Below are 230,221 nucleotides of genomic sequence, written 5' to 3' on the forward strand. Positions count from 1 at the left end.
AGCGGCAGCGGCTCGGAGGCGGTGACCAGTTCCCGCAGCGGATACCGGGCCAGGACCGCCTCCACCTCCGGCGTCAGCGCCGCCGCCAGACGGGCGGCCGACGGCCGGTTCTCGTCCCGCAGGGCGGCGACGGCCGTACGGAGAACGGCTCGTTTCCCACCCCCCTTCGGCACTCCGGCCAGCGCCCGCTCGTACAGCCGCGCGCCCTCCTCCAGGACCAGTTCGGTGTCCATCCCCGCCGGGATCTTGATCTGCGCGTGGTGGCGCCAGGTGCCGACCGGGTCGCTCCAGGCCTCCACGCCGTACGTCCACAGTCCCGGCGCGTCCGGGGTGACGTCGGCGCCCCAGCGGTCGGTGCCGGGGGCGAGTTCGCGCATCGGGGTCCAGGGGCCGGGGCGGCCGTCGGGATCCCTCAGTACGACGTTGGCTGCGACGGCGTCGTGTCCCTCGCGGAACACGGTCGCCGAGACCTCGAACGTCTCGCCGGTGACCGCCTTCGCAGGCCGGCGCCCCTGCTGGACGAGGGGTCGGACGTCGAGGACCGGGATGCGTCCGACGGCGGTGGCGGCGCCGGCGGAGGATCGCTCCGCGGCGGGGGGACCGGTGTCGGCGGGACGCTCGGGAGGTGCTTCGGGTGCTTCGGTCGCCTCGGAACGGGGTGTCGGGGGTGCTGACGAGTGGTGCGTGGCGGGCATGACCGCTCCTGTCCGCATCAACGAGGGTGGGCGGATGGATGTGGGGTCGAGTACCGGGGGAGCCTTCCCACCCTGAACGGGTGAGCATTCCGGCACTTTGTTAACTACTCGTGCGTATGTCTACGCACAAGACCGGCCCCGTTCAGGACGAACGGAGCCGGTCGCGATGGTCCGTCACTTGTAGGGCGGTACCTGAAGGAATTTGTCCGGCGAACCGGCTCCCCGACGGGAGACCTTGCCGTTCACCGCGCCCGCGACCAGTGCGCCCCCGACCCGGGCGGGCGTGGCTTTCGGGTGATCGGCGAGATACAGGGCGGCCGCGCCGGCCGCGTGCGGTGCCGCCGTCGACGTACCGGAGGAAGTGGCGCGGCCGCTGTCGCTCGTGCACGAGGCGGAGGTGACCGACACACCCGGCGCGAACAGGTCGACGGCCGACCCGTAGTTGGAGAAGGCGGCCCGTGCGTCCCCGCGGTCGGTGGCGCCGACCGTGAGGGCTTCCCGCACGTCGGCGGGGGACGAGAGGGCAGCGGCACGCCCCCCGTTGCCCGCGGCGACGACGTAGGTGACGCCGGACCTGATGGAGGCGCGGACGGCCGCGTCGAGCTGGGCGTTGTACGGGCCGCCCAGGCTGAGGTTGGCGACCGCGGGCTTGCGGGCGTGCCGGGTGACCCAGTCGATGCCGGCGACGACCCGCGCGGTGGTGCCCGCGCCCGCGTCGTCGAGGACCCGTACGGCGACCACCTTCGCCTTCTTGGCGACACCGACGTTCCCGCCCGCCACGACGCCGGCGACATGGGTGCCGTGCCCGTTGCCGTCGGCGGCGGTGCGGTCGCCGTCGACGAAGTCCCAGCCGTAGCTCGCCCGCCCGCCGAACTCCTCGTGGGTGATCCGGATCCCGGTGTCGATGACGTACACGGTCACCCCGGCGCCCGCGGACTTCGGGGCGCGATAGGCGGCGTCCAGCGGCAGGCCCGGCTGGTCGACGCGGTCCAGTCCCCAGGGCGGCGGGCGCCTCGGAGCGGCGTCCGCGGACACCCGGGTGTCCTGGACGACCGAGGCGACACGGGGGTCGGCCGCGAGCCGGCGGGCCTGTCCGCGGTCGGCCTCCACGGCGAAGCCGTTGAGAACCGTGCCGTAGGTGTGGCTGATTCTCGCCCCGTACGAGGAGACGAGCCGCCGCCCGGCCGCGGACGAGGCCCGCACGCCCCCCTGCGCTCCCCCCTTCAGCGTGACGAGGTAGCTGTCGCCGACGGAGCCGGACGGACCGGCGCCGAGTATCTTCCCCTCCGGTACGGCGTGCGCGGGCGTGCCGACGGCCGAAAGGACCATGGTCGTGACGACCGTGGTCAGGCCCCCCGCCCGGCGCAGACGCCGTGTACGCGTCCGTGCCATGGTGTGGCGTTCCCCTCCTCGACTCAGGGCAGCCTCTCGTGCGGGGTGAAGTGTCACAAGGTGGCCTGAGGATGGTGAATCGGCCATATCGCCGGTTTGTGTGATCCGGCCCGTCTCGGGAAGCCTCCGGCGGGGGCGAGGGCAACACCGGTACGGTTCTGGATGACCGGACGTACACAGCCGTACGTCCATCCAGCGAACGCGCCACGCCGAGGTGGAATGTGAAGGCGATCCGTCGATTCACCGTCCGACCCCTTCTCCCCGAACCCCTCCGGCCGCTCAGTGACCTGGCCCGCAATCTGCGCTGGTCATGGCACGCGGACACCCGTGAACTCTTCCAGTCCGTCGATCCCGAGCGCTGGGCCGCCTCGGACGGTGACCCGGTGCGGCTGCTCGGCAGCGTGCGTCCGGCGCGCCTCGCCGAGCTGGCCGAGGACCGCCGGTTCCTGCGCCGGCTGACCGCCGCCGTCGACGACCTGCACGACTACGTGACCGGCGACCGCTGGTACCAGAACCAGACCGCCGCCGCCGAACTCCCGTCCGCCGTCGCCTACTTCTCGCCCGAGTTCGGCATCACGGCTGCCCTGCCCCAGTACTCGGGCGGCCTCGGCATCCTCGCCGGGGACCATCTGAAGGCGGCCAGCGACCTGGGCGTTCCGCTGATCGGTGTGGGACTCCTGTACCGCCACGGTTACTTCCGCCAGACCCTCTCCCGCGACGGCTGGCAGCAGGAGCACTATCCCGTCCTCGACCCCAACGAACTGCCCGTGACCCTGCTCAGGGAGGACGACGGCACACCCGCCCAGGTCTCCCTCGCCCTGCCCGGCGGAAGGTCGCTGCGCGCCCGGATCTGGCTGGCCCAGGTCGGCCGCGTCCCCCTGCTGATGCTCGACTCGGACGTGGAGGAGAACGACTTCGGCGAACGCGGGGTGACCGACCGGCTCTACGGCGGCGGCAGCGAGCACCGGCTGCTCCAGGAGATGCTGCTCGGCATAGGAGGTGTCCGGGCGGTACGGACGTACTGCCGCCTCACCGGCCACGCCCCGCCCGAGGTGTTCCACACCAACGAGGGCCACGCGGGCTTCCTCGGCCTGGAGCGCATCGCCGAACTCTGCGACGGCGGACTGGACTTCGACCCGGCCCTGGAAGCGGTGCGGGCGGGCACCGTCTTCACCACCCACACCCCCGTCCCGGCCGGCATCGACCGCTTCGACCGCGAGCTCGTCGCCCGCCACTTCGGCCCGGACGCCGAACTCCCCCGCATGGACGTCGACCGGATCCTGCGCCTCGGCATGGAGACGTACCCGGGGGGCGAGCCGAACCTCTTCAACATGGCGGTGATGGGCCTTCGCCTGGCCCAGCGGGCCAACGGCGTGTCACTGCTGCACGGTCACGTCAGCCGGGAGATGTTCTCCGGCCTCTGGCCCGGCTTCGACCCCGACGAGGTGCCCATCACCTCCGTCACCAACGGCGTGCACGCCCCGACCTGGGTGGCCCCCGAGGTGCTGCGGCTCGGCGCCCGCCAGGTGGGCCCGCAGCGCGCCGAGGACGCGCTGGCCGTGGGCGACGGCGACCGCTGGGACGCCGTCGCCGACATCTCCGACCAGGACATCTGGGACCTGCGACGCGTCCTGCGCGAGCAGTTGGTGGTGGAGGTGCGGGAGCGGCTGCGGGCGTCCTGGCGGCAGCGGGGCGCGGGGACGGCGGAACTGGGCTGGATCGACGGGGTCCTGGACCCCGACGTCCTCACCATCGGGTTCGCGCGCAGGGTGCCGTCGTACAAGCGGCTGACGCTCATGCTGCGCGACCGCGACCGGCTGATGGAGCTGCTGCTGCACCCGACCCGTCCGATCCAGATCGTGGTGGCGGGCAAGGCGCACCCGGCGGACGACGGCGGCAAGCGCCTGGTCCAGGAGCTGGTCCGGTTCGCCGACGACCCGCGCGTGCGCCACCGCATCGTCTTCCTCCCCGACTACGGCATGGCGATGGCGCAGAAGCTGTACCCCGGCTGCGACATCTGGCTGAACAACCCGCTGCGCCCGCTGGAGGCGTGCGGCACGTCCGGCATGAAGGCGGCGCTGAACGGCTGCCTCAACCTCTCGGTCCTGGACGGCTGGTGGGACGAGTGGTTCCAGCCCGACTTCGGCTGGGCGATCCCCACGGCCGACGGCGCCGGCACCGATCCCGACCGCCGCGACGACATCGAGGCGGCCGCCCTGTACGACCTGCTGGAGCAGCGCATCACGCCCCGCTTCTACGAGCGCGGCCGGGCGGGCCTGCCCGACCGCTGGATCGAGATGGTCCGCCAGACCCTCACCCTCCTCGGTCCCAAGGTCCTGGCCGGCCGGATGGTCCGCGAGTACGTCGACCGCCTCTACGCCCCCGCCGCCCAGGCCCACCGCGTCATGAGCCCGGACACCGCCCGCGAACTGGCCGCCTGGAAGGCGAGGGTGCGGGCCGCCTGGCACTCCGTGACGGTCGACCACGTGGAGACGTCGGTCGCCACGACCACGGCGGAGCTCGGCACCACGCTCGCCCTGCGGGTGCGGGTGGGCCTCGGGGAACTGGCCCCCGAGGACGTCGAGGTGCAGGCGGTCTCCGGCCGCGTCGACGAGGAGGACCGCATCACGGACGCGGCCGCGGTCCCGCTGAAAGCGGCGTCCGGCCCCGACCTGGAGGGCCGCTGGCTCTACGAGGGTCCCCTGTCCCTGGACCGCACGGGCCCCTTCGGCTACACGGTCCGCATCCTCCCGGCCCACCGGCTGCTCTCCTCCGGCGCGGAGCTGGGGGTGGTGACCACGCCCACGGAGGACGGGGCCGAGGGCGCGGGACTGCTGATGCGCTAGGCCCTGTCGCCGGTCGGGCTCCGCCGTCAGGCCGACGCGGTGACGGCCAGGCGGCGCAGTCGTTCGAAGTAGCGGATTCCCTCGGCGTCGGTGAGCAGCGGCAGTGCCCGGTCCAGATCCGTCAGGCACGCGCGCAGCATCCGCAGCCGCCCGGCGTCGAGGGAGCCGCCGTTGTTCTGCCAGACGGACACGCACCCGGCGATGGACACGTCCAGCAGCACCAGATCGACCCCCGCCGGCTCCTGGCCCCGGAGCGCGGCGGGGAAGAGCGCGCTCAGATGCTCCTGGAAGAGGACGTCCGCGCTCATGTCCCCGCTTCGTCCGTCATCAGAGTTGTCGGCATGTGCGCAACCTAGGCGGGGTCGGGGGCCCGTTGTCCGGCCGATCCGGCAGCGTTCACTCCTTCGGGGGAGGCGGGAGCGGTGTGGCTCAGGGCGACTTCTCCGGGGCCGTGGCCAGCCGGCGCAGTACGGCTCCGCACTTGCGGGCGTACGCCTGCTGCAGTCCGCGCGTCGCCGGACCGCCCGCCCGGGTGTACCACTTGGCCGCGCGGCTGAATGCCGACACCGTCAGCCAGACCGTGCCGTCGCCCGTGCGGTCGACGACGAAGGACTCCTCGCCGCTCTCCGGATGGCCGGAAAGGGTGCCGTAGGCCCAGCCCGCCCGCCTCGGCTCCTCCGCCGTCCACACCACCCGGCAGGGGGCCTTGATCAGTCCGGCCAGGGTGATCGTGACGTCCACGCCGGGCGCCGCACGCTGTGCCGAGGTCTCGACGCCGACGCCCATCGCCCGGTGCATCTCCCAGGTCATGACCGCCTCCGCGGCGCGGGAGAAGAGGTCGTGGCCCTCGCCCAGGCGGGTGCGGACGTGCAGGGAGCGGAAGCCGGGCGGGCTGAAGCCGGGGCGGTCGCGGGTCGCGCCGACGTCGTCGTACGTGAAGTCCTTGGGGGGCATGGGAGACAAGGGTAGGGCGGTACCCGGGGCTGCCTTCGTCCCGGGTACCGCCCCATCACCTGAAACAGGACTAGCTGACGTTGACCGCCGTCCAGGCCGCCTTCACCGTCGCGTACTCGGTGCTGCTGGAGCCGTACAGGGCCGACGCCGCGCTCAGGGTCGCCGTGCGGGCGCCCGAGTAGGTGGTGGTCGACGTCATGTACTCGGTCAGCGCCTTGTACCAGATCTGCACGGCCTTGGCGCGGCCGATGCCGGTGATGGTGGAGCTGTTGTAGGTGGGCGAGTTGTAGGTCACCCCGTTGATGGTCTTGCTGCCGCTGCCCTCGGACAGCAGGTAGAAGAAGTGGTTCGCCGGGCCGGACGAGTAGTGCACGTCCAGGTTCTTCAGCGAGGACGACCAGTAGTTGGCCGATCCGCCGTCCTTGCTCGGCTGGTCCATGTAGCGCAGCGGGGTGCCGTCGCCGTTGATGTCGATCTTCTCGCCGATGAGGTAGTCGCCGACGTCCTTGGAGTTGGCCGCGTAGAACTCCACGGCGGTGCCGAAGATGTCGGAGGTCGCCTCGTTGAGGCCGCCGGACTCGCCGGAGTAGTTCAGGCCCGCGGTGTTGGAGGTGACGCCGTGGGTCATCTCGTGGCCGGCCACGTCCAGCGAGGTGAGCGGGCTGGTGTTGCCCTCGCCGTCGCCGTACGTCATGCAGAAGCAGCTGTCGTCCCAGAACGCGTTGACGTACTGGTTGCCGTAGTGGACGCGGGAGTACGCGGCCACGCCGTTGTTCTTGATGCCGCTGCGGCCGAAGGTGCTCTTGTAGAAGTCCCAGGTGACCTGCGCGCCGTACGCGGCGTCGACGGCCGCGGTCTGGTCGGTGGTCGAGCTGGAGGCCGCGCCGGTGCCCCACGTGTCGTCGGCGTCGGTGAACAGCGTGCCGGCCGAGGAGGACGTGCCGTGGGCCTTGTTGTACGTCTTGTGGCCGCCGCGCGAGGTGTCGTACAGCTGGTACGTCGAGCCCGAGAGGTACGTGCCGAGCGTCACCGTGCCGGAGTACAGGCTCTTGCCGGTGCCGGTCTCGATGCCCTGGTACTCGTACAGCTTCTTGCCGGTGGCCGCGTCGGTGATGACGTGCAGCTCGTTCGGGGTGCCGTCCTCCTGGAGGCCGCCGACGACCGTCTCGTAGGCGAGGACCGGCTTGCTGCCGTTGCCCGCCCAGATCACCTTGCGGGGGGCGTTGTCGGCCTCGGTCTTGGCCGAGCCGGCGTCCTTGGCGACGGTCAGGGCCTGCTTCTCCGCCTTGGCGGCGGTGACGGCGGGCGTGAGCGAGGCGACCTTGATGGTGGCCTTCGTCGCCTTGGTGACGCCCTTGTTCGCACCCGCGGCCGACTCGTGGACGACGAGGTCGCCGCCGAGCACCGGCAGGCCCGCGTAGGTCCGCTCGTAGCGCGTGTGGAGGGTGCCGTCCGCGTCCTTGACGACGTCCCGGACGACCAGCTTCTCCTTGGCGCCCAGACCTATCTCCTGCGCGGTCGCGGTCGCGTCGGCCTGCTTGTCCTTGATCAGGGCGGTGCGGGCGGACGTGGACAGCGCGGTCGGGACGGCCAGGGGCTTGGCGCCGGCGTCCGCGGCGGTCGGGGCGGCGACGGCACCGGAGGTCAGTCCGGTGGTGACCAGGGCTCCGGCCGCGACGGCGGTGGCGATGGCCAGAGTGGTGCGCTTGTGACGCGCGTAGAGGGAGGTCACACAAGCTCCTTGGATGTGGGGGTGCCCGGGCGGCGTGGGGATGCCGGCCGGAGCGGTGGTGAAGTTGTGCGGCGGTTGGACGGAAGCCTGGCATCAAGGTCGCGTACATGTCAGGACCCCGAAGTGATGTTGGCTGAAAGTCGACTGTCGGGTGAACATTGCCGGAATGTAAACGGAGTTGACCTCGGTAAAGGCCCAACAGGCGGCGGGTAAGCGACCGGCAAAAAAGGGGGGCGCCGCCCCGGAGAGGTGATCCCTCCGGGACGGCGCCGTGCGTGGGCCGTGCGGCCTACGGGAAGGTGAGCTTCCAGCTGTTGATGTAGCCGGTGTCCACCGCCGCGTTGTCCTGGACCTTCAACTGCCAGACTCCGTTGGCGACTTCGGAGGAGGCGTTCACCGTGTACGTGGTGTTGATGTTGTCCGTGCTCCCACCGGTGCCGTACGCCTTCAGCGTGTACGCCGTGCCGTCCGGGGCGATCAGCTGCACCTGGAGGTCACCGATGTAGGTGTGGACGATGTTGACCGCCACCGCGAGGTTCGAGGGCGCGTTGCCCGTCCGGCCGGACACGGTGATCGGCGAGGTGACCGCCGCCCCGTTGTCCGGAATCGATACGTCGGCGGTGTTCTCGAAGGAGGTGCCGCCACCGCCACCGCCGCCGTCCGAGCGCGAGCCGACCGCGACGCCCGCCCACGCGTCCTGCACCGCCTTGTACTCGGCGGAGGTGGTGCCGTACAGCTCACCGGCCGCCGCCAGCGTGCCCGTGCGCGCCGCCGCGTAGTTGGTGGTCGAGGTGAACTTCGTGGTCAGCGCGCGGAACCAGATCTTCTCCGCCTTGTCCCGGCCGATGCCGGTGACCGGAAGGCCGTCCGCGGTCGACGAGTTGTAGGTGACACCGTTGATGGTCTTGGTGCCGCTGCCCTCGCTCAGCAGGTAGAAGAAGTGGTTCGCCGGCCCGGACGAGTAGTGCACGTCGACCGAGCCGATACCGGAGTACCAGCTGTCCTTCGACGCGCCGTCCTTGCTCGGCTTGTCCATGTACCGCAGCGGCGTGCCGTCGCCGTTGATGTCGATCTCCTCGCCGATGAGGTAGTCACCGACGTCCGAGGAGTTCTGCGCGTAGAACTCCACGGAGGTGCCGAAGATGTCCGAGGTCGCCTCGTTGAGGCCGCCGGACTCGCCGGAGTAGTTCAGGCCCGCGGTGTTGGAGGTGACGCCGTGCGTCATCTCGTGGCCGGCCACGTCGATCGACGTCAGCGGGTGGGTGTTGCCCGAGCCGTCGCCGTACGTCATGCAGAAGCAGCTGTCCGACCAGAACGCGTTGACGTACGCGTTGCCGTAGTGGACCCGGGAGTACGCGCCCACGCCGTCGCCGCGGATACCGCTGCGTCCGTGCACGTTCTTGTAGTAGTCCCAGGTCAGGGCCGCGCCGTAGTGGGCGTCGGCGCCCGCGGTCTCCGTGTTGGACGCCGCGCCGTTGCCCCAGACGTCGTCGGAGCCGGAGAAGAGCGTGCCGGTGCCGGAGGTGCCCCGGTTGAGGTTGTACGTCTTGTGGCTGCCGCGTGCCCCGTCGGTCAGGTTGTACGTCGACCCGGACTGCGTGGTCCCCAGCGTCACCGTGCCGCTGTACATGGTGTTGCCGGTGCCGGTCTCGATGCCCTGGTACTCGTAGAGCTTCTTGCCGGTGGTGGCGTCGGTGATGACGTGCAGCTCGTTCGGGGTGCCGTCCTCCTGGAGGCCGCCGACGACCGTCTCGTACGCCAGCACCGGGGTGCCGTTCGCCGCCCAGACCACCTTGCGCGGGGCGCGGTTGGTGGCCGCCTTCTCGGCGCCGTCGGCCTTCGCCAGGGTCAGCGCCTGCTTCTCCGCCTTCGCCGCGGCGACGGCGGGCGTGAGCGAGGCGACCTTGACGGCGGCGCGGGTGGCCTTGGTGACGCCCTCGGTGGCGCCGGACTTCGCGGTCTCGACGACCAGGTCGCCGCCGAGGACCGGCAGGCCGGCATAGGTGCGCTCGTAGCGGGTGTGGACGGTGCCGTCGGCGTCCTTGACGACGTCACGGACGACGAGCGCCTCCTTGGCGCCCAGGCCCAGCTCCTTGGCGGTCGCCGCCTTGCCGGCGTTCGCCTCGCGTATCAGCGCGGCGCGCTGGGCGGGGGTCAGACGCACCGACTCGGCGCCCGGGTTGGCCCTGCCCGACGCCTGCGGTGCCTTCTCCGGGGCGGCGGTCGCGGCACCGGACTGCACGGCGGTGGCGATCAGCGCGGAGACGCCGACGAGGGCGACGGCCGCGGCCTTGCGGTACGGGGTGTGGGAGGTGCGTCTGCGAGAGGAACTGCTTCTCAACACTGACTCCTTCTGCGCGGCCGCGGATCACGCGGCCTGGGGAGACCGGCCGGCGGGTGAGCCGTCCGGCACGACAAGGGCGGTACGCAGAACGGTGAAGCTGTGGGGTTGCTGTGAAGTAGCAGAGGGAAGAGTGGCAGTGGATTGCGCTGTCTGTCAGGAGCGCGTCAGAAAGTTGGCCGGAAACGGTCCGTTGTCCGGGAGTTCATGTTCGGTATACGGACAAGAGGGATCTTCCTAACCCCGCCGCGGCTCCCCGTGCCATGTCCGCCACAGCGCCGCGTACGCCCCGTCCGCCGCCACCAGCTCCTCGTGCGCGCCGAGTTCGGTGAGCCGGCCGTCCTCCATCACCGCCACCCGGTCCGCGTCGTGCGCGGTGTGCAGCCGGTGCGCGATCGCGATGACCGTACGCCCCCGCAGCACCGCGGCCAGGGCGTGCTCGGTGTGCCGGGCGGTCGTCGGGTCCAGCAGGGCCGTCGCCTCGTCCAGGATCAGTGTGTGCGGGTCGGCCAGCACCACCCGGGCCAGGGCGAGCTGCTGCGCCTGCGAGCCGTCCGTACGGCGACCGGAGGCGCCCAGTACGGCGTCGAGACCGCCCGGCAGCTCCCGCACCCAGCCGTCGGCGCCGACCGCGGCCAGCGCCGCCCACACCGCGTCGTCCGTCGCGGCCGGTTCGGCGATCAGCAGGTTCTCGCGGACCGTGCCGATGAACACGTGATGCTCCTGGGTCACCAGGACCACCTGCCGGCGCAGCGTCTCCGGCGCCAGATCCGCGACCGGCACCCCGCCCACCGTCACCCGGCCCGCGCTCGGCGCGTCCACACCCGCGAGCAGCCGGCTCAGCGTCGTCTTGCCCGCGCCGGACGGGCCGACCACCGCGAGCCGCTCCCCGGGCCGCACGGTGAGATCCACCCCGCGCAGCACCTCACCGCCGCGCTCGTAGGCGTACCGCACCCCGGTCACGTCGATCCGGTCGTCCGCCGGAGCGGGGCCGCCGCCCTCCCTCTCCGTCGCGGGCGCCCCCGCCAGCCCCTCCACCCGGGCGAACGACGCCCCGCTGGACTGCAGTTGCTCCACCCGTACCAGGATCTGGTCCAGCGGCTCGGTGAACTGCCGCAGATACAGCGCGGCCGCCACCACCGCGCCCAGGCTCAGCGCGCCCCGTCCGTGCAGCCAGCCGCCGAGCAGCAGCACGCCCGCCACCGGCAGCGAGTACGACGTCTCGACCACCGGGAAGAACACGCTCCGCAGATGGAGGGTGTGGAAGCGGGCCCGCCGCGCGGTCTCCAGCGCGTCCCGGCTCGCCGCCGTCCGCCGCTCCTGGAGCCGGAACGCCTCGACGGTACGGGCCCCGGCGGCGGTCGAGGCCAGGACCTCGGCGACCTCCGAGTCGGCCGCGCCCTGGGCGAGGTAGCCCGAGCGGGCGCGGCGCAGATACCAGCGCAGCGCGCACCAGATCGGGGTCAGCCCGAGCACCCCGACCGCGCCGAGCAGCGGGTCGATCACGAACACCGCGGCCAGCGTGAACAGCGCCTGCGCACCGCACACCAGCAGCTCCGGCCCGGCGTCCCGCAGGGTCGTGCCCACCGCCGCCACGTCGGCGGTGCCGCGCGTGGTCAGGTCACCGGTGCCCGCCCGCTCCACGACCGACGCGGGCAGTGCCAGCGCCCGGTCGACGAACTCCTCCCGCACCCGGGCCAGCGTCCGTTCCCCGAAGCGGTGCCCCGCGTACCGCGCCCAGCGGACCAGGAGCAACTGCGCCAGCGCACACAGCACGAGCGCGAAGGCCAGCCGGTCCACCACCCCGGCCCCGCGCCCGCCGCGCACCTGGTCGATGATCCGGCCCAGCAGCCAGGGACCGGCCAGCCCCGCCCCGGCGGCCACCGCATTGAGCAGCACCACCCCGGCCACGGCCCATCCGTCGGCCCGCACCAGCCGGGTCGCGGCCCGCCGCACCCCGGCGGGGCCGGCGACGGGCAGCCGTCCCCCGTCGCCCGTCACCGCGCCGCCTCCTCCGTGTCCCGCGCGACCAGCTCCCGGTACCCCGGCTCCCGTTGCAGCAGCTCCCGGTGGCGGCCGGTGGCCGCCACCTTCCCCTCGACCAGGTAGAGCACGGTGTCCGCATGGTCGAGGACGAGCGGGGACGTCGTCGTGACGACCGTCGTCCGGCCCGTCCGGGCCGCCCGCAGCCGCTCGGCCACCGCCGCCTCCGTGTGCGCGTCGAGCGCCGACGTGGGCTCCACGGCCAGCAGCACCTCGGGGTCCGCCAGCAGCGCCCGGACCAGCCGGACCCGCTGGCGCTGGCCGCCGGAAAGGCTGCGGCCCTGCGCGGTCACCGGGGCGTCGAGCCCTTCCGCCAGCCCCTGCACGACATCGTCGGCGGCAGCCGCCCGCACCGCCCGGCGCACCTGCTCCGGGCCGGGGTCGTGGCGTCCGCCCACCACCTCACGCAGGGGGCCGGCGAACAGGTCCGCCTCGTGGTCCGCGACCAGGATCCGGGCCCTGACCTGGGGCAGCGGCACGGCATCGAGCCGCACGCCGCCCCAGGTGACCTCGGTCGGGCCGTACCGGCCGAGCCGGTCGACGACGGCGGTCACCTCGGCCGGCCGCGCCCCGACCAGCGCGGTCAGTCCGCCCGGCGCCACCCGCACGCCCGACCCGGGGTCGTGCAGCACCGCCGGTCCGGCGGGCGCGTCCACCGTGCCGGTGTCCGGATCGGGCTCCAGCCGCAGCAGCCGTACGACCCGGTCGGCGGCGACGACACCACGGCTGAACTGGTAACCCATGTCGACGAGGAACGCCACCGGGCCGACCAGCACGGCCGCATAGCCGTACACCGACACCAATTCGCCCACGGTCAGCTCCCCCTGGGCGGCGAGCCGGGCCGCCAGCCAGATCACCACGGCGAGGAACAGCCTCGGCAGACCCACGCCGAGCGACTGAAGCCAGCTGGCGGACCCGCCCACCCGGTATCCCTGCTCCCGCAGCCGCCCCGAGTCCCGCCGGAACGCGTCCGCGACCAGGCCCTTGCCGCCCAGCCCGTTGAGCACCCGCAGTCCGCCCGCGAGGTCCCCGATCCGGGCGGTGAGCACCCCCTGCCGCTCCCGGTACTCGCCCTCGGCGCCCCGCAGCCGCGTCATCAGCGGGCCGACGAGTAACGCGACCAACGGCATCCCGAGCAGCACGACGGCCGCCAGCAGCGGCGAGACGGAGAGCAGGAGAGCGGCCACGAAGACGTAGACGACCACCGAGCCGACCCCGGGCCCGATCACCGTCAGCGCGTTCGCGATGGTGTGCACATCCCCCACGCCGATCGTGACGACCTCCCCGGCGCCCACCCGGCGCGGCAGCGCGTCCCCCAGCCGCACCGCGTGGCCCACCACCACCTTGACCGTGCGGAAGTAGGCGTCCATCCGCAGCCGCGTCATCGTGCGGTGCCGCATGATGCTCACCCAGGCGTTGCCCGCGCCGACCACCAGCAGGGCCGCCGTCCAGCCCGCGAGCGCCGCCGAGCCGCCGGGTCGCAGCCCCTCGTCCACCGCCTTCGACAGCAGGTACGGCGCCGCCGCGAGCAGCACCATCCAGCAGCTGGCCAGGACCGCCCCGGCCACCGCACGCCCCGGCTGGCACCGCACCAGCCAGGCCAGGTAGGCCCAGCCGCTGCGGCGGTCCGGGGTGCCGGGATCCTCGTACGCGTCGACCGCCGTCACGCCAGACTGTCCCGCCAGGCCCGGTGCAGGTCCGCGAACCGGCCCGTGCCCGCGACGAGATCGGCCGGGGTGCCGTCCTCCACGATCCGTCCGTGCTCCATCACCAGCACCCGGTCGGCGATCTCCACCGTCGACAGACGGTGCGCGATCACCACCGCCGTACGGCCCCTGAGCACCGTCGCCATCGCCGCCTGTACGGCCCGCTCTCCGGGGACGTCCAGCGAGCTGGTCGCCTCGTCCAGGATCAGCACCGCCGGATCGGCGAGCAACGCCCTGGCGAACGCGACGAGTTGGCGCTGACCTGCGGAGATCCGGCCGCCGCGCTTGCGGACGTCCGTGTCGTAGCCGTCGGGCAGGGCGCTGATGAACTCGTGCGCGCCGATCGCCTTCGCCGCCCGCTCGATCTCCTCCCGGCTCGCGTCCGGCCGCCCGATGGCGATGTTCTCGGCGACCGTGCCGGAGAACAGGAACGCCTCCTGCGTGACCATGACCACCCCGCGGCGCAGCTCGGGCACCGGAAGGTCGCGCAGGTCGACGCCGTCGAGCAGGACCCGCCCCCGGGACGGGTCGTAGAAGCGGGCGAGCAGCTTGGCCAGCGTGGACTTGCCCGCGCCGGTCGAGCCGACCACGGCGACCGTCTGCCCGGCGGGGAGCGTCAGGTCGAAGCGGGGCAGCACCTCGCCGCCGGTGCGGTAGCCGAAGGAGACCCCGTCGAACACGACCTCGCGGCCGGGGAGGCCGCCGCGCCGGGCCGGCAGCTCCCGGGGCACGGACGGCTCGGGCACGGACGGCGTCTGCGCGAGCAGGCCCGCGATCTTCTCCAGCGAGGCCGCCGCCGACTGGTACGAGTTCAGGAACATGCCGAGCCGGTCGATCGGGTCGTACAGCCGCCGCAGGTACAGCACCGCCGCCGCCAGCACACCCAGCGCCAGCGAGCCGTCGGCCACCCGGTAGGCGCCCCACAGCACGATCAGCGCGACGGCGGTGTTGGCCACGAGCCGCGAGCCGATGACATAGCGGGCCATCTCCAGCAGGGCGTCGCCGTTCGTCCGCTCGTGCCGCCCGTTGAGGACCCGGAAGTCTGCGTCGTTGACGGCCTCGCGGCGGAACGCGCGCACCGGCCGGATGCCGTTCATCGTCTCCACGAACTTCACGATCACGGCGGCGATCGCGGTGGACCGTGCCGTGTAGACCCGCGCCGCGCGCCGCCGGTACGTCCGCACGAGGACGTACAGCGGCACGAAGGACGCCACCGCGACCGCGCCCAGCTCCAGGTCCAGCCAGAGCAGCATCGCCGAGATGTAGACGAAGGAGAGGACGACCGTCACCAGCTCCTGCAGACCCTCGTTGAGGAGTTCGCGCAGGGACTCCACGTCCGTGGTGGAGCGGGAGATGAGCCGTCCCGAGGTGTAGCGCTCGTGGAAGTCGACGCTGAGGGCCTGCGCGTGCCGGAAGATACGGCCGCGCAGATCGAGCAGCACGTCCTGGTTGACCCGGGCGGCCGCGATCAGGAACGTGTACTGCAGGCCGCCGGAGGCCAGCGCGCACACCAGATAGCCGACGGCCACCGCGACCAGCGGCCCGTCGTCACCGTCCCGGAACGCCGGTACGGCGCGGTCGATGGCGTACGCCACCAGCAGCGGGCCCGCCTGCACGGCGGCCTGCTGGAGCAGCAGCAGAAGCGTGGTGAGGGCGACGCGCGCCCTCATCGGGGCGAGCAGGGAACGCAGCAGCGTGCCCGTGGCGCCCGGCGGGGTGGGCAGGACGTCCTTGTCGAAGGGGTCGCCGGCGGCCCGCGGGGGCAGGTCCTCCGGTGGGGCGTCGGTGGGGGGAGAGGATGAGGGGGATGCCGTGGGGGCGGTCATCGGTCGTCCTCCTGGCGGCCGTTTCCTGACATGAGGTGGGCGTACTCGGCGTTGGTGCGCAGCAGTTCCTGATGGGTGCCGACGGCGGTGATCCGGCCGCCGGAGAGCAGGGCGACGCGGTCGGCGAGGAGCACCGTGGACGGACGGTGGGCCACGATCAGCGCGGTGGTGTCGGCGAGGACGTGGCGCAGCGCGGCCTCCACGGCCGCCTCGGTGTGGACGTCCAGCGCGGACAGCGGGTCGTCGAGCACGAGGAACCGCGGTCTCCCCACGACGGCCCTGGCCAGCGCCAGCCGCTGCCGCTGCCCGCCGGAGAGGCTGAGCCCCTGCTCGCCCACCTGTGTCGCGGTGCCCTGTGGCAGCGCGTGCACGAACTCGGCCTGCGCGACCTCGAGCGCCCGCTCCAGTTCGGCCGCGCCGGCGTCGTCGTCGGCTCCCATGAGCACGTTCTCCCCGACGCTCGCCGAGAAGAGCGTGGGCTCCTCGAAGGCGACGGCGACCCGCGCGCGCAGCTCCTCGCGGGACAGCGCGGTGACGTCCTCGCCGTCGAGCGTGATCCGCCCGGCGGTCACCTCGTGCAGCCGGGGGACGAGCGCGGTCAGGGTGGTCTTGCCGCTGCCGGTGGCGCCGACCAGGGCCATCGACTCCCCGGGCCGGATGTGCAGGTCGACGCGGTCGAGGGTGGGGGGCGTGTCGGGACCGGCGTCGGGGTAGCGGAAGACGACCCCGTCGAACCGCAGCCCGTCGCCGTCCACCGCTTGTGCGGTCCGGGGCCCGGTGACCGCGTCCGACTCCGGCTCCTCGTCCATCACCTCGAAGTACCGCTCGGTGGCCGTCGCCGCCTCCTGGCTCATCGCGAGCAGGAACCCGATGGAGTCGACGGGCCACCGCAGCGCGAGGGCCGTCGACAGGAAGGCGACCAGCGTGCCCGCGGACAGTTCCCCGTCCGCGACCTGTACGGTCCCCAGCACCAGCGCCGCCCCGATCGCCACCTCCGGCAGCGTCACGATGACGGCCCAGATCGTCGCCAGCAGCCGGGCCTTGCGCAGCTCGGTCCCGCGCAGCGTGGCCGACAGTTCGCGGAAGGCCCGCGCCTGGCTGCGGTGCCGCCCGAACCCCTTGATGATCCGGATCCCGAGCACGCTCTCCTCGACGACCGTCGTCAGGTCCCCGACCTGGTCCTGGGCGCGCCGCGCCACGACCGCGTACCGGTGCTCGAAGACCACGCACATCACCATGACCGGGAGGGCGGGCCCGAGGATCACCAGCCCCAGGGACCAGTCCTGGAGCAGCATGATGATCACACCGACAACGATGGTCACGCCATTGACCAGGAGGAACGTCAGCGGGAAGGCCAGGAACATCCGCAGCAGCATCAGATCGGTGGTCGCCCGGGACAGCAGCTGGCCCGAGGCCCACCGGTCGTGGAAGGCCACCGGCAGCCGCTGCAGATGCCGGTACAACTCCGCCCGCATCTCCGCCTCCACGTGCGAGAGCGGCCGCGCCACCAGCCACCGCCGCAGCCCGAACAGCCCGGCCTCCAGGAGGCCGAGCAGCAGCAGGTACAGCGCCCCCAGCCAGATGCCGGCGGGGTCCCGCCCGGCGACCGGTCCGTCCACCATCCACTTCAGGACCAGGGGGATCACCAGCCCCACACAGGAGGCGACGACCGCGACGAACGCGGCACTGAACAGCCGCACCCGCACCGGCCGCACATACGGCCACAAGCGCAGCAACGTCCGCACCGCGGACCGGTCCCTGGCGGTTGCACGTGTCGTCGACATCACGGGCGAGCCTACGGACCGGCACTGACATCGCCCAACGGGTTTTGGCCCGGTCCGCATCGGCCGTTGGTCCTACGACCTGCGCGTTCGACGGGCCGTACCCTCGTCCGGGTGAATCTCGGACGGTCCCGGGATCACCCCGCCACCCGCAGCAGCATCACCGCCCGCGCCGGCACCGTGACCGCCGCCCCCGCCCGGTGGACGACCCCCGGGGCCTCGTCCTGCTGTTCCCTCGACGTGTCGACGACCACCTCGTAGCGCTCCGCCCACGGCGGCCCCGGCAGGACGAAGCTCACCGGCCGGTCACCGGCGTGCAGGACGGCGAGGAAGCTGTCGTCGGTGATCGGGGCGCCGCGTTCGTCGCGGCCGGGGATGTCACGGCCGGAGAGGTACATGCCGAGGGTGGCGGCGGGGGCGTACCAGTCGCCCTCCGTCATCTCCGCGCCCCGCGCCGTGAACCAGGCCAGGTCCCGCAGCCCGTCCGCCGAGTGGGCCCGGCCGGAGAAGAAGGCGCGCCGGCGCAGCACGGGGTGGCGGTGACGCAGGGCGATCAGCCGGGAGGTCAGGTCGAACAGGGCCTTCCAGCCCGGTTCCGCCAGCAGGCTCCAGTCCAGCCAGCTGATCTCGTTGTCCTGGCAGTACGCGTTGTTGTTGCCTCCCTGGGTGCGGCCCAGCTCGTCCCCCGCGACGAGCATCGGCACCCCCGTCGACAGCAGCAGCGTCGTGAGCAGGTTGCGCAACTGGCGGCGCCGCAGCGCCCGTACCCGCTCGTCGTCCGTCTCCCCCTCCGCCCCGCAGTTCCACGCGCGGTTGTCGTCCGTGCCGTCCCGGTTCCCCTCGCCGTTGTCCTCGTTGCGCTTGCGTTCGTACGACACGAGGTCGCGGAGCGTGAAGCCGTCGTGGGCCGTGACGAAGTTGACCGAGGCGTACGGGCGGCGGCCGCCCCAGGCGTACAGGTCGCTGGAGCCCGACAGGCGGTAGCCCATCTCCCGTACGTCCGGCAGCGCGTGCCGCCAGAAGTCGCGCACGGCGTTGCGGTAGCGGTCGTTCCACTCGGTCCACAGGGGCGGAAACGCCCCGACCTGGTACCCCCCGGACCCCACGTCCCACGGCTCCGCGATCAGCTTCACCCGCCGCAGCACCGGATCCTGCGCGATCACCGCCAGGAACGGCGACAGCATGTCCACGTCGTGCATGGAGCGGGCCAGGGCGGCGGCCAGGTCGAAGCGGAAGCCGTCCACCCCCATCTCCGTCACCCAGTAGCGCAGCGAGTCGGTGATCAGCCGCAGGACGTGCGGCTGCACCACGTGCAGTGTGTTCCCGCAGCCCGTGTAGTCCGCGTACCGGCGGGCGTCCGACTGCAGCCGGTAGTAGCCGCGGTTGTCGATGCCCTTCAGGGACAGCGTGGGGCCCAGCTCGCCCGCCTCCGCCGTGTGGTTGTAGACCACGTCGAGGATGACCTCGATCCCGGCCGCGTGCAGCGCCCGCACCATCCGCTTGAACTCGCCGACCTGCTGTCCCGTCGTACCGGAGGAGGCGTACGCGGCGTGCGGGGCGAAATAGCCGATGGAGTTGTAGCCCCAGTAGTTCTTCAGACCGCGGCGCAGCAGATGGTCCTCGTGCGCGAACTGGTGGACCGGGAGCAGTTCCACCGCCGTCACGCCCAGTTTCACCAGGTGCTCGACCGCCGCCGGATGCGCCAGTCCCGCATAGGTGCCGCGCAGTTCCTCCGGGATGTCCGGGTGCAGCCGGGTGAAGCCCTTGACGTGCAGCTCGTAGATGACCGAGTCCGCCCAGGGCGTCTTCGGGCGGCGGTCGTACGCCCACTCGTCGTCGGGCGCGTCGTCGTGGACGACGACACCCTTCGGGACGTACGGCGCCGAGTCCCGTTCGTCGCGCACCGTGTCCGCGACCTGCTGCTGGGGCCAGTCCCGGACGTGCCCGTACACCTCGGGCGGAAGGCCGAACTCGCCGTCGACCGCGCGGGCGTAGGGGTCGAGGAGCAGCTTCGCCGGGTTCCATCGGCCCCCGGTCCACGGGTCCCAGCGGCCGTGCACCCGGAAGCCGTAGCGCTGCCCCGGCATCACGCCCGGCACGAAACCGTGCCAGATCTCGTGCGTCAGCTCGGTCAGGGCGGCGCGCGTCTCCCGGCCGGCCTCGTCGAACAGGCACAGCTCGACCGCCTCCGCCCCGCCCGCCCACAGGGCGAAGTTCGTGCCCGCGACCCCGTCCGGGCCGACCCGGAACCGGGCGCCGAGCGGGGTGGGCGCGCCCGGGCGGACGGGCACGCCGGGCACCTTCTGGGACACCCCGTTCACACGGGTGTCCGGCGTGGCGCGTTCCTCCGCCACCGCCTTCTGCTCGGCTGCGCTGGACACCGTTCAGCCTCCCGCGGCTCGTGGGTACGACGTACGGGGCGGGAGTACGGCGTCCCGGCCGCTGCCGCCCCGCGCTGTCGTCCTCCCCCTGTTCTGCCCAGAGCGCGCCTCGCACTCACGTTTCCCCGGGGCGCACCCGGTCGTTGGGCACGCCGTGAGGCACGTACAAGGGCGCGCACGGCGCGCGGGGGTCGCAGTGGCCGCCGTAGTGACATGGGCAGGACTCCTGGCCGGGGCCGCAGGCTGCACGGGCGACGGCGGGAGCGGGCTCGACCGGATGATGGACAAACCGGCGGCCTCCGAGGACGCCGTCCGGGTGACCCCGCGGGACGGCGCGAAGGGCGTGCGCCCGGGGGAGGGGCTGCGGGTGCGGGTGCCGGACGGGCGCCTGGAGTCGGTGAAAGTGGTGAAGTCGCAGGACGCCCAGGAGTCGGAGGTGCCCGGCCGGATCTCCGCCGACGGACGCAGCTGGCGGCCGGACGACGGCCGGCTCGCGCTCGCCGCCCGCTACACGGTCGACGTGGTGGCCCTCGACGGCGACGGCGACCGCTCGGCCCGCCACACCACCTTCACCACGTACGTCCCCGAGGAGCGCTTCATCGGGTACGTCACCCCCGAGAACCGTTCGACCGTCGGCACCGGGATGATCGTCTCCCTGGACTTCAACCGGGAGATCGAGAACCGGGCGGCCGTCGAGCGCGCCGTCCGGGTCACCGCCGAGCCGGCCGTGGAGATCAGGCCGCACTGGTTCGGCGGCTCGCGGCTCGACTTCCGCCCCCAGGCGTACTGGAAGCCCGGCACCAGGGTCACGGTCGCGCTGCGACTGCGGGACGTGGAAGGGGCGCCGGGGGTCTACGGGCTGCAGTACAAGACGTTCTCCTTCACCGTCGGGCGCAGCCAGGTCTCCCTCGTCGACGCGGCGAGGCACACGATGAAGGTGTGGCGGGAGGACGAGCTGATCGCCACCGTCCCCGTCACGGCCGGGGCACCGAAGACGACGACCTACAACGGGAAGATGGTCGTCACCGAGATGCTCGAACTGACCCGGATGAACGGGGCCACGGTCGGCTTCAAGAAGAAGAACGGCAAGGGCGAGTACGACATCCCGGACGTGCCGCACGCCATGCGTCTGACGGAGTCCGGCACCTTCCTGCACGGCAACTACTGGGCGGAGCCGGACGTCTTCGGGAACGTCAACGTCAGTCACGGGTGCGTGGGTCTGATGGACACCAAGGGCGGCAGCTCGGACACCCCCGCGGGCTGGTTCTTCGACCGCTCGCTCGTCGGGGACGTCGTCGAGGTCGTCCACAGCAGGGACAAGGAGGTCGCCCCCGACAACGGGCTCGGCGGCTGGAACATGAGCTGGGAGGAGTGGACGGCCGGGAACGCGCGGGAATGACCTCTCCTCCCCGTGCAACCATCCCCGCGCGACCATGGTCCAAGTTGCGACAGAACGGTGACATTCACCTGACACGCAGCTCAAAACCGTGCGGTTAATATGCGCAAATGATCGCGCGGGACGCGCGGGGGTGGGGGCCTGACCAGGCCCGGGAGGGGAGAAAGACTTGAACGTGCGACCGATACGGGGGGCGTCGGTTGGCGGGCGCCGACGCGGCCGCAACAGGCGGTTGGCGCTGATCGTCGGCGGGATGCTGCTCGCCGTCACCGCATGCGGCGGGGGCGGGGACTCGGGCTCCGGTGCCGACGCCAAGGGCAAGGGCGACCAGGGCAGCACCGCTGCCGCGGAGAGCAAGCAGTCGGAGGCGGTCGTGACCATCGCCCCGAAGACCGGGGCCAAGGACGTCGACACCAGCGGCGTCCTGAAGGTCACCGCGAGCAAGGGCAAGCTGACCGAGGTCACCGTCGAGGACGACGAGGGCGCGAAGATCGAGGGCACGATCTCGGCCGACGGCAGCGGCTGGACGCCCGCCACGCACCTCGCGGCGTCGACGAAGTACCAGGTGCACGCCGTGGCCAAGGACTCCGCGGGCCGTACGGCCGCCGAGGACTCCTCCTTCACCACGCTGAGCCCGCAGAACACCTTCATCGGCAACTTCACGCCCGAGGACGGCTCCACCGTCGGCGTCGGCATGCCGTTCTCGGTCCGCTTCACCCGGGGCATCACCAAGCCGGACGACGTCGAGAACGCCATCCAGATCAAGACCGAGCCGGCCGTGGACGTCGCGGGCCACTGGTTCGGCAACGACCGTCTGGACTTCCGGCCCGAGGAGTACTGGAAGGCCGGCACCAAGGTCACGGTGAAGCTGAACCTCGACGGCGTCGAGGGACGCAAGGGCGTCTACGGCAAGCAGTCCAAGACGGTGTCCTTCACCATCGGGCGCAACCAGGTGTCCGTCGTGGACGCCAAGAAGCACACCATGAAGGTCATGCAGGAGGGCAAGGTCGTCAAGACCCTGCCGGTCACCACCGGCAAGCCCGGCTACGCCACCTGGAACGGCGAGATGGTCATCAGTGAGAAGTTCACGGTGACCCGCATGAACGGCGACACCGTCGGCTACGACGGCGAGTACGACATCAAGGACGTCCCGCACGCCATGCGGCTGACCAACTCCGGCACCTTCGTGCACGGCAACTACTGGGGCGGCGACGCCTTCGGCAACTACAACGCCAGCCACGGCTGCATAGGCCTGCGCGACGTGCGCGGCGGCTACGACAGCGGTGTCCCGGCGGCGTGGTTCTTCAACCACTCGATGGTCGGCGACGTGGTGGTCGTCAAGAACTCCACCGACCCGACGGTCGACCCCGCCAACGGCCTCAACGGCTGGAACATCCCGTGGGCGGACTGGAAGAAGTAGGCCGTCCGCGGGGGCCCGGCGCCGTGACCCACGGCACCGGGCCCCTTGTCGTCGGTGCTCGTGCGGTGCCAGCCCGCAGGACGGCCCCGGACCCCGGCAGAGTGTGATCGACCGCACCGGGCCGGTTGCCGTTAGTCCCCGTTAACCTGCTGCCCATGACCGTACATCTCGAAGTCGCCGAAGGCGTCGGCACGATCCGCCTCGACCGCCCGCCCATGAACGCCCTGGACGTCGCCACGCAGGACCGGCTCAAGGAACTGGCCGAGGAGGCGACCCGCCGGGACGACGTCCGCGCGGTCGTCCTGTACGGCGGGGAGAAGGTGTTCGCGGCGGGCGCGGACATCAAGGAGATGCAGGACATGGACCACACGGCGATGGTCCTGCGCGCCCGCGCCCTGCAGGACTCCTTCACGGCGGTGGCCCGTATCCCGAAGCCGGTCGTGGCGGCCGTGACGGGGTACGCCCTGGGCGGCGGCTGCGAGCTCGCGCTGTGCGCCGACTTCCGGATCGCGGCCGACAACGCCAAGCTGGGCCAGCCGGAGATCCTGCTCGGCCTGATCCCCGGCGCCGGCGGCACCCAGCGCCTGTCCCGCCTGGTCGGCCCCTCCAAGGCGAAGGACCTCATCTTCACCGGCCGGATGGTCAAGGCGGACGAGGCGCTGACCCTGGGCCTGGTGGACCGGGTGGTCCCGGCGGCCGAGGTCTACACGGAGGCGCACGCGTGGGCCGCGAAGCTGGCGCAGGGCCCGGCGATCGCGCTGCGGGCGGCCAAGGAGTCGATCGACACCGGACTGGAGACGGACATCGACACCGGTCTCGCCGTCGAACGCAACTGGTTCGCGGGCCTGTTCGCCACCGCCGACCGCGAGATCGGCATGCGGAGCTTCGTCGAGGAAGGGCCGGGCAAGGCCAAGTTCCTGTGAGACATCTCTCCTTGATGCTGTGACGCATGTCTCTTTGAATATGGCCGTAACCACTTGCAGTTGACGGGATGTCTCATCGGCGGTCCCTCGATGGGGCGGTTTATGGGGACCTTAAGGCAGCCTTAAGCCCGCCTTGTCGAGGGAGCCCGGCGAATACCCTGAAGGTGGCCGTCGTCGCAGGTCGGAGCGGCTTTGAGGGGCACCGGAATGCCTCTGGCACATGCCGGAAGCATCCTGCCGAAGGGGGTCGCGCGGGGGGCGTATTCCGGCGGAACGGCCCCCAAGGGCGCCCCGGGCGGCCATGATGGGGGCATGGCGGGGCTGGAGGGTTTCGAACAGCCGCGGGGGCACGGGCGTGTGGCCGCGGCACGCTGGTCGCCTGCGGTCGAGGACGAACGGGCGCTCAAGGCACTGGAGTTGTTCGGCAACCCCACGGAGGGTGAGGTTCCGCTCCCCTCCCGTCCCGAGTCGGCCGCCACGGCCCGTCGCCTCACCCAGGTCGTCGTCCTGCGCCAGTGGGGACTGAGCCCCAAGATGACGGAGGACGCGGTCCTCCTCGTCTCCGAACTCGTCGGCAACGCCGTACGGCACACCGGTGCCCGGGTCTTCGGCCTCAGGCTGCGCCGCCGCCGCGGCTGGATCCGCGTCGAGGTCCGCGACCCCTCCCGCGGGCTGCCCTGTCTGATGCCGGTCCAGGAACTGGACGTCAGCGGCCGCGGCCTCTTCCTCGTCGACAAGCTCTCCGACCGGTGGGGCGTGGACCTGCTGCCGCGCGGAAAGACGACCTGGTTCGAGATGCGGGTGGCGGACCGCTGACGGCGGTCCGCCGGTCAGGAAGGTCCGGCCGGCCACTGAAGGCGGTCCGCCGGTCAGGGCGGTCGGGCCGGGCTCAGTCCTCGGCGGCCCCTGGCCCCCGTCTCTGCCGCCACCACTCCGTCAGCTCCCGGGCCTTCTCCTCGAACCGCGCGTCGAGGAAGGACATCGGTGCGGGCAGCGTCGTACGGCGGCCGTCCCGGGTGTGGGCGACCACCTGGCTCACGCCGAAGGTGCGGCGGACCTCCAGCCGGCTGATGCCGGTCCAGGGGATGCGGCGGCGCCGTCCGTCCATGACGACCAGGGCGTCCTCGGTGAGCAGGGCGCCCCGGTCGCGCCGGAGCAGCGCGACGGCGGCGACGCCGAAGAGGGACCAGCCAGCCAACTGCCCCCACTCGGCCGCCCGCATCGGATCGCCGGTGACGGTGCGGCAGACGAACAGCACCACCGTGGCGCCCGGAAAGCCCAGGGCGACGGGGAGCACGCGCTGGAGGGTGCTCAGCCGGAACGACCGCCCGGTGGCGCGGGCGGCACGGGGAGCCGGTGGGTGCACGGGACCGCCCTTCACGATGGGGCTTCAGAGTGTCACGCCGGGCGGTCCGGGGGTGCCGGATCACCCGGCGCCCGACGTCGTCCACACCCGCCACGCGGATGAATGACCCTTTTTCTTACCCTTTGCCCCTTAAATGGTGCGGGTGACTCCGACCGACCGCCGTGCCGCGCTGCGGGTGGGTGCCGGGCTGGTCGCCGGGGGTGCGTTCGCCGCCGCGTGCTCCACGTCCGGCTCCTCCGCCGGGCCTTCGTCCGGCGCGTCCCCCGGCTCCTCGTCCGGATCCGCCTCCACCGCCGTCCCCCGGGATGCCGGCCGCGCGTCAGGGCCCCCTCCCGCCGCCAGCCCCTCCGCCGTCCCGGCCGCCCGCGCCTACCCAGGACAGCCCGCCCAGATCACCCACGGCCCCCTCGACCGGCCCCGCGTCGCCCTCACCTTCCACGGCCAGGGGGAACCGGCCCTCGCCGAGGCCCTCCTGGGGGAGGCCGAGCGGCACGGGGCGCGGGTCACCGTCCTCGCCGTCGGGACCTGGCTGGACGAACACCCCGGCCTCGCCCGCCGCGTCCTCGACGGCGGCCACGACCTCGGCAACCACACCCACCGCCACCTCGACATCAACGCCATGTCCGAGGCGGAGGCACGGAGCGAGATCACCGAGTGCGCCGTACGGCTCGAGCGGCTCACCGGGTCGGCCGGGACCTGGTTCCGGCCCTCCCGCACCGCCCGCGCCTCCCCGCTCGTGCAGCGGCTGGCCCGTGACGCCGGCTATCCCCACGTCCTCTCCTACGACGTCGACTCCCTCGACTTCACCTCACCCGGTGCCCCCGCCGTCACGGCCAACGTCCTGCGGACGATCCGCGCCGGATCCGTCGTGAGCCTGCACTTCGGGTACGCGGACACGCTCGCCGCGCTCCCCGCCGTACTGGACGAACTCGCCCGCCGCCGACTGCGCGCGGTCACCACCACGGAGCTGCTCAGCTGATGCATCCCACACTCCTCACCCGCGCCCTGCTCACCGGTGCCGCCCTCACCGCTCTCACCGCCCTCGCCGCCTGCGGGCCCCCGTCCCCGGACGGCTCCGGCCGGGCCACCACCAAGGCCGCCGTCCCCGCTCCGGTGAAGAGGAAGCCGGCCGTCGACGGGCTGCCCGGCATGCCGCCCGTCCTCGACCCCAAGGACGTCTACGCCGCCGACCGCCCGGGCCGGCTCTCCCCGGTGGTCAAGGACTTCCCGTCCCGCGTCTACGTCCCCAACACCGAGTCCGACACCGTCTCCGTCATCGACCCGAAGACGTACGAGGTGATCGAGACCCTGCACGTGGGGCGGCAGCCGCAGCACGTCGTGCCCTCCTGGGACCTGAAGACCCTGTGGGTCAACAACAACCGGGGACACACCCTCACCCCCATCGACCCCAGGACGGGGAAGGCGGGCGAGCCCGTCGAGGTGCACGACCCGTACAACCTCTACTTCACCCCCAACGGCAGATACGCCGTCGTCATGGCCTCCCTCGACCGCGAACTCGTCTTCCGCGACCCGCACACCATGAAGCGGATCAGGACCGAGCCGGTCACCTGTTACGGCGTCAACCACGCCGACTTCTCCCTCGACGGGCGGTACTTCATCGTGTCCTGCGAGTTCAGCGGCGAACTGCTGAAGGTCGACACCGAGAAGATGAAGGTCGTCGGGCAGCAGAAGCTCCCCTACGACGGCGCGATGCCGCAGGACGTGAAGATCTCGCCCGACGGCAAGCGGTTCTACATCGCCGACATGAAGGCCGACGGCCTGTGGATCGTCGAAGGCGACACGTTCGGCAAGCCGGGGTTCCTGCACACCGGCAAGGGCACCCACGGGCTGTACGTCAGCCGCGACTCCCGCGAGATGTACGTCTCCAACCGGGGCGAGGGCACCGTCTCCGTCTTCGACTTCGCGCAGAACAAGGTCACCAGGAAGTGGCGGCTGCCCGACGGCGGCAGCCCCGACATGGGCGGCGTCTCGGCGGACGGCAGGGTCCTGTGGCTGTCCGGGCGCTACGACGCCGAGGTGTACGCCCTCGACACCCGCACCGGCAGGCAGCTCGCCCGCATCCCCGTCGGCAGCGGCCCCCACGGCCTCGCCGTCTACCCCCAGCCCGGCCGCTACTCCCTCGGCCACACCGGCATCTTCCGCTAGGACGCGGTCAGCAGGATCTCCGCGCCCACGGGCACGTACCCCGCCGCCTGGAACGCCCGTATGCTGCGGGCGTTCCCCGGGGCGACCTGGGCCCACACCGGTTCGCCGGCGAGCTGTCGTGCGGCGGTCACCAGCAGCCGCCCGAGCCCCCGGTGCCGTACCGGCCCGTCCACCTCGACCGACACCTCCAGCCGGCCGCCGATCCCGCGGCCCGTCACCAGCACCCCGCCGTCCGCCGCCCACACGCGAACCTCGTCGCGCCGGCGGCGGGCGTAGCGGATACGGGGATGGCTCCGGTCCTCGATCTCCCGCAGCCGCACGGACGGCTCGCCCGGCAGCGGGGAGCCCACCAGCATCGCGTCGATCGTCTCGGCGGTACGCCCCGTGCGCGCCATGAGGGCCGACAGGAACCGCGGGTTCATCGAGGCGGACAGGGGGTCGCAGCCGGCGCGGCGCAGCTCGCCGTGCACCCACGCGGGGTCCTCGTCCGTGAAGACCACCGAGTGCGCGGTGAAGGCGAGGACCCCCGCGTCGCGCGGGGACATCTGCGGCACGACCGTCGTACCGCCGTCGTCCAGCGGGAAGACACCCCGCGCGGCCGCGTCGAGAACGTCCCGCAAGGTCTCCACCCGTACTCCCTTCGCGCCCCTCGAGTCTCCGGCCACCGGACGGCCGGGACTCACCCACATGATCGATGACGGCACCGGACGTCTCACCACCGGACCGGCGTACGGCGTGAACCGGCGGCCGGCGCACCCGCGCGCGGAGGCCTTCGCCGGGTGGTCGCCGCACTCCGCGCACGGGCGGGCCGTTAATCTGACCTGCGGCACTACGCCAGCACGACAGATAAACGCGACAAAAAGGGGCGGACCGGTGGCCGACATCGAAGAAGCACGCAAGCAGTTCCAGCGCATAGACACGGACGGGGACGGTTTCATCACCGCCGCCGAGTTCAAGACCGCCCTGGCCCAGCAGGGCGACTGGAACGTCACCGAGTCGGTCGCCGAGGCCCTCATCAAGACCCGCGACCTGAACGGGGACAAGGTCCTGTCGTTCGACGAGTTCTGGGCTTACCTGGGCAAGTAGGACGAAGGGGGGCGTCCCGTGGGGGGCGCCCCCTCCGTCATCCCCGGCCCGCGCGCGCCCCGCGCTCGACGTGCACGCTGCACCCGTCGACGCCCTGGGCGCGGAGGGTGAGGGCCAGGGTCACCGGATCGACGTCGGCGGTGCGCTCCCCGTTGCCGAAGAGGCAGCCCTCCACGCGCCGGGCGCCGGCCAGGACGGCGAGTTCGGCGCACGCCACACCGGTGGAGGACCCGTTCAGAGCCGGCCGCCCCGGGCCCGCAACGCGGCTAGACGATCTCCAGCGGCCGGTGCGGCCCCTTCGGCAACTCGACGGTGATCGGGTCCCCGGGCCGCACCACACCCCCGCTCAGGACGACGCTCATGATCCCGGACCGGAAGGCCGGCCGGCCGTCCGCGTCCCGCCCGGCGACCTGCTTCATCAGCCCCTTCCGGAAGGCGTCGATCTGCGCGCAGGGATTGCGCAGCCCGGTCACCTCGACCACCGCCTCCGCCCCCAGCCGCAGCCGCGCCCCGACCGGCAGCCCGAGCAGATCCAGTCCCCGGGTCGTCACGTTCTCCCCGAGCTGCCCGGCGCCCACCTCGAACCCGGCCGCCCGTACCTCCTCGAACAGCTCCTCGTGCATGAGGTGCACCTGCCGCAGATTCGGCTGCGACGGATCCCTCCTCATCCGGAACCGGTGCTTCACCGTCGCCCCGGCATGCACGTCCCCCTCCACCCCGAACCCCGCGACCAGCGTGATGCTGTCGCGAGGGGGCTTGGTGAAGGAGTACGTGCCGCTGCTGCTGACGGCACTGACCGACCCGCTCATCCCGCGCACCCCCGTGTCCTCGGTGTCCTCGCCCGGTGCCTCAGCACTCGATGATGTTCACCGCCAGCCCGCCCCGGGCCGTCTCCTTGTACTTCACGCTCATGTCCGCGCCCGTGTCCTTCATGGTCTTGATGACCTTGTCCAGGGACACCTTGTGGGAGCCGTCGCCGCGCATCGCCATACGGGCGGCGGTGACCGCCTTGACCGCGGCCATGCCGTTGCGTTCGATGCAGGGGATCTGGACCAGGCCGCCGACCGGGTCGCAGGTGAGCCCCAGGTTGTGCTCCATGCCGATCTCGGCCGCGTTCTCCACCTGCTCGGGGGAGCCGCCCATGACCTCGGCGAGGGCCCCCGCCGCCATCGAGCAGGCCGAGCCGACCTCGCCCTGGCAGCCGACCTCGGCGCCGGAGATGGAGGCGTTCTCCTTGAAGAGCATGCCGATCGCGCCCGCGGCCAGCAGGAACCTCACCACGCCCTCCTCGTCCGCGCCGGGGACGAAGTTGACGTAGTAGTGGAGGACCGCCGGGATGATGCCGGCCGCGCCGTTCGTGGGGGCCGTGACCACGCGGCCGCCGGCGGCGTTCTCCTCGTTCACCGCCATGGCGTACAGGGTGATCCACTCCATGGAGTGGGCCAGCGGGTCGCCCTCCGCCCGCAGCTGGCGGGCGGTGACCGCGGCGCGGCGGCGGACGCGCAGACCGCCCGGCAGGATGCCCTCGCGGGACATGCCGCGCGAGACGCACGCCTGCATCACCCGCCAGATGTCGAGGAGGCCCGCCCGGATCTCCTCCTCCGTGCGCCAGGCCCGCTCGTTCTCCAGCATCAGGGAGGAGATCGACAGGCCGGTCTCCTCGGTCAGGCGCAGCAGCTCGTCGCCGGTGCGGAAGGGGTACTTCAGGACCGTGTCGTCCAGCTTGATGCGGTCCGCGCCCACCGCGTCCTCGTCCACGACGAAGCCGCCGCCGACCGAGTAGTACGTCTTCGTGAGCAGCTCCGCGCCCGAGGCGTCGTGGGCCGAGACCGTCATGCCGTTCGCGTGGTAGGGCAGGGCCTTGCGGCGGTGCAGGACCAGGTCGTCGTCGAAGGAGAACGGGATCTCGTGCGTGCCGAGCAGGTTCAGCCGGCCCGTCTGCCGGATCTGCTCCACCCGCTCGTCCGCCGTCTCCACGTCCACCGTGCGCGGCGAGGAGCCCTCCAGGCCCAGCAGGACCGCCTTCGGCGTGCCGTGGCCGTGGCCGGTGGCGCCGAGCGAGCCGTACAGCTCGCAGCGGAGCGAGGCGACGGCGTCCAGCAGACCGTCGTTGCGCAGTCGCCGCGCGAACATGCGGGCCGCGCGCATGGGGCCGACCGTGTGGGAGCTGGACGGGCCGATGCCGATCGAGAACAGGTCGAAGACCGAGATGGCCACGGGAGACTCCTAGGGTTTCGGCGGACGACGCTGTCCGTCGGGTGGTGCAGACGGGGTTCTCACCGGGTGCCCCGTTCACCCGTACGCGTACGAGTGTGCGGGGCGCCCGGCGAAAAGGAACTACTTGTTCAGAACGGGGTACAGCGGGTGCTTGTCGGCCAGGGCCTTGACCCGCGCCTTCAGGGACTCCGCGTCGTAGGACGGCTTGAGGGCCTGCGCGATCACGTCCGCGACCTCCGCGAAGTCCTCGGCCGTGAAGCCGCGGGTCGCCAGGGCGGGCGTGCCGATCCGCAGGCCCGAGGTGACCATCGGCGGCCGCGGGTCGTTCGGGACCGCGTTGCGGTTGACGGTGATGCCGACCTCGTGCAGCCGGTCCTCGGCCTGCCGGCCGTCCAGCTCGGACTTGCGCAGGTCCACCAGGATCAGGTGGACGTCCGTGCCGCCGGACAGGACGTCCACGCCGGCCTCGCGGGCGTCGGCGGCCGTCAGACGCTCGGCGAGGATCCGCGCGCCCTCCACCGTACGGCGCTGGCGCTCCTTGAAGTCCTCGCCGGCCGCGACCTTGAACGAGACCGCCTTCGCGGCGATCACGTGCTCCAGCGGACCGCCCTGGAAGCCCGGGAAGACCGAGGAGTTCAGCTTCTTCGCGAAGTCCTTCTTCGCGAGGATGACGCCGCCGCGCGGGCCGCCCAGCGTCTTGTGGGTGGTGGAGGTGACGACGTCCGCGTACTCCACCGGGTTGGGGTGGAGACCGGCGGCGACCAGGCCCGCGAAGTGCGCCATGTCGACCCACAGGTACGCCTCGACCTCGTCGGCGATCCGGCGGAACTCGGCGAAGTCCAGCTGCCGCGGGTACGCCGACCAGCCCGCGATGATCACCTTCGGGCGGTGCTCCTTGGCGAGCTTCTCGACCTCTGCCATGTCGACCAGACCGGTCTCCGCGTCCACGTGGTAGGCGACCACGTCGAACTGCTTGCCGGAGAAGTTCAGCCGCATGCCGTGGGTGAGGTGGCCGCCGTGCGCCAGGTCCAGGCCCAGGATGGTGTCGCCGGGCTGGGCCAGCGCGAACAGCGCGGCCTGGTTGGCCGAGGCGCCCGAGTGCGGCTGGACGTTGGCGTACTCGGCGCCGAACAGCTCCTTGATCCGGTCGATCGCGATCTGCTCGGCGACGTCGACGTGCTCGCAGCCGCCGTAGTAGCGGCGGCCCGGGTAGCCCTCGGCGTACTTGTTGGTCAGGACCGAGCCCTGTGCCTCCATGACCGCGAGCGGAGCGAAGTTCTCCGAGGCGATCATCTCGAGCGTGGACTGCTGGCGGTTCAGCTCGGCGTCGACCGCGGCGGCGATCTCCGGGTCGAGCTCGTGCAGGGGCGTGTTCAGAACAGTCATCTGGTCCTCAGCCGGCGGTGTAGGCGGTGTACTCGTCGGCGGACAGCAGCTCGGCCTGCTCGCCCGTGACGCGTACCTTGAACAGCCACCCGTCCTCGAAGGGGGCGGAGTTCACCAGCGACGGGTCGTCGGCGACGTCCTGGTTGACCTCGACGACCTCGCCGTCGACCGGCGAGTACAGCTCGCTGACCGACTTCGTCGACTCCAGCTCACCGCAGGACTCGCCCGCGGTCACCGTGGCGCCGACCTCCGGGAGCTGGACGAAGACCACGTCGCCGAGCGCGTTGGCCGCGTGCTCCGTGATGCCGACCGTCGAGACGCCGTCCGCGGCGGCCGACAGCCACTCGTGCTCCTTGCTGTAGCGGAACTCCTGGGGGTTGCTCATGGCCTGAATTCTCCTGTACGCGGGGGAGTGCTGATGAATGAGGGACTGCTCGGGGCAGGCGTGAACAGCGCGGATGTGCGCAGGGTCACGTGCCCGACGGTCTCAGTGTCTACTTCTGGCGCTTGTAGAACGGCAGTGCCACGACCTCGTACGGCTCGTGGCTGCCCCGGATGTCGACACCGACGCCCGGCGTCCCCGGCGCCGCGTGCGCGGCGTCGACGTAGGCCATCGCGATCGGCTTGCCCAGGGTGGGGGAAGGGGCACCGGAGGTGACCTCGCCGATCACCTCGCCGCCGGCGACCACGGAGAACCCGGCGCGCGGGATCCGGCGGCCCTCGGCGACCAGGCCCACCAGCACGCGCGGCGGCTTCGAGGCGGCCCGCTCGGCGGCCTCCAGCAGCGCCTCGCGGCCGACGAAGTCGCCCTCCTTCTCGAACTTCACCACGCGCCCGAGGCCCGCGTCGAAGGGGGTCAGCGAGGTCGACAGCTCGTGCCCGTACAGCGGCATGCCCGCCTCCAGGCGCAGGGTGTCCCGGCAGGACAGACCGCACGGGACGAGCCCGGCGTCCCGGCCGGCCTCGGTCAGCGCCTGCCACAGCGCGACGGCGTGCTCCGGCTTCACGAACAGCTCGAAGCCGTCCTCGCCGGTGTACCCGGTACGCGCGATCAGCGCGGGGACCCCGGCGACCGTGCCGGGCAGGCCCGCGTAGTACTTCAGGCCGTCGAGGTCGGCGTCGGTGAGGGACTTCACGATCCCCGGGGACTGCGGCCCCTGGACGGCGAGCAGCGCGTAGGCCTCCCGGTCGTCGCGCACCTGCGCGTCGAAGCCCGCGGAGCGCTCCACGAGGGCGTCCAGCACGACCTGCGCGTTGGAGGCGTTGGCGACGACCATGTACTCGGTCTCGCCGAGCCGGTAGACGATCAGGTCGTCCAGGATGCCGCCGTCGGCCCGGCAGATCATGGTGTAGCGGGCGCGGCCGGTCGCGACGCCCCCGATGTTCCCCACCAGGGCGAAGTCGAGCAGGGCGGCGGCCTCGGGGCCGGTGACGGTGATCTCGCCCATGTGCGAGAGGTCGAAGAGGCCGGCCCGGGTGCGCACGGCGGTGTGCTCGTCGCGCTCGGAGCCGTAGCGCAGGGGCATGTCCCAGCCGGCGAAGTCGGTCATCGTCGCGCCGAGCTCACGATGCAGGGCATCGAGCGCGGTGTGACGGAGTGCGGTACTGCTCATCGGTCGGTCGTCTCCCAAGGGCATGACAGGCGAGGTCGTTCCTCCCCATCTGTCATCGGAACCTGAGAGGTTCGCCATGACCGTCCGCTTCTCGAGGAAGCGCAGGTCACGGCTTGCACCTTGGGTGGGGCCACCGGGAACGGCGGCCCGCTTTTCAGATGTGCCTCGCCCGCGCGGTAACGGGGCCTGAGAGATTCAAGGGAGGGACTTGCTCCTTCGGCGCCCCGGCGAAAACTGCTGCTGGGGACTCTCCCGCGCGGATTCAAACGGCCGGTATGCAGTTGGCGCGGACATCATTGCACGCCTTCACCCGATCGTGGCAGGCCGCATCTGTAACCGGCTTGTGTCGGTACGCGCACGAAAACGCGAGACACCGCGCATTACCTTCTCTTTACGCTGGAAGGGGATGAGGGACTTACCCGAACCCCAGGGGAGGACGATCACGGTGGACAGGACCACGGCGAGGACCACGCCCTTCGCGACGACCTCGGCACTCGCGCTGCCCGCGCTGCCCGCACAGCCGACGGGCCGGCCCCGCCAGGCGTGCGGCCCGCAGACCGTGCCCGTCGTCCGTGACCTGCGCGAGCGGGCCGGGCACAGCCCGCACGGCCTGCTGTTCGGCCCCCGTGACCTGGTCGTGGTCACCGGTCTGCCCGGCAGCGGGAAGTCCACGCTCATGCGGCGCGCCGTCCGGGGCATCCGCATCGACTCCCAGGACTCCCGCGACCGCTGGGACGCCCGGACCCCCCGCCTCCTGCCCTACGCCGTCTACCGCCCCCTGGTCCGCCTCGCCCACTACGCCGGACTGCGCCGCGCCCTGCGCACCGGCGAGGGCGTCGTCGTGCACGACTGCGGTACGCAGTCCTGGGTGCGCGACTGGCTGGCCCGCGAGGCCCGCCGCCGCGGCGGCACCCTGCACCTGCTCCTCCTGGACGTCACCCCGGACAGGGCGATCGAGGGCCAGCGCGAACGCGGCCGGGGCGTCTCGCGGTACGCGTTCCTGCGGCACCGCAGGGCCGCCGCCCGGCTCATCCGCGCCGTGGAGAAGGGCCGGCTGCCCGCCGGCATCGGCTCGGCGGTCCTGCTCGACCGCGACGCGGCGGACGCCCTGAGCCGGATCGGGTTCACGGGCGGGGACAGGACCTGACACCCACAGGGGCGACGGGGGCCGCGAGGGCGCAGGAAAGCCCCCGGGCACCCGCTAGCCTTTCAGCCCCAGCAGTGGTTCCCAGCAGGCGGTAGGCAGATGGACTTCCCCCCGGCGGACTTCCCGGTCTCCCCGGACTTCCCGGCGCAAGCGCACCCCCATCCGCACGGCGGATGGCCCGGCAACGAGTTGGAGGAGGTGCTCTCCGCATCCCTCGGCATGCCGGGCGCCGGCGGCCGGATCGTCGAGGTGCTCGGCCGCAGCTTCGTCTGGGTGCCCCTGCCCAACGGCGGCGGCCCGCACAGCGGCCCGCTCGACCTGCCCACGGTGGAGCTGGAGGGGCAGGCGTACGTGCCGGTGTTCAGCTCCGAGGAACAGTTCCGCCAGGTCGTCGGCTCCCACATGTCGTACACCATCGCCCCGGCGGTGGAGTTCGCCCGCGGGCTGCCCCCGCAGGTCGGCATCCTCGTCAACCCGGACGGTGTGATCGGCATACCGCTGCCCCCGCCCGCCGTGGCCGAGTTGTGCCGCGCGGGCCGCACCGTGCTGGACGGTCCCGCGAGCGGCGGCCGCGTCCGCCTCTTCGAGCCCGACTGGCAGGACGACCCGGTGGACTTCTTCGCCGCCGCCTGCGCCGAGTTCGAGGCGACGGGCGTGGTCCTCACGGCCCGCCGCTGCCTCGCCGCCGTCGAGACGGCCGACCCGGTCATGTTCGTGGGCGTCGAGCTCTCCCACCTCGAAGGCGACGTCCGCGAACTCCCCCTGGACGCCCTGGGCCGGGCCATGGGCCGTGTCCCGGTGCGGTGGCCGGTCAACCTGATCCTGCTGGACGTGGCCCAGGATCCGGTGGGGGAGTGGATGCGGGAGACGGTCCGCCCCTTCTATACGAGGGTGCGCTAGCGACTCCGCGGGAACGGACCGCGCCCGCCGGGGACAAGAACCCCCGAGCTCCGAAGCGGTCGATGTCGGCGGCTCCACATAAGCTGTTCCCATACGCGGGGCAACACGGATGAAGGGGCGGTAACGGTGAGCGCCAGCGGCATCGCGGCCGGACAGGTCGAGCACATGCTGCGCCAGGTCACGCCCGGGCGCTACGACGCCTACGAGGCCCTCCTGCGCGCGCTCGCGACCCCTGCCTCCGGCCAGGTCTGGATGCTCCTGTGGCAGGGTCAGGCCGGCTCCCCGGACGCCCAGTACGGGAACATGGAGGTGGACGGCCACGGCTACGCCCCCTGCGTCACCTCCGCCCAGGAACTCTCCGCCAGCGGCTGGAACCGCTCGTACGAGGTGGTCGACGGCGTCGACGCCGCCCGCACGCTCTATCCCGACCACTACGGCCTCTGGCTGAACCCGCACGCCCCCGGCGGCGGCGTCGGCATCCCCTGGCTGGATCTGCGCCGCATCGCGACCGGCCTGGACCGGCAGCCCGCCGGACCCCTGCGGCTGTCCGAACCGGCCATCGAGATCCCCCAGTTCTACGCCCTGCTCGCGCAGAACGCCCACCGCACCCCGGCGGTCCGCGCGTTGCGCCGCGCCTGGGTGCAGCCGGCCCTGGGCGCGCCCTACCTGGCGGTCGGGCTCGACGTGTACGACACCTCCCCGCCGGCCGTGGACGCCGTACGGGCCATGATGCAGCAGTCGATCGGCGCCGTACCGGACGGGCTGCCGGTGTCGACGGTCGCCATGACCGACGACCACGACCCGGTCGTGATGTGGATGCGGGCCAACGCCCGCCCGTTCTACGACCGTGAGGCCCACGTCCCCGCCGCCCAGGCACCGGCGGGCGGTTACGGCTATCCGCCGGCCGGCAGGTTCTGATTCCGGAGGCCGCCGGGTGACCGCGCAGGCCACCGACGGGAGTTCTCCGCGCGTAGATGGCGACGTTCTGTCCGGTTTTCATTGGATGTGCCCCAACAAGTCGCCGTCCGACCCGCGTTACCCACCGTCCGGATAACGGAACCCCTCTACCCGCATCACGTTTACGCATCCTTTCGCCGCCAACTCTGGCTACAGATCGCCAAAGCGTTGAAGACTCCCGGTCCAGGGGACTTCGTCCCCGTGTACGACGGACTGAACACGCCGCTACAAGCGGCAAGTGCGCGCCGGTCACCGCCGGTTGAGAGGGGTCCCTGCCAGATGACGGCACCATTGCACGAGCCGACCGCGGAAGCGGCCCCGAGCGCGGCTGAAGAAGCGGCGGTCGCCACCGCCGGCGCCAAGGCCGTACAGGGCCGTTCCCTGGGACGGATCGCCTGGGAACGCCTGAAGCGGGACAAGCTCGCCCTGACCGGCGGCATCGTGGTGCTCCTGCTCGTCGTGGTCGCCCTGCTCGCCCCGGTCATCACGAGCCTGCTCGGCCAGGACCCGAACGAGTATCACGAGAACCTCATCGACCCGCTGTTCGGCACCCCGACCGGTTCCCTCGGCGGCATGAGCGGCGAGCACCTGCTGGGCGTCGAGCCGGTCAACGGCCGCGACATCTTCGCGCGCATCCTCTACGGTGCCCGCATCTCCCTGCTGGTCGGCTTCCTGTCGGCGGTCGTCGCCGTGATCCTCGGCACCGTCCTCGGCGTCCTCGCCGGCTTCTTCGGCGGCTGGGTCGACTCCGTGATCAGCCGCGTCATGGACGGCCTGCTCGCCTTCCCCCAGCTGCTCTTCATCATCGCGCTGGTCTCCGTCATGCCGAACGACCTCCTGGGGCTGACCGGTTCCAGCGTGCGGGTGTTCGTGATGATCCTGGTCATCGGATTCTTCGGCTGGCCCTACATCGGACGCGTGGTGCGCGGCCAGACGCTCTCCCTGCGCGAACGCGAGTACGTCGAGGCGGCCCGGTCCCTGGGCGCCGGACGGCTGTACATCCTGTTCAAAGAGCTGCTGCCCAACCTCGTCGCGCCCATCGTCGTCTACACGACGATGATGATCCCCACCAACATCCTCACCGAGGCCGCCCTGAGCTTCCTGGGCGTCGGCGTCAAGCCGCCCACCGCCTCCTGGGGCCAGATGCTCTCCAGCGCGATCGACTACTACGAGTCCGACCCCATGTACATGGTGGTTCCCGGCCTGGCGATCTTCATCACCGTGCTGGCCTTCAATCTCTTCGGCGACGGCGTCCGGGACGCGCTGGACCCGAAGGCATCCCGCTGAGCCGCCAGAGCACGACGAACCGCCGCAGTACGGCCCGCACCACTGCCGCACCCCAAACGTCCCGTGGCACTGACACGGGGTCTCTCATCAAATCCGGAGGATCCGAGATCGTGACTACCCAACGCACCTCAGGGCGGCGGAAGCAGGCATTTGCCGCTGCCGCCGCGGTCGCCGCGCTGCTGACCACGGCGGCGTGCGGCGGCGGAGGCGACGACGACAGCGGCAAGGGTTCGAGCACCGGTGCCGCCGGCTTCGACGCCGCGAACAACAAGGTCGCCCAGGCCTCCCTTGCCAAGAAGGGCGGCACGCTGAAGTTCGGCGCCGCCCAGGACGCCGACTCGTGGGACACCACGCGCGGCTACTACGGCATGATGTGGAACTTCGCCCGCTACTACAGCCGTCAGCTCGTGACGAACAAGGCTGAGCCGGGCGCCGCGGGTGCCGAGATCACCCCGGACCTCGCGACCTCGACCGCCAAGGTCACGGACGACGGCAAGACCTACACGTACACCCTGCGTGACGGCATCACCTGGGAGGACGGCAAGCCGATCACCTCCCAGGACATCAAGTACGGCATCGAGCGCGTGTGGGCGCAGGACGTGCTGGCCGGCGGCCCGACGTACCTGAAGGACGTCCTCGACCCCAAGGGCGAGTACAAGGGTCCCTACAAGGACCCCTCCAAGGACAAGCTCGGCCTGAAGGCCATCGAGACGCCGGACGAGAAGACCATCGTCTTCAAGCTGCCGCAGGCGAACTCGGACTTCGAGGAGATGCTGGCGCTCGTCTCGGCCTCCCCGGTCCGCCAGGACAAGGACACCAAGTCCAAGTACGGCCTGAAGCCGTTCTCCTCCGGCCCGTACAAGTTCGAGTCCTACGCCCCGGGCAAGGACCTGACCCTGGTCCGCAACGACAAGTGGTCGCAGGCTTCGGACCCGATCCGCAAGGCCTACCCGGACAAGATCACGATCCAGTTCTTCTCGGACGCCAACCAGCTGGACCAGCGTCTGATCAGCGGTGACCTGGACCTGGACCTCAACCAGACCGGCATGTCGCCGCAGGGCCGCACCACCGCCCTGAAGCAGCACAAGGCCAACCTGGACAACCCGGTCTCCGGCTACGTCCGTTACGCGGTCTTCCCGCAGAGCGTGAAGCCGTTCGACAACATCGAGTGCCGCAAGGCCGTCATCCTCGGTGCCGACCACGTCTCGCTCCAGACGGCCCGTGGCGGCCCGGTCGCCGGCGGCGACATCGGCACCAACATGCTGCCCCCGTCCGTCCCGGGTGCCGAGGGTCAGAAGTACGACCCGTACGAGCTGGCCGGCGCCAACAAGAACGGCAACGTGGCCAAGGCCAAGGAGGCCCTGAAGGCCTGCGGTCAGCCGAACGGCTTCAAGACCACCATCGCGGTGCGCAACAACAAGCCGGTCGAGGTGGCCACGGCCCAGTCCCTGCAGGCGTCGCTGAAGAAGATCGGCATCACCGCCGAGATCGACCAGTACGACGGTTCGCAGACCGCCGGCATCATCGGCAGCCCCTCGAACGTGAAGAAGAAGGGCTACGGCATCATCATCATGGGCTGGGGTCCGGACTTCCCGTCCGTGCAGGGCTTCGGTCTGCCGCTGTGGAGCAGCAAGTACATCTCGGAGAGCGGTAACAACAACTACGCGCTCATCAAGGACAAGACCATCGACGGTCTGTTCGCCTCGTACGTCACCACGCTGGACGACGCCGGCAAGACCAAGATCTCCACGGAGATCAACCACAAGGTGATGGAGGGCGCGTACTACCTGCCCTTCGTCTTCGAGCGGTTCATCAACTGGCGCTCGGACAACCTGGCGAACGTCTACACGACCGACGGCTACAGCGGTCAGTACGACTTCGTCAACCTCGGTCTGAAGAACCCGAAGAAGTAGTCGCGGCACACCCGCCGAACGGCACGAAAGGCAGGTGAAGGCCGTCGCGGCGTGATCGCGGGCCACCGGACGTCCCCCACCGCCCACAAGGCGTGGGAGGGACCCCATCGGTGGCCCGCGGTCCGCGGCGGGCCGAGAGCTGTGCTCGCTTACCTCATCAGGCGGTTGTTCGCCGCCGCAGTGATGCTCGTGGTCATCGTCATGGTGGTCTTCGGCATCTTCTTCCTCATCCCCAAGTGGGCGGGCGTCGACATCGCCCTGAGCTTCGTGGGCAAGCAGGCCGACCCTGCCGCCGTCGAGGGTGTGCGCGAGAAGCTGGGCCTGGGCGACCCGATCTACGCCCAGGTCTGGGAGTTCTTCAAGGGCATCTTCGCCGGCCGCACCTACACGGGCGGCGGCGACACCATCCACTGCGCCGCGCCCTGCTTCGGCTACTCCTTCCGCAGTGAGCAGGCCGTCTGGCCGGTGCTGACCGACCGCTTCCCGGTGACCCTGGCGCTCGCGCTCGGTGCCGCCGTGCTGTGGCTGCTCATGGGTGTGTCGGCCGGTGTGCTCTCCGCGCTCAAGCGGGGCAGCCTGTGGGACCGCGGCGCGATGGTCATCGCGCTCTCGGGTGTCTCCCTCCCGATCTACTTCACCGGCATGGTCGCGCTGTCGATCTTCGTCTACGGACTGGACCTGTTCGACGGACAGTTCGTCCCCCTGGACGAGAGCCTCTCCGGCTGGTTCGGCGGCATGATCCTGCCGTGGGTCACCCTGGCCTTCCTGTACGCCGCGATGTACGCGCGGATCACCCGCGCCACCATGCTGGAGATCCTCGGCGAGGACTACATCCGCACCGCCCGCGCCAAGGGCCTCACGGAGCGGACCGTCATCGGCAAGCACGCCATGCGCTCCACGATGACGCCCCTGCTGACCATGCTCGGCATGGACCTCGGTGCCCTCATCGGCGGCGCGATCCTGACCGAGACGGCGTTCAACCTGCCCGGCCTCGGCCAGGCCGTGCTCAACGCCATCAAGAACCAGGACCTGCCCATCATCCTGGGCGTCACCCTGATCACTTCTCTCGCGGTGCTCGTCGCCAACCTCGTGGTGGACATCCTGTACGCCGTGATCGACCCCCGAGTGAGGCTCGCATGACCGACCTCAGCAAGAGCGGAGCGGCCGTGGGCGAGCCCACCCCCGCTTCGCCCGCGCCGAGCGCCTTCCTCGAAGTGCGCGACCTCAAGGTGCACTTCCCCACCGACGACGGCCTGGTCAAGTCCGTCGACGGGCTCAGCTTCCAGCTGGAGAAGGGGAAGACCCTCGGCATCGTCGGCGAGTCCGGTTCCGGCAAGTCGGTGACCTCGCTCGGCATCATGGGCCTGCACACGGCCGGCCAGTACGGCAAGCGCAAGGCGCAGATCTCCGGCGAGATCTGGCTGAACGGCACCGAGCTGCTCTCGGCCGACCCGGATCACGTGCGCAAGCTGCGCGGCCGCGAGATGGCGATGATCTTCCAGGATCCGCTGTCGGCGCTGCACCCGTACTACACGATCGGCCAGCAGATCGTGGAGGCCTACCGGATCCACCACGACGTCGACAGAAAGACCGCGAAGCGGCGCGCGGTCGAGATGCTCGACCGGGTGGGCATCCCGCAGCCGGACAAGCGGGTCGACAACTACCCGCACGAGTTCTCCGGCGGTATGCGCCAGCGCGCGATGATCGCGATGTCGCTGGTGAACAACCCCGAGCTGCTCATCGCGGACGAGCCGACGACCGCCCTGGACGTGACCGTCCAGGCGCAGATCCTCGACCTGCTCCGGGATCTGCAGAAGGAGTTCGGCTCGGCGATCATCATCATCACCCACGACCTGGGTGTGGTGGCCGAACTGGCCGACGACATCCTGGTGATGTACGGCGGCCGCTGCGTCGAGCGGGGTCCGGCCGACAAGGTGTTCTACGAGCCCCGCCACCCCTACACCTGGGGTCTGCTCGGCTCGATGCCGCGGCTGGACCGCGAGCAGCAGGACCGCCTGATCCCGGTCAAGGGCTCTCCGCCCTCCCTGATCAACGTCCCGTCCGGCTGTGCCTTCAACCCGCGCTGCCCGTACGCGGACCTCCCGAAGGACAACGTCACCCGCACCGTCCGCCCCGAGCTCGCCGAGGTCGGCAGCCGGCACTGGGCGGCCTGCCACCTGAGCAAGGAGCAGCGGGAGCGTATCTGGACCGAAGAGATTGCGCCGAAGCTGTGAGTGACGAGAAAGCGGTGACGATTCCCGCGCAGAGCGAGGGCCCGGCCGGCCGCCGTGCCGACGGCGAGGTGCTGCTGAAGGTCACCGGGCTCCAGAAGCACTTCCCGATCAAGAAGGGCCTGCTCCAGCGGCAGGTCGGGGCGGTGCACGCGGTCGACGGCCTGGACTTCGAGGTCCGCTCCGGCGAAACGCTCGGCGTCGTGGGCGAGTCCGGCTGCGGCAAGTCGACGATGGGCCGACTGATCACGCGTCTGCTCGAACCGACCGGCGGCAAGGTCGAGTTCGAGGGCAAGGACATCACGCACCTCGGGGTGGGCGGTATGCGTCCGCTGCGCCGCGATGTGCAGATGATCTTCCAGGACCCGTACTCCTCGCTGAACCCGCGGCACACCATCGGCACGATCATCGGCGCTCCCTTCAAGCTGCAGGGCGTGACGCCCGAGGGCGGCATCAAGAAGGAAGTGCAGCGGCTGCTGTCGGTGGTGGGCCTCAACCCCGAGCACTACAACCGCTACCCGCACGAGTTCTCCGGCGGTCAGCGCCAGCGCATCGGCATCGCCCGCGCGCTCGCGCTGAACCCCAAGCTGGTCGTGGCGGACGAGCCGGTCTCCGCGCTGGACGTGTCGATCCAGGCCCAGGTGGTGAACCTCCTCGACGACCTCCAGGAGGAGCTCGGCCTGACGTACGTGATCATCGCGCACGACCTGTCGGTCGTCCGGCACGTCTCGGACCGGATCGCGGTGATGTACCTCGGCAAGATCGTGGAGCTGGCCGACCGCGACCTGCTCTACAGGACGCCGATGCACCCGTACACCAAGGCGCTGATGTCGGCGGTGCCGATCCCGGACCCGAGGCGCAGGAACGCCAAGAGCGAGCGGATCCTGCTCAAGGGCGACGTGCCCTCGCCGATCTCGCCGCCGAGCGGCTGCCGCTTCCACACCCGGTGCTGGAAGGCGACGGAGATCTGCAGGACGACCGAGCCGAAGCTCGTGGAGCTGCGGCCGGGCCAGCAGGTCGCCTGCCACCACCCGGAGAGCTTCGCGGACCAGGCTCCGCAGGACACCGTCCTGCTGACCGTCGCCAAGGAGGCGGCGGAGTTGGTCGCGGACGAGGTCCTCGCGGAGTCGGCGGAGACGTCGGCGGCGGTGGCGGCGGAGGTCGCGGAGTCCGGGTCCGCCGAGGAGGCGGCCGGGCCGACGGAGACCGCCGAGGTCACGAAGACCGAGGGCCAGGAGTCAACCGACAAGTAGCGCATGACGAGTTGGCAAAGTCATGCACATGCCCGAACGGGAGAGGTCAGAGTCGTCCGTGTCCGACTTATCGGCACACGCTCGAAAGGGACGGCTCATGGCACTCTCCCGTTCGGCACGTTCAGGGGCCCTCGCGACCGCGGCGGCCTCTTTCCTCGTCATCGCGGCCTCCTCCGCCCCCACCCCCGGCGCCGCCGGCATCGGTGACAGCTACTTCCCGCAGCTCGGCAACGGCGGCTTCGACGCCCGTCACTACGACCTCGCCCTCGCCTACGACCCCGACACCGACCGCCTCGACGGCCGTACGACGATCACCGCACGCGCCACCCGGACCCTCTCGTCCTTCGATCTGGACCTGCAGAAGCTGGAGGTCACCCGGGTCGAAGTGAACGGCAGACGCGCCCCGTTCACGCGGGACGGCGACGAGATCCGGATCACCCCGCGCGAAGCGCTGCGCAAGGGAAGGGCGTTCGAGGTCTCCGTCACCTACGGCGGCGTCCCCGAACCCCTCGGCGGCCCCATCGTGTTCGGCTCGGACTACGGCTGGATGAAGACCGACGACGGCGTCTTCGTCGCCTGCGAGCCCAACGCCGCCTCCACCTGGTTCCCCTCCAGCGACCACCCCTCCGACAAGGCCGCCTACGACATCCGGATCAAGGCGCCGAAGGGCCTGACCGCCGTCTCCAACGGCCGGCTGGTCTCGACGTACGACAAGGGCGGCTCGACGTACACCCACTGGCGCGAGACGAAGCCGATGGCGACGTACCTCGCGACCGCCACGATCGGGAAGTTCGACGTCAGGACCGGGACGACCGCCGGCGGCATCCCGATCTACGTGGCCGTCGACCCGGTGCTCGCGAACAGCAACAACGTCGACGTGTACGGCGTGACGGCCGCGGCGACCGACTACTGGTCGCAGGTCTTCGGCCCGTACCCGTTCGAGGAGACCGGCGCGATCGTCGACGACATGCCGCAGGCCGGGTTCTCGCTGGAGGTGCAGTCCAAGCCGGTGTACTCGGCCGTGCGCAGCGAGTCCACGATCGTGCACGAGCTGGCCCACCAGTGGTTCGGCGACTCGGTCTCGGTGGCGCACTGGAAGGACATCTGGCTGAACGAGGGCTTCGCCACCTACGCCCAGTGGCTGTGGGCCGAGCACCAGGGCACCCGCTCGGCGCACGACTCCTTCCTGGCCGGCTACAACGCCCGCCCCGCCGACTCCGCCTTCTGGCAGATCACCGTCGGCGACCCGCAGCGCGACACCATGTTCGCCTCCGCCGTCTACCAGCGCGGCGCGATGACCCTCCAGGTCCTGCGCGAGCGCATCGGCGACGCGGCCTTCTTCAGGCTGCTCCCCGCCTGGACGAAACTGCACCGCTACGGCAACGCGGACACCGACGACTTCGTCCGCCTCGCCGAGAGGATCTCCGGACGACAGCTCGACGACCTGTTCCAGACCTGGCTCTTCACCACAGGAAAACCCTCGCTGTAGAGCTGTCCAGCCTGGCTTTGTAAGGTCCACGCCGGTCTTTGGGTGACAATGTAAGGGTGCTCCAGCAAATCTTCAGTCCCTCCGTCCAGCACACGCTCGACCTGATCGGCATCTTCGTGTTCGCCATCTCCGGCGCGCTGCTGGCCGTCCGCAAGAACTTCGACGTGTTCGGCATCGCCGTGCTCGCCGAGGTCACCGCGCTGGGCGGAGGGCTGTTCCGGGACCTGGTCATCGGGGCCGTGCCCCCGGCCGCCTTCACCGACCTGGGGTACTTCCTCACCCCGCTGCTGGCCGCCCTGCTGGTGATCTTCCTCCACCCCCAGGTGGAGCGGATCCAGGCGGCCGTGAACGTCTTCGACGCGGCGGGCCTCGGCCTGTTCTGCGTCACGGGCACGACGAAGGCGTACGACTACGGCCTGGGCCTGACCGCGTCGGCGGCCCTCGGCCTCGCCACCGCCGTCGGCGGGGGTGTGCTGCGGGACGTGCTGGCCAACGAGGTGCCGTCGCTGCTGCGCTGGGACCGCGACCTGTACGCGGTCCCGGCGATGGTCGGCGCGACGATGGTGGCGCTCTGCATCCGCTACGCCGTCCTCACCCCGCTGGCCAGCGGTTTCGCGGCGGCTACCGCTTTCGTCCTGCGGCTGCTCGCGATGCGGTTCCACTGGCGAGCGCCTCGCGCCTGGAACCGGCGGTCGACGGTGCGCGAGGAGTAGCCGCCCCCGGGGCGATCCGGTGCTGGTCCATCTGGGTCGTCAGCCAGCGGAACGCCGGCACCACCTGCGGCCGCCACAGCGCCATGGTGTGGCCGCCCGCGCTCTTCGGGACGTACACCACGTGCACGGCGGTCGGCGCCTTCGCCTCCCGCTGCAGGGCCAGCGCCGCCTCGTAGCCGTCGTGCGGCTGCCCGGAGAGGTAGAGCGCCACGGGGGGCGGCACGGTGGCGCGGGCGAGCATCAGATACGGATCGGTGGCGCGGCGCAGGGCGGGGTCCTGGGCGGCCAGGGAGTCCCGTTCACCTCGCGGGTCGTTGTAGCCGGACAGGCTCACCGCCGCCCGGTAGCGGTCGGGGTGGGCGACGGCCAGCTTGACCGCGCAGTGCGCCCCGGCCGAGTACCCGGCGACCGCCCACCCCCGGGGGGCGGGCTGGGTCCGGAAGTTGTCCATGACCATCTTCGGCACGTCGACGCTCAGCCAGGTGTCGGCGTTGACGGTGCCGGGCACGTTGGCGCAGCCGGTGTCCACGCCGGGCAGCAGGGTGGTGCGGGGTGCGACCAGGATGAACGGCGCCACCCTGCCTCCGCGCATCTGCGGGGCGAGCTGTGCGGGCGCGTGCAGCGACCCGAACCACGACTTGGGGGAGCCGGGGTAGCCCGGCAGCAGCTCGACCACGGGGAACCTGTGGTGGGCGTACGCGGGCTCGTCGTACTGCGGGGGCAGCCAGACGTAGACCTCGGCGTCGACGCCGGAGACACGGCCCTTGAGCTGGGTCACGCGGACCCCGCCGCCGGCCTGCGTGAAGTGCTGGCGGACTCGCGGCAACTCGCTCAGCGCCAGGCCGCCGGTGCCGTCGGCGCCCAGGTCGGCGGCCTGCCGGACGTGGTCGCTCGTGCCGAGCAGATCGGACCAGTCGTCGTAGAGGTTGTCGGCGTTGTTGACCACGACGAACACGAGGGCCACGGCCGTCCCCTGGGCGAACATCAGCATCAGTACCCGGGCGGCGCCCCGCAGGACCCTCGGTCCCCGGATCCGCGACCACAGGACGAGCGGGAGCGCGACGGCGACGACGGACAGGGCGACGAGGGTGTAGAGGAAGGTACTTCCGGTGAGGCTCATGTCCCCCTAGAGGGCGAGCCGGCGGGTGGGGTTTACGGAGGAGAGCGGACACTTACCAAGAAATTGCCCGTGCCGCACGGGGGAGTGCGGCACAAAGCTACCGCTTAGTAATCGCCTGTTGTACCGTTCAGCCATGCCAGAAGCAGCTACCGCGGCGGCCGAGCGGGCCACCATCGGCGACAGCGAGTTCGACCGCGACACCGCGCTCACCCGGCGCGCCCCCGGCGTCTACGACATCGACCTCTCGGCCGGCTGGACGATCATCAGCGCTGTCAACGGCGGCTATCTGCTCGCCGTCCTCGGCCGCGCCCTCGGGGACGCCCTGCCGCACCGGGACCCCTTCACGATCTCGGCCCACTACCTCACCGCCTCCCAGCCGGGCCCGGCCGTCGTGCGCACGGACGTGGTCCGCACCGGCCGCACCCTGTCGACCGGCCAGGCCTCGCTCCTCCAGTACGACGAGGAGGGCAACGAGGTGGAGCGGATCCGCGTCCTCGCCTCCTACGGGGACCTGGACTCCCTGCCGGACGACGTGCGCACGGCGGCGAAGCCCCCGGCGTTCCCGCCCCTCGACCAGTGCTTCGGCCCCGAGGACGGACCGGCCCCCGTCGACGGCAGCTCCGCGATCACCGACCGGCTGATGCTCAAGCTCGACCCCTCCACCCTGGGCTGGGCGCTCGGGCAGCCCTCCGGCAAGGGCGAGATGCGGGCCTGGTTCGGCCTGAAGGACGGCCGCGACCACGACCCGCTCTCCCTCCTCCTCGCCGTGGACGCCCTGCCCCCGACCGCCTTCGAGATCGGCCTGCGCGGCTGGGTCCCCACGGTCGAACTCACCGTCCACGTCCGCTCCCGCCCGGCCCCGGGCCCCCTCCGCGTCTCCATCACCACCCGCAACCTCGCGGGTGGCTTCCTGGAGGAGGACGCGGAGGTCTGGGACAGCGCCGACCGCCTGGTCGCCCAGTCCCGCCAACTGGCCCGCGTCAGGCTCGGCTGAGGGGTTCCCGGCCCAGCCAGGCGGCGAGTTCGGCGTAGGGGCCGGCTTCTTCGGGGGCCGGCCGGGCCGAGTCGAAGGGGGTGCGGGCGTCGCGCTCGGGATCGGGGAGGTTGCGGTGGCCCGCGGCGAGCGCGAACTCGGCCAGGGCCGGGTCCAGGGCGAGGGGCCGGCCGAGGGACTCGTTGAGGTCCCAGGTGTGGGTCACGATCTCCATGACGTAGCCGGAGAGTGCCGCGTCCCCCGGCACCTCGCCCCACGGGACGCGCACCGGCGCCGCCATGCGCGCGTCGCTTTCCCAGGCCTTCACGGCCCGGGCCCTGACCTCGTCGTAGGCCTCCGCCCAGCCGTCGTCCTCGACGCCTTCGGCGAACGCCGGTTCGGCGAGGCCGTCACCGCCCTCGCCGACGATCGCGATCCGGCGGGTGCCGCCGACCATGTGGCTCAGCAGCGTGCGTACGTCGAACTCGGTGCAGGGGGTCGGACCGGCGAGCTGGTCGGGCCGTACCGTCCTGATGAGCGCCGCGGCCTGCTCGGTCGCGCGGGTGTAGACGGGGCGGGGGTCGGTGATGGTCATGGCTGAAGGCCTTTCGTCGGTGGACACGGCCTGGATGCTGGACCCATAACCTGACAGTTTCCGTCAACATTTGGGATCCTGGTGCGGTGAAGTCCGACCGCCTCCTGTCGATCCTGCTGCTCCTGCAGACCCGTGGCCGGGTCCCCGCCCCCGAACTCGCCGAGCGCCTCGAGGTGTCGGTGCGCACGATCTACCGGGACATCGAGGCCCTGTCCGCCTCCGGCGTCCCCGTCTACGCCGAGCGCGGCCGGCACGGCGGCATCGAACTGCTCGCCGGGTTCCGCACGGACGTCACCGGCCTCACCGCCGACGAGTCCCGCGCCCTGTTCATCCTGGCCGCCCAGGGCGCGCACGCCGCCCTCGGCCTGGACGCCGCCCTCGGCTCCGCGCTGCGCAAGGTGATGGCCGCGCTGCCCGCCCCGCACCGGCCCGCCGCCGAGGTGACCAGCCGCCGCATCCTGGTCGACGCCACCCGCTGGAAGGGCGGCCCGCAGTCGGCCGTCGACCTCGACGTGCTGCAGGACGCCGTCTTCGCCGACCGGCGGCTGCGCCTGCGTTACCGGCACAGCGGCCACCCGGAGCCCAGCACCTACACCGTCGACCCGTACGGACTCGTGTCCAAGGCGGGCGTCTGGTACCTCGTCGCCGACCGGCGCGGAACACCCCGGCTGTTCCGCGCCGACCGGGTGCGTTCGGCGAGGATGCTCGACGAACCCGTACGGCGGCGGCCGGGCGTCGAACTCGCCGACGCCTGGGAGCTGCTGCGCCGCCGTGTCGAGGAGCGCCCCGGCGGACTCGACGTCACGGTCCGGGTCCGGCGCGAGCGGCTCGACATGTTCGTCCGCCTGAACGCCTCCGCCCTCGTGGAACTCCCCGACGACCAGGAGCGCGGCGAGAGCGGCGAGGGCGGCGCGGACGACTGGGTGACCGCCCGGCTGTCGTACGGATCCGTCCGCGAGGCCCGCCAACTCCTCGCCTACTCCGACCAGGTGGAGGTCCTCTCACCGCCGGAAGTGCGTGAGGAACTGCGCGTGGCGGCCGCCTCTGTCACGGAGCTGTACCAGCGCACCGCGGACTCACCCGACGTGAACGCGCAGGTCGGGGACGTTTCTTGAGGCGCGCTTTACCCCATTGACAGCCGGCGGACAGAGCGGGCTCAAGGAAGCCTCAGCCGCCGTTGGTTGAGTGCCCGCACCTCAGGACTTCCTCATCGTGCTTGGAGCTGTCTCTCATGAAGCGTGTGCGTCTCGTCCCGGCGGTGGCCCTGTTGGCGCTCTCGCCCCTCGCCCTGGTGGCCTGCGGCTCGGACGACTCCTCGTCCTCCAGCGGCACCTCCGGTCAGAACCAGAGCTGCCAGGCGCCGTCCGGCATGCCGACCGGTGCCGCCCCGAGCGGCGCTCCGAGCGGCGCCCCGTCGGGCGCGCCCACCGGCGCCGCCTCCGGTCAGCCGACCGGCACCCCGACCGGTGTTCCCTCCGGCATGCCGAGCGGTGGCCCCGGCGGTGGCGGGCAGGGCGGTCCCGGCGGCGGCTGCGGCGGCCCCGGCGGCGGTCAGCAGGGCGGCGGCCGGCAGTCCCAGCAGCAGGGCTGACGGCTCGGCGGCCCGTACGGCAGGGCGGCACACCCGGGAACGGGCGTGCCGCCCCTGCGTGCCGGGCGACCCCTGCCGTACCGGGCCGGTGCTCAGTCCAGCCAGTGGTGGCGGCCGATGCTGATCAGCCGCATCTGACGGGTCACCAGCTGGGTGACGCGCTCGCGCTCCTCCTCCGAGGCCTCCAGGGACTCCAGGAACTGTGAGGCCGTGACGAGCATCTGGTCCACGAAGAGGTGCGCGAGCATCAGCAGATCCTCGTCGCTCCAGCCCCGCGACTCGGGGTCCTTGGCCAGTTCCGCCTTCACCTCCTCGGCGAACCGCCCCAGTTGGCTGCGGATCGCCTCCCGCACGGGCTGGACCCCGCCGTGCCGCTCCCGGGCGATGAAGCGGACGTGCGCCGGGTGGGTGTGCACATGGTGGGCGATCAGCTCGACGGCACGGGTGATGCGTTCGTCGCTGCTCTCGGCGCCGGACACGGTGTTCTGGATCATCGGGTGAAGGCTGCCCAGCGCCTCCTCGACCAGGGCGACGCCGAGATCCGCGGTGGAGCGGAAGTGGCGGTAGAAGGCGGTGGGGGCGACCCCGACGGCGCGGGTGACCTCGCGCAGGCCCAGGCTGCTCAGGCTCTGCTCCTCCAGCAGCCCCAACGCGGCGTCCAGGAGCGCCTGCCGGGTCTTCTGCTTCTGGGCCTGCCGGATACCGAGGGTGTGACTCATGTCATCCAGTTAACAACTGTTCTCCGGAATTGGAAAGTCATGGGGAGCGCTAGACTGGGAACTCAGTGAACAAGTGTTACTACAACTGTTCACCCAATCGTAACGGAGGGGGATCCGATCCCATGCTGTTCCTCGTCGCCGCACTGCTGCTGCTCGGCGTCGTCCTGGGCACGGTGGCCCACGCGCCGCTCAGCTTCACGCTCGTCGCCGCCGCAGTGATCGCCGTCTGGCTCGGAATCTTCGCGCTCCGGGAGCGTCACGCCCGCCGCGGTCACACCTCGACCCACTGACCGGCCACCGTCCGACAGGAGCTGAACGATCATGCAACTCACCGCACCGGCAACCGACCGTGCCCCCCGCCGCACCGGACTGCGCGACACCGACGGGATGGCCGTCGCGTCGTTCGTCCTCGGCCTCCTGGGCCTTCTGGTCCTCAACCTCTTCCTCGGCCCGACCGCCATCGTGCTGGCCTCGGTGGCCCTGATCCGCGGCACCTCCCGCCGTGGGCGCGCCTGGCTCGGCCTCACCCTGGGCGTCGCCGACCTGGTGGTCCTCCTGGCCTTCATGCAGGCGGACTCGTCGGTGTCGTGGAGCTTCTGAGCCCGCGACGCCGGGTCCGAGGCGGACCCGCCGCGGTCGCGGCCCCGGCAGGGTGCGACCCCCGGCCGCTGCCCAGGCCGACCGTGGCACGAGGCTCCTGAAGGGCGCCCCGTAGAATCGTGCCCACCATGGCATACCTCGACCACGCCGCGACCACCCCGATGCTCCCGGAGGCAGTCGAGGCACTCAACGCGCACCTGGGCATCACCGGCAACGCCTCCTCCCTCCATGCGTCCGGCCGCCGTGCGAGGCGGACGGTCGAGGAGGCCCGCGAGACGCTCGCGGAGGCGCTCGGCGCCCGCCCCAGCGAGGTGGTGTTCACCTCCGGCGGCACCGAGGCCGACAATCTCGCGGTCAAGGGCCTGTACTGGTCCCGCCGCGACGCCGACCCGGCCCGCACCCGGGTGCTGGCCAGCCCCGTCGAGCACCACGCGGTCCTCGACGCCGTGCACTGGCTGGGCGAGCACGAGGGCGCCCGGATCGAGTACCTCCCGGTCGACGCCTACGGACGCGTCCGCCCCGACGATCTCCGCGAGGCCATCGCCCGCGACCCCGGCGACGTCGCCCTCGCCACCGTCATGTGGGCGAACAACGAGATCGGCACGGTCATGCCGGTCCGTGAACTCGCCGACGTCGCCACCGAGTTCGGCGTCCCCCTGCATGCGGACGCCGTTCAGGCCTTCGGCCAGGTCCCCGTCGACTTCGCCGCCTCCGGCCTCGCCGCGATGACCGTGTCCGGCCACAAGATCGGCGGCCCCTACGGCATCGGCGCCCTCCTCCTCGGCCGCGAGCACACCCCCGTCCCCGTCCTGCACGGCGGCGGCCAGGAACGCCATGTGCGCTCCGGGACCCTCGACGTGCCCGCGATCGCCTCCTTCGCGGTCGCGGGCCGGCTCGCCGCCGAGCAGCGCGAGTGGTTCGCCCGTGAGATCGGCGCCCTGCGCGACGCCCTGGTCGTCGCGGTCCGTACGGCCGTCCCGGACGCGATCCTCGGCGGCGACCCGGCACCGGAGGGCCGCCTTCCGGCCAACGCGCACTTCACCTTCCCGGGCTGCGAGGGCGACTCGCTGCTCCTGCTCCTCGACGCCCAGGGCATCGAGTGCTCCACCGGCTCCGCCTGCACGGCCGGTGTCGCCCAGCCCAGCCATGTCCTGCTCGCCACCGGCACCGATCCCGACCTGGCCCGCGGCACCCTGCGCTTCTCCCTCGGCCACACCTCCACCGAGGCCGACGTCGAGGCGCTGGCCAAGGTCATCGGCCCGGTGGTGGAGCGGGCCCGCGCGGCCGGGCTGACGTAACCCCCGGCCCTGGTGCCCGCGCAGGGCCGTCACCCCGACCGTCGCGCCACCGCGCCGCCGGTCGCGGGGGCGGACGTGTTCGGCGGACGTGTTCAAAGGGATCTGCCGGCCACGGCCGTCACCATGAACCCGGCCCGGGCAAGCGGGGCCAGGGGCTGCCGCCGGCACTTCCACTGCCGGCGGCAGCCTGCTCGGTGAGGCCCGGCCGAAGGGCCTAGCTCTCCGTCACCATGAGGGACGCCATCATGCCCTCGTCCTCGTGCTGGAGCAGATGGCAGTGGAGCATGTACATGTACGTGTCGTCGGCGAAGTCGGTGAACTTCATCGCGATCTTGATGGAGCCGCCGCCGACCACCTCGTAGGTGTCGAACCAGCCGAGGTCGACGCCGGTGGGCTCCTCGCCGTTGATCTCGATCAGCTGGAACGGCACGTCGTGCAGGTGGAAGGAGTGTTCCAGCTGCGTGCCGTTCTTGATCGTCCAGACCTCCTCGGCGTCCAGCGTGGTGCTGATCATCGCCATCGAGGACATGCTGGTGCCCGCGGAGCCGTTGATCGTCATGGTCTGCCCGCTCTGGCCGAGGGTGATCGTCCGTGCGGTGAAGTCGCTGGTGTCGTACCGGGTGATGGTGTTGAGCGTGCTCGGCAGGTCGTCGGGCGTGTCCGAGGCGTCCGGGGTGACGGTCAGGAAGTCGTACGTACCGCTTCCGCCGCGGATCCAGCCGGTGGTGACGACCGCCTGGAGCGTGACCGCGTCCTCCAGGTCGAGGACGAACTCGGCGCGGGCGCCGGCCACCAGCCGGATCGTGGTCACCTCGGTGGCCTCGGTGAGATAGCCCTGGTCGGTGGCGATCTGGGTGAGCGTGCCGCCGTCGCCGCGCTGGATGGTCAGGATGTCGGCGGGGGAGGCGTTCAGGACGCGGAAGCGCGTGCGCTTCTTGGTGGCCGTGAAGCCCAGGGTGGTGGAGTCGACGTTGGTGCCGTTGCACAGCACCGGGTAGCTGAGGCCCGAGCTGAGGTAGCCGGTGACGTCGTACTTGATGTCGCCGCTGCTGTCGACGGCCAGACACTGCAGGATGATCGGGATGTCGTCGACGCCGTACTCGCTCGGCAGCGCGGCCGAGGCGTCCGAGTCGTCCTCGACGATGATCATCCCGGCCAGGCCGTGCACGACCTGCTCGGCCGTGGTGCCCAGGGCGTGCGGGTGGTACCAGAGGGTCTTGGCCTCGTCCAGGACCTCGAAGGTGGGCGACCAGGTCTCGCCGTCGGCGAAGGAGTTCTGCGGGCCGCCGTCCATCTCGGGCGGGACATGGGCGCCGTGGAAGTGCACGGTGGTGTCGTCGCCCAGGCTGTTGGTGATGTTCATCAGGACCGTGTCGCCCTTGGTCCACTTCATGGTCGGGCCGAGGAAGGTCCCGTTGTAGCCGGCCGTGGTGCTGCTGACGCCGCTGAGCACCTCGCCGGTGCCGGTCTTCGCGGTCAGGGTGAAGGTGGTGGTGCCGTCGGAGGCGGTGCCCTCCAGCAGGTCGGGGACGGTGAGGGTGCCGGTGGCCTCCGTCGCCGCGGCGGCCTTGCTGTTGTGGCCGCCGGTCAGCAGGGAGAAGGTGGCTCCCGCCGCGCCGACGGCGCCGAGCCCGACCCCGGCCATTCCGCCGAGGAACTTCCGCCGGTGCAGGCCCTTGCCGCCCCGGCCCCTCGTCTCCTTCGCGTGCTCGTCCTTGCCGTCGCGTCCGCTGCGCGCGTGGGCGCCCTTGCTCTGTCGTCCCGCGCCGGAGGCGGGATCCGTGGTGTGGGTCATGGGCGTGGAGCTTCGAGCTAAGGCCTATGTGAAGACTGAGCCGAAATTAGGAGCGGGCCGAGGACGCTGTGCGGGCACCGTGTACGGCAACTGCCTTGAAGAAAAGCCAAGTTGGCGGGGTGCAGGTCATGGTCGGGGCGCGGGACACATCGGGCGGCCGATCCTCATGAAGTGTTCATGATATTGGGCGCACGTGACCTGCATCACATGCGGCTGGGTCAGGCGGATGCCGCGCGCGCCTCTTCGACGAGCCGCAGATACCGGTCCCAGTCCCAGTGCTCGCCGGGATCGGTGTGGTCCGTCCCCGGCACCTCCACGTGCCCGATGATGTGGTCCCGGTCCACGGGGACGCCGTAGCGCGCGCAGATCCGGGCGGTCAGGCGCGCGGATGCCTCGTACATCGCGTCGGTGAAGTCCTCCGGCCGGTCCACGAACCCCTCGTGCTCGATGCCGACGCTCCGCTCGTTGTACGCCCGGTTGCCCGCGTGGAACGCCACGTCCAGTTCACGGATCATCTGGGTGACGCCGCCGTCCCGGCCGACGATGTAGTGCGCCGCCGCCTGGTGGCCGGGGTCCTCGAACGCCTCCACCGCGCTGGCCAGATCGCCCTGCGTGACATGGATGACGACCATGTCGATCCCGTAGTCGTCCGGCCGGTCCGCCCAGCGGAAGTTCGCCTCCGAGGCCGCCACCCACCGCGCGCCCCCGAAATCGACCGCGCCCTCCACGCGCGGTCTGCGCACCCCCGGCAGCCGCCAGTACAGACGCGTCAGCTCCTCACGCGCCAGCGCCGCCGACCCCACGGCGGCCACCGCCCCGCCGATCAGCAGCGCCCGCCGCCCGATCCGCCGGTCGGAGTCGGCCCCTCGCTCCTGCATCGTCCGCCCTTTCTCGCCCTTCGTGATCGTCAACGGATACGCGCGGGCTCCGGTTCCCGGTGACCCGTACCCTGGAAGGGTTATGACTGAGACCTCGCAGCGCCCCCGCCCCCTCCGCGTTCTCGCCGCCATGTCCGGCGGGGTCGACTCCGCCGTCGCCGCCGCCCGCGCCGCGGAAGCCGGCCACGACGTGACCGGCGTCCACCTCGCGCTCTCCGCGAACCCGCAGTCGTTCCGCACGGGCGCGCGGGGCTGCTGCACCATCGAGGACTCCCGCGACGCCCGGCGCGCCGCCGACGTCATCGGCATCCCGTTCTACGTCTGGGACCTCGCCGACCGCTTCCGCGAGGACGTCGTCGAGGACTTCGTCGCCGAGTACGAGGCCGGCCGCACCCCCAACCCCTGTCTGCGCTGCAACGAGAAGATCAAGTTCGCGGCCCTGCTCGACAAGGCGCTCGCCCTCGGCTTCGACGCGGTCTGCACCGGCCACTACGCCAAGGTGATCACGCACGAGGACGGCACGCGCGAGCTGCACCGCGCCTCCGACATGGCCAAGGACCAGTCCTACGTCCTGGGCGTCCTGGACGAGCGGCAGCTGGCGCACGCCCTGTTCCCCCTCGGCGACACGGTCACCACGAAGGACGAGATCCGTGCGGAGGCCGAGCGCAGGGGCCTCGCGGTCGCCAAGAAGCCCGACTCCCACGACATCTGCTTCATCGCCGACGGCGACACCCAGGGCTTCCTGGCCCAGCGGCTCGGCAGGGCCGAGGGCGACATCGTCGACGAGTCGGGAGCGAAGATCGGCACCCACGAGGGCGCGTACGGCTTCACCATCGGCCAGCGCAAGGGGCTGCGCATCGGCACCCCGGCCGCCGACGGCAAGCCGCGCTACGTCCTCGACATCTCGCCGGTGAACAACACCGTGACGGTCGGCCCGGCCGCCGCCCTGGACGTGAGCGGCCTGACGGCGATCAAGCCGCGCTGGTGCGGAGCGGCCCCCACCGGCCCCGGCACCTACACCGCCCAGCTGCGCGCCCACGGCGGCGAGACCGAGGTGACGGCGGAGCTGGTGGACGGCGAGCTGCGGGTGTCCTTCGGGGAGCCGGTCCGCGGGGTGGCCCCCGGCCAGGCGATCGTGCTCTACGACGGCACCCGCGTGGTGGGCTCGGCGACGATCGCGACCACGGTGCGGGCGACGGCCGGGGTGGCCTGACCCGCTCGCCGACCCCTACTGGCCGAAGAACTCGGCCAGCACCGGCGCGAGCACGTTCGGATCGACCATGTGGGTCTGTCCTTCGAGCGTCCGGTACGTCCCCCGAGGCACCGCCTCCGCCACCGCGCGCGTGGCCTCGCGCAGCCACCGGGGGCTGTCCCCGCCCGCGACGGCGAGCACCGGCACACCGACCGAGGCCAGCCGTTCGCGGGGGAGCCGTCCGCCGGCCATGACGGCGTCGTCGTAGGCGAGGGTCGGCGCGAGGGCCTCCATGCCGGCCCACATCGGCGACTGACGGGCCCGCTGGATCATCTCCTCGGCCAGCCCCGTCAGCCGCAGGAACAGTTCCACGGCGTCCCCGCGCCGCCCCTGCGCCAGCGCCTCGGTGAGGTGCTCGCTGTACTCGGCGCGGCCGCGCGCCTCCTCCTCGTCGAGGGCGAACGGCGTCTCGTAGACGGCCACCCGGCGCACCGGCAGCCCATTGGCCGCCGCCTCCAGCACGAGCGCGCCGCCCGAGGAGATGCCGTACAGCGACGCCTCGCCGCCCGCCGCCTCGATCAGCGCGGCCAGGTCCTCCACCTCGCGTTCCACCGCGAAGGGCGCGGTGTCCCCGCTCCCGCCGCGGCCCCGGCGGTCGTACCAGAGGACGGTGAAGCGGTGCGCGAGGAGCCCGCTCAGGGGTGCCACGGTGCCGCCCGTGGACATCGCCCCGCTCACCAGGATGACCGCGGGGCCCTGTCCGGCGCGTGCGTACGCGAGTTCGGTGCCGTCGCGCGAAATGGTCTTCTTGTCCATGTCAGACCAGACTGCCGCACCGCGCGGCGGTCATCGGCCTACGACACTTCCACTTCGTAGAAGCAGAGGTGGTTCCTGATCGCGGCGACATCGGGCTTGGGGTCGGGGTAGGCCCACACCAGATCGGGCGCGTCCGGCAGCGACCAGTAGGACGCCGTGCCCTTGAACGGGCAGTAGGTGTGGGTGTCGGAGGGGGTCAGCAGGTCCGTGCGTACGTCGGCCTCGGGGATGTAGTAGCGCACCGGACAGCCGGTCTCGCGCAGCACGAGGGCCCGGTCGGTCTCGGCGAGCACGTGGTTCCCGTGGACGACCCGGACGCGCCGGGTGCCCTGCTCGATGGTGATCGTGTGTCCTGAGGTCATGCCGGAAAAGCGCTCGCGGGCCCCCGGTTCTTCCCGCGTACGGTGACGGCATGCGTATGTGTGTCTTCCTCTCCGCCGCCGACCTCGACGAGCGTTACACCCGTCCCGCGCGCGAGTTCGCGGAGCTGCTGGGCCAGGGGGGCCACACCCTCGTGTGGGGCGGGTCCGACGTGGGGCTGATGAAGGTCGTCGCCGACGGGGTGCAGGAGGCCGGCGGGCGGCTGCGCGGGGTCTCCGTGACCTTCCTCGCCGCCAAGGCCCGCGCGGGCGCCGACGAGATGGTGATCGCGAAGGACCTCGCCGAACGCAAGAGGCTGCTGCTGGAGAAGGCCGACGCGGTCGTGATCATGGTCGGCGGGACGGGCACGCTGGACGAGGCCACCGAGATCCTGGAGCTGAAGAAGCACGGGCACACCGAGATACCGGTCGTGCTGCTGAACACCGCGGGCTTCTACGACGGCCTCAAGCAGCAGCTCCTCAGGATGGAGGACGAGGGGTTCCTGCCCCGCCCCCTCACCGACCTGGTGTTCTTCGCGGAGGAGCCCGCGGGCGCGCTCGCCTGCCTGGAGGAGAGCCAGGGCATCGCCTAGTCGCCCGGTGATGCGAGCATGGCGGGCATGGCTACTCATGTGATCACCGGAGCCGGTTCCGGCATCGGCGCGGCCGTCGCCCGCCGTCTGCACGCGCGCGGGGACGACCTCGTGCTGCACGCGCGCGACGCGGGCCGCGCGAAGGAGCTGGCGGCCGAGTTCCCGGGCGCGCGGACCCTCGTCGGCGACCTGTCCGACCCCGACCGGCTGAGCTGGGCCTTCTCCCACCAGACCCTTCCGGACCGGGTCGACTCGCTGCTGCACATCGCCGGAGTGGTCGACCTCGGCCCGGTCGGCGAGCTCACCCCCAAGGCCTGGCGCCACCAGCTCAACGTCAACCTGATCGCGCCGGCCGAGCTGACCCGCCACTTCCTGCCCCAGCTGCGGGCCGCGCGCGGGCACGTGGTGTTCGTGAACTCCGGCGCGGGCCTCCGGGCGAGCGCCGACTGGTCCGCGTACGCCGCCTCCAAGCACGGACTGAAGGCCCTCGCCGACTCGCTGCGCAACGAGGAGCACGGCAACGGCGTCCGGGTCACCTCCGTCTACCCCGGGCGCACCGCCAGCCCCATGCAGGCCAAGGTGCACCAGCAGGAGGGCAAGGAGTACGACCCCGCCGAGTGGATCGACCCCGAGTCGGTGGCGACGACGATCCTCATGGCCCTGGACCTGCCGCGGGACGCGGAGGTGAACGACCTGACGGTACGGCCGGGGCGCTGACCTTCCGTAGGCTTCCCCACGTGAACGCAGACTCCAGCTACGGCCCCGCCACCGGCGTCGGCTCGCTTCCCGGCGGCGACGCCCGCGAGGCCGCCAGAACCGCCACCGGCTCCTTCGAGGACTTCCCGTTCCTGCCCGAACTCCCGGCCCGCGGCCCCGGCGCCGACATGATCGGCCGCACGGCGGGGATGCTCGTCGAGCTGTACGCGCGCGTGGAGCCCAGCGGATGGCGGATCGGCGACCGCCCGGGCCGGGACACCAAGCGGGCCCGCTCCTGGCTCGGTGAGGACCTCGACGCCCTCGAGGAGTTCACCCAGGACTACGAGGGCCCGCTGAAGGTGCAGGCGGTCGGCCCCTGGACCCTCGCCGCCGCGCTGGAGCTGAGGAACGGCGAGGCCGCCCTCTCCGACCCCGGTGCCTGCCGCGACCTGGCCGCATCGCTGGCCGAGGGGCTGCGGCTGCATCTCGCCGAGGTGCGGCGGCGCATCCCCGGGGCCCGGCTCGTCCTCCAGCTCGACGAGCCCTCCCTCACCGCCGTGCTCCGCGGCGGCGTGCGCAGCGCCAGCGGCTACCGCACCCACCGGGCCGTCGACCGCCAGGTCGTGGAGGCCACGCTCCGGGACGTGGCCGGGGTGCACGGCGAGGGCCCGGTCGTGGTCCACTCCTGCGCACCGGACGTCCCGTTCGCCCTGCTCCGCCGGGCCGGAGTCGCAGGGATCTCCTTCGACTTCTCACTGCTCACCGAGCGTGACGAGGACGCGATCGGCGAGGCGGTCGAGGGGGGTACCCGGCTGTTCGCCGGTGTCGTGCCCGGCACGGACTCCGCATTGTCGGACCCTGCCGGTAGCGTCATGGGGGTCAGGACGCTGTGGCGCAGGCTGGGACTGCAACCGGGGCTTCTCACGGAGGCGGTCACGATCACACCGGCGTGCGGACTCGCGGGGGCGTCCCCCGGGTACGCCCGCCAGGCACTCGCCCACTGCGTCCGGGCGGCGAGATCCCTCGCGGACAACCCAGAGTAACGGGAGGACAACACGGTGGCCGGCGACAAGCAAGCGGAGACGACGGTGCCCGCCGAGGCACGGGAGAAGCACGCGCAGCTCGCTGAGCAGATCGAGGAGCACCGCTTCCGGTACTACGTGAAGGACGCTCCGGTCATCAGCGACGCGGAGTTCGACCGCCTCCTGCGCTCCCTGGAGGAGCTGGAGGAGCGCTACCACGAGCTGCGCACGCCCGACTCGCCGACCCAGAAGGTCGCGGGGGCGTACGCGACCGACTTCACGGCCGTCCAGCACCGCGAGCGCATGCTCTCGCTGGACAACGCCTTCGACGACCTGGAGCTGGCCGCCTGGGCCGAGCGCGTCCACAAGGACGTCGGGGCCTCGGCGTACCACTTCCTGTGCGAGCTGAAGGTCGACGGCCTCGCCGTCAACCTCACCTACGAGAACGGCCGGCTCACGCGCGCGGCGACCCGCGGCGACGGCCGCACCGGCGAGGACATCACGCCCAACGTGCGCACCATCGCCGAGATCCCGGACCGGCTGGCGGGCGACGGGGTGCCCACGCTCGTGGAGATCCGCGGCGAGGTCTACTTCCCGATGGAGAAGTTCGAGGAGCTGAACGCCCGGCTGGTGGCGGCCGGCGACAAGCCCTTCGCCAACCCGCGCAACGCGGCGGCCGGTTCACTGCGCCAGAAGGACCCGCGCGTCACCGCCACCCGCCCGCTGCACATGGTGGTCCACGGCATCGGCGCCCTGGAGGGCTACGAGGGCATGAACCGCCTCTCCGAGGCCTACGACCTCCTCAAGCGCTGGGGCCTGCCCACCTCCGCGCACAACCGGGTCGTCGGCGACCTCGACGGCGTGCGGCGGTTCATCGCGTACTACGGCGAGAACCGGCACTCCGTGGAGCACGAGATCGACGGGGTCGTCGTCAAGCTCGACGAGATCCGGCTCCAGGGGCGGCTCGGCTCCACGGCGCGGGCGCCGCGCTGGGCCATCGCGTACAAGTACGCGCCGGAGGAGGTCAACACCAAGCTCGTCAACATCCGCGTGGGCGTGGGCCGTACGGGCCGGGTCACGCCGTACGCGCAGGTCGAGCCGGTGACGGTGGCGGGCTCGGAGGTCGAGTTCGCCACGCTGCACAACCAGGACGTCGTCAAGGCCAAGGGCGTCCTCATCGGTGACACGGTGGTGCTGCGCAAGGCCGGTGACGTCATCCCCGAGATCCTCGGACCGGTCGTCGACCTGCGGGACGGCACCGAGCGCGAGTTCGTGATGCCCTCGGAGTGCCCCGAGTGCGGTACGCCGCTCAGGCCGATGAAGGAGGGCGACGTCGACCTGCGCTGCCCCAACGCCCGGACCTGCCCGGCCCAGTTGCGCGAGCGGCTGTTCTACCTGGCCGGGCGCAAGGCGCTGGACATCGAGCACTTCGGCTATGTCGCCGCGGCCGCCCTCACCAAGCCGCTGGAGCCCGAGGACCCGCCGCTGGCCGACGAGGGCGACCTCTTCGACCTCACCATCGACCGGCTGCTGCCCATCAAGGCGTACGTCCTCGACCAGGACAGCGGGCTGCCCAAGCGCGACCCGAAGACCGGCGAGGAGAAGATCGCCACGGTCTTCGCCAACCAGCAGGGCGAGCCGAAGAAGAACGCGCTCGCCATGCTCGAGAACATCGCCGCGGCCAAGGAACGTCCGCTCGCCCGCGTTCTCACCGGACTGTCGATCCGTCACGTGGGGCCGGTCGCGGCCGAGGCGCTCGCGCGCGAGTTCCGCTCCGTCGACCGCATCGAGCAGGCGACCGAGGAGGAGCTGGCGGCCACCGACGGCGTCGGCTCGATCATCGCGGCCTCGCTCAAGGAGTGGTTCGCCGAGGAGTGGCACCAGGAGATCATCCGCAAGTGGAGGGCCGCCGGTGTCCGTATGGAGGAGGAGGGCTCCGGCGAGGACGAGGGGCCGCGTCCCCTCGAAGGCCTGACGGTCGTCGTCACCGGCACGCTGGAGCACTTCACCCGCGACGGCGCCAAGGACGCGCTGCAGAGCCGCGGAGCGAAGGTGACCGGTTCCGTGTCGAAGAAGACGTCGTTCGTCGTTGTGGGTGACAGTCCCGGATCGAAGTACGACAAGGCGATGCAGCTGAAGGTGCCCGTTCTGAACGAGGACGGCTTCACGGTCCTCCTCGAACAGGGGCCGGAGGCGGCCGCCGAAGTCGCCCTTCCGACCGAGGAGTAGCCGAGCGTCGCGGTTGAAGGCCACCCGAATGGCGCATACCAGATGCATACGGGTGGCCGGGGCGCATTCGGGCAACCGTCGACGACCGCTGCCCGTGGAAGCCTTCCGCGGCCTACTGTTGAGATGTGCGCCTGCCGTGCCCGGCCGCGGTCGGGGCATCCTTGCTCCGGACGAGCGGGGAAAGGGTTTTCCAACGCGGCGCCGTCGAAGGTCTGTCGGGCATCGGGCCGCGTGGCGTGGGCACCGCCGGCTGTGAGAGGGACGGGAATGGAACCGACCGAGAGCGTCGCCCCGGACTCCCGGCTGCGCCGGCTCCGGGGCGCCGGCGTCCGGTGGGGGAGTCGGTGGGCGGCGCGGTCCGGGGCGGTGCGCGGCGCGGAGGCCTACGCGCCGCGCACCGCCCCGGACCTCGGCGCCTCCGCCGTGCAGCCCGCCGGGCCCGTCTCCGGACCGCCCCGCCTCTCCGCCCTCCCTTGCGCCCTGCCCGGCACCTCGATGCTCTCCGGGACCGCCGGGCTGCCCGGCACGGCCGGACCGAACGAGGCCGAACCCGACCGGCACCTGTCCTGGCCCGCGCTGCCCGCGGCGGTCGTCGGGGCGGCCGCCTTCGCCCTCGGAGCCGGCTTCTACCGCGCCTTCACCGGCGGCCACGCCCTCTTCCCGTCCGGCACGGTCGGCTGGTCGCTGGCCCTGCTGACCGGGGTCATCGTCGGCCATCTGGTCATGCTGGGCCGCGCCCGGTGGTGGGGCGGCACCGGCTCCGGCGCCGCCCTCACCCTCGCCGTCCTGCTGCTGTACGGCTGGGTGGCGGCCGGCATGGTCAGCCTCACCGTCGTGGTGCTGGTCGGCATAGCCAGGCGCCACCGCTGGCGGCAGGGCGTCCTGCACGGCGCGGTGGACATCCTCGGCATCGGCGCGGGCGCGCTGCTGCTCGCCGCGGGCGGACGGGTGCCGTCCGTCGAGCATCCCTGGTACCCCGACAGCTGGACCGTCTACACCGGGCCCCAGGTGGTCCTGGTGGCCGTCGCCTATCTGTCCGTCACCCGCGTCCTGCTCTGGTATCTGCACGCCCCCCGCTCCGGCGGACTGCCGACCGTCGCCCGCACCGCCCTTGTCAGACAGGGCCTGGTCGCGGTGGCCCTGCTCGGCATCGCGCCGCTGGTCTGCGTGGTGGCCATGGCCAAGCCCATCCTGCTGCCGCTGTTCTCGATCCCGCTGATCGCCCTCGACTCCACGCTCTGGATAGCCCGGGCCCGGGCCGAGGAACAGCTGCGCGACCCGCTGACCGGGCTGCCCAACCGGCAGTGGCTGCTGGAGCGCATCTGGACCGCCCTGGACGACGCCGAGCGGATCGGTGCCCGGGCCGCACTGATGCTGATCGACCTCGACCGGTTCCGTTCGGTCAACGACACCCTCGGGCATCTCGCCGGCGACCGGCTCCTCCTCCAGATAGCCGAACGGCTGCGGCTCGCGCTGCCGCGCGGAGCGGAGGTCGCGCGGCTCGGCGGTGACGAGTTCGCCGTCTTACTCCCCGTCGCCGACTCCACGACCTCCGCGACCCGTGTCGCCCGGGGACTGGTCTCCACCCTCAGCTCGCCGCTCGACCTCGACGGGCTCACCCTCGTCCTGGAGGCCAGCGCCGGCGTCGCCGTCTTCCCCGACCACGCGCTCGAAGCGGAGGGCATGCTCCGCCGGGCCGACATCGCGATGTACCAGGCCAAGCGGGACCGTACGGGCGTGGAGGTGTACGAGTCCAAGCGCGACTCCAACACCCCCGACCGGCTCGGACTGCTGGGCGATCTGCGACGGGCGCTGGACGCGCACGAGGTGCAGCTGCACTACCAGCCGAAGGTCCGCTTCGACGGCCAGGTGGCGGGCCTGGAGGCGCTGGTCCGCTGGGTGCATCCGGAGCGCGGGAAGGTACCGCCGGACGAGTTCATAGCGATCGCCGAGTCGTCCGGGCTGATGCCCCATCTCACGGAGTACGTCCTGGAGACCGCGCTCGGCCAGGTCGCCGAGTGGCGGGCCCAGGGGCTGTACGTCCCCGTGGCGGTCAACGTCTCCCCGCGCGACGTCCACACCCCCGGCTTCGCCGGCTCCGTCGCGGCGCGTCTCGCCCGGCACGGCGTTCCGGCGGGAGCGCTCCAACTGGAGATCACCGAGCACGTCCTCCTGGAGGACCCGCAGCGTGCCGCCGACACCCTCAACGCTCTGACCGGGCACGGCGTGAAGATGTCGCTGGACGACTTCGGCACCGGCTACTCGTCCCTGGTGCACCTGCGGCGGCTCCCGGTCAGCGAACTGAAGATCGACCGCTCCTTCGTGGCCCGGCTGGCGGTCGACACCGAGGACGCGGAGATCGTGCGCTGCACCGTCGACCTCGCGCATTCCCTGGGCCTTCTGGTGGTCGCCGAGGGCGTCGAGGACGACGAGACCTGGGAACGCCTGCGCGACCTCGGCTGTGACGCGGTCCAGGGCTGGCTGGTGGCCGCGGCGATGCCCCCCGAGGAGACCACGGCGTGGCTGCGTGCCCGGGGCTCCCGGGGCTGGCAGCGTCCCGCGGCGGCCCTCCCTGCGGCGGCCGCCGACGAATAGCCCGCCGCGGCCGTCACCGGGCCGAGGACTCGGCTCACCCCTGCCGTGCAGTGCGCGTTCAGCAGCTCCGGACGCCGTGCGCGGGCCTCTTCCGGCAGGCGGCCGCCGCGCATCAGGGTCACCAGGCCGTGCAGGCCCGCCCAGTACGTCTCCGTCAGGACACCGGGGTCCTCGCCGCACGCCGCGACCGGCTCGACGGCCGCCGCCGGTTCGCCGAACGCCGCCCGCAGCGCGGCCGGTGCCCCGGGCGTCGCGAACGGCAGGTCCACGGTGTGCGTGAACCTCGCGTCGCAGGCGGAGGGCAGCCGCCGGGCGAACGCCGTGTAGGCCTCCCCGACCGCCGCCGGTCCGGCCCGCGCCCCTTCCGCCCCTGAGCCGGCGCGGCGTTCCGCCACCCCCGAGCGCGCCGCCCGCAGCCCCGCCACGAGTTCCGCGAAGCCCTCCACCGCGACCGCCGCCATGAACGCGTCCTTGCCCGTGAAGTTGCTGTGGAGGACGGGCCGGCCGTACTCGATCTCCGCTGCCGGACGGCGGGTCGTGACCGCGTCCCAGCCCTCGGTCTCCGCCGGTTCGCGCGTGGCCGTGACGATCGGCTTCTCGCGCTCTCGGCACGCCTGGATCGGCATGAAAGGAATTCCAGCGTCGCTAGCAGATCTGTCGATGCTCTGCAGGCTTCGCTCTTGTCCCTGGCGCTGCTGGCAAGGACAAGGCGTGACCGTCGCCTTCGGCATTCACTTCGCCACGGCCGTGGTCGTCCTGATCGGCGCCGGACTGCTCTTCGCCGTCTGAGGACCGCGTCCCGGGCGGCGCGGTCCGGGACGGAGGGCACCGGCCCCGGGGGGTGTCCCGGCAAACCGTTTCACGGGTTGCGGGCCCGGCCCCCTAGGATTGGGGCTTGTCGTCACATTCCCGTCCGCCGCGCGACGCCTGGCACACCCGCTCGCCGCGTCGGGCGGACGACGGGAAGATGACGACAAGCCCCAGCCCCGAACCACACACTCACCCCCAGAGGAACGCTGCATGCCTGGCATCACGCGCGAGGAGGTCGCCCACCTCGCCCGGCTGGCGCGTCTGGAGCTGAAGCCCGAAGAGCTCGACCACTTCGCGGGACAGCTGGACGACATCATCGGCGCGGTCGCCCGCGTCAGCGAGGTCGCCGACCAAGACGTACCGCCGACCTCGCACCCGCTCCCGCTGACGAACGTCATGCGGGCGGACGAGGTCCGTCCGTCGCTCACCCCCGAGCAGGCGCTCTCCGGCGCCCCGGCCCAGGAGCAGCAGCGTTTCAAGGTGCCGCAGATCCTGGGGGAGGACTAACCGCCATGACGGACAACGTCAACATCATCAAGCTGACCGCCGCCGAGACCGCCGCGAAGATCGCCTCCGGCGAGCTCACGGCCGTCCAGGTCACCGAGGCCCACCTGGCCCGGATCGAGGCCGTCGACGAGAAGGTGCACGCCTTCCTGTACGTCGACCGCGAGGGCGCCCTGGCCCAGGCGCGCGCCGTGGACGAGAAGCGGGAGAAGGGCGAGAAGCTCGGCCCGCTCGCCGGTGTGCCCCTCGCGCTCAAGGACATCTTCACCACCGAGGGCGTCCCGACGACCGTCGGTTCGAAGATCCTCGAGGGCTGGATCCCGCCGTACGACGCGACCCTCACCAAGAGGCTGAAGGCCGCCGACGTCGTGATCCTCGGCAAGACCAACATGGACGAGTTCGCCATGGGGTCGTCGACGGAGAACAGCGCCTTCGGTCCGACCGGCAACCCCTGGGACCTGACCCGGATCCCCGGCGGCTCCGGCGGCGGCTCCTCCGCCGCGCTCGCCTCCTTCCAGGCGCCCCTCGCGATCGGCACCGACACCGGCGGTTCCATCCGCCAGCCGGCCGCCGTCACCGGCACGGTCGGCGTGAAGCCGACGTACGGCGCCGTCTCCCGCTACGGCATGGTCGCCTTCTCCTCCTCCCTCGACCAGGGCGGTCCCTGCGCCCGTACGGTCCTGGACGCGGCGCTCCTGCACGAGGTGATCGCCGGGCACGACCCGCTGGACTCCACCTCCGTCGACGCCCCGGTCCCGCCGGTCGTCGAGGCCGCCCGCAACGGCAGCGTCGAGGGCATGCGCGTCGGTGTCGTCAAGCAGTTCCGCGGCGAGGGCTACCAGGCCGGTGTCATCCAGCGGTTCGACGAGTCCGTCGCGCTGCTGAAGGAACTGGGCGCCGAGATCGTCGAGCTGGACTGCCCGTCCTTCGACCTGGCGCTGTCGGCGTACTACCTGATCGCGCCCTCCGAGTGCTCCTCCAACCTCGCCCGCTTCGACGGCCTGCGCTACGGCCTGCGGACCGGCGACGACGGCACGCACTCGGCCGAGGAGGTCACCTCCCTCACCCGTGAGGCGGGCTTCGGGCCCGAGGTCAAGCGCCGCATCATGCTCGGCACGTACGCGCTGTCCAGCGGGTACTACGACGCCTACTACGGCTCCGCGCAGAAGGTCCGCACCCTCATCACGCGCGACTTCGAGAAGGCCTTCGGGCAGGTGGACGTCATCGTCTCGCCGACCACTCCCACCACCGCCTTCCCGATCGGCGAGCGCGCCGACGACCCGATGGCGATGTACCTGGCCGACCTGTGCACCATCCCCACCAACCTGGCGGGCAACGCGGCCATGTCGCTGCCCTGCGGTCTCGCCCCGGAGGACAACCTCCCGGTCGGCCTCCAGATCATCGCCCCGGCGCTGAAGGACGACCGTCTCTACAAGGTCGGCGCCGCCGTCGAGGCCGCCTTCGTGGAAAGGTGGGGGCACCCGCTCCTGGAGGAGGCTCCGTCGCTGTGAGCAAGGCACTGTCCAAAGCCAAGGGCTTCAAGAAGTCCAAGTCCGGTTTGTACGTGTCGATGGCCACGTCGGCCTTCGGCGTGATCGGCGTCGTCAAGCAGATCAAGAAGGCCAGGACCGACAGCGACACGCTGCGGTTGCTGGACGCCGTCGTGACCGGCGCGGCGGTCGTCACCAACCTGGCCATTCTCTACCGCGAGCTGAAGCGGCTGGGCGACGACGACGTCCTGCTGGGCTGAGAGGGAAGTTTCACCGTGACCATCACGACCGACCTGGTGTCGTACGAGGACGCGCTGGCGTCGTACGACCCCGTCATGGGCCTCGAGGTCCATGTCGAACTCGGCACCAAGACCAAGATGTTCTGCGGCTGTTCCACCGAACTCGGTCAGGACGCCAACACGCAGACCTGCCCCACCTGCCTCGGCCTGCCCGGCTCGCTCCCGGTCGTCAACGCGACCGGCGTGGAGTCCGCGATCAAGATCGGTCTCGCGCTGAACTGCGAGATCGCCGAGTGGTGCCGCTTCGCCCGGAAGAACTACTTCTATCCGGACATGCCGAAGAACTTCCAGACCTCCCAGTACGACGAGCCGATCGCCTTCGACGGCTACCTCGACGTACAGCTGGAGGACGGCGAGACCTTCCGCGTGGAGATCGAGCGCGCCCACATGGAGGAGGACACCGGCAAGTCGACCCACGTGGGCGGCGCGACGGGCCGCATCCACGGCGCCTCGCACTCGCTCCTCGACTACAACCGCGCCGGCATCCCGCTCATCGAGATCGTCACCAAGCCGATCGTCGGCGCCGGCGAGCGCGCTCCCGAGGTCGCCAAGGCGTACGTCCGTGAGCTGCGCGAGGTCATCAGGGCGCTCGGCGTCTCCGAGGCCCGTATGGAGATGGGCCAGATGCGCTGCGACGTGAACCTGTCGCTGCGTCCGAACGGCACCGAGAAGTTCGGCACCCGCTCGGAGACGAAGAACGTGAACTCGCTGCGGTCCGTGGAGCGGGCGGCCCGCTTCGAGATCCAGCGGCACGCGGCCGTGCTGTCCTCCGGCGGCACGATCGTCCAGGAGACCCGTCACTTCCACGAGGACACCGGGTCGACGACCTCGGGCCGCGTCAAGGAAGAGGCCGAGGACTACCGGTACTTCCCCGAGCCGGACCTGGTGCCGGTGGCCCCCTCCCGGGAGTGGGTCGAGGAGATCCGGGCGGCGCTTCCCGAGCTGCCGCTGGCCCGCCGCACCCGGCTCCTCGCCGAGTGGGGCATCTCCGCCACCGACATGCAGGCGATCCTCAACGCGGGCGCGCTGGACCCGATCGTCGCCACGATAGAGGCCGGTGCCGACGCCGCGTCCGCCCGCAAGTGGTGGATGGGCGAACTGGCCCGCAGCGCCAACGAGTCCGGCACCTCGCTGGACGAGCTGGCCATCACGCCGCAGCAGGTCGCCCGGATCGCCGAGCTGGTGAGCAAGGGGGATCTGAACGACAAGCTGGCCCGTCAGGTCATCGAGGGCGTCCTCGCGGGCGAGGGCACCCCGGACGAGGTCGTCGACAAGCGCGGGCTGAAGGTCGTCTCCGACGACTCGGCGCTCGGCACGGCGGTCGACGAGGCCATCGCCGGCAACCCGGGCATCGCCGACAAGATCCGCGGCGGCAAGGTGGCCGCGGCCGGGGCCCTGGTCGGCGCCGTGATGAAGGCCACGCGCGGCCAGGCCGACGCGGCCCGCGTCAAGGAGCTGATCCTGGAGAAGCTGGGCGTCGCCGAGGGCTGATCCCCCACGATTCCCCGAGGGGTGCACCGATGACCGGTGCACCCCTTCTCTCGTCTTCTCAGCCCGACGCGCTACGCTCGCCCGCCATGAGTGCACGAACCGACTCCGGCCCCCAGGACGGCATAGACGACAGGGAGGACGTGGACGACGAGTACGGCACGGACGCCCGGCGGGCCCGCTGGACGGCGACCGGCACCGGCGCGCTCCTCACCCTCGCGGGCCTCGCCGCGTCCCTCATGCGTCTCGGCGGCACCGCCCCGGCCTTCGTCCCGGCGGCCTACGCCCTCGGCGCCGCCGTCTGCGCCCTCGCCGGGTTCCTGGGCTCCCGGGGCCGTACCCGGCGGGCGCTGTGGCTGCTCATCGCCGGGGTGATGGTGATGGCGATCGGCGACCAGGCCGACTGACACGTGCCCGACCTGGCCTGACACCACCGCCGTGATTGTCCTGTGATCTGCCTCCCACTCCTGTGAAAAGACACACGATCGAAACAAACGATCTCGTGCGCCTGTAAGAGTGGCCTTCCCGTCGCTCACGCGATTTGCTCACACGTTCTTTGCGGGCTGTTCCCCGGTCAAAGATCCACAATTCACCTCCGGGAGCACGTCAGTGGCAGCCCTCGCACGTTGGTGTGTCCGCAACCGCCTTCTCGCGGTCCTGCTCTGGCTTCTCGCTCTCGTCGGCACGGCCACCGCCGCCGTCGCCACCGGCTCCGCCTACTCCAACGACTACGAGGTCCCCGGCACCGAGTCCGGCCGCGCCACCCGGCTGCTGGCGGAAGGCTTCCCCACCCTCGGCGGCGACGCCGACACCGTCGTCTGGCACACCACCTCGGGCACCGTCCGCGCCGCCGACGTCGAACAGACCATGACCAGCGCGCTGGAGAAGATCGCCGGCCTGCCGGGAGTGGCCTCCGTCGCCGGCCCGTACGGCGACCAGGGCGCCGCCCAGATCAGCAAGGACGGACACACGGCCTACGCCACCGTCACCTTCACCGAACGCGCCGAGGACATCGACGCCTTCGAGGCCCGGGCCGTGGTCCGGGCCGCCAAGGCCGCCGAGAGCGACGGGCTCCAGGTGGAACTGGGCGGCAGCGCGATCGCCCTCACCGAGTCCTCCGGCGGTCATCTCGCCGAGGTCGTCGGCGTGGCCGTCGCCGCCGTCGTGCTCTTCCTCGCCTTCGGCTCGCTCGCCGCCTCCCTGCTGCCCATCGCCACCGCCCTGGTGAGCGTCGGCACCGCCTACGCCGGCATCCAGCTCCTCGGGCACGCCATGACCGTCGCCGACTTCGCGCCCATGCTGGGCCTGCTCATCGGGCTCGGCGTCGGCATCGACTACGCGCTGTTCATCGTGACCCGGCACCGGCGCGGCCTGAAACGGGGTCTCACGCCCGCCGAGGCCGCCACCAACGCCGTGGCGACGACCGGACGCGCGGTCGTGTTCGCGGGTGCGACGGTGTGCATCGCGCTGCTCGGGATGCTGATCCTGCGCCTGAACTTCCTCAACGGCGTCGCCCTCGCCGCCTCCCTCACCGTCGTCCTCACGGTCGCCGCCTCGGTGACCCTGCTGCCCGCCCTGCTGGCGCTGATCGGCCCGCGCGCCCTCAGCCGCCGCGAACGGCGCCGGCTCGCCGAGCACGGGCCCGAGCCGGAGCTGCCCACCGGCTTCGCCGCCCGCTGGTCGGCGTTCGTCGAGCGCCACCCCAAGCTGCTCGGCGCGCTCGCCGTCGTCGTCATCGCCGTCCTCGCCCTGCCGACGTTCTCCCTCCGCCTGGGCACCTCCGACCAGGGCAACGACCCGAAGACCTCCACCACCCGCCAGGCCTACGACCTCCTCGCCGGGGGCACCTCCCGCTCGGGCGCGGCCGGGAGCGGGGGAGGCTTCGGCGCCGGCGTGAACGGCCCGCTGACCCTGGTGACCCGCGTCGAGGGCGCCGGGGACAAGCTCGCCCTCGACAACCTCGACGCCACCCTGCGCGCCACCGAGGGCGTGGCGACGGTCACGCCCGTGACCTACGACTCCGGCGGGCACATCGCGTACCTCACCGTCGTACCGGAGTCCGCCCCGCAGTCGCAGCGCACCAGCGAGCTCGTCGACCGGCTGCGCACCGAGGTGCTGCCCCGGGCCGAGACCGGCACCTCCCTCGACGTCCAGGTCGGCGGGGTGACGGCGGGCTACGACGACTTCGCCGAGGTCATCGTGGGCAAGCTGCCGCTCTTCGTCGGCGTCGTCATCGGCCTGGGCTGTCTGCTGCTCCTGCTCGCCTTCCGGTCCGTCGGCATACCGCTCAAGGCCGCCGCGATGAACGTGGCCGCCGTCGCCGCCGCCTTCGGCGTCGTCGTCGCGATCTTCCAGTGGGGCTGGGGCAGCGAACTGCTGGGCCTCGGCCGGGCCGGACCGATCGAGCCCTTCCTCCCGGTGATCATGGTGTCGGTGCTCTTCGGCCTCTCCATGGACTACCAGGTCTTCCTGGTCAGCCGCATGTACGAGGAGTGGCTGGAGACCGGTGACAACCGGCGGGCCGTGCGCGTCGGCCTCGCCGAGACCAGCCGGGTGATCAACTCCGCCGCGGTCATCATGATCTCGGTCTTCCTCGCCTTCGTCCTCAGCGGCGACCGCGTGATCGCCATGTTCGGCATCGCGCTCGCCGCGGCCGTCGCCCTCGACGCCTTCGTGCTGCGGACGCTCCTGGTGCCCGCGCTGATGCATCTGCTCGGCAGCGCCAACTGGTGGCTGCCGCGCCGGCTCGACAGGCGCCTGCCCCGCATCAGCATCGAACCGCCCGAGTGCCGTCCGGCCCGTGAGAGGCTCGACGAGGTCGTGGAGGAACTCGAGAAGGAGCCGCAGCCGGATGTACGCGATATCGCTGGGTGACGACGGAGCCGAACTGCGTCCCCTGGAGCCCTGGCACGCCGAGGAGTTCCTGACCCACCTCGACCGGGGCCGGGAGTTCATCAACGAGTACATCCCCTTCGGCGCGCAGGCCGCCGACGTGGCCGGCGCGCGCGAGGTGCTCCAGCGGTACGCCGACATGCGCGCCGCCGACACCGGCTCCCTGCACGGCCTGTGGCTGGAGGGCAAGCTGGTCGGCGGGGTGCTGTTCCTGAACTTCGACGCGGAGAACGCCACCTGCGAGGTCGGCTGCTGGCTGGAGCCCGCCGGGACCGGACGCGGCCTGGTCACCCGGGCCATGCGGGTGCTGATCGACTTCGCCGTCGAGCAGCGCGGGATCCACCGAGTCGAGTGGATCGCCAGCGCGGGCAACACCAACAGCCTGAACGTCGCCCGACGGCTGGGGTTCACCCGCGACGGTGTGCGCCGGGAGGCCTACCCCTATCGTGGGGTGCGGCACGACCTCGAAGTGTGGTCCGTGCTGGCCCAGGAGTGGCGCGCCGCACGCGCGCGTGCCGCTCACCGGGAGAGCTGACGATCATTAAGAGACCTCTCAGAGAGCGTCCGTACGGTGCGAGGCATGGGAACCAAGACTGTTGACGAGGCCGGCGCCGAGACCGGCACCGAGGCCAAGAGCGACGAGCAGGCGATGGACATCACCAAGACCGAAGCGTCCGAGGACGTGACCGAGAACGAGACCGCCGACGACGTCCTGGAGGATGATCTCGACGACGGCTACCCCCAGCAGGAGGGTGCCACCGGCGTCGGCCAGGGCGCGGGCGCCGTCGTCTCCGCCGTGCTCGGCCTGGTGTCGCTCAGCGGCAGCTGGATCGGCACGATCGCGGGTAACCGCCAGACCCTCGTCGGCCAGCTGGGAACCGCGTCGAACGCGAGCGTCGCCAAGCAGATCCAGGCGGTCTACGGCGACGCCTGGCAGACCACCGCGCTGTGGGCCGGCCTGTTCGCGCTGGCCGCCCTGGTCACCGGTGTCGTCGTGCTGGCCCGCCCCGCCTTCGGCAACCCGGCCCACCCGCAGGCCCCCTGGATCAAGTCCGTCTCCTGGGCCGGCGTCACGCTCGGCGTGATCGGCCTGCTCCTGGCCGTCCTCAAGTACACGGACGCCCTCCTCGGCCTGCCCTCCGCGAGCTGAGTCCCGCACGTCACGAGGGGTCTCGGGGCCGCCGTAAGCACCTTACGGCGGCCCCGAGACCCCTCACGCGTCTCTAAGGCCCCGCCCACCGCCGAAGATGAGGAACCCTCCCGATGTGGCGGACCGCCCTGGCCGACGAGGGTGGAGGCATCGCACCGAGCGACGCCCTCACCGGACTTCAGGGAGAGACCACCATGCACGAGTACGAGCTCCGGGCCCGTTCCGCCGAGCTGCTCCGCCGCGCCGCGTACGAGCGGCTGGCCCGCGAGGCCGTCCGCGGCCGCCGCGCCGCCCGCCGCGAGGCCGCCGAGCGCGCCGCCGCCGGGCGCGGGGACACCGGGCGCGGGGACACCGGCGAGAGCGAGCCCCACAGCGGCCGCCTCCGCCGGCCCCGGTTCGCCCGGCCCGCGTGAGGACCGGCACCCGGCAGGGCGCCCGCAGCGGCACCGGCCGCCCCGGGGCACCGATATCCGGTGGGCCGGTGTCCTACCCCCGTGCGATGCTCGCTCCTGTGGAGACCAGGTCCGTCAGCCCCGTCTTCGTCGGCCGCCGTGACGAGATGGACATCCTGAACGACGCGCTCTCCCGCGCCACCGCGGGAGAGCCACAGGCGTTCCTGGTCGGCGGTGAGGCAGGAGTCGGCAAGACCCGGCTCGTCGAGGAGTACACGGCCGCGGCCGCCCGCCGGGGCGCCGTCGTCGCCCTCGGCGGCTGTGTCGAGATGGGCGCCGACGGACTCCCCTTCGCCCCCTTCTCCACCGCCCTGCGCGCCCTGCGCCGCGCCCTCCCGGAGGAAGTGACCGCCGCGGCGGCCGGCCAGGAGGAGGAACTCGCCCGGCTGCTGCCCGAGCTGGGGGAGACCAGGACCGGGCGGCACGACGAGGAGGGTATGGCCCGCCTCTTCGAGCTCACCGCCCGTCTCCTGGAGCGCGTCGCCGCCGACCGCACCGTCGTCCTCGCCCTGGAGGACCTGCACTGGGCCGACGCCTCCACCCGCCATCTGCTCTCCTATCTGCTGCGCACCCTGCGCACCGGCCGGCTCGTCGTGCTCGCCACCTACCGCGCCGACGACATCCACCGCCGCCACCCGCTGCGCCCCCTGCTCGCCGAGCTCGACCGGCTGCGTTCCGTCAGGCGCATCGAACTCGGCCGCTTCACCCGCGACGAGGTGTGCCGCCAGATCGCCGGAATCCTGTCCCGCGAACCCGACCCCGCCCAGGTCGACGACATCTTCGAACGCTCCGACGGCAACGCCTTCTTCGTCGAGGAACTCGCCGTCGCCGCCCACGAGGGCTGCTGCACCGGCCTCACCGACTCCCTGCGCGACCTGCTCCTGGTCCGGGTCGAGGCGCTGCCCGAGAGCGCCCAGCACGTGGCCCGGATCGTCGCCGAGGGCGGCTCCACCGTCGAGTACCGGCTGCTGGAAGCCGTCGCCCGGCTGGCCGAGGACGACCTCATCGGCGCGCTGCGGGCCGCCGTGAACGCCAACCTGCTGCTCGCCGCCCCCGACGGCGACGGCTACCGCTTCCGCCACTCCCTCGTCCGCGAGGCCGTCGGCGACGACCTGCTCCCCGGGGAACGCTCCCGGATCAACCGCCGCTACGCCGAGGCCCTGGAGGCCCACCCGGCGCTCGTCCCCGCCGACGAGCGCGTCATGCGGCTGGCCAGTCACTGGTACCACGCCCATGAGCCGGCCAAGGCCCTGCCCGCCGTCCTGGACGCCTCCGTCGAGGCCCGCTCCCGGCGCGCCTACAGCGAGCAGCTACGGCTCCTGGAACGGGCGATGGAACTGTGGGAGACCGCCCCCGGGGACGTACGGTCCCGGCTGCGCCCCGCCGACTACACCGAGGCCTATCCCCCCTGCGGCTGCGACCCCGCCACCACCCCGCTGCGCTACCTGGACCTCATGGCCGAGGCCGCCGTCGCCGGCCGCTTCTGCGGGGAACGCGAACGCGCCCTGAAGATCACCAAGCGGGCGCTGCGCATCCTGGAGGACGAGGACGACCCGCTGCGCTCCGCCTGGTTCTGGACCCAGCGCTCCCGGCTGACGCGCGCGCTGGGGCGGGGCACCGGCCACGAGGAACTGGTCAGGGCCCAGGACCTGGTCCGCGGACTGCCGCCCAGCGACGTGCACGCCGAGGTCCTCAACCACGTCGCCCACTGGGCGATGGTGCAGGCACCCGGTCCCGAGGCCTACGACGCCGCCCAGCGGGCCGTGGAATACGCCCGCATGGTCGGCGCGCGCGAGACCGAACTCAACGCCCGCCAGACCCTCGGCGTCGTCATGGCCGACGCGGGCCACATCGAGGCGGGCCTCGCGGAACTGGACGCGGTGAAGGAACAGGCGCTCACGGAGGACGCCTCGATCGTCGCGGTGAACGTCTATGTGAACCTGCCGTCCGTGCTGGAAGGGGTGGGCCGCTCCCGGGAGGCCGTGCCGATCCTCGAGGAGGGCATCGCGTTCGCCGAACGCAACGGACTGCCCGACTCGCAGGCCTGGGTGTGGGCGAACCTCGCGGAGTCCCTCTTCTCCCTGGGGCGCTGGGACGACGCGCAACGCGCCTGTGCCGCCGGCGGGCGGGTGGGCCGGGGAGTCACGGCCGGCGGCATCAACGCCACGCAGGCTGCCGAGATCGCCCTCGCCCGCGGCGACCTCGACGAGGCCGCCCGTCAACTGGCGGCCGCCCAGGGCTTCTTCGGTGTCCATGAGAAGGCCCCGCAGCACCGGCTGCCGATGATCCGCCTCGCCGTCGGCCTCGCCGCCGCCCAGGGGCGCCCGTCGGAGGTACGGGCCCAGCTCGAAGCCGTCCTCGACCACGAGCTGCCGCCCGGCGCCCAGCGCTACTCCTGGCCTCTGCTGCTCACCGCGGCCGAGGCCGAGAGCGACCCCCGCCTCCTGGAGCGCATCCGCGCGGCCGCCAGGCCGCTCGCCACCCTCGCCCCCGTCTGGCAGGCACACGCCCACTGGCTCCGCGCCGAACTCCTGCGCGCGGAGGGCCGCACCGACCCGGACGCCTGGTTCGAGGCGGTCACCGCCTTCGAGCGCCTGGAACGCCCCTACGACCTCGCCCGCACCCGCCACCGGCTCGCCGAGGCCCTTCTGGCCACCGGCACCGACGAGGACCGCGCGCGGGCCACGGAACTCCTGCGTCTCGCGCACGCGGTGGCCACCCACCTCGCGGCCCGCCCGCTGGCCGACGCCGTGACCGCCCTCGCCCAGCGGGCCCGCACCCCCCTCACCTCCGGTCCCCGGCCCACGGACCCCGCGGAGAACCTCGGGCTCACCAGCCGCGAACGCGACGTCCTGCGTCTGGTCTCGGCCGGCCGCACCAACCGCCAGATCGCCGGCGAACTCTTCATCTCCCCGAAGACGGCCAGCGTCCACGTCTCCAACATCCTCGCCAAGCTGGGCGTCTCGGGAAGAGGGGAGGCGGCCGCCCTCGCCCACCGGCTGGGCCTGTTCCCGCCGGAGACGGGAGAGCGCACGCCCGCGTGATGATGGGGGGAGTCGCACCGACCCAGGAGGGGACAGCGATGTTCAACGCCTTCGAGGAACTGTTCTCACCGGGGCGCAAGCACACCCGCGACGAGCAGAACCGGCTGGAACTGACCAGGGAGGACGTCGGGGACGGGGATCCGGGGCGGGGGCCGATAGACCTCTCGTCCGGGAAGGTCGTCGTGCGGCGGCCCGAGCCGGAGACGCAGGACGCGGCCGACGACACGGCCGAGGGCGGGTGACGGCTCCCGGCCTCAGCTCACCCGCAGCTCCAGAATGCGGTCGTCGCCCTCCTCCGGGCTGCCCCGGCCGTCCGTGTTGCTGGTGGTGACCCAGAGGGTGTCGCCGCCCGCCGCGACCACCGTGCGCAGGCGGCCGTAGTCGCCCTGGAGGAATGACTGGGGGTCCGCCGATGCCTCGGTGCCCCGCAGCGGGATGCGCCACAGCCGGCTGCCCTTCAGGCCCGCCATCCAGATCGAGCCCTCGGCGTAGGCGATGCCGCTGGGGGAGGCGTCGTCGGTGTGCCACTGGGCTGCCGGATTCCGGTACGAGGTGTTGTCGGACTCGCCCTCGGCGGACGGCCAGCCGTAGTTGCCGCCCGGCTCGATCGCGTTCAGCTCGTCCCAGGTGTCCTGGCCGAACTCCGAGGCGAACAGGCGCTGTTCGGAGTCCCAGGCCAGGCCCTGCACATTGCGGTGGCCGTACGAGTAGACCGGCGAGCCGGGGAAGGGGTTGCCGGGGGCCGGGTCGCCCTCGGGGGTGAGACGCAGGATCTTGCCGCCCAGCGACTTCTTGTCCTGGGCCAGACCGCGGTCACCGCTCTCGCCCGTGCCGGCGTACAGCAGCCTGTCGGGGCCGAAGGCGATCCGCCCGCCGTTGTGGATCATGCCCTTGGGGATGCCCTTGAAGACCGTGTCCGGCGCGCCGAGCCGGTCGCCGGCGGGCCGCTTCGGGTCGTAGATCATGCGGACGATCCGGTTGTCCGAGGCCGAGGTGAAGTAGGCGTAGACCATGTGGTCCGAGGCGTAGTCGGGGGAGAGGGCGAGGCCCAGCAGGCCGCCCTCGCCCGCCGCGGAGACGCCGGGGACCTCGCCGACCTCGGTCTTCTTGCCGGTCGACTCGTCCACGTACGTGATCGTCCCCTCGTCGCGCGAGGCCACCAGCAGGCCGCCCTCGGGGAGTGCGGCCAGGCCCCACGGGGAGTCCAGCCCTTCGGCGACCGTGCGCACCACCGTGACCGTGCCCTTCGCGGGTGGGGCCTTCCCGGCGGTCGGCGAGGACGACCCCTGTACCGTCCCACGGCTCGGCGACGCGCTCGCACCGCCCGCCGGCCCCCCTCCGCCGCCGGAGGAGCAGCCGGCCGTCAACAGCAGCGCACCCGCGGCCAACACGGCCGTCACAGCCCCACGTTGCACGATCCTGCTCCCTTCCACGCGGCGGTCCCGCGGCAGCTTCCACTTGTCCTACGCAGCGCGCGCCCCCCGGGTTCCCGCCCGGCGCCGACGCCACCCGAAAGCGGCACTCAGTCCCACGATCCCCGCGCACCCGGCAGGTGCGCCACCTCGGCGAGGTCCTGGGGCGTCAGCCGCACCCCGGCGGCCCCGGCGTTCTCCGCCACCCACCGCGCCTGCTTGGCGCCCGGCACCGGAACCACGTGCGGCCCCTGCGCCAGCACCCACGCCAGCGCCACCTGCGCGACCGTCACCCCCTCCCCGTGCCGGGCGGCCACCCGGCGCAGCCCGGCGACGATCGGCTGGTTCGCGGCCATCATCTCGGCGGTGAAGCGGGGGTGGCGGGCGCGCATGTCGTCCGGTTCGAAGCCCTCGCCCGGGGTCAGCGTGCCGGTGAGGAAACCATTCCCCAGCGGCATCGCCGCCAGGAAGCCCACCCCGCGCGCCTCGCACCACGGCAGCAGCGTGTCGAGCGCCTCCCGCGACCACACCGACAGCTCCGCCTCCACCGCGCTCACCGGGAACACCTGCTGCACCCGCCGCAACTGACGGACCGTCGCGTCGTGCAGCCGCCCGCCCGCACGCCGGCCGCCCCGTGCGCCCACCGCGCACACCCCGAGCGCCCTCACCTTGCCCGCCTGGACGAGCTCCGCCATCGCGCCCCACGTCTCCTCGACGGGGACCTCGGGGTCGGCCCGGTGCAGCTGGTACAGGTCGATGACATCGGTCTGCAGCCGCCGCAGCGACGCGTCGCAGGCGCGCTTCACGTACCCGGGGCGGCCGTTGGCCACGATGTGCTGCTCGCCGACGAGCAGACCCACCTTCGTCGACACGAACGCGTCCCCGCGTCGCTCCTTCAACACCCGCCCCAGCAAAAGCTCGTTGGTGAACGGGCCGTACATGTCGGCCGTGTCCAGGAGGGTCGAGCCCAGGTCCAGCGCCCGGTGCACCGCCCTGAGCGACTCGTCACCCCGCTGCCGCGACCCGCTGTAGCCCCAGCTCATCGGCATGCACCCGAGTCCGACGGCCCCCACCGAGAGCGCCCCCGCGCCGATCGTCCTGCGCTCCACCTGCCGCGACCCTCCCTCTCCGACCCCCCAACCTAACCTCTACGCGCACGCGTACCTGAATTAGCCTCCTGACATGAGCATCGACCCGCCCCATGACGTATGGCTGCCCATCCCCCCGCAGGAGATCGACGGTCTCCCCGAAGGGCTCGACTACCTCTTCTGGGACGGGGGAGAGGACGGCGATCAGCCGTACCCCGGGGACCCCGCGGACTGTGTGGTGTACGTGGTGCCGTACATGAAGGCGCAGCGGGTGAGGGTGGGTCCGCTGGCGGAGATGCGGCGCGTGCAGGTCGTGCAGACGCTCACCGCCGGCGTCGACGACATCACCGCGCGGCTGGCGGACCTGGTCCCCGGGGTGCAGCTGTGCAACGCGCGCGGGGTGCACGAGGCGAGCACCGCCGAGCTCGCGCTGACCCTCACACTGTCCGCGCTGCGGGGGATCCCGCAGTTCGTGCGCGCCCAGGACCGGGGGCACTGGGAGGGCGGGTTCCACCCGGCCCTCGCCGACCGGAACGTGCTCATCGTCGGATACGGGGCCATCGGCGCGGCCATCGAGGACCGGCTCGTGCCGTTCGAGGTCGCGCGAGTGGCGCGCGTCGCGCGCTCCCAGCGCACGACAGCGCGCGGTCTTGTGCATCCCTTCACCGAACTGCCCGCCCTCCTGCCCGAGGCCGACGTCGTCATCCTGGCCACGCCCCTCACCGAGACCACCCGGGGCCTGGCCGACGCCGAGTTCCTGGCCCGCATGAAGAACGGCGCGCTGCTGGTCAACGTCGCGCGCGGCCCGGTCGTCGACACCAAGGCGCTGCTCGCCGAGCTGGAGACCGGCCGGCTCACCGCCGCCCTGGACGTCACCGACCCCGAACCCCTGCCCCCGGCGCACCCGCTGTGGCGCGCGCCGGGCGTGCTCATCAGCCCCCACGTGGGCGGCCCCACCTCCGCCTTCCTGCCCCGCGCCAAGCGGCTGCTCGTGGACCAGTTGGGCCGTTTCGTGAACCGGGAACCCCTGCGCCACGTGATCCTGACGACGGGCACGGCAGCCGTGTAGTCCGGTTCCGGCACCCTCCGCAGTCCCCCGGACGCGGCCCGTGCGCATATGCCGAAGATCGTCACGGAGCGTAGAGAACCTATGTCCCTGAGTGACGAGACTGGTGTATCGTCCCGACAGGGGCTGCGCCGCGACCTTTCGGCGCCTGGGATGGACATTTCAGACTTGTGAGGGGGGCGACGGGCGATGCACGGCCTATGGACGAACGATCCGACGCGGCGGAGCCGTCGGCGGCGACCCTGGCGCACGGCTGCGCGCAGACGCGGTCACGACACTCACCCCGGCCATCACCACCGCAGGCACGGCGGCCGCAGGAAGCATGCGCACCGGGACCCGAGGGACCCGGGGGCGCGGACCAGGGGGACCCGGTGAGTTCGCCGACGACCTCCACGACCCTCCTGGACGGAGTCGACCCGACGCCGCGCGACCGGTCCCCGGTGAACACGCCGCCGGCCGGGCAGCCGCCCCGCGGTGCCGGGCCGCACCTGGTCCACAAGATGGTGCTCGTCGTTCTGTGCGCGGGATACGCCGTCGGTTCCGCGCTCGGCTGGGGATCCGGTGAACTCGCCCTGATCATGGGCGACTTCGGGCTGACCGCCGCGGCGGGCGCCGCCGCCGTGTCCTGCTTCCTCTACGCGCGCACCCGCCGCGTCCGCTTTCGACCGGCCTGGCTGCTGTTCGCGCTCTCCTCGGCGATGGCCGCCCTGGGCAACCTGGTCTGGGGGTGGTACGAGGTGGTCCTCGGGCGCCCCGTCCCCAGCCCCAGTTACGCCGACCTGTTCTTCCTGTGCTTCGCGCCCCCCGCGATCGTGGGGCTGCTGGTGCTGGCCGCCCGGCCCGTCAGCAAGGCCGGCTGGGTCTGCCTGGTGCTGGACGCCTGGCTGATCGCCGGCTCCCTGCTCACGCTCTCCTGGAGCCTCGCCCTCGCACAGGCCGCGAAGTTCGACGGACCGAGCGTGGCGCACGCGGCGCTGTCGCTGGCGTACCCGCTGCTCGACATCGCCCTGGTGAGCATGGTGCTGGTCCTGCACTTCAGAAGGTCCTACGTGAACCGCACGGCGGTCAACACGGCGGTCGGCGCGCTCGCGCTGACCGTGATGTGCGACGCCCTGTTCACCTCACCGCTGATGCACAACCACTACCACTCGGGCCAGTTGCTCGACGCCGGCTGGTTCGCGGGCTCCCTGCTCCTGGCGTACGCCCCCTGGGCCGCCTCCCGGCAGCACGGGAAGGACACCGGCGAGGGCCACACGCGCGTGGTCCACGAGCACATGCCGGGACACCACCCCGGCGGTCATCCGCACGCCGCCCCGCACCCGTCCGCCCGGGCGCCCCGGCAGTCTCCCCCGCCGGGAGGCGACCACAGCCGGTATCCGGCCACCCGGCCCATCACCGGCTCCCTGGCCGCCCTCACCCCGTACCTCGCCGCCGCGGTGTGCACCCTGGGGATCCTCTACAACGTCCTCAACGGCCGCAGCGTCGACCGTGTGGTGCTGCTGACCGGCGGCGCGGTCGTGCTCGCCCTGGTCGTGCGGCAGGGGATCATGCTGCTCGACAACATCACCCTGACCCAGGAACTGGCGCAGAAGGAGAACCACTTCCGCTCCCTGGTGCAGGGCTCCAGCGACGTCATCATGATCGCCGCCCCCAGCGGCATCCTGCGGTACGTCTCCCCGGCCGCCGCCGGCGTCTACGGACGGCCCGCCGAGGCCCTGGTCGGCACCGAACTGGCCGATCTGATCCACCCGGAGGACCTGGGCTGTGTGGTGCACGAGGTGCGCCGCTTCCTCGCCGCCAGCCCCCAGGACGAACCCACCACCCGCATCGAGTGCCGGTTCCGCTCCGGCGACGGCGGCTGGCTCAACGTCGAGTCGACCGTCAACCGCCACCACGGCGGTCTGATCTTCAACAGCCGGGACGTGACCGAACGGGTGCGCCTGCAGGCGCAGCTCCAGCACAACGCCGAGCACGACCCGCTCACCGACCTGCCCAACCGCGCCCTGTTCACCCGGCGCGTCCAGCAGGCACTGTCCGGCCGCCGCAGCTCCGACCGGGGCACCGCCCTGCGCAACACCGCCGTCCTCTTCATCGACCTCGACGGCTTCAAGGCGGTCAACGACACCATCGGGCACCAGGCCGGGGACGAACTGCTCGTCCAGGCCGCCCGCCGGCTCCAGGACGCCGTCCGCAAGGGCGACACCGCGTCCCGGCTGGGCGGCGACGAGTTCGCGGCCCTGATCGTCGGCGACACCACCCGCGACCGGGCCGCCCGTCAACGGCACATCCTGGAGCTCGCCGACCGCCTCAGGATGACGCTCTCGCAGCCCTACCTGATCGATGGCAACGACGTCAGAGTCGCCGCCTCCATCGGCGTCGCCTTCGCCGAACCGGGCCTCGGCGCCGGCGAGATCCTGCGCAACGCCGACCTCGCGATGTACCGCGCCAAGGCGGGCGGCAAGGGCCGGGTCGAGCTGTACAAGCCGCAGATGCAGCAGGACGTCGTACGCAAGGCGGAGCTGGCCACGCGGCTGCGGGCCGCCCTGCACGACGGCGAGTTCGCGCTGCTCCACCAGCCCGTGGTGCGGCTGGAGGACGGCCGGATCTCGTCGGTCGCCGCACACGCGCGCTGGCGGTCCTCCCAAGGGGTGCTGTTCACGCCCGCCGAGTTCCTCCGGGTCGCGGAGGACGGCGACAGGACCGCCGAACTGGGCCGCTGGATCCTGGAGGAGGCCGTCGAGCAGGCCGCCGACCGGGCCGCGAACGGACTCACCGTGCCGGTGGCCGTGCGCATGGCCGCCCGGCGCCTGCTGGACCGCTCGATGCCCCTGGGCTCCGTGGAGGCGCTGCTCACCCGGCACGGACTGCCGTCCGGCTCGCTGGTGATCGAACTGGCCGACCTCGACCCGAGGGTGCCGCTGGACGAACTGGAACGCCGGCTGGGCGCCCTGCGCCGGCTCGGCGTCCGGATCGCCCTCGACGGCTTCGGCGGCGGCTACGGCGCCCTCACCGCGCTGCGGCGGCTCCCCGTCGACGTACTGAAGCTCGACCGCTCACTGGTCGAGGGCGTCGTCGAGTCCGCGCGGCTGCACAAGATCACCAGTGGGCTGCTGCGGATCGCCTGCGACCTCGGGCTGCAGTCCGTGGCCGACGGCGTGGACCTGCCCGAACAGGTGGTGGCCCTGCGCGCCATGGGCTGCACGCACGGACAGGGCATGGCGTTCTCCGGGCCGCTGGACGAGTACCGGCTGCGCCGCGCCCTCGCCGCCGGCCGCTGCTCGGTTCCCCACGGCCCCGCGGAACCCGCGTTCGCGGGGGGCGCCACGGGGGTGTACACCAGTGGTGTAACCGCCGTCCTGGGGAGCGGAAGTGCCCTTCGCTCACATACTGAGACTCCTGTCCCACCCACTTGACAGCCGGTGCGCGCCAGGGGGAGGGTCAATGCCATGCGCACCCGAATTCTCGTACTTGGAAAGCGCGTCGGCTGAAGCTGGTGACGCCCGGAAGGACCCGGACTCCCAGCGACCCACACCCGGCGCGCTCCCCTCGCTTGCCTTACGGCACGAGGGGTTTTTTGTTGCACAAAACCCGCAGTAGAACCCGCAGAACCCTCAGCATCGAGAAGAGAATGCCGATGACCGAGCAGGCCACCGGGGCTCATCCGCAGCCCCGGCCCCGATCCGGAGGACACTCCGCAACCGTCGAGCACGTCACGGGCGCGCAGTCCCTCATCCGCTCCCTCGAGGAGGTCGGCGCCGAGACGGTATTCGGCATTCCCGGCGGTGCGATCCTTCCCGCCTACGACCCGATGATGGACTCCACCCGGGTCCGGCACGTCCTGGTCCGCCACGAGCAGGGCGCCGGCCACGCGGCCACCGGCTACGCGCAGGCCACCGGCAAGGTCGGCGTCTGCATGGCCACCTCCGGCCCCGGCGCGACCAACCTGGTCACCCCGATCGCCGACGCGCACATGGACTCGGTGCCGCTCGTGGCGATCACCGGGCAGGTCGCGTCGAAGGCGATCGGCACGGACGCCTTCCAGGAGGCGGACATCGTCGGCATCACCATGCCGATCACCAAGCACAACTTCCTGGTCACCAAGGCCGAGGACATCCCGCGGGTGATCGCGCAGGCCTTCCACATCGCCTCCACCGGCCGTCCTGGGCCGGTCCTGGTCGACATCGCCAAGGACGCCCTCCAGGCGAGGACCACGTTCTCCTGGCCGCCCACCATGGACCTGCCCGGCTACCGCCCGGTGACCAAGCCGCACGCCAAGCAGATCCGCGAGGCCGCCAAGCTGATCACCGCCGCCAGGCGGCCGGTCCTGTACGTCGGCGGCGGCGTCCTCAAGGCCGGCGCGACCGCCGAGCTCAAGGTCCTCGCCGAGCTGACCGGCGCGCCCGTCACCACCACGCTGATGGCGCTCGGCGCGTTCCCCGACAGCCACCCCCAGCACCTGGGCATGCCCGGCATGCACGGCTCGGTGGCCGCGGTCACGGGCCTGCAGAAGGCCGACCTGATCGTCGCCCTCGGTGCCCGCTTCGACGACCGCGTCACCGGCAAGCTCGACAGCTTCGCGCCCTTCGCCAAGATCGTCCACGCGGACATCGACCCGGCGGAGATCGGCAAGAACCGCGCCGCCGACGTGCCGATCGTCGGTGACGCCCGCGAGGTCATCGCCGACCTGATCCAGGCCGTCCAGAAGGAGCACAGCGAGGGCAACCAGGGCGACTACAGCTCCTGGTGGAAGGACCTCAACCGCTGGCGCGAGACCTACCCGCTCGGCTACGACCAGCCCGCCGACGGCTCGCTCTCCCCGCAGCAGGTCATCGAGCGCATCGGACAGCTCGCCCCCGAGGGCACCGTCTTCGCGGCGGGCGTCGGCCAGCACCAGATGTGGGCCGCCCACTTCGTCCAGTACGAGAAGCCCGCCACCTGGCTGAACTCCGGCGGCGCGGGCACGATGGGCTACGCGGTCCCGGCCGCGATGGGCGCCAAGGCCGGCGCGCCGGACAAGACCGTCTGGGCGATCGACGGCGACGGCTGCTTCCAGATGACCAACCAGGAGCTCACCACCTGCGCCCTGAACAACATCCCGATCAAGGTCGCCATCATCAACAACGGCGCCCTCGGGATGGTCCGCCAGTGGCAGACCCTGTTCTACAACCAGCGGTACTCCAACACCGTGCTGCACTCCGGCCCGAACGACGTCAACCCGGACGCCCGCGGCACCCGCGTCCCCGACTTCGTGAAGCTGTCGGAGGCCATGGGCTGCTACGCGATCCGCTGCGAGTCGCCGGACGACCTGGACAAGGTCATCGAGGAGGCGAACTCCATCAACGACCGTCCGGTCGTCGTCGACTTCATCGTCCACGAGGACGCGATGGTCTGGCCGATGGTCGCCGCCGGAACCTCCAACGACGAGATCATGGCCGCCCGGGACGTCCGCCCCGACTTCGGCGACAACGAAGACGACTGAGCGAGAGAGACCCAAGAGACATGTCCAAGCACACGCTCTCCGTCCTGGTGGAGAACAAGCCGGGCATCCTGGCCCGGATCGCCGCCCTGTTCTCCCGCCGCGGCTTCAACATCGACTCGCTCGCGGTGGGCGTCACCGAGCACGCCGACATCTCCCGCATCACGATCGTGGTGAGTGTCGACGCCCTGCCGCTGGAGCAGGTCACCAAGCAGCTCAACAAACTCGTCGAGGTGCTGAAGATCGTCGAGCTGGAGCCGGCGCAGGCGGTCCACCGTGAACTCGTTCTGGTGAAGGTGCGCGCCGACAACGAGACGCGCTCCCAGATCGTCGAGATCGTCCAGCTGTTCCGCGCCAAGACCGTGGACGTCTCCCCGGAGGCCGTGACCATCGAGGCCACCGGCAGCAGCGACAAGCTCTCCGCCATGCTCAAGATGCTGGAACCGTACGGCATCAAGGAACTGGTCCAGTCCGGCACGATCGCGATCGGCCGCGGGGCCCGTTCCATCACGGACCGTTCGCTGCGCGCTCTCGACCGATCCGCGTAAGGCTGGATTCGGGCGGTCGGGTGACTCCGGCCGCCCGGATACCGAGACCCCCGAACTTCACTTACGCCCGCCGTCATACGGTGGGACGCACCATCTGTACACAAGGAGAGAACCCAAAGTGGCCGAGCTGTTCTACGACGCCGACGCCGACCTGTCCATCATCCAGGGCCGCAAGGTCGCGGTCATCGGGTACGGCAGCCAGGGCCACGCCCACGCGCTGTCGCTGCGTGACTCGGGTGTCGACGTCCGCGTCGGTCTGCACGAGGGCTCCAAGTCCAAGGCCAAGGCCGAGGAGCAGGGCCTGCGCGTGGTGACCCCCGCCGAGGCCGCCGCCGAGGCCGACGTCATCATGATCCTCATCCCGGACCCGATCCAGGCCCAGGTCTACGAGGAGTCCATCGCCCCGAACCTGAAGGACGGCGACGCGCTGTTCTTCGCGCACGGCTTCAACGTCCGCTTCGGCTTCATCAAGGCCCCGGCCGGCGTCGACGTCGCCCTGGTCGCCCCGAAGGGCCCGGGCCACCTGGTGCGCCGCCAGTACGAGGAGGGCCGCGGCGTCCCCGCGATCGCCGCCGTCGAGCAGGACGCGACCGGCAACGCCTTCGCGCTGGCGCTGTCGTACGCCAAGGCCATCGGCGGCACCCGCGCCGGTGTCATCAAGACGACCTTCACCGAGGAGACCGAGACCGACCTGTTCGGCGAGCAGGCCGTTCTCTGCGGTGGCACCGCCGCGCTGGTCAAGGCGGGCTTCGAGACCCTGGTCGAGGCCGGCTACCAGCCGGAGATCGCCTACTTCGAGTGCCTGCACGAGCTGAAGCTGATCGTCGACCTCATGTACGAGGGCGGCCTGGAGAAGATGCGCTGGTCCGTCTCGGAGACCGCCGAGTGGGGCGACTACGTCACCGGCCCGCGCATCATCACCGACGCCACCAAGGCCGAGATGAAGCAGGTCCTCGCCGAGATCCAGGACGGCACCTTCGCCCGCAACTGGATGGACGAGTACCACGGCGGTCTGAAGAAGTACAACGAGTACAAGACGGCCGACTCCGAGCACCTGCTGGAGACCACCGGCAAGCAGCTCCGCAAGCTGATGAGCTGGGTGAACGAAGAGGCGTGAGCCTCATGTCAGGGGGGCCGGAGCGTACTGCTCCGGCCCTCTTGGCCATCCCGTCCAACCACGGACGGGTGATCCTTCCGCGGAGGCATGAGGCGACCTCCGTCGCAGCACTACACTGCTGCCTATATACGCGTTCAGGCCCACAGCGTCGTGCGTCTTCCACGCGGCTAGCCCCTCCTCCGCCTGCGGCCGTCGGGACGGCCGTCCGCACGCTTTGGACTTGTGAGGACTCACGTGAGCTCGAAACCTGTCGTACTCATCGCTGAAGAGCTGTCGCCCGCGACTGTGGACGCGCTTGGCCCGGACTTCGAGATCCGGCACTGCAACGGAGCGGACCGAGCCGAACTGCTCCCCGCGATCGCCGAGGTCGACGCCATCCTGATCCGCTCGGCCACGAAGGTCGACGCCGAGGCGATCGCCGCCGCGCACAAGCTCAAGGTCGTCGCACGAGCCGGCGTCGGCCTGGACAACGTCGACGTCTCCGCCGCCACCAAGGCCGGCGTGATGGTCGTCAACGCCCCCACCTCCAACATCGTGACCGCCGCCGAGCTGGCCTGCGGCCTCCTCGTCGCCACCGCCCGCCACATCCCGCAGGCCAACGCCGCGCTGAAGAACGGCGAGTGGAAGCGCAGCAAGTACACGGGTGTCGAGCTCGCCGAGAAGACCCTCGGTGTCGTGGGTCTGGGGCGGATCGGCGCCCTCGTCGCGCAGCGCATGTCCGCCTTCGGGATGAAGGTCGTCGCCTACGACCCCTACATCCAGCCCGCGCGCGCCGCGCAGATGGGCGTGAAGGTGCTGTCGCTGGACGAGCTGCTCGAGGTCTCCGACTTCATCACCGTGCACCTGCCGAAGACCCCCGAGACGGTCGGCCTGATCGGCGACGAGGCGCTGCGCAAGGTCAAGCCCGGCGTGCGGATCGTCAACGCCGCGCGCGGCGGGATCGTCGACGAGGAGGCGCTGTACTCCGCCCTCAAGGAGGGCCGCGTCGCCGGTGCCGGTCTCGACGTGTACGCGAAGGAGCCCTGCACGGACTCCCCGCTGTTCGAGTTCGACCAGGTGGTCTGCACCCCGCACCTCGGCGCGTCCACGGACGAGGCCCAGGAGAAGGCCGGTATCGCCGTCGCCCGCTCGGTGCGCCTCGCCCTCGCCGGTGAGCTCGTGCCCGACGCGGTGAACGTGCAGGGCGGTGTCATCGCCGAGGACGTCAAGCCGGGCCTGCCGCTCGCCGAGCGCCTCGGCCGGATCTTCACCGCGCTCGCCGGCGAGGTCGCGGTCCGCCTCGACGTCGAGGTCTACGGCGAGATCACCCAGCACGACGTGAAGGTGCTGGAGCTGTCCGCCCTCAAGGGTGTCTTCGAGGATGTCGTCGACGAGACCGTCTCGTACGTCAACGCCCCGCTGTTCGCGCAGGAGCGCGGCGTGGAGGTGCGCCTCACCACGAGCTCCGAGTCGGCGGACCACCGCAACGTCGTCACCGTGCGCGGCACGCTCTCGGACGGCGAGGAGGTGTCGGTCTCCGGCACGCTGGCCGGTCCGAAGCACCTCCAGAAGATCGTCGCGGTCGGCGAGTACGACGTGGACCTCGCCCTCGCCGACCACATGGCCGTCCTCAAGTACGAGGACCGTCCCGGCGTCGTCGGCACGGTCGGCCGGATCCTCGGCGAGGCCGGCATCAACATCGCCGGTATGCAGGTCGCCCGTGCGGCGGTGGGCGGCGAGGCGCTGGCCGTCCTGACCGTCGACGACACCGTGCCCTCCGCGGTGCTGGCCGAGGTGGCCACGGAGATCGGCGCGACGTCCGCTCGTGCGGTGAACCTCGTCTGAGGCTGCCGCCGGGCTCGGGGCCGCCGCCCCCGGACCCCCGCTTGGGCCCTGAAAGGGCCTGGTCCTCGAACGCCGGACGGGCTGACCCGGTCAGCCCGTCCGGCGTTCGCCCGTTCCGTCACTTCACCCGGAGCCTTCGCAGCGTCACCGAAGCCGCCACCGCCGCCCCCGCCAGCAGCACCGCCCCCGCGATCGCCGCTCCCTGCATCCCGCTGGTGAACGCCTCCCGCGCCGCCGTGGCCAGTCCGGGGACCCGGTCGGCCACCGCCAGCGCGCCGCCCAGGGTCTCCCGGGCCGGCGCCGGGGCCGAGGACGGCATCTCGTGGCGGTAGACCGCCGTGCCGATCGAGCCGAGCACCGCCATCCCCAGGGCGCCGCCGAACTCGGCGCCGGTCTCGAGCAGGGAGGAGGCTGAACCGGCCCGTTCGGCCGGGGCCGCGCCCATCGCCAGGTCCGTCATCTGGGAGATGACCATGACGATCCCGGAGGCGAGCACGCCGCAGGCGACCAGCACGAGCCACATCGCGTCGGTGCCGGCGAGGGCGAGGAGGGCGTAGCCGGCCGCGGCGGTCGCGAAGCCCGCCGTCACGACGTGGGCCCGCTCGACGCCCTTGTGGACCAGGGAGGTGGCCAGCGGGGCGGCCATGCCGATCGGCACCGACGGCAGCAGTGCCCACAGGGCCGCCTCCAGCGCGCTCTGGTCGAGCACCGACTGCAGGTACTGCGTGGTGAAGAACGCCGAGCCCATCATCCCGAACGAGGAGACGAGGTTCAGGACGACCGCGGGGGCGAAGCCGGGGCCGCGGAACAGGGCCGGGGAGATCATCGGGGAGTCGGCGGTGCGCTGGCGGCGGACGAAGAGGGCCGCGAAGAGCAGGCCGACGGCGACCGAGACGACGTACTCGGTGTGCCAGCCCTCGGAGGGGATCTCCTTCAGGCCGTAGATCACAGGGAGCACGGCGGCCATCGACAGCGGGACGCTCCTCCAGTCGAAGCGGCCGGGAGCGGGGTCGCGTGACTCGGGCAGCAGGACCGGGCCGAGGACCAGCAGCAGGGCCATCGCGGGCAGGTTGACCAGGAAGACCGAGCCCCACCAGAAGTACTCGACCAGGACCCCGCTCATCACCGAGCCGAGGGCGATCCCCGCCGTCATCACACCCGACCACAGGCCGATCGCCTTCGCGCGCTGGCCCGGGTCGGTGAACATCGTGCGGATCAGGGCCATCGTCGAGGGCAGCAGGGTCGCGCCGCCGACACCGAGCACCGCGCGGGCGGCGATCAGGGTCTCGGCGCTGTTCGCGTAGGCCGCCACCACCGAGGCGGCGCCGAAGGCCGCCGCGCCGGTCAGGAGCAGCCTGCGGCGGCCGACGCGGTCGCCGAGCGATCCCATCGTCATCAGCAGGCCGGCCAGGACGAACGCGTAGATGTCGAAGATCCACAGCTGCTGGGTGCCGCTCGGCTCCAGGTCGGCGCTGATCGCCGGGATGGCGAAGTAGAGCACCGAGACGTCCATCGAGACCAGCAGCAGCGGGAGCATCAGCACCCCGAGGGCGGTCCATTCGCGGCGGCCGGCGCGGGGCGCCGGGGTTGTGGTGGTGCTCGTCGGGTTCGTCATGCCAGTGACTGTACGGGCGTATTAAACGCTTGTCTAGAACGATTGTATAAGTCGTTCGTATAGGACGGGTGTATGGATCGACGGTAGGGTGAGGGCATGGGACACCGTGAGGATCTGCTCGAAGGCGCGAAGCGCTGCCTGCTGGAGAAGGGGTTCCTGCGCACGACGGCGCGGGACATCGTCAAGGAGTCGGGGACCAACCTGGCGTCGATCGGCTACCACTACGGATCGAAGGACGCGCTGCTGGTGCAGGCGTACGTCTCCCTGGTGGAGAGCGCCGGCGACGAGTTCGACCCGGGATGGGGCGCGGGCGGCACGGTGACGGCGCCCCCCGGGTCACTCGAGCGCTTCGAGGAGGTGTGGACGAGCATCATCGGCTCGTTGCCGCGCACCCGGGCGGTCTGGCTGCTGAGCTTCGAGCTCATCGTGCAGGGCGACCGGCTCCCCGAGGTGCGCAAGCTGCTGGCCGAGGCGCAGGAGCAGGGCCGCTCGGGCATCGTCCCCATGTTCAGCGGCGTCCCGGAGGAGGAGCTCGACCAGGAGACGGTCGACACGCAGGGCCGCTTCTACCAGACCCTCCTCAACGGGCTCATGGTCCAGTGGCTCTTCGACCCGGACTCGGCGACCGACGCGACACAGCTCACCGAGGGGCTGCGCCGGGTGATCGCGGGCGCCACGAAGAACTGACCCACCCACCGGCGTGGCGACCGCCTGCCTGGCGTGGCGACCGCCTGTCCGGCGTGGCGACCGCCTGCCTGGCGTGGCCGGCCGCTCGCCCGGCGTGGGACCGCCCCTGAGCGTGCCGATCGCCTGCCCGGCGCGTGTCGCCGCCCGTCCGGCATGCCGGACGCCTGCCCGGCGTGCCGCCCCTCGGGCGTGCCGATCGCCGGCCTGGCGTGTCGGCAGCCTGTCCGGCATGGCGACCGCCTGCCTGGTGTGGCGACCGCCCACCGGGCTGCCGCCCACCGGGCGTGCCGATCGCCCGTCTGGCGTGCTGGCCGCCTGCCCGGCCTGCAGGCTGCCTGTCCCGGTCGCATGTCCGGCGTGGCGACCGCCTGTCCGGCGTGCCGACCTCCCACCCGGCGTGCCGCCCTCCCACCCGGCGTGCCGCCCTCCCACCCGGCGTGCCGCCCACCCGGCGTGCCGACCGCTCACCCGGCGTGGCGATCCGGCCGCCGGGGAGGTCCGTACCGGCCGCCGGGGAGGCCGTTCCGTCCGCCGGGAGGAGCCGTTCCGTTCGCCGGGGAGGGCCCGCCCGTAGGAGAGGGCCGTGCCGTTCGCCGCTCTCGTCATCGCGGGGGTGCCCGCGGGTCTCAGGGCAGGCGGGCGGTCTTGAGGGCCATGTGCAGGAGCAGTCGGTCCTCCCCGTCGGCCAGGTCCAGTCCCGTCAGCTGCTCCACCCGCGACAGCCGGTAGTACAGCGTCTGCCGGTGGATGCCCAGTTCCGCCGCGGCCCGGCCCGCCTGGCCCGCCCGGTCGAGGTAGACCTCGGCGGTGCGGGCGAGTTCACGGTGGGCGGGGGAGAGCAGGGCCCGTACGGCGGGGTCACGGGCGGTGTCCCGGGAGAGCGAGGTCAGCAGCCGGAACGGGCCGATCGACGCCCACTGGGCGACGGGACCGAGCCGCGGTTCCGCGAGCGCCGCCCGGGCCGAGGCCCACGCCTCCTGCCATGCCGCGCCCAGCCCGGCGAGGCCGGCCCGCCCGGCGGCGACGCCCGCCGCGGACGCGTCCGCCCGCTCCAGCAGCCGCCCCGCCACGGCCGTCGCCGGCGTCGGCACGTCCGTCGAGCGCAGCCGCACCAGCACCGCCAGGCACCGCCCGGCCTCCCCCCACGGCACCGTGCACAGCGCGGTCGCCCCCGGCAGCGTGCGCAGGGAGGGGACGTCGTCCGGGCCGGCGGACGGCCAGGGGGCCACGCAGACCACCGTGTGCGGGCCGTCCGCGCGGGCGCCGAGCGCGGTGCGCAGCTCCGCCACCGCCATGTCGCGCGGCCAGCCCCGCTCGGCGGTCAGCACCGCCCGCAGCTCCCGGGTGAGGTCGGCGCCGTGCTGGGCCTCGTCCGCGAGCAGCGCGCCGATCCGCACGGTCACCTCCATCGCCGCCGCCAGCTGGGCGTCCGAGGGTCCGGGCTCGTCGTCGAGGAGCCACACATAGCCGAGGACGACCCCCCGGTGCCGTACGGGAAGACAGACGCGGCCCCGGTACACACCCGCCTCCGGGGTCGGCGGGATGCGGACCGGGCCGGTGGCGCGGGTGATGCCGAATCCCTCGAACCAGGTGCGCACGGCCGCCGTCGAACGCCGGGTCAGGATCGAGCGGGCCCGCACCGGGTCCAGCGCGGACGCGTCCAGCTCGCCCTCGCTGTCGTACGCGCCGAAGGCGATCAGCTCGAAGTCCCGGTTCTCCAGGGTCGCGGGGGCGCCGAGCAGCTCCGAGATCTCGTCGACCAGCTCCTGGTAGTCACCTTTGAAATCCGACGTCACCCGGCCATTCTCACCCAGTCCCGCAGGACCTTCATACATATGTCTGAGATCTGCGGCACGAATGCGTGACAGCTGTCGATGGCCGACGATCGGAGGGATCCTTAACTTTCACGGTGGTTCTCCGTGCCGTTCCCGAATCGTCGGGCAGCGGCCTCGTATGGGTTGGTATGTGGAGGTGCCCCGTGCTGGGTCCCGTGATTCTCGCCGCGTCGCGCAGCGACCGGATGCGACGCCTGATCTCGGCGGCCCCGGTGACCAAGCAGGTCGTCGACCGCTTCATCCCGGGCGAGACCGTCGACGACATCGTGCCGATCGTCGAGAACCTCACGGGCCGGGGCCTGGAGCTGACGATGGACGTCGTCGGCGAGGACATCACCACCCCCGAGCAGGCCACCGCCGCCCGCGACGCCTACCTCGCCCTGATCGACCGCCTGAAGGAGCTCGACCTCGGCGAGCGCGTCGAGATGTCCGTCAAGCTGTCGATGTTCGGCCAGGCGCTCCCCGGCGGGCACGAGCTGGCGCTCGCCAATGTCCGGCCCGTCGTCGAGGCGGCCGCCGCCATCGGCACGACCGTCACCCTGGACGCCGAGGACCACACCACCCTCGACTCGATGTTCGCCATCCACGAGGAGCTGCGGAAGGACTTCCCGCAGACCGGCTGTGTCATCCAGGCCTACCTCTTCCGCACCGAGGCCGACGCCCGCCGCCTCGCCGCGAGCGGCAGCCGCGTACGGCTCGTGAAGGGTGCCTACAAGGAGCCCGCCGAGGTCGCCCACCAGCAGAAGCACGAGATCGACCGGGCGTACGTCCGGATCCTGAGGACGCTGATGGAGGGCGAGGGATATCCGATGATCGGCTCCCACGACCCGCGCCTGATCTCCATCGCTCAGGAGCTCGCCCGCAAGGCGGGCCGCAAGCTCGACGAGTACGAGTTCCAGATGCTGTACGGCATCAGGAGCGAGGAACACCTCCGGCTCGCCGCCGAGGGCCACCGCATGCGCGTCTACACCGCCTACGGCACCGACTGGTACGGCTACTTCATGCGCCGTCTCGCGGAGAAGCCCGCCAACCTGCGGTTCTTCGTCCGCAGCATGATCACCAAGGGCTGAGCCCGCACCCCCTTCCGCCCGCCCCCCGCTCAGTAAGGAGTCACGGAACTCATGGACGCTGTGACCCAGGTCCCCACCCCCGTCAACGAGCCGGTGCGCGGCTACGCCCCCGGCTCGCCCGAGCGCGCCCGGCTGGAGGCCAAGCTCAAGGAGCTGGCCGACAACCCGGTCGACCTGCCCTGCACCATCGGCGGCGAGAAGCGGATGGGCGGCGGTGACGCGTTCGAGGTGGTCCAGCCGCACAACCACCGGGCCGTCCTCGGCACTTACCGCAACGCCACCCAGCAGGACGCCCGGGACGCGATCGATGCGGCCCTCGCCGCCGCGCCCGCGTGGCGTGCGATGTCCTTCGACGACCGCGCCGCGATCATCCTGCGCGCCGCCGAGCTGCTGGCCGGTCCCTGGCGCGAGACGCTGGCCGCCTCCACCATGCTGGGCCAGTCCAAGACCGTCCAGCAGGCCGAGATCGACACCCCCTGCGAGCTGGTCGACTTCTGGCGGTTCAACGTCCACTACGCCCGGCAGATCCTGGCCGAGCAGCCCCCGGCCAACTCGCCGGGCGTCTGGAACCGCCTCGACCACCGCCCGCTGGAGGGCTTCGTCTACGCGATCACGCCGTTCAACTTCACCGCGATCGCGGGCAACCTGCCCACCGCCCCCGCCCTCATGGGCAACGTCGTCGTCTGGAAGCCCTCGCCGACCCAGACCCACGCCGCCGTGCTCCTCATGCAGCTGCTGGAGGAGGCCGGTCTCCCCAAGGGCGTCATCAACCTCGTCACCGGCGACGGCATCGCCGTCTCCGAGGTCGCCCTGGAACACCGCGACCTCGCCGGCATCCACTTCACCGGCTCGACGAAGACCTTCCAGTACCTGTGGAAGACGGTCGGCGCCAACATCGAGAAGTACCGCTCCTACCCGCGCCTGGTCGGCGAGACCGGCGGCAAGGACTTCGTCGTCGCCCACCCGAGCGCCGACCGCGCGGTCCTGAAGACGGCCCTCACCCGGGGCGCCTTCGAGTACCAGGGCCAGAAGTGCAGCGCGACCTCCCGCGCCTACATCCCGGCCTCGCTCTGGAACTCCGGCTTCAAGGAGGAGTTCGCGGCCGAGGTCGAGCACCTGAGCATGGGTGACGTCACCGACCTCTCCCACTTCATCGGCGCCGTCATCGACGAGCGCGCCTTCGCCAAGAACAAGGCCGCCATCGACCGCGCCAAGGCCGACCCGGCCTGCACGATCGTCGCCGGCGGCTCCTACGACGACTCCGTCGGCTGGTTCGTCCGCCCGACCGTCATCGAGTGCGGCGACCCGGAGAACGAGGTCTTCACCACCGAGTACTTCGGTCCCGTCCTCGCCGTGTACGTCTACGAGGACGAGAAGTACGACGAGATGCTGACCCAGATGGAGTCGGTGTCGGACTACGCCCTGACCGGCTCGGTCATCTCGGGCGACCGCGCCGCGACCGCGTACACGATGGAGAAGCTGCGCTACGCGGCCGGCAACTTCTACATCAACGACAAGTCGACCGGCGCCGTCGTCGGCCAGCAGCCCTTCGGCGGCGGCCGTGCCTCCGGCACGAACGACAAGGCCGGCGCCCCGCAGAACCTCACCCGCTGGACGCTGACCCGCGCCATCAAGGAGACGCTGGTCGCGCCGACCGACTACACCTACCCGCACATGGGCTGAGCCGCCGGCCGCCCCCGCACGGACGGGCCGGGTCTGTCACGGACCCGGCCCGTCCGGCACACTGGCGCCCGTGACCGGGAGCGGGCCGTGGTCCAGTGGTCGGTCGAGTTCGGGGACCGCGCGCGGGCCCCGGAGCCGGCCGGGCGCATGGCCGACCCCTGGTTCGGGATCAACCCCGCGTGCAGCAGGGCTCTCGACGAGGAACGCGAGCGGGCCTGGGGCACCCCCGGACCGAAGGCCGCCTGCCGGGCCCTCGCCGTCCCCGTGCCGATCGTCGACGGCGCCCGGGACATCCGCCCGCGCTCGGCGGTGGACTCCCTGGCCCGGGCGCTGCCCGAGGGGCGCCGGCTGGTTCTGCCCGATGCCGGTCACCTGCCCTGGGCCGAGGAGCCCGGGCGTTTTCGGGAAGCGGTGATCTCCCTGGTCAGAGGGGTGTGACGCAGTGCACCGTCTCAGATAGTAGGAAGTCCGAGTAATTGTGGAGACAGGCGCGGGCTCCTCCCTTACGTTTGTAGGAGCCGAACGTCTCGCTCGATCCAGCGAATGGCGGTCGTGAGCCGGGCCCCGCGCAGGCAACCCCTGCGGCCCGCCGCTCCCCGCCCCTCCGGCGTCTCGTAACCCTTTCCGTACTCCCTGGTGTTGTCGAAGGAGTCGATTTCCCATGGCCGAGACGACCGTCCGCCGCCGAGTCCGTCACGTCTCCCGTACGAGCGAGTCCGACCGCAAGCAGGCCGCCGCCGCCCTCCAGCGCGCCCTCGACCGCCGTGACAACGGCGGTGAGACCGGCCACCTGTAGGCCGCCCACAGTCCGGGAGCCGCACCCGCACGGGGCGCGGCGCGGGTCCCGACCGGGACGTCAGGACCCGCGCCGCACCTCGAAACGGTCGATGCGCCGGCCGCCCGAGGCGAGCGCCGAGACCGTCAGCCGCGCCGACGGCCCGCCGACCGCCTCCACCGTGAGGAACGAGAACCCCCGGTAGCGCACCCGCGACCACTCCACCGTCTCCGGTGCCCTCTCGCGTGAACGCGTCCAGTGGAAGGTGTCCACCGCGTCGCGGTCGCGGACACGACCCTCGTAGCTCTCGGGCACGCCCGCCGGGAATCCGTACAGATCACGGCCGCCGCCGCCCGCCGTGACATACACGGTCCCGTCCCGCGCCGGGTCGACGGACGCGCCCACCGGCACCGTACGGCCCACCCGTCCGCCCTTCAGGGCGTCCGTGCGCTCGTACACGTGATTGTGGCCGTTGACCACCAGGTCCACCTGGTACCGGTCGAACAGCGGCTGCCACCGCGCCCGCACCCCGCCGTCGGAGGCGTGCGTGGAGGTCGAGTAGGCGCAGTGGTGGAAGAAGACGACGACGAAGTCGACGTTCCCGTCGGCGCGCAGCGCGCTCAGCGTCCGCCGCAGCCAGGCCGTCTGCCGGCCCTCGGTGTACCCGAGATTTGCGGGGATCTCGTACGACACGTCGTTGGCGTCCAGAGCCACCACGCCCACGTTGCCGTAGGTGAACGTGTACGCGCCCGGGGCCGTGCGCGGGTCGAAGCCGGTGTCCGGGAGGGAGAAACGGGCCAGCTGGCCGCCGTAGCCGTCGGGGGAGTACCAGGCCTCCATGTCGTGGTTGCCGGTCGTCACCATCCACGGCACGGATCGCGCCACCGGCTCGCTCTGCCGCAGGAAGGCGTCCCAGGCGGTCGGGTCGTAGCCGTCCGTCGTCCTGCCCTGCCCGGTGCCGTCCGCGTAGCAGATGTCGCCCGCGTGGAGGTGGAAGGCGGGGTCGGCCTCCAGCAGCAGCCGGTCGACCGCGGCCGCCGCCCGGCCCACGCCCTGGTCGCCGAACGCGGTGAACACGAACCGCTCGGCTCCGGACGGTGCCGTGCGGAAGGAGGCGATCGTGGCGCGTCGGCCGGCGTCGGCCGGGTCGAAACCCTCGTGGCCGACGCCGTAGTAGTACGTCGTGCCGGGCAGGAGCGCGTCCAGGGACGCGTGCACGTAGTACTGCTCGACGGCCGCGCGCACTCCGTCGACGCCGGGCGTGCGCAGGACACGCACCTCGGCCGGCACCTTGCCGCCCAGCTCGTCCGCGCGGGTGCCGAGGCGGACGTACGGTGCGCGCACCGGGGCCGGGACCTGCCAGGAGATCCGCATCCGGGTGCGCGGGTCGGAACCGAAGGCGAGATGGCGGCCGAAGGGGACGACCGTGGAACCGGCGGACGGGCTCGCCGTCGGTGCCGTACGCGCCCGCGGGCTCCCCGCGCAGCCGGTGAGCAGGCCGCCCGCCACCGCCCCCGCCGTCACCAGGGTGCGGCGCCTGGACGGGTGGGTGCGCAGGTACGCGTACTGCTCCGCCATGCTCATGCCGCGGGCGAGCCGGGGCGGGATGCCGACGTCCGGTGTGTCCATGCGGAGAACCTTCCCGGCCGCCGCAACGCCCGTCCTGCGTACGGGTGAACGCCGTCCGAAGGGAGCGCGCCCGTCCTCCGTCCGGGTGTCCGGATGGCGGACGGCGTGTGTCATTCCATGGGACCAGGAGTACGGTGCCGACATGTCTCGCAGCATCAATCTCGCAGTGATTCCCGGTGACGGCATCGGCCAGGAGGTCGTGGCCGAAGGTCTGAAGGTCCTCTCCGCCGTCCTTCCGCAGGATGTGAAGCTGGAGACCAAGGAGTACGACTTCGGCGCCAAGCGCTACCACGCCACCGGTGAGACCCTCACCGACGCCGACCTCGACGCGCTGAAGCAGCACGACGCCATCCTGCTCGGTGCCATCGGCGACCCGTCGGTCCCGTCCGGCGTCCTCGAGCGCGGCTTCCTGCTCAAGCTCCGCTTCGCCTTCGACCACCACGTCAACCTGCGGCCGAGCAAGCTGCTGCCCGGCGTGGCCACGCCGCTGGCCGGCGAGCCGCAGATCGACTTCGTCGTGGTCCGCGAGGGCACCGAGGGCCCGTACACCGGCAACGGCGGCACCATCCGCAAGGGCACCGAGCACGAGGTCGCCACCGAGGTGTCCGTGAACACGGCCTTCGGTGTCGAGCGCGTCGTCCGCGACGCCTTCGCCCGCGCCCAGGCCCGCCCGCGCAAGAAGCTCGCCCTGATCCACAAGAACAACGTGCTGACCTTCGCGGGTCACCTGTGGACCAATGTCTTCAACAAGGTCGCCGCGGAGTTCCCCGAGGTCACCACCGAGTACATGCACGTCGACGCGGCGACCATCTACCTGGTCACCCAGCCCGAGCGCTTCGACGTCATCGTCACCGACAACCTGTTCGGCGACATCATCACCGACCTCGCCGCGGCCGTCTCCGGCGGCATCGGCGTCGCGGCCTCCGGCAACATCAACCCGAGCGGCGCGTTCCCGTCCATGTTCGAGCCCGTCCACGGCTCGGCCCCGGACATCGCCGGCCAGGGGAAGGCCGACCCCACCGCCACGGTCCTGTCCGTCGCCCTCCTCCTGCGCCACCTCGGCTACGACACCGAGGCCGTCCGCATCGAGGAGGCGGTCTCCGCCGACCTCGCGGAGCGCACCGGCAAGCCCGCCCGCAGCACGTCCGAGATCGGTGACGCGCTCTCCGTACGAGTAGCCGGCTGACCCCGCGCCACTCGAAACCCTTCGAAGCCGCCGGGTCGCATCCGCACCCGGCGGCTTCCGCATGTCCCCCGCCGGGTGCCACCATCATCCCCGGGTCGCTGTCACGCCGTTTTCTTCCTCGGATCCCGCTTGCGATAATCGAACGCGGAGCCGCGGAATGAGGCAATGCTCGGACGTCCCCGCACTGGCCGCCGGCCGTACGGGCGTGAGCGCGGCCCGTCACTACAACCGGTGAAGGACAACCACTCATGACGACGCCCACGATCGAGCTCAAGCCCTCCGCCAGCCCCACCGCCGCCGCCGAGCGGGAGGCGGTCCTGGCGAACCCCGGGTTCGGCCGCCACTTCACCGACCACATGGTGACGATCAAGTGGACCGAGGGCCGCGGCTGGCACGACGGCCAGCTCGTCCCCTACGCGCCGATCCCGCTCGACCCGGCGACCAACGTCCTGCACTACGCCCAGGAGATCTTCGAGGGTCTCAAGGCCTACCGCCGCCCCGACGGGTCCGTCGCCACCTTCCGCCCCGACCAGAACGCCCGGCGCTTCCAGCGCTCCGCCCGCCGCCTCGCGATGCCCGAGCTGCCCGTCGAGACCTTCATCGAGGCCTGTGACGCGCTGGTGGCCCAGGACAAGGACTGGGTGCCCGCGCACGGCGGCGAGGAGTCCCTGTACCTGCGCCCCTTCATGATCGCGACCGAGGTCGGCCTCGGTGTGAAGCCGGCCAACGAGTACCTGTTCCTCGTCATCGCCTCCCCGGCCGGCGCCTACTTCCCGGGCGGCGTGAAGCCCGTCTCCATCTGGGTCTCCGAGGACCACGTCCGCGCCGTCCCCGGCGGCATGGGCGACGCCAAGACCGGCGGCAACTACGCCGCATCCCTCCTCGCCCAGGCAGAGGCCGCCGCGCAGGGCTGCGCCCAGGTCTGCTACCTCGACGCGGTCGAGCGCAAGTGGGTCGAGGAGCTCGGCGGCATGAACCTGTACTTCGTGTACGGCAACAAGATCATCACGCCGTCGCTGACCGGCTCCATCCTGGAGGGCGTCACCCGTGACTCCCTGCTCACGGTCGCCCGTGACCTCGGCTACGAGGCCGAGGAGGGCCGCGTCTCCGTCGACCAGTGGCAGCGCGACTCGGAGAACGGCACCCTGACCGAGGTCTTCGCCTGCGGCACCGCCGCCGTGATCACCCCGGTGGGCACGGTCAAGCGCACCGGCGGCGAGTGGCAGCAGTCGGGCGGTGAGCCCGGCGAGGTCACCCTCAGGCTCCGCCAGGCCCTGCTGGACATCCAGCGCGGGACGGCCGAGGACAAGCACGGCTGGATGCACCCGCTGGGCTGACCGGCGCGCACGCCAGGCAGGGGCCGCCCCGGACCCGGGTCCGGGGCGGCCCCTTTTCGTTTCCCTCATTTAGAGTGTCGCTCAAAAGATCCTGGAAGTGACTTCCGCTCTTACCCGTAGAAGTTTAGAGTGGCGCTCTAAAGCATCGAGCGAACGGAGGTGCGCCGTCGTGCGACTCACCCCCACGGAACGAGACCGGCTGCTGCTCTTCGGCGCCGCCGAGCTGGCCCGGGCCCGCCGGGCCCGGGGCCTCAGGCTCAACGTCCCGGAGGCGACCGCGCTCATCGCGGACACCGTCTGCGAGGCCGCCCGCGACGGCGCCCGGCTCGCCGAGGCGATCGAGCGCGCCCGCTCGGTCCTCGGGCCCGACGACGTCCTGCCGGGGGTGGCGGACGTCGTCACCGAGGTGCACGTCGAGGCCGTCTTCGACGACGGCTCGCGGCTCGCGGTCGTCAGCGACCCGATCGGGGCAGGGCTCGGAGACCGGGGCCCCGGCGCCCTGCTGCCGGGCCCCGCGCACACCGAGCCCGAGGCGGCCGTCCGGCTGACGGTCACCAACACCGCCGCCGTGCCCGTCTCCGTCACCTCCCACTTCCACTTCTTCGAGGCCAACCCGCGGCTCGACTTCGCGCGGGAGCGGGCCTACGGCATGCGGCTCGCCGTCCCGGCCGGGTCGTCCGTGCGGTTCGGGCCGGGGGAGAGCGCCGAGGTCGGGCTGGTGCCGATCGGGGGCGGGCGCGTCGCGATCGGGTTCGCCGGGCTGGTCGACGGACCCCTCGACGCGCCGGGGGCGAAGACGGAAGCCCTGCGCCGGGCCGCCGCCTGCGGATACCTGGGGGCCTGAGCGATGGATCCCCACGAGTACGCCTCCGTGCACGGCCCGCGCGCCGGTGACCGCATCCGCCTCGGCGACTCGGGTCTCGTCGTCCGCGTCGAGTCCGACTCCCAGCGCCACGGCGACGAGTTCCTCACCGGATTCGGCAAGACCGCCCGCGACGGTCTGCACCTCAAGGCCGCCGCCGTCCGCGCGACCTGTGACGTCGTGATCAGCAACGTGGTGGTGATCGACGCCGTCCTCGGCATCCGCAAGGTGTCCGTCGGCATCCGTGAGGGGCGCGTCCACGCGATCGGACGGGCCGGGAACCCCGACACCCTCGACGGGGTCGACGTCGTCGTCGGCACGGGCACCTCCATCGTGTCCGGCGAAGGGCTGATCGCCACCGCCGGAGCCGTCGACACCCACGTCCATCTGCTGTCGCCGCGCATCATGGAGGCCTCCCTCGCCTCCGGCGTGACCACGATCATCGGACAGGAGTTCGGCCCGGTGTGGGGCGTCGGCGTCAACTCGCCCTGGGCCCTGCGGCACGCCTTCGGCGCCTTCGACGCCTGGCCCGTCAACATCGGCTTCCTCGCCCGGGGTTCGTCGTCCGACGGGGCACCCCTGACCGAGGCGCTGGCCGAGGGCGGCGCGTCCGGCTTCAAGGTGCACGAGGACATGGGCGCCCACACCCGCGCCCTGGACACCGCCCTGCGGGTCGCCGAGGAACACGACGTCCAGGTCGCCCTGCACAGCGACGGGCTGAACGAGTGCCTGTCCGTCGAGGACACCCTGCGGGTCCTGGAGGGCCGCACGGTCCACGCCTTCCACATCGAGGGCTGCGGCGGCGGACACGTGCCCAACGTGCTGAAGATGGCGGGCGTCCCGAACGTCATCGGCTCCTCCACCAACCCCACCCTGCCCTTCGGCCGGGACGCCGTCGCCGAGCACTACGGCATGATCGTCTCCGTCCACGACCTGAAGACCGACCTGCCCGGCGACGCCGCCATGGCCCGCGACCGCATCCGCGCCGGGACCATGGGCGCCGAGGACGTCCTGCACGATTTGGGCGCGATCGGCATCACCTCGTCCGACGCGCAGGGCATGGGCCGGGCGGGCGAGACCGTCCGGCGCACCTTCGCCCTGGCCGGGAAGATGAAGGCCGAACGCGGCGCCCCGGACGACCACGACAACGAGCGCGTCCTGCGGTACATGGCCAAGCTGACCATCAACCCGGCCATCGCCCACGGCCTCTCCCACGAGGTCGGCTCGATCGAGCCCGGCAAGCTCGCCGACATCGTGCTGTGGCGCCCGGAGTACTTCGGCGCCAAGCCGCAGCTCGTCCTCAAGGCCGGTTTCCCGGCGTACGGCGTGGTCGGCGACCCCAACGCCGCGACGGACACCTGTGAACCCCTCGTCCTCGGACCGCAGTTCGGGGCGTACGGCGCCACACCCGCCGACCTCTCCGTCGCCTTCGTCGCGCAGGCAGCCCTCGACCAGGGCGGCGACCGGATGCCGACCCGCCGCCGCAGGGTCGCCGTGCGCGGCACCCGCGGCATCGGTCCGGCCGACCTGCGCCTCAACTCCCGTACCGGAGCGGTGGACGTCGACCAGCGCACCGGCCTGGTCACCCTCGACGGCGAGCCGCTGCGCTCCGGGCCGGCCGAGTCCGTCTCCCTGAACCGCCTCTACTTCTTCTAGACGTCACAGCCTCCGAGGACCGCCGAGATGAACACCCCCGCCGCCGACGGCTTCCGCATGCCCGCCGAGTGGGCCCCGCACGACCGCACCTGGATGGCGTGGCCGGGCCCCAACCCCACCTTCGCCGACGGCGACGACCTGGCCGCGGCCCGAGCCGCCTGGGCGCGGGTCGCCCGCACGGTCCGCCGCTTCGAGCCGGTCACGGTGGTGTGCGGGCCGGGGCAGTCGGCACAGGCCGCCTCCCTGCTGGGCGACGGCGTCCAGGTGGTCGAACGCGACCTCGACGACGCCTGGATGCGCGACATCGGCCCCACCTTCCTGACCGGCGCCCACGGCGAACTCGCCGCCGTCGACTGGACGTTCAACGGCTGGGGCGCCCAGGACTGGGCCCGCTGGGAGCACGACGCGAAGATGGCCGCGCACGTGGCCGACCTCGCGGGGGCGCGGACCTACGCCTCGAAGCTGGTCAACGAGGGCGGCGCGATCCATGTCGACGGCGAGGGGACGGTCCTGCTGACGGACACCGTCCAGCTCGGCCCGGAACGCAACCCCGGCTGGACCCGCGAGGAGGCCGAGGCCGAGATCCACGCCATGCTCGGCACCCGCAAGGCGATCTGGCTGCCGCGCGGCCTCACCGCCGACTATCCCCCGCACGGCTTCGGCACCCTCGGCCATGTCGACATCGTGGCCGCGTTCGCCCGCCCGGGCGTCGTGGTCGCCCACCACCAGCCCGACCCGGCGCACCCAGACCACGAGGTGACCAAGGAGGTCATCGGCATGCTGCGCGCCCGGACCGACGCGCGCGGCCGCCGGCTGGAGGTCGTCGAGGTCCCCGCCCCGACCGTGCTGGAGGCCGACGGCCACTGGGCCGACTACTCCTACATCAACCACTACCTCTGCAACGGCGGAGTCGTCCTGTGCGGCTTCGACGACCCGCGCGACGAGATCGCGGCCGGCATCTTCCGCCGGCTGTTCCCCGGGCGGGCGGTGACGCTGGTCGACGCCCGGACGATCTTCGCCGGCGGGGGCGGCATCCACTGCGTCACCCAGCAGCAGCCGAGGGCCGGGGTCAGGTAGAACGTACGGGTGAACGTGCTGACCTGCGCCACCTGCGGAAGACGGCTGACCGAGCCGGTCCGGCGACTCGACGAGATGCCCGCCCACCCCGGCCGGGACGGCCTCCCCGGTCCGGGCGGCCGGTCCGCGATCAGCCAGGTGTGCGGGTGCGGGGCCGAGGTCGCCGTCGTGGCCGCCGGCCGCGCGGGCGGCCACGAGACCCGGCTCGGCCCGGACGCCGCCGTGCGCGGGGAGGCGGCCGCGTGACCACCCGGCGCCGCACCCCCGCCCCGCCCCGTGACCAGCTCCTCGCCGCCGCCATGACGATGATCGCCGAACGCGGTCTGGAGAAGCTCACCATGGCCGCGCTCGGCCGCGAGGTCGGCATGAGCAGCGGCCACCTCCTCTACTACTTCCACTCCAAGGACGAGCTCCTCCTGCAGACCCTGGAGTGGAGCGAGGGCCGGCTGGGCACCGAGCGGGCCCGGCTGCTGACCCGGCCCGCGAGCGCCCGGGAGCGGCTCGACGCGTACGTCGACCTGTACGTCCCCGACGGGCACCGCGACCCGCACTGGACGCTGTGGCTGGAGGTCTGGAACCGCTCGCAGAACGCCGACAGCGCGGCCCGCGACCGCCAGGCCGCCATCGAGGGCGCCTGGCACCGCGACCTGGTGGCCCTTGTGGCGGAGGGGATCTCCGCCGGCGAGTTCCGCCGGGTGGACGCCGACCGTTTCGCGGCCCGGCTGCGGGCGCTGCTGGACGGTTTCTCCATCCACGTGGCGATCGGGCTGCGCGGCACCGGCCGGGAGCAGGTGCTCGCGCACGTCCGTGAGTTCCTCGAGACGTCGCTGCTCGCATCCTGAGACGCCCGGCTCACGGCGGGACGGCTTGTGCCAGACTGCCCCCGTGCTCTCGTTCGCCACGATTATTGGCAGCAGGCGCGCCGGTCCGCAGTGACCACCACGTACGACCAGGTACGGGTGGCCACCGTCGTCCTCGACCCGCGCGCAGACCTCTCGCACCCGCGAGAGGTTTTTCGCTTTTCTGGCCCACCCGCAGCCGGGAGCGAGCGCACGGAGGACCATGGGGACGGTGGAGCCGGTCAATCCGGTAAGACCGAAGATCCACAACAGGAGCCTTGAGACCATGACCGAGACGGCAACCAGCGAGCTCGACGACTCGTTCCACGTCTTCGACACCACCCTGCGCGACGGCGCCCAGCGGGAGGGCATCAACCTCACCGTCGCCGACAAGCTCGCGATCGCACGGCACCTGGACGACTTCGGCGTCGGCTTCATCGAGGGCGGCTGGCCCGGCGCCAACCCGCGCGACACCGAGTTCTTCGCCCGCGCCCGGCAGGAGATCGACTTCCGGCACGCCCGGCTGGTCGCCTTCGGCGCGACGCGCCGGGCGGGCGCGAAGGCGGCCGACGACCCGCAGGTCAAGGCGCTCCTGGACTCCGGCGCCGACGTCATCACCCTCGTCGCCAAGTCCCACGACCGGCACGTGGAACTGGCGCTGCGCACCACGCTGGACGAGAACCTGGAGATGGTCAGGGACACCGTCGCCCATCTCCGCGAGCAGGGCCGCCGGGTCTTCGTGGACTGCGAGCACTTCTTCGACGGCTACCGCGCCAACCCGGAGTACGCGAAAGCGGTCGTCCGGGCGGCCTCCGAGGCCGGCGCGGACGTGGTGATCCTCTGCGACACCAACGGCGGCATGCTCCCGGCGCAGGTGCAGGCGGTGGTCTCGACGGTGCTCGCCGACACGGGCGCCCGGCTGGGCATCCACGCCCAGGACGACACCGGCTGCGCGGTGGCCAACACCCTCGCCGCGGTGGACGCGGGCGCGACCCACGTCCAGTGCACGGCGAACGGCTACGGCGAGCGCGTCGGCAACGCGAACCTGTTCCCGGTCGTCGCCGCCCTGGAGCTGAAGTACGGCAGGAAGGTGCTCCCCGAGGGCCGCCTGCGCGAGATGACGCGGATCTCGCACGCGATCGCGGAGGTCGTGAACCTCACCCCCTCCACCCACCAGCCGTACGTCGGCGTCTCGGCCTTCGCCCACAAGGCCGGCCTGCACGCGTCGGCGATCAAGGTCGACCCGGACCTGTACCAGCACATCGACCCCGAGCTGGTCGGCAACACCATGCGCATGCTGGTGTCCGACATGGCGGGCCGGGCGTCGGTCGAGCTCAAGGGCAAGGAACTCGGCATCGATCTGGGCGGCGACCGCGAGCTGGTCGGGCGGGTCGTCGAGCGCGTCAAGGAGCGCGAGCTCAAGGGCTACACCTACGAGGCGGCCGACGCGTCCTTCGAGCTGCTGCTGCGCACCGAGGTGCAGGGCGGCAAGCCGCTGCGCTACTTCGAGGTCGAGTCCTGGCGGGCCATCGTCGAGGACCGCCCCGACGGCACCCACGCCAACGAGGCCACCGTGAAGCTCTGGGCCAAGGGCGAGCGCATCGTCGCCACGGCGGAGGGCAACGGCCCGGTGAACGCCCTCGACCGGGCCCTGCGGGTGGGGCTGGAGAAGATCTACCCCTCGCTGGCCACGTTCGACCTGGTCGACTACAAGGTCCGCATCCTGGAGGGCGTCCACGGCACCGAGTCCACCACCCGCGTCCTGATCTCCACGGCCGACGGGACGGGGGAGTGGTCCACGGTGGGCGTGGCGGAGAACGTCATCGCGGCTTCCTGGCAGGCCCTGGAGGACGCGTACACCTACGGCCTGCTGCGGGCGGGCGTGCAGCCGGCGGAGTGACCCTCACGGGGCCCGCCAGACGTTGTCGAAGGCGGCGTCCTCGATGCGCCGCCGCTGGCGTACCCCCTCCAGCTCGGTCAGCGCGCCGTTGACGGCCGCCAGTACGGTCAGCACCGCGTCGTCGGCCGGGCCCCCGGGCGCCTCGGCCGCTCCCTCGGGGATGTCCAGGGCGGCCGCGAGACCGACGAGCACGGGCTCGCGGGACGCCCAGCGGTCCGCTGCCCGACGCCGGCCCGGTGAGTCGGCCGGGGCGGGGTGCCCGCTCCGGCCGAACAGCCGGCGGAGGCCGGACGTGCCCGGGTGCTCCTCCGCCTCCACCGCGCCGGCATAGGCCGAGGCCAGTCCGTTCCCCCGGCGCCACAGCCAGTCCTCGACGGACTCGTACGGGGCCTGCCGGACGAGCGCCGCCCCGGCCTCGTCCAGCAGGCGGTCGCCGGTGGCCGGGACCAGGCCGGGCACGATGCGGTCGTCGTCCAGCGCGACGGCCTCGAGGGCGAGCAGGTCGGCCAGTTCGGCGCCCGCCAGGGCGAGCGACAGGTCGCCCTGTTCCACGGGACGGCCGGACGGCACGTCCAGGGAGACGATCAGCAGATCCCGCGCTGTGGTCATGTCGGACTCCCTCTCGGTTTCCCCCATCCTCCCCCCGTCACCGGCCCGCGGCACGCCCTATCGCAGGGACCACTTCTGGTTCGCCGCACCCGTGCACGACCAGATCTGTGCCCGTGCCCCGTTCACCGGGGAGTTGTCCGTCACGTCGAGGCACCTGTTCGCGGCGAGGTTCACCACGTCCCCGGTGGCGGCGTTGTACGACCATCGCTGGGCACCGGTCCCGTTGCAGCCGTACACCTGCACCTTGGCCCCGTCCGCCGTCGAACCCGACGTCACGTCAAGGCACTTGCCGAGGGCCCGGACCGACCCGTCGGCCGCGACGGTCCACTTCTGGGCGGCCGTCCCGTTGCAGTCGTAGAGCTGCACGGGCGTACCGTCGGCGCTCGAACCCCCGGCGACGTCGAGGCACTTGCCGGCCGGCCCCACGAAGGAGCCGGCGGTGGCGCCGCCGCCCGACGGGGTGCCGGACCAGGTGAAGGTGGCCGAGGTCCGGCCGGGCAGCGAGTACGTCGCGTGCTGGGAACCCCAGTTGACCGTCACCGTGCGCGCCGTGGTCGCGTCGTTGTACGCGATCAGCGCCTTGGAGCCGTCCGGGTTGCGCCACGCCACGTTCGGCACGGCCGACGACGCCGTGGAGGCGATCCGCCGGGCGCCGGGCCGGACGAACTTCGTCAGATGGCCCATCGTGTAGTACTCGACCGTGTAGTCGACGGTCCCGCTCGCCGCGTCCCCGTGGTGCACGGTGATCAGCCCGGTGCACGTCCCGCAGCCGCCGTTGTGCGGGCCCCGGTTCTGGTCCACGGCCAGCGACCACTTGGTCACCGACTTCGCCCAGTTCCGTGTGTGGTTCACGATGTCGAGCATGTCCTCGCGCTGCTGGTGCGCGATCCACGTCCCGCCCGAGTGCTCGGTGCCGAACGCGTCCAGCTGCGGATACCGGTCGTGGACGGTCGTCTGCTCGGTGACGTCACCGCCGTATCCGTGCCAGGCGATCCCGCCGAAGTTGGGATGCGAGCGCACCGCCGCGTCGTCCACGGTCTGCGCGGCGTACGCGGCGTACACGTCCCAGTTCCAGTCGTGCGCGAGCACCTTCGTGGACAGCCCCGCCGCCGCGAGCTTCGGCAGCAGTTCGTTCTTCGTGAAGTAGGCCAGCCCGGACGCGTTCCAGCTCATCGACGGATAGCCCGAGCAGCAGGTCGGCTCGTTCTGCGCGGTCACGTACGCCACCGGCACCCCCTGGTCCCGGTACGCCTGGAGGTACTTCACGAAGTACGACGCGTAGGCCCCGTAGTACTCCGCCTTCAGCCAGCCGCCGTTGAGCTGCCCGCTGTCCTTCATCCAGGCGGGCGCCGTCCACGGCGAGGCCATCACGGTCAGGGACGGGTTGAGCCGGAGCGCCTCCCGGGTCAGGGGCAGGACGTCCGCGAGGTCGTGCGCGAGGGAGAACCGGGCCAGCGAGGGGTCCGTCCCTCCCGCCGGGACGTCGTCGTACGTGTATCCGAACCGCGCCAGGTCCGAGGCCCCCATCGGGTTGCGCAGGAACGACAGCCCGATGCCCTCCGCCGGTGAGAACAGCTTGCGCATCGTCGCGTCCCGGGTGGCCTGCGACAGCGCCCCGCTGCCGTTCATCAGCCAGGCCGCGGTGTCCGTGAAGGACGCGCCGCCGCCGGTGAAGGTCTGGTATCGGGTGTTCTCGTCGACGGTGATGTTCTCGCCGCCGCCCCCGGTGCCGGGCTGGAAGGCGAACGGCGTCTGGGCCTGGAGCCCGCGTACGACGTGGCGCCCGTCGTCGTCGTCGGTGGTGGTCAGCCAGACGCCGACCTGTTCGCCGGCGGCCTGTGCGGGAGGCGCCGCCGCGGTGAGGCCGGCCGTGGCGGAGAGCAGCGCGGCCAGCAGCAGCCGGACGGCGGATTTCCTGGCAGGTTCCATGGTGCGTCGCCCTTCCTGACGAGACTGACGAGACGTCTTGACGGGTCTGCGCGCCGTTAGTTAACTCACGGCATGATCTAAGTCATGAGTGAACCGTGGGAGCCCCGAGTGAACCAGAGAGCCGAGGGAAGGTCCATGCACAGAACCGCCCTGCTCGTCTCCACCGCCCTGTTCGCCGCCCTGCTGTCCCCGACCGCCGTCCGGGCGGCCGCCGACCCCGCGCCCGTCCCGGTCGACCGCTTCGAGGGCGAGGTCCCCTTCGCCGCCCAGCCCGCCGAGGGCATCTTCACCTGGGGCAGCGACGCCGACGACCCGCCCGCGCTGCGGCTGGCCGACCGCACCGACGCCCCCGAGGGCGGGAAGGTCCTCACCGGGACCTATGACATCAGCGGCTGGGGCGGCTTCACCCACGACTACGCCGCCACCGGACCCGCCCGTGACTGGTCCGCCCACCGGGGCGTCCGCTTCTGGTGGGAGGGGCGCGGCGACGGCCGCGTCATCGCCTTCGAGATCAAGGACGGCGGTGCCCACGGCGAGGCCTCCGAGCTGTGGACGACGTCCTTCACCGACGACTTCACCGGCTGGAAGCAGATCGAGATCCCCTTCACCGACTTCCGCTACCGCACCGACTACCAGCCGGTCGGCGGCATCGACCAGGTCCTCGGGCTGACGCAGATGTGGGGGTACGCGCTCACCCTCCCCGCCGGCACCCGGGGCGACTTCGCCCTGGACGGCGTCGAGCTGTACGGCCGGGCCGACCAGTCCGTGCGCGCCTCCGTCACCACCGACGCGGCCGTGTACCCGGTCGACGAGGGCGGCACGGCGACGGTCCGGGTCACCCTGGCCACCACCGGCTCGGCCCCGGTCGACGAGCCCGTGACGGTGGCGTACGAGACGGCCGGCGGCACCGCCGAGCCCGGGCGGGACTACACGCCGGCCGGCGGCACCCTCACCTTCCCCGCGGGCACCGCCTCCGGCACGACCCGCACGATCCGGGTCCCCACCCTGAAGGACAGGACCGCCGAGGCCGCCGAGACGGTCCCGCTGAGACTCACCGTCACCGGTGCCAAGGCCCCCGCCGAGAATCCGCAGGTCGTCGTCGACGCGCACGGACTGCCGTACCTGGACAGCAGGTTGCCGGTGCGCAAGCGCGTCGCCGACCTGCTCTCCCGGATGTCCCTGGCGGAGAAGGCGGGCCAGATGACCCAGGCCGAGCGCGGCGCGCTGACCGCCCCGGGCGACATCGCCGCCCACGACCTCGGCTCCCTCCTGTCCGGCGGCGGCTCGACCCCCACGCCCAACACCCCCGGGGCATGGGCGAAGATGATCGACGCCTTCCAGCTCCGGGCGCAGGCCACGCGGTTCCAGATCCCGCTGATCTACGGTGTCGACGCCGTGCACGGCCACAACAACCTGGTCGGCGCCACCGTCATGCCGCACAACATCGGCATCGGCGCCACCCGCGACCCCGGGCTCGCCCGGCGGACCGGCGAGGTGACCGCCGCCGAGGTCCGCGCCACCGGCGTCCCCTGGGACTTCGCCCCCTGTCTCTGTGTCACCCGCGACGAACGCTGGGGCCGCTCCTACGAGTCCTTCGGCGAGGACCCGGCGCTCGTGGAGTCCATGGAGACCGTGATCCAGGGGCTCCAGGGGCGGGCCGACGGACGGGACCTGAAGCGCGACGACAAGGTCCTCGCCACCGCCAAGCACTTCGTCGGCGACGGCGGCACCACCTACGGCTCCTCCACCACCGGCACGTACACCATCGACCAGGGCGTCACCGAGGTCACCCGGCAGCAGCTGGAGGCCGTCCACTTGGCGCCGTACCAGGAGGCGGTCGACCGCGGCGTCGGCACGGTCATGCCCTCGTACTCCTCCCTCGACCTCGCCGGCGACGGCCGCGGACCGGTGAAGATGCACGCCCGCGCCGACATGATCAACGGCGTGCTCAAGGGCCGGATGGGCTTCGACGGCTTCGTCATCAGCGACTGGGCGGCCATCGACCAGCTCCCGGGCGACTACGCCTCCGACGTCCGTACGTCGGTCAACGCCGGCCTCGACATGATCATGGTCCCGTACGCCTACAAGGACTTCACCAAGACGCTGATCAGCGAGGTGACGGCGGGCCGGATCAGTGAGCGCCGGATCGACGACGCCGTCTCCCGGATCCTCACCCAGAAGTTCCGGCTCGGCCTCTTCGAGCACCCGTACGCCGACACCACCGGCGCCGCACGGATCGGCTCCCCGGCGCACCGGGCCGTGGCCCGGCAGGCCGCTGCCGAGTCCCAGGTGCTGCTGAAGAACGCGGGCGGGGTGCTGCCGCTGCGCGGGAACCAGAAGGTCTACGTCGCCGGCTCCGACGCCGACGACATCGGCAACCAGACCGGCGGCTGGACGGTCACCTGGCAGGGTGCGTCCGGGAACACCACGCCCGGGACGACGATCCTGGACGGCATGCGGAAGGCCGGCGGCGACATCACGTACTCCGAGGACGCCTCCGCCCCCCTCACCGGCCACGACGTGGGAGTGGTCGTCGTCGGCGAGACCCCCTACGCCGAAGGCGTCGGCGACGTCGGCAACGGCCACGACCTGGAACTGAGCCCGGCCGACCGGGCGGCCGTGGACAAGGTGTGCGCGGCGATGAGGTGCGTGGTGCTGATCGTCTCCGGACGCCCCCAGCTGATCGGCGACCGGCTCGGCGCGATCGACGCCCTCGTCGCCTCCTGGCTGCCGGGCACGGAGGGCGACGGCGTGGCCGACGTCCTCTACGGCAGGCGCCCCTTCACCGGGCAGCTGCCCGTCACCTGGCCCCGCTCCGAGGCCCAGCTGCCGATCAACGTCGGCGACGCGGCATACGATCCGCAGTTCCCGTACGGCTGGGGCCTGACGACGCTGACGAAGGTGCCGGAGGGCGGCGCGGCGACGCTGCGGGCGCTCGCCGCCGCGGCCAGGGGCGCCGAACGGGCCGGGACCGACGCCGTCGGCCGCGCCCTGGTCACCAAGGCGCGTCTGATCGTCCAGCGCAAGGCGGGTCAGGACATCACGGCGGCCCTGGCGAAGCCCTTCGCCGCGGCGGACCGTCTGCTGCTCACCGGACGGTACGGGGCGGCGGTGGCGAAACTCGAGCAGGCCTACCGGGCAGGGTGACCGTTTTGGGAGGCTTCGGGTACTTTCGAAGCATGAACGGTGTCGTCGTACGGCCCCGGAGCCTCCCGATCCTGCTGCTGGCTCTGGCGCTCGCCGTGCTGACCGTGTTCGCGCCCCGCGCGTCGGCCGCCACCGGTGTCTCGAAGATCGCCGAGGCGCTGCGCGCGAGCCCGGTCTACGTCGATCCGGCCGCGTCCGCCCAGCTCTCCCCGGCGGACGCGCACGCCCTCCGGCAGAAGATCGAGGACGCCGGCAAACCGCTGTTCATCGCCGTCCTGCCCGCGGACCAGCCGACCGCCGGCCTCTTCGGCGACCTCCGAACGGCCACCGGCATCACCGGTCTCTACGCCATCCGGCTCGGCGACCGCTTCGACGCCCGCGCCGACTCCTCCGTGCTGCCGCGCACGGCCGTGGGGAACCTGGTGAGCAGCGTCCGGGACGAGCCCGACGCCCGGACCCAGCTGGACGACTTCACCGACCGGGCGCTGGCCGCCATGGGCGGTTCGGCGCCCGCGAGCTGGAGCTCGTCCGACGGCGGGGGCGGGGTCTCCACGACCGCCCTGGTCACCCTCGGCGCGGTGCTGGTCGCGGGCGGCGCGGGCGCGTACACCCTGGTCCGCCGCAACCGCCGCCGGCATGCCGAGGAGCAGCGGGCGGCCCTGGAACGGCTGCGGGTGGTGGTCGACGAGGACATCACCGCGTTCGGCGAGGAACTGGACCGCCTGGACTTCCACCCGGCCGAGCCGGGCGCCGACGACACCATGCGCGCCGACTACGAACGCGCCCTGGACGCCTACGACGGGGCGAAGTCGGCGATGGCCGCGGCCACCAGACCGCAGGACGTGCGCGCGGTCACCCAGGCCCTGGAGGACGGCCGCTTCTCCCTCGCCCAGCTGGCCGCCCGCCGCGAGGGCAGGGCACTGCCGGAGCGCCGCCCGCCCTGTTTCTTCGACCCCCGCCACGGCCCCTCCACCAGCGACGCCACCTGGACGCCGCCCGACGGCGCCCCGCGCGAGGTCCCGGTCTGCGCGGCGGACGCCACCCGGCTGGCCGACGGCCGCGACCCGGTGATCCGCGAGGTGGACAGCGACTACGGCCGCCGCCCCTACTGGGAGGCCGGCCCCGCCTACGGCCCCTGGGCCGGCGGCTACTTCGGCGGCGGCCTCCTGCCGGGCCTCCTCGTCGGCACCATGCTCGGCGGCATGATGGCCACCCCCTCCTACGCCTCCGACTACGGCGCCGGCTACGGCGACTTCGGCGGCCACGAGGGCGGCGACGTCTCCGGCGCCGACTTCGACCCGGGCGACTACGGCGGCGGCTTCGGAGACGGCGGCGGCTTCGGAGACGGCGGCGGCTTCGGCGGCGGAGGGGACTTCGGGGGCGGTTTCTGAGAGGGGACGTCTAGGGCGCCGGGCTGATCGCGCCGTTCCTGTCCATGACGAAGCTGCCCTGGGTCTTGCCGTCGACCTTGAGGTGCTTGAGCCAGTGCTTCGACAGGTTGTGCAGGTTCTTGTGCTGGATCTCCCAGGGCATGGAGTGTCCGGCGCACTCCACCTCGACGATCAGCTTGTGCTCCCCCTTGATGGCTTTGTAGAGCGCGGGGACCGAGAAGTTGAGCCTGGGGTCGGAGCTCGGCGGCGTCGTGTTGGCGGTCCTGTCGCTCTCGCCGTGCACGATCAGCACGGGCACGCTGCCGCCCAGGACGCCGCCCTGCCCGGCGGTGGTGTTGTTCCAGCCCCATCTGTAGAAGTTCCGGATCCGGCTCACGCCTTCCGGCCGCCCGGTGGCCGCGTCGACCGCGCCCCAGTTCCGGCCGACCGGGTCCTCCTCCATGAGGGCGTTCCACGCCACGTCGAGCATGTCGGGTTCCCGCTGGTCCGCGCAGTCGAGCTCGCCGTCCCAGCCGTTCTTGAGTCCGCCTCGCGACAGCACGAACATCGGGAAGCCGGGCAGCGGCAACGCGGCCGACGGGTTCATGTCGTCCAGCGGCGGGAAGATCGGCGCGAGCAGGAACAGGCTTTCCACCTTCTTCGGGTTCCTGACGGCGTACGGTCCCATCGTGAACGACGCCGCGGACCACCCGATGAGGGCGACCTTCTCGACCTGGCGCTCGTTCCGGATGTACTCGACGACGGTGGAGAGTTCGTCCGCGTCACTGTCGGAGTTGGTCAGCTGGAACGGGTAGCTCGGGTTCCGCGTGCCCGTGAGCCAGGGCATGGCGAGCTTCTGCTGGCCGGGACTGATGTTGCACGGGTCCTCCATGCGGGGCCGCGGTGAGCGGCCCGAGCCCTGGAGATCCATCATGAAGACGTCGTGGCCGGCCCTGGCCAGCGCTTCGGCCCATCCGTACGAGGTGTGCTGGAGATCGAAACCGGCCAGCGCCGGCACGCTCCGGCCGTGCAGCATGAGGACGGGCTTGCGATCGGCCGGCGGCACCGACGCGTCGTAGCGTTCGCGCACGAAGAGCTGGACCTGCTTGTCCTTCGTGGCGGGGACCGACGACTTGTGGGGGACCCAGTGGTCGGTCATCTTGAGGGCGGCCATGGGCGTCCCTTCCGTTCGGCGCGAGCGCAGGCGGTGCACGTGGAGGCGTCCTGACCAGCGTCGGTACGGCGGGTCCCGCGCGCCACCCCGGAAGGTCCGATCGCCTGACGCGCCGACCGCAGGAGCAGGAACGGGCCCGGCGCGGGGCGGCGCCGGGCCCGTGGGTCTCGCAGGGGGACGGAACTCAGAGCGAGGACGCCGCCGAGGCGATCGCCGAGGCGAAGGTGGAGACCTCGGAGTAGACGCCGGGGGCGTTGGGCCGGGCGCAGCCGATGCCCCAGCTCACGATGCCGACCTGGATCCACTCGTTGGCGGCGTCGCGGCGGAACATCGGGCCGCCGGAGTCGCCCTGGCAGGTGTCCACCCCGCCGGAGGCGTACCCGGCGCAGATCTCGTCGCTCGCGACCAGCCCGCTGTAACCGCTGTACGTGCGACAGGTCGCGTCGCTCACGAAGGGCACGGTGGCCTTGAGCAGGTACCGCTGCTGGGCGCCGCCCTCGGTCGCGGCGCCCCAGCCGGCGACGGTGAAGGTGCCGGTGTTGTACTGCGTGGTCGTGGCGATCTTCAGGGTCGGCAGGTTGATCGGCTGCGCGAGCTTGATGAGCGCCCAGTCCTTGCCGTTGCCGTTGTAGCCGGGGGCCCGGTAGACGTACGTGGACCGCACCTGGACCCGGCCGCTGGTCGACTGGAGGTCCGCGACGCCGGCGGTGGCGGTGATGCCGGTGTTGGCGCCGGTGCCGCTGACGCAGTGGGCGGCGGTCAGGACGATCTGCTGGGTGTAGAGCGCTCCGCCGCAGCCCATCGAGAGCCGGACCATGAACGGGAACTCGCCCTGCGTGGCCCGGGTTCCGCCGACGACGGGGGAGGGGGCCGCCTGCGCGGCCGAGACGGGCTGCAGGCTCGCGACGGCGAGGGCGGTCGCGCCGGCGGCCGCGAGTCTCTTGAGCGCGGTGAGGAGCTTCTTCATGGTGCTGCCTCCGTGGGGGGTGGCGAGGGGGGACCATGCGTGACGTGCTCATGTCAGCCATCAAGGCAAAGAAACGACCATGGACTGACATGGTCAGGCCAAATCTGTCGCTGAATTATGTGAACCCTGTGAGCCCCCGCACAAGGGGGCCGATTCGGCCACGCCCGGGCGACTCCGCCGGCAGGGGCCGGGTGCCGAGGCGGCAGGGGCCGGGGACCGAATAGGACGGCATCTGTCCTAGTCCGCGTCTACGGTGACCGTATGACCGCAGCAGCCGACCCCCAGGCGCCCCTGTCCTTCGCCTCCGTGGCCGCCCTCGACGCCTGGCTCACCGAGCATCCCGCGCCGCACCCCGGTCTCTGGGTGAAGATCGCCAAGAAGGGATCCGGACTGGTCTCCGTCACCGCCCGGGACGTCAACGACGTCGCCCTGTGCCACGGCTGGATCACCGGACAGCGCAAGGGCCTCGACGACCGTCACTACCTGCAGCGGATCACCCCGCGGCGGCCGGGCAGTCTCTGGTCGATGGTGAACGTGCGTCGGGTGGCGGAGCTGGATGCCGAGGGGCGGATGCGGCCCGGCGGTCTCGCCGAGGTGGCCGCCGCGCAGGCGGACGGCCGATGGGCGGCGGCCTACGCCTCGCAGAAGGACGCGGACGTCCCCGAGGAGCTCGCGGCCGCCCTGGCCCGCAGTCCGCGTGCCAGAGCGGTGTTCGACGGGCTCGGCAGGACCGACCGGTACCTCGCCATGCTCGGTCTGCTCCGGGCCCGCACCCCGCAGAGCCGGGCGGCACAACTGGCGGCCGTCGTCGCGAAGTTGGAGGCGTCCGCCGATACGTCCCGGTGAGCCGTCGTCAGTCCTGCGCGGCGGACCTGGCGAAGTCGAGCAGTGCCTCGAAGTCGATCGCCCCGGGATCTCCGTGCTGGTTCTCCGGGACGTGCATGTGCCCGCACACCCCCTTGAACGCGTTCCACCGCTCGTGACTCATCCGCTGCCCGCCGCCGTTTCCGGCGGACTTCGGGTACGCCGGCCACAGCGCCGGACCGCGCAGCGGCACATGGTGGTGGATGTGCATCCACGCCAGGTACTGGGCGACACCCCGCAGCGCCCACTCGGGGGCCTTGGGCCAGTAGATGTGGGGCAGGTCGCTCGTCCGCCACTTGGTGTGCCGCTCGGGATCGCAGGTGCCGACGAATTCCACCTGGCAGACGTTCAGCGTGTTGGTCTCGACGCCGCCGCGCAGATTGACCAGCGCGCGCGAGGAGATGTCGATGTCGAAGTGCTGGTACCACCGCAGCCGCTTGGCGCCGAAGTCCGGCACGGCCGTGAGGTTCGGTGCGCTCGCGCCGCCCTGGTAGCCGGGCAGTGAGCGGCCCTCGGTGGTGTGGAGAACGATGGCGTTGACCTCCATGCGGTCACCGCCGAACTTGCTCTGATACCAGTGGTCGCGGTTCGCGCCCGGGTAGTGCTGGGGTCCGGTCCTGGTGCTCATGGCCGCGACTGTGGCACAGATCACAGGCAGCGGCCGGGCATATACCGATTCCGGCCGCTATCCGCCTTTTCCTGTTGTTTTCTGTCCCGGTCGGACGCCGGTTCACGCGTTCTTGATCGCCGAGATGTCGAAGTTCAGCTTGATCTTGTCCGAGACCAGAACGCCACCGGTCTCCAGCGCCGCGTTCCAGGTCAGGCCCCACTCGGAGCGCAGGATCTCCGCCTTGCCCTCGAAGCCGACGCGCTCGTTGCCGAACGGGTCCTTGGCGGAGCCGTTGAACTCCAGGTCGATGGTGATCGTCCGGGTGACGCCGAGGATGCTCAGGTCGCCGGTGACGCGGTAGTCGTCACCGCCCAGGGCCTCGGCGGAGGTGGAGCGGAAGGTCATCTCCGGGAACTCGTCGGTCCGGAAGAAGTCCGCGCTCTTCAGGTGGCCGTCCCGGTCGGCGGACCCGGTGTCGATGCTGTCCATCCGGACGTCCAGGGACGCGGTGGAGCGGGACGGGTCGCCGCCGTCCAGGTGCAGCGAGCCGGTGAAGTCGTTGAACTTGCCCTTGACGTTCGTCACCATCGCGTGCCGGGCGACGAAGCCGATCGTCGTGTGTGCCGGGTCGATCGTGTAGTCGCCGGTGAGCGCGGCGAGGTCCGGGTTCACCGTGGCGGTGGTGGTGGTCTCGCCGGTGTCCTTGCGGCCGAAGATGCCCATGACGTGCCTCCTTGAGAAGGGGGAAGACCCCTGATGTTTAATCTTCAACCAGGTTAACGCGGGCCGCCGCGAACCTATTCCGGGGCGCGGCCGAGTCCGCCGGGTCACTCCACCGGCCGACATCGCGCGGCGCGGCGCACAGGCCGATGTGAACTGACTCTCACCGCTCCCCTTTGTGTGACCCCTACAAGCCACACACCTCCTGAGCAGTCAGAACGGCTGCATGCCCCCCTGCTTCTGTTCGGTGGTACCAGGAAAACGCGCCGGAGACTGTACGGAGTCGACGTCTCCCTTTCCTTGGCGGGCTTCGTAAGGTCACTACATGACCGTTTTGGAAGAGACGACGGGTGAGCCCACCGCGGAGCCCTCGGAACCCTCGGAGCCCACGGACGCGCGCGGGCGCGTGGCCGAGCTGCACGAGATCCGTGCGCAGGCGCTGGCCGGTCCGAGCGAGAAGGCGACCGAGGCGCAGCACGCCAAGGGCAAGCTGACCGCGCGGGAGCGCATCGAGCTGCTCCTGGACCCGGGGTCCTTCCAGGAGGTCGAGCAGCTGCGCCGGCACCGGGCGACCGGCTTCGGCCTGGAGGCCAAGAAGCCGTACACCGACGGTGTCATCACCGGCTGGGGCACGGTGGAGGGCCGCACGGTCTTCGTCTACGCCCACGACTTCCGCATCTTCGGCGGCGCCCTGGGCGAGGCCCACGCCACGAAGATCCACAAGATCATGGACATGGCCATCGCGGCCGGGGCCCCGCTGGTCTCCCTCAACGACGGCGCCGGTGCCCGTATCCAGGAGGGCGTCTCCGCGCTCGCCGGCTACGGCGGCATCTTCCAGCGCAACACCAAGGCCTCCGGGGTCATCCCGCAGATCTCGGTGATGCTCGGCCCCTGCGCGGGCGGCGCGGCCTACAGCCCCGCCCTCACGGACTTCGTGTTCATGGTCCGCGAGACCTCGCAGATGTTCATCACCGGCCCGGACGTCGTCAAGGCGGTCACCGGTGAGGAGATCACCCAGAACGGCCTCGGCGGCGCGGACGTGCACGCCGAGACCTCCGGCGTCTGCCACTTCGCGTACGACGACGAGGAGACCTGCATCGCGGAGGTGCGCTACCTCCTGTCGCTGCTCCCGCAGAACAACCGCGAGAACCCCCCGCGCGTCGAGTGCTCCGACCCGGCCGACCGGCGCGGCGACGTCCTGCTCGACCTGGTCCCGGCGGACGGCAACCGGCCGTACGACATGACCCGGGTCATCGAGGAGATCGTCGACGACGGCGAGTACCTGGAGGTCCACGAGCGCTGGGCGCGCAACATCATCTGCGCGCTGGCCCGTCTGGACGGCCAGGTCGTCGGCATCATCGCCAACCAGCCGCAGACGCTGGCGGGCGTCCTGGACATCGAGGCCAGCGAGAAGGCCGCGCGTTTCGTGCAGATGTGCGATGCCTTCAACATCCCCATCCTCACTCTTCTGGACGTACCCGGCTTTCTCCCCGGCGTGGACCAGGAGCACGGTGGGATCATCCGCCACGGCGCGAAGCTGCTGTACGCCTACTGCAACGCGACCGTGCCGCGGATCTCGCTGATCCTGCGCAAGGCGTACGGAGGTGCCTACATCGTCATGGACAGCCAGTCCATCGGTGCCGACCTCACCTACGCCTGGCCGACGAACGAGATCGCCGTGATGGGTGCGGAAGGTGCCGCCAACGTCATCTTCCGGCGCCAGATCGCCCAGGCCGAGGACTCCGAGGCCATGCGGGCCCGCATGGTCAAGGAGTACAAGTCCGAGCTGATGCACCCGTACTACGCGGCCGAGCGCGGTCTGGTCGACGACGTCATCGACCCGGCCGAGACCCGCGAGGTGCTCATCCGCTCGCTGGCGATGCTGCAGTCGAAGCACGCCGACCTGCCCTCGCGCAAGCACGGCAACCCCCCGCAGTAACCCGGCGGACTTTCCGCGACACCCCAGCGGAAACCTCTCTCACGGAGACTGACACCCATGAACACTCCCGACATCCGCGTCGAGAAGGGCCATGCCGAGCCCGAGGAAGTCGCCGCCATCACGGCGATCCTCCTGGCCCGCGCAGCGGCCCGCACCTCCGAGCCCGTCCAGGCCCACCGTCCGCACCGCAAGGCCGGCTGGCGCCGCCTGGAGCGCGAGGGCGGCTTCCGCGCCCCGCACAGCTGGCGCTGAGCCCGCAACGACAAGAAGGGCCCCTCTCCTTGAGAGGGGCCCTTCTTCACGCCTCAGGGGCGCCAGGACGCCCGTGCGGACCACGGACTGCCCGGGACGGCCCACGACCGTCCCGGGCAGCCCGGTGGCCGCACGTCCACTACCGCAGGCGAGCCATCAGGGCGTGCTCCACGAGCGTGATCAGCGCCGACTTGGCGTCGGCGCGATGGCGCGCGTCCGTCGTGATGATCGGGGTGTCGGGGCCGATCTGCAGGGCCTCGCGCACCTCGTCCGGGTTGTACGGCTGGTTGCCGTCGAAGCCGTTGAGGGCGATCACGAACGGCAGGCCGCTGTTCTCGAAGTAGTCGACCGCGGGGAAGCAGTCGGCCAGGCGGCGGGTGTCCACGAGGACGATGGCGCCGATCGCGCCGCGCACCAGGTCGTCCCACATGAACCAGAAGCGGTCCTGGCCGGGCGTACCGAAGAGGTACAGGATCAGGTCCTGGTCCAGGGTGATACGGCCGAAGTCCATGGCGACCGTGGTGGTCGTCTTGTCTCCGGTGTGGGTGAGGTCGTCGATACCTGCCGAAGCAGATGTCATGACGGCCTCGGTACGCAGCGGGTTGATCTCCGAGACGGCCCCGACGAACGTGGTCTTGCCCACGCCGAAGCCACCCGCCACCACGATCTTCGCCGAGGTGGTGGAGCGGGAAGGACCGCCGCTAGAGCTTGCGAAGTCCACTGAGCACCCTTTCGAGCAGTGTCACGTCTGGCTGGCCGCCGGCGTTCTCGTCGCCGCCGGGCTGATGGATGGCGACCAGTCCCGCCTCCGCCAAGTCGGCGACGAGGATCCTGGCCACGCCGAGAGGGATCGTCAGGAGGGCCGAGATCTCGGCCACCGACTTGATCTCACGGCAGAGGTTGCAGATCCGCTGATGCTCGGGCAGCTGGCCCTGCATCTGGTGCGGCTGCGCAGTGGTGTGCACCAGCGCCTCGATGGCGAGCTGGTAGCGCGGGCGGGTCCGGCCGCCGGTCATGGCGTACGGACGCACCAGGGGGTTGTTCGACGCCCCGGCGGGCGCCGGCTCGGGGGTGCGGCGATGCGGCTGCACGGGCTGGATGCGCGGGGCCGGCGGCTGGTCGTACGGAGACGGCCCGGGGCCCTGCGGCCCCTGGGGCGAGTACGGCCGCTGCTGGCTCGGGGTGGAGGGGAAGTTGTAACGGTTCGGGTTCTGGGAACCGTCGTTCGGGCCCTGGGCAGGGCCGTACGACCAGTTACCCGTATTGGAACCGCCTGGGGGTGTTGCCACTTTCTCTCCTCCTCCGACTGTGCCGGGCACCCATCACTGTGGAGCCGCGTCCCGAAACCCTACGGCCTCGGGACGCCAAAACGCACCGTCCGACTGTTAGTTGAGAAGGCTCCCTTGGAGCTCTGCACGAAGGTCGGGCGTCAGAACCGTGCCGGCACGGTCCACCAGAAGGGCCATCTCGTACCCAATGAGGCCGATGTCCGCCTCGGGGTGCGCGAGAACCGCGAGCGAGGAACCGTCGGAAATGGACATGATGAACAGGAATCCCCGCTCCATCTCCACAACCGTCTGGTTCACACTGCCTCCCTCGAAGATCCGGGAGGCGCCTGCCGTCAGTGACGTCAGACCGGAGGCGACGGCCGCGAGCTGGTCGGCGCGGTCGCGGGGGAAGCCTTCGGACATCGCCAGAAGGAGTCCGTCGGCGGAGACCACCACCGTGTGGGACACCCCCGGGGTGTTGTCCACGAAGTTGGTGATCAACCAGTTCAGGTTCTGTGCCGCCTGGCTCATCGGGCTCACACTAACGCTCCTGGTTGTAGGTGCTGTCAGGACCGAAGCCCTGGCCGTTCGTTTCACTGCCTGCGTTGCGTCCGCGCTGGACGCCCCGGCGCAGGTTGCTCAACCTGCCTCGGACGTCCTCCGGAGCGCGGGAGACCTGTGGGCCTCCCTGAGGGGTGCTCTCGGCGGTGCCCTCGACCAGGTTGGCCTTGGGTACCCGCCGCGGCAGACCGGACGAGGTGACCCCGCCTGCCTTGGGCTTCCGGAGCTGCGAGGCCTGCTGCCAGCGCGCGTCGTTCGCCGAACGCCAGGCGCTGTCGCCGTTGCTCTCCGAAGTGGGGGCCGGCGCTTCCGCGTTCCCGGGCCGTACGGCGCCGTTCGAACCGTTCGCCGCGGTGGATCCGCGGCGGGGAAGCCCGGCGTCGGTCAGCTCGTGGGCGGCGGAGGGGGCCGGTCCCGGACGGTCGAAGCCTACGCGGTCCTGCTCACTCGCGTCAGCAGCCTGCGCGGATTCCGCTTCCGGAGCGTACTGGTCCGGGTAGCCGTTCTGGTAACCGGACTGCTGCGGCCAGTCGTCCTGGTAGGACTTCTCCTCGTACGCCTGGTAACCGTCCGCCGCGGACGCGTGCGCGGACGGGCGCTCCTCCTGGGCCGGCTCCGCATACGCGGGGTCCGGGTAGCCGCCGTTGGCCTGGAAACCGTCGTGCTGCGGCATGCCGCCGTTGTGCGAGAAGGACTCGCCCTGCGGCAGACCGTCGTTCTGAGCGAAGTACTGGTCGTCGTACGCCTGGCGCTGCTGCTCCTCGTACGACGCCTGCCGCTCCTCGTACGACGCCTGCCGCTCCTCGTACGACGCCTGCTGCGGCTCCTGGTACGCCGAACGGCCGTTCTGGCCGTCGAACGCCCCGGGCTGCTCCACGAAGGCCGTCCGGCCGCTGTCGTAGCCCGTCGGGGCGGCGTCGAAGCCGTTGTCGTACGCGGGCTGCTGGCGCGGGGTGCCGTCGAAGCCCTCGCCGAAGGAGGGCACCTCCTGCGTCTCCTGCGGCTGGCCGGACTGGGACTCCAGGGCCGCCTTGCGCTCCTCGCGCATCAGGGAACGGCCCACGGGGTCGAGGTCGCGCAGGTCGTCGGGGACCTCGTAGCGGCTGTCGTCGAAGCCGAGCTCCGCGGCGGTGCGCATCGGCAGGCCGTTGCTGAAGTCCTCGCCCGGCAGCTGCTGCTCCGGGATGATCTGCGAGACGGTGAACTCGTCGCGCTCCGGCTGCTCGCCGCCGCCACCGTGGGTGATGGCGTCCGGGAGCATGACCAGCGAGGTGGTGCCCGCCTGCTCGCCCGAGGGGCGCAGCTGGACCCGGATGCCGTGCCGGTCGGACAGCCGGCCGACCACGAAGAGGCCCATGCGCTGGGAGATCGCGGCGTCCACGGTCGGCGGGTTGGCCAGCTTGTGGTTGATGTCCGCGAAGTCCTCGGCGGTGAGGCCGATGCCCTTGTCGTGGATCTCGATCATCACGCGGCCGTCGGGAAGACGGGTCGCGGTCACGCGGACCTTGGTCTGCGGGGAGGAGAACGTGGTGGCGTTCTCCAGCAGCTCGGCGAGCAGGTGCACGAGGTCGGTCACGGCGCGGCCGTGGATCTCGGCCTCCGGGACGCCCGACAGCTCGATGCGCTCGTACTGCTCCACCTCGGAGGAGGCGGCGCGCAGCACGTCGACCAGCGGGACCGGCTGGTCCCAGCGGCGGCCGGGCTCCTCGCCGGCGAGGACCAGGAGGTTCTCGCCGTTGCGGCGCATACGGGTCGCGAGGTGGTCCAGGCGGAAGAGGTTCTCCAGCTGGTCCGGGTCGGCCTCGTTGTTCTCCAGGTCGGTGATCAGGGTCAGCTGGCCCTCGATCAGCGACTGGTTGCGGCGCGAGAGGTTGGTGAAGATCGCGTTGATGTTGCCACGGAGCAGGGCCTGCTCGGCGGCGAGCCGGACGGCCTCGCGGTGCACCTGGTCGAAGGCGCGGGCGACTTCGCCGATCTCGTCCCTGGTGTTGATCGGGATGGGCTGGACACGCGTGTCCACGCGGCCGGGATCGGTGCGCGAGAGCTGGTCGACCAGCATCGGCAGGCGCTGCTCGGCGATGCCGAACGCGGCGTTGCGCAGCTGGCGCATGGAGGTGCTCATCTGGCGGGCCATGAGCGAGGCGATGATGAACGCCGCGAGCAGGGCGATGATGACGATCGAGGCGTTGATGATCGCGTCGCGCTGGGCGTCGGAGGCGATCTGGCCGGCGTCGTCCACCGCCCGGTTGATGAGCTCGGTCTCGACCTGGCTGTAGCCCTCGAACTTCAGGGTCGCGGCCGACATCCACGAGCTGGCGGTGACGCCCTGCGCGGACAGCTGGGCGGGCGTCTGGCCGCTGCCGATCAGCTTGATCATGTCGGTCATCGAGGGCGGCGGGGTGAAGTTCTTGCCCGCGGCCTCGGCCTTGGCCTTGGCGTCGGCGACCTGCTTCTCGCCCTCGGCCTGCTTCTCCTTCATGACCTCGGTGAGCCGGGCGGCGTCCTGGGTGGTGCCACCGGAGCCGTACTCCTGGACCGCCACCTGCTCCAGGTAGGCGTACGAGGTGAAGGCGACGAGCTGCTGGCGGTAGACCGTCTCGTCGGGGCTGGGCCGGACCAGCAGGTGCATGCCGATCGCGCGCTGCAGGGACTCGGCGCCCTTGGCCAGGGCGATGGCGTAGACCGTACGGCCGTAGGCGGTGATGTTGCCGGTGCCGAGGCCGAGTTCGTTGGAGAACTCCATCAGCAGGTGCTCGACCGCGACGTAGCCCTCTTCGGTCTTCACCGGGTCCATGGCCTTGGTGTAGGCGGCCGCGCGGATCTTCGTCAGCGTCGGCTCGGCCTGTTCCACCAGGTTCAGACGGCGCTTGAGGCCCTCCTTGTCGGGCATCCCGACGGTCTCCTGGTGGAAGGCGGTGGCCTTCTCGTCGGTGAGGGCGCGGGCCTGCTTGACCGCCGAGTCGTTCTTCTTGTTCTCCAGCAACGGCTCCGCGGTGAGGTCGCGCTCGTTGAGGAGGGCCTCGGCGTACTCACCGGCGGCGGCCACGATCTTCGCGGTCTTCTCCGCGTCGCGGGCCTCCTGCCAGGTGTCGATCGAGCCCTTCACCTGGAAGCCGCCCATGACGAGGCCGACCAGCACGGGTATGAGCAGGATCGCGTTCAGCCGGGTCGGCACGCGCCAGTTGCGCGGAGAGAGGCGGCCGCCGCTCTTCGCGGGCGCGGCCGACGGCTCCGAGCCGGGCACAGGGGCGGACGCCGCTCCGCGCGGCGGCGGGGTGAAGTTGCCCCGGGCCGCAGGCTCGGGACTTTTCTTGCTTCGCCTCACTCGACCAACAACCTCTCGGCGGTCGGCACCTTCCGTGCCGCAGTGACTCAGAGCCCGGTCAGCCATCGACCATCAGTACGTCATTGACTATTGGGCAGTTCAGGCATTCCAGCACGACGGCCTGCGCTCTTCCAAACATGGAGAAGTGCCGGTTCGAAGTGATGTAAGCCCCAGATAAAACGGTCAAAAAGAGCGAGCCCCGCCAAAAGGCGGGGCCGTCGTGCGCACAGCGAGACCAAGCGACCGCGACGCGTTGCGGTACCACCCGATTCCTCTGCCGAAACGTTATGAACACCGGAGCCGGCCGTGTCAAAGGCCACAGCCGGCTCCGAAGCGTCTACGACAACTGCCCTATGCGACCGTGTACTTGAAAGTTACCGCAGTCGCGCCATGAGCGCGTGCTCGACCAGCGTGATCAGCGCGCTCTTCGCGTCCGAGCGGTGTCGCGCGTCGGTCGTGATGATCGGGGTGTCCGGACCGATCTGCAGCGCCTCGCGCACCTCTTCGGGCTGGTAGGGCTGCTGCCCGTCGAAACCGTTGAGGGCGACCACGAACGGCAGGCCGCTGTTCTCGAAGTAGTCGACCGCGGGGAAGCAGTCGGCCAGCCGGCGGGTGTCCACCAGCACGACCGCGCCGATCGCACCGCGCACCAGGTCGTCCCACATGAACCAGAACCGGTCCTGGCCCGGCGTACCGAACAGGTACAGGATCAGGTCCTGGTCCAGAGTGATACGGCCGAAGTCCATGGCCACCGTGGTGGTGGTCTTGTCCCCGGTGTGGGTGAGGTCGTCGATGCCCGCGCTCGCGGACGTCATGACGGCCTCCGTGCGCAGCGGGTTGATCTCGGAAACCGCTCCCACGAACGTGGTCTTGCCCACGCCGAAGCCACCCGCCACCACGATCTTCGCGGATGTGGTGGCCCGGCCTCCGTCAGAGCTTGCGAAGTCCACTGAGCACCCTTTCGAGCAGCGTCACGTCCGGAGCGCCGCCGTTGTTCTCGTCGCCGCCCGGCTGGTGGATGGCCACCAGGCCGGCCTCGGCGAGGTCCGCCACCAGGATCCGCGCCACACCCAGCGGCATGGCCAGCAGCGCCGAGACCTCGGCGACAGACTTCACCTCGCGGCACAGGTGGCAGATGCGCTGGTGCTCCGGGAGCAGCCCCATGAGTGCTGCCGGGTCGGCCGTGGTGCTGATCAGCGCCTCGATGGCGAGCTGATAGCGCGGCCGGGTCCGGCCACCGGTCATCGCGTACGGACGCACCAGCGGCTGGTCGCCCTCATCCCCGTACGGCTCCGCGTACGGATCATGATGGGCGGGGGGCGGGGTCATGGATCCTCCGGGCGGGACAGCATTCTCGGTCAGTCGTGCCGTCCGTCGAGGCCGGTGGGGGGATTGTGTCGGCCGGACGGTGATTTCGTGAGGCGGGTGGAACCGGGGCGGGTCAGTGGAGCAGACTGCCCTGGAGCTCGGCGCGCAGGTCCGGGGTGAGGACCGCGCCCGCGCGGTCGACCAGCAGCGCCATCTCGTAGCCGACGAGGCCGATGTCGCACTCGGGGTGCGCGAGCACGGCCAGGGAAGAGCCGTCCGAGACGGACATGAGGAAGAGGAACCCTCTCTCCATCTCCACGACCGTCTGTGCCACGTTGCCGCCCTCGAAGATCCGGGAGGCACCGGCCGTGAGCGAGGTGAGCCCCGACGCGACCGCCGCCAGCTGGTCGGCACGGTCGCGCGGGAAGCCCTCGGACATCGCGAGCAGGAGCCCGTCGGCGGACACGACGACGGTGTGGGACACCCCAGGGGTGTTGTCCACGAAGTTGGTGATCAACCAGTTCAGGTTCTGTGCAGCCTGGCTCATCTGGCTCAACTAACGCTCCTGCGGGTGAGTGGGGCTCGGGAAACTGCCGGTCTGACCGTTGCCGGCCTGACGACCCTGCGCGATGCCCCGACGAAGATTGGTCAGCCGTCCGCGCACGTCGTCAGGCGCACGCGAGACCTGCGGACCGGTTTGGTGCTGTTGCTGCTGAGCCGTGCCCGGGACGAGGTTCGCCCTCGGCACCCGGCGCGGCAGGCCGGACGTGGTGACGCCGCCCGCGGCGGGCTGCCGGACGCGCTCGGCCTGGCGGACGAGTTCGTCGTTCGGCGAGGTACGCCACGAGGGAGCCGAGGCGCCGGTGGCCGCGGGACGCTGGGGGGCAGCCGGAGCCTGCGGCTGCTGCTGCGGAGCCTGCGGTGCCGGAGCCTGACCACCCGCCTGCGAACCGTGGAACCAGTTGGTCTCCAGCGTGTCGTACAGCGGGGTACGTCCGTCGCCCGGACCCTGGGCCGGCGGCAGCGCCTCCGGCTCGGGACGGTGGGCCGGACGCGGCGGAACCTGCGGCTGCGGGGTGCCGTAGCCGTTGGTCCCGTTGCTCTGGGGGCGCTCGAACTGTCCCGTCGACGACAGGTCCTGGCGGCCGGGCAGCGCGTGCTGGCCGGTGGAGGAGTTGTCGTAGCCGGGCGCGGCGAACTGGCCGGTGGAGCTGTTGTCGTACGCCTGCGGAGCGAACTGGTTGGGGTTCGCCGGGGCGTTCTGCCCGCCCGGGGCGCCGTAGACGTCGGACCGGGAGAAGCCGTTGTCCTGCGGGGCACTGGTACCCGGGCGCTGGAACTGGCCCGTGTCCTGGCGTCCGCCGCGGCCCTGGGGACCGCCCACGGCCGGGAACTGGCCCGTGCCCTGCAGACCGGTCGCACTGAAGTCGGCCGGACCCTGGCGGTCGTCGAAGCGCGGGATCGCCGGCATCTCCGTGGTGGAGGGGCCCTGGCGGTCGTCGATGCGCGGCATGCGCGAGGTCTGCGCGACGTCCGGCTCCTCGTGGCCGCGCGGGGCGTCCAGCGGGGTGCGCGGCACCGGCGGCTGGGCGTTCTCGTCGCCCCAGCTGGTCACACGCGGCTGCGGGTTGCCGCCGGGCAGCTCGGCGCGCGGGCCGCCGCGCGGCGGGAGCTGCGGCTGACGGCCGCGCGGCTCGTTGTTGTTCTTGCGCTGCGGAGAACGTCCGCCGCCGAAGAAGTCCTGGTTCTGGCCGTTGGCACCGGCGCTCTGCAGACCCTGCGAAGCACCGGGCGCCTGACCGCCGAAGCCGGCGCCCGCACCGGCCGGAGCCGGGCGGCCCTGCTGGGGCGAGGCGGGAGGCTGCGTTCCGCGTGGCGGCTGACCGCCGGGACGGCCACCGCCGTCACGGCCGGGCAGCGCGGCCCGGGGACCCTGGCCGGCGCCGAGCCTGCCGCCTCCGCCGGGACCGGAGCCGGTGCCCGCGCCGAGGGCGCCGCCACCGGAGGGAGCACCGAGGGAACCGCCCTGCTGACCGCCCTGGCGGCGCGCGGCAGCCGCGCCCGCGGCGGCCTGCGCGGCGGCGGGGCCACCCGCGGCGCCGCCCTGACCGGGCTTGGGCTGGGGCTTCTTGCCGCCCTGGGCGACGTCGACGGGCAGCATGACCAGCGCGGTCGTGCCACCGGAGTCGGACGGGCGCAGCTGGATGCGGATGCCGTGGCGCTGCGACAGACGACCGACCACGAAGAGGCCCATGCGCCGGGACACCGAGACGTCCACGGTGGGCGGCGAGGCGAGCCGCTCGTTGATCGCGGCCAGGTCCTCGGGGGAGAGGCCGATACCGGTGTCGTGGATCTCGATCAGCACCCGGCCGTCGGGCAGGGCGTGACCGGTGACCTTGACCTTGGTCTGCGGCGAGGAGAACGAGGTGGCGTTCTCGAGCAGCTCGGCGAGGAGGTGCACGAGGTCGTTGACGACCCGGCCGGCCACTTCGGTGGTCGGCACGGAGGCCAGCTCGATGCGCTCGTACTGCTCCACCTCGGAGGCGGCGGCGCGCAGGACGTCGACCAGCGGGACCGGACGGGTCCAGCGACGGCCCGGCTCCTCACCGGCGAGGACGAGGAGGTTCTCACCGTTACGGCGCATACGCGTCGCGAGGTGGTCGAGCTTGAACAGCGAGGACAGCTGGTCCGGGTCGGCCTCGCGGGACTCCAGCTCGGAGATCAGCGACAGCTGGCGCTGGATCAGACCCTGGGAGCGGCGCGAGAGGTTGGTGAACATCGCGTTGACGTTGCCCCGCAGCAGGGCCTGCTCGGCGGCGAGGCGGACCGCCTCGCGGTGCACGTCGTCGAAGGCCGCGGCCACCTGGCCGATCTCGTCCCGGGAGTGCACACCGACCGACTCCACGGACGTGTCCACGTCCTGCGGGTCGGCCTCGGACAGCTGCTTGACCAGCTCGGGCAGCCGGTCCTGGGCGACCTTGGTGGCGGTCTCCTGGAGCCGGCGCAGCGAGCGGATCATGGACCGGGCGACGACGAACGCGCCGACCAGCGACACACCGAGCACCAGCAGGATGAGCGCACCGGAGATGATCGCTTCGCGCTCCGACTCGGCGCGCAGCTCACGCGCCTTCTGCTCCATGTCCTCGAGCAGCGTGTGCTCGATGTTGTTCATCTGCCGGATCTTGGTGGTCGAGTCGTCGATCCAGTCCTGGTAGGACCGCTGGTCCTGCGACGTCAGACCGGAGGCGGAGGCGAACGCACGGGAGGCGTAGGTGTCGGCCTCCTCGATCACCGGGTTGCCCTGCTCGATGGGCTTCAGCAGCTCCTCGGCGCCGTCGTCGCCGTAGATGCTGCGGAAACTCGCGAGCTCGGAGTCCTCGTTGTCGAACGCCGCGCCGCCGTACTGCCGCTCGTTGTTGGAGAGCTCGCCGTACGAGGTGTTGTTCGCGGGCAGCGCCGCCGCGAGCACGGCGCGCTGGATGGAGGCGTACTCCTTGGCGTTGGAGAAGGCGGCCAGGGCACGCGTGCGCTGGATCATCTCCGGGTTGCTGGTGGCCTGGGCCATGTCCTGCGAGAGGTCGAGCAGCTTCGTGATGAGCTGGTGGTAGGCATCGACCGTCTGGGAGGAGTTGCCCTTCTCCGAGTACGCCGTCTCGCGGATCTTCTGGAGGTTGTTGAGGTCGTCGAGCAGACCGATGAGGCTGTCGCGGACACCCTGGAGGTTGCCGTCCTGGGTGGCGTCGTTGATCTCCTCGGACGCGTCCTGGAAGGCGGTCACGGCCCGGTCCGCCTTGGTCCGGTAGCCCTTGATGCCGAAGTCGGTCGCCTTGGTGCCGTGCGCCAGCGGTCCGGCCGAGCGGTCGCGCTCCTCCTGGAGGGCGACGGCGAGCTCGGTGGCCTGCTTGGTCATGTCCGTCAGCAGCTTCATGTTGTCGAGCTGCTGGATGTCGTCCATGGACTCGTTGATGCGCAGCGCGCCCAGCGTGGTGGCCGCGACCACCGGCAGGGTCAGCAGCGCCACCAGACGCGTGGAGATGCGCCAGTTGCGCAGCGCCACGCGGGGACCGGGGCCGGGGGGACCGGCCGGCGGCTTGACCGTCGGAGTCGGGGGAAGGGAGCTCGGCGACGCGGACGCGCCGGGGCGCCCGGAGCGCTCACCGCCGTCGCCGGACGCAGCCGGGCCCGGGTTCTGGGCGTGCTGGGGCGAGGAGCTGCCATTGCTGGGGGCAGTCCCGCCGTGCGGCTCCGGCTCCGCCGAAGCACTGCCATCCCTCTTGAAACGTCCCTGCACTAGCGTCGCAACCTCTGGACCAGGCGCCCTTCCGGGTGAACGGAAGGACGGTGTCGGCGTGTTGGGGGACGCCCTGAATTACGTCCCTCGAATGGTCGTGAGTGACCGGCGCTGGCTCCCCCTTCCCGCCGCCACTACGGCGCTGATGCGCCCCGGTGCGCCGGCTCGATCCAGCGGCGGTCCGTGAGATTCCAGCACAGTGCCGGATCTCCAACAAGGTGTGTTGGCCGGGCTGTGACATGCGTGACAGCTTGTGAGGGGCGCGTCACGGGATGTAGAAAAGGTTCCCGCATAAAGCAGGCATAAGGGTGCGAAGCACCGAAGGGCGGTGCGTGTCCCAGTCGCCATGATCAGGAGCGGAATGAGTGCTTCAGGTGCCGAATGTCCCTTTCGCGGTAGTCGGCCGCCAGTCTGAATTGACCGCTTTGGGTGGCGATTCGTGAGCAAACTCACATGCTGATCATGCGACCTTCACGCCTTCCCCGGGAATCGCGTGTTTAGCCTGACGCTTTACAGGGATGGCATATCCGACAAGCCGGCAGCACGAGCAGACAGGGCCCCGTACAACAGTGAAGACGACGACGATGTTCCACAAGATCGCCAACCCGCGGCGCACGACGCTGGCGCACCTCCAGGACGCCGACGAACTGCAGCTCCCGGAGCCGGAGCACGCCCTCGACCTCCCCGCCCAGACTGCCAATCCCAAGCGCACCGTCCTCATGGAGGCCCCGGTCGCGGCCTCCGTCGCGGAGTAGATCCCCCGAGGGGATCCACGAGATCTTCACCGATCTCGCGGAGCAGTACGGGTACGGGCCGCCGAATGCTCAAGGCGCCCGCCCACGGATGTCAAGGGCGTCCCCGGCCGGGGGCGCCCTTCCGCGTTAGCCTGGAGCGTCACACTCCAGCCAGCTCAGTCAAGGGGCCAACCAACCCGTGCGCATCGCCAGGTTCTCCATCGACGGCAACGTCGCCTTCGGCGCGGTCGAGGGCGACAAGCCGGACGAGCTCGTCCTCGACATCATCAAGGGCATCCCGTTCGCGGAACACGAGCTCTCCGGCACGAAGGTGCCGCTGAGCAAGGTCCGGCTGCTTCCGCCCGTGCTGCCCAACAAGGTCGTGGCCTTCGGCCGCAACTACGCCGAGCACGCCAGGGAACTGGGCAACGAGGTGCCGGACGCCCCGTTCGCCTTCTTCAAGCCGTCCACCTCGGTGATCGGCCCCGGCGACGACATCCAGTACCCCCCGTTCTCCGAGGAACTGCACCACGAGGCGGAGCTCGCCGTCGTCATCGGCCGGATGTGCCGCGAGGTCCCGCGGGAGCGCGTGGCGGACGTGATCTTCGGCTACACCTGCGCCAACGACGTCACCGCACGGGACGTCCAGCGGCGCGAGAAGCAGTGGGCGCGGGCCAAGGGCTTCGACACCTCCTGCCCGCTCGGCCCCTGGGTGGAGACGGACATGGACCTCGCCACCGCGTCCGACCTCACGATCCAGCTCACGGTCGACGGCCAGCAGCGCCAGCTCGGCCGCACCAGCGAGATGATCCACTCGATCGAGGATCTGATCGTCAACATCACCGAGGCCATGACGCTGCTCCCCGGCGACGTGATCCTCACGGGCACCCCGGCAGGGGTCGGCCCCCTGGCTGTCGGCGACGAGGTCGCCGTCACCATCGAAGGCATCGGCACTCTCACCAACAAGGTTGTCAAGCGTGGCTAGCGCACCCGGCTCACCCGTCCGCGTACGTTTCTGTCCTTCCCCCACCGGTAACCCCCACGTGGGCCTGGTCCGCACCGCCCTGTTCAACTGGGCGTTCGCCAGGCACCACCAGGGCACGCTGGTCTTCCGCATCGAGGACACCGACGCGGCCCGCGACTCCGAGGAGTCGTACAACCAGCTGCTCGACTCCCTGCGCTGGCTGGGCTTCGACTGGGACGAGGGCCCCGAGATCGGCGGCCCGCACGCCCCCTACCGCCAGTCGCAGCGGATGGACCTCTACCGGGACGTCGCGCAGAAGCTCCTGGACGCCGGCCACGCCTACCACTGCTACTGCTCCCAGGAGGAGCTGGACACCCGCCGCGAGGCCGCCCGCGCCGCCGGCAAGCCGTCCGGCTACGACGGCCACTGCCGCGACCTGACCGAGGCGCAGGTCGAGGAGTACCGGGCCCAGGCCCGCACCCCGATCGTCCGCTTCCGGATGCCCGACGAGACGATCACCTTCACCGACCTGGTCCGCGGCGAGCTGACGTTCACCCCGGAGAACGTGCCGGACTACGGGATCGTACGAGCCAACGGGGCGCCCCTCTACACGCTCGTGAACCCGGTCGACGACGCGCTCATGGAGATCACGCACATCCTGCGCGGCGAGGACCTGCTCTCCTCCACCCCCCGCCAGATCGCCCTGTACAAGGCGCTGATCGAGCTGGGCGTCGCCCAGCGGATCCCCGCCTTCGGGCATCTGCCGTACGTGATGGGCGAGGGCAACAAGAAGCTGTCGAAGCGGGACCCCCAGTCCTCGCTCAACCTCTATCGCGAGCGCGGCTTCCTCCCCGAGGGCCTGCTCAACTACCTCTCCCTCCTTGGCTGGTCGCTCTCCGCCGACCAGGACATCTTCACCATGGACGAGATGGTCGCGGCCTTCGACATCACGGACGTCAACCCCAACCCGGCGCGCTTCGACCTGAAGAAGTGCGAGGCGATCAACGCCGACCACATCCGTCTGCTGGAGGTCAAGGACTTCACGGAGCGCTGCCGCCCGTGGCTGAGGGCCCCGTTCGCCCCCTGGGCGCCGGAGGACTTCGACGAGACGAAGTGGCAGGCGATCGCCCCGCACGCGCAGACCCGTCTCAAGGTCCTCTCGGAGATCACCGACAACGTCGACTTCCTCTTCCTCCCGGAGCCGGTCTTCGACGAGCCGAGCTGGACGAAGGCGATGAAGGAGGGCAGCGACGCCCTGCTGCGCACGGCCCGCGAGAAGCTGGAGTCCGCCGACTGGACCTCGGCGGAGTCCCTGAAGGAGGCCGTCCTGGCCGCCGGTGAGGCCCACGGCCTCAAGCTCGGCAAGGCCCAGGCGCCGGTCCGCGTCGCCGTCACCGGCCGCACGATCGGCCTTCCCCTCTTCGAGTCCCTGGAAGTCCTGGGCAGGGAGACGACGCTGGCCCGCATCGACGCGGCACTGGCGAGGCTCGCGGCCTGACGCGGGCGTGCGTGAGGGGCGGTACCCGGACCACCGGGTGCCGCCCCTTCGCCGTCGGCCCGGACAGCCCGGCCGGCTCCGGGTTACCGTCGGGTCATGAGCATTCACGCCGTGGTCTGGGACGTTGACGACACCCTCTTCGACTACACGACCGCGGACCGGGAGGGAATGCGGGCCCATCTCGTGGCCGAGGGGCTGATGGCCGGGTACGGGAGCCCCGAGGAGGCCCTCGGCCGGTGGCGGGAGGTCACCGATCGGCAGTGGGCACGGTTCTCGGCGGGGGAGGTCACCTTCGAGGGGCAGCGGCGGGACCGGGTGCGGGTGTTCCTGGGGGCCGAGCTGACCGACGCGGAGGCCGACGCCTGGTTCCAGCGGTACATCAGGCACTACGAGGCCGCCTGGGCGCTGTTCCCGGACGTCCTGCCCGTCCTGGACGCCCTCGCCGCCAGCCACCGGCACGCGGTGCTCTCCAACTCCAGCCTCACCGTCCAGGACCACAAGCTGCGCGTCCTCGGGGTGCACGACCGGTTCGAGACCATCCTGTGCGCGGCCGAGCTGGGCGTCTCCAAGCCGGAGGCCGCCGCCTTCCTCGCCGCCTGCGACGCCCTGGGACTGCCCCCGCACCAAGTGGCGTACGTCGGCGACCACCCGGAGATCGACGGGCGGGGCGCCGCCGACGCGGGCCTGCTCTCGGTGTGGATCGATCGCTACGGCGGTACGGCGGCCGTCGAGACCCCGGCCGGCCGGCACCGGATCGCCACCCTCGCCGAACTGCCCGCGATCCTCGGCCCGGATACCCGTTTTGGAGCGCAGTCCACCTTCGGGTAATGTTCTTCCTGCGCCGCCGGGAGCGGGCCGAAAGGCCGGAAACCGGAGGAGCGAACTAGAACAAGATCCCCTCCGGGGCTTGCGTTCCAGTGGCCTATGGTGTAATTGGCAGCACGACTGATTCTGGTTCAGTTAGTCTTGGTTCGAGTCCAGGTAGGCCAGCTCGCAGAGCTCATCTGCAAAGCCCCCGTTGTGTAGCGGCCTAGCACGCTGCCCTCTCAAGGCAGTAGCGCCGGTTCGAATCCGGTCGGGGGTACTGGTTCCGATCACCTCGGGACTGCTAGGGCCCCCGTTGTGTAGCGGCCTAGCACGCCGCCCTCTCAAGGCGGTAGCGCCGGTTCGAATCCGGTCGGGGGTACTGACTGGTCTAAACCACATTGGTCTATGGTGTAATTGGCAGCACGACTGATTCTGGTTCAGTTAGTCTTGGTTCGAGTCCAGGTAGACCAGCTCGGACCTGCGGAAACGCAGTGTCCACGCCCCCGTTGTGTAGCGGCCTAGCACGCCGCCCTCTCAAGGCGGTAGCGCCGGTTCGAATCCGGTCGGGGGTACGTCACGGAAGGCCCTCCGCTTCGGCGGGGGGCCTTCCGCGTGTCCGGGGTCACTCGAAGCCGTACCGCCGCGCCGACTCCTCCTCCTGCGCCAGCCGGTGCAGCGCCTGCAGCATCGGCTCGACGAGGATCGCCCCCAGCACCGCGGTCTCGATCCGCTCCGCCTCCGACTCCCGCGACTCCACGAAGTCCAGGTCTAGGACGGCGGCCCGGTGCATCAACCGGGCGTAGGACGCGAGCAGTTCGGCGTCCCAGTCGTAGCCGAGGCGGCGCAGCGCGGCGACCGCCACCACCAGCGAACGGTAGGCGGGGGAGATGGTGGTCAGCAGGCGGGCGTTGGCCCAGCCCAGCGTCCGCAGCAGTGCGTCGGCCTCCGCTTGCGCGGCCCGTACGTACTCGTCCTCCGCGTCCGGCTCCGGGACCTGGGGCAGCGCCCACAGGGCCGCGCCGAGCCGGATCGTACGGCCGAGGGAGTCGTCGTCGACGTGTCCGAGGACCTCGCGGACCGTCGCCACCGGGATCCGCCCCACCTGGATCATCGCCCGCACCAGCCGCAGCCGGCGCAGGTGCTCCTCGTCGTACTCGGCGGTCGTCGCGTTGATCTGGCGGCCGGGCGGCAACAGGCCTTCGCGCAGGTAGTACTTGATCGTCGCCGTGGGGATCCCGCTGCGCTCGCTCAGTTCGGCCAGTCGCACGTCTTGCGCCCTTCCTTGGTCAGCGGCACTATCCAAGCATGTCTGTAGCCACCCGTACCACCGCGGACGCACGGGGTGACGTGGTCGTCCTGCTCATCGGCATGCGAGTCAACCACTTCTGGGCCGTGCACCAGTGGGTGCCGGTGATGCTGGCGATGTTCCGGATGCTGGCCGAGCTGAAGAAGGATCCGGGCCGAGGGCTCCTCAGCCGGGTCCTGCTGACGGCCTCGCCGCGGACGTACTACGTCGTCCAGTACTGGGAGTCCAAGGAGAAGCTGTACGCGTACGCGAGCGCGCCCGACGCGTTCCACCACCGGGCGTGGGCCAGGCTCAACCGCATGGAGCGGGAGGGCAGGGTGCGCGGGCACGTGGGGATCTGGCACGAGGCGTACGTCGTGCCGGAGGGGTCGTACGAGGCGGTCTACGGGGACATGCCGGCGTTCGGGCTGGCCGCCGCGCATGGGCAGGTGCCGTTGGCGGAGCGGGGGCGGTACGCGAAGGACCGCTACGCGTACCGGTCCGCCCGGGCCGGCGAGAAGACCGGGTGACGGGGGGCTCCGGGGGGCCGGGGAGGGCCTGCCGCGGCGTTGGGGCCGGCCCTCCCCGGTGATGTCCGGGGTCTTCCGTCGGTATGCGCTCAGCCCGTGCGGCGCAGGGCCTCCGACAGGCGGGCCGCCGCGTCGATGACCGCCTGGGCGTGCATCCGGCCCGGGTGGCGCGTCAGCCGCTCGATGGGGCCGGAGACGGACACCGCGGCCACCACGCGGTTGGACGGGCCCCGCACGGGCGCGGAGACGGACGCGACGCCCGGCTCGCGCTCGCCGATGGACTGGGCCCAGCCGCGGCGCCGTACGCCCGACAGGGCCGTCGCCGTGAAGCGGGCGCCCTGCAGGCCGCGGTGCAGCCGCTCCGGTTCCTCCCAGGCCATGAGGATCTGGGCCGAGGAACCGGCCTTCATCGTGAGTGTGGAGCCGACCGGGACCGTGTCCCGAAGGCCGGACAGGCGCTCCGCCGCGGCGACGCAGATGCGCATGTCGCCCTGGCGACGGTAGAGCTGCGCGCTCTCGCCCGTCACGTCGCGGAGGTGGGTGAGCACCGGGCCGGCGGTCGCGAGAAGGCGGTCCTCGCCGGCTGCCGCCGCGAGCTCCGCGAGGCGGGGGCCGAGGATGAAACGGCCCTGCATGTCGCGCGCCACCATACGGTGGTGTTCCAGGGCCACGGCCAGTCGGTGGGCCGTGGGTCGTGCGAGTCCGGTGGCCGCGACCAGCCCCGCGAGGGTGGCCGGGCCGGACTCGAGGGCGCTCAGGACAAGGGCCGCCTTGTCCAGAACGCCCACGCCGCTACTGTTGTCCATGAAACGATATTCCCGTCTCACTCTGTGAAACGCAAGTTCATTTTTCCGTGAGACGCGCAACCCTTGGACGCATGGCGGCCCGGAGACCAGCGGGCCTGGCGGCGGGTGCCCGGGAACAGGGGCCGTGGGCGTCGCCTCCACAAGATCTCTAGTTGGGCCGGTGCGTCATTGCCGGCCGGAGGGAAAGCGATGGGTAGGACACTCGCGGAGAAGGTCTGGGACGACCACGTCGTCCGGCGCGCCGAGGGCGAGCCCGACCTCCTCTTCATCGATCTGCACCTGCTGCACGAGGTGACCAGCCCCCAGGCCTTCGACGGCCTGCGGCAGAACGGCCGCCCGGTGCGGCGTCTCGACCTCACCATCGCGACCGAGGACCACAACACCCCCACCCTCGACATCGACAAGCCGATCGCCGACCCGGTCTCCCGGGCCCAGCTGGAGACGCTGCGCAAGAACTGCGCCGAGTTCGGCGTCCGGCTGCACCCGCTCGGCGACGTCGAGCAGGGCGTCGTCCACGTCGTGGGCCCCCAGCTGGGTCTGACCCAGCCCGGCACCACCGTGGTCTGCGGCGACTCCCACACCTCCACGCACGGTGCCTTCGGCGCGCTGGCGTTCGGCATCGGCACCTCGCAGGTCGAGCACGTGCTGGCCACCCAGACGCTGCCGCTGGCCCGCCCCAAGACCATGGCCATCACGGTCGACGGCGAACTGCCCGAGGGCGTCACCGCCAAGGACCTGATCCTGGCGATCATCGCCAAGATCGGTACGGGCGGCGGCCAGGGCTACATCCTGGAGTACCGCGGCTCCGCCATCGAGAAGCTCTCGATGGAGGCCCGGATGACCATCTGCAACATGTCGATCGAGGCCGGCGCCCGCGCGGGCATGATCGCTCCCGACGAGACCACCTTCGCGTACCTCGAGGGCCGTCCGCACGCCCCCGAGGGCGAGGACTGGGACGCCGCCGTCGCGTACTGGAAGACCCTGAAGACGGACGAGGACGCGGTCTTCGACGCCGAGGTCCGCATCGACGCCGCCGCGCTCTCGCCGTTCGTCACCTGGGGCACCAACCCCGGCCAGGGCGCGCCGCTTTCGGCGGACGTCCCCGACCCGGCTTCGTACGAAGACGCTTCGGAGCGCTTCGCCGCCGAAAAGGCCCTGGAGTACATGGGGTTGGAGGCCGGACAGCCGCTGCGCTCCATCAAGGTGGACACCGTCTTCGTAGGCTCCTGCACCAACGGCCGCATCGAGGACCTGCGCGCCGCCGCGGACATCCTCCGGAGCCGCAAAGTCGCCGACGGCGTACGGATGCTGGTCGTGCCGGGCTCCGCGCGGGTCGGTCTGCAGGCCGTCTCCGAGGGCCTCGACGTGGTCTTCAAGGAGGCCGGCGCCGAATGGCGGCACGCGGGCTGCTCGATGTGCCTGGGCATGAACCCCGACCAGCTGGCCCCCGGTGAGCGCTCCGCCTCCACCTCCAACCGCAACTTCGAGGGCCGGCAGGGCAAGGGCGGTCGTACGCACCTGGTGTCGCCGCAGGTCGCGGCCGCCACGGCCGTCCTCGGTCACCTGGCCTCCCCGGCCGACCTGTCCGCCGACACCCCCGCGCCCGCTGGAGTCTGATCAGTCATGGAAGCATTCACCACGCACACCGGCCGGGCCGTCCCGCTGCGCCGCTCCAACGTCGACACCGACCAGATCATCCCTGCTCACTGGCTCAAGAAGGTCACGCGGGACGGGTTCGAGGACGGTCTGTTCGAGGCCTGGCGCAAGGACGGGACGTTCATCCTCAACCGTCCCGAGCGGCAGGGTGCGACCGTCCTGGTCGCCGGCCCCGACTTCGGCACCGGCTCCTCCCGTGAGCACGCCGTCTGGGCGCTGCAGAACTACGGCTTCAAGGCCGTGATCTCCTCCCGCTTCGCCGACATCTTCCGCGGCAACTCGCTGAAGAACGGCCTGCTCACGGTGGTCCTGGAGCAGAAGATCGTGGACGCGCTGTGGGAGCTCACGGAGAAGGACCCCACCGCAGAGGTCACGGTGGACCTCGAGGCGCGTGAGGTGCGCGCCGAGGGCATCACCGCCTCCTTCGAGCTGGACGAGAACTCCCGCTGGCGGCTGCTGAACGGCCTGGACGACATCTCCATCACCCTCCAGAACGAGGCGGACATCGCCGCTTACGAGGCCAAGCGTCCGTCGTACAAGCCGAGGACGCTCCCGGTCTGAGCCGCGGCCCCGGCGCAAGTCGAGATTCGGCCAGCCCAACACCCCTCCTGTACCCCCGATCGGTCCGATCGGGGGTACAGGCGTGTCTGGGGTCCCGCGCGGCCGCGAAGCGTCGTCCGACCTCCCAACTTCCCACGTTAGGGCGGTGGTTGCCGGGGTACGCGCCCTGTGTGGACGTGGCCTCCGTCGGTGCCCGGACGGCCGTTTGAGGCGTCAGTTGCCCCCTGGGCGGGCGACAACTCGCCCCAGATGGCACAATCTGTGCATGGAACACGACGGCCAACTCGAGCTCTATACGGCGGTCGCGAACCAACTCAAGGAAGCGCACGCAGCCGTGCGCGCACTGCAAGTCCCGGAGGGCGTACGGATGGCGCTGACCCGGAAGCTGCTGGTCATTACGGCCGCGGCCAAGCACGATCTCGCCGATGCGACAAGGCGTCTGGAGGGGTTCATGAGGGACCTCGACGAAGGGCGAATGCCCGAAGAGGAGCGTTGATCGCCTCCAAAGCAGCCGAGTTCGTTGCGGCACAAGGGTGATTAGCCCGTTTCGTGTTTGATTTGCGGTATATATCTGCCTAACGTGCGAAAAAGCTTGAACACTTTCGTTCTGGCGATGTCTCCGAAGGGGAAGACGTGAACAAGGCGCAGCTCGTAGAAGCGATTGCCGACAAGCTCGGCGGCCGACAGCAGGCCGCCGACGCGGTCGACGCGGTCCTGGACGCCATCGTCCGCGCGACCGTCGCGGGGGACCGGGTCTCGGTCACCGGCTTCGGTTCGTTCGAGAAGGTCGACCGGCCGGCCCGCTACGCTCGCAACCCCCAGACGGGCGAGCGGGTTCGGGTCAAGAAGACGTCCGTGCCGCGCTTCCGCGCAGGCCAGGGCTTCAAGGACCTGGTGAGCGGCTCCAAGAAGCTGCCGCGCGGCGGCGAGGTCGCCGTCAAGAAGGCCCCCAAGGGCAGCCTGTCCGGAGGCGCCTCCGCGACGGTCAAGAAGGCCGCCGCGAAGAAGGCCACCACCAAGACCGCCGCCGCGAAGAAGGCCACCCCCGCGAAGAAGACGACGGCCGCCGCGAAGAAGACCACGGCCACCGCGAAGAAGACCACCGCGAAGAAGACGACCGCCAAGAAGACGACGGCGGCCGCCAAGAAGACCACCACCGCCAAGTCGGCCACGGCGAAGAAGACCACCCCGGCGAAGAAGGCGACGGCCAAGAAGGCCCCCGCCAAGAAGTCGACCGCGCGCAAGACCACCGCCAAGAAGGCCACGGCCCGCCAGTCGTAGGACGCCTACGGCGGCGAGGGCACTCACGCGCCGGGCCGGACTCCCTCTCGGAGTCCGGCCCGCGGCGTGTCCGGCCCGCTTCCCGGATTCCGGGTGCCCGGGTGCGCCGCCGTGCCGCTCAGAACGTGTGCAGGGTGACCAGAGTGATGCGCCGGGCGTCCCCTTCGCCCTCGGTCTCGATCCTCACCCGCTGCCCCGGCCGCAGCAGTCGCAGCCCGCCCGCGTCGAACGCGGGCGCGTCGAAGGGCACCGGAGTGCCGTCGTCCAGCAGCACCTGCCCGCTGTGCGTGTCGGGGTCGTACGTGTATGCGGTCGCCTGCATGAGGCGCAGCCTACTGCCCGGACCCGGGGGCCGCCGCCCTCCTGCGGCCCGGTTCGCCGGACAGGCCCAGCAGCCGCGCCGCCGCCGCGGCCGTCCGGGGCCCCACGCCCAGGGACAGCGCCGCCCGCAGATCCTCCCCGGTGTCCACGTCCTGGCGCACGGAATCGACCGCCGTCAGGATGAGTTCCGCGGCGCCCGAGGCGCGATGACGGGAGCGGGAATCCGGGCCGAATGCCGGGAGCAATTCACGGCCGGGGGAAACCGCGAGAAGTGTGGTGCCGATTGCCGCCGCGTCGGCGAGAAAAGCGCGGGGGAATTCCGCGGCCGCGTTCAGGACCCGGCTCAATTCCGGCGGGCGCAGGGCGGGCAGATCCGCGTTGAGTGCCGCCACCGCGGCGTCGGGACGCGTGCGGCGCACGGCGGCGGCGCCGTACGCCAGTGCCGCGTTCAGGCCCGCGCCGGGCCCGTCGGGGACGACGCGGGCGCCGAGCGCCGCCAGGGTGTGCCCGGCCAGCGTGTCGTCCGTGACGACCACCACATCCCCCACCGCGGCGCAGGCCAGCGCGGCCGCCACCGTGTCCTCGGCGAAGGCGAGGGCGAGGCCCGGGCGCAGACCGTCGGCGGCGGTGTCCGCGAGCCTGCTCTTGGCCAGCGCCAAGGGCTTCAGGGGTATGACCACGCTCCACTGCACCGGCGTACCGCCCCTCTCTTCTCGCGGCCATTGTCACCCGGCCCCTCCGCCGGCCGGGCGGGCGGGCGTACGGTGTTCTCGACAGACCGGCGGCCCGGGGCGACACTTGTGCGTCCCCAGCCCCGAAGGGAAGCCTGGGAACCCTAGAGGAAGGTGTCCGCGTGCCCCGCCGCAGAATCGGCTTCTGGTACCGCTTCGCAGCGGTCCTCTGCAAACCACCGCTGGTGGTTCTGATCAAGCGGGACTGGCGTGGAATGGAGCACATTCCGGCCGAGGGTGGATTCATCACCGCGGTGAACCACAATTCGCACGCCGATCCCTTCGCGTACGCGCACTTCCAGTACAACACCGGGCGAGTGCCGCGCTTCCTGGCGAAGAGCGCGCTGTTCAAGGACGGCTTCGTGGGCGCCGCGATGCGCGGCACCGGACAGATCCCCGTCTACCGCGAGTCCACGGACGCGCTCAGCGCCTTCCGGGCCGCGATCGACGCCGTGGAGCGGGGTGAGTGCGTCGCGTTCTACCCCGAGGGCACCCTCACCCGCGACCCGGACGGCTGGCCGATGACCGCCAAGACCGGTGCCGCGCGCGTCGCCCTGCAGACCAAGTGCCCGGTGATCCCGGTCGCCCAGTGGGGCGCCAACGAACTGCTGCCGCCGTACGCCAAGAAGCCCAGCCTCCTTCCGCGCAAGACCCACCGCGTGCTCGCGGGCCCGCCCGTCGACCTGACGCGTTTCTACGACAAGGAGATGACCCCGGAGCTCCTGAAGGAGGCGACCGAGGTCATCATGGCCGCCATCACCCGCCAGCTGGAGGAGATCCGCGGCGAGAAGGCGCCCGACACGCCCTACGACCCGCGCCGCGAGCGGATCGAGCAGCGGCGCCGGACCGAGGCGGAGACCGGTGTGCGGACCCGTCCCGAGGGGGAGAAGAGCAAGTGAGCAAGCCCGTCAAGGCGGCCGTCTTCAGTGCCGGTTCATGGGGGACGGCCTTCGGCATGGTGCTCGCCGACGCGGGGTGCGAGGTCACCCTGTGGGCGCGCCGCCCGGAGGTGGCCGAGGCGATCAACACCAGCCGCGCCAACCCCGACTACTTCCCCGGCATCGAGCTCCCGGAGAACCTGCGGGCCACGACGGACCCCGCCGAGGCCGCCGCCGGCGCCGACTACACGGTCCTGTCGGTGCCCTCCCAGACCCTGCGCGCCAACCTCGCCGAGTGGTCCCCCCTGCTCGCCCCGGACACCGTCCTCGTCTCCCTGATGAAGGGCGTCGAACTCGGTACGACCATGCGGATGAGCGAGGTGATCGAGGACGTCGCCAAGGTCGGCCGGGACCGCGTCGCCGTCGTCACCGGGCCCAACCTCGCCCGGGAGATCGCCTCCCGCATGCCGGCCGCCGCCGTGGTCGCCTGCACCGACGAGGGCGTCGCCCGGCGGCTCCAGGCCGCCTGCCACACGCCGTACTTCCGCCCGTACACCAACACCGACGTGGTGGGCTGCGAGCTGGGCGGCGCGGTGAAGAACGTCATCGGCCTGGCCGTCGGCATCGCGGACGGCATGGGTCTCGGTGACAACGCCAAGGGCTCCCTGATCACCCGCGGCCTCGCCGAGACCACCCGGCTGGGCCTCGCCATGGGCGCCGACCCGCTCACCTTCGCCGGACTCGCCGGCCTGGGCGACCTGGTGGCCACCTGCTCCTCGCCGCTGTCCCGCAACCACACCTTCGGCACCAACCTGGGCAAGGGCATGACCCTCCAGGAGACCATCGCCGTCACCCGGCAGACCGCCGAGGGCGTCAAGTCCTGCGAGTCCGTGGCGGATCTGGCCCGCCGGCACGGCGTCGACATGCCGATCACCGAGACGGTCGTGGACATCGTCCACGAGGGCAAGCCTCCGGTGGTCGCGCTCAAGGAGCTGATGTCGCGCAGCGCGAAGCCCGAACGACGCTGAGCGAACCCGGCGGGTGGCCGCTGACTCCCGCCCCGGCCACCGGGTACTCTCAAGCCGATATGAGCACCGAGAACCTCCCCCAGAGCCCCGAGCAGCCGTCGCGCAAGCCGCGTGTGGCCGTCGTGTCCGGTGGCCGCAGCTCCGAACACGGGATCTCCGTGGTCACCGCCGGCGCCGTCCTGAAGGCCATCGACCGGACCAAGTACGAGGTCCTGCCGATCGGCATCACCCGGGACGGGCGCTGGGCCCTCATCGCCGACGACCCGGAGCGCATGGCGATCACCGACCGCCGTACGCCCGACATCGACGCGCTCGCCGAGTCGCAGGAGGGCGGCGTGGTGCTTCCCGTCGACCCCGCGAACCGCGAAGTCGTCTACAGCGAGCCGGGATCGGTGCCCAAGGCGCTCGGCGAGGTCGACGTGGTCTTCCCCGTCCTGCACGGCCCCTACGGCGAGGACGGCACCCTGCAGGGCCTGCTGGAGCTCTCCGGTGTCCCCTACGTCGGCTCGGGAGTGCTCGCCTCGGCCGTCGGCCAGGACAAGGAGTACATGAAGCGGGTGTTCACCTCCTTCGGGCTCAAGGTCGGCCCGTATGTGGTGATCCGGCCGCGTGAGTGGCAGCAGGACGAGGCGGCCGCCCGCAAGAAGATCGTCGACTTCGCCGGCGAGCACGGCTGGCCGCTGTTCGTGAAGCCCGCGCGCGCGGGCTCGTCGATCGGCATCACCAAGGTCGACGACCTGTCCGGGCTCGACGAGGCGATCGAGGAGGCCAAGCGGCACGACCCGAAGATCCTGGTCGAGGCGGCCGTGCGGGGCCGTGAGATCGAGTGCGGCGTCCTGGAGTTCGAGGACGGCCCGCGGGCCTCCGTACCGGCCGAGATCCCGCCGCCGGACGCGCACGCGTACTACGACTTCGAGGCGAAGTACATCGACTCGACCCCGGGCATCGTCCCCGCGCCGCTCACCGAGGAGGAGACGGCCGAGGTCCGCAGGCTCGCCGTGGACGCCTTCGAGGCGGCCTCCTGCGAGGGCCTGGTCCGCGCGGACTTCTTCCTCACCGAGGACGGCGAGTTCGTCATCAACGAGATCAACACGATGCCCGGCTTCACGCCGATCTCGATGTACCCGGCGATGTGGCAGGCGAGCGGCATCAGCTACGAGGAGCTGGTGGACAGGCTGATCCAGGCGGCACTGAGCAGGTCCACGGGACTGCGGTAGACGTCAGTCGGCGATCCCCTCGGGGATCGCCTTCCTGACGGCGGGGGCGAGGTCCACGAGGGGGGCCATTCCGTTCCCCGTACGGGCCTCGGGGATGGTGACCTCGACGTACGCCCTGCGCAGCGTGCTGGTGAAGCGGAATGATCCGTTCTCCTGCTCCTCCAGCAGCCAGCCCACCCCGTTCACCTCGACCCCGTCAGCCTCCGCGTCACTCATCTTCGCGGGCCGCTCCACACCGCAGCGCAGTATGATCGCCGGGTTCCCCCAGCCCGAGGTCAGCGCGGAGGCGGGCTCGGGATCCCGGCGGTCTTGGCCGTCCACCTTCGACGGCAGCGCCTCGTCCAGGTTCCCGCACAGTTTCGCGACCTCGGTCGCGGGACGGGGAACCGCCGCGGACGCGCTGTCGTCTGCGGAGGAGCAGCCCGCGGCGGCACACAGCAGGGCGAGGGCGGGCAGACCACTGAGCCGGTGACGGAAAAGGTTCACCGGCCAAGGGTAGACGGGGGCTACAGATGCACGACCGGGCAGGTCAGGGTACGGGTGATCCCGTCCACCTGCTGGACCTTGGCGACCACCATCCGGCCGAGGTCGTCCACCGTGTCGGCCTGGGCCCGCACGATCACGTCGTACGGTCCCGTCACGTCCTCGGCCTGGACCACGCCAGGAATCTTGCTGATCTCCTCGGCGACGGTCGACGCTTTGCCGACCTCCGTCTGGATCAGGATGTACGCCTGTACCACGGAACCTCCAGGGCGGCCACGAGGATCATGTGGGGAAAAGGAACGCCACGGTATCGCGTCGCCGCGCGCCGCGGGGAGACCTGCGGGGAGCGCGGCCCCCGTGCCGGGGTGCAGGGATGGCAGAGGTTGACGGTCACGTCGGCCGTCCGGGTCGGGTGGGCCGTGTCGGCCCCTTCGACCGTATCGAGGACACTGGTGCTGCGCGACCGGGCACGGACAGGCACAGAAGGGGCGAAAGGGCAATGAAGGGCACTGTTGGTGAGCTCGGGGAGTTCGGGCTCATCAGGGAGCTCACCTCCCGTCTCACCACCACCTCGGCGGTGCGGGTCGGCCCCGGCGACGACGCCGCGGTGGTGGCCGCGCCCGACCGCCGGGTCGTGGCCAGCACCGACATCCTGCTCGAGGGCCGGCACTTCCGCCGCGACTGGTCCACCGCCTACGACGTCGGCCGCAAGGCCGCCGCCCAGAACCTCGCCGACATCGCCGCCATGGGCGCGGTGCCGACCGCCCTGCTGCTCGGTCTCGTCGTGCCCGCCGAACTACCGGTGACCTGGGCGAGCGAGCTGATGGACGGACTGCGCGACGAGTGCCAGGTCGCCGGTGCCTCCGTGGTCGGCGGCGACGTCGTACGCGGCGACACGATCATGGTGTCGATCACCGCGCTCGGCGATCTGCGCAACCAGGAGCCGATCACCCGGGGCGGCGCCCAGCCCGGCGACCTCGTCGCCGTGACCGGCTGGCTGGGCTGGTCCGCCGCCGGGTACGCGGTCCTCTCCCGGGGCTTCCGTTCCCCCCGCGCCTTCGTCGAGGCCCACCGCCGCCCCGAGCCGCCGTACCACGCGGGCCCGGCCGCCGCCGCGCTGGGCGCCACCGCGATGTGCGACGTCAGCGACGGGCTCATCGCCGACCTCGGGCACATCGCCGAGGCCAGCAAGGTCCGTATCGACATCCGCTCGGGCGCCATAGACATCCCCACCCAGATGAACGACATCGGGCAGGCCGTCGGCGTCGACCCCATCCAGTGGGTGCTGACCGGGGGAGAGGACCACGCGATCGTGGCCACGTTCCCGCCCGACGTGAAGCTGCCCGCGCGCTGGAAGGTGATCGGCGAGGTCCTCAACCCGTCCGCGCTGCCCCAGGTGACCGTCGACGGGGCGCCCTGGACCCGGCAGGGCGGCTGGGACCACTTCGGGGACATGGAGTCGTGAAGCCCGCCGTGCTGACGGTCGCCGGCTCCGACTCCGGCGGGGGCGCGGGCATCCAGGCCGACCTGAAGACGATGCTGGCGCTCGGGGTGCACGGCATGAGCGTCGTCACGGCGGTCACCGCACAGAACTCCCTCGGCGTGCAGGGGGTTTGGGAACTGCCGGCGGAGGCGGTGCGGGCCCAGTACCGCAGTGTCGTGGACGACGTCGGCGTACGGGCCGTGAAGACCGGCATGCTCTCCTCCGCCGTACTCGTCGACACCGTGGCCGAGTTGATCGCCGGCACGGACGCCCCGGCCGTCGTGGACCCGGTGGGCGTCTCCAAGCACGGGGACCCGCTGCTGGCCGCCTCCGCGCTCGACTCCGTCCGCACCGGACTGCTCCCGGCCGCGACCGTCGCCACCCCGAATCTTGACGAGGTCGCCCAACTCACCGGCGTACAGGTCGAGTCGGAGGACCAGTTGCGGGACGCGGCGGCGGCCGTCCTGGCGTACGGACCACGGTGGGTGCTCATCAAGGGCGGCCATCTCCCCGGTGACGCCGTCGACTTGCTGACGGACGGGACCGAGGAGCACTGGCTGCGCGCGCCGCGGCACGACAACCGGCACACGCACGGCACGGGCTGCACCCTCGCGTCCGCGATCGCGTCGCAGCTCGCGCACGGGCGGTCCGTGCCGGACGCGGTGAAGGCGGCCAAGCGGTACGTCACCGGGGCGATCGCCGCCGGCTTCGCGCTCGGGGGCGGGATCGGCCCCGTGGACCACGGCTGGGACCTCAGCCCCGGGCGGGCGGGTAGGCCCTCAGCCTGATGTCGGTCGCGGCCTTCTCGGTGAGCTTCCTGAAGAAGCCCGCCAGCAGGCGCGAACCGAGCAGCCGGTACATCCGGTCCCGGCTGCGGATGCGGCGCTCGGTCGCCGGGGCGAAGAACGGACCCGCGTTGCCGGAGATCTTCTGACAGCCCTGGGCGAAGGACCGGATCCGGGTCTCGTACTCGGCGAACGCGGTCCGGTGGTCGCCGCCCGCCAGCGCCAGTTCCCCGGCGAGGACGTACGCGCCGACGACCGCCACGCCCGTCCCCATGCCGCCCATGGTCGGCCCCGTACCCGGCGTCCCCGAGCAGCGCCACCCGGCCCTTGGTGAGCCGGTCGACGTGGATCTGCGCGATCGCGTCGAAGTACAGGTCGTCGGTCTCCTCGAGGGCCTCGAGGACGTGCGGCGTCTCCCAGCCCATCCCCGCGAAACGCTCCCTGAGGATCCGCTTCTGCGCGGCGATGTCGTGGCGGTCGTACGACAGCCGCTCGGACCGGAAGACCAGCATCGCCCCCGCGCGGTCCGGGTCGCCGTCGTAGTTGCCGACGGCCACCGCGCGGCCGGGCTCGCTGTAGATCCGGCCGGTGCGGTCCAGGCCCAGACGGTTGGGGACCGCGAAGCCGGCCACGTAGTGGTCGAGGAAGCGCGGGTAGCGGGACCCGAGGTCGAGCAGCGCGTGCCGCCAGGCCCCGTCCCCGAGCTGCACCCGCACATGGTCGTCGAGGGACGTCGACAGCGGCCCCCCGGTCAGCGACCACAGCACCATCGTGAACGGCAGCCTCAACGGCCCCGCCAGCGACGTCATCACGGCCGCCACGCGCGTGACGCGTCCGGCCTCCGCGGGGTCGTCGCCCCGTCCGGTGACGGTGTTCATCAGGCACAGCGCGTACTCCTCGGCGAGCCCCTCGGGCGGCTCGTCGCCCACGGCCGCGAGCAGCGCACGGGCCTGCGGCACCTGCTCGCCGTGCAGGCCGCGCAGCCGCCGGAACCAGGTCAGCGCCGCCATCAGCCGCAGGGCGGCGGCGGGGTCGGTGCCGGTGAGGTGGTCCAGGGCGGCGTCCAGATCGGCGTGCTCGGCGTCCAGCAGGGCCAGCCAGGGCAGCTGCTCCCGCCGCGCAGATACGGTTCCGCACGCTCGGCAAGGCGCAGGAAGTAGCCGGCGTGCGCGTCCCGCAGGTCCGCCTCACCGGTGCGCTCCCCGGCCGCGAAGACACGGATCGTCTCCAGCATGCGGTAGCGGCCCTCGCAGACCTCCAGGAACGACTTCTCGACCAGGGAGGCCAGCACGTCCTCCGGGTACGGCAGCCGGCACACGGCCTCCACCGCCTCCAGCGTGGCGCCCCCGGCGAACACCGTCAGCCGCCGCGCCAGCTCCCGCTCCTCCTCGTCCAGCAGGTCCCAGCTCCACTCCACGACCGCGCGCAGGGTGCGGTGCCGCGGTGCCTTGGAACGGTCGCCCCGGGAGAGCAGCCGGAAGCGGTCGTCGAGGCGGTCGGCCAGTTCCCCGGGGGTCAGGGTGCGCAGCCGGGCCGCCGCCAGCTCGATCGCCAGCGGCAGCCCGTCGAGGGCCGCGCAGATGCCGGCCACCCGCGCGTGCCCCCCGAACCCGGGCCGCACGGCCCGCGCGCGGTCCACGAAGAGCCGTGCGGCGGGATCCGGCGGCAGCGGCGGCACCGGTACCAGGACCTCGCCGGTGATCCCGAGGGACTCCCGGCTGGTCGCCGGCACACGCACCCCGGGACAGCCCGCGAGCAGCAGCGCCGACAGCCGGGCCGTGTCCTGCACCAGGTGCTCGCAGTTGTCGAGGACCAGCAGCACCTCCCGCTCCTGCAGCGCGGCCAGCAGCCGGTCCGTCGCGTCCCCGGCGGGTGTGCGGAACCCCTCGCGCACGCCGAGCGCCGTGAGGACGGCGTACGGGACGCGGGCCCCCTCGGTGAGCGGGGCCAGCTCGACGAAACACACGTCCACGCGGGTGCGTGCCGCGCCGGGACCGGAGGGCTCGGCCCGCGCGCGTGCCGCCTCGATCGCCAGCCGGGTCTTTCCGGCGCCGCCCGGTCCGGTGAGCGTGACGAGCCGGGTCTCGGACAGGGCCTCGGAGATCCGGGCGTGCTCGGCCTCCCGCCCCACGAACCGGGTGAGCTGCGCCGGCAGCGCGGGCCGCGCCGGGCCGCCGCCGTGAAGCAGCTCCAGGTGGAGCGCGGCGAGCTCGGCCGAGGGGTCGGCGCCCAGCTCGTCGGCGAGGGTGCGCCGGGCCTCCTCGTACACGGTGAGCGCCTCGGCGGGCCGCCCGCCCGCGTGCAGCGCCCGCATCAGCTGCCCGTACAGCCGCTCGCTGAGCGGATGCGCCGCCAGCAGGCCGCGCAGCTCGGGCACCAGCTCCGGCCCGCCACCGAGCGCGAGGTCCGCCTCGACCCGGTCCTGTACGGCGGCCAGCCGCAGCGCGTCCAGCCGGGCGCGCTCGGCGTGCGCGTCCGGCAGGTCGGGCAGCGCCGGGCCCCGCCAGAGCGCGAGGGCCTCCCGCAGCCGGGCGGCGGCCCGCGCGGGGTCCCCCGCGGCGAGAGCGGTCCGTCCCCGCGCCGCCGGCCGCTCGAAGCGGTGGACGTCGACGGCGTCCGGCGGGGCGGTGACCCGGTAGCCGACGGGAGTGGCCTCTATCCCGGCGTGTGGGGCCAGCCGGCGGCGCAGCCGGGAGACCTGGGACTGGAGCGCGTTGGCGGCCCCGGCCGGCGGCTCGGCGCCGTACAGGCCGTCGGTCAGCTGTTCGAGGGAGACGCTGCGGCCCGCGTCGAGCAGCAGGAGTGTGAGCAGGGCGCGGGGGCGGGGACCGCCGGGATCGAGGGGGGTGCCGTCATCGGTACGGAGGTCCAAGGAGCCCAGGATCCCGAAGCGCATGGGCCGCAGTCTGCCAGGCCGAGCCGGTGCCGGGCACAGCAAAAAGCCGACCCACACGAGGTGGATCGGCTAGATGCAGCGAACCAGCATGGCCGCGCACGATGGCGGTCCCCCTGCCTCGAGCGGAGCCGAGAGGTGGGGGATCTGCGTCAGCGCGAGACCTTGCCGGCCTTGATGCACGAGGTGCAAGCGTTCACGCGCTTCGGCGTCCCGCCGACCACGGTACGCACACGCTGGATGTTCGGGTTCCAGCGGCGGGACGTACGGCGGTGCGAGTGCGAGATGTTGTTGCCGAAGCCCGGCCCCTTGCCGCAGACGTCGCAGTTGGCAGCCACGGGTCACTCCAAAGACTTCAGATGCACTTACGGTTGATCCCGGCATGCCGGGATCAGGATCGTAGGATCTGAGTGGCGGTGCCAGGGGGAAGAGCCCGATCTGCATCGGGCAACCGGAGCAGCATACAACGACTGCGCCAGTGGAACGAAACTACCATGGCGGCGCACACCTCCCGCCCACGGCCCCCATCAGCCCGCTTTCCGTTGGACCCCGGCCCGGGGTCTACGCTGCGTCCATTCCAGGAGTCCGAGGAGGCGCAGGTGGCGCAGGTGCCGCAGACATTCTTCGATGCTCTCGCGGTGCGCACCTGGTGCGGGCTCGCGCTCACGGCGCTGGGCCGGGCGCGCGAGGAGATCGACGCGATCAACGTGTACCCCGTCGCGGACGGGGACACCGGCACCAACCTCTATCTGACCGTCGAGTCCGCCGTGACCGCCGTCGAGGCCGTGTTCGCCGGGTACCGGGCCGGTCCGTCGGCGGTGCGCAGCCCCTCCCTCGCCGACGCCGCGCACGCGATGGCGCACGGAGCCCTCATAGGGGCGCGCGGGAACTCGGGGACGATCCTCGCCCAGCTCCTGCGCGGCATGGCCCAGGTACTCGCCACCGAGGGCGAGGCCCCGCACACCGACGGCGACGGGCTGCGGCTGGCCCTGCGGCACGCCGCCGACTCCGCCCGCCAGGCCGTCGCCCACCCCGTCGAGGGCACGGTCCTGTCCGTCGCCTCGGCCGCCGCCGCCGCGGCCGAGGAGGCCGAGGGGGACTGCGGGACGGTCGCCCGCGCCGCCTACCGCGGGGCGTGCGCGGCACTGGCCGCGACCCCGGCCCAGCTGGCCGTCCTGGAGCGCGCCGGAGTGGTCGACGCGGGCGGGCGGGGACTGGTCGCGGTCCTCGCGGCCCTGGTGGAGACGTTCACGGGGGAGACGCCGGCCCTCTCCGGTGCCGTCGCCGCGGCGGGGACGGGGATGCACGCACGCGTGGAGGCCTTCCGGACGGAGAGCGCCGGGGACTGCGCCGACGCCCCCGACGGGGAGGGCGGCCCCGCCTTCGAGGTGATCTATCTCCTGGAGGCCGAGGACGCGGCCGTGGCCCGCCTGCGGCAGCGGCTGGACGACCTCGGGGACTCGCTCGTCGTGGTCGGCGGCGACGGCCTGTGGAACGTCCACGTGCACGTGGACGACGCGGGCGCCGCCGTCGAGGCGGGCGTCGAGGCCGGCCGGCCGTACCGGATCCGCATCACGCACTTCGGCGCGGGCGACGCGCACACGCGCGGGGGCGAGCGCCCCGTCCGTGAGCGCGTCCAGCGGGCCGTCGTCGCCGTCGTGCCCGGCGAGGGACTGGCCGGGCTGTACACCGGGGCCGGCGCGACCACGGTCCTGGCCCGCCCCGGCGAGCCGCCCGCCAGCGGGGAGCTCGTCGAAGCCGTACGGCGGGCCCACGCGCGCGAGGTCGTCCTGCTGCCCAACGACGCCGACCTGCGCCACACGGCGGCCGCGGCCGCCGAACAGGCCCGCACGGAAGGCATCCGGGTGGCCCTCATCCCGACCCGGTCCGCCGTCCAGGGCATCGCCGCGCTCGCCGTGCACGAGCCGGACCGCCGCTTCGACGAGGACGTCGTCTCCATGACCTCGGCGGCCGGCGCGACCCGCTACGCCGAGGTCGCCGTCGCCGAGCGCCAGTCGTGGACCATGGCCGGCATCTGCCAGGCCGGCGACGTCCTCGGGCTCGTCGACGGTGACGTCGCCGTCATCGGCGCCGACGTCACCGTCACCGCCGAGACCGTCCTGGACCGCATGCTGTCGGCGGGCGGCGAACTCGTCACCCTCGTGCTCGGCGACGACGCCCCCGAGGGGATCGCCGAGCACCTGGAGGCACGGGTGCGGGAGGCGTACCTCGCCGTCGACACGGTGGTGTACCAGGGCGGACGCCAGGGGGCACTGCTGCTGATCGGGGTGGAGTAGCCCTACTCGGCGGTCTCCTCCGCCACCTGCAGCAACTGCTCCGCCTCCGCCCGCCGGGCCCGGACCGTCTCGGCATCCCCGCCGTCCGCACCGTCCCCGGCACCCGCGCCGGCCCCGTCCGGGTAGGCCCCCAGCACCGCACGCGCGCGTGCCGCCGCCTCCGCCGGGCGCCCCAGGTCGGTCTCCAGCCAGCCCGCGGCCAGCTCGGCGCCGGTGCGGGCGTGCAGGGCGTCGTCGTCCAGGGCGACGAACACCGCGACCGCCTCCGCCATCTGCGACAGCGCCTCCTCCAGGGCGTCCCTGATCGAGTCGTCGTCCGCGTCCTCGGCCGCCGAACGGGCGAGCAGGTCGCCGAACTGGCGGTGCGTGTGGCCGAGTTCGGCGACCAGCCGGAGCCGCTCCTCCTCCTCGTCCGCCACGGCGAGCGCGTCCGCGCACTCCTCCACGGCGCCGGTCATCAGCGCCCGCGCCCCCTCCGTGCCGTCCTCCGTGCGCAGCGCCAGCCACGCGCGGGCGCGCAGCGAGCGGACGAGACCGTGCACATTGCCCAGCTCACGCCACAGCTCACCCGCGCGCGCGTACGCCTGGTCCGCCTCGTCGTGCAGTCCCGCGTGGCCGAGGGACTCGGCGGCCAGGTGGGCGAGGGTCGCGTGGTCGTGCTGCTCGGGCCAGTGCCGGGCGATCTCGGCGGCCTGCAGCCGCCGCTCGGCGGCGTCCCGGTGCTCACCCAGCTCGCTCAGGCAGTCGCCCAGCCACCACTGCGTCTGGACCACCGCCCCGTCGCCGTGCGTCTCGGCGCGCAGATCGGCCAGCGCCGACTCCAGCACCTCCGCGGCCTCGGCCCAGCGGCCCAGCCGGACCAGGTACCCGCCGAGCTGGTGCCGCGCCCAGGCGCCGAGCGTCGGACCCTCGCCCGCCTCGTCGGCCCAGTGCGCCGACTCCAGCGCGTGCTCGGCGGCCTCCTCGGCCTGCCCCCGGCCCCCCACCACCTCGGCGAGCTGAAGGTACAGCTGGGCCCGCCCGACCGGCTCCAGATAGGGGCCGCCGTGCTCCAGGGCCGCCCGCAGCGCCCGCTCCGCCTCCGCCATGTCGCCCAGATGGTGCGCGAGACCGGCCAGCCGGGCCTCGTACTCCACGGCGAACCACGGCAGGTCCGCCCCGGTGAACCCGGCCGCGGCCCGCGCGAACATCTCGGCGCCCGTCTCCACGTCCCCGGACCGGGTGGCGAGTTCCCCGAGCATCGCGTGCCCCTCGGCGACCCGCGCGGTGAGCCGAACGTCGTCCCCGGTCCGCCCGTCGACCAGCGCCAGCAGCTCCCGTACGGCGGCCTCCGCCTCCGCCAGAACCGTTTCCGCGACCGGCCCGTCCGCCTCGTGGACGCGCCGCATCAGGATCCGCGCCCGTGCCATCAGCACGCCCGCAGCCTGCCGCACCTGGGTGCCGCCGTCGGCGTACAGCGCGAGGACGTCGTCGTACGGGCCGGCGACGGCCGCCAGCGCCTCCTCGACATCGCCCCCGGCGAGCACGCGGACGTACGCCCCGCGCGCGCGGGCCGCCAGCGCCTCCCCGGGGTCGCCCGCCTCCGCGTACAGCTCCGCGGCCCGCTCGAACGTCTCCGCGCCCTCCGGGCCGAGCGCGAGCGCCTCGTGCTCGGCGATCTCCGCACGGTCGCGGGCGTCCAGCTCCACCCCCTCGACGCTCCCGGCCGCCCGCGCGACCGCCGCCCACGCCTCCACGGCGTCCGGCCGCAGGGTGTCCGACAACCGCCGCGCCTCGGCGAGCAGGGCGTCCAGACCCGCCCCGCCGACCTCCTGGGTCTCCTCGGCCTCCCGCATCGTGGGGACCGGGGGCGGCGCGACCGCCGCGGCCCGGGCCGGCCGTGCCGCCCGCACCCCCAGCGGCAGCCGCTCCACCAGCGGACGCTGCTCCATACGCGCGCGTGCCCGCTCGCTGACGTGCGCCGTGCCGTTGCGCTCGTCGAACCGCGCGGCCAGCGCCAGAGCCTCCCCGCGGGCGTGCGCGGCGAGTCCGCCGGCCGTCCACTCCCGCCCCGCGGGACCGGGCACCGGCTGGCCGCCCAGCCCCCGCTCCGACAGCCGCCCCATGAGCAGCACCACGACACTCAGGAACTCCAGCTTGCTGCGCGGATGCCCCTCGTCGGTGAAGTAGGCCGGCCGCTCCGCGAGCAGCTCCAGGCCCCGCGCCTCGTTGCCGGTCAGCGCGCAGAACTCCACGTGGTCGGCGTACGCCCCCCGCATGCTCTCCATGGACCGCACCAGCCGGAAGCCCCGCAGATGGTGGGCGCGCGCCTCGTCCACGCGGCCCAGCCGCAGCAGCGGCACCAGGGACGACGCGAGCACCGTGTGCGGCTCGTGCGCGCACGTGTACTCACCCTCCAGGACCGGCGCCCACAGCCGCAGCGCCTCCTCGTCGCGGCCCTGCTCCGCCCGCCACCAGCCCTGACCGTGCAGCTCGCACGCGTGACAGTCGGCCATCGCGTCCCGGTCCGCGGCCAGCCAGGCGGCGAACGCCCGCTCCGCGCGCGCAACGTCCCCGACATGCGCGGCCACGCTGAACTCGGCACTGCGCACCGCGCGCTCGGAGTGCCCGGCGAGCCGGTAGCGGTGCTCCATCTCGCCCAGCCACTTCTCCACCGACGCCAGCGGCACGTGCGGCTGGTCGAGCATGCCCGCCGACATCCACTTGAAGACCCAGTGCAGCGAGTGCGTCTCGTACTCGTCGAAGTCGCCGGGCCGCTCGTCCCACATGCGCAGCAGCCGCGCGAACGGGACGAACATCTTGTCCTTCTCGGAGCTGTAGTTGTAGACCTTCAGCTGGTGCCCGAGCGCCTCGATCACGGCGAGCGGGATGCTCAGCTTCTCGGCCTCCGCCAGCAACTGCTCCGCGCGCGCGTTGCGCGCCGGACCCTCCGGCCGCTCGCCGTTCTCCGCCATCGCACGGCGGAGGGAGTCGAAGTCCCTGATCTCACTCGTCACTGGTCGTCCTCCCGGTGTGCGTCCTCCCCGTGCGTGGCCCATTCCAGAAGGCCGATGAACGCCCGGTTCAGCAGCGCCGAGTCCGCGGGCCGGAGCGGCCGCTGCGCCATCAGCAGCGCCTGCCCGTACAGGGACTCCGTCGCGGTGCCGATCAGTTCCGCCTCCCGCAGCGAACCGATCCTGCGGATCAGCGGGTTGAGATGGTTCAGCACCAGCCGCGCGCGCGGGGCACCGCCGCGCAGCGAGCCCAGGATGCCCGCCCACAGATCGTCGGCCTGCGCCTCGGCCTCCGCCCGCGCCTGCTCGTGCCGCGCCGCCCGGTCGTCCAGGTGCAGCGCGGGCACCGACAGCGGATGGAAGGCACGCAGCACGACGTCACAGCCCAGCGGGTCGAGCTTCGCCCGCGCGGCCGCCAGGAACCCCGACAGCGCCAGCTCCTCGGCCGGGTCCACGGCGTCCAGATGAGCCGTCACGGTGTCCGCGTCCAGCTCGGCCACCACCGTCCCGGGCCGCACCGACGGCAGCGCCTCGACCAGCTCGCTGTCGTACGTGTAACCGCCGTTGATCACCCCGACGCCCTGCGCGGACGCGATCGGCGCGACCTGCCGGTACTCCTCCACGGTCCGCGTGAAGTGCACCACCGGGTGCCGCTGCGCGAACTCCTCCAGCGACAGCCGCCCGTCGGTCGTCTCGAACGGCAGCCACGGCAGCATCGTCCGCAGCATCTCCGTGTCGTGCCGCGCCAGCGACTTCACCCCCAGGTGGTGCACGGCCAGGAAGGCCGACAGCCGCTCCGGGTCACCGGCAGCGAGGCCCGTCAGCCAGGACCGGATCCGTTCCCCCAGCGCCTCCCGGACGGCGGCCAGCGTCTCGTCCTCGTACAGCGACTCGCGCGAGGCCGTGGGCCGCAGACTGTCGGTGTCCAGGACGCAGCGCACGAAGAACGCCCAGTCCGGCAGCAGCTGTTCGGCCCGCTCGGTCAGCAGCATGCCCTTCAGGTGCACCCGGTGCGAGGCCCGCTGCGCCGGGCTCACCGCCGCCGGCAGCACGTACGCCACCCCGCGGACCCCCGCCGCCGGCACGTCCAGCTCGATCGTGTCCAACGGCGTGAACCCGAACAGCCGGTGGCAGTGCCGGGCCAGCGCCACCCGCCGGTTGGCGGGGGAGGGGTACGGCCGGTCCCAGGGCGCCGGCAGATCGGTGACGGCCTCGTCGCCCACCCGCACGTCGTACGGCAGCAGCGAACCGAAGTCCCGCGCCAGCCCGAGCACCCGCTCCTCGGTGAGCCATTCCCCGGCCCCGGCCCGCGCCACGAGATGCACGGTGGTGCCCGGCTCGGGCCGCGCGTCGTGGGGCAGCGTCCGCACGGTGTACGAGCCGTCGTCGCGCGCCGTCCACTCAACGGGCGGCGCACCGGGCGTACGGGAGCTGCGGCTGACCACCCGGATCCGCTCGGCGACCACGAAACAGGCCAGCAGCCCGATGCCGAACTGCCCGAGGAAGTCGGACCGGGCCTCCCGCAGATCGTCCGCCCGCTTGGAGCTGCGCCCGATGGTGGCGAGAAGCCGGTGCACGTCCGACTCCGTGAGCCCGACGCCGGAGTCCTCCACCCGCAGCGCCCCGTCCGCCGCGTACAGCCGCACCCGCGCCGGGGCGCCGGGCTCCTCGGCCCGCCGGGCGGTGATGGCGTCCACGGCGTTCTGCAGCAGCTCCCGCAGATAGACCTTGGGACTGGAGTAGAGGTGATGGGACAGCAGGTCCACCAGACCACGCAGGTCGACCTGGAACGAGTGAGGTGACGGTGATGCCTGGGATGACTGTGAGGTCTGGGAGTCCATCGCTGCAGCGCCGCGAAGTGGGGATGAGCACGGCGCGGGGTCGGGCGGTCCCGGTGGGGCGGTGACCGCGGATGATGGCGGAGCGCGCCATCCTAGAGCCCGAACGAGCCGTCTGACCAGGGGTTTCAGGACACATATACGGCAATGTCAGTGACGTGGTGTGCAATGGATCTCGTGCCCGCACTCGAAGAACCGCTGAAGAAGGTGCTCGGCCCACCGACCGCGAAGGTGATGGCCGAGCACCTCGGCCTGCACACCGTCGGCGACCTCCTGCACCACTATCCCCGCAGATACGAGGAGCGCGGCCAGCTCACGCACCTGGCCGACCTCCCCATGGACGAGCACGTCACGGTGGTCGCCATGGTCGCCGACGCCCGGCTGCACTCCTTCGCCTCCGCCAAGGCCCCCCGGGGCAAGGGCCAGCGGCTGGAAGTCACCATCACCGACGGCAGCGGCCGGCTCCAGCTGGTCTTCTTCGGCAACGGCGTGCACAAACCCCACAAGGAACTCCTGCCGGGCACCCGCGCGATGTTCGCCGGCAAGGTCTCCGTCTTCAACCGCCGCCTCCAACTGGCGCATCCGGCCTACGAATTGCTGCGCGGCGACGGCGAGGAGACCGTCGAGACCTGGGCGGGCGCCCTGATCCCGATCTACCCCGCCACCGCCAAGCTGGAGTCCTGGAAGATCGGCAAGGCCGTCCAGACCGTCCTGCCCAGCGCCCAGGAAGCCGTCGACCCCCTCCCCGAGACCCTCCGCGCGGGCCGCGGCCTGGCCACTCTCCCCGAGGCCCTCCTCAAGATCCACCGCCCCCACACCAAGGCCGACATCGCCGACGCCCGCACCCGTCTCAAGTGGGACGAGGCCTTCGTCCTCCAGGTCGCCCTCGCCCGCCGCCGCCACGCCGACGCCCAACTCCCGGCGGTCCCGCGCAGACCGTCCCCCGACGGCCTCCTGGCCGCCTTCGACGACCGCCTCCCCTTCACGCTCACCGAGGGCCAGCAGAAGGTCTCCCAGGAGATCTTCGACGACCTGGCGACGGACCATCCGATGCACCGCCTCCTCCAGGGCGAGGTCGGATCGGGCAAGACCTTGGTGGCCCTGCGCGCCATGCTCGCCGTCGTCGACGCGGGCGGGCAGGCCGCCATGCTCGCCCCCACGGAGGTCCTCGCCCAGCAGCACCACCGCTCGGTCGTCGAGATGATGGGCGAGCTGGCCGAGGGCGGCATGCTGGGCGGGGCCGAGCACGCCACCAAGGTCGTGCTGCTGACCGGCTCCATGGGCACCGCGGCCCGCCGTCAGGCCCTGCTCGACCTCGTCACCGGCGAGGCCGGAATCGTCATCGGCACACACGCCCTGATCGAGGACAAGGTCCAGTTCCACGACCTGGGCCTGGTGGTGGTCGACGAACAGCACCGCTTCGGCGTCGAACAGCGCGACGCCCTGCGCGGCAAGGGCAAACAGCCCCCGCACCTCCTCGTCATGACGGCCACCCCCATCCCGCGCACGGTCGCGATGACGGTCTTCGGCGACCTGGAGACCTCCGTCCTCGACCAGCTCCCGGCCGGCCGCTCACCCATCGCCAGCCATGTCGTCCCGGCCGCCGACAAGCCCCACTTCCTGGCCCGCGCGTGGGAACGGGTCCGCGAGGAGGTCCACAACGGCCACCAGGCCTACGTCGTCTGCCCGCGCATCGGCGACGACGCCGACGAACCCGCCGACCCGAAGAAGGCGGGGAAGTCCGCTGAGGACGAGGCCGAGAAGCGCCCCCCGCTCGCCGTCCTCGACGTGGCCGACCAGCTCGCGAAAGGCCCCCTGCGAGACCTCAGGATCGAAGTCCTGTACGGCCGTATGCACCCGGACGACAAGGACGCGGTCATGCGCCGCTTCGCCGCCGGCGAGACCGACGTCCTGGTCGCCACGACCGTCATCGAGGTCGGCGTCAACGTCCCGAACGCCACCGCGATGGTGATCATGGACGCCGACCGCTTCGGCGTCTCCCAGCTCCACCAGCTCCGCGGCCGCGTCGGCCGGGGCTCGGCACCCGGCCTCTGCCTGCTGGTCACCGAGATGCCGGAGGCCGCCCCGGCCCGCCAGCGCCTGAACGCGGTCGCCTCCACCCTCGACGGCTTCGAACTCTCCCGCATCGACCTCGAACAGCGCCGCGAGGGCGACGTCCTCGGCCAGGCCCAGTCGGGCGCCCGCACCTCCCTGCGGGTCCTGGCCGTGATCGAGGACGAGGAGGTCATCGCGGAGGCGAGACGGGAGGCGGTGGAGGTGGTCGCGGCGGATCCGGAGCTCAAGGAGCTCCCGGCTCTGCGGACGGCTCTGGACGCCCTGCTGGACGACGAAAGGGAGCAGTACCTGGAAAAGGGGTGAGTGGACCTGCCTCAGGGGCGCGGGGCTGCATACGCCGTACGGCTACCGCCGCGCGGGCGCGACCAGCCACACTGAACGTAAAGCCGCCCACGAACAAGGACCGAAGATGACCCGCGTGATCGCCGGCGCAGCCGGCGGACGTCGCCTCGCAGTACCGCCAGGCACCGGAACCCGTCCCACCTCCGACCGCGCTCGCGAAGGTCTCTTCTCCACCTGGCAGTCCCTGCTCGGCGGCCCCCTGGACGGCGAACGAGTCCTCGACCTCTACGCCGGCTCGGGGGCGGTCGGCCTGGAGGCCCTCTCCCGGGGCGCGGGCCACACCCTCCTCGTGGAGGCCGACGCGAGAGCGGCGCGCGTCATCCGGGAGAACGTGAGAAACCTCGCGCTCCCCGGAGCCGAGGTCCGCGCCGGCAAGGCGCGGCAGGTCATCGAGACGGCGCCCGCGCAGCCGTACGACCTCGTCTTCCTCGACCCGCCGTACGCCGTCACGGACGACGATCTTCGGGAGATTCTCCTCACACTCCGCTCGGGGGGCTGGCTCGCGGACGATGCCCTCGTCACCGTGGAGCGCAGCACCAGAGGCGGGGAGTTCCACTGGCCGGACGGCTTCGAAGCGCTCCGGGCCCGTCGCTACGGCGAGGGAACGTTTTGGTACGGTCGCGCCGCCTCTACGTGCGAAGACGCACGATGACCGGACCGGAGAGCGAGGGATCACTAGTGCGCCGCGCCGTCTGTCCCGGGTCGTTCGACCCGATCACCAACGGACACCTCGACATCATTTCCCGCGCCTCCCGTCTGTACGACGAGGTCTATGTCGCGGTGATGATCAACAAGTCCAAGAAGGGCCTCTTCGAGGTCGATGAGCGACTCGACCTGATCCGCCAGGTCACCGCCGAGTACGGCAACGTACGGGTCGAGGCCTTCCACGGCCTCCTCGTCGACTTCTGCAAGCAGCGCGACATCCCCGCCATCGTCAAGGGTCTGCGCGCGGTCAGCGACTTCGACTACGAGCTGCAGATGGCCCAGATGAACAACGGGCTGTCCGGGGTCGAGACGCTCTTCGTGCCGACCAACCCCACCTACAGCTTCCTGTCCTCCTCCCTGGTCAAGGAGGTGGCGACCTGGGGCGGCGACGTCTCCCACCTGGTGCCGCCGGTCGTCCTGGAGGCGCTCAACCAGCGCCTGCGCAAGGACTGATGGGACTACAGTCGTCCCGTCCGTCTCCAACACAGCTGTAGAGAGTGGCGAGCAACCGGTGGACGTGCAGAAGAAGCTCGACGAGATCGTCACGGCGGTCTCCAGTGCCCGGTCGATGCCCATGTCGGCCTCGTGCGTGGTCAACCGCGCCGAGCTGCTCGCCCTGCTGGAAGAGGTGCGCGCGGCCCTGCCCGACTCCCTGGCCCAGGCGCAGGAGCTGATCGGCGGCCGGGAGCAGATGGTCGAGCAGGCCCGCCAGGAAGCCGAGCGGATCATCTCCACCGCGCACGCCGAGCGTGGCTCCCTGATCTCCGACACCGAGATCGCCCGCCGCTCCCAGGCCGAGGCCGACCGCATCCTCGCCGAGGCCCGCAAGGAGGCCGAGGACATCCGCGCCGAGGCCGACGACTACGTCGACTCCAAGCTCGCCAACTTCGAGGTCGTCCTCACCAAGACCATCGGCTCCGTCGGCCGGGGCCGCGAGAAGCTGCTGGGCACCGGCCCGGGGCCGGACGACCCGGGCTACGTCGGCCCCGAAGAGGACGACGCCCCCGAGCGCAGCCACGACCCCGAGACCCTGCGCCGCGACGCCGACGCCTACGTCGACGCCAAGCTGGGCGCCTTCGAGGCGGTCCTCTCCAAGACCCTGGAGGCCGTCGGCAAGGGCCGGCAGAAGCTGCACGGCCGGATCGCCACCGACGACCTCGGCGCGCTCGCCGAGGACACCACGACCTACCAGCACTCCTCCGACGCCGACTACCTCGCCGACCTGGCCGCCCTCGCCGAGCAGGACACCGCGGCCGAGCAGCCCGCCCAGAGCCCGTACGGCCAGCAGCAGGAGGCCTACGCCTACCAGCAGCAGCCGGACCCGTACGCCGGCGGCTACGGCGGCCGGCAGCAGGGCTACGGCCAGCAGGCGGACCCCTACGGCTACCAGCAGGCCGACCCGTACGCGTACCAGGGCTACGACACCCACCAGGCCGCCTACGACCCGAACCAGGTCCCCCAGCAGGCCCAGCAGCACCAGGAACCACAGCACCAGGACCAGCAGGTGGGCTACGCCCTCGACGAGACCAGCCTCTTCGACACCAGCATGATCAGCGCCGAGCAGCTGCGCGCCTACGAACAGGGCCGCGGCCTGTAGGAACAGGGGAGAGGCCCTCGGGGAGGGCCCGGATTGGGCTGCGGGCGAAAGCTCCAGTATCCTGGCTCTTCGGTCGCGCCTACGTCCGCGATCACCGCTGCCCGGGAACACGAAGGGCAGCGCTCCGAGCTGAGAAGATCGAAAGCAGGAATGGCCCTGAACGCCCGCCTCGACCACCGCAACCCTCTCGTGTTCGACACACACGAGCTGGGGCGGCGTCCTGGCGCGCTGCAGCGCCTGACCCGTGAGATCGACGCCCCCAGGGACCTCGGTATCCAGGGAGTCATCGGAGTGCCGGAAGGCGCCCCGGTGGAGCTCGAACTCCGCCTCGAGTCGGTCATGGAAGGGGTGCTCGTCACAGGCACCGCCCGTGCACGGGCCGAGGGGGAGTGCGTAAGGTGTCTGGAGCCGCTCGAGCTCGAACTCGAAGCGGACTTCCAGGAGATGTTCTCGTACCCTGACGCCGACGACCGTGGCCGCCCCAAGGCGGAACCGGCCGACGACGCCGAGGAAGACGAGGACAGGCTCTTCATCGAGGACGGCCTGTTCGACCTCGAACCCGTGCTGCGCGATGCGGTGGTGCTCGCACTGCCGATGCAGCCGGTGTGCCAGGACGACTGCCCCGGCCTGTGCTCCGAGTGCGGAGCCCGGCTGGCGGACGACCCGGACCACCACCACGACGCCGTCGACATCCGTTGGGCGGCACTGCAGGGACTCGCCGGTTCACTCGAAGACGGCGAGAAGGACGAGATGAGCGGCGACGCGCCTCGATCAGCACGCGCCGCCGAGAAGCAGGAGAAGTAGCCGTGGCTGTTCCGAAGCGGAAGATGTCGCGCAGCAACACGCGCCACCGCCGGTCGCAGTGGAAGGCTGCGGTCCCCACCCTGGTTGCGTGCGAGCGCTGCCACGAGCCCAAGCAGCAGCACATCGCGTGCCCGTCTTGCGGCACCTACAACAAGCGCCAGGTCCTCGAGGTCTGAGCGGCTGGTGAGAGGCTTCATGTCTGACGCCAAGGCGGACTCGACCGCCAAGAAAAAGGCGGACACCACGGCCTCGTCCCACACGCTTCTGGAAGGGCGGCTCGGCTACCGGCTCGAGTCCGCCCTTCTGGTGCGTGCGCTGACCCACCGCTCCTACGCGTACGAGAACGGCGGCCTGCCGACGAACGAGCGGCTGGAGTTCCTCGGGGACTCCGTGCTCGGCCTCGTCGTCACGGACACGCTGTACCGCACCCACCCCGACCTGCCCGAAGGCCAGCTGGCCAAGCTGCGGGCCGCGGTGGTCAACTCTCGTGCGCTGGCGGAGGTCGGTCGCGGCCTCGACCTGGGCTCCTTCATCCGGCTCGGCCGCGGTGAAGAGGGCACGGGCGGCCGGGACAAGGCGTCCATCCTCGCCGACACCCTCGAAGCGGTGATCGGCGCGGTCTATCTCGACCAGGGCCTCGACGCGGCCTCCGAACTGGTGCACCGCCTGTTCGACCCGCTGATCGAGAAGTCCTCGAACCTCGGTGCCGGCCTGGACTGGAAGACCAGCCTCCAGGAGCTCACCGCGACCGAAGGGCTCGGCGTGCCCGAGTACCTGGTCACGGAGACCGGCCCCGACCACGAGAAGACCTTCACTGCTGCCGCCCGCGTCGGAGGCGTCTCGTACGGCACCGGCACCGGCCGCAGCAAGAAGGAGGCGGAGCAGCAGGCCGCCGAGTCCGCCTGGCGGTCCATCCGGGCCGCGGCGGACGAGCGTGCCAAGGCGGCGGCGACGGCCCAGGCCGTCGCGGCGGCCGACGCCGGCGCGGACTCCGAGTCCGAGTCCGCCTCCGCCTGATCGGAACACGACAGCACGGCGCCCGCCCTTCGCCGACCGGGGGGCGGGCGCCGCGCATCCGGGGGATCCCATGCCCGAGTTGCCCGAGGTCGAGGTCGTCCGGCGCGGCCTGGAGCGATGGGTCGCCCATCGCACGGTCGCCGACGCCGAGGTGCTGCACCCGCGCGCCGTACGCCGTCATCTCGCGGGCGCCGACGACTTCGCGCACCGGCTCAAGGGGCATCGCATCGGCACCCCCAGCCGTCGCGGCAAGTACCTCTGGCTGCCGCTGGAGGACACCGGGCAGGCGATCCTCGCCCACCTCGGGATGAGCGGCCAGTTGCTGGTGCAGCCGCAGGGCTCACCGGACGAGAAGCACCTGCGGATCCGGGTGCGCTTCGCCGACGCGCTGGCCACCGAACTCCGCTTCGTCGACCAGCGCACCTTCGGCGGTCTCTCGCTGCACGACACCACCGACGACGGCCTGCCCGACGTCATCGGGCACATCGCCCGCGACCCTCTCGACCCCCTGTTCGACGACGAGGCCTTCCATCAGGCCCTGCGCCGCAAGCGGACCACCATCAAGCGGGCCCTGCTCGACCAGTCCCTGATCAGCGGCGTCGGCAACATCTACGCGGACGAGGCCCTGTGGCGCTCCCGCCTGCACTACGACCGCCCGACGGCCGGCTTCACCCGGCCCCGTACCCGGGAACTCCTCGGGCACGTCCGGGACGTGATGAACGCGGCGCTCGCCGTCGGCGGCACCAGCTTCGACAGCCTCTACGTCAACGTCAACGGCGAGTCGGGCTACTTCGACCGGTCCCTGGACGCGTACGGGCGGGAGGGCCTGCCCTGCAAGCGGTGCGGCACGCCGATGCGCCGGCGGCCCTGGATGAACCGGTCCAGCTACTTCTGCCCGAGGTGTCAGAGGGTGCCGCGCGTCCCGTCGTAGCGCTCGCGGGCGGCCAGGACGTCGTCCATGCGGCCCTCCACGCAGTGGATGAGGGACAGCAGCCGCTCGGCGACCTCGCGGCCCAGCGGGGTCAGTGCGTAGTCCACCCGCGGCGGGTTGGTCGGCTGTGCGTGCCGGTGCACCAGGCCGTCGCGCTCCAGCGCGTGCAGGGTCTGGGACAGCATCTTCTCGCTCACGCCGTCGACCCGGCGGCGCAGTTCGTTGAAGCGCAGCGAGCCCTCGTACAGCGCCCCCAGCGTCAGGCCGCCCCAGCGGCCCGTGACGTGCTCCAGCGTGCCGCGCGACGGGCAGGCCTTGGCGAACACGTTGTACGGGAGGTCCATGTCCTCCGTGCGCTCCTGGGTGCTGGTCATGCTTCCAGCGTACGCGAAGGCAGCGCTAACCGACAGGTTGCACTAACCAGAAGTTAGTGCTTTCCTTTCGTCATCGCCGGTGAGCTGCGTATCCGTTCGCAGCTCCCGTATCTCACCTTCTCTGAGGAGTACGCACGTGACGACCCCTGTTGTCTCCATCGCCTACCACTCCGGCTACGGCCACACCGTCGTGCTCGCCGAGGCGGTCCGCGCCGGTGCCGTCCAGGCCGGCGCCGAGGTGCATCTGATCAAGGTCGACGAGATCACCGAGGACCAGTGGACGGTGCTCGACGGCTCGGACGCGATCGTGTTCGGCTCGCCGACCTACATGGGCACGGCGTCGGGCGCCTTCCACGCCTTCGCGGAGGCGACGTCCGCGCGCTGGGCCACCCAGGCGTGGAAGGACAAGCTGGCCGCCGGTTTCACCAACTCGGGCTCCAAGAGCGGCGACAAGCTGCACACCCTGCAGTTCTTCCAGATCCTGGCCGCACAGCTCGGCATGCACTGGGTCAACCTCGGGCTGCTGCCCGGCTGGAACAGCTCCACCGCCTCCGAGGACGACCTCAACCGTCTCGGTGTGTTCCTCGGCGCGGCCGCGCAGACCAACGTCGACGAGGGTGCCGAGGCCGTCCACAAGGCCGACGTCGCGACGGCGGAGCACCTGGGCCGGCGGGTCGCCGAGACGGCGAAGACCTTCCTGGCCGGCCGGACCCAGGCTGCATGATCGTTTCTGCGGTCTCCTCGGCGCGGGTCCCCGGCCGGGCCCCCTTCCGGGCCCGCTTCCGCGGCCCTGGCGGGCCTAGTAGCCGAAGTCCTGGGTCCACCAGGGTCCGCCGGACCCGAAGTGGACGCCGACACCCAGCGTCTTGAAGTCGCAGTTCAGTATGTTCGCCTTGTGGCCGGGGCTGTTCATCCAGGCCTCCATGACGGCGGCCGCGTCGGCCTGGCCCCGGGCTATGTTCTCGCCGCCGAGGCCGGATATGCCGGCCTTCCCGGCCCGGTCCCACGGGGTCAGCCCGTCCGGGTCGGTGTGGTCGAAGAAGCCCCGCGCGGCCATGTCGTCGCTGAACTTCTCGGCCAGCTCGGACAGGGAGCTGTTCGCGGAGACGGCACTGCAGCCGACCTTGGCCCGCTCCTCGTTGACGAGCTTCAGCACCTCGGCCGCGGCCTGCGCCTCGGCCGAGACCGTCACCGGGGACTCGGACTTCTGGGGCGCCTTGCTGGCCGCCTTCGACTTGGACGCGGTGGTCTCCGGCTCCTTTGAGGGGGTGACCTCGGGCTTCTTCTCGTCCGTCTTGCTCGGCGACGCCGAGGCGGAGGCCGAGGACTTGGAGGCGGACGGGGACGGCGAGGTGGAGCGGCCGGCGTCGCGGCTGGTCGACGTACCGGAGCGGCCGGCGTCGGCGGAGCCGGAGGTGCCGCCCTGCTCGGAGTTCGCGTTGCTCGGGGTGTCGGCGGCCTGCACGTTGTCCCCGGGGCCGGTGCTGCCGCCGAGCCGGTAGCTCTCCAGCCCGGGCACCACGCCCGTGGCCACCGCGACGGTGCCGAGGGCCACTGCCGCGGACATGCCGAGCAGACCCGTCTTGACCGGGGTGGCGGCCTTCTTCTTGCGGCGGCGGCCCGGGCCGCCCGGACCGGAGCCAGGCCGCACGGCACTGCCGTCGGGCCGGAAGCCGTCGGCCGCGAACACCGTCGTGGCGGTGTACTCGTCGTCCGTCGCGTACAGGTACTCGCGGCTTCGCGCGACGGTGTCGGCGTACGCCTCCTGGTGCAGGTACGGCGCGATGCCGAGCGTGTCCGGGCCGTCCGGGTACGAGTCCCGCGGGTCGCTGCCTGGCGTGTACGAGCCGTGCGTCTCGGTGACCCCCGTGGCGCGGCCCGTGGCGGCGCGGCCGGCGGCGGAGCGTCGGTGGCGTCCCATGTCCTTGCCTTCCTCGTCCATCGGTCAACCCGTCTCACACGATCTCTGGGAGTAACCCAGCTCACCCGATCGAGTGAGTTTCATATGAGAATCATTGGGTCGGGACGGTACCGCATGGCGCCGGGGGAGGAAGTGCCCGGAGGGACATTGCCCGGTTAGGTTGCACCCATGAGCGAGGATGTACGGCTGGTCGCCTGGGTGCGCGGACGCGTGCAGGGCGTGGGATTCCGCTGGTTCACGCGGGCCAAGGCACTGGAGATCGGCGGCCTGAGTGGCTTTGCTCTCAATTTGGCCGACGGCCGGGTCCAGGTGGTCGCGGAAGGGGGCCGGGAGGGCTGCGAAGGCCTGCTGGAGTGGCTCGAGAGTGACGACACGCCCGGGCGCGTGGACGGAGTCACAGAGATATGGGACACACCTCGCGGCGGCTACGAGGGCTTCGCGATCCGCTGACCGCCGCGTGCGGAGAGCGCCCGCGTAGGCGGAGGTTCGTGCCACCGGCATGTGCCCACCGCAGAAATGAGCAGGTGGTTGCCAAGAATCGCTTGCGGTGGCAGGCTCCGCACGCAAGGATGATCGCCACGCCCCGGGGGTCCCGCAGGAGCCGCAACGCTGCCGTCACGGCCGTGTGCGAGCGGGTTGCCCGCCAATACGGGGCGTGATCGTGTTGACCGTCAAACTTTTTGGTGAGACGCTGAAAGCACCCCGCGCACCTAGCTGTTTGGCATGGATGAACGGCAGCACGAACAAGATCCTGCCAAGCTCCGCGGGTGCGAATCCCTCACGACCCACACCGCTTCGGTCGGTCACTCAGTGTGGAGGACCATCCATCATGGCAAAGGCGCTTCTCGGTTACGTCGGCGGTTCCGACCCGCGGCTCCTCGCCGAGATGCGACGGCTCCAGCAGCGCGTCCAGGACCTCGAATCCGAGCTCGTACGGATCCAGGCCGAGAACGACGCTCTGACGGCTGCCGCTTCTCACGACACGTTCATGAAGAGCATCGACGCACACCAGGCGGAGCCTGCGCTCACCTGATCGCTGCACCGCTCCACGACAGCACGCGCAGCGGTTGGGCGAATCCATTCAACCGCGTCGGACCGCTCAGTTGTCAGAAGTTGCAAGGGACGCTTCGGCGTCCCTTCTCTCTTTCCCCCGCGTCTTCGGTGCCGTCCCCGACCGTCCTGGCCCCGCCCTTCCCTCTCCTTAACGTGTGGTGTGCCCTGCGCGTTCATGGGTGAAACCGCGGGGTTGCCCTGCGTTCATCGTGTGAGACGACCCCGGAAGGTAGAGTCCAGCGCCGTGCACCTCAAGGCCCTGACCCTCCGAGGGTTCAAGTCGTTCGCCTCGGCGACCACACTCCGGTTCGAGCCGGGCATCACGTGTGTCGTCGGGCCCAACGGCTCGGGCAAGTCCAACGTCGTGGACGCGCTCAGCTGGGTCATGGGCGAGCAGGGCGCGAAGTCGCTGCGCGGCGGCAAGATGGAGGACGTCATCTTCGCCGGCACCACCGGGCGCCCCCCGCTCGGCCGCGCCGAGGTGTCCCTGACCATCGACAACTCCGACGGTGCCCTGCCCATCGAGTACGCCGAGGTCACCATCACGCGGATCATGTTCCGCAACGGCGGCAGCGAGTACCAGATCAACGGCGACACCTGCCGGCTCCTCGACATCCAGGACCTCCTCTCCGACTCAGGCATCGGCCGCGAGATGCACGTCATCGTCGGCCAGGGCCAGCTCGACTCCGTCCTGCACGCCGACCCGATGGGCCGCCGCGCCTTCATCGAGGAGGCGGCGGGCGTCCTCAAGCACCGCAAGCGCAAGGAGAAGGCGCTCCGCAAGCTGGACGCGATGCAGGCCAACCTCGCGCGCGTGCAGGACCTGACGGACGAGCTGCGCAGGCAGCTCAAGCCGCTGGGCCGCCAGGCCGCCGTCGCCCGGCGGGCCGCCGTCATCCAGGCCGACCTGCGCGACGCCCGCCTCCGCCTGCTCGCCGACGACCTGGTACGGCTCCGGGAGGCGCTCCAGGCCGAGGTGGCCGACGAGGCGGCGCTCAAGGAACGCAAGGAGGCCGCCGAGCAGGAGCTGAGGAAGGCCCTCCAGCGCGAGGCGCTCCTGGAGGACGAGGTCCGCCGGCTCGCACCGCGCCTCCAGCGCGCCCAGCAGACCTGGTACGAGCTGTCCCAGCTCGCCGAACGCGTCCGCGGCACGATCTCCCTCGCCGAAGCCCGCGTGAAGAGCGCCACCTCCGCGCCCCCCGAGGAGCGGCGCGGCCGCGACCCCGAGGACATGGAGCGCGAGGCCGCGCGGATCCGCGAGCAGGAGGCCGAGCTGGAGGCCGCCCTCGAAGCGGCCCAGCGCGCCCTCGACGACACCGTCGCCCACCGGGCCGACTTGGAGCGTGAACTCGCCGCCGAGGAACGGCGGCTGAAGGACGTCGCCCGGGCCATCGCCGATCGCCGCGAGGGCCTCGCCCGGCTGAACGGACAGGTCAACGCGGCCCGCTCCCGCGCCGCCTCCGCGCAGGCCGAGATCGACCGCCTCGCGGCGGCGCGGGACGAGGCCCGTGAGCGGGCGTTCGCCGCGCAGGAGGAGTACGAGACCCTCAAGGCGGAGGTCGACGGCCTCGACGCGGGCGACGCCGAACTGGGCGAGCAGCACGAGACGGCCAGGCGGCGGCTCGCCGAGGCCGAGGCCGCACTCACCGCCGCCCGTGAGGCGGCCACCGCGGCGGAACGCGACCGCGCGGCGACCAGGGCCCGGCACGAGGCCCTGGCGCTGGGGCTGCGCCGCAAGGACGGCACGGGAGCGCTGCTCGGGGCGAAGGACCGTCTCACCGGTCTGCTGGGCCCGGCCGCCGAACTGCTCACGGTGACACCCGGATACGAGGTGCCGCTGGCCGCCGCGCTCGGAGCGGCCGCCGACGCGATCGCCGTCACGACCCCGGCCGCAGCGGCAGAGGCCCTGCGTCTGCTCCGCAAGCAGGACGGGGGCAGGGCGGCACTGCTGCTCGCCGGTTCACCGGACGCGCCCCACAGGGGCGCGGGGAACTGCGCGACCAGCCACAACGAACCCGCTGACGCCCGACATCCTCACGCAGCCGATTTCGTCCGCGCCCCCTCGGACCTGATGCCCGCCGTACGCCGTCTGCTCCGCAACATCGTCGTCGTCGGCACCCTGGAGGACGCGCAGGAGCTGGTCCACCGGCACCCCGAACTCACTGCCGTGACCGCCGAGGGCGACCTGCTCGGCGCCCACTTCGCGCACGGCGGTTCCGCCGGGGCGCCCAGCCTCCTCGAAGTGCAGGCCTCCGTGGACGAGGCCGCCGCGGAGCTCGAGGAGCTGGCCGTGCGGTGCGCGGAGCTGACCGAGGCTCAGCACGCGGCGGGGGAGCGGCGCAGGGAGTGCGCCGCGCTCGTCGAGGAGCTGGGCGAGCGGCGCCGGGCCGCCGACCGGGAGAAGTCGGCGGTGGCCCAGCAGCTCGGGCGGCTCGCCGGCCAGGCCCGTGGTGCCGCGGGCGAGGCCGAGCGGTCCACCGCGGCGGCGGCACGGGCGCAGCAGGCGCTCGACCGGGCCGTGGAAGAGGCCGAGGAGCTGGCCGAACGGCTGGCCGTGGCCGAGGAGATGCCCGTCGAGGAGGAGCCCGACACCTCGGTGCGGGACCGCCTCGCCGCCGACGGGGCCAACGCGCGCCAGACCGAGATGGAGGCGCGGCTTCAGGTCCGCACCCACGAGGAGCGGGTCAAGGGGCTGGCAGGGCGGGCCGACTCGCTGGACCGGGCCGCGCGGGCGGAACGTGAGGCACGCGCGCGTGCCGAGCAGCGGCGGGCCCGGCTGCGGCACGAGGCCGCCGTCGCCGAGGCCGTCGCCTCCGGGGCGCGGCAGCTGCTCGCCCATGTCGAGGTGTCCCTGGGCCGGGCGGACGCGGAGCGCGTCGCCGCCGAGGCCGCCAAGGCGCGCCGTGAGCAGGAGCTGGCCGCCGCCCGCACCGCCGGGCGCGATCTCAAGGCCGAGCTCGACAAGCTGACGGACTCGGTCCACCGCGGCGAGGTCCTCGGTGCCGAGAAGCGGCTGCGGATCGAGCAGGTGGAGGCGAAGGCGCTGGACGAGCTGGGCGTGGAGCCGGAGGGGCTCGTCCGCGAGTACGGCCCCCATCAGCTCGTACCGCCCTCCCCGCCCGCCGAGGGCGAGGTACTGCCGGAGGACCCCGAGCACCCGCGCAACCAGCCCGTGCGCTTCGTCCGCGCGGAACAGGAGAAGCGGCTGCGGGCCGCCGAGCGGGCGTACCAGCAGCTCGGCAAGGTGAACCCGCTGGCGCTGGAGGAGTTCGCCGCGCTGGAGGAGCGTCACAAGTTCCTCAGCGAGCAGCTGGAGGACCTGAAGAAGACCCGCGCCGACCTGCTTCAGGTGGTGAAGGAGGTCGACGAGCGCGTCGAGCAGGTCTTCACCGAGGCGTACCGGGACACGGCGAGGGAGTTCGAGGGCGTCTTCAGCCGGCTGTTCCCCGGCGGCGAGGGCCGGCTCGTCCTGACCGATCCCGACAACATGCTCACCACGGGTGTGGACGTGGAGGCCCGGCCGCCGGGCAAGAAGGTCAAGCGGCTCAGTCTGCTCTCCGGCGGTGAGCGGTCGCTGACGGCCGTCGCCATGCTGGTGTCGATCTTCAAGGCCCGTCCCAGTCCGTTCTACGTCATGGACGAGGTCGAGGCCGCCCTCGACGACACCAACCTGCAGCGGCTCATCCGCATCATGCAGGAGCTGCAGGAGTCCTCGCAGCTGATCGTGATCACGCACCAGAAGCGGACCATGGAGGTCGCCGACGCGCTGTACGGCGTGTCCATGCAGGGCGACGGTGTGTCGAAGGTGATCAGCCAGCGGCTGCGCTAGCCCGCCTACCCCGGTTTCGCTTCTTCAATCCTTGAACGCAATCTCCTCACAGGTACCAGCTTTCTCACACCACCCCCCCTGGTGGTTTCGGAACTTGAAGGCATAAGGTCTGCAACGTTGTTCTTGCCTTCAGGCAGCGTTGCCGATGGCCTTAGGAGTTGAACGTGACCAGCACAACGCAGGCAGAGAAGTCAGGAGCCAGGACGGCTCCCCCCGATCATCTCGGGCACGTCATCTTCATCGCGGCTGCGGCGGCGATGGGCGGATTCCTCTTCGGCTACGACAGCTCCGTGATCAACGGCGCCGTCGAGGCCATCCGGGACCGCTACGACATCGGCTCCGCGGCCCTCGCGCAGGTCATCGCCATCGCCCTGATCGGCTGCGCCATCGGCGCCGCGACCGCCGGCCGGATCGCCGACCGCATCGGCCGCATCCGGGTCATGCAGATCGCCGCCGTCCTCTTCACCGTCAGCGCGGTCGGCTCGGCCCTGCCCTTCTCCCTGTGGGACTTCGCCCTCTGGCGCGTCGTCGGCGGCTTCGCCATCGGCATGGCCTCCGTCATCGGCCCCGCCTACATCGCCGAGGTCGCCCCGCCCGCCTACCGAGGCCGGCTCGGCTCCTTCCAGCAGGCCGCGATCGTCATCGGCATCGCCGTCTCGCAGCTGGTCAACTGGGGTCTGCTGAACGCCGCCGGCGGCGACCAGCGCGGTGAGCTCATGGGCCTGGAGGCCTGGCAGGTCATGCTCGGCGTGATGGTCGTCCCGGCCGTCCTCTACGGCCTGCTCTCCTTCGCCATCCCCGAGTCCCCGCGCTTCCTGATCTCCGTCGGCAAGCGGGAGCGTGCCCGCGAGATCCTCGCCGAGGTCGAGGGGGACTCCGCCGACCTCGACGCCCGTGTCACCGAGATCGAGCACGCCATGAACAGCGAGCACAAGTCCACCTTCAAGGACCTGCTCGGCGGCGGCTTCTTCTTCAAGCCGATCGTCTGGATCGGCATCGGCCTGTCGGTCTTCCAGCAGTTCGTCGGCATCAACGTCGCGTTCTACTACTCCTCGACGCTGTGGCAGTCGGTCGGTGTCGACCCGACGGAGTCGTTCTTCTACTCCTTCACCACGTCGATCATCAACATCGTCGGCACCGTGATCGCGATGATCTTCGTGGACCGCGTCGGCCGCCGCCCGCTCGCGATCATCGGCTCGGTCGGCATGGTGATCGGCCTCGCCCTGGAAACCTGGGCCTTCTCCTTCGACCTGGTCGACGGCAAGCTGCCGGCCGCCCAGGGCTGGACCGCCCTGGTCGCGGCCCATGTCTTCGTCCTCTTCTTCGCCCTGTCCTGGGGCGTCGTCGTCTGGGTCATGCTCGGCGAGATGTTCCCGAACAGGATCCGCGCCGCCGCCCTCGGTGTGGCCGCCTCTGCGCAGTGGATCGCCAACTGGGCCATCACCGCGAGCTTCCCGTCGCTGGCCGACTGGAACCTCTCCGTCACCTACGTGATCTACACGGCCTTCGCCGCCCTCTCCGTCCCGTTCGTCCTCAAGTACGTCAAGGAGACGAAGGGCAAGGCGCTGGAGGAGATGGGCTGAGCCTTCACCGGTGAGCCTCCACCGGAGGCCCTCGGACTCGAGGAGCCGGGCCACATCCCCGCTGCCCGCTCCTCGACCCCCGTGAGACGTGCCGCCCCGGCTCATTCCCCGAGCCGGGGCAGCACGTCCTCGCAGAACAGCCGCAGACTCCGCCACCCCTCGGCCACCGGCATCCCGCCCGCCAGTGGGTGCAGGACGAGGTTGTCGAGGCCCTGGGCCACGCAGTCGTCCGGAGTGAGGATCCGGTACACCCCCTCCGCCCGCAGCTCCTCGACCGTCGACGCCCCCGACCGCACCGCCGAGCGGATCTCCCCGGACTGCCAGGAGGCGTAGGTCCGCGCCTCGTGCAGGAAGTGCTCGCCGTACCGCGCCCACGCCCGGTCCGGGTCCTCGGCGATGTGCAGCAACGGGGTCTCGGCCGCCGGCATCATCGTCCAGCCCTCGGTCCCGTACTCCACGAGCCGTTCCTTGTAGTAGGCCTCCAGCTCCGGCAGGTGCGCGCTCGGGAAGAAGGGCAGCCCGAGCCGGGCGGCCCGGCGGGCGGCGGCCCGGGAGGAGCCCCCGACCAGCAGGAGGGGGTGCGGGTCGGACGCGGGGCGCGGGGTGACCCGTACCGTACGGCCCCGGTACGCGAACTCCTCCCCGGTCCACGCCGTCAGCACGGTCTCCAGCAGCTCGTCCTGGAGCCGGCCCCGCCGCCCCCAGTCCACGCCGGCCCGGGCGTACTCCTGCGGCCGGTATCCGATCCCGGCGACCGTGACCAGCCGTCCGCCGCTCAGCAGATCCAGTACGGCGATGTCCTCGGCCAGCCGCAGCGGGTCGTGCAGCGGGCCGATCACCGCCGACACCGTGACCGCCAGCCGCCGGGTCGCCCCCAGCACCGCCCCCGCGAACACGAACGGCGACGGCAGCCAGTTGTCGTCGACCCCGTGGTGCTCCTCGGTCTGCACGGTGGTCACCCCGTGCGTGTCGGCGTACGCGGCCATCTCCAGCGCGGCCCGGTAGCGCTCGCCCAGCTCCGCGGGGGAGGCACCGGGAGCGACGAGGTTGAAACGGACGACGGTGACGGGCATGGGGACCCCCTTCGCGGATGTGGAGGGACGGTAGCTGACGGTCCGTCAGGTGGCCAGAGGTGCGAGACACCCGCACCGGGGAGCCGGGCCCCCGCCAGGGGAGGGATGGATACTGGACGCGTTATGGAAACCGTCATCCTTGCTGTAGTCATCGCCGTGGTCGTGCTCGCGGTGCTCGGCGGACTCGTCGTCGGCAGCCGGCGGAAGAAGCCGCTGCCCCCGCCGCCCCCCGCCGCGCCCGACATCACCGCGCCTCCGGCCGAGCCGCACGTCGGCGACGAGGCCGAGACGCCGCGCGACGAACCGCGCCGCACGATCGAGGAGGTGGACCTGCCCGACGGCGGCTCGACCGGAGTCGCGGTCGAGGAACCGCCCCTTGTCGAGGCCCCCGGGATCGAGATCCCGGAGCCCACCGCAGGCCGCCTGGTGCGCCTGCGCGCCCGTCTCTCCCGCTCCCAGAACGCCCTCGGCAAGGGCCTGCTCACGCTGCTCTCGCGCGAGCACCTGGACGACGACACCTGGGAGGAGATCGAGGACACCCTGCTCACCGCCGATGTCGGCGTGCTGCCCACGCAGGAGCTCGTGGAGCGGCTGCGCGAACGGGTGAAGGTCCTCGGCACCCGTTCGCCCGAGGAGCTGCGCGCCCTGCTGCGCGACGAGCTGCTCAAGCTGGTCGGGACCGATGTCGACCGCACCGTGAAGACCGAGCCCGCGGACCGCAAGCCCGGCATCGTGATGGTCGTCGGCGTCAACGGCACCGGCAAGACCACCACCACCGGCAAGCTCGCGCGCGTCCTCGTGGCCGACGGGCGGACCGTCGTCCTCGGCGCCGCCGACACCTTCCGCGCCGCCGCCGCCGACCAGCTGCAGACCTGGGGCGAGCGGGTCGGCGCCCACACCGTGCGCGGGCCGGAGGCCGGTGACCCCGCCTCCGTCGCCTTCGATGCGGTCAAGGAGGGCAAGGAGATGGGCGTCGACGTCGTCCTCATCGACACCGCCGGCCGGCTCCACACCAAGACCGGGCTCATGGACGAGCTCGGCAAGGTCAAGCGGGTCGTCGAGAAGCACGCCCCGCTCGACGAGGTGCTGCTCGTCCTCGACGCGACGACCGGCCAGAACGGTCTCGTCCAGGCCCGGGTCTTCGCCGAGGTCGTCGACATCAGCGGCATCGTGCTGACCAAGCTCGACGGCACGGCCAAGGGCGGCATCGTCGTCGCCGTCCAGCGCGAGCTGGGTGTCCCGGTCAAGCTCGTGGGGCTCGGCGAGGGCGCGGACGACCTGGCGCCGTTCGAGCCGGAGGCGTTCGTTGACGCCCTTATCGGAGACTGACCACCACCTACGGACATCCGTACGTGGTGACGCGAGAAGCGCCCGCCCCCAGGTGCAGTGGGAGCGGGCGCTTCGCTGTGTGCGCGGGTACCTCACGGCCGGGCCGCCGGGCGACCGCCGGCCGGACAGGACCTAGGCGCGTGACCGGTGGGCCACGTACGCCAGTGTCCCCAGCAGCAGCCGGGCCTCCGGCGGGCGGGTGGCCGAGTCCAGGGCCGGCGGGCGCAGCCAGCGCACCGGGCCCAGGCCGCCGCGGTCGGAGGGCGGCGCCGTGACGTACGCACCGGGGCCGAGGCCGCGCAGGTCGAGGGCGGCCGGGTCGTCCCAGCCCATGCGGTAGAGGAGGTCGGTCAGCTCGGCGGCGGCGCCGGGGGCGACGAAGAACTGGGCGCGGCCCTCGGGGGTGACGGTGACCGGGCCGAGGGGGAGGCCCATGCGCTCCAGCCTGACCAGGGCGCGCCGCCCGGCGGGCTCGGCCGCCTCGATCACGTCGAACGCGCGCCCGACCGGCAGCATCACCGCGGCGCCCGGGAACTCCGCCCAGGCCCTGGTCACGTCGTCGAGGGTGGCGCCGGCGGGCACGCGGGCGGCGAACTCCAGGGGGTGGGCGCCGGGCGCGTGGCAGTCGGGGCGGCCGCAGGAGCAGACGCCGGCCGCGGCCCGGGCGCCCGGTAGCACGTCCCAGCCCCACAGTCCCGTGAACTCGGCGACGGCGGTGCACTCGGACGAGCGACCGCGCCTGCGCGCGCCGGAGCGGATCTCGCGAATGCCGCCGATCGTGAAGCCCATGCCCCCTCCAACGGGTTCGACGCGCCATTGGTTACGTAACGGACGCATGTCGTGACTCTGCGTGTTTCCGGTGCCCGTCGGCCACCTGTTCCATGCGGCGTCCGGAAGCGCGCCGGGTGGTGCGGTCGGCTGCGCGCGCCCCTGAGTGCTTCGCTCCGCTCACTCCCGGCCGTCCTGTGTCAAGTGAATCGCGTGCGAGCCATCGGGAGTTCATTCGAAGGGGTGGCGAATGGTGGCGTTTCCGGGATCGCCGTGGCCGGGGCCGTGATCGTGGGATTACGCTGAGTGTGCGGGTCCTGGGGGCACATGCACAGGTGGGTATGCCGGAGGCAAGTCGGCTTTCCGTTCGAAGGGTGACAACTACCGTACGAGGGGCCGTATTTACCGGCATTCTGATAAGGCTTGGCGCACTCAGTGACAAGTGGTCTCAGGGATGGGGGCGTTCCAGTGAGCGGCAACGACGGAAGCGGGAGCAGCACGGCGAGTGCGGACAAGCGCCCGAACGAGCTGCTCGCCTCGTGGTTCGTGCGCAGCGGCTGGTCGAAGGGCGAGCTGGCCCGTCAAGTCAACCGCCGGGCCCGCCAGTTGGGCGCCAACCACATCTCCACGGACACCTCGCGCGTGCGCCGCTGGCTGGACGGCGAGAACCCCCGTGAGCCCATCCCCAGGATCCTGTCCGAGCTGTTCTCCGAGCGGTTCGGCTGCGTCGTCTCCGTCGAGGACCTCGGTCTGCGCGCCGCGCGCCAGGCGCCCTCGGCGACCGGCGTCGACCTGCCCTGGACGGGCCCGCAGACGGTGGCCCTGATCAGCGAGTTCTCGCGCAGCGACCTGATGCTGGCGCGGCGCGGCTTCCTCGGAACCTCGCTGACCCTGTCCGCGGGCCCGTCCCTCATCGAGCCGATGCAGCGCTGGCTCGTCCCCTCGCCGCCCGCCCCGCCCCAGGAGCCGGAGTCCGTCCCCACCAGCCGGGCCCGCGGCCGGCTCTCCAGGCCCGAGCTGGACCTGCTGGAGTCCACCACGGTGATGTTCCGGCAGTGGGACGCCCAGTGCGGCGGCGGACTGCGCCGCAAGGCCGTCGTCGGCCAGCTGCACGAGGTGACGGACCTGCTCCAGGAGCCCCAGCCCGAGGCGACGTCCAGGAGGCTGTTCAAGGTCGCCGCCGAGCTGGCCGAGCTCGCCGGCTGGATGTCGTACGACGTGGGGCTCCAGCCGACCGCCCAGAAGTACTTCGTCCTCGCCCTGCACGCCGCCAAGGAGGCCGGTGACCGGCCGCTCGGCTCGTACGTCCTCTCCAGCATGAGCCGCCAGATGATCCACCTCGGACGGCCCGAGGACGCCCTGGAGCTGATCCACCTCGCGCAGTACGGCAGCCGGGACTGCGCGAGCCCGCGCACCCAGTCGATGCTGTATGCGATGGAGGCCCGCGCCTACGCCAACATGGGGCAGCCGGGGCGGTGCAAGCGGGCCGTGCGGATGGCCGAGGACACCTTCGCCGAGGCCGACGAGTGGGACGAGCCCGACCCGGACTGGATCCGCTTCTTCTCCGAGGCCGAGCTGTACGGCGAGAACAGCCACTCCTTCCGCGACCTCGCCTATGTCGCCGGCCGCAGCCCCACCTACGCCTCGCTCGCCGAGCCCCTGATGCGCAAGGCCGTCGAGCTGTTCGCGGGCGACCCCGACCACCAGCGGTCCTACGTGCTGAACCTGATCGGCATGGCCACGGTCCACCTGCTGCGGCGTGAGCCCGAGCAGAGCGCCCAGCTCGCCGCGCAGGCCATGAAGGAGGCGAAGAAGGTCCGCTCCGAGCGGGTGAACACTCGTATTCGAAAGACCGTCGACACCGCCGTACGCGACTTCGGGGACCTCTCCGAGGTCGTCGACCTCACCGAGCGGCTCGCCATGGAGCTGCCGGAGACGGCCGAAGCCGTCTGACCGCCCCTGATCCACCTCGCGAAAACCCTTGAACCCCGGCCGCGGCCGGCCCTCCCGAAGTGCCCGACTCGGCTCCCCCATGCCAGGTCATCGGAAGGCCGCCCGCGGCCGGTTTTCCTTCCTCGAGTGAAGGTTGCGCCACGATAACGATCCGCTCGGCGGACATCAGGCAGTTCACCGAGGCGTAACGCACGGGGTGCCTTCGTCACGGCGGCGAAACAACGAGGGGCTTCCACCGAAACCGCGCTGCGTCAATCTCATGGCGCATAACCGGCCCACCCCTCATGACCCCCGCCTCTGGCTTCGCCCGCACGGGGCCGTACCTACGACGAGGAGACGCCGATGGCACCAGCCATCACGCTTGCCGCAGACAAGTTGTCTGTGGCCAACACAGGCTTCATGCTCATCTGTTCCGCCCTGGTGCTGATCATGACGCCGGGCCTCGCCTTCTTCTACGGAGGCATGGTCCGCGTCAAGAGCACCCTCAACATGCTGATGATGAGCTTCATCAGCATGGGTATCGTCACCATCCTGTGGGTGCTGTACGGCTTCTCCATGGCGTTCGGGACGGACCACGGCTCGCTCATCGGCTGGGAGTCCGACTTCGTCGGATGGACCGGCATCGACAAGGCGGACATCTGGTCCGGGTACACCATCCCGGTCTTCGTCTTCGCCGTCTTCCAGATGATGTTCGCCATCATCACGCCCGCCCTGATCAGCGGTGCCCTCGCTGACCGCGTGAAGTTCACCGCCTGGTCGATCTTCCTCGTGCTGTGGGCGACGATCGTGTACTTCCCGGTCGCCCACTGGGTGTGGGGCACCGGCGGCTGGGCCTTCGAGCTCGGCGTGATCGACTTCGCGGGTGGTACCGCGGTCCACATCAACGCGGGTGCCGCGGCACTCGGCGTGATCCTGGTCATCGGCAAGCGCGTCGGCTTCAAGAAGGACCCGATGCGCCCGCACAGCCTGCCCCTGGTCATGCTCGGCGCCGGCCTGCTGTGGTTCGGCTGGTTCGGCTTCAACGCCGGCTCCTGGCTGGGCAACGACGACGGCGTCGGCTCGCTGATGTTCGTCAACACGCAGATCGCCACCGCGGCCGCGATGCTCGCCTGGCTGATCTACGAGAAGCTCCGCCACGGCGCGTTCACCACGCTGGGCGCCGCCTCCGGCGCGGTCGCCGGTCTGGTCGCCATCACCCCCTCCGGTGGTGCGGTCACCCCGATCGGCGCGATCGCGGTCGGTGCCATCGCCGGCGTCGCCTGCGCCGCGGCCGTCGGCCTGAAGTACAAGTTCGGCTACGACGACTCGCTGGACGTCGTCGGCGTCCACATGGTCGGCGGTGTCATCGGCTCCCTGCTGATCGGCTTCTTCGCCAGCGGCAAGGGCCAGTCCGAGGTCAAGGGCCTCTTCTACGGCGGCAACGCGGACCAGCTCTGGAAGCAGTGCGCCGGTGTCTTCGCGGTCCTCGCCTACTCGCTGGTCGCCTCCGCGATCCTGGCCTTCGTCCTCGACAAGACCATCGGTATGCGGGTCAGTGAGGACGAGGAGGTGTCCGGCATCGACCAGGCCGAGCACGCCGAGACCGCATACGACTTCAGCGGCGCCGGCGGCGGTGCCGCCCGGACCGCCGTGCCGGCCGCCGTCGGCGCCGACAGCAAGAAGGTGGACGCATGAAGCTCATCACCGCCGTCGTGAAGCCCCACCGGCTGGACGAGATCAAGGAAGCCCTGCAGGCCTTCGGCGTCCACGGTCTGACGGTCACCGAGGCGAGCGGCTACGGTCGTCAGCGGGGACACACCGAGGTCTACCGCGGTGCCGAGTACACCGTCGACCTCGTCCCCAAGATCCGCATCGAGGTGCTGGCCGAGGACGACGACGCCGAACAGCTGATCGACGTCATCGTCAAGGCGGCCCGCACCGGCAAGATCGGTGACGGCAAGGTCTGGTCCCTTCCGGTCGAGACGGCCGTACGGGTCCGCACCGGCGAGCGCGGCCCGGACGCGCTCTGACCGCAGAACAGAACAGGAGTCGCTGGGTGACGAGCACGGACGTGCGAAACGAAGCAGAGGACTCGGGACCCAGCGGCTACGCGGCGGCCCGGCTGCGCCTCCTCACCGAGGGGGCGCGGTCCGGGCCGCCGCGCCGTGCGGCCCTCTCCGGACTGACGGACGACTGGCTGGCCCAGCTGTTCGCCGCCGGCAGCGAGGAGCTGAAGGGCGTCTCGCTCGTCGCCGTCGGCGGCTACGGCCGCGGCGAGCTCTCCCCGCGCAGCGACCTCGACCTCCTGCTGCTGCACGACGGCAGCGACCCCAAGGCGGTCGCCGCCCTCGCCGACCGCCTCTGGTACCCGGTGTGGGACCTGGGCCTCGCCCTCGACCACTCGGTGCGCACCCCGGCCGAGGCCCGCAGGACCGCCGGCGAGGACCTCAAGGTGCAGCTGGGCCTGCTGGACGCCCGGCATCTCGCCGGCGACCTCGGCCTCACCGCCGGACTGCGCACGGCCGTCCTGGCCGACTGGCGCAACCAGGCCCCCAAGCGCCTGCCCGAACTGCAGGAACTGTGCGCCGAGCGGGCCGAACGCCAGGGCGAGCTGCAGTACCTGCTGGAGCCCGACCTCAAGGAGGCCCGCGGCGGTCTCCGGGACGCCACCGCCCTGCGGGCCGTGGCCGCCTCCTGGCTCGCCGACGCGCCCCGCGAGGGCCTCGACGACGCCCGCCGCCGGCTCCTCGACGTCCGTGACGCCCTGCACCTGGCCACCGGCCGCGCGACCGACCGGCTGTCCCTTCAGGAGCAGGACCAGGTCGCGGCCGAGCTGGGCCTGCTCGACGCGGACACACTGCTGCGGCAGGTGTACGAGGCGGCGCGGGTCATCTCGTACGCGAGCGATGTCACCTGGCGCGAAGTGGGGCGCGTGCTGCGGTCCCGCGCCGTGCGGCCGAGGCTGCGCGCCATGCTCGGGGGCGGCAAGCCCGTCCCCGACCGCTCTCCGCTGGCCGAAGGGGTGGTGGAGCAGGACGGCGAGGTGGTGCTCGCCCGCGCCGCGCGCCCCGAACGCGACCCCGTGCTTCCGCTGCGCGCCGCGGCCGCCGCCGCCCAGGCCGGCCTCCCGCTCTCCCTGCACGCCGTACGGCGCCTGGCCGCCACCGTGCGCCCGCTGCCCACGCCCTGGCCCGCCGAGGCCCGCGAACAGCTGGTCACCCTGCTCGGCTCCGGCCAGCCCACCATCGAGGTCTGGGAGGCGCTGGAGGCCGAGGGCCTGATCACCCGGCTGCTGCCCGACTGGGAGCGGGTGCGCTGCCGGCCGCAGCGCAACGCCGTGCACATCTGGACCGTCGACCGGCACCTCATCGAGACCGCCGTCCGCGCCTCCGAGTTCACCCGCCGCGTCAGCCGCCCCGACCTGCTGCTGGTCGCCGCGCTGCTGCACGACATCGGCAAGGGCTGGCCCGGCGACCACTCGGTGGCGGGCGAGATCATCGCCAAGGACGTGGCCGCCCGCATCGGCTTCGACCGCGCGGACGTGGCCGTGCTCTCCTCGCTCGTACGCCATCACCTGCTGCTCATCGAGACGGCCACCCGGCGTGACCTGGAGGACCCGGTCACCGTGCGCTCGGTCGCCGAGGCGGTCGGTTCCCAGAGCACACTGGAGCTGCTGCACGCGCTCACCGAGGCGGACGCGCTGGCCACCGGGCCCGCCGCCTGGTCCTCCTGGCGGGGTTCGCTCGTGGCGGACCTGGTCAAGCGGGTCGGGGCGGTGCTCGCCGGGGACGAGCCCGACGAGCCGGACGCCGCCGCGCCCACCGCCGAGCAGGAACGCCTCGCCATCGAGGCCGTCGCCACCGGCAGCCCGGTGCTGGCCCTGCGCGCGCAGACCGAGGCACCCGCCGACGAACAGCCGTCCGGCGACCCCGAGCCGCTCGGCGTCGAGCTGCTCATCGCCGTACCGGACCAGGCGGGCGTACTGCCCGCGGTGGCCGGCGTGCTCGCCGTGCACCGGCTGACCGTGCGCACCGCCGAGCTGCGCGCCCTGGACCTGCCCGACGGCGTCGAGGGCTCCGTCCTGCTGCTGAACTGGCGGGTCGCCGCCGAGTACGGCTCGCTGCCCCAGGCCGCCCGGCTGCGCGCCGACCTCGTCCGCGCCCTCGACGGCTCCCTGGACATCGCCGGACGGCTCGCCGAGCGCGACGCGGCCTACCCCCGCCGCAGGGGCGTGGTCGCCCCTGCGGCGCGTGTGACGGTCGCCTCGGCGGCCTCCCGGCACGCCACCGTCATCGAGGTACGCGCCCAGGACGCCCCGGGGCTGCTGTTCCGGATCGGCTCGGCGCTGGAGGACGCGGCCGTGCGGGTGCGCAGCATGCACGTCAGCACGCTGGGCGCCAACGCGGTGGACGCCTTCTACGTCACCGGCGCGGAGGGCTCACCCCTGCCGGTCGACGAGGCGGCGGCCCTCTCGCGCAAGCTGGAGGAGACCCTGCGGGGCTGAGCCCGACGACGGGTGGGACCGGGTCTCGGTGACGACCGTGACCCGGTCTTGCCTCGCCGGGATACCCTTGAAGACGCTCGTACCGCCCCCGACCCCGAGGACCGACGCCGCCGTGTTCGATACTCTCTCCGATCGCCTCTCAGCGACTTTCAAGAACCTGCGCGGCAAGGGACGGCTCTCCGAGGCGGACATCGACGCCACCGCGCGCGAGATCCGCATCGCCCTCCTCGAGGCCGACGTGGCCCTGCCGGTCGTGCGGACGTTCATCAAGAACGTCAAGGAGCGTGCCCTCGGCGCGGAGGTGTCCCGGGCGCTGAACCCCGCCCAGCAGGTGCTCAAGATCGTCAACGACGAGCTGGTCACCATCCTCGGCGGCGAGACCCGCCGGCTGCGCTTCGCCAAGCAGCCGCCCACCGTGATCATGCTGGCCGGTCTGCAGGGTGCCGGTAAGACCACCCTCGCGGGCAAGCTCGGCCGCTGGCTGAAGGAGCAGGGCCACTCGCCGCTGCTCGTCGCCTGTGACCTCCAGCGCCCCAACGCCGTCAACCAGCTCAGCGTGGTCGCCGACCGGGCCGGCGTGGCCGTGTACGCCCCGCAGCCCGGCAACGGCGTCGGCGACCCGGTCCAGGTCGCCAAGGACTCCATCGAGTACGCGAAGTCCAAGGTCCACGACATCGTGATCGTGGACACCGCCGGCCGTCTCGGCATCGACCAGGAGCTGATGCAGCAGGCCGCGGACATCCGCGACGCCGTCTCGCCCGACGAGATCCTCTTCGTCGTCGACGCGATGATCGGCCAGGACGCCGTCAACACCGCCGAGGCCTTCCGCGACGGCGTCGGCTTCGACGGCGTGGTGCTCTCCAAGCTCGACGGCGACGCCCGCGGTGGCGCTGCCCTGTCGATCCGCCAGATCACCGGCAAGCCGATCATGTTCGCGTCGAACGGCGAGAAGCTCGACGACTTCGACGCCTTCCACCCGGACCGGATGGCCTCCCGCATCCTCGACATGGGTGACCTGCTCACCCTGATCGAGCAGGCCGAGAAGACGTTCAGCCAGGAAGAGGCCGCCAAGATGGCCTCCAAGCTGGCGTCCAAGAAGGGCCAGGACTTCACCCTGGACGACTTCCTGTCCCAGATGGAACAGGTCAGGAAGATGGGCTCGATCTCCAAGCTCCTCGGCATGCTGCCGGGCATGGGCCAGATCAAGGACCAGATCAACAACCTCGACGAGCGGGACGTCGACCGCATGGCCGCGATCATCAAGTCGATGACGCCGGCCGAGCGCCAGGACCCGACGATCATCAACGGCTCGCGCCGCGCCCGTATCGCCAAGGGCTCCGGCGCCGAGGTCAGCGCCGTGAAGGGCCTGGTCGAGCGGTTCTTCGAGGCCCGCAAGATGATGTCCCGGATGGCCCAGGGCGGCGGCATGCCGGGCATGCCGGGGATCCCGGGCATGGGCGGCGGCCCCGGCCGGCAGCGCAAGCAGCCGAAGAAGGCCAAGGGCAAGCAGCGCTCCGGCAACCCGATGAAGCGCCGGCAGCAGGAGCTGGAGGAGGCCCAGCGCCGCGAGGCCGGCGCCCAGGGCGCGGGCGCGTTCGGGCTGCCGCAGCAGGGCGGCCAGGACTTCGAGCTGCCGGACGAGTTCAAGAAGTTCATGGGCTGACAGGCCCGACGGCTTCCGGCCCACGTCGTCGAGGGCGCCCTTCCACCGGGGAGGGCGCCCTCAGCGCATGCCGAGGCCCGTGGTCTGCCGTAACGTCCAGATATGAGCAATGCCGCTCCGCCGCGCAGGGCACCCGATCAGCCGTGGCGCACCGAGGGCACCCCGGACGAGCCGCCAAGGCCCCCCGGAGGCAGGCGGATCCGGGGCCGGTGGTGGGGCCTCGCCGTCACCGCCGTGATCGTGTTCCTGCTGGTCTACATCGGGCTGAACTATCTCGGCTCGGGCGACGAGCCGACGATCTCGTACACGGAGTTCAGCCGTCAGGTCGACGACGGCAACGTCGACAAGATCTACTCCAAGGGCGACGCGATCCAGGGCCAGCTCAAGAAGGCCCGCGACGACCCCGACGGGGGCGGCGAGTACACCAAGTTCAAGACCCAGCGCCCGGCCTTCGCCGACGACGACCTCTGGCAGAGCCTGGACCGCCAGGACGTCACCGTGACCGCACAGCCGGTCGTGCAGCAGCGCAGCCTGGTGTCCAACCTGCTGCTCTCGCTGGTGCCGATCGTGATCCTGGTCGCGGTGTGGGTCTTCTTCGCGCGGCGGATCGGCGGCGGCCTGGGCGGCGCGGGCGGCATGCTCGGCCGCAAGGCGCCGCCCAAACCGGTCGAGCTGCGGCCCGGCACCGAGCGCACGACCTTCGCCGACGTGGCCGGCATCGACGAGGTCAAGGGCGAGCTGGACGACGTCGTCGACTTCCTGGAGCACCCCGACGTCTACCGCAGGATGGGCGCCAAGATGCCCCGCGGGGTGCTGCTGGCGGGCTCGCCCGGCACCGGCAAGACCCTGCTGGCGCGCGCGGTGGCCGGCGAGGCGGGCGTGCCCTTCTTCTCCGCCTCCGCGTCCGAGTTCATCGAGATGATCGTCGGCGTCGGCGCCTCCCGGGTGCGTGAGCTGTTCGCCGAGGCACGCAAGGTGGCGCCGTCGATCATCTTCATCGACGAGATCGACACCATCGGACGGGTCCGCAGCGGCGGCGCCTCGGTGAGCGGTCACGACGAGCGCGAGCAGACACTGAACCAGATCCTCACCGAGATGGACGGCTTCTCCGGGGCCGAGGGCGTCGTCGTCATAGCGGCGACGAACCGCGCCGACATCCTGGACCCGGCGCTGACCCGGCCCGGCCGCTTCGACCGGGTGGTCAACGTCTCCCCGCCGGACCGCGGCGGGCGCGAGGCGATCCTGCGCATCCACACCCGCGAGATCCCGCTCGCCCCGGACGTCGACCTCACCCAGGTGGCCCGCACCACCCCGGGCATGACAGGGGCGGATCTGGCCAATCTCGCCAACGAGGCCGCCCTGCTCGCGGTCAAGCGCAAACAGCGGCGGGTGACCCAGTCCGACCTGTCGGAGGCGCTGGAGAAGGTGCAGCTCGGAGCCGAGCGCACCCTGGTGATGCCGGAGGAGGACCGCCGGCGCACCGCGTACCACGAGAGCGGCCACGCCCTCCTCGGCATGCTGCAGCCGGGCGCCGACCCCGTCCGCAAGGTCACCATCGTGCCGCGCGGCCGCGCCCTCGGGGTGACCATGTCGACGCCCGAGGTGGAGCGGTACGCGCACTCGGAGGAGTACCTGCGCGGCCGCATCATCGGCGCCCTCGGCGGGATGGCGGCCGAGCAGGTGATCTACGGGGTCGTCACGACCGGCGCGGAGAACGACCTCGAACAGGTCACCAACATCGCGCGCGGGATGGTCGCCCGGTGGGGCATGAGCCCGCGCGTGGGCCGGCTGTCCGCCCTGCCCAGCGACGCCCAGCAGGCCTACGGCCTCGCCGCCGCTCCGGCCACCCTCGACGTCATCGACGACGAGATGCGCCGGATCGTCGACGAGTGCTACGAGGAGGCGTGCCGCAAACTCCGCGATCACCGGGGCCAGTTGGACGCCCTCGCGCAGGCGCTGCTGGAGCACGAGACCCTGGAGGAGGCGGACGCGTACCGCATCGCGGGGATCACCCGGCTCCGCAAGGACGAGGGGTGACTTCGCGAGGCGGCTCCCGGTGGATGCCGAGCCCGGGGTGCGATGCCGAGCCTGCGGTGGGATGCCGAGCCTGCGGTGCGATGCCGACGGTCCGGCGCGATCCGGGCGGCCGGTCGTCCGGGCGTCAGGGCGTCCGGGCGATCAGGTACCGGAACACGTTCGGCATCCACACCGTGCCGTCCGGCCGCCGGTAGGGGTGCAGCGCCTCCGTCAGCTCCTTGCCGACCTGCTCCTGGTCCGTCGCCGCGAGCGCCGCGTCGAACAGACCGGTGGACAGCAGGCCCTTCACGGCGCTGTCGACTCCCGCGTAGCCGAAGGGGCAGGCCACCCGCCCGGATCCGTCGGGCCGGAGACCCGCCTGCTGCGCGGCCTCCTCCAGGTCGTCCCGCAGGGCGGGCCGCAGCCGCACCGAGCCGCGCGGGCAACCGTCGGACCCCGTGGCCCCTGATCCGGCGCCGGGTCCCGTGGTGCCGGGTGCGGTGGCGCGGGGCGCGGCGCCCGGTTCGGCCGTGCGCGGCGAGGCGCCGGGCGCGGTGGTGCGTAATCCGGCGTCCGGGCCGGTGGTGCGCTGTGCGGCGCCGGGGCCGGTGGTGCGTGTCAGGCCGTCCGGGCCGGCGACGGCCCGCAGCACCTCCCAGGTGGCACAGCGCTCCGGCGGTCCCCAGCCGACGAGCACCACGGGCGCCCCCCGCTCGGTCAGCGGGGTCGCGGCCGCGAGCAGGCCGAGCAGTTCCTCCGCGTCGTCCGCGAGACAGCCGATCGGCTCGAAGGCGGTCACCAGGTTGTACGCGCGCGTCTCCGGGCCGGCCGCGTCCTCGGGCGATCCGTCGGTCAGCCGGATGTCCCCCCGCGCGTGCGCCTGCCCCGCCCCGGGCAGCAGCCGCTCGCGCGCGAGGGCCAGCCGCTGCGGGGAGGAGGGCTCGACACCGGTGACGGCCGCGCCTCTGGAGGCCGCCATCAGCAGTGCGAGCCCGGAGCCGCAGCCGAGGCCGAGGAGCCGTGTGCCGGGGCCCACCTCCAGTCGTTCGTAGACGGCCTCGTAGAGCGGAACCAGCATCCGTTCCTGGATCTCGGACCAGTCACGCGCGCGGGCACCCAGATCCGCGCGGGGCACCGGCCCGGCGTGAGGAAGGTGCTGCCGCACGAGCACAGGTGTCATGAATTAGCGCCCCAATCCGCCGAGAATTGCCGCTGTACCGGTCAGGTGGCCCCCGTGCAGTGCGCTCGCACTTCACCCGTATGCCAGGTAACTCCCCCTCTGCGGCCGCGTCCAGGGGTCTCGGGGCCCCGCTTGTGGACTCATGCGGGGAGTGGCGAGAATTCACATTCCGGCAACGTGGGCCCGTACCATCACGCCATGGCCGAGGCACCCGTCTCACCCGGCGGGCGGACGACGCGGACGCGCCCGGTAACGTCGCGACCGCCGCGCACGCTGACCGAGACGACGCCCTCCGGCGGGAAGAGCGACCGAAACGCCCCTTGCGCCGCGCCGTACTCCTGTTCCCCGGCGCGCGGACCGGGGCTACGCGCCGGGGCGTACGGCGAACTACGCACCACCTTGTGCTGAGCTGTGAGGCTTCTCCGCAGATCAGCGCACCCGCCCTCGTCAGGACGCATCAGCGGCAACTGACGGGTACGTGCAAATTATTTGGGATGCCCCGGAATAGGAACACAGCGGCACCCCCGCTCGTTGTCATTACGTGAGCACGACACAGACACCACCTGTTCTCGCCGCAGAGCTGGCACAGGCGTGGGCCGACATTCAGCGGTACCACCCCGAACTGCCGGACCTTGCCGCGCCAGAGTCCCTGATCGGGGAGTCGTCGTCCGCCTGCGGTCACGAGCTCTCCTTCGAGCGACTGCTTCATGAGGCAGTCCATGGCGTCGCCGCCGCCCGCGGCGTCCGCGACACCTCCCGCGCCGGCCGCTACCACAACCGCAGATTCCTCGCCATCGCCGAGGAGCTGGGCCTGGACCATCCCGAGGAACCGCATCCGAGCAGCGGCTTCTCCCTGGTCACGCTCAACCCCGAGGCCAAGCGCCGTTACCGCCCGACGATCGAGCGCCTGCAGCGGGCCCTGAAGGCCCACACGGCGGCCACCTCCGCCGAGAGCACCACCCGCACCTTCCGCGGCCCCGCCGCCCGCCACGGCTCCTCCGGCGGCGGCGTCCGCGTGAAGGCGGTCTGCGACTGCGGTCGCAACGTCCGGGTGGTCCCGTCGGTCCTGGCCCAGGCCCCGATCGTGTGCGGCGGCTGCGGCAAGCCGTTCCGCATCCCGGAGATCGCGGGCGCGGCGTAACGCCGGACGGCCCAGCACCGGCATCTCGTGGCTGCCGGTCGGGGGACGTCGAGGGGAGCCGCCGCCCCCGTGCGCGGGCGCGGCGGCACCCCGCGGGCGCCGGGCCGCGCACCCGACGTACGCCCACCGCGGCGCCGGGTGCGATTCAGGCATGCCCGGACGCGGACCGACCCTCGGCCTCAGGCGACCCGCGGGGTGTGGCAGAATGGCTAGCTGTACTCGACAGCCGCACAGGACCCCTCTCTCCTCCGGCTGACGCGTCCATCGGGCACTCGGGTACCGCAACCCCACGCGGCTCTCTCGCCGTGCCCAACCACGTCAAAACCAGGAGAACCCACTCCAGTGGCAGTCAAGATCAAGCTGAAGCGTCTGGGCAAGATCCGTTCGCCTCACTACCGCATCGTCGTCGCCGACTCCCGTACCCGTCGTGACGGCCGTGCGATCGAGGAGATCGGCAAGTACCACCCGACCTACCACCCGTCGGTCATCGAGGTGGACGCCGAGCGCGTGGCGTACTGGCTGGGTGTCGGCGCGCAGCCGACCGAGCCCGTGCTCGCCATCCTGAAGAAGACCGGCGACTGGCAGAAGTTCAAGGGCGAGCCCGCCCCGGCTCCGCTGCTCGTCGCCGAGCCGAAGAAGGCGCGCCCGTCGTTCGAGGCCCTCGGTGGGGACGACCAGGGCAAGGGTGAGGCGATCACCCAGAAGAAGAAGGCCGAGAAGAAGGACGAGGCTGCGGCTGAGTCCGAGTCGACCGAGGCCTGAGCATGCTCGAGGAGGCTCTCGAGCACCTCGTGAAGGGCATCGTCGACAACCCTGACGATGTGCAGGTCGCCTCGCGCAACCTGCGCCGCGGGCGCGTGCTCGAGGTCCGGGTCCACCCGGACGACCTCGGCAAGGTGATCGGCCGAAACGGCCGCACCGCGCGCGCTCTGCGCACCGTCGTGGGCGCCATCGGCGGCCGGGGTGTCCGTGTCGACCTCGTCGACGTGGACCACGTCCGCTGACGCCAAACGCAGCACCGGCTCGGGCCGGGGAGGGCCACTGGGCCGTCCCCGGCCCGTCGTCGTATCGACAGGAGATTAGGACACGTGCAGCTGGTAGTCGCACGGATCGGCCGTGCCCATGGCATCAAGGGCGAGGTCACCGTCGAAGTACGGACCGACGAGCCGGAACTCAGGCTCGCGCCGGGTGCCGTACTCGCCACCGATCCCGCTTCCGCGGGACCCCTCACCATCGCGGCCGGCCGGGTGCACAGCGGCCGGCTCCTCCTGCGCTTCGAGGGCGTCGGCGACCGCACCGCCGCCGAGGCCCTGCGCAACACCCTCCTGATCGCCGAGGTCGACCCGGAGGAGCTGCCGGAGGAGGAGGACGAGTACTACGACCACCAGCTGATCGACCTGGACGTGGTCACGGCGGACGGCGCGGCGGTCGGCCGGATCACCGAGATCTCGCACCTCCCCTCCCAGGACCTCTTCATCGTGGAGCGGCCGGACGGCAGCGAGGTGATGATCCCGTTCGTGCAGGAGATCGTCACCGAGATCGACCTGGAGGAGCAGAAGGCGGTCATCGACCCGCCGCCGGGTCTGATCGACGACCACGCGGAGATCGCGTCCGCCCGGGAAGAGTCCTGATGCGCCTCGACGTCGTCACGATCTTCCCCGAGTACCTCGACCCGCTGAACGTCTCCCTCGTCGGCAAGGCACGCGCGCGGGGCCGGCTGGACGTGCGGGTGCACGACCTGCGGGAGTGGACGTACGACCGGCACAACACGGTCGACGACACGCCCTATGGCGGCGGGCCCGGCATGGTCATGAAGACCGAACCCTGGGGCGACGCCCTGGACTCGATCCTCGCCGACGGCTACGAGACGGGTTCGGCGCGGCCCGCGATCGTCGTCCCGACCCCCAGCGGCCGCCCGTTCACCCAGGAACTCGCCGTCGAACTGTCCGAGCGGCCCTGGCTGATCTTCACGCCGGCCCGCTACGAGGGCATCGACCGGCGCGTCGTCGACGAGTACGCCACCCGGCTCCCGGTCTACGAGGTCTCCATCGGCGACTACGTCCTCGCCGGCGGCGAGGCGGCCGTACTCGTCATCACGGAGGCCGTCGCCCGGCTGCTGCCCGGCGTGCTCGGCAACGCCGAGTCCCACCGCGACGACTCCTTCGCACCCGGCGCCATGGCGAGCCTCCTGGAAGGGCCCGTCTACACCAAGCCGCCCGCCTGGCGCGGCCGGGAGATCCCCGAGGTGCTGCTCAGCGGCCACCACGGCAAGATCGCCCGCTGGCGCCGCGACGAGGCCCTGCGCCGTACGACGGCCCACCGGCCCGACCTCATCGAGCGCTGTGAGCCCGGGGCCTTCGACAAGAAGGACCGCGAGATGCTCTCCATCCTGGGCTGGGAGCCCGACCCGGAGGGCGAGCCGTACGGCCGATTTTGGCGCAGGGCCGGCGACGTGGAAGAATAGGCCGCTGTTGTGCGCCGTCCGGTGTGCGCCCCTGCCACAGGGGGACACGACGCCCGCCCCGACGGGCACACGGCACTCACTCGTTGAACATCTAGTTCCGTTGATGACCTGTGGCATCAGCGAAGAAAGCAGACGCAATGTCCCACCTGCTCGACTCCGTCGACGCCGCGTCGCTGCGCAGCGACGTCCCGGCCTTCCGCCCGGGTGACACCGTCAACGTCCACGTCCGCGTCATCGAGGGCAACCGCTCCCGTGTGCAGCAGTTCAAGGGCGTCGTCATCCGCCGCCAGGGCGCCGGTGTCCGCGAGACCTTCACGGTCCGCAAGGTCTCCTTCTCCGTCGGCGTCGAGCGCACCTTCCCGGTGCACACCCCGATCGTCGAGAAGATCGAGCTCGTCACCCGTGGTGACGTGCGTCGCGCCAAGCTGTACTACCTGCGTGAGCTGCGCGGCAAGGCCGCGAAGATCAAGGAGAAGCGCGACAACTGAGCATCCCCGGTGGGTCCACTGGTGATCCACTGAGCGCACTCGGGAGATCCACAGAGGGGCCGGATAGCATCTGACCCCGATGGACACCGAAGCTCAGCCGACGACGGAGCGCGACCGCTCCTCCCACCCCCGTCCAGGGGCTGGTGAGGACCGGTCGCGTTTCTCGTTGACGGCACGGATCACGTCGTGGCTGCCGGGCGGCCGGATCAGTCTGACCCTGCTGATCTGCCTGGTGTCCTTGCTGTTCCTCAACGCTTTCGTGGTCCAGCCGTTCCAGATTCCCAGCGGATCCATGGAGAACGGATTGAGGATCGGCGACCGCGTTCTCGTAAATAAGTTCGCGTACCGTTTCGGTGCCGAGCCGCGGCGTGGTGACGTCGTCGTCTTCGACGGCACCGAGTACTTCGGGAACTCCGACTACGTCAAACGCGTCGTGGGGGTAGGCGGAGACCACGTGGTCTGCTGCGACAAGGAGGGGAGGATCCGGGTGAACGGCCGGTCGGTCGACGAGTCGACGTTCCTGTATCCAGGCGACAGCCCGTCCACGGTGGACTTCGACGTGAAGGTGCCCGAGGGGACCCTGTTCGTCCTCGGCGACCACCGCGCCGCCTCCAGCGACTCCCGCGACCACCTGGGCTCACCGGGCGGCGGCATGATCCCCGTGGACCGGGTGATCGGCCGCGCCGACTGGATCGTATGGCCGTACGGGCACCTGACCCGCCTGTCCCGCCCGAGTGCCTACGCGCGCGTGCCCGGCGCGGAGGGCGCCGATGGGTAACCGAGGCAAGCCGCGCGGCGTGCCCTCCTCCGCCGCGGACCAACTCCTGCCCACCGGTGTCCGGCGCGCCTCCGGCCCGGGCGGCGGGCGTACGCGCGCGGAGCGGCGCAAGCTCCAGCGCAAGGTCAAGCGCAAACGCAGGCGGTCGGCCGTCCGGGAGATCCCGCTCCTGGTCGGCGTCGCCGTCCTGATCGCCCTGGTCCTGAAGACCTTCCTGGTGCAGGCCTTCGTGATCCCGTCCGGGTCGATGGAACAGACGATCCGCATCGGCGACCGCGTCCTGGTGGACAAGTTCACCCCGTGGTTCGGCTCCAAGCCGCAGCGCGGGGACGTCGTCGTGTTCAAGGACCCCGGCGGCTGGCTCAACGACGAGACGACCACCGCGAAGAAGGACGACCCCGTCGTCGTCAAGCAGGTCAAGGAAGGGCTCACCTTCATCGGTCTGCTGCCCTCCGACAACGAGAAGGACCTCATCAAACGGGTCGTCGGTGTCGGCGGCGACCATGTGCAGTGCTGTGACACGCAAGGGCGAGTCACCGTCAACGGCGTTCCCCTGGAAGAGGGAAGTTATCTGTACCCCGGGAACGCCCCCTCCGACGCCGCGTTCGACATCACCGTCCCCCAGGGCCGGCTGTGGGTGATGGGGGACCACCGCGCCAACTCCGCGGACTCCCGGTCCCACCAGAACACGGACTACGGCGGCACCGTCTCCGAGGACGAGGTGGTCGGCCGGGCCATGGTGATCGCATGGCCGCTCGGACACTGGGAACGTCTCAAGGAACCGCAAACTTTCTCTTCGGTGACCGGCTCGACCGCCACGGCGACTTCGTCCGCCCAGCCGTCGCATAGGGTTGCTCCGGACGATCCGAACGGAAGCGTCCGACAACTCCCGAGCCCTGCGGAACTCCCGCTCGTTATGGGAGTGGTGGGCCTGCGTCGTGCATGGGGCAGGCGGCGGCACGGAGTAAGGAGTTGGCGTGGGGGATGTGGCGGTTGGCGCACGGTCCGGGCACGACGGCGAGGAGCACCGCGGACACCCCGTGGAAACCGCCGACCCGGCTGGGGACGGCGCCGTGACCTCCGGGAGTGACCCGGTGGCGGGCGGCGAGGGCCCGCCGGCGGACGAGCCCCCCAGGGGCGGCGGTGACGGGCCGGGCGATCCGGCCCCGAAGGCGAAGAAGCCGCGCTCCTTCTGGAAGGAGCTGCCGATCCTGATCGGCATCGCGCTCGTCCTCGCGCTGCTGATCAAGACCTTCCTGGTGCAGGCGTTCTCGATCCCGTCCGCCTCGATGGAGAACACCCTCAAGGAGGGTGACCGGGTCCTCGTCGACAAGCTGACCCCGTGGTTCGGCTCCGAGCCCGAGCGCGGCGAGGTCGTCGTCTTCCACGACCCGGACAACTGGCTGGCCGGCGAGGCGACGACCGACCCGAACGCCCTGCAGACCTTCCTCAGCTGGATCGGCCTGATGCCGTCCGCCGAGGAGAAGGACCTGATCAAGCGGGTCGTCGGCGTCGGCGGCGACACCGTCTCCTGCAAGGGCACGGGCCCGCTGACGGTCAACGGCAAGGCGCTGGACGAGCCGTACGTGTACCCGGGGAACACCCCGTGCAGCCAGGACGACCAGGGCGGCCAGTTCTCCGTGAAGGTCCCCAAGGGCTTCATCTGGGTCATGGGCGACCACCGGCAGAACTCGCGCGACTCCCGCTACAACCAGTCGGACAAGAACCACGGCATGGTGCCCGTCGACCAGGTCGTCGGCCGCGCCATCGTCAAGGCCTGGCCGATCAACCGCTGGGGCACGCTGCCGGTTCCGGACACCTTCGACCAGTCCGGCCTGAACAACCAGTCCTCGGCCGCCGCGGCCCTGACGGTCGCGCCGGAGGGCCTCGCGCTCGCCGGAGCCGTCCCGGTGGTCCTGTGGCGCCGCCGCCGCGCGGTCGCGCAGTCCGAGAACGGCTGACCTCGGCACCCGCATCAGTAAACCCTTTCCCAAGCTTGTGACCATGGCCGGGGAGGAAGGGCTGACCCGGTTCGGTACCGCCGGGTAGGGTGCGGACCCATGGGCGGCGAGAGCACGACACGTACGGCCCCGCGCAGCGGCGGTGGCACCAGCAGTGGCCCGGTGGGCAGCCGGACCGGACAGCGTCTGTCCGGACTGGTCGTCGCGCTGGGCCTTGTGCTGTTCCTCGGCGGATTCGGCTGGGCGGCCCTGGTCTACCGGCCCTACACCGTGCCCACCAGCTCCATGAGCCCGACGATCGAGGGCGGGGCCCGGGTGCTGGCCCAGAAGGTCGACGGCGACGACGTGCGCCGTGGTGACGTCGTCGTCTTCAGCGACAAGGAGTGGGTGAGCAACGCGCTCGTGGTCAAGCGCGTGGTCGCGGTCGGCGGCGACACCGTCGCCTGCTGCACCGACGGCAAGCTGACCGTCAACGGCAAGCAGATCGAGGAACCGTATCTGCCCGCGGGCAGCCTGGCCGAGATCACCGGCTTCCCGACCGTGAAGGTTCCCGAGGGCCGGCTCTTCCTGCTCGGCGACGAGCGGCAGGGCTCCCTGGACTCCACCGCGCACCTCACGGACGCGGCCCAGGGAACGGTGGCGCGCAGCGCCGTCACCGCCCGCGTGGACGCCGTCGTCTGGCCGTGGGACGGCCTGCTCAAGCGCCCCACGGGCTTCGAGGCGCTGGGCACCCTGTCGCAGCCGGGTCCGCTGCGCACCGTCTTCTGGCTGATCGTCGGCGGCACCGTGCTGATCCTCGGCGGCGCCGCGTACGGCCCCGTCGCCAAGCGGACGTCCGGTCGCAGCCGCACGGAGCCTGCCGGTGCCGGCTGAGACGACCGACCCGGCCGCCGACGCCTACGAGGGCGGGCTGCGCAAGGTCGCACGGGTCGTCCTCCTGGACCCCCGGGACCGCATTCTTCTGCTGCACGGCCATGAACCGGACGACCCCGCCGACGACTGGTGGTTCACCCCCGGCGGCGGGGTGGAGGGCGACGAGACCCGTGAAGAGGCCGCGCTGCGGGAACTCGCCGAGGAGACCGGCATCACCGATGTCGAGCTCGGCCCGGTGCTGTGGCGGCGGATGTGCTCCTTCCCGTTCGCGGGCCGCCGCTGGGACCAGGACGAGTGGTACTACCTGGCCCGTACGACCGTGACGGCGACCCGGGCCACGGCGCTGACCGAGCTGGAGCGGCGCAGTGTCGCCGGAGCGCGCTGGTGGACGTGTCAGGAACTGACCCGGGCACATGAGACGGTGTATCCGACCAGACTCGCCGAGCTGCTGAGCAGGCTGCTCGACGAAGGTCCCCCGGCCGGACCCGTGACCCTTGACACCGAAATCGTCTAGAGGCTCACGGGACTGGCGCACAATGGGGGGATCGCACGGCTGAAGGGGAACATGCCATGAGCGCCGAGGACCTCGAGAAGTACGAGACCGAGATGGAGCTGAAGCTCTACCGGGAGTACCGCGATGTCGTCGGGCTGTTCAAATACGTGATCGAGACCGAGCGGCGTTTCTATCTGACCAACGACTACGAGATGCAGGTGCACTCGGTCCAGGGTGAGGTGTTCTTCGAGGTCTCGATGGCGGACGCCTGGGTGTGGGACATGTACCGGCCCGCGCGGTTCGTGAAGCAGGTCCGGGTCCTCACGTTCAAGGACGTGAACATCGAGGAGCTGAACAAGAGCGACCTGGAGCTGCCGGGCAGCTGAGCGGTGCCGCTCCGGCACCCGTGTGGGTGACGGGGTTTTCCACAACCGCCGAGTTGCACACCAAGATCCTTTTCTTGGCGCCGGACGCGTGAACGTGGGCACCGGAGGTGGTGCCGACATGAACGCGGATCTGGCACGTGGTGCACTCGGCAGGTACGGCGAGGAACTGGCCGCCCGACGGCTGGCCGACGCCGGGATGACGGTCCTGGAGCGCAACTGGCGCTGCGGCAGGACCGGTGAGATCGACATCGTCGCGCGGGACGGGGACGTCCTGGTCGTCTGCGAGGTCAAGACCCGACGGGGCGGTGCTTTCCAGCACCCGATGGCGGCCGTGACGCCCGAGAAGGCGCAGCGCCTGCGCGGCCTCGCCGAGCGATGGGTCCACACCCACGGAGGAGCTCCCCCGGGCGGCGTCCGCATCGACCTGGTCGGGGTCGTCCTGCCCCACCGCGGGGCGCCCGTCGTGGAGCACGTGCGGGGGGTGGCCTGAGATGGGGTTCGCGCGTACGTGTTCGGTGGCGCTGGTGGGCGTCGAGGGTGTCGTCGTCGAGGTCCAGGCGGACCTGGAGCCCGGGGTGGCCGCGTTCACGCTGGTGGGGCTCCCGGACAAGAGCCTGAGCGAGAGCCGGGACCGGGTGCGGGCGGCGGTGGTCAACTCGGGCGGCGACTGGCCGCAGAAGAAGCTCACCGTCGGACTCAGCCCGGCGTCGGTGCCGAAGGGAGGCAGCGGCTTCGACCTGGCCGTCGCCTGTGCCGTACTCGGCGCGGCGGAACGGATCGATCCCCGGGCCCTCGCCGACATCGTGATGATCGGGGAGCTGGGACTGGACGGACGGGTGCGTCCGGTCCGGGGCATCCTGCCGGCCGTACTGGCCGCGGCGGACGCGGGCTACGACCAGGTGGTCGTCCCCGAGTGCGCCGCCGCCGAGGCCTCGCTGGTGCCGGGCGTCTCCGTGCTCGGGGTGCGCAGTCTGCGGCAGCTGATCGCCGTCCTCGCCGACGAGCCGGTGCCGGAGGAGGACCCGGACGACCTCGGCCGCCCTGACCCGCTCCTCGCGGGCCTTCGGTTGCCCGGCACGGGCGCGGCCACCGGGATGCACAGCGTCGGCGCCGCCCAGCCCGACCAGGTACACGACCTCGCGGACGTGGTGGGCCAGCGCTCGGCGCGCACGGCGGTGGAGGTGGCCGCGGCCGGCGGACACCACCTCTTCCTGGAGGGCCCGCCGGGCGCGGGCAAGACCATGCTCGCGGAGCGGCTGCCGGCCGTCCTGCCTCGGCTGACCAGGCAGGAGTCGCTGGAGGTCACGGCGGTGCACTCGGTGTCCGGACTCCTGCCACCGGGCAAGCCCCTGATCGACCTCCCGCCGTACTGCGCCCCGCACCACTCGGCCACCATGCAGGCACTGGTCGGCGGCGGCCCGGGGGTCGCACGGCCCGGTGCCGTCTCGCTGGCCCACCGGGGCGTGCTCTTTCTGGACGAGACCCCGGAGTTCAGCAGCCGGGCTCTCGACGCGCTGCGCCAGCCCCTGGAGGCCGGCCACGTCGTGATCGCCCGGAGCGCGGGTGTGGTGCGGTTCCCGGCGCGCTTCCTGATGGTGCTGGCGGCCAACCCCTGCCCCTGCGGACGCTTCTCGCAACGGGACACCCTCTGCGAGTGCCCGCCGTCGGCGATCCGCCGCTACCAGGCCCGGCTCTCCGGGCCCCTGCTCGACCGGGTCGATCTGCGCGTCGAGGTGGACCCGGTCGGCCGGCACGAACTCACGCACCGCGGCCCGGGAGGAGAGTCCACGGCCACGGTCGCCGACCGGGTCCGGGCCGCACGCGAGCGCGCGGCGGCGCGACTGGAGGGCACCCCGTGGCGGACGAACAGCGAAGTGCCGGGCCGGGAACTGCGCAGCCGCTGGCACGCGGCGGCCGGCGCGATGGACGAGGCCGAGCGGAACCTGGAGCGGGGGGTGCTCACCGTCCGGGGCCTCGATCGCGTCCTGAAGGTCGCCTGGACCGTCGCCGACCTCGTCGGCCACGACCGGCCCGACGCGAGCGACGTCGCCCTGGCCCTGCAACTGCGCACGGGTGTGCCGCGCGGGGTGCCGATGGCGCTCGGGGCCCTGACATGACCGGCACCGGCGAGCCGGACGCCGAACGGCTCGCCCGGGTCTTCCTCACCCGGGTCGTCGAACCCGGCGACGAGGTCGGCGGGCGGTGGGTGCGCGAGCGCGGGGTCCTGGAGGTGGCGCGGCGGCTGCGGGAGGGCGGGGAGCCGCTGCCCGGGGTGACCGCGCGGCGGTGGGAGGGGCTGCTGGCGCGGGCCGCGGGGGCCGGGCCGGAGCGGGACCTGGAGACGGCCGAGGCCGCAGGGGTGCGGTTCGTGTGCCCCGGGGACACGGAATGGCCCGGGCCCCTGGACGACCTCGGGGACGGCCGGCCGCTCGGGCTGTGGGTGCGCGGGCGGCCCAGCCTGCGGATGTGGGCGCTGCGGTCGGTCGCCGTCGTCGGCGCCCGCGCCTGCACCGAGTACGGCGCCCACATGGCCACCGTCCTGGCCGCCGGACTCGCCGAGCGGGGGTGGGTGGTCGTCTCCGGCGGCGCCTACGGGGTCGACGGCGCCGCCCATCGGGGCGCCCTCGGCGCGGGCGGGGCCACCGTCGCCGTCCTGGCCTGCGGGGTCGACCGGCCCTACCCGCGCGGCCACACCGAGTTGATCAACAGGGTCGCCGCACAGGGGCTGGTGGTGGGGGAGCTGCCGCCGGGGGAGCATCCGACGCCCAGCAGGTTCATCCTGCGGAACCGGGTGATCGCCGCGCTCACCCGGGGCACGGTGGTCGTCGAGGCCGCCTACCGCAGCGGCTCGCTGGTCACCGCGCGGGCGGCCCAGCGGCTGGGCCGGCACACCATGGGGGTCCCGGGGCCGGCCACCAGCGGTCTGTCCGCCGGGGTGCACGAGCTGCTGCGCGGCGAGGCCGAGCTGGTCACGGACGCCGCGGAGGTCGTCGAACTGGTCGGCGACATCGGCGACCTCGCCCCCGTCCGGCGCGGCCCCGTCCTCCCGCGCGACCTGCTGGCGCCCGGCGCCCGCCGCGTCCTCGCCGCGCTCCCCGCCCGCCGTGCGGCCGGCGCCCGCGAGGTCGCCCGCGGCGCCGGGACCACGCCCGACGACGCGATCGCGCGACTGTACGAACTCAGAGCACTCGGCTACGTCGAACGACTCGGCGACGGCTGGAAGTTGACACGCCAGGCGGTGGTCTCCGTTCGAGGGGGCCGAAGCCCGCGCTGACCGAGCGTGTTCGGCCGTCCGGGGGAACGCCGAAGGCCTTGGGAATTCCCGTAGTTGGCCCCCTGCGGCGGTCACCCGGAGCGACCGCCGTGACCCGCTGGGGCGGTCAGCGGAACGTATCTGCGTACAAGTGCGGTCACGTCCTTCGCGCACCGCGACACTCCAGTCACGCTACGCTCACGAGGATTCCGGTACAGAACGGCAGCAGAACGACTTCAGGCCAGCAGGACACCCAGGCACCCCCGACTCCACGTACTTCACGGCAGAACGGCACAAGGCGACGAATGCCCCAGCACACCTCCGGGTCCGACCGGGCGGCGGTCCCCCCAGCCGCCCGCGACGGTGGCAGCGTGCGGCCCCCCGCTCCCTCGACGCTCGACGAGCTCTGGCGCTCGTACAAGGCGACGGGGGACGAGCGGCTGCGGGAGCAGCTGATCCTGCACTACTCGCCGCTGGTGAAGTACGTGGCGGGCCGGGTGAGCGTCGGCCTGCCGCCGAACGTGGAGCAGGCCGACTTCGTCTCCTCGGGGGTCTTCGGGCTGATCGACGCGATCGAGAAGTTCGACATCGACCGGGAGATCAAGTTCGAGACGTACGCCATCACCCGCATCCGGGGCGCCATGATCGACGAGCTGCGGGCGCTGGACTGGATCCCGCGGTCCGTGCGGCAGAAGGCGCGCAACGTCGAACGGGCGTACGCGACGCTGGAGGCGCGGCTGCGGCGGACCCCGTCGGAATGCGAGGTGGCCGCCGAGATGGGCATCGCCGTCGACGAGCTGCACGCGGTGTTCAGCCAGTTGTCGCTGGCGAACGTCGTCGCCCTGGAGGAGCTGCTGCACGTCGGGGACGAGGGCGGCGACGGGCTCAGCTTCATGGACACCCTGGAGGACACCGCCGCGGACAACCCCGTCGAGGTGGCCGAGGACCGGGAACTGCGGCGGTTCCTGGCACGGGCGATCAACACACTGCCCGACCGGGAGAAGACCGTCGTCACGCTGTACTACTACGAGGGCCTGACCCTCGCCGAGATCGGGAACGTACTGGGCGTGACCGAGAGCCGGGTCAGCCAGATCCACACCAAGTCCGTGCTCCAGCTGCGCGCGAAACTGGCGGGCTTCGGCCGCTGACCCGGCCGGATGAGGGCAGTGCGGGCGCAGTGACTCCCGCCCGGGGGGCTGCGTCCGTAGAGTGGTCGACGTGCCAAGGATTCGAGCGGCCTCCGTGGCCGAGCACCGGTCGATGCAGCGTGCCGCCCTGCTGGACGCGGCACGCTCCCTGCTGTCCGAGGGCGGTACGGAGGCGCTGACCTTCCCCGCCCTCGCCGAGCGGACGGGGCTCGCCCGCTCGTCCGTGTACGAGTACTTCCGGTCACGGGCCGCCGTGGTCGAGGAGCTGTGCGAGGTCGACTTCCCCGTCTGGGCGGCGGAGGTCGAGGCGGCGATGGCCGCGGCCCAGGGGCCGGAGGCCAGGGTCGAGGCCTATGTGCGGCGGCAGCTGGCGCTGGTCGGGGACCGGCGTCACCGTGCCGTGGTGGCGATCTCGGCGAGCGAGCTGGACGCGGCGGCCCGGGAGAAGATCCGGGCGGCGCACGGCGGCCTGGTCGCGATGATCGTGGCGGCGCTCGCGGAGATGGGGCACGCGGAGCCCCGGCTGGCGGCGATGCTGGTGCAGGGCGTCGTGGACTCCGCGGTGCGGAGGATCGAGCTGGGGGCGGCGGAGGAGCCGGCCGCGATCACCGAGGCCGCGGTCTCGATGGTGCTGCGCGGGGTTCTGGGCTGAGGGCCCTCGCGGGCCGGGGGACCGGGAGCAGCCTCGACGGGCCCCTGTGCAGCAGCCACGGGGGCAGCAGGGTGAGCGGGTTCAGGTAGGTTCCGCCTCTGCGCAGGCCCCAGTGCAGGCAGGGCGCCGTGTAGTGCGAGCCCGTGGATTCCACCTCGCCGATCACCTCGCCCGCGGCGACCTCCTCGCCTTTCGGGACCGAGGCCCGTACCGGCTCGTACGTCGTCCGGAGGCCGGTGCCCGCGAGGTCCACGGACACCACCCCTCTGCCGGCCACCCGGCCCGCGTAGGACACCCGGCCCGCCGCCACCGCCCGTACCGGTGTGCCCGGTGCCGCCGCCAGGTCCACCCCCCGGTGGCCCCTGGCGTACACCGTCGCCGGGGGGTCCCAGCCCCGTACCACCGACGGACGGGTGCCCACCGGCCAGGTCCGGGCGATCGCCGGGGCCGGGCGGGGAGATGCCGTCGGGGGTGGGGGCGGGGGATCCGCCCGGGCCATCGTCGTCGTCAGGGTGAGCAGCGGGAGCAGCAGGAGGGCCGGCCGGCGCGTCGCGTTCATGGGAACAGCGTTCCGCGGGCCCGGCGATCATGGCCCGGACTGTGGACAACCCTCCGGTTGTGGAGAGCGGCGTCACCCGGTGCCTCCCGGGTCCCGTACACTTCTTCTGGCGATCCGGGTCACCGGGTCGACTTCGCACGCCCCGGTATCGGGAGCCGGCCCAGGCCGGTCCTCCGGTATCCGCGCCCCTCGGTCCTTCGTGGCTCGGCGCACCGCGGGCGTCAGGCGCGGGAGCCGTCCGGCATCCGCGGCACAACCGAGAAACCCAAGGAGAACGGCCATGGCCGTCGTCACGATGCGGGAGCTGCTGGAGAGCGGCGTCCACTTCGGTCACCAGACCCGTCGCTGGAACCCGAAGATGAAGCGCTTCATCTTCACCGAGCGCAACGGCATCTACATCATCGACCTGCTCCAGTCGCTGTCGTACATCGACCGCGCCTACGAGTTCGTCAAGGAGACCGTGGCCCACGGCGGCACGGTCATGTTCGTCGGCACGAAGAAGCAGGCGCAGGAGGCCATCGCCGAGCAGGCCACCCGCGTCGGCATGCCCTACGTCAACCAGCGCTGGCTGGGCGGCATGCTCACCAACTTCTCGACCGTCTACAAGCGTCTGCAGCGCCTCAAGGAGCTTGAGCAGATCGACTTCGAGGACGTCGCCGCGTCCGGTCTGACCAAGAAGGAGCTTCTCGTGCTCTCGCGCGAGAAGGCCAAGCTGGAGAAGACCCTCGGTGGTATCCGTGAGATGTCCAAGGTTCCCAGCGCCGTCTGGATCGTGGACACCAAGAAGGAGCACATCGCGGTCGGCGAGGCCCGGAAGCTGAACATCCCGGTCGTCGCCATCCTCGACACCAACTGCGACCCCGACGAGGTCGACTACAAGATCCCGGGCAACGACGACGCGATCCGCTCCGTCACCCTGCTCACCCGTGTGATCGCCGACGCCGTCGCCGAGGGCCTCATCGCCCGCTCCGGCGTCGCCACCGGCGACAAGGGCGAGAAGGCCGCGAGCGAGCCGCTCGCCGAGTGGGAGCGCGACCTGCTCGAGGGCGAGAAGAAGGCGGAGACCGAGGAGGCGGCCCCGGCTGCCGAGGCCGCTGCTGAGGCTCCCGCCGCCGAGGCCGCCGCCGAGGCCCCCGCCGCTGAGGCCGCCGAGGCCCCGGCCGCGGACGCCGAGCAGGCCTGACCGTCCAGCGTCAAGGTTGACGGCGGGGGCGGCGACATGAAGTCCGCCCCCGCCGTTCACCCGTAGGTCAGTGGCGTGTCAGCCGTCCCCCGCTCCATGGGGACCACCGGGAGCGGCAGGGAACGGCCGATCCCCTGATCTTCGATCTTCCAGACTTCGAGAAAGATTCACAGACTCATGGCGAACTACACCGCCGCCGACGTCAAGAAGCTTCGTGAGCTCACGGGCGCCGGCATGATGGACTGCAAGAAGGCGCTGGACGAGGCCGAGGGCAACGTCGAGAAGGCCGTCGAGGCGCTCCGCATCAAGGGCCAGAAGGGCGTCGCCAAGCGCGAGGGCCGCTCCGCCGAGAACGGCGCCGTCGTCGCGATCATCGCCGACGACAACGCCTCCGGTGTCCTGGTCGAGCTGAAGTGCGAGACGGACTTCGTCGCCAAGGGCGAGAAGTTCCAGGCCGTGGCCAAGGCCATCGCCGAGCACGTCGCCAAGACCGCCCCGGCCGACATCGAGGCGCTGCTCGCCTCCGAGATCGAGCCCGGCAAGACCGTCCAGGCGTTCGTGGACGAGGCCAACGCCAACCTCGGCGAGAAGATCGTCCTGGACCGCTTCGCGCAGTTCACCGACGGTTTCGTCTCCGCGTACCTGCACCGCACGATGCCCGACCTGCCGCCGCAGATCGGTGTCCTCGTCGAGCTGGACAAGCCGAACGCCGAGGTCGCCAAGGGCGTCGCCCAGCACATCGCCGCCTTCGCGCCGAAGTACCTCTCCAAGGACGACGTGCCGGCCGAGGTCGTCGAGTCCGAGCGTCGCATCGCCGAGGAGACCACCCGCGCCGAGGGCAAGCCCGAGGCCGCGATCGCCAAGATCGTCGAGGGTCGCCTCAACGGCTTCTTCAAGGACGCCACGCTGCTCGGCCAGCCGTACGCGCTCGACAACAAGAAGTCCGTCCAGAAGGTCCTGGACGAGGCCGGTGTCACCCTGAAGCGCTTCTCGCGCATCAAGGTCGGCATCTGAGTCCGTACCGCGATCGACGCGCGACCCCGATAGGGTCGACGTAAGTCGTCCGCGTACGCCGTCACGCACGCGTGACGGACAGCAGATCTGACGAGGAGGCCATTGCCGCGCATGGGTTGCCCAGGACACCCCACCGGCAATGGCCTTCTTCGCATGTGCACCACGTGAAAGAGGCGGGATCTCCCATGACCACCAAGGCCCAGAAGAGCGACGACGGCAAAGTACGCGGCCGGTTTCTGCTGAAGCTGTCCGGCGAGGCATTCTCCGGCGGCGGGGGCCTGGGCGTGGACCCCGACGTGGTGCACAAGATCGCCCGGGAGATCGCGGCCGTGGTCCGGGACGGCGCGGAGATCGCGGTCGTCATCGGCGGCGGCAACTTCTTCCGCGGCGCCGAACTCCAGGTGCGCGGCATGGACCGAGCCCGCTCCGACTACATGGGCATGCTCGGCACCGTCATGAACTGCCTCGCCCTCCAGGACTTCCTGGAGAAGGAGGGCATCGACAGCCGGGTGCAGACCGCCATCACCATGGGGCAGGTGGCCGAGCCGTACATCCCGCTGCGCGCGGTACGGCACCTGGAGAAGGGCCGTGTGGTCATCTTCGGTGCCGGAATGGGCATGCCGTACTTCTCCACCGACACCACCGCCGCGCAGCGCGCCCTGGAGATCAACGCCGAGGCGCTGCTGATGGGCAAGAACGGCGTGGACGGCGTCTACGACTCCGACCCCAAGACCAACCCCGAGGCCGTCAAGTTCGACGCCCTCGGCTACGGCGAGGTCATCACACGCGACCTCAAGGTCGCCGACGCCACCGCCATCACCCTGTGCCGCGACAACAAGCTCCCGATCCTCGTCTTCGAGCTTCTGGCCGAGGGCAATATCGCTCGCGCCGTCAAGGGTGAGAAGATCGGCACGCTTGTGGGTGAGCAGGGCAGCCGGGCCTGACCGGAAACCCCCCGGTTCCTGACCGGAAAGCCCCCGGTTCCTGACCGGTAGGGACTCCGGGTTCGAACGACAACACCTGACCGGGGGACGGACCCTGGTCGGAGGATGGACAATGTCCTGCCGGTCGGGAACCGTGCAGGAAGAAGACGCGACGCAGCCGGCCGCCGCCACCGACAGGGAACCGCAGCCGGGCCTTACTCAAGACACGCAGGAGCAAGTGGTGATCGAAGAGACCCTCCTCGAGGCCGAGGAGAAGATGGAGAAGGCCGTCGTGGTCGCCAAGGAGGACTTCGCCGCGATCCGCACCGGCCGTGCGCACCCGGCGATGTTCAACAAGATCGTGGCCGACTACTACGGCGCGCCGACGCCGATCAACCAGCTGGCTTCGTTCTCCGTGCCGGAGCCGCGCATGGCGGTCGTGACCCCGTTCGACAAGACGGCGCTGCGCAACATCGAGCAGGCGATCCGTGACTCCGACCTGGGCGTCAACCCGAGCAACGACGGCAACATCATCCGTGTGGTGTTCCCCGAGCTCACCGAGGAGCGCCGCCGGGAGTACATCAAGGTCGCCAAGGGCAAGGCGGAGGACTCCCGGGTGTCCATCCGTTCCGTGCGCCGCAAGGCCAAGGACGCGATCGACAAGCTCGTCAAGGACGGCGAGGTCGGCGAGGACGAGGGCCGCCGTGCGGAGAAGGAGCTCGACGACACCACCGCGAAGTACGTCGCCCAGGTGGACGAGCTCCTGAAGCACAAGGAAGCGGAGCTGCTCGAGGTCTGATGAACGACTCTTCCTGGGGCTCTCCGCCTCAAGCCGGGGTGCCCGGTTCACGAACCGGGGCACACCCCGGGTACTGGGGACCCGTCGACCAGGGGCCTGTCCAGGGGGCTGCCCCGGCGGGTCCCGCGTACGATGCGCCTGAGGCGCAGCAGACTCGCCCCATGCCCATCGTCCCCGACGTACCCGCACACGGCGGAAACCAGGATGACGACCCGGGGGCCGCTCGGCTGGGCGGCCCCTCGTTCCGAGACGAGACGTACCGCCCCGGAACGCCCGACGAGGCGTTGCGCGCGGAGACGTTCCGCCACGAGACCACGCCGGCACAGCCCCCCGCGGCGGTGCCGCAGAATCCGGAACCCATGCCCGACGCCCCGCAGCCCGCGCCCGCACCGCAGAAGAAGAGCGCGGGCCGAGACCTGGGCGCGGCCATAGGGGTCGGGGTCGGGCTCGGCGTGGTGATCGTCGCCTCGCTGTTCATCGTCAAGGCCGTGTTCGTCGGCGTGATAGCCGTCGCCGTCGTCGTGGGCCTGTGGGAGCTGACCAGCAGGCTGCAGGAACGCAAGGGGATCAAGGCACCCCTCGTGCCGCTCGCGCTCGGCGGCGCAGCGATGGTCGTCGCCGGCTATGTGCGGGGACCCGAGGGCGCCTGGGTCGCCATGGCCCTGACCGCTCTCGCGGTCCTGGTCTGGCGGATGACGGAACCGCCGGAGGGCTACCTCAAGGACGTCACGGCCGGCGTCTTCGCGGCCTTCTACGTCCCGTTCCTCGCCACCTTCGTCGCCCTGATGCTCACCGCCGACGACGGCCCGCAGCGCGTCCTGACGTTCCTGCTCCTCACGGTCGTCAGCGACACCGGCGCCTACGCTGTCGGCTGGCGCTTCGGCAAGCACAAGCTCGCTCCGCGCATCAGCCCCGGCAAGACCCGCGAGGGCCTGCTGGGCGCGGTGTCGTTCGCGATGGCCGTGGGCGCGCTGTGCATGGAGTTCCTGATCGAGGACGGCACCTGGTGGCAGGGCCTGCTGCTCGGCCTCGCGGTCGCGGCCAGCGCCACGCTCGGCGACCTCGGCGAGTCCATGATCAAGCGGGACCTGGGCATCAAGGACATGGGCACGCTGCTCCCGGGCCACGGCGGCATCATGGACCGCCTGGACTCCCTCCTGCCGACGGCTCCGGTCGTCTGGCTGCTGCTCGTGCTGTTCGTCGGGTCCGGCTGACCGGCGGCCCGTACCCGAGGCCCGCGGGCCCCCGTCCCGGTCACCCGGGGCGGGGGCCCGCTGCCATGGCCCGGCGGGCCGGCGAGTGGGACGATTGCTCCAGGAGGACTTTTCCCGGCGTTACGCGTTCTCCGCAGGGATTCCCAGGGGGGATCGTCCTGAAAGGGGGCGGGCGTCATGTCCGGCTTCCGTGAATCGATCGACGTCGACCGCAGCCCCGAGGATGTGTGGGCGTACCTCATCGATCCGTCCCATCTGCCCGAATGGCAGGCGAGCGCGGTATCGGCCGAGCCGCTCGACTCCGGGCCCGTCGGGGTCGGCTCCCGGGTGCGCATCACACGGCACGTCGGGCGCCGGGACATCCCGATGACCATGGAGTACACCGAGTGCGACCCCCCGCACGCCTGGGGCATGCAGGGAGTCGACGGCCCCATCCGCGGCCATGTCCACGGCGAGATCGACCCGCTCGACGACGGCCGCCGCTCCCGCGTGACCATGGAGCTCGACTTCGAGGGCAAGGGCATGGGCAAGGTCCTGCTCCCCCTGGTCGTCCGGCCCCAGATCCGCAAGGAGCTGCCGCTCAACGAACGGCTGCTGAAGGACCGGCTGGAGCACGGGACGGCATAGGGAGACTCCTGCTCTGCCGGCGTCGCCGTCGATTATCGCCAGACCTGGATCCGCACCGAAAAGGCGCCGGATCCGTTCCCGGGTTTGTTGTCGTTGATGCGGAGGGCCAGGCGTGTTTCTCCCGGGCCGAGGCTCTCGTTCCGATAGGTGCGCCGAAGGGAGGTGCCGACGAAGAAGTAGCCGTCCTCCGCGGTCTTGCCGAGCAGACTGAACGGCGCGGCACCCGGAAGAGGGCTGTCATTGCCGGCGCTCCAGCCCGCCCAGCCGTTGGGGCCGTTCTCGCCGGTGAACCAGACGCCGGCCCAGATGCTTCCGCTCGCACTGATGTCGACCCAGTCGCCGTTCTTGAGGTGCACGTTGGTGTCGACGTCGGTGTTCCATTCCGCAACAGTGATGTACTTGTCCACGATGACAGGCATGTGCCCTCGTTTCTTCACCGGAGTTGCCCTGAGCCGCCGATTCATTCGGCTGCCGATCGCCAAAACTGCTCCTTGGTGTTCGCTGATCGCAACCCGCGCCGAGGCGTATATTTTCTCGCTCCGTGATTTTCAGCTACGCCTTTTCCTGCTCCGCAATCTCCAGAAATAGGGAATTCGAATACGCCGCGCGCGTGACACCGCTCGCGGCAGCGCGGGGACGGGCCGTCCGGGGGCGAGGGGGCGACGGCAGACCGACTACGGGACTGGTGCGGCCCGCGGCTCGGCCCAGGACCGCGCCCAACTCGTGCGGCGGCAGACAGGTCGGCTCCGAGCTCCGAGACGATCACGCCCAGCTCCCGGCGCGTTCGGGCCACTCCTTCCGGACCGCGGGACTTCTGGTCAGCTCGCCGACCGGCCGGCTGTCCACAAAACCGATCGCCTTCCGGCCCGGGCCGTGGCTACGGTTCACGCATGACTGTTACGCCCCGTGTTTCTTAGCTCGGACACCAGCTTCGACGTCACTCGTGTGTCCTTGATCTGTCACGGAGCGTAACTTCCTTGAATACTCTTCGCGGTCCCGGTCTGTTCCGGAACCGGGACTTCTCGCTGCTGCTGAGCGGCCAGTTGGTCTCTGCCATCGGTGACCAGGCTCATCTCATGGCCCTGCCGCTGATCGTGCTGGCCCTCACCGGGTCGGCTGCCCAAGCCGGGTTCGTCCTCGGCCTTGGCACCCTGTCGTTCCTGGTGTTCGGTCTGATTGCCGGCGCCCTGGTCGACCGGTGGGACCGTAAGGCCACCATGATCTGGTGTGAGCTCGGCCGGGCCGTGCTCACCGCCGGCGTCGCCATCGCGCTGTGGCTGAACAGGCTCGCCATGCCCCAGCTGTATGCGACAGCGGTGCTTGTCGGGATCCTGACCACTCTCTTCCAGGTGGCGAACACAGCGGCGTTGCCCAACGTGGTCGGTCCGCGTCAGTTGTCCGCCGCGCTCGGCTACTCGCAGTCCGCCGCCGGCGCGGTGGGCATCTTCGGAGCCTCACTCGCCGGTGCGCTCTACTCCGTCGGCCGGACCGTGCCGTTCGCCGTCAACGCTGTTTCCTTCGCGGTGTCCGCGGCGTCGCTGCGCTTGATGCGTGCTCGATTCCAAGTGGACCGGCAGGACGTGCGGACGACGTCCCGACTCACCGCCGAGATCCGAGAGGGGCTCGGCTGGCTCTGGCGCCGGCCGGTCATCCGCTTCCTCACTCTGGTCTCGGCCGCTGACAAGGTGCGATACGGCGCCGGATACCTGTTGATCATCACCCTCGCCCGACAGGTGGGTGCCTCACCGCTGTGGATCGGCGTCATCTTCAGCGGCGCGGCGGTCGGTGCCATGGCGGGGGCACTGGTCTCGGACAAGGTCACGCGCCGCTTCCCGCTGGGCCGGATCGCCGTGGTGATGCTGTGGCTGGAGGCATTGATGTTCCCGCTGTACGCGCTCGCGCCCAACCCGCTGCTGCTGGCTGCGGTCGCGGCCGCCGAGTCGCTGGTGGCCCCGGTCTATGCGGTGGCCATGACCACCCACCAGCTGGCCATCACTCCCGATGAGCTGCGGGGCCGCGCTACGAGCGCGGTCTCCACGCTCACCACGGGCGCCTTGTCGATCGGCACGCTCGCAGGCGGCGCGCTGATCACCGCACTGGGTGCCGAGCCGCTGGTCTGGCTCTGCGGAGCATGGCTGCTCATCCTGGCCCTCCTCACCACCGCCAACCGGGCCGTGCGGCAGGCGCCGCCGGCGGGTGCGCTTCCACAGCAGCAGACCGCCGGCGCGGCCGAGACCGCCGATGTGACGGACTAGCACACAGGGCTGCGGCCACCGTTGACCGTCAGTGGGCGAAGGTCACCGACGGCTCAGCGGTGGCCGCTGGTCGCACCGCCGGCCCGCTCCTGCGCTGACGCCGGCCACGTCCTGGAACAGGCGGAGAGGCCCTCCACATGCCTTGATCCGGGAAAGGCCGGTGGGCTTACGGAGTTCCCTGCCCAGGTGCGGCGCGGGCGGGCGAAGCCCTGCTCAGCCTCGGGTGCCAGGGCGAAGCGGCTCCACCTGGCTCGCGGCGCAGGTCACAGAAATCGATCTGCGACACTGGTACAGCCATGCCTAAGCCCGGAGAACTCACTTTCGTCGCCCCCCGCGGAGCCAAGAAGCCGCCGCGGCACCTTGCCGACCTCTCGCCGGCCGAGCGGAAGGAAGCGGTCGCGGAGATCGGTGAGAAGCCGTTCCGTGCCAAGCAGCTCTCGCAGCACTACTTCGCGCGGTACGCGCACGACCCCGCGGAGTGGACCGACATCCCCGCCGGGGCGCGGGAGAAGCTGCGGGACGCTCTGCTGCCGGATCTGATGACCGTCGTACGGCACCTGTCCACCGACCAGGGCACCACCCGCAAGACGCTGTGGCGGCTGTTCGACGGGACGCTCGTGGAGTCGGTGCTGATGCGGTACCCGGACCGGGTGACCATGTGCATCAGCTCGCAGGCGGGGTGCGGGATGAACTGCCCGTTCTGCGCCACCGGGCAGGCGGGGCTCGACCGGAATCTGTCCACCGCCGAGATCGTGCACCAGATCGTCGACGGGATGCGGGCCCTGCGGGACGGGGAGGTCCCCGGTGGGCCCGCCCGGCTGTCCAACATCGTGTTCATGGGGATGGGCGAGCCCCTCGCCAACTACAAGCGGGTCGTCGGAGCCGTCCGGGCGCTCACCGATCCGGCGCCGGACGGGCTCGGGCTCTCGCAGCGCGGGATCACCGTGTCGACGGTCGGGCTCGTGCCCGCCATCCACCGGTTCTCCGACGAGGGCTTCAAGTGCCGTCTCGCCATCTCGCTGCACGCGCCGGACGACGAGCTGCGCGACACCCTCGTCCCCGTGAACACGCGGTGGAAGGTGCGCGAGGTGCTCGACGCCGGCTTCGAGTACGCCGAGAAGTCGGGCCGCCGGCTGTCCATCGAGTACGCCCTCATCCGGGACATCAACGACCAGGCCTGGCGAGGCGACCGGCTCGGGCGACTGCTCAAGGGCCGGCCCGTGCACGTCAACCTCATCCCGCTCAACCCGACCCCCGGGTCGAAGTGGACCGCGTCGCGGCCCGAGGACGAGAAGGCGTTCGTCGAGGCCATCGCGGCGCACGGGGTGCCCGTCACCATCCGGGACACCCGCGGCCAGGAGATCGACGGGGCGTGCGGTCAGCTCGCGGCCACCGAGCGGTAGTCTGACCTCAGTACCAGTACATCTTCATATTCCGACAGGGGAGCGCCACAGCGCTGAGAGTGCGGCACCAGGCCGCAGACCCTCTGAACCTTGCCCAGGTCATTCTGGGTAGGAAGTTCGGTCATCGCTCAAGCTGTTGTGCCCCGCCCGGCCGCCCCGGGCGGGGCCGCGTCTCTTCCTGGTCAACCCCAGGAGGAAAACCAGTGCACACCAGGACGTTCGTGGCCGCCGCCGTCGGCCTCGGTCTCGTCACACTGTCCGCGTGCGGTACGGAGTCGTCCGACGACAGCGCGTCGAACAGCGGTTCCAAGACCGTCACCCTCGTCAGCCACGACTCGTGGGCCGTCTCCAAGAGCGTGCTCGCCGGCTTCGAGAAGGAGTCCGGGTACAAGGTCAAGGTCCTCACGGACGGCGACGCCGGGCAGGCCGTCAACAAGGCCGTCCTCACCAAGGACAACCCTCAGGGCGACGTCTTCTTCGGCGTCGACAACACCCTGCTCTCCCGCGCCCTCGACAACGGTCTGTTCCAGTCCTACGAGGCCAAGGGGCTCGACCAGGTCGGCAGCGCGTACCAGCTGGACTCCGGCAAGCACCGGGTCACGCCCATCGACTACGGCGACATCTGCGTCAACTACGACAAGAAGTACTTCGCCGACCACGAGCTGGCCCCGCCGGCCACCTTCGCCGACCTGGTCAAGCCCGCGTACAAGAACCTCCTCGTCACCGAGAACGCCTCCACCTCCTCGCCCGGCCTCGGCTTCCTGCTCGGCACGGCCGCCCGGTACGGGGACGACGGCTGGGAGGGCTACTGGAAGCAGCTCAAGGCCAACGGCGTGAAGGTGGTCGACGGCTGGGAGCAGGCGTACAACGAGGAGTTCTCCGGCTCGGCCGGCGGCAAGAAGGCCAAGGCGGACCGGCCGCTCGTCGTGTCGTACGCCTCCTCGCCGCCCGCCGAGGTCATCTACGGCGACCCGAAGCCGAGCACCGCGCCCACCGGCGTCGCGACCGGCACCTGCTTCCGGCAGGTCGAGTTCGCCGGGCTGCTGAGCAACGCGCGCAACAGCGCGGGCGGCAAGGCGCTCATCGACTTCCTGATCACGAAGAAGTTCCAGGAGGACATGCCGCTCAACATGTTCGTCTACCCGGTGGTGAAGGGCGCGGGCGTGCCCGCCGAGTTCACGCAGTACGGGCCCGCCGCCGAGGACCCCGAGACCATGGACCCGGCGAAGATCGCCGGCCATCGCGACCAGTGGGTCAAGTCGTGGACCTCGCTCGTACTGAAGTAGTCCCCGCCGGGAAGCGGTCCGGGAACGCGGCGCGGCTCGGGCTGATGGCCCTGCCCGTCGCGTTCTTCGGGCTCTTCTTCGCCTACCCCGTCGCCGCGATCGTGGCGCGCGGGCTGAGGACCGACGGGGTGTGGCGGTTCGGACGGCTGGCCGACGTCCTGGGCCAGTCCGACATCCGGCACGTCCTGTGGTTCACCACCTGGCAGGCGTTCGCCTCCACCGCGCTCACCCTGCTGGTGGCGCTGCCGGGCGCGTATGTCTTCGCGCGCCTCGACTTCCCCGGCAAACAGGTGCTGCGGGCCGTGGTGACGGTCCCGTTCGTGCTGCCGACGGTCGTCGTCGGCACGGCGTTCCTCGCGCTCGTGGGACGCGGCGGACTGCTCGACGAGCTGTGGGGCGTACGCCTGGACACGACCGTGTGGGCGATCCTGCTCGCCCATGTCTTCTTCAACTACGCGGTCGTCGTACGGACCGTGGGCGGACTGTGGGCGCAGCTCGACCCGCGGCAGGAGGAGGCCGCGCGGACGCTGGGCGCGTCCCGCCTGCGCGCCTGGCGCACGGTCACCCTGCCCGCCCTCGGGCCGGCCGTGGCCGCCGCGGCGCTGATGGTCTTCCTCTTCACCTTCACCTCCTTCGGTGTGGTCCAGATCCTCGGCGGGCCCACCTTCTCCACCCTCGAGGTGGAGATCTACCGCCAGACCTCCGAGATCTTCGACCTCTCCACCGCCGCGGTGCTGACGATCGTCCAGTTCGCGGCCGTGGGCGCGATCCTCGCCGTGCACGCGTGGACCGTACGGCGCCGGGAGAGCGCGCTGCGGCTGGTGGACGCGAACCTGACCGCCCGACGGCCGCGCGGGGCCGGGCAGTGGGCGCTGCTGGCCGGGGTGCTCGCGAGCATCGCCGTGCTGCTGGTGCTGCCCCTCGCCGTGCTGGTGCAGCGGTCCCTGGACGCGCCGGACTTCGCCTACTACCGGGCGCTGACCAGCGAGGACGGGAACGTCTTCCTCGTCCCGCCGATCGAGGCGATCGGCAACTCGCTGGAGTACGCCGCCGCCGCGACCGCGATCGCGGTGGTGATCGGCGGCCTGGCCGCGGCCGCGCTCACCCGGCGGGACGCGGGACGGCTCGTCCGGGGCTTCGACGCGCTGCTGATGCTGCCGCTGGGCGTGTCGGCGGTGACCGTCGGCTTCGGGTTCCTGATCGCGCTGGACGAGCCCCCGCTGAACCTGCGGAGCAGCTGGATCCTCGTCCCGCTCGCCCAGGCGCTGGTCGGGGTCCCCTTCGTCGTACGGATCATGCTGCCCGTGCTGCGGGCGGTGGACCAGCGGCTGCGGGAGGCCGCGGCCGTGCTCGGGGCGTCGCCCTGGCGGGTGTGGCGGGAGGTGGACCTGCCGATGGTGCGGCGGGCGCTGCTCGTCGCGGCCGGGTTCGCCTTCGCGGTGTCGCTGGGGGAGTTCGGGGCGACCGTGTTCATCGCGCGGCCCGACAACCCGACGCTGCCGGTGGCGGTGGCGCGGCTGCTGGGGCGGGCCGGCGAGCTCAACTACGGGCAGGCGATGGCCCTGTCGACGATTCTGATGGTGGTGTGCGCGGTGGCCCTGCTGGTGCTGGAGCGGTTGCGGACCGACCGGACGGGGGAGTTCTGATGCCACTGCTCGAACTGGAGCGTGCCACCGTGCGGTTCGGTGGACGGGCGGTGCTCGACGCCGTGGACCTGGGGGTCGCCGAGCACGAGGTGGTGTGTGTGCTCGGGCCGAGCGGCAGCGGCAAGTCGACGCTGCTGCGGGCGGTCGCCGGGCTGCAGCCCCTGGATGCCGGGCGTGTCTCGCTCGACGGGCGGGACCAGGCGGGGGTGCCCGCGCACCGGCGGGAGCTCGGGCTGATGTTCCAGGACCATCAGCTCTTCCCGCAGCGGGACGTCGGCGGCAATGTGGCCTTCGGGCTGCGCATGCACGGCGCCTCCAGGAAGGAACAGGAGCAGCGGGTGCGGGAGTTGCTCGACCTCGTCGGTCTGCCCGGCGCCGGCCGCCGGGCCGTCGCCGCGCTGTCCGGCGGTGAGCAGCAGCGGGTCGCGCTGGCCCGTGCGCTGGCGCCCCGGCCGCGGCTGCTGATGCTGGACGAGCCGCTCGGCCAGCTGGACCGTTCACTGCGGGAGCGGCTGGTCGTCGAACTGAGGGAGCTCTTCGGGCGGTTGGGCACCACGGTCCTCGCGGTCACCCATGACCAGGGCGAGGCGTTCGCGCTCGCCGACCGGGTCGTGGTGATGCGGGACGGGCGGATCGCCCAGTCCGGTACGCCCCTTGAGGTGTGGCAGCGGCCCGCCGACGCGTTCGTCGCCCGCTTCCTCGGCTTCGAGAACGTGGTGGAGGCGACGGTGGCCGGCGAGGTCGCGGTCACGCCCTGGGGCAAGGTGCCGGTGCCGGACAGCTCCCCGCAGGGGCCGCGCACGCTGCTCGTCCGCCCCGCCGGAGTACGCCTGACCGACGCCGACGAGGGCCTGCGCTGCACGGTCGCCGCCCGCACCTTCAAGGGCACCCATGTCGCCGTCCACCTCCAGCCGGAGGGCGCACCGCGACTGGAGGCCGCCTGCCCCCTGCGCGAGGCGCCGGAGGTCGGCGCCGCGGTCGGAGTGACCTTCGACCCGACGGAAACCGCGGTGCTCGGCTGACGGGCGCGCGCCTGGGGTGCAGCGCTGGTACGGGCGGGTGAACGCGGCCCCGTTGCCTGAGCCCGCCCCTCCTGATGCACAGGGGCGGGCTCGCCTACGGCGGGAACGCTGATGGCGCGTGGCTCAGCGGTTGCTGGAGCCGCGGCGGCGCATGCCGAAGAAGACCGCGCCGCCGCCGATGACGACCAGCAGGGCCGCGATGCCGGCGATCAGGCCGGTGTTGGAGGCGCCGGTCTCGGCGAGGTTGGACTCCTGGGCCGCGGGTGACGGGGCGTTGCTCGCGGACGGCGCGGCGCCGTCGTCCGCGGAGTCCGAGGGGCTCGGCGACGCGGTGTCGGCCGGGGCCGAGGCGGAGTCCGACGGCTTCCCGGACTCCGGCTCCGACTCCGAGGGCGAGGTGGAGGGGGTGGAGGCGTCGTCGGCCTCGCAGGCCTCGGCCGGGGTGGTCAGGTTGCCGGCGATGTCCTCGTCGACCAGGACCTTGCTGTTCTTGGTGGCCTTGACGTGGATCCGGTAGACGGCGTTGGGCGCCCAGTCCTCGGTGAAGGCGATGGTGACGCCCTTCTTGGACCCCTCGACCGTCTGCTCGCCGACCTGCCTGAGGTCGGCGCCGTTGTTCTCGAGGAACACGGTGACGACGGCCGGGGTGCCCGACGGGTCCTTGTCGGTGACGGTGATGACGCCCTTGGCGCCGTCACAGCCGGCTGCCGCGGAGAACTCACCTATCTCGCTGGCCAGCGCGGTGCCGGCGGCACTGAACGCGAGGGCGGCGGAGGCGGCGGTGACGCCGAGGAAACGCACCGAACGGGCGGCGGTACGGCGGGAAAGGGACACGTTTGTCCTTTACGGGAAGCGCAACTGCGGGGGGTGGAGGGGGAGATGGCGCCCCCGGTGATGCCGAGTGCGTCACCATCCCCAGCAGGCTCACAGGTCTATAAGCGTTCCATAAGAAGTGTCAATGCGGGGACGCCTCGGAGTCATTGGCTTTGCCCGCTTATTAACCACCGAGACGTTTCAACGCCCCCGGAGCCTCCTCGATCCGGTCAACGAGGGCGATACGGGACTCCCTCGACCGCTCCCGGGCGAGTGAGCGCAAGAGCGGCCACGCGGGCAGCCGTTCCGTCCAGTGCGTCCGGTCCGCTGTTGTCGAAGATCTCCCGTACGGTCCCGGCGGCGCCCGGCAGAAAGACCACTCCGGCGTTGCGACGGGCCGGCGGGCCGTCGTCGCAGGGGGCTTTCCGCCGGGCGCCGCCGGGCCAGTTCGCGCGCACCGGAGCCGCGGGGCGTCGGTGAGCATCCCGCCGTGGAACGGGGCGGAGTACGGGCCCAGGTTCGCCGCCTCCATCGTGCCGGGGCCGGCTACGGTCGACACCGTGCGCCCGGCGCGGGCGAGTCCACGGCCGAGCGGGCCGCGCCGGCGTACGCCTCCGTGCCGCGCGCCATGGCGTGTCCGCCCTCCACCGTCGCCCACCACCCGTGCCCCGACGAGCAGTTCGTCGAGCGCGTCCGAGACGGCTTCGTCGTGGAGGGAGCGGAGCATCGAGCCGAAGACGTCGCCGTCGGACTTCGTCTGCCGCAACCCGGCGCCCGAGGTGTCCAGGGCGAGCAGGGCGGCCGTACGGTCCGTCAGGTCGACGGCCTGGACGCGATGGGGGTCCCCGCGGGACTCGATCTCACGGTCGTGGGAACCGTCGAACGGCTGGGCGGGTGTCGTCGGATGCACCCCCCATGCCAGGCACCGCCCGGTGGGAGGAGGGTCAGCTCTCGATGGCCGCCGGGTCCATCCAGACGACCTCCCAGGTGTGACCGTCGAGGTCGTCGAAGGAACGGCCGTACATGAAGCCCATGTCCTGCGTCTCGCCACTGGCCGAGCCGCCGAGCGACAGCGCCCGGTCGACCAGTTCGTCGACCTTCTCGCGGCTCTCGGCGCTCAGCGCGATCAGGACCTCGCTGGTCTTCGTGGCGTCCGCGATCTCCTTCTTGGTGAAGGTCGAGTAGAACGGCTTGGTGAGCAGCATCGCGACGATCGTCTCGCTGATGACCACGGAGGCCGCGTTGTCGTCGCTGAACTGCGGGTTGATCGAGTAGCCCAGTTCCGTGAAGAACTTCTTCGAGGCGTCGAGGTCGTTCACGGGCAGGTTGACGAAGATCATCTGCTGGTAGGCGGGGGCGGTCATCGGTCTCTCCCATCGGGTGGATGCGGGTGTGCGTCTCGTGCGTGCTGTTCGGTGGGGTAGACCGGGGGGCCGCGCGGAACTCATCGGTGCCCGCGATCTTTTTCCTACGGGCTTCCGGTGCGCGTTCCTCAGCGGGCCAGCGGGAGCGACGCCAATTCCGCCACCACCAGGGTCAGCGGGACGAAGAGGCTCAGCAGGGCGCCGGTGCGCAGCGCGGCCGCGGTGCGCAGCGTCCTGGTGGGGGCGCCGAGGCGGCGCAGGGCGGCGGTGGTGTCGGCGCGGGCCTGCCGGGCCTCCACGGCGGCCGTGAGGAGCGTGGCGACCGTACAGCCCGCCACGACCGAGGCGCCGAGGGCGGTGAGGGGACCGGAGGAGGGGTCGGCGGGGTCGTACAGGGCGGCCACCGCGTACGCGCCCGAGGCCACCGCGCAGACCACGCCCAGGGGGCTGCCGATGCGGGAGGCCTCCTGCATGAGGCCGCGGCCCGCGAGCAGGCGCAGCGCGCCGGGGCGGGCGGTCTGCAGGAGGCGGCCGCAGAGGTGGGTGAGGCCGGGGCCCGCCAGGGCCAGACCGAGCGCGGTGAGGGTCCAGCCGAGGAGGACCGCCGTGGGGGCGGTGGGCAGGCCGGTGGGGAGGGTGAGGTCGGCGGCGGTGGAGGTGCGGCTGGCGTAGCCCTCCACCGCCAGCCCGGTGGCCAGGAGGGCGGCGCCCCAGGGGAGGGCGGTGGGGTTGAGGGGCGAGGGGTCGTGGGGGGTGAGGTCGGGCGGACGGGGCGGGGTGTGCTGGGTGCCGTCGGCGGGGGCGGTGGTCGGGGCTGGGTCCGCGGCTTGCGCTGGGGGCGCGGGCTGGGCCGTGCGGCTGCCGAACCGCCCGTACGTCCCGAAGCGGTCCCCCGGTCCACGGCCGCCGCCGATGGTGCCGATCCCGCCGATGCCGCCGAAGCGGCCGAGGAGCCCGGGGGCCGACTGCGCTGCCAGGAGGGTGTCGCGGGGGCGGAGCATCAGGGCCACCGACACCGACGCCGTGACCGGGACCAGCGACAGCAGGGTCAGCGCCGCCGGCAGCGGCAGGGGATGCTCCGCCGCCAGGAAGTCCGCTGCCGCCCCGTCGAAGGGCATGCCCGTGAGGTCGCCGCGCAGGTGGAGGAAGAGGAGGAGGGCCAGCATCGAGCCGAGGAGGGTGGACAGGGCCGTAGTGGTGGCCGAGACGGCCATCAGACGGGCCGGGCCCAGACCGATGGCCGCCAGGCCGGGGCGGGGCCGGGTGCCGGGGTCGGTGCGGGCGACCGCGAGGGCGAGGTGGACCGTCGCGGCCAGCGGTACCGCGCACCAGGCCAGGCGGAGGAGGGAGGCCGGCGAGGCCTCGGGGTGGGTCAGGGCGTTGCCGAGGGTGGAGAGGAGAAGGAAACCGGTGGCCGCCGAGGCCGCCGCGACCAGCAGACGGCGCAGCTGGACGGCGGGGTGGGCGCTGCGGGTCAGGCGGAGAGCGAGCACGTGGCCCCCTGACCTTCCGGTTCGGCTCCCTGCCCCCGCGGCTCCCCCCGACCGTCCGCCTCGTCCGTCAGCCCGCCCGGGCCGCTCCCGCGGCGGTCCGCGTCGCGCCCGCGCCGTTCCGACCCGGCCCCGCCCGGGCCGCTCCCGCGGCAGTCCGCGGCGCTCCTGCGGCGTTCCGGCCCGGCTTCCCGGCCGAGTGGCTCGGTCGGCCGGTCTTCTTGCGTGGCTTCCCGGAGTTCTGGGGCTGGGGTCCTGTGGTGTTGCGGTGCGTTCCCGCGGCCGTCTGGCCTGGCACTCAGGTGTTCCGGGCCGGCCAGTCGGCCGAGTGGCTCGGTCGGCCGGTCTTCCTGCGTGGCTTCCCGGAGTTCTGGGGCTGGGGTCCCGTGGTGTTGCGGTGCGTTCCCGCGGCCGTCTGGCCTGGCACTCGGGCGTTCCGGTCCGGCCCCTTGGCTGTGCGGTTCGAGCTGTCGGCCGTCCGGCGTGGCCGTCCGGCCGTGCGGCTCGGCCCCGCGGGCCTCTGACGCGACCTCGTGGTGCTGCGGCTCACTCCCGCGCCCGTCTGAGCCCGCCTCTTGGCCGTCCGGCTCGCTCATCCGGCCGTGCGGATCTGGCCACCGGCCCTCTGACGCGGCCCCTTGGAGGTGTGGCCCGCCAGTCCGGCTGTGCGTCTCGGCGCCCCGGCCGTCCTGCTCGGGCCTCCGGGCTTCCAGCTCGGTCTCCTGGCCCTTCAGCTCGGCCTGGCGGCCGTGCCGTTCGGCCTCGCGGCCGTGCGATGCGGCTGCGCGGTCGTCTGGCTCGGGCCTTCGGTCTTCCAGATCGGCCTTCCGGCCCTTCAGCTCGGCTCTGAGACCAAGCGGCTCGGTCTCCCGGCCGCGCGGTTCGTCTGTCCGGCCGCGCGGCTCGGGTCCCCGGCCATAGGCCTCGGATTCCCGGGCGTGTGGCTCGGGCCCCCGGGCGTGTGGCTCGGGTCCCCGGCCATAGGCCTCGGGCCCCCGGTCGTGTGGCTCGGGCCCCCGGCCGTGCGGCTCGGGTCCCCGGCCATAGGCCTCGGATCCCCGGCCGTCCGGCCCCTGGGGCTCGGGTTTCTGGGTGGGGCTCTGGGGTTTTGGGGTGCGGGGGCCGGTGTTCGGGTGGGTGATCGGGGGGAGGTGGATCGTTGTGACGCGGCGGCCGTCCAGGAGGGTGATCCGGCGGTCGGCCAGGGCCGCGGTTTCCGTGTCGTCGGTGGCCAGGACCACCGTGATGCCGTGGGAGCGGGCCGCCGTGGTGAGCGTCCGCAGGACGTGGGCCCGGTCCGCCCGGTGCAGCGGGGCCGTCGGTTCGTCCGCGAAGAGGATGGAGGGGGCCGGAGCGAGCGCGCGGGTGATGCAGACGCGCTGGCGTTCGGCCTGGGTGAGTTCGTGCGGGCGGCTGCGGGACTTGTCGCCGACGTCGAGGCGTTCCAGCCACTCCAGCGCGGCGGCCTTGGCCCGGCGGCGGCTGGTGCCGCGCAGCATCAGGGGGAGGGCCGCGTTCTCCCAGACGTTCAGCTCGGGGACCAGGACCGGCGCGGGGTCGATCCAGCCGAAGCGGTCGCGGCGCAGCCGCTCGCGGGCCATCGGACCCATGGTGTGCAGGGGCACGCTGTTGAACCAGACCTCGCCGCGCTGGGCGGGTACCAGGCCGGACAGACAGTGCAGCAGGGTCGTCTTGCCGCTGCCGCGCGGGCCGCTGACGGCGAGGATCTCCCCCTCCCGCACGCCCAGCGAGACACCGCCGAGGGCGGGGGAGCCGTCGCGGTGCGTGAAGTGCAGCGAGCGTGCCCAGAGCACGTCGTGGTCCGGCGGGGCCTCCATGGGCGTACACCTCGGTTCAGATCCGTGATTCCGTGCCGTCCCCCGTCCGGGGGAACGAAGGCAGGGCCGATCGGTCACGAGCACGCTAGGCAGGCATGGGGGAACGGCAGGACAGCACACGGCCCCGGCCCGCCGTTTCTCACTCGAACGGCAGACGCCGGGGCCGGTGTTGATCAGCTGATCAGGCCGTGACGATCACAGCTTCGTCCACGCCTCCGTCAGCGTGGCGCGCAGGATCTGCTCGATCTCGTCGAAGGTCTCCTGGTTGGAGATCAGCGGCGGGGCGAGCTGGACGACCGGGTCGCCGCGGTCGTCGGCACGGCAGTACAGGCCGTTGTCGAAGAGGGCCTTGGACAGGAAGCCGTACAGGACGCGCTCGGTCTCCTCCGCGTTGAAGGACTCCTTCGTCGCCTTGTCCTTGACCAGCTCGATGCCGTAGAAGAAGCCGTTGCCGCGGACGTCGCCGACGATCGGCAGGTCGTGCAGCTTCTGCAGGGTCTGCAGGAAGGCGCCCTCGTTGTCGAGCACGTGCTGGTTGATGCCCTCGCGCTCGAACAGGTCGAGGTTAGCCAGGCCCACCGCCGCCGAGACCGGGTGGCCGCCGAACGTGTAGCCGTGCAGGAAGGTGTTGTCGCCCTTGTAGAACGGCTCGGCCAGCCGGTCGGAGATGATGCAGGCGCCGATGGGGGAGTAGCCCGAGGTCATGCCCTTGGCGCAGGTGATCATGTCCGGGACGTAGCCGAACTTGTCGCAGGCGAACATCGTGCCCAGGCGGCCGAAGGCACAGATGACCTCGTCCGAGACGAGCAGGACGTCGTACTGGTCGCAGATCTCGCGGACGCGCTGGAAGTAGCCGGGCGGCGGCGGGAAACAGCCGCCGGCGTTCTGCACCGGCTCCAGGAAGACCGCGGCGACCGTGTCCGGGCCCTCGAAGAGGATCTGCTGCTCGATCTGGTCGGCGGCCCATCGGCCGAAGGCCTCGGGGTCGTCGCCGAAGATCGGGGCGCGGTAGATGTTGGTGTTCGGGACCTTGTGGGCGCCCGGGACGAGCGGCTCGAAGGGGGCCTTCAGACCGGGCAGGCCGGTGATGGACAGGGCGCCCTGCGGGGTGCCGTGGTAGGCGACCGCGCGGGAGATGACCTTGTACTTGGTCGGCTTGCCGGTGAGCTTGAAGTACTGCTTGGCGAGCTTCCAGGCGGTCTCGACGGCCTCGCCGCCGCCGGTGGTGAAGAAGACCTTGTTCAGGTCACCGGGCGCGTGGTCGGCGAGCCGTTCCGCCAGCTCGACGGCCTTGGGGTGGGCGTAGGACCAGACGGGGAAGAACGCGAGCTCCTGGGCCTGCTTGAAGGCGGTCTCCGCGAGCTCCGTGCGGCCGTGACCGGCCTGCACCACGAACAGGCCGGCGAGACCGTCCAGGTAGCGCTTGCCCTTGTCGTCGTAGATGTAGGTCCCCTCGCCCCGGACTATCGTCGGGACCGGGGAGTTCTCGTACGAGGACATGCGGGTGAAGTGCATCCACAGGTGGTCGTACGCGGTGCGGCTGAGGTCCTTGGTGCTCACGGTTATCGGGTCCTCACGGTTATCGGGTTCCCCACATGTAGGTCTGCTTCTTCAGCTTCAGGTAGACGAAGCTCTCGGTGGAGCGCACGCCGGGCAGGGCACGCATGCGTTTGTTGATGACGTCCAGCAGGTGGTCGTCGTCCTCGCAGACGATCTCGGCGAGGATGTCGAAGGAGCCCGCGGTCATCACCACGTACTCGACCTCGGGCATGCCGGTGAGCGCGTCGGCCACGGATTCCACGTCGCCCTCGACGTTGATCCCGACCATCGCCTGCCGGCGGAAGCCCACGGTGAGCGGGTCCGTGACGGCGACGATCTGCATCACGCCCTGGTCGAGCAGCTTCTGGACGCGCTGGCGCACGGCCGCCTCGGACAGGCCCACCGCCTTGCCGATCGCGGCGTACGGCCGGCGGCCGTCCTCCTGGAGCTGTTCGATGATGGCGAGGCTCACGGCATCCAGGTGAGGGGTGCTGCCGTTCCTGGACTCGCGGGAGTCCCTGTGCTCTGCGCTTCGACTGGCCACGGCCTCACTGTGCACGACGTCTCGACAGTTCCGCAAGGCCGGGGCGATGAAATTCGTTGTTTACGTGAGTGAGATCTGCGGATTCCGCAGCGCTGGTGGGAGTGGGGGTGTTGAAAACGTCGGAGCAGCGATTAGTGTGGTGTCTCAGTCAATGGACACATGGCACACGCGAACTTGGAGGGCCGGTCAGTGAGCACCGAGCTGCGTCGTCTGCGCAACTACATCGACGGTGAGTTCCGGGACGCCGCCGACGGACGGACCACCGAGGTGGTCAACCCGGCGACGGGCGAGGCGTACGCGACCGCGCCGCTGTCCGGCCCGGCGGACGTGGACGCCGCGATGGCGGCCGCCGCCGCGGCCTTCCCGGGCTGGCGGGACACCACGCCCGCCGAGCGCCAGAAGGCCCTGCTGAAGATCGCGGACGCCTTCGAGGAGCGCGCCGAGGAACTCATCGCGGCCGAGGTGGAGAACACGGGCAAGCCGATCGGGCTGACCCGCTCCGAGGAGATCCCGCCGATGGTCGACCAGATCCGCTTCTTCGCGGGCGCGGCCCGGATGCTGGAGGGGCGCAGCGCCGGCGAGTACATGGAGGGGATGACGTCGATCGTCCGCCGTGAGCCGGTCGGCGTCTGTGCGCAGGTCGCGCCGTGGAACTACCCGATGATGATGGCCGTGTGGAAGTTCGCCCCCGCGATCGCGGCGGGCAACACGGTCGTCCTGAAGCCCTCGGACACCACCCCGGCCTCCACCGTCCTGATCGCCGACATCGTCGGCTCGATCCTGCCCAAGGGCGTCTTCAACGTCGTCACCGGCGACCGCGACACCGGCCGGCTGATGGTCGAGCACCCCACCCCGGCGATGGCCTCCATCACCGGCTCGGTCCGCGCCGGCATGTCCGTCGCCGAGTCCGCGTCCAAGGACCTCAAGCGCGTCCACCTGGAGCTGGGCGGCAAGGCGCCGGTCGTCGTCTTCGAGGACACCGACATCGCCAAGGCCGTCGAGGACATCTCCGTGGCGGGCTACTTCAACGCCGGACAGGACTGTACGGCGGCCACCCGCGTCCTCGTCCAGGAGTCGATCCACGACGAGTTCGTGGCCGCGCTCGCCAAGGCCGCGTCCGAGACGAAGACCGGGCAGCCGGACGACGAGGACGTGCTGTACGGGCCGCTGAACAACCCCAACCAGCTGAAGCAGGTCTCCGGCTTCATCGAGCGCCTGCCCGCCCACGCCAAGGTCGAGGCGGGCGGCCACCAGGTCGGCGACAAGGGCTACTTCTACGCGCCGACCGTCGTCTCCGGGCTGAAGCAGGACGACGAGATCATCCAGAAGGAGGTCTTCGGACCGGTCATCACCGTCCAGTCCTTCTCGGACGAGGAGCAGGCGGTGAACTGGGCCAACGGCGTCGAGTACGCCCTCGCCTCCTCGGTGTGGACCAAGGACCACGGGCGTGCGATGCGCATGTCCAAGAAGCTCGACTTCGGCTGTGTGTGGATCAACACCCACATCCCGCTGGTCGCCGAGATGCCGCACGGCGGCTTCAAGAAGTCCGGCTACGGCAAGGACCTTTCGGCGTACGGCTTCGACGACTACACGCGGATCAAGCACGTGATGACGTCCCTGGACGCGTGATTGCCGGTCCACAGCGGTGAGGGGCATGCTGCGCGCATGCCCCTCAGCCCGCACTCGCCCCCGCTGTCCCGCCGTTCCCTGCTGGGCGCCCTGGGCGGCACCGCCGTCCTCGGCGCGCTCGCCGGCTGCGGGGTGCGGGCCGCGTACGTGGCGCCCGGTGAGCGGGCCGCCGTCGACGTCTCCGCCACGGACAAGCGGCTGACCTGGGCGAACTGGCCGCTCTACATCGACACGGACGACGACGACCCGACGAGGCGGCCGACGCTGGACGCCTTCGAGAAGAGCACCGGCATCTCCGTCGACTACGCCGAGGAGATCAACGACAACGACGAGTTCTTCGGCAAGATCAGTCCCGCGCTGATGAACCGTCAGCAGACCGGCCGGGACCTGATCGTCGTCAGCGACTGGATGTGCGCGCGGTTCGTCCGGCTGGGCTGGGTGCAGGAGATGGACCGGGACCGCCAGCCGAACGTCGCCGAGCACCTCGACCCGCTGCTGCGTTCACCCGCCTTCGACCCCGGCCGCAGGCACACCGTGCCCTGGCAGTCCGGGATCACCGGCATCGCCTACAACCGCCGCGCGCTCGGCCGCGAGATACGCGCCGTGTCCGAGCTGTGGGCGAGCGACCTGAAGGGCCGCGTCACCCTGCTGTCCGGTCTGGACGAGGCGTTCGCGCTGCTCATGCAGGGCCACGGGGTCGACATCACCCGGTGGGCGGCGGACGACTTCCACGCCGTGTGCGACGAGGTGGAGAAGCAGGTCGGCAACGGCCAGATCCGCCGCTTCACCGGCAACGACTACACCAAGGACCTGGTGAGCGGCGACGTCCTGGCCTGTCAGGCGTACTCCGGCGACGCCCTCCAGCTCCAGGCGGACAACCCCGACATCCGCTTCGTCGTGCCCGAGGAGGGCGCGGAGCTGTGGTCGGACTCCCTGATGATCCCCGACCTCGCCCGGCACAAGGGCAACGCCGAGCGTCTCGTCGACCACTACTACGAGCCCGGGGTGGCCGCCGAACTCGCGGCCTGGGTCACCTACGTCTGTCCCGTGCCCGCCGCCCAGGCGGTGCTCGCCGACTCCGGCGACGAGGAGACGGCGGCCCTGGCGGACAACCCGCTGATCTTCCCCGACGCGGCGATGCGCGACCGCCTCGCCGTCGCACGCGACATCACCTCCACGGAACGCCCGGAGTTCGCCCGACGGTGGAACGCGATCGTGGGCCTGTAGGACACCGGCTCCGGTGCGCGGCCGGTGCCGCTCGCTCAGCCGCCCGGGATCGTGCGGATGGCGGCGATGTCGAACTGCAGACGCACCTTCTCGCTCACCATCGCGCCGCCCTCCGCCAGTCGCTGGTTGTACGTCAGACCCCACTCGGAGCGGTTGATGGTGGTCGTGCCGTCGAAGCCGACCCGCTCGTAGCCGAAGGGGTCGGTGACGTGACCGATGTAGGTCAGTTCCAGATCCACGGGGCGGGTGGTGTCCTTGATGGTGAGGTCGCCGGTCATGCGGTAGACATCGTTGCCGTCGAGCCGCACGGCCGTGCTCGTGAAGCGCATGCGCGGATAGGCGGCGGAGTCCAGGAAGTCACGGCCGGTGAGGTGGGCGTCGCGTTGCTCCACCCCCGTGTCGACGGAAGCCGTCGACAGGATGATCTCGGCGCGGGAGCGGGCGGGATTCCGGCCGTCGAAGTAGAGCCGGCTCTGATACTCGGTGAAAGCACCGCGCACGGTCGTCACCAGGGCATGGCGGACGGAGAAACCGATACGGCTGTGTGCGGGGTCGATCATCCATTCCCCGGTCAGCGCCGCCAGGGCGGGGTCGGGCAGTCCGCCGCCGGGAGCGAACGCCGCGAGGTCGTGGGGGAGTTGGGGGTTCGTGGGGGGAGCCGGGCGGCGCCGGGACGCAGCACGGGTGAACAGGTTCATGATTCACGTGACTACGCCACGGCGGAAACCGCCGCAAGTGTGCTCCAGGACTCGCGCACAGGGTCACCACGAATTCTCCCGAGGCATCGGGGGAATTCGCCCCGGCGGGGCGTGAAAAAGCGGGAAGAATCGCCTTCTCGTGCCCGCCCTCCGGCCTGGCTCACGGCGGGCACGGTCCGGGCGCACGGCGACTTTGCCATCTCTTTGCAACGCGTGTCCCCGCTGCCTCGTCTCTCCGCTCGATCCGTCAACGGACCGATGAAAGAGAGCGACACATGCGACTCATGTCCCGAACGGGCCTCGCCGCCCTGGCCCTCGGCACCGCCCTGCTGGCGGGAGCGGCGCCGGCGTTCGCCGACGAGACGGCGACCCCCGTGCCCAGCGGCACCGAGGCGGCCGAGGCCACCCCCGCCCCCGCGGAGGACCGCGGCGCGGCCCCGTCCGCCGTGCCGAGCCAGGTCGGCGTCGTGCCCAGGGGCGCTGCCGACACCGGCGTGGGGGAGACCGCCGAGGGCCACGGCGGGCTGATCGGCGGCGGTGCGGCCGCCGCGGTGTGCGCAGCGGCCGGCGCCGGCGTCCTCGTCGTACGCCGCCGGAGGGCGACCGGCGCATGAGCCGCCTCTCCAGGCGCGCCGCGGCCGCCGCGGTCCTCGCCGTCCTGCTCGTGGGCTGCGGCGGCTCCCCGTCCGACCGGGCCACGGACCGGCCCGCGGACCGGTCCACGGCACGCACCGCCCCCGGTACGTCCCCGGCGTCCCCCTCGCGGACCGGGCGGGCCGCGCGGCCCCTCGCGCGCTCGGTGCCGGTCGCGCTGCGGATCCCGGCCATCGGCGTCGACACCGCGGTGATGCGGCTCGGGCTGGCGGCGGACGGCACGGTGCGGGTGCCCCCGGTCGAGGCACACGACCGGGCGGGCTGGTACGGGCACTCGCCGACGCCGGGGCAGACCGGACCGTCGGTGATCCTCGGCCATGTCACCGTGGGCGAGTACGGCGACGGCGTCTTCCGGCACCTCGACCGGCTGCGCCGGGGCGACCGGATCACGGCGCGCCTGGGGAACGGCACGACGGCGGAGTTCGCCGTCACCGGGGTACGGACCGTCGACAAGGCGGACTTCCCGACCGAGGACGTCTACGGGAACGTGGACCGGCCGGAGTTGCGTCTCATCACGTGCGGAGGTCCCCGCAGCGGGGACGGATACCGAGACAACGTGATCGTCTTCGCAGCCCTGACCTCCGCGGGAGAACGTTGAAACGGCCCGCTCGCTCCCGTGAGCGTGAGAGGGCGGCGTCCGAACTGTTCGCCGCCCTCTACCCACGCCTCGCCGGCTGGTGCCGCCGGCTCGTCGACGACGACGGGACCGCCCACGAGATCGCCTCGGAGGCGTTCACCCGGCTCTGGGCCCGCTGGACGTCCGTGGCGGAACCCCAGGGCTTCCTCTACGTCACCGCCGCCAACCTGGTCCGCGACCACTGGCGCAAGCTGGAGCGCGAACGCCGGGCCGTGCGCCGGGCGACCGCCGAGGCCGCGACGCACCCGCCGGCCGAGGCGGACGACCCGTCGGTCCGTCTGCTCGTGCAGTCGCTGCCGGACCGGCTGCGCGTGCCGATCATGCTGCACTACTACGCTGACATGCCGATCCGGGAGGTGTCCGTGCTGACCGGGCGCAAGGAAGGGACCGTCAAGGCCGACCTGCACGCGGCCCGCGAACTGCTCCGCGCCCACTTGAGGAGAAGCCTTGATCACACCCGCTGACGACTTCGACGACGGCCCGGACCTCGACCGCCCCGACCCCGACGACCCGCTCACCGTCGTCCTGCGGCCCGCCCACGGACACCTCGCCCCGCCGCCCGGCCGCTACGCGGAGATCCGCCGGGGCGCGGCCCGCCGCCGGGTGCTGCGCGCGGCGGCCGGGGTCGGCGCGACCTGCGCCGTCGCCGCGCTCGCCGTACTGCTGCCGCTGCGGCTGACGGCGCACGACGCACCGGCGCGTCCGGCGGTGCCGCTCGCCCCGCCGCCGGCGAGCAGCCCGTCGGCCGGCCCCGGCACCCCGACCGCACCGGACACGTCGGCCACACCCGGTCCGTCGACCGTGCCCGACCGGTCGGCGACCCCCCGGCCGAGCGCCCCGGCCCCCGCCGGGGAAACCCGCGGCGTCGAGGCCCGCGACACGGGCGACAGCCGCGGTGCCGTTCCCACCGGCAGCCGCTCGTCCACCGGTACCGGCGCACCCTCGGAAGCGCCCTCGGCGTCAAGTACGCGCCGCTGAGGCCGATTTGCACGCCGTAGCCGTCGGCCGGTCGATGCTCCTACCATGGAAGTCGCCGTCGGGGGAGGGTGGGGGACGTGTCGCGCAGCACACCGCAGCC

Annotated in this window: 203 protein-coding genes, 5 tRNA genes, 5 pseudogenes and 2 riboswitches (1 of these 215 cut by a window edge); of the genes and pseudogenes, 141 read left to right on the forward strand and 72 right to left on the reverse strand. The window is 71.7% G+C overall.

Annotated elements, in window-relative coordinates; translation table 11 throughout:
• Together ACFY30_RS25370 and ACFY30_RS25375 are read right to left on the reverse strand one after the other, a co-directional pair.
• Positions 1-695: maltotransferase domain-containing protein (locus ACFY30_RS25370; RefSeq protein ID WP_390847438.1), on the reverse strand; the 695-nt coding region annotated here is incomplete at its 3' end.
• A gap of 174 nt (positions 696-869) precedes the next feature.
• The gene (locus ACFY30_RS25375; RefSeq protein ID WP_390847439.1) at positions 870-2,087 is read right to left on the reverse strand and encodes a S8 family peptidase; all 1,218 of its coding nucleotides are present in this window, start codon (positions 2,085-2,087) and stop codon (positions 870-872) included.
• 221 nt (positions 2,088-2,308) lie between these two features.
• Here ACFY30_RS25375 and ACFY30_RS25380 point away from each other — a divergent pair, with 221 nt between their 5' ends.
• Positions 2,309-4,933 (forward strand): glycosyltransferase family 1 protein, encoded by a 2,625-nt coding sequence (locus tag ACFY30_RS25380; protein WP_390847440.1) that lies wholly within the window; start codon positions 2,309-2,311, stop codon positions 4,931-4,933.
• Between the two features lie 26 nt (positions 4,934-4,959).
• Here ACFY30_RS25380 and ACFY30_RS25385 read toward each other — a convergent pair whose 3' ends face one another.
• The 9 genes from ACFY30_RS25385 to glgX all read right to left on the reverse strand — a co-directional run bounded on the left by ACFY30_RS25385 (position 4,960) and on the right by glgX (position 19,697).
• Positions 4,960-5,241, reverse strand: coding sequence for a hypothetical protein (locus tag ACFY30_RS25385; protein WP_390847441.1), 282 nt, complete (start codon positions 5,239-5,241; stop codon positions 4,960-4,962).
• 121 nt (positions 5,242-5,362) lie between these two features.
• The gene (locus ACFY30_RS25390) at positions 5,363-5,887 is read right to left on the reverse strand and encodes a DUF1990 family protein (protein WP_390847442.1); all 525 of its coding nucleotides are present in this window, start codon (positions 5,885-5,887) and stop codon (positions 5,363-5,365) included.
• Between the two features lie 70 nt (positions 5,888-5,957).
• A complete protein-coding gene (locus ACFY30_RS25395; protein ID WP_390847443.1) occupies positions 5,958-7,619 on the reverse strand; it encodes a M4 family metallopeptidase in 1,662 nt (553 codons plus the stop codon).
• A 289-nt stretch (positions 7,620-7,908) separates the two neighbouring features.
• Positions 7,909-9,960, reverse strand: coding sequence for a M4 family metallopeptidase (locus ACFY30_RS25400; RefSeq protein WP_390847444.1), 2,052 nt, complete (start codon positions 9,958-9,960; stop codon positions 7,909-7,911).
• Between the two features lie 237 nt (positions 9,961-10,197).
• On the reverse strand, positions 10,198-11,961 hold the full coding sequence (locus tag ACFY30_RS25405) for an ABC transporter ATP-binding protein (RefSeq protein ID WP_390847445.1): 1,764 nt from the start codon (positions 11,959-11,961) through the stop codon (positions 10,198-10,200).
• Positions 11,958-13,670: an ABC transporter transmembrane domain-containing protein gene (locus ACFY30_RS25410; RefSeq protein WP_390847446.1), complete on the reverse strand. Its 1,713-nt coding sequence runs from the start codon at positions 13,668-13,670 to the stop codon at positions 11,958-11,960. Before ACFY30_RS25410 ends, ACFY30_RS25405 begins: the two co-directional genes overlap by 4 nt.
• Entirely contained in the window at positions 13,667-15,535 is a 1,869-nt protein-coding gene (locus tag ACFY30_RS25415) for an ABC transporter ATP-binding protein (protein WP_390847447.1), read from the reverse strand. Before ACFY30_RS25415 ends, ACFY30_RS25410 begins: the two co-directional genes overlap by 4 nt.
• Positions 15,532-17,319: an ABC transporter ATP-binding protein gene (locus ACFY30_RS25420; RefSeq protein WP_390847448.1), complete on the reverse strand. Its 1,788-nt coding sequence runs from the start codon at positions 17,317-17,319 to the stop codon at positions 15,532-15,534. Before ACFY30_RS25420 ends, ACFY30_RS25415 begins: the two co-directional genes overlap by 4 nt.
• A 134-nt stretch (positions 17,320-17,453) precedes the next feature.
• On the reverse strand, positions 17,454-19,697 hold the full coding sequence (gene glgX, locus ACFY30_RS25425; protein ID WP_390847449.1) for a glycogen debranching protein GlgX: 2,244 nt from the start codon (positions 19,695-19,697) through the stop codon (positions 17,454-17,456).
• Positions 19,698-19,851: 154 nt separating this feature from the next.
• Between glgX and ACFY30_RS25430 the strand changes: the two genes are divergently transcribed.
• From ACFY30_RS25430 to ACFY30_RS25445, 4 genes are all read left to right on the forward strand, one after another.
• Positions 19,852-21,096 carry an Ig-like domain-containing protein gene (locus tag ACFY30_RS25430; RefSeq protein WP_390847450.1) on the forward strand — a complete coding sequence of 415 codons (1,245 nt, stop codon included), beginning with the start codon at positions 19,852-19,854 and terminating at the stop codon, positions 21,094-21,096.
• A 166-nt stretch (positions 21,097-21,262) separates the two neighbouring features.
• Positions 21,263-22,513 carry an Ig-like domain-containing protein gene (locus ACFY30_RS25435; protein ID WP_390847451.1) on the forward strand — a complete coding sequence of 417 codons (1,251 nt, stop codon included), beginning with the start codon at positions 21,263-21,265 and terminating at the stop codon, positions 22,511-22,513.
• A gap of 155 nt (positions 22,514-22,668) precedes the next feature.
• Positions 22,669-23,436, forward strand: a complete 768-nt coding sequence (locus tag ACFY30_RS25440) for an enoyl-CoA hydratase/isomerase family protein (RefSeq protein WP_390847452.1) — start codon at positions 22,669-22,671, stop codon at positions 23,434-23,436.
• Between the two features lie 312 nt (positions 23,437-23,748).
• Positions 23,749-24,252, forward strand: coding sequence for an ATP-binding protein (locus ACFY30_RS25445; protein WP_390661438.1), 504 nt, complete (start codon positions 23,749-23,751; stop codon positions 24,250-24,252).
• 73 nt (positions 24,253-24,325) lie between these two features.
• Here the strand turns inward: ACFY30_RS25445 and ACFY30_RS25450 are convergent, their stop codons facing one another.
• Positions 24,326-24,802 carry a hypothetical protein gene (locus ACFY30_RS25450; protein WP_390847453.1) on the reverse strand — a complete coding sequence of 159 codons (477 nt, stop codon included), beginning with the start codon at positions 24,800-24,802 and terminating at the stop codon, positions 24,326-24,328.
• A 142-nt stretch (positions 24,803-24,944) separates the two neighbouring features.
• Here ACFY30_RS25450 and ACFY30_RS25455 point away from each other — a divergent pair, with 142 nt between their 5' ends.
• The gene (locus tag ACFY30_RS25455) at positions 24,945-25,781 is read left to right on the forward strand and encodes a polysaccharide deacetylase family protein (protein WP_390847454.1); all 837 of its coding nucleotides are present in this window, start codon (positions 24,945-24,947) and stop codon (positions 25,779-25,781) included.
• The gene (locus ACFY30_RS25460) at positions 25,781-26,968 is read left to right on the forward strand and encodes a PQQ-binding-like beta-propeller repeat protein (protein WP_390847456.1); all 1,188 of its coding nucleotides are present in this window, start codon (positions 25,781-25,783) and stop codon (positions 26,966-26,968) included. The genes ACFY30_RS25455 and ACFY30_RS25460 overlap by 1 nt, the downstream gene beginning before the upstream one ends.
• Here ACFY30_RS25460 and ACFY30_RS25465 read toward each other — a convergent pair.
• Positions 26,965-27,597 carry a GNAT family N-acetyltransferase gene (locus tag ACFY30_RS25465; protein WP_390847457.1) on the reverse strand — a complete coding sequence of 211 codons (633 nt, stop codon included), beginning with the start codon at positions 27,595-27,597 and terminating at the stop codon, positions 26,965-26,967. The two genes, ACFY30_RS25460 and ACFY30_RS25465, sit on opposite strands and share 4 nt — an antisense overlap.
• Positions 27,598-27,841: 244 nt before the next feature.
• Between ACFY30_RS25465 and ACFY30_RS25470 the strand changes: the two genes are divergently transcribed.
• Positions 27,842-28,054, forward strand: a complete 213-nt coding sequence (locus tag ACFY30_RS25470; RefSeq protein ID WP_390661433.1) for an EF-hand domain-containing protein — start codon at positions 27,842-27,844, stop codon at positions 28,052-28,054.
• A gap of 85 nt (positions 28,055-28,139) precedes the next feature.
• On the opposite strand, the pseudogene ACFY30_RS25475 reads toward ACFY30_RS25470, so the two are convergent.
• The 6 genes and pseudogenes from ACFY30_RS25475 to gcvT form a co-directional block, all read right to left on the reverse strand.
• Positions 28,140-28,289 (reverse strand): annotated as a pseudogene (locus tag ACFY30_RS25475) (2-isopropylmalate synthase); the annotation flags it as partial.
• A 31-nt stretch (positions 28,290-28,320) separates the two neighbouring features.
• A complete protein-coding gene (locus ACFY30_RS25480) occupies positions 28,321-28,863 on the reverse strand; it encodes an MOSC domain-containing protein (RefSeq protein WP_390847458.1) in 543 nt (180 codons plus the stop codon).
• A gap of 40 nt (positions 28,864-28,903) precedes the next feature.
• Entirely contained in the window at positions 28,904-30,271 is a 1,368-nt protein-coding gene (locus ACFY30_RS25485; protein WP_390847459.1) for an L-serine ammonia-lyase, read from the reverse strand.
• Positions 30,272-30,391: 120 nt separating this feature from the next.
• On the reverse strand, positions 30,392-31,657 hold the full coding sequence (glyA, locus tag ACFY30_RS25490) for a serine hydroxymethyltransferase (RefSeq protein ID WP_390847460.1): 1,266 nt from the start codon (positions 31,655-31,657) through the stop codon (positions 30,392-30,394).
• A 7-nt stretch (positions 31,658-31,664) separates the two neighbouring features.
• Positions 31,665-32,042 (reverse strand): glycine cleavage system protein GcvH, encoded by a 378-nt coding sequence (gcvH, locus tag ACFY30_RS25495; RefSeq protein ID WP_390824633.1) that lies wholly within the window; start codon positions 32,040-32,042, stop codon positions 31,665-31,667.
• Between the two features lie 109 nt (positions 32,043-32,151).
• On the reverse strand, positions 32,152-33,270 hold the full coding sequence (gcvT, locus tag ACFY30_RS25500; RefSeq protein ID WP_390847461.1) for a glycine cleavage system aminomethyltransferase GcvT: 1,119 nt from the start codon (positions 33,268-33,270) through the stop codon (positions 32,152-32,154).
• A gap of 164 nt (positions 33,271-33,434) precedes the next feature.
• Positions 33,435-33,535, reverse strand: a riboswitch (glycine riboswitch).
• Between the two features lie 141 nt (positions 33,536-33,676).
• Between gcvT and ACFY30_RS25505 the strand changes: the two genes are divergently transcribed.
• From ACFY30_RS25505 to ACFY30_RS25550, 10 genes are all read left to right on the forward strand, one after another.
• Positions 33,677-34,417, forward strand: a complete 741-nt coding sequence (locus ACFY30_RS25505; RefSeq protein ID WP_390847462.1) for an AAA family ATPase — start codon at positions 33,677-33,679, stop codon at positions 34,415-34,417.
• Between the two features lie 99 nt (positions 34,418-34,516).
• The gene (locus ACFY30_RS25510) at positions 34,517-35,317 is read left to right on the forward strand and encodes an enhanced serine sensitivity protein SseB (RefSeq protein ID WP_390847463.1); all 801 of its coding nucleotides are present in this window, start codon (positions 34,517-34,519) and stop codon (positions 35,315-35,317) included.
• A 126-nt stretch (positions 35,318-35,443) separates the two neighbouring features.
• Entirely contained in the window at positions 35,444-36,235 is a 792-nt protein-coding gene (locus ACFY30_RS25515) for an enhanced serine sensitivity protein SseB C-terminal domain-containing protein (protein ID WP_390847464.1), read from the forward strand.
• 318 nt (positions 36,236-36,553) lie between these two features.
• On the forward strand, positions 36,554-37,561 hold the full coding sequence (locus tag ACFY30_RS25520; protein ID WP_390847465.1) for an ABC transporter permease: 1,008 nt from the start codon (positions 36,554-36,556) through the stop codon (positions 37,559-37,561).
• 110 nt (positions 37,562-37,671) lie between these two features.
• Positions 37,672-39,474 (forward strand): ABC transporter substrate-binding protein, encoded by a 1,803-nt coding sequence (locus ACFY30_RS25525; RefSeq protein WP_390847466.1) that lies wholly within the window; start codon positions 37,672-37,674, stop codon positions 39,472-39,474.
• Between the two features lie 141 nt (positions 39,475-39,615).
• Positions 39,616-40,614 carry an ABC transporter permease gene (locus ACFY30_RS25530; RefSeq protein ID WP_390847467.1) on the forward strand — a complete coding sequence of 333 codons (999 nt, stop codon included), beginning with the start codon at positions 39,616-39,618 and terminating at the stop codon, positions 40,612-40,614.
• Positions 40,611-41,708, forward strand: a complete 1,098-nt coding sequence (locus ACFY30_RS25535) for an ABC transporter ATP-binding protein (RefSeq protein ID WP_390847468.1) — start codon at positions 40,611-40,613, stop codon at positions 41,706-41,708. The genes ACFY30_RS25530 and ACFY30_RS25535 overlap by 4 nt, the downstream gene beginning before the upstream one ends.
• The gene (locus tag ACFY30_RS25540; RefSeq protein WP_390847469.1) at positions 41,705-42,958 is read left to right on the forward strand and encodes an ABC transporter ATP-binding protein; all 1,254 of its coding nucleotides are present in this window, start codon (positions 41,705-41,707) and stop codon (positions 42,956-42,958) included. Before ACFY30_RS25535 ends, ACFY30_RS25540 begins: the two co-directional genes overlap by 4 nt.
• 97 nt (positions 42,959-43,055) lie before the next feature.
• Positions 43,056-44,447, forward strand: a complete 1,392-nt coding sequence (locus tag ACFY30_RS25545) for a M1 family metallopeptidase (RefSeq protein ID WP_390847470.1) — start codon at positions 43,056-43,058, stop codon at positions 44,445-44,447.
• Between the two features lie 56 nt (positions 44,448-44,503).
• The gene (locus tag ACFY30_RS25550; protein WP_390847471.1) at positions 44,504-45,160 is read left to right on the forward strand and encodes a trimeric intracellular cation channel family protein; all 657 of its coding nucleotides are present in this window, start codon (positions 44,504-44,506) and stop codon (positions 45,158-45,160) included.
• Here the strand turns inward: ACFY30_RS25550 and ACFY30_RS25555 are convergent.
• Positions 45,069-46,280: an alpha/beta hydrolase gene (locus tag ACFY30_RS25555; RefSeq protein WP_390847472.1), complete on the reverse strand. Its 1,212-nt coding sequence runs from the start codon at positions 46,278-46,280 to the stop codon at positions 45,069-45,071. The two genes, ACFY30_RS25550 and ACFY30_RS25555, sit on opposite strands and share 92 nt — an antisense overlap.
• 133 nt (positions 46,281-46,413) lie before the next feature.
• Here ACFY30_RS25555 and ACFY30_RS25560 point away from each other — a divergent pair, with 133 nt between their 5' ends.
• Entirely contained in the window at positions 46,414-47,274 is an 861-nt protein-coding gene (locus ACFY30_RS25560) for a thioesterase family protein (RefSeq protein ID WP_390847473.1), read from the forward strand.
• Here ACFY30_RS25560 and ACFY30_RS25565 read toward each other — a convergent pair.
• The gene (locus tag ACFY30_RS25565) at positions 47,261-47,848 is read right to left on the reverse strand and encodes a TIGR03086 family metal-binding protein (protein WP_390847474.1); all 588 of its coding nucleotides are present in this window, start codon (positions 47,846-47,848) and stop codon (positions 47,261-47,263) included. The genes ACFY30_RS25560 and ACFY30_RS25565 overlap by 14 nt on opposite strands.
• An 86-nt stretch (positions 47,849-47,934) precedes the next feature.
• On the opposite strand from ACFY30_RS25565, the gene ACFY30_RS25570 reads away from it, so the two are divergent.
• Both ACFY30_RS25570 and ACFY30_RS25575 read left to right on the forward strand, forming a co-directional pair.
• Positions 47,935-48,963 carry a helix-turn-helix transcriptional regulator gene (locus ACFY30_RS25570; protein WP_390847475.1) on the forward strand — a complete coding sequence of 343 codons (1,029 nt, stop codon included), beginning with the start codon at positions 47,935-47,937 and terminating at the stop codon, positions 48,961-48,963.
• 116 nt (positions 48,964-49,079) lie between these two features.
• Positions 49,080-49,439: a hypothetical protein gene (locus ACFY30_RS25575; RefSeq protein ID WP_390847476.1), complete on the forward strand. Its 360-nt coding sequence runs from the start codon at positions 49,080-49,082 to the stop codon at positions 49,437-49,439.
• A 92-nt stretch (positions 49,440-49,531) separates the two neighbouring features.
• Here ACFY30_RS25575 and ACFY30_RS25580 read toward each other — a convergent pair whose 3' ends face one another.
• Positions 49,532-50,158: a TetR family transcriptional regulator gene (locus ACFY30_RS25580; protein WP_390661413.1), complete on the reverse strand. Its 627-nt coding sequence runs from the start codon at positions 50,156-50,158 to the stop codon at positions 49,532-49,534.
• Positions 50,159-50,280: 122 nt separating this feature from the next.
• Here ACFY30_RS25580 and ACFY30_RS25585 point away from each other — a divergent pair, with 122 nt between their 5' ends.
• From ACFY30_RS25585 to ACFY30_RS25595, 3 genes are all read left to right on the forward strand, one after another.
• Positions 50,281-50,448 carry a hypothetical protein gene (locus ACFY30_RS25585; RefSeq protein ID WP_390661412.1) on the forward strand — a complete coding sequence of 56 codons (168 nt, stop codon included), beginning with the start codon at positions 50,281-50,283 and terminating at the stop codon, positions 50,446-50,448.
• A gap of 31 nt (positions 50,449-50,479) precedes the next feature.
• Complete coding sequence (locus tag ACFY30_RS25590) at positions 50,480-50,758, forward strand: DUF4190 domain-containing protein (RefSeq protein WP_390847477.1); 279 nt, start codon at positions 50,480-50,482, stop codon at positions 50,756-50,758.
• A 128-nt stretch (positions 50,759-50,886) separates the two neighbouring features.
• Complete coding sequence (locus tag ACFY30_RS25595) at positions 50,887-52,056, forward strand: cysteine desulfurase family protein (protein WP_390847478.1); 1,170 nt, start codon at positions 50,887-50,889, stop codon at positions 52,054-52,056.
• A 214-nt stretch (positions 52,057-52,270) separates the two neighbouring features.
• Here ACFY30_RS25595 and ACFY30_RS25600 read toward each other — a convergent pair whose 3' ends face one another.
• Together ACFY30_RS25600 and ACFY30_RS25605 are read right to left on the reverse strand one after the other, a co-directional pair.
• The gene (locus tag ACFY30_RS25600; RefSeq protein WP_390847479.1) at positions 52,271-53,851 is read right to left on the reverse strand and encodes a multicopper oxidase family protein; all 1,581 of its coding nucleotides are present in this window, start codon (positions 53,849-53,851) and stop codon (positions 52,271-52,273) included.
• A 218-nt stretch (positions 53,852-54,069) separates the two neighbouring features.
• Entirely contained in the window at positions 54,070-54,729 is a 660-nt protein-coding gene (locus tag ACFY30_RS25605) for an N-acetylmuramoyl-L-alanine amidase (protein WP_390847480.1), read from the reverse strand.
• A gap of 82 nt (positions 54,730-54,811) precedes the next feature.
• On the opposite strand from ACFY30_RS25605, the gene mnmA reads away from it, so the two are divergent.
• Complete coding sequence (gene mnmA, locus ACFY30_RS25610; protein ID WP_390847481.1) at positions 54,812-55,942, forward strand: tRNA 2-thiouridine(34) synthase MnmA; 1,131 nt, start codon at positions 54,812-54,814, stop codon at positions 55,940-55,942.
• Between the two features lie 15 nt (positions 55,943-55,957).
• On the opposite strand, the gene ACFY30_RS25615 is transcribed toward mnmA, so the two are convergent.
• Together ACFY30_RS25615 and ACFY30_RS25620 are read right to left on the reverse strand one after the other, a co-directional pair.
• A complete protein-coding gene (locus ACFY30_RS25615; protein ID WP_390847482.1) occupies positions 55,958-56,737 on the reverse strand; it encodes an alpha/beta fold hydrolase in 780 nt (259 codons plus the stop codon).
• A gap of 38 nt (positions 56,738-56,775) precedes the next feature.
• Complete coding sequence (locus ACFY30_RS25620) at positions 56,776-57,099, reverse strand: DUF427 domain-containing protein (RefSeq protein WP_390847483.1); 324 nt, start codon at positions 57,097-57,099, stop codon at positions 56,776-56,778.
• A gap of 50 nt (positions 57,100-57,149) precedes the next feature.
• Between ACFY30_RS25620 and ACFY30_RS25625 the strand changes: the two genes are divergently transcribed.
• The 5 genes from ACFY30_RS25625 to ACFY30_RS25645 all read left to right on the forward strand — a co-directional run bounded on the left by ACFY30_RS25625 (position 57,150) and on the right by ACFY30_RS25645 (position 64,231).
• Positions 57,150-57,689, forward strand: coding sequence for a TIGR00730 family Rossman fold protein (locus ACFY30_RS25625; protein ID WP_390847484.1), 540 nt, complete (start codon positions 57,150-57,152; stop codon positions 57,687-57,689).
• A gap of 18 nt (positions 57,690-57,707) precedes the next feature.
• Entirely contained in the window at positions 57,708-58,406 is a 699-nt protein-coding gene (locus ACFY30_RS25630; protein WP_390847485.1) for an SDR family oxidoreductase, read from the forward strand.
• Between the two features lie 20 nt (positions 58,407-58,426).
• Positions 58,427-59,428, forward strand: coding sequence for a methionine synthase (locus tag ACFY30_RS25635; RefSeq protein ID WP_390847486.1), 1,002 nt, complete (start codon positions 58,427-58,429; stop codon positions 59,426-59,428).
• 15 nt (positions 59,429-59,443) lie between these two features.
• Positions 59,444-61,636 (forward strand): NAD-dependent DNA ligase LigA, encoded by a 2,193-nt coding sequence (ligA, locus tag ACFY30_RS25640; RefSeq protein WP_390847487.1) that lies wholly within the window; start codon positions 59,444-59,446, stop codon positions 61,634-61,636.
• A gap of 267 nt (positions 61,637-61,903) precedes the next feature.
• Complete coding sequence (locus ACFY30_RS25645; RefSeq protein ID WP_390847488.1) at positions 61,904-64,231, forward strand: putative bifunctional diguanylate cyclase/phosphodiesterase; 2,328 nt, start codon at positions 61,904-61,906, stop codon at positions 64,229-64,231.
• A gap of 146 nt (positions 64,232-64,377) precedes the next feature.
• Here ACFY30_RS25645 and ACFY30_RS25650 read toward each other — a convergent pair.
• Positions 64,378-64,857 (reverse strand): annotated as a pseudogene (locus ACFY30_RS25650) (TetR family transcriptional regulator); the annotation flags it as partial.
• Between ACFY30_RS25650 and ACFY30_RS25655 the strand changes: the two are divergent.
• The 12 genes from ACFY30_RS25655 (at position 64,769) to ACFY30_RS25710 (ending at position 76,602) form a co-directional block, all read left to right on the forward strand.
• Complete coding sequence (locus tag ACFY30_RS25655) at positions 64,769-65,020, forward strand: hypothetical protein (RefSeq protein WP_390847647.1); 252 nt, start codon at positions 64,769-64,771, stop codon at positions 65,018-65,020. The pseudogene ACFY30_RS25650 and the gene ACFY30_RS25655 overlap by 89 nt on opposite strands.
• Before the next feature lie 231 nt (positions 65,021-65,251).
• Positions 65,252-65,548, forward strand: a complete 297-nt coding sequence (gene gatC, locus ACFY30_RS25660) for an Asp-tRNA(Asn)/Glu-tRNA(Gln) amidotransferase subunit GatC (protein ID WP_018531282.1) — start codon at positions 65,252-65,254, stop codon at positions 65,546-65,548.
• A gap of 5 nt (positions 65,549-65,553) precedes the next feature.
• On the forward strand, positions 65,554-67,056 hold the full coding sequence (gene gatA / locus ACFY30_RS25665) for an Asp-tRNA(Asn)/Glu-tRNA(Gln) amidotransferase subunit GatA (RefSeq protein ID WP_390847489.1): 1,503 nt from the start codon (positions 65,554-65,556) through the stop codon (positions 67,054-67,056).
• A complete protein-coding gene (locus ACFY30_RS25670; protein ID WP_390661397.1) occupies positions 67,053-67,295 on the forward strand; it encodes a hypothetical protein in 243 nt (80 codons plus the stop codon). The genes gatA and ACFY30_RS25670 overlap by 4 nt, the downstream gene beginning before the upstream one ends.
• Before the next feature lie 15 nt (positions 67,296-67,310).
• Positions 67,311-68,825 (forward strand): Asp-tRNA(Asn)/Glu-tRNA(Gln) amidotransferase subunit GatB, encoded by a 1,515-nt coding sequence (gene gatB, locus ACFY30_RS25675; protein WP_390847490.1) that lies wholly within the window; start codon positions 67,311-67,313, stop codon positions 68,823-68,825.
• Between the two features lie 86 nt (positions 68,826-68,911).
• A complete protein-coding gene (locus tag ACFY30_RS25680; protein ID WP_390847491.1) occupies positions 68,912-69,229 on the forward strand; it encodes a hypothetical protein in 318 nt (105 codons plus the stop codon).
• Between the two features lie 202 nt (positions 69,230-69,431).
• Positions 69,432-71,696 carry an MMPL family transporter gene (locus ACFY30_RS25685; protein ID WP_390847492.1) on the forward strand — a complete coding sequence of 755 codons (2,265 nt, stop codon included), beginning with the start codon at positions 69,432-69,434 and terminating at the stop codon, positions 71,694-71,696.
• A complete protein-coding gene (locus ACFY30_RS25690; protein ID WP_390847493.1) occupies positions 71,674-72,249 on the forward strand; it encodes a GNAT family N-acetyltransferase in 576 nt (191 codons plus the stop codon). Before ACFY30_RS25685 ends, ACFY30_RS25690 begins: the two co-directional genes overlap by 23 nt.
• 45 nt (positions 72,250-72,294) lie before the next feature.
• On the forward strand, positions 72,295-72,864 hold the full coding sequence (locus tag ACFY30_RS25695) for a hypothetical protein (RefSeq protein ID WP_390847494.1): 570 nt from the start codon (positions 72,295-72,297) through the stop codon (positions 72,862-72,864).
• Between the two features lie 113 nt (positions 72,865-72,977).
• A complete protein-coding gene (locus ACFY30_RS25700; protein ID WP_390847495.1) occupies positions 72,978-73,277 on the forward strand; it encodes a hypothetical protein in 300 nt (99 codons plus the stop codon).
• An 86-nt stretch (positions 73,278-73,363) separates the two neighbouring features.
• The gene (locus ACFY30_RS25705) at positions 73,364-76,360 is read left to right on the forward strand and encodes an AAA family ATPase (RefSeq protein ID WP_390847496.1); all 2,997 of its coding nucleotides are present in this window, start codon (positions 73,364-73,366) and stop codon (positions 76,358-76,360) included.
• Between the two features lie 38 nt (positions 76,361-76,398).
• The gene (locus ACFY30_RS25710) at positions 76,399-76,602 is read left to right on the forward strand and encodes a DUF6191 domain-containing protein (protein ID WP_390847497.1); all 204 of its coding nucleotides are present in this window, start codon (positions 76,399-76,401) and stop codon (positions 76,600-76,602) included.
• 12 nt (positions 76,603-76,614) lie between these two features.
• Here ACFY30_RS25710 and ACFY30_RS25715 read toward each other — a convergent pair whose 3' ends face one another.
• Entirely contained in the window at positions 76,615-77,760 is a 1,146-nt protein-coding gene (locus tag ACFY30_RS25715; RefSeq protein WP_390847498.1) for a PQQ-dependent sugar dehydrogenase, read from the reverse strand.
• Between the two features lie 122 nt (positions 77,761-77,882).
• Positions 77,883-78,881, reverse strand: a complete 999-nt coding sequence (locus tag ACFY30_RS25720) for an aldo/keto reductase (protein WP_390847499.1) — start codon at positions 78,879-78,881, stop codon at positions 77,883-77,885.
• Positions 78,882-78,954: 73 nt separating this feature from the next.
• Between ACFY30_RS25720 and ACFY30_RS25725 the strand changes: the two genes are divergently transcribed.
• The 6 genes from ACFY30_RS25725 (at position 78,955) to serA (ending at position 88,891) form a co-directional block, all read left to right on the forward strand.
• Entirely contained in the window at positions 78,955-79,929 is a 975-nt protein-coding gene (locus ACFY30_RS25725; protein WP_390847500.1) for a 2-hydroxyacid dehydrogenase, read from the forward strand.
• Positions 79,930-80,426: 497 nt separating this feature from the next.
• Positions 80,427-83,339 (forward strand): putative bifunctional diguanylate cyclase/phosphodiesterase, encoded by a 2,913-nt coding sequence (locus ACFY30_RS25730; protein WP_390847640.1) that lies wholly within the window; start codon positions 80,427-80,429, stop codon positions 83,337-83,339.
• Positions 83,340-83,554: 215 nt separating this feature from the next.
• Positions 83,555-85,405 carry an acetolactate synthase large subunit gene (locus tag ACFY30_RS25735; RefSeq protein WP_390847501.1) on the forward strand — a complete coding sequence of 617 codons (1,851 nt, stop codon included), beginning with the start codon at positions 83,555-83,557 and terminating at the stop codon, positions 85,403-85,405.
• Between the two features lie 20 nt (positions 85,406-85,425).
• Positions 85,426-85,950, forward strand: a complete 525-nt coding sequence (gene ilvN / locus ACFY30_RS25740; RefSeq protein WP_389337124.1) for an acetolactate synthase small subunit — start codon at positions 85,426-85,428, stop codon at positions 85,948-85,950.
• 118 nt (positions 85,951-86,068) lie between these two features.
• Positions 86,069-87,067: a ketol-acid reductoisomerase gene (gene ilvC, locus ACFY30_RS25745; protein ID WP_390661383.1), complete on the forward strand. Its 999-nt coding sequence runs from the start codon at positions 86,069-86,071 to the stop codon at positions 87,065-87,067.
• A gap of 234 nt (positions 87,068-87,301) precedes the next feature.
• Positions 87,302-88,891, forward strand: coding sequence for a phosphoglycerate dehydrogenase (gene serA / locus ACFY30_RS25750; protein ID WP_390847502.1), 1,590 nt, complete (start codon positions 87,302-87,304; stop codon positions 88,889-88,891).
• A gap of 118 nt (positions 88,892-89,009) precedes the next feature.
• Here serA and ACFY30_RS25755 read toward each other — a convergent pair whose 3' ends face one another.
• On the reverse strand, positions 89,010-90,506 hold the full coding sequence (locus tag ACFY30_RS25755) for an MFS transporter (RefSeq protein ID WP_390847503.1): 1,497 nt from the start codon (positions 90,504-90,506) through the stop codon (positions 89,010-89,012).
• A 96-nt stretch (positions 90,507-90,602) separates the two neighbouring features.
• On the opposite strand from ACFY30_RS25755, the gene ACFY30_RS25760 reads away from it, so the two are divergent.
• Positions 90,603-91,193, forward strand: a complete 591-nt coding sequence (locus ACFY30_RS25760; protein WP_390847504.1) for a TetR/AcrR family transcriptional regulator — start codon at positions 90,603-90,605, stop codon at positions 91,191-91,193.
• Positions 91,194-91,819: 626 nt separating this feature from the next.
• On the opposite strand, the gene ACFY30_RS25765 is transcribed toward ACFY30_RS25760, so the two are convergent.
• On the reverse strand, positions 91,820-93,028 hold the full coding sequence (locus ACFY30_RS25765; protein WP_390847505.1) for a PucR family transcriptional regulator: 1,209 nt from the start codon (positions 93,026-93,028) through the stop codon (positions 91,820-91,822).
• Between the two features lie 143 nt (positions 93,029-93,171).
• On the opposite strand from ACFY30_RS25765, the gene ACFY30_RS25770 reads away from it, so the two are divergent.
• The 4 genes from ACFY30_RS25770 to ACFY30_RS25785 all read left to right on the forward strand — a co-directional run bounded on the left by ACFY30_RS25770 (position 93,172) and on the right by ACFY30_RS25785 (position 96,577).
• Complete coding sequence (locus ACFY30_RS25770; protein ID WP_390847506.1) at positions 93,172-94,098, forward strand: proline dehydrogenase family protein; 927 nt, start codon at positions 93,172-93,174, stop codon at positions 94,096-94,098.
• Between the two features lie 51 nt (positions 94,099-94,149).
• Complete coding sequence (pruA, locus tag ACFY30_RS25775; protein WP_390847507.1) at positions 94,150-95,781, forward strand: L-glutamate gamma-semialdehyde dehydrogenase; 1,632 nt, start codon at positions 94,150-94,152, stop codon at positions 95,779-95,781.
• 87 nt (positions 95,782-95,868) lie between these two features.
• Entirely contained in the window at positions 95,869-96,219 is a 351-nt protein-coding gene (locus ACFY30_RS25780; protein WP_390847508.1) for an alpha/beta fold hydrolase, read from the forward strand.
• 223 nt (positions 96,220-96,442) lie between these two features.
• Positions 96,443-96,577 (forward strand): hypothetical protein, encoded by a 135-nt coding sequence (locus ACFY30_RS25785; protein ID WP_390661376.1) that lies wholly within the window; start codon positions 96,443-96,445, stop codon positions 96,575-96,577.
• 60 nt (positions 96,578-96,637) lie between these two features.
• Here the strand turns inward: ACFY30_RS25785 and ACFY30_RS25790 are convergent, their stop codons facing one another.
• Entirely contained in the window at positions 96,638-98,185 is a 1,548-nt protein-coding gene (locus tag ACFY30_RS25790) for a purple acid phosphatase family protein (protein ID WP_390847509.1), read from the reverse strand.
• A gap of 142 nt (positions 98,186-98,327) precedes the next feature.
• Here ACFY30_RS25790 and ACFY30_RS25795 point away from each other — a divergent pair, with 142 nt between their 5' ends.
• The 8 genes from ACFY30_RS25795 (at position 98,328) to cimA (ending at position 107,042) form a co-directional block, all read left to right on the forward strand.
• Positions 98,328-99,371, forward strand: coding sequence for a 3-isopropylmalate dehydrogenase (locus ACFY30_RS25795; protein ID WP_390847510.1), 1,044 nt, complete (start codon positions 98,328-98,330; stop codon positions 99,369-99,371).
• Positions 99,372-99,619: 248 nt separating this feature from the next.
• Positions 99,620-100,708, forward strand: a complete 1,089-nt coding sequence (locus ACFY30_RS25800) for a branched-chain amino acid aminotransferase (protein ID WP_390824657.1) — start codon at positions 99,620-99,622, stop codon at positions 100,706-100,708.
• A 169-nt stretch (positions 100,709-100,877) separates the two neighbouring features.
• The gene (gene ureA / locus ACFY30_RS25805) at positions 100,878-101,552 is read left to right on the forward strand and encodes an urease subunit gamma (RefSeq protein WP_390847512.1); all 675 of its coding nucleotides are present in this window, start codon (positions 100,878-100,880) and stop codon (positions 101,550-101,552) included.
• Positions 101,553-101,555: 3 nt separating this feature from the next.
• Positions 101,556-103,226, forward strand: a complete 1,671-nt coding sequence (locus ACFY30_RS25810) for an urease subunit alpha (protein ID WP_390847513.1) — start codon at positions 101,556-101,558, stop codon at positions 103,224-103,226.
• 27 nt (positions 103,227-103,253) lie between these two features.
• Positions 103,254-104,303 carry an agmatine/peptidylarginine deiminase gene (locus ACFY30_RS25815; protein WP_390847514.1) on the forward strand — a complete coding sequence of 350 codons (1,050 nt, stop codon included), beginning with the start codon at positions 103,254-103,256 and terminating at the stop codon, positions 104,301-104,303.
• A gap of 9 nt (positions 104,304-104,312) precedes the next feature.
• Positions 104,313-104,549 carry a hypothetical protein gene (locus ACFY30_RS25820; protein ID WP_390847515.1) on the forward strand — a complete coding sequence of 79 codons (237 nt, stop codon included), beginning with the start codon at positions 104,313-104,315 and terminating at the stop codon, positions 104,547-104,549.
• Positions 104,546-105,145: a TetR/AcrR family transcriptional regulator gene (locus ACFY30_RS25825; protein ID WP_390847516.1), complete on the forward strand. Its 600-nt coding sequence runs from the start codon at positions 104,546-104,548 to the stop codon at positions 105,143-105,145. Before ACFY30_RS25820 ends, ACFY30_RS25825 begins: the two co-directional genes overlap by 4 nt.
• 283 nt (positions 105,146-105,428) lie before the next feature.
• Positions 105,429-107,042, forward strand: coding sequence for a citramalate synthase (gene cimA, locus ACFY30_RS25830; protein WP_390847517.1), 1,614 nt, complete (start codon positions 105,429-105,431; stop codon positions 107,040-107,042).
• A 3-nt stretch (positions 107,043-107,045) separates the two neighbouring features.
• Here cimA and ACFY30_RS25835 read toward each other — a convergent pair whose 3' ends face one another.
• Together ACFY30_RS25835 and ACFY30_RS25840 are read right to left on the reverse strand one after the other, a co-directional pair.
• Positions 107,046-107,651: a GPP34 family phosphoprotein gene (locus tag ACFY30_RS25835; protein WP_390847518.1), complete on the reverse strand. Its 606-nt coding sequence runs from the start codon at positions 107,649-107,651 to the stop codon at positions 107,046-107,048.
• Positions 107,652-107,708: 57 nt separating this feature from the next.
• Positions 107,709-109,580 (reverse strand): ricin-type beta-trefoil lectin domain protein, encoded by a 1,872-nt coding sequence (locus ACFY30_RS25840; protein WP_390847519.1) that lies wholly within the window; start codon positions 109,578-109,580, stop codon positions 107,709-107,711.
• 135 nt (positions 109,581-109,715) lie between these two features.
• Here ACFY30_RS25840 and ACFY30_RS25845 point away from each other — a divergent pair, with 135 nt between their 5' ends.
• Both ACFY30_RS25845 and ACFY30_RS25850 read left to right on the forward strand, forming a co-directional pair.
• Entirely contained in the window at positions 109,716-112,727 is a 3,012-nt protein-coding gene (locus ACFY30_RS25845; RefSeq protein WP_390847520.1) for a glycoside hydrolase family 3 N-terminal domain-containing protein, read from the forward strand.
• 32 nt (positions 112,728-112,759) lie between these two features.
• A complete protein-coding gene (locus ACFY30_RS25850) occupies positions 112,760-114,118 on the forward strand; it encodes a hypothetical protein (protein WP_390847521.1) in 1,359 nt (452 codons plus the stop codon).
• 10 nt (positions 114,119-114,128) lie between these two features.
• Here the strand turns inward: ACFY30_RS25850 and ACFY30_RS25855 are convergent, their stop codons facing one another.
• Together ACFY30_RS25855 and ACFY30_RS25860 are read right to left on the reverse strand one after the other, a co-directional pair.
• The gene (locus tag ACFY30_RS25855) at positions 114,129-115,271 is read right to left on the reverse strand and encodes an alpha/beta fold hydrolase (protein ID WP_390847522.1); all 1,143 of its coding nucleotides are present in this window, start codon (positions 115,269-115,271) and stop codon (positions 114,129-114,131) included.
• Between the two features lie 184 nt (positions 115,272-115,455).
• The gene (locus ACFY30_RS25860) at positions 115,456-116,238 is read right to left on the reverse strand and encodes a serine protease (protein ID WP_390661361.1); all 783 of its coding nucleotides are present in this window, start codon (positions 116,236-116,238) and stop codon (positions 115,456-115,458) included.
• A 261-nt stretch (positions 116,239-116,499) separates the two neighbouring features.
• On the opposite strand from ACFY30_RS25860, the gene ACFY30_RS25865 reads away from it, so the two are divergent.
• Positions 116,500-117,084, forward strand: coding sequence for a YdeI family protein (locus ACFY30_RS25865; RefSeq protein ID WP_390847523.1), 585 nt, complete (start codon positions 116,500-116,502; stop codon positions 117,082-117,084).
• A 7-nt stretch (positions 117,085-117,091) separates the two neighbouring features.
• Here the strand turns inward: ACFY30_RS25865 and ACFY30_RS25870 are convergent, their stop codons facing one another.
• Together ACFY30_RS25870 and ACFY30_RS25875 are read right to left on the reverse strand one after the other, a co-directional pair.
• Positions 117,092-117,730 carry a hypothetical protein gene (locus ACFY30_RS25870; protein ID WP_390847524.1) on the reverse strand — a complete coding sequence of 213 codons (639 nt, stop codon included), beginning with the start codon at positions 117,728-117,730 and terminating at the stop codon, positions 117,092-117,094.
• Positions 117,731-117,832: 102 nt separating this feature from the next.
• A complete protein-coding gene (locus ACFY30_RS25875) occupies positions 117,833-118,435 on the reverse strand; it encodes a YceI family protein (protein WP_390847525.1) in 603 nt (200 codons plus the stop codon).
• A 322-nt stretch (positions 118,436-118,757) separates the two neighbouring features.
• Between ACFY30_RS25875 and ACFY30_RS25880 the strand changes: the two genes are divergently transcribed.
• Together ACFY30_RS25880 and ACFY30_RS25885 are read left to right on the forward strand one after the other, a co-directional pair.
• A complete protein-coding gene (locus tag ACFY30_RS25880) occupies positions 118,758-120,371 on the forward strand; it encodes an acyl-CoA carboxylase subunit beta (protein WP_390847526.1) in 1,614 nt (537 codons plus the stop codon).
• A gap of 57 nt (positions 120,372-120,428) precedes the next feature.
• A complete protein-coding gene (locus tag ACFY30_RS25885) occupies positions 120,429-120,623 on the forward strand; it encodes an acyl-CoA carboxylase subunit epsilon (protein ID WP_390847527.1) in 195 nt (64 codons plus the stop codon).
• Between the two features lie 139 nt (positions 120,624-120,762).
• Here ACFY30_RS25885 and ACFY30_RS25890 read toward each other — a convergent pair whose 3' ends face one another.
• The 8 genes from ACFY30_RS25890 to ACFY30_RS25925 all read right to left on the reverse strand — a co-directional run bounded on the left by ACFY30_RS25890 (position 120,763) and on the right by ACFY30_RS25925 (position 131,376).
• On the reverse strand, positions 120,763-121,344 hold the full coding sequence (locus tag ACFY30_RS25890) for an ATP/GTP-binding protein (protein ID WP_026248371.1): 582 nt from the start codon (positions 121,342-121,344) through the stop codon (positions 120,763-120,765).
• Positions 121,325-121,912, reverse strand: a complete 588-nt coding sequence (locus tag ACFY30_RS25895) for a DUF742 domain-containing protein (RefSeq protein WP_390847528.1) — start codon at positions 121,910-121,912, stop codon at positions 121,325-121,327. Before ACFY30_RS25895 ends, ACFY30_RS25890 begins: the two co-directional genes overlap by 20 nt.
• Positions 121,913-122,008: 96 nt before the next feature.
• Complete coding sequence (locus ACFY30_RS25900; RefSeq protein ID WP_004983065.1) at positions 122,009-122,422, reverse strand: roadblock/LC7 domain-containing protein; 414 nt, start codon at positions 122,420-122,422, stop codon at positions 122,009-122,011.
• Positions 122,423-122,432: 10 nt separating this feature from the next.
• Positions 122,433-125,777: a nitrate- and nitrite sensing domain-containing protein gene (locus ACFY30_RS25905; RefSeq protein ID WP_390847529.1), complete on the reverse strand. Its 3,345-nt coding sequence runs from the start codon at positions 125,775-125,777 to the stop codon at positions 122,433-122,435.
• Between the two features lie 374 nt (positions 125,778-126,151).
• The gene (locus ACFY30_RS25910) at positions 126,152-126,727 is read right to left on the reverse strand and encodes an ATP/GTP-binding protein (RefSeq protein ID WP_030793795.1); all 576 of its coding nucleotides are present in this window, start codon (positions 126,725-126,727) and stop codon (positions 126,152-126,154) included.
• Positions 126,708-127,106 (reverse strand): DUF742 domain-containing protein, encoded by a 399-nt coding sequence (locus ACFY30_RS25915; protein WP_055633953.1) that lies wholly within the window; start codon positions 127,104-127,106, stop codon positions 126,708-126,710. Before ACFY30_RS25915 ends, ACFY30_RS25910 begins: the two co-directional genes overlap by 20 nt.
• A 112-nt stretch (positions 127,107-127,218) precedes the next feature.
• Positions 127,219-127,632, reverse strand: a complete 414-nt coding sequence (locus tag ACFY30_RS25920) for a roadblock/LC7 domain-containing protein (protein ID WP_003973453.1) — start codon at positions 127,630-127,632, stop codon at positions 127,219-127,221.
• 9 nt (positions 127,633-127,641) lie between these two features.
• Positions 127,642-131,376, reverse strand: coding sequence for a nitrate- and nitrite sensing domain-containing protein (locus tag ACFY30_RS25925; protein ID WP_390847530.1), 3,735 nt, complete (start codon positions 131,374-131,376; stop codon positions 127,642-127,644).
• A 569-nt stretch (positions 131,377-131,945) separates the two neighbouring features.
• Between ACFY30_RS25925 and ACFY30_RS25930 the strand changes: the two genes are divergently transcribed.
• The 9 genes from ACFY30_RS25930 (at position 131,946) to ACFY30_RS25970 (ending at position 135,951) form a co-directional block, all read left to right on the forward strand.
• Positions 131,946-132,131, forward strand: a complete 186-nt coding sequence (locus tag ACFY30_RS25930; RefSeq protein ID WP_390847641.1) for a hypothetical protein — start codon at positions 131,946-131,948, stop codon at positions 132,129-132,131.
• A 178-nt stretch (positions 132,132-132,309) separates the two neighbouring features.
• Entirely contained in the window at positions 132,310-133,095 is a 786-nt protein-coding gene (locus tag ACFY30_RS25935; RefSeq protein ID WP_390847531.1) for a fumarylacetoacetate hydrolase family protein, read from the forward strand.
• The gene (gltX, locus tag ACFY30_RS25940) at positions 133,088-134,572 is read left to right on the forward strand and encodes a glutamate--tRNA ligase (RefSeq protein ID WP_390847532.1); all 1,485 of its coding nucleotides are present in this window, start codon (positions 133,088-133,090) and stop codon (positions 134,570-134,572) included. Before ACFY30_RS25935 ends, gltX begins: the two co-directional genes overlap by 8 nt.
• Positions 134,573-134,668: 96 nt before the next feature.
• Positions 134,669-135,400, forward strand: a complete 732-nt coding sequence (locus ACFY30_RS25945; protein WP_390661349.1) for an HAD family hydrolase — start codon at positions 134,669-134,671, stop codon at positions 135,398-135,400.
• A gap of 90 nt (positions 135,401-135,490) precedes the next feature.
• Positions 135,491-135,562 (forward strand) — tRNA-Gln (locus tag ACFY30_RS25950).
• 21 nt (positions 135,563-135,583) lie between these two features.
• A tRNA-Glu gene (locus tag ACFY30_RS25955) sits at positions 135,584-135,656 on the forward strand.
• Positions 135,657-135,685: 29 nt separating this feature from the next.
• Positions 135,686-135,758, forward strand: a tRNA-Glu gene (locus ACFY30_RS25960).
• A gap of 20 nt (positions 135,759-135,778) precedes the next feature.
• Positions 135,779-135,850 (forward strand) — tRNA-Gln (locus ACFY30_RS25965).
• A 28-nt stretch (positions 135,851-135,878) separates the two neighbouring features.
• A tRNA-Glu gene (locus ACFY30_RS25970) sits at positions 135,879-135,951 on the forward strand.
• A 50-nt stretch (positions 135,952-136,001) separates the two neighbouring features.
• On the opposite strand, the gene ACFY30_RS25975 is transcribed toward ACFY30_RS25970, so the two are convergent.
• Positions 136,002-136,646 (reverse strand): MerR family transcriptional regulator, encoded by a 645-nt coding sequence (locus tag ACFY30_RS25975; RefSeq protein WP_390847533.1) that lies wholly within the window; start codon positions 136,644-136,646, stop codon positions 136,002-136,004.
• Positions 136,647-136,684: 38 nt separating this feature from the next.
• Here ACFY30_RS25975 and ACFY30_RS25980 point away from each other — a divergent pair, with 38 nt between their 5' ends.
• Positions 136,685-137,194, forward strand: coding sequence for a DUF4188 domain-containing protein (locus ACFY30_RS25980; protein ID WP_390847534.1), 510 nt, complete (start codon positions 136,685-136,687; stop codon positions 137,192-137,194).
• A gap of 89 nt (positions 137,195-137,283) precedes the next feature.
• On the opposite strand, the gene ndgR is transcribed toward ACFY30_RS25980, so the two are convergent.
• Positions 137,284-138,000: an IclR family transcriptional regulator NdgR gene (gene ndgR / locus ACFY30_RS25985; RefSeq protein WP_015036427.1), complete on the reverse strand. Its 717-nt coding sequence runs from the start codon at positions 137,998-138,000 to the stop codon at positions 137,284-137,286.
• A 189-nt stretch (positions 138,001-138,189) separates the two neighbouring features.
• Here ndgR and leuC point away from each other — a divergent pair, with 189 nt between their 5' ends.
• The 4 genes from leuC (at position 138,190) to ACFY30_RS26005 (ending at position 141,498) form a co-directional block, all read left to right on the forward strand.
• On the forward strand, positions 138,190-139,617 hold the full coding sequence (gene leuC, locus ACFY30_RS25990) for a 3-isopropylmalate dehydratase large subunit (protein WP_390847535.1): 1,428 nt from the start codon (positions 138,190-138,192) through the stop codon (positions 139,615-139,617).
• Between the two features lie 6 nt (positions 139,618-139,623).
• Positions 139,624-140,217, forward strand: a complete 594-nt coding sequence (gene leuD, locus ACFY30_RS25995; protein WP_390847536.1) for a 3-isopropylmalate dehydratase small subunit — start codon at positions 139,624-139,626, stop codon at positions 140,215-140,217.
• Positions 140,218-140,482: 265 nt separating this feature from the next.
• Positions 140,483-140,713 carry a hypothetical protein gene (locus tag ACFY30_RS26000; protein WP_390661344.1) on the forward strand — a complete coding sequence of 77 codons (231 nt, stop codon included), beginning with the start codon at positions 140,483-140,485 and terminating at the stop codon, positions 140,711-140,713.
• 137 nt (positions 140,714-140,850) lie between these two features.
• Complete coding sequence (locus ACFY30_RS26005; RefSeq protein WP_390661343.1) at positions 140,851-141,498, forward strand: HU family DNA-binding protein; 648 nt, start codon at positions 140,851-140,853, stop codon at positions 141,496-141,498.
• A gap of 118 nt (positions 141,499-141,616) precedes the next feature.
• Here the strand turns inward: ACFY30_RS26005 and ACFY30_RS26010 are convergent, their stop codons facing one another.
• Together ACFY30_RS26010 and cofC are read right to left on the reverse strand one after the other, a co-directional pair.
• Positions 141,617-141,820 (reverse strand): hypothetical protein, encoded by a 204-nt coding sequence (locus tag ACFY30_RS26010; protein WP_390847537.1) that lies wholly within the window; start codon positions 141,818-141,820, stop codon positions 141,617-141,619.
• Positions 141,821-141,830: 10 nt separating this feature from the next.
• The gene (gene cofC / locus ACFY30_RS26015; RefSeq protein WP_390847538.1) at positions 141,831-142,511 is read right to left on the reverse strand and encodes a 2-phospho-L-lactate guanylyltransferase; all 681 of its coding nucleotides are present in this window, start codon (positions 142,509-142,511) and stop codon (positions 141,831-141,833) included.
• 161 nt (positions 142,512-142,672) lie between these two features.
• On the opposite strand from cofC, the gene ACFY30_RS26020 reads away from it, so the two are divergent.
• From ACFY30_RS26020 to ACFY30_RS26030, 3 genes are read left to right on the forward strand one after another with little or no spacing between them, the layout of a single operon-like run.
• Positions 142,673-143,449, forward strand: coding sequence for a lysophospholipid acyltransferase family protein (locus ACFY30_RS26020; RefSeq protein WP_390847539.1), 777 nt, complete (start codon positions 142,673-142,675; stop codon positions 143,447-143,449).
• Positions 143,446-144,456 carry an NAD(P)H-dependent glycerol-3-phosphate dehydrogenase gene (locus ACFY30_RS26025; protein WP_390661339.1) on the forward strand — a complete coding sequence of 337 codons (1,011 nt, stop codon included), beginning with the start codon at positions 143,446-143,448 and terminating at the stop codon, positions 144,454-144,456. The genes ACFY30_RS26020 and ACFY30_RS26025 overlap by 4 nt, the downstream gene beginning before the upstream one ends.
• A 59-nt stretch (positions 144,457-144,515) precedes the next feature.
• Positions 144,516-145,673, forward strand: coding sequence for a D-alanine--D-alanine ligase family protein (locus ACFY30_RS26030; protein WP_390847540.1), 1,158 nt, complete (start codon positions 144,516-144,518; stop codon positions 145,671-145,673).
• A 3-nt stretch (positions 145,674-145,676) separates the two neighbouring features.
• On the opposite strand, the gene ACFY30_RS26035 is transcribed toward ACFY30_RS26030, so the two are convergent.
• Both ACFY30_RS26035 and ACFY30_RS26040 read right to left on the reverse strand, forming a co-directional pair.
• Positions 145,677-146,159, reverse strand: a complete 483-nt coding sequence (locus tag ACFY30_RS26035; protein ID WP_390847541.1) for a DUF3515 domain-containing protein — start codon at positions 146,157-146,159, stop codon at positions 145,677-145,679.
• A 20-nt stretch (positions 146,160-146,179) separates the two neighbouring features.
• Positions 146,180-146,413 carry an Lrp/AsnC family transcriptional regulator gene (locus tag ACFY30_RS26040; RefSeq protein ID WP_079659261.1) on the reverse strand — a complete coding sequence of 78 codons (234 nt, stop codon included), beginning with the start codon at positions 146,411-146,413 and terminating at the stop codon, positions 146,180-146,182.
• A 242-nt stretch (positions 146,414-146,655) separates the two neighbouring features.
• Between ACFY30_RS26040 and ACFY30_RS26045 the strand changes: the two genes are divergently transcribed.
• Together ACFY30_RS26045 and thiD are read left to right on the forward strand one after the other, a co-directional pair.
• Positions 146,656-147,621: a thiamine-phosphate kinase gene (locus ACFY30_RS26045; protein ID WP_390661336.1), complete on the forward strand. Its 966-nt coding sequence runs from the start codon at positions 146,656-146,658 to the stop codon at positions 147,619-147,621.
• Complete coding sequence (thiD, locus tag ACFY30_RS26050; protein ID WP_390847542.1) at positions 147,618-148,427, forward strand: bifunctional hydroxymethylpyrimidine kinase/phosphomethylpyrimidine kinase; 810 nt, start codon at positions 147,618-147,620, stop codon at positions 148,425-148,427. Before ACFY30_RS26045 ends, thiD begins: the two co-directional genes overlap by 4 nt.
• Here thiD and ACFY30_RS26055 read toward each other — a convergent pair.
• From ACFY30_RS26055 to rpmB, 3 genes and pseudogenes are all read right to left on the reverse strand, one after another.
• Positions 148,393-149,086: pseudogene (locus ACFY30_RS26055) on the reverse strand (FAD-dependent oxidoreductase); the annotation flags it as partial. The gene thiD and the pseudogene ACFY30_RS26055 sit on opposite strands and share 35 nt — an antisense overlap.
• A gap of 347 nt (positions 149,087-149,433) precedes the next feature.
• Positions 149,434-151,320: a BTAD domain-containing putative transcriptional regulator gene (locus tag ACFY30_RS26060; RefSeq protein WP_390847543.1), complete on the reverse strand. Its 1,887-nt coding sequence runs from the start codon at positions 151,318-151,320 to the stop codon at positions 149,434-149,436.
• 149 nt (positions 151,321-151,469) lie between these two features.
• Positions 151,470-151,655 carry a 50S ribosomal protein L28 gene (gene rpmB / locus ACFY30_RS26065; RefSeq protein ID WP_003993230.1) on the reverse strand — a complete coding sequence of 62 codons (186 nt, stop codon included), beginning with the start codon at positions 151,653-151,655 and terminating at the stop codon, positions 151,470-151,472.
• A 261-nt stretch (positions 151,656-151,916) separates the two neighbouring features.
• On the opposite strand from rpmB, the gene ACFY30_RS26070 reads away from it, so the two are divergent.
• Positions 151,917-153,614, forward strand: a complete 1,698-nt coding sequence (locus ACFY30_RS26070) for a DAK2 domain-containing protein (protein WP_390847544.1) — start codon at positions 151,917-151,919, stop codon at positions 153,612-153,614.
• Between the two features lie 2 nt (positions 153,615-153,616).
• Here ACFY30_RS26070 and ACFY30_RS26075 read toward each other — a convergent pair whose 3' ends face one another.
• A complete protein-coding gene (locus ACFY30_RS26075) occupies positions 153,617-156,652 on the reverse strand; it encodes a tetratricopeptide repeat protein (protein WP_390847546.1) in 3,036 nt (1,011 codons plus the stop codon).
• Positions 156,607-158,448, reverse strand: coding sequence for an HSP90 family protein (locus ACFY30_RS26080; protein ID WP_390847547.1), 1,842 nt, complete (start codon positions 158,446-158,448; stop codon positions 156,607-156,609). Before ACFY30_RS26080 ends, ACFY30_RS26075 begins: the two co-directional genes overlap by 46 nt.
• A 165-nt stretch (positions 158,449-158,613) precedes the next feature.
• On the opposite strand from ACFY30_RS26080, the gene recG reads away from it, so the two are divergent.
• From recG to mutM, 8 genes are all read left to right on the forward strand, one after another.
• Complete coding sequence (gene recG / locus ACFY30_RS26085; protein ID WP_390847548.1) at positions 158,614-160,824, forward strand: ATP-dependent DNA helicase RecG; 2,211 nt, start codon at positions 158,614-158,616, stop codon at positions 160,822-160,824.
• A gap of 106 nt (positions 160,825-160,930) precedes the next feature.
• On the forward strand, positions 160,931-161,515 hold the full coding sequence (rsmD, locus tag ACFY30_RS26090; protein ID WP_390847549.1) for a 16S rRNA (guanine(966)-N(2))-methyltransferase RsmD: 585 nt from the start codon (positions 160,931-160,933) through the stop codon (positions 161,513-161,515).
• 26 nt (positions 161,516-161,541) lie between these two features.
• Complete coding sequence (gene coaD / locus ACFY30_RS26095) at positions 161,542-162,021, forward strand: pantetheine-phosphate adenylyltransferase (RefSeq protein ID WP_390661461.1); 480 nt, start codon at positions 161,542-161,544, stop codon at positions 162,019-162,021.
• Positions 162,022-162,079: 58 nt separating this feature from the next.
• Complete coding sequence (locus ACFY30_RS26100) at positions 162,080-163,165, forward strand: ATP synthase F0 subunit B (protein ID WP_390847550.1); 1,086 nt, start codon at positions 162,080-162,082, stop codon at positions 163,163-163,165.
• Between the two features lie 150 nt (positions 163,166-163,315).
• Complete coding sequence (locus tag ACFY30_RS26105; protein WP_390661326.1) at positions 163,316-163,969, forward strand: YceD family protein; 654 nt, start codon at positions 163,316-163,318, stop codon at positions 163,967-163,969.
• A gap of 2 nt (positions 163,970-163,971) precedes the next feature.
• On the forward strand, positions 163,972-164,145 hold the full coding sequence (gene rpmF, locus ACFY30_RS26110; protein ID WP_003951102.1) for a 50S ribosomal protein L32: 174 nt from the start codon (positions 163,972-163,974) through the stop codon (positions 164,143-164,145).
• A 19-nt stretch (positions 164,146-164,164) separates the two neighbouring features.
• A complete protein-coding gene (rnc, locus tag ACFY30_RS26115; RefSeq protein ID WP_390847551.1) occupies positions 164,165-164,986 on the forward strand; it encodes a ribonuclease III in 822 nt (273 codons plus the stop codon).
• 70 nt (positions 164,987-165,056) lie between these two features.
• Positions 165,057-165,917, forward strand: a complete 861-nt coding sequence (gene mutM / locus ACFY30_RS26120; protein WP_390847552.1) for a bifunctional DNA-formamidopyrimidine glycosylase/DNA-(apurinic or apyrimidinic site) lyase — start codon at positions 165,057-165,059, stop codon at positions 165,915-165,917.
• Here the strand turns inward: mutM and ACFY30_RS26125 are convergent.
• Positions 165,890-166,291, reverse strand: coding sequence for a winged helix-turn-helix transcriptional regulator (locus ACFY30_RS26125; protein WP_390847553.1), 402 nt, complete (start codon positions 166,289-166,291; stop codon positions 165,890-165,892). The two genes, mutM and ACFY30_RS26125, sit on opposite strands and share 28 nt — an antisense overlap.
• Positions 166,292-166,427: 136 nt before the next feature.
• Between ACFY30_RS26125 and ACFY30_RS26130 the strand changes: the two genes are divergently transcribed.
• Positions 166,428-167,015, forward strand: a complete 588-nt coding sequence (locus tag ACFY30_RS26130) for a flavodoxin family protein (RefSeq protein ID WP_390847554.1) — start codon at positions 166,428-166,430, stop codon at positions 167,013-167,015.
• Between the two features lie 75 nt (positions 167,016-167,090).
• Here ACFY30_RS26130 and ACFY30_RS26135 read toward each other — a convergent pair whose 3' ends face one another.
• Positions 167,091-168,212 carry a CAP domain-containing protein gene (locus tag ACFY30_RS26135; protein WP_390847555.1) on the reverse strand — a complete coding sequence of 374 codons (1,122 nt, stop codon included), beginning with the start codon at positions 168,210-168,212 and terminating at the stop codon, positions 167,091-167,093.
• Positions 168,213-168,380: 168 nt separating this feature from the next.
• Here ACFY30_RS26135 and ACFY30_RS26140 point away from each other — a divergent pair, with 168 nt between their 5' ends.
• The 4 genes from ACFY30_RS26140 (at position 168,381) to ACFY30_RS26155 (ending at position 174,677) form a co-directional block, all read left to right on the forward strand.
• Complete coding sequence (locus ACFY30_RS26140) at positions 168,381-168,662, forward strand: acylphosphatase (protein ID WP_390847556.1); 282 nt, start codon at positions 168,381-168,383, stop codon at positions 168,660-168,662.
• A 379-nt stretch (positions 168,663-169,041) separates the two neighbouring features.
• Complete coding sequence (locus tag ACFY30_RS26145; protein ID WP_390847557.1) at positions 169,042-169,245, forward strand: hypothetical protein; 204 nt, start codon at positions 169,042-169,044, stop codon at positions 169,243-169,245.
• A gap of 264 nt (positions 169,246-169,509) precedes the next feature.
• Positions 169,510-173,094, forward strand: a complete 3,585-nt coding sequence (gene smc, locus ACFY30_RS26150; protein WP_390847558.1) for a chromosome segregation protein SMC — start codon at positions 169,510-169,512, stop codon at positions 173,092-173,094.
• A 164-nt stretch (positions 173,095-173,258) separates the two neighbouring features.
• Positions 173,259-174,677, forward strand: coding sequence for a sugar porter family MFS transporter (locus tag ACFY30_RS26155; RefSeq protein ID WP_390847559.1), 1,419 nt, complete (start codon positions 173,259-173,261; stop codon positions 174,675-174,677).
• A gap of 101 nt (positions 174,678-174,778) precedes the next feature.
• Here ACFY30_RS26155 and ACFY30_RS26160 read toward each other — a convergent pair whose 3' ends face one another.
• Entirely contained in the window at positions 174,779-175,750 is a 972-nt protein-coding gene (locus tag ACFY30_RS26160) for an LLM class flavin-dependent oxidoreductase (RefSeq protein ID WP_390847560.1), read from the reverse strand.
• A gap of 123 nt (positions 175,751-175,873) precedes the next feature.
• Here ACFY30_RS26160 and ftsY point away from each other — a divergent pair, with 123 nt between their 5' ends.
• Positions 175,874-177,079, forward strand: a complete 1,206-nt coding sequence (gene ftsY / locus ACFY30_RS26165; RefSeq protein WP_390847561.1) for a signal recognition particle-docking protein FtsY — start codon at positions 175,874-175,876, stop codon at positions 177,077-177,079.
• A 132-nt stretch (positions 177,080-177,211) separates the two neighbouring features.
• Here ftsY and ACFY30_RS26170 read toward each other — a convergent pair whose 3' ends face one another.
• Positions 177,212-177,868, reverse strand: a complete 657-nt coding sequence (locus tag ACFY30_RS26170) for a bifunctional DNA primase/polymerase (RefSeq protein ID WP_390847562.1) — start codon at positions 177,866-177,868, stop codon at positions 177,212-177,214.
• Between the two features lie 447 nt (positions 177,869-178,315).
• Between ACFY30_RS26170 and ACFY30_RS26175 the strand changes: the two genes are divergently transcribed.
• From ACFY30_RS26175 to ftsH, 6 genes are all read left to right on the forward strand, one after another.
• The gene (locus ACFY30_RS26175; RefSeq protein WP_390847563.1) at positions 178,316-179,800 is read left to right on the forward strand and encodes a hypothetical protein; all 1,485 of its coding nucleotides are present in this window, start codon (positions 178,316-178,318) and stop codon (positions 179,798-179,800) included.
• Between the two features lie 342 nt (positions 179,801-180,142).
• On the forward strand, positions 180,143-181,474 hold the full coding sequence (locus tag ACFY30_RS26180; RefSeq protein ID WP_390847564.1) for an ammonium transporter: 1,332 nt from the start codon (positions 180,143-180,145) through the stop codon (positions 181,472-181,474).
• Entirely contained in the window at positions 181,471-181,809 is a 339-nt protein-coding gene (locus ACFY30_RS26185; protein ID WP_003997576.1) for a P-II family nitrogen regulator, read from the forward strand. The genes ACFY30_RS26180 and ACFY30_RS26185 overlap by 4 nt, the downstream gene beginning before the upstream one ends.
• Positions 181,810-181,835: 26 nt before the next feature.
• Positions 181,836-184,283, forward strand: coding sequence for a [protein-PII] uridylyltransferase (locus ACFY30_RS26190; protein WP_390847565.1), 2,448 nt, complete (start codon positions 181,836-181,838; stop codon positions 184,281-184,283).
• 112 nt (positions 184,284-184,395) lie between these two features.
• Positions 184,396-185,946, forward strand: coding sequence for a signal recognition particle protein (ffh, locus tag ACFY30_RS26195; protein WP_390847566.1), 1,551 nt, complete (start codon positions 184,396-184,398; stop codon positions 185,944-185,946).
• Positions 185,947-186,048: 102 nt separating this feature from the next.
• Complete coding sequence (gene ftsH / locus ACFY30_RS26200; protein WP_390847567.1) at positions 186,049-187,983, forward strand: ATP-dependent zinc metalloprotease FtsH; 1,935 nt, start codon at positions 186,049-186,051, stop codon at positions 187,981-187,983.
• Between the two features lie 124 nt (positions 187,984-188,107).
• On the opposite strand, the gene ACFY30_RS26205 is transcribed toward ftsH, so the two are convergent.
• Entirely contained in the window at positions 188,108-189,142 is a 1,035-nt protein-coding gene (locus tag ACFY30_RS26205) for an SAM-dependent methyltransferase (RefSeq protein ID WP_390847568.1), read from the reverse strand.
• A gap of 541 nt (positions 189,143-189,683) precedes the next feature.
• On the opposite strand from ACFY30_RS26205, the gene ACFY30_RS26210 reads away from it, so the two are divergent.
• The 17 genes from ACFY30_RS26210 (at position 189,684) to ACFY30_RS26290 (ending at position 202,779) form a co-directional block, all read left to right on the forward strand.
• Complete coding sequence (locus ACFY30_RS26210) at positions 189,684-190,283, forward strand: hypothetical protein (RefSeq protein WP_390661308.1); 600 nt, start codon at positions 189,684-189,686, stop codon at positions 190,281-190,283.
• 342 nt (positions 190,284-190,625) lie between these two features.
• Complete coding sequence (gene rpsP / locus ACFY30_RS26215; protein WP_390847569.1) at positions 190,626-191,045, forward strand: 30S ribosomal protein S16; 420 nt, start codon at positions 190,626-190,628, stop codon at positions 191,043-191,045.
• Between the two features lie 2 nt (positions 191,046-191,047).
• A complete protein-coding gene (locus tag ACFY30_RS26220; protein ID WP_003973401.1) occupies positions 191,048-191,287 on the forward strand; it encodes an RNA-binding protein in 240 nt (79 codons plus the stop codon).
• Between the two features lie 84 nt (positions 191,288-191,371).
• A complete protein-coding gene (rimM, locus tag ACFY30_RS26225; protein ID WP_390847570.1) occupies positions 191,372-191,914 on the forward strand; it encodes a ribosome maturation factor RimM in 543 nt (180 codons plus the stop codon).
• Complete coding sequence (trmD, locus tag ACFY30_RS26230) at positions 191,914-192,747, forward strand: tRNA (guanosine(37)-N1)-methyltransferase TrmD (RefSeq protein WP_390847571.1); 834 nt, start codon at positions 191,914-191,916, stop codon at positions 192,745-192,747. The genes rimM and trmD overlap by 1 nt, the downstream gene beginning before the upstream one ends.
• A 137-nt stretch (positions 192,748-192,884) precedes the next feature.
• Positions 192,885-193,235 (forward strand): 50S ribosomal protein L19, encoded by a 351-nt coding sequence (gene rplS / locus ACFY30_RS26235; RefSeq protein ID WP_020128707.1) that lies wholly within the window; start codon positions 192,885-192,887, stop codon positions 193,233-193,235.
• A 79-nt stretch (positions 193,236-193,314) separates the two neighbouring features.
• Complete coding sequence (gene lepB, locus ACFY30_RS26240) at positions 193,315-194,013, forward strand: signal peptidase I (RefSeq protein WP_390847572.1); 699 nt, start codon at positions 193,315-193,317, stop codon at positions 194,011-194,013.
• Positions 194,006-195,103: a signal peptidase I gene (gene lepB / locus ACFY30_RS26245; protein ID WP_390847573.1), complete on the forward strand. Its 1,098-nt coding sequence runs from the start codon at positions 194,006-194,008 to the stop codon at positions 195,101-195,103. The genes lepB (ACFY30_RS26240) and lepB (ACFY30_RS26245) overlap by 8 nt, the downstream gene beginning before the upstream one ends.
• On the forward strand, positions 194,991-195,974 hold the full coding sequence (gene lepB / locus ACFY30_RS26250) for a signal peptidase I (protein ID WP_390847574.1): 984 nt from the start codon (positions 194,991-194,993) through the stop codon (positions 195,972-195,974). The genes lepB (ACFY30_RS26245) and lepB (ACFY30_RS26250) overlap by 113 nt, the downstream gene beginning before the upstream one ends.
• 99 nt (positions 195,975-196,073) lie before the next feature.
• Entirely contained in the window at positions 196,074-196,847 is a 774-nt protein-coding gene (gene lepB, locus ACFY30_RS26255) for a signal peptidase I (protein ID WP_390847575.1), read from the forward strand.
• On the forward strand, positions 196,837-197,361 hold the full coding sequence (locus ACFY30_RS26260; protein WP_390847576.1) for an NUDIX hydrolase: 525 nt from the start codon (positions 196,837-196,839) through the stop codon (positions 197,359-197,361). The genes lepB (ACFY30_RS26255) and ACFY30_RS26260 overlap by 11 nt, the downstream gene beginning before the upstream one ends.
• A gap of 56 nt (positions 197,362-197,417) precedes the next feature.
• The gene (locus tag ACFY30_RS26265; protein WP_005311352.1) at positions 197,418-197,726 is read left to right on the forward strand and encodes a DUF2469 domain-containing protein; all 309 of its coding nucleotides are present in this window, start codon (positions 197,418-197,420) and stop codon (positions 197,724-197,726) included.
• An 88-nt stretch (positions 197,727-197,814) separates the two neighbouring features.
• A complete protein-coding gene (locus ACFY30_RS26270) occupies positions 197,815-198,216 on the forward strand; it encodes a YraN family protein (protein ID WP_390661298.1) in 402 nt (133 codons plus the stop codon).
• A 1-nt stretch (position 198,217) separates the two neighbouring features.
• Positions 198,218-199,843, forward strand: coding sequence for a YifB family Mg chelatase-like AAA ATPase (locus tag ACFY30_RS26275; protein WP_390847577.1), 1,626 nt, complete (start codon positions 198,218-198,220; stop codon positions 199,841-199,843).
• Positions 199,840-201,000, forward strand: coding sequence for a DNA-processing protein DprA (gene dprA / locus ACFY30_RS26280; protein WP_390847578.1), 1,161 nt, complete (start codon positions 199,840-199,842; stop codon positions 200,998-201,000). Before ACFY30_RS26275 ends, dprA begins: the two co-directional genes overlap by 4 nt.
• Before the next feature lie 284 nt (positions 201,001-201,284).
• Positions 201,285-202,127 (forward strand): RNA polymerase sigma factor WhiG, encoded by an 843-nt coding sequence (gene whiG, locus ACFY30_RS26285; protein ID WP_390847579.1) that lies wholly within the window; start codon positions 201,285-201,287, stop codon positions 202,125-202,127.
• Between the two features lie 94 nt (positions 202,128-202,221).
• Positions 202,222-202,779 (forward strand): TetR/AcrR family transcriptional regulator, encoded by a 558-nt coding sequence (locus tag ACFY30_RS26290; protein ID WP_390847642.1) that lies wholly within the window; start codon positions 202,222-202,224, stop codon positions 202,777-202,779.
• Here ACFY30_RS26290 and ACFY30_RS26295 read toward each other — a convergent pair.
• Entirely contained in the window at positions 202,733-203,338 is a 606-nt protein-coding gene (locus ACFY30_RS26295; RefSeq protein ID WP_390847580.1) for a murein hydrolase activator EnvC family protein, read from the reverse strand. The two genes, ACFY30_RS26290 and ACFY30_RS26295, sit on opposite strands and share 47 nt — an antisense overlap.
• Positions 203,339-203,618: 280 nt before the next feature.
• On the opposite strand from ACFY30_RS26295, the gene rpsB reads away from it, so the two are divergent.
• The 6 genes from rpsB to ACFY30_RS26325 all read left to right on the forward strand — a co-directional run bounded on the left by rpsB (position 203,619) and on the right by ACFY30_RS26325 (position 209,098).
• Positions 203,619-204,521 carry a 30S ribosomal protein S2 gene (gene rpsB, locus ACFY30_RS26300; protein ID WP_390847581.1) on the forward strand — a complete coding sequence of 301 codons (903 nt, stop codon included), beginning with the start codon at positions 203,619-203,621 and terminating at the stop codon, positions 204,519-204,521.
• Positions 204,522-204,698: 177 nt separating this feature from the next.
• Positions 204,699-205,535, forward strand: coding sequence for a translation elongation factor Ts (gene tsf / locus ACFY30_RS26305; RefSeq protein WP_390847583.1), 837 nt, complete (start codon positions 204,699-204,701; stop codon positions 205,533-205,535).
• 185 nt (positions 205,536-205,720) lie between these two features.
• Positions 205,721-206,479: a UMP kinase gene (pyrH, locus tag ACFY30_RS26310; protein WP_390847584.1), complete on the forward strand. Its 759-nt coding sequence runs from the start codon at positions 205,721-205,723 to the stop codon at positions 206,477-206,479.
• Between the two features lie 220 nt (positions 206,480-206,699).
• Complete coding sequence (gene frr / locus ACFY30_RS26315) at positions 206,700-207,257, forward strand: ribosome recycling factor (RefSeq protein ID WP_390661287.1); 558 nt, start codon at positions 206,700-206,702, stop codon at positions 207,255-207,257.
• The gene (locus ACFY30_RS26320) at positions 207,257-208,471 is read left to right on the forward strand and encodes a phosphatidate cytidylyltransferase (RefSeq protein ID WP_390847585.1); all 1,215 of its coding nucleotides are present in this window, start codon (positions 207,257-207,259) and stop codon (positions 208,469-208,471) included. The genes frr and ACFY30_RS26320 overlap by 1 nt, the downstream gene beginning before the upstream one ends.
• 177 nt (positions 208,472-208,648) lie before the next feature.
• Positions 208,649-209,098 carry an SRPBCC family protein gene (locus ACFY30_RS26325; protein ID WP_390661285.1) on the forward strand — a complete coding sequence of 150 codons (450 nt, stop codon included), beginning with the start codon at positions 208,649-208,651 and terminating at the stop codon, positions 209,096-209,098.
• 32 nt (positions 209,099-209,130) lie between these two features.
• Here ACFY30_RS26325 and ACFY30_RS26330 read toward each other — a convergent pair whose 3' ends face one another.
• A complete protein-coding gene (locus ACFY30_RS26330) occupies positions 209,131-209,580 on the reverse strand; it encodes a hypothetical protein (RefSeq protein WP_390847586.1) in 450 nt (149 codons plus the stop codon).
• A gap of 495 nt (positions 209,581-210,075) precedes the next feature.
• Here ACFY30_RS26330 and ACFY30_RS26335 point away from each other — a divergent pair, with 495 nt between their 5' ends.
• From ACFY30_RS26335 to ACFY30_RS26355, 5 genes are all read left to right on the forward strand, one after another.
• A complete protein-coding gene (locus tag ACFY30_RS26335) occupies positions 210,076-211,353 on the forward strand; it encodes an MFS transporter (protein WP_390847587.1) in 1,278 nt (425 codons plus the stop codon).
• 296 nt (positions 211,354-211,649) lie between these two features.
• A complete protein-coding gene (gene rlmN / locus ACFY30_RS26340; RefSeq protein WP_390661282.1) occupies positions 211,650-212,756 on the forward strand; it encodes a 23S rRNA (adenine(2503)-C(2))-methyltransferase RlmN in 1,107 nt (368 codons plus the stop codon).
• A 26-nt stretch (positions 212,757-212,782) separates the two neighbouring features.
• Positions 212,783-212,889, forward strand: a riboswitch (TPP riboswitch).
• A 70-nt stretch (positions 212,890-212,959) separates the two neighbouring features.
• Positions 212,960-214,042 (forward strand): thiamine ABC transporter substrate binding subunit, encoded by a 1,083-nt coding sequence (locus tag ACFY30_RS26345; protein WP_390847588.1) that lies wholly within the window; start codon positions 212,960-212,962, stop codon positions 214,040-214,042.
• On the forward strand, positions 214,018-215,688 hold the full coding sequence (locus ACFY30_RS26350) for an ABC transporter permease (protein ID WP_390847589.1): 1,671 nt from the start codon (positions 214,018-214,020) through the stop codon (positions 215,686-215,688). The genes ACFY30_RS26345 and ACFY30_RS26350 overlap by 25 nt, the downstream gene beginning before the upstream one ends.
• Entirely contained in the window at positions 215,688-216,710 is a 1,023-nt protein-coding gene (locus ACFY30_RS26355; protein WP_390847590.1) for an ABC transporter ATP-binding protein, read from the forward strand. Before ACFY30_RS26350 ends, ACFY30_RS26355 begins: the two co-directional genes overlap by 1 nt.
• A gap of 123 nt (positions 216,711-216,833) precedes the next feature.
• Here ACFY30_RS26355 and ACFY30_RS26360 read toward each other — a convergent pair whose 3' ends face one another.
• The 7 genes and pseudogenes from ACFY30_RS26360 to ACFY30_RS26390 all read right to left on the reverse strand — a co-directional run bounded on the left by ACFY30_RS26360 (position 216,834) and on the right by ACFY30_RS26390 (position 224,313).
• The gene (locus tag ACFY30_RS26360) at positions 216,834-217,544 is read right to left on the reverse strand and encodes an LAETG motif-containing sortase-dependent surface protein (protein WP_390847592.1); all 711 of its coding nucleotides are present in this window, start codon (positions 217,542-217,544) and stop codon (positions 216,834-216,836) included.
• Between the two features lie 163 nt (positions 217,545-217,707).
• A pseudogene (locus ACFY30_RS26365) lies at positions 217,708-218,382 on the reverse strand (hypothetical protein).
• An 85-nt stretch (positions 218,383-218,467) separates the two neighbouring features.
• The gene (locus ACFY30_RS26370) at positions 218,468-218,887 is read right to left on the reverse strand and encodes a VOC family protein (protein WP_390847593.1); all 420 of its coding nucleotides are present in this window, start codon (positions 218,885-218,887) and stop codon (positions 218,468-218,470) included.
• Between the two features lie 128 nt (positions 218,888-219,015).
• Positions 219,016-220,380, reverse strand: coding sequence for a hypothetical protein (locus ACFY30_RS26375; protein WP_390847594.1), 1,365 nt, complete (start codon positions 220,378-220,380; stop codon positions 219,016-219,018).
• Positions 220,381-221,516: 1,136 nt separating this feature from the next.
• Positions 221,517-222,215, reverse strand: a pseudogene (locus tag ACFY30_RS26380) (ABC transporter ATP-binding protein); the annotation flags it as partial.
• A gap of 195 nt (positions 222,216-222,410) precedes the next feature.
• Positions 222,411-223,775 (reverse strand): aspartate aminotransferase family protein, encoded by a 1,365-nt coding sequence (locus ACFY30_RS26385; protein WP_390847595.1) that lies wholly within the window; start codon positions 223,773-223,775, stop codon positions 222,411-222,413.
• Positions 223,776-223,794: 19 nt separating this feature from the next.
• The gene (locus ACFY30_RS26390) at positions 223,795-224,313 is read right to left on the reverse strand and encodes an Lrp/AsnC family transcriptional regulator (protein ID WP_390661274.1); all 519 of its coding nucleotides are present in this window, start codon (positions 224,311-224,313) and stop codon (positions 223,795-223,797) included.
• 174 nt (positions 224,314-224,487) lie between these two features.
• Here ACFY30_RS26390 and ACFY30_RS26395 point away from each other — a divergent pair, with 174 nt between their 5' ends.
• Both ACFY30_RS26395 and ACFY30_RS26400 read left to right on the forward strand, forming a co-directional pair.
• Positions 224,488-225,927 carry a gamma-aminobutyraldehyde dehydrogenase gene (locus ACFY30_RS26395; RefSeq protein WP_390847596.1) on the forward strand — a complete coding sequence of 480 codons (1,440 nt, stop codon included), beginning with the start codon at positions 224,488-224,490 and terminating at the stop codon, positions 225,925-225,927.
• Positions 225,928-225,963: 36 nt separating this feature from the next.
• Positions 225,964-227,154 (forward strand): PotD/PotF family extracellular solute-binding protein, encoded by a 1,191-nt coding sequence (locus tag ACFY30_RS26400; protein WP_390847597.1) that lies wholly within the window; start codon positions 225,964-225,966, stop codon positions 227,152-227,154.
• A 35-nt stretch (positions 227,155-227,189) separates the two neighbouring features.
• On the opposite strand, the gene ACFY30_RS26405 is transcribed toward ACFY30_RS26400, so the two are convergent.
• A complete protein-coding gene (locus tag ACFY30_RS26405; protein WP_390847598.1) occupies positions 227,190-227,852 on the reverse strand; it encodes a YceI family protein in 663 nt (220 codons plus the stop codon).
• 284 nt (positions 227,853-228,136) lie between these two features.
• Here ACFY30_RS26405 and ACFY30_RS26410 point away from each other — a divergent pair, with 284 nt between their 5' ends.
• The 5 genes from ACFY30_RS26410 to ACFY30_RS26430 all read left to right on the forward strand — a co-directional run.
• On the forward strand, positions 228,137-228,466 hold the full coding sequence (locus ACFY30_RS26410; RefSeq protein ID WP_390847643.1) for a sortase-dependent protein: 330 nt from the start codon (positions 228,137-228,139) through the stop codon (positions 228,464-228,466).
• On the forward strand, positions 228,463-229,104 hold the full coding sequence (locus ACFY30_RS26415) for a class F sortase (RefSeq protein WP_390847599.1): 642 nt from the start codon (positions 228,463-228,465) through the stop codon (positions 229,102-229,104). The genes ACFY30_RS26410 and ACFY30_RS26415 overlap by 4 nt, the downstream gene beginning before the upstream one ends.
• Positions 229,101-229,607 (forward strand): RNA polymerase sigma factor, encoded by a 507-nt coding sequence (locus ACFY30_RS26420; protein WP_390847600.1) that lies wholly within the window; start codon positions 229,101-229,103, stop codon positions 229,605-229,607. The genes ACFY30_RS26415 and ACFY30_RS26420 overlap by 4 nt, the downstream gene beginning before the upstream one ends.
• The gene (locus ACFY30_RS26425; protein WP_390847601.1) at positions 229,591-230,121 is read left to right on the forward strand and encodes a hypothetical protein; all 531 of its coding nucleotides are present in this window, start codon (positions 229,591-229,593) and stop codon (positions 230,119-230,121) included. Before ACFY30_RS26420 ends, ACFY30_RS26425 begins: the two co-directional genes overlap by 17 nt.
• A gap of 77 nt (positions 230,122-230,198) precedes the next feature.
• Positions 230,199-230,221, forward strand: the start of a protein-coding gene (locus ACFY30_RS26430; RefSeq protein WP_390847602.1) for a hypothetical protein. The gene runs 937 nt beyond the window's last position; 23 of the gene's 960 nt are visible here — the first part of the coding sequence; it begins with the start codon at positions 230,199-230,201; its stop codon lies off the right edge, out of view.

Source organism: Streptomyces sp. NPDC000345 (assembly GCF_042898825.1).
Lineage (GTDB): Bacteria > Actinomycetota > Actinomycetes > Streptomycetales > Streptomycetaceae > Streptomyces.

Bases quoted from the DNA above. Each gene is read 5' to 3' on its own strand.
- ACFY30_RS25375 (WP_390847439.1), bottom strand. From the start codon at position 2,087: ATGGCACGGACGCGTACACGGCGTCTGCGCCGGGCGGGGGGCCTGACC.
- ACFY30_RS25385 (WP_390847441.1), bottom strand. From the start codon at position 5,241: ATGAGCGCGGACGTCCTCTTCCAGGAGCATCTGAGCGCGCTCTTCCCC.
- ACFY30_RS25390 (WP_390847442.1), bottom strand. From the start codon at position 5,887: ATGCCCCCCAAGGACTTCACGTACGACGACGTCGGCGCGACCCGCGAC.
- ACFY30_RS25415 (WP_390847447.1), bottom strand. From the start codon at position 15,535: ATGACCGCCCCCACGGCATCCCCCTCATCCTCTCCCCCCACCGACGCC.
- ACFY30_RS25420 (WP_390847448.1), bottom strand. From the start codon at position 17,319: ATGTCGACGACACGTGCAACCGCCAGGGACCGGTCCGCGGTGCGGACG.
- ACFY30_RS25440 (WP_390847452.1), top strand. From the start codon at position 22,669: ATGACCGTACATCTCGAAGTCGCCGAAGGCGTCGGCACGATCCGCCTC.
- ACFY30_RS25445 (WP_390661438.1), top strand. From the start codon at position 23,749: ATGGCGGGGCTGGAGGGTTTCGAACAGCCGCGGGGGCACGGGCGTGTG.
- ACFY30_RS25460 (WP_390847456.1), top strand. From the start codon at position 25,781: ATGCATCCCACACTCCTCACCCGCGCCCTGCTCACCGGTGCCGCCCTC.
- ACFY30_RS25480 (WP_390847458.1), bottom strand. From the start codon at position 28,863: ATGAGCGGGTCGGTCAGTGCCGTCAGCAGCAGCGGCACGTACTCCTTC.
- glyA (WP_390847460.1), bottom strand. From the start codon at position 31,657: ATGACTGTTCTGAACACGCCCCTGCACGAGCTCGACCCGGAGATCGCC.
- gcvH (WP_390824633.1), bottom strand. From the start codon at position 32,042: ATGAGCAACCCCCAGGAGTTCCGCTACAGCAAGGAGCACGAGTGGCTG.
- gcvT (WP_390847461.1), bottom strand. From the start codon at position 33,270: ATGAGCAGTACCGCACTCCGTCACACCGCGCTCGATGCCCTGCATCGT.
- ACFY30_RS25505 (WP_390847462.1), top strand. From the start codon at position 33,677: ATGAGGGACTTACCCGAACCCCAGGGGAGGACGATCACGGTGGACAGG.
- ACFY30_RS25510 (WP_390847463.1), top strand. From the start codon at position 34,517: ATGGACTTCCCCCCGGCGGACTTCCCGGTCTCCCCGGACTTCCCGGCG.
- ACFY30_RS25520 (WP_390847465.1), top strand. From the start codon at position 36,554: ATGACGGCACCATTGCACGAGCCGACCGCGGAAGCGGCCCCGAGCGCG.
- ACFY30_RS25535 (WP_390847468.1), top strand. From the start codon at position 40,611: ATGACCGACCTCAGCAAGAGCGGAGCGGCCGTGGGCGAGCCCACCCCC.
- ACFY30_RS25545 (WP_390847470.1), top strand. From the start codon at position 43,056: ATGGCACTCTCCCGTTCGGCACGTTCAGGGGCCCTCGCGACCGCGGCG.
- ACFY30_RS25555 (WP_390847472.1), bottom strand. From the start codon at position 46,280: ATGAGCCTCACCGGAAGTACCTTCCTCTACACCCTCGTCGCCCTGTCC.
- ACFY30_RS25560 (WP_390847473.1), top strand. From the start codon at position 46,414: ATGCCAGAAGCAGCTACCGCGGCGGCCGAGCGGGCCACCATCGGCGAC.
- ACFY30_RS25565 (WP_390847474.1), bottom strand. From the start codon at position 47,848: ATGACCATCACCGACCCCCGCCCCGTCTACACCCGCGCGACCGAGCAG.
- ACFY30_RS25575 (WP_390847476.1), top strand. From the start codon at position 49,080: ATGAAGCGTGTGCGTCTCGTCCCGGCGGTGGCCCTGTTGGCGCTCTCG.
- ACFY30_RS25580 (WP_390661413.1), bottom strand. From the start codon at position 50,158: ATGAGTCACACCCTCGGTATCCGGCAGGCCCAGAAGCAGAAGACCCGG.
- ACFY30_RS25585 (WP_390661412.1), top strand. From the start codon at position 50,281: ATGCTGTTCCTCGTCGCCGCACTGCTGCTGCTCGGCGTCGTCCTGGGC.
- ACFY30_RS25590 (WP_390847477.1), top strand. From the start codon at position 50,480: ATGCAACTCACCGCACCGGCAACCGACCGTGCCCCCCGCCGCACCGGA.
- ACFY30_RS25595 (WP_390847478.1), top strand. From the start codon at position 50,887: ATGGCATACCTCGACCACGCCGCGACCACCCCGATGCTCCCGGAGGCA.
- ACFY30_RS25600 (WP_390847479.1), bottom strand. From the start codon at position 53,851: ATGACCCACACCACGGATCCCGCCTCCGGCGCGGGACGACAGAGCAAG.
- ACFY30_RS25605 (WP_390847480.1), bottom strand. From the start codon at position 54,729: ATGCAGGAGCGAGGGGCCGACTCCGACCGGCGGATCGGGCGGCGGGCG.
- mnmA (WP_390847481.1), top strand. From the start codon at position 54,812: ATGACTGAGACCTCGCAGCGCCCCCGCCCCCTCCGCGTTCTCGCCGCC.
- ACFY30_RS25615 (WP_390847482.1), bottom strand. From the start codon at position 56,737: ATGGACAAGAAGACCATTTCGCGCGACGGCACCGAACTCGCGTACGCA.
- ACFY30_RS25620 (WP_390847483.1), bottom strand. From the start codon at position 57,099: ATGACCTCAGGACACACGATCACCATCGAGCAGGGCACCCGGCGCGTC.
- ACFY30_RS25625 (WP_390847484.1), top strand. From the start codon at position 57,150: ATGCGTATGTGTGTCTTCCTCTCCGCCGCCGACCTCGACGAGCGTTAC.
- ACFY30_RS25630 (WP_390847485.1), top strand. From the start codon at position 57,708: ATGGCGGGCATGGCTACTCATGTGATCACCGGAGCCGGTTCCGGCATC.
- ACFY30_RS25645 (WP_390847488.1), top strand. From the start codon at position 61,904: ATGGAACCGACCGAGAGCGTCGCCCCGGACTCCCGGCTGCGCCGGCTC.
- gatC (WP_018531282.1), top strand. From the start codon at position 65,252: ATGCCTGGCATCACGCGCGAGGAGGTCGCCCACCTCGCCCGGCTGGCG.
- gatA (WP_390847489.1), top strand. From the start codon at position 65,554: ATGACGGACAACGTCAACATCATCAAGCTGACCGCCGCCGAGACCGCC.
- ACFY30_RS25680 (WP_390847491.1), top strand. From the start codon at position 68,912: ATGAGTGCACGAACCGACTCCGGCCCCCAGGACGGCATAGACGACAGG.
- ACFY30_RS25690 (WP_390847493.1), top strand. From the start codon at position 71,674: ATGTACGCGATATCGCTGGGTGACGACGGAGCCGAACTGCGTCCCCTG.
- ACFY30_RS25695 (WP_390847494.1), top strand. From the start codon at position 72,295: ATGGGAACCAAGACTGTTGACGAGGCCGGCGCCGAGACCGGCACCGAG.
- ACFY30_RS25700 (WP_390847495.1), top strand. From the start codon at position 72,978: ATGTGGCGGACCGCCCTGGCCGACGAGGGTGGAGGCATCGCACCGAGC.
- ACFY30_RS25705 (WP_390847496.1), top strand. From the start codon at position 73,364: ATGCTCGCTCCTGTGGAGACCAGGTCCGTCAGCCCCGTCTTCGTCGGC.
- ACFY30_RS25710 (WP_390847497.1), top strand. From the start codon at position 76,399: ATGTTCAACGCCTTCGAGGAACTGTTCTCACCGGGGCGCAAGCACACC.
- ACFY30_RS25725 (WP_390847500.1), top strand. From the start codon at position 78,955: ATGAGCATCGACCCGCCCCATGACGTATGGCTGCCCATCCCCCCGCAG.
- ACFY30_RS25730 (WP_390847640.1), top strand. From the start codon at position 80,427: ATGGTGCTCGTCGTTCTGTGCGCGGGATACGCCGTCGGTTCCGCGCTC.
- ACFY30_RS25735 (WP_390847501.1), top strand. From the start codon at position 83,555: ATGCCGATGACCGAGCAGGCCACCGGGGCTCATCCGCAGCCCCGGCCC.
- ilvN (WP_389337124.1), top strand. From the start codon at position 85,426: ATGTCCAAGCACACGCTCTCCGTCCTGGTGGAGAACAAGCCGGGCATC.
- ACFY30_RS25755 (WP_390847503.1), bottom strand. From the start codon at position 90,506: ATGACGAACCCGACGAGCACCACCACAACCCCGGCGCCCCGCGCCGGC.
- ACFY30_RS25760 (WP_390847504.1), top strand. From the start codon at position 90,603: ATGGGACACCGTGAGGATCTGCTCGAAGGCGCGAAGCGCTGCCTGCTG.
- ACFY30_RS25765 (WP_390847505.1), bottom strand. From the start codon at position 93,028: ATGTATGAAGGTCCTGCGGGACTGGGTGAGAATGGCCGGGTGACGTCG.
- pruA (WP_390847507.1), top strand. From the start codon at position 94,150: ATGGACGCTGTGACCCAGGTCCCCACCCCCGTCAACGAGCCGGTGCGC.
- ACFY30_RS25785 (WP_390661376.1), top strand. From the start codon at position 96,443: ATGGCCGAGACGACCGTCCGCCGCCGAGTCCGTCACGTCTCCCGTACG.
- ACFY30_RS25790 (WP_390847509.1), bottom strand. From the start codon at position 98,185: ATGGACACACCGGACGTCGGCATCCCGCCCCGGCTCGCCCGCGGCATG.
- ACFY30_RS25795 (WP_390847510.1), top strand. From the start codon at position 98,328: ATGTCTCGCAGCATCAATCTCGCAGTGATTCCCGGTGACGGCATCGGC.
- ACFY30_RS25800 (WP_390824657.1), top strand. From the start codon at position 99,620: ATGACGACGCCCACGATCGAGCTCAAGCCCTCCGCCAGCCCCACCGCC.
- ACFY30_RS25810 (WP_390847513.1), top strand. From the start codon at position 101,556: ATGGATCCCCACGAGTACGCCTCCGTGCACGGCCCGCGCGCCGGTGAC.
- ACFY30_RS25815 (WP_390847514.1), top strand. From the start codon at position 103,254: ATGAACACCCCCGCCGCCGACGGCTTCCGCATGCCCGCCGAGTGGGCC.
- cimA (WP_390847517.1), top strand. From the start codon at position 105,429: ATGACCGAGACGGCAACCAGCGAGCTCGACGACTCGTTCCACGTCTTC.
- ACFY30_RS25835 (WP_390847518.1), bottom strand. From the start codon at position 107,651: ATGACCACAGCGCGGGATCTGCTGATCGTCTCCCTGGACGTGCCGTCC.
- ACFY30_RS25840 (WP_390847519.1), bottom strand. From the start codon at position 109,580: ATGGAACCTGCCAGGAAATCCGCCGTCCGGCTGCTGCTGGCCGCGCTG.
- ACFY30_RS25845 (WP_390847520.1), top strand. From the start codon at position 109,716: ATGCACAGAACCGCCCTGCTCGTCTCCACCGCCCTGTTCGCCGCCCTG.
- ACFY30_RS25850 (WP_390847521.1), top strand. From the start codon at position 112,760: ATGAACGGTGTCGTCGTACGGCCCCGGAGCCTCCCGATCCTGCTGCTG.
- ACFY30_RS25855 (WP_390847522.1), bottom strand. From the start codon at position 115,271: ATGGCCGCCCTCAAGATGACCGACCACTGGGTCCCCCACAAGTCGTCG.
- ACFY30_RS25860 (WP_390661361.1), bottom strand. From the start codon at position 116,238: ATGAAGAAGCTCCTCACCGCGCTCAAGAGACTCGCGGCCGCCGGCGCG.
- ACFY30_RS25865 (WP_390847523.1), top strand. From the start codon at position 116,500: ATGACCGCAGCAGCCGACCCCCAGGCGCCCCTGTCCTTCGCCTCCGTG.
- ACFY30_RS25870 (WP_390847524.1), bottom strand. From the start codon at position 117,730: ATGAGCACCAGGACCGGACCCCAGCACTACCCGGGCGCGAACCGCGAC.
- ACFY30_RS25875 (WP_390847525.1), bottom strand. From the start codon at position 118,435: ATGGGCATCTTCGGCCGCAAGGACACCGGCGAGACCACCACCACCGCC.
- ACFY30_RS25880 (WP_390847526.1), top strand. From the start codon at position 118,758: ATGACCGTTTTGGAAGAGACGACGGGTGAGCCCACCGCGGAGCCCTCG.
- ACFY30_RS25885 (WP_390847527.1), top strand. From the start codon at position 120,429: ATGAACACTCCCGACATCCGCGTCGAGAAGGGCCATGCCGAGCCCGAG.
- ACFY30_RS25900 (WP_004983065.1), bottom strand. From the start codon at position 122,422: ATGAGCCAGGCGGCACAGAACCTGAACTGGTTGATCACCAACTTCGTG.
- ACFY30_RS25915 (WP_055633953.1), bottom strand. From the start codon at position 127,106: ATGACCCCGCCCCCCGCCCATCATGATCCGTACGCGGAGCCGTACGGG.
- ACFY30_RS25920 (WP_003973453.1), bottom strand. From the start codon at position 127,632: ATGAGCCAGGCTGCACAGAACCTGAACTGGTTGATCACCAACTTCGTG.
- ACFY30_RS25945 (WP_390661349.1), top strand. From the start codon at position 134,669: ATGAGCATTCACGCCGTGGTCTGGGACGTTGACGACACCCTCTTCGAC.
- ACFY30_RS25980 (WP_390847534.1), top strand. From the start codon at position 136,685: ATGTCTGTAGCCACCCGTACCACCGCGGACGCACGGGGTGACGTGGTC.
- ndgR (WP_015036427.1), bottom strand. From the start codon at position 138,000: ATGGACAACAGTAGCGGCGTGGGCGTTCTGGACAAGGCGGCCCTTGTC.
- leuC (WP_390847535.1), top strand. From the start codon at position 138,190: ATGGGTAGGACACTCGCGGAGAAGGTCTGGGACGACCACGTCGTCCGG.
- leuD (WP_390847536.1), top strand. From the start codon at position 139,624: ATGGAAGCATTCACCACGCACACCGGCCGGGCCGTCCCGCTGCGCCGC.
- ACFY30_RS26000 (WP_390661344.1), top strand. From the start codon at position 140,483: ATGGAACACGACGGCCAACTCGAGCTCTATACGGCGGTCGCGAACCAA.
- ACFY30_RS26010 (WP_390847537.1), bottom strand. From the start codon at position 141,820: ATGCAGGCGACCGCATACACGTACGACCCCGACACGCACAGCGGGCAG.
- ACFY30_RS26030 (WP_390847540.1), top strand. From the start codon at position 144,516: ATGAGCACCGAGAACCTCCCCCAGAGCCCCGAGCAGCCGTCGCGCAAG.
- ACFY30_RS26045 (WP_390661336.1), top strand. From the start codon at position 146,656: ATGAAGGGCACTGTTGGTGAGCTCGGGGAGTTCGGGCTCATCAGGGAG.
- ACFY30_RS26060 (WP_390847543.1), bottom strand. From the start codon at position 151,320: ATGCGCTTCGGGATCCTGGGCTCCTTGGACCTCCGTACCGATGACGGC.
- ACFY30_RS26075 (WP_390847546.1), bottom strand. From the start codon at position 156,652: ATGGGCCACGCACGGGGAGGACGCACACCGGGAGGACGACCAGTGACG.
- ACFY30_RS26080 (WP_390847547.1), bottom strand. From the start codon at position 158,448: ATGGACTCCCAGACCTCACAGTCATCCCAGGCATCACCGTCACCTCAC.
- recG (WP_390847548.1), top strand. From the start codon at position 158,614: ATGGATCTCGTGCCCGCACTCGAAGAACCGCTGAAGAAGGTGCTCGGC.
- rsmD (WP_390847549.1), top strand. From the start codon at position 160,931: ATGACCCGCGTGATCGCCGGCGCAGCCGGCGGACGTCGCCTCGCAGTA.
- ACFY30_RS26105 (WP_390661326.1), top strand. From the start codon at position 163,316: ATGGCCCTGAACGCCCGCCTCGACCACCGCAACCCTCTCGTGTTCGAC.
- rnc (WP_390847551.1), top strand. From the start codon at position 164,165: ATGTCTGACGCCAAGGCGGACTCGACCGCCAAGAAAAAGGCGGACACC.
- mutM (WP_390847552.1), top strand. From the start codon at position 165,057: ATGCCCGAGTTGCCCGAGGTCGAGGTCGTCCGGCGCGGCCTGGAGCGA.
- ACFY30_RS26125 (WP_390847553.1), bottom strand. From the start codon at position 166,291: ATGACCAGCACCCAGGAGCGCACGGAGGACATGGACCTCCCGTACAAC.
- ACFY30_RS26135 (WP_390847555.1), bottom strand. From the start codon at position 168,212: ATGGGACGCCACCGACGCTCCGCCGCCGGCCGCGCCGCCACGGGCCGC.
- ACFY30_RS26140 (WP_390847556.1), top strand. From the start codon at position 168,381: ATGAGCGAGGATGTACGGCTGGTCGCCTGGGTGCGCGGACGCGTGCAG.
- ACFY30_RS26145 (WP_390847557.1), top strand. From the start codon at position 169,042: ATGGCAAAGGCGCTTCTCGGTTACGTCGGCGGTTCCGACCCGCGGCTC.
- ACFY30_RS26160 (WP_390847560.1), bottom strand. From the start codon at position 175,750: ATGCCCGTCACCGTCGTCCGTTTCAACCTCGTCGCTCCCGGTGCCTCC.
- ftsY (WP_390847561.1), top strand. From the start codon at position 175,874: ATGGAAACCGTCATCCTTGCTGTAGTCATCGCCGTGGTCGTGCTCGCG.
- ACFY30_RS26170 (WP_390847562.1), bottom strand. From the start codon at position 177,868: ATGGGCTTCACGATCGGCGGCATTCGCGAGATCCGCTCCGGCGCGCGC.
- ACFY30_RS26180 (WP_390847564.1), top strand. From the start codon at position 180,143: ATGGCACCAGCCATCACGCTTGCCGCAGACAAGTTGTCTGTGGCCAAC.
- ACFY30_RS26185 (WP_003997576.1), top strand. From the start codon at position 181,471: ATGAAGCTCATCACCGCCGTCGTGAAGCCCCACCGGCTGGACGAGATC.
- ftsH (WP_390847567.1), top strand. From the start codon at position 186,049: ATGAGCAATGCCGCTCCGCCGCGCAGGGCACCCGATCAGCCGTGGCGC.
- ACFY30_RS26205 (WP_390847568.1), bottom strand. From the start codon at position 189,142: ATGACACCTGTGCTCGTGCGGCAGCACCTTCCTCACGCCGGGCCGGTG.
- ACFY30_RS26220 (WP_003973401.1), top strand. From the start codon at position 191,048: ATGCTCGAGGAGGCTCTCGAGCACCTCGTGAAGGGCATCGTCGACAAC.
- trmD (WP_390847571.1), top strand. From the start codon at position 191,914: ATGCGCCTCGACGTCGTCACGATCTTCCCCGAGTACCTCGACCCGCTG.
- rplS (WP_020128707.1), top strand. From the start codon at position 192,885: ATGTCCCACCTGCTCGACTCCGTCGACGCCGCGTCGCTGCGCAGCGAC.
- lepB (WP_390847572.1), top strand. From the start codon at position 193,315: ATGGACACCGAAGCTCAGCCGACGACGGAGCGCGACCGCTCCTCCCAC.
- lepB (WP_390847573.1), top strand. From the start codon at position 194,006: ATGGGTAACCGAGGCAAGCCGCGCGGCGTGCCCTCCTCCGCCGCGGAC.
- lepB (WP_390847575.1), top strand. From the start codon at position 196,074: ATGGGCGGCGAGAGCACGACACGTACGGCCCCGCGCAGCGGCGGTGGC.
- ACFY30_RS26265 (WP_005311352.1), top strand. From the start codon at position 197,418: ATGAGCGCCGAGGACCTCGAGAAGTACGAGACCGAGATGGAGCTGAAG.
- ACFY30_RS26275 (WP_390847577.1), top strand. From the start codon at position 198,218: ATGGGGTTCGCGCGTACGTGTTCGGTGGCGCTGGTGGGCGTCGAGGGT.
- dprA (WP_390847578.1), top strand. From the start codon at position 199,840: ATGACCGGCACCGGCGAGCCGGACGCCGAACGGCTCGCCCGGGTCTTC.
- whiG (WP_390847579.1), top strand. From the start codon at position 201,285: ATGCCCCAGCACACCTCCGGGTCCGACCGGGCGGCGGTCCCCCCAGCC.
- ACFY30_RS26295 (WP_390847580.1), bottom strand. From the start codon at position 203,338: ATGAACGCGACGCGCCGGCCGGCCCTCCTGCTGCTCCCGCTGCTCACC.
- rpsB (WP_390847581.1), top strand. From the start codon at position 203,619: ATGGCCGTCGTCACGATGCGGGAGCTGCTGGAGAGCGGCGTCCACTTC.
- tsf (WP_390847583.1), top strand. From the start codon at position 204,699: ATGGCGAACTACACCGCCGCCGACGTCAAGAAGCTTCGTGAGCTCACG.
- pyrH (WP_390847584.1), top strand. From the start codon at position 205,721: ATGACCACCAAGGCCCAGAAGAGCGACGACGGCAAAGTACGCGGCCGG.
- ACFY30_RS26320 (WP_390847585.1), top strand. From the start codon at position 207,257: ATGAACGACTCTTCCTGGGGCTCTCCGCCTCAAGCCGGGGTGCCCGGT.
- ACFY30_RS26325 (WP_390661285.1), top strand. From the start codon at position 208,649: ATGTCCGGCTTCCGTGAATCGATCGACGTCGACCGCAGCCCCGAGGAT.
- rlmN (WP_390661282.1), top strand. From the start codon at position 211,650: ATGCCTAAGCCCGGAGAACTCACTTTCGTCGCCCCCCGCGGAGCCAAG.
- ACFY30_RS26355 (WP_390847590.1), top strand. From the start codon at position 215,688: ATGCCACTGCTCGAACTGGAGCGTGCCACCGTGCGGTTCGGTGGACGG.
- ACFY30_RS26370 (WP_390847593.1), bottom strand. From the start codon at position 218,887: ATGACCGCCCCCGCCTACCAGCAGATGATCTTCGTCAACCTGCCCGTG.
- ACFY30_RS26400 (WP_390847597.1), top strand. From the start codon at position 225,964: ATGCCCCTCAGCCCGCACTCGCCCCCGCTGTCCCGCCGTTCCCTGCTG.
- ACFY30_RS26405 (WP_390847598.1), bottom strand. From the start codon at position 227,852: ATGAACCTGTTCACCCGTGCTGCGTCCCGGCGCCGCCCGGCTCCCCCC.
- ACFY30_RS26410 (WP_390847643.1), top strand. From the start codon at position 228,137: ATGTCCCGAACGGGCCTCGCCGCCCTGGCCCTCGGCACCGCCCTGCTG.
- ACFY30_RS26415 (WP_390847599.1), top strand. From the start codon at position 228,463: ATGAGCCGCCTCTCCAGGCGCGCCGCGGCCGCCGCGGTCCTCGCCGTC.